The organism is Nocardia sp. NPDC004573 (assembly GCF_053602135.1).
Genome location: NZ_JBSGDA010000011.1, coordinates 1 through 223,304 on the forward strand (window position 1 = coordinate 1; position 223,304 = coordinate 223,304).

A 223,304-nucleotide genomic window follows, 5' to 3' on the forward strand; every position below is an offset into this window, starting at 1 on the left:
TACGGTGTCCCGACATCACGACGGCACCCGGGGTCGCGCTCCGAGAGAATGCCCTACGTCACCTGGGCCGGTGACCTTGGCATCTCCCTCGGAAAGTCGAGGCGCGGGAAGATTCATCGAGCTGCGTGGTTGGGTGGATCGCGGACTGGAGCGGCACGCACGGCTGCGACAGCCCCGGAAGGTCCGCCATCAAGTCTGCGGACCGCGCCGGTAAGGGCCTTGAGCCCCCGGCCGAATAGCCAATTGCCCTACCACAGCGATGTGCCTCGAGACGACAGTCGATGTCACAGATTACGAAAGGAACCATCATGGATTGGCCGACTGCCGCAGTCGTCATCGCCGCCATCATCGCTGCGATGGTCGTCGCAGCCACTTATCTGTCCGTGAAGAAGCCGTAGCTCCTCGCGCGCGGCATTGTGCTGTCCGTCTTCCGGGAGGCCTGGTCCGCGGGCCCGAAAGGCACGCGCGTGCGGCGGACGAGTCGGCGCTGGCCGCCGCGGACTGCGGCATCGCCGTCGCTACCCATCCGGAGTGGCTGCGCGCGTACGTGGCCCTGCGGGGACCGCCTGCACATAGGGTCGATGGTCCCTCTCTCCCCTGCCCTCGGACCGCGACACCGTCGAGCGGTGTCTGTGCGGAATGGCGGCCGAGCACTGCTCACCGAAGAGGACCTATGTCCTTACGCGCGACTGCCAATGTCCGTCGCGGCCTCCGTGTGACGCGGACCATACTCGGTAGTGCGCGGCTCATCCAGGTCGAGCGCATCGGGCGCCCCTCCGGCAGCGCGGAGGAGGGAACCGGTCATGCAGGAATTCGGACTGCCGGCTCTGTACCAAGTACCAGCCGAGGCGAACCTCACCGATCTGATCGAGCGTAACGCCGAACGGTATCCGGACCTGGCGGTCATCTCCCGCAAGGTGAGTGGCCGCTGGCAGGATGTGACTGCCGCCCAGTTCCGCGCCGAAGTGTGGGCGACGGCGAAAGGACTGATCGCCAACGGCATCCAGGTGGGCGATCGGGTGGCCATCATGTCCCGCACCCGCTACGAATGGATGCTGCTGGACTTCGCGATCTGGTACACGGGCGCGGTCTCGGTCCCCGTCTACGAAACCTCCTCGTCCGAACAAGTGCAGTGGATCGTCTCGGACTCGGGCGCGTCCGCCATCGTCACGGAGACCGATCAGCACACGGCAGTGGTCGCCGCCGTACATGATCAATTGCCGAAATTGGCGCACATCTGGCAGATCGATGCCGATGCCGTCGCGACCCTGACGGCGGAGGGCGCCCCCATCGATGACACCACCGTGGCCGAGCGCCGAGCTGCTGTCGCGGCGAACGCGCTGGCGACGATCGTGTACACCTCCGGCACCACCGGCCGCCCGAAAGGCTGTCAGCTGACCCACGGCAACTTCCTGGCCGAACTGGGCAACATCACCGCCCGGCTGCCGGCGCTGTTCCGCATCGGAGAGTCCTCGGTGCTGTTGTTCCTGCCGCTGGCACACGTGCTCGGCCGCATCGCCGAAGTCGCCGCAGCGTACGTCCCGGTCGACATCGCTCACGTCAGCGACGTCAAGGATGTCACCGCCGAACTCGGCGCATTCCGGCCGACACTGATCCTGGGCGTACCGCGGGTCTTCGAGAAGGTGTACAACACCGCCCGCGCAAAAGCCGCACTCGCGCACCGAGAACGAATTTTCGACCTGGCCGCCACGACCGCGATCGCCTACAGCCGCGCCCGCGACGGCGGGCGAATCCCGCTTCCGCTCCGGATGCGGCACGCCTTGTTCGATCGGCTGGTCTACCGTCGGCTGCGCGCCGCGCTGGGCGGGCGCGCCACCCACGCCATATCCGGCGGCGCGCCGCTCGGCGAACGGCTCGGTCACTTCTACCGGGGACTCGGATTCACTGTGCTGGAGGGCTACGGACTGACCGAGACATGCGGGGCCGCCACCTTCAATCCCGATGACCGGCCCAAGATCGGCACGGTCGGCCAGCCGCTGCCGGGCTCATCGGTCCGGATCGACGACGACGGCGAAATCCTGCTGCGCGGACCGAATGTGTTCACCGGATACTGGAACAACCCGCGCGCCAGCACCGAATCGTTCTGCGACGGCTGGTTCGCCACGGGCGACCTCGGCACTCTTGATGACGACGGGTATCTCAGCATCATCGGACGCAAAAAGGAAATCATCGTCACCGCCGCAGGCAAGAACGTCGCGCCCGCCGTGATCGAAGACCGAATCCGCGCCAACGCCATCATCGGCGAGGTGATCGTCGTCGGCGACGGCAAGCCGTTCGTCGGTTGCCTGCTGACCATCGACGACGAGCACTTTCCCCTCTGGAAGCAACTCCATGACAAACCCCCCGACGCCAGTGTCGACGACCTCGCCACCGATCCCGATCTCCTGGCCGACATCCAGGCCGCCGTCGACGAGGGCAACCGAGCCGTCTCCCGCGCCGAGGCCGTCCGCAAGTTCCGCCTGCTGCGCACCCAGCTGACCGAAGCCAACGGCTATATCACTCCATCATTGAAGCTGAAACGCAACATCGTGCTACGCGACTTCGCCACGGAGGTCGCCGCGATGTACAGCGAGTGAGCGCGGATCGGCGCAGCCCGGCTGTCGCATTGGCGCACAGCGGCTTGGCGACCGCGCCACAATGTCCGGCCAGAGCAGGTCAGCGTGCAACACAGAAGAGGGACCTGCAGCGCAGGCTTCGCGAATGAGTCCTGCACCGGGACGACAGCTGATCGATCATCTCCAGCCGCTCACCGAGTGGGCGGAGGTGTGGGCCGATCGGCTGGGGCCGGTGGCTGTCAAGGGACTTCGGTCACCGATCCGAGGCCGAACTCCGAGGCGAGCCGACCAGGGACTCCGTAGGCTGAAGTGACCGCACGAAAGGGGTTATCCATGGTCAAGGTGTTCCTGGTGGACGACCACGAGATCGTCCGCCGCGGCGTCGCCGACCTCGTCGACCTCGAGCCGGACCTGGATGTCGTCGGGGAAGCGGGCAGCTACTCCCAAGCATTGGCCCGCATACCCGCCCTCCGTCCCGATGTCGCGGTGCTGGACATGCGATTGCCGGACGGCAACGGCATCGAGTTGTGCCGCGAACTGCTCTCGGCCGATCCGCACCTCCGGTGTTTGATCCTCACGTCCTTCACCGACGAGCAAGCCATGCTCGACGCCATCCTCGCCGGCGCCAGCGGTTACGTGGTCAAAGACATCAAGAGCCTGGAACTCGTACGCGCCATCCGCGTTGTCGGCGCGGGCAACTCGCTGCTGGACAACCGGGCGGCCGCGGCGCTCATGGCCAAGCTCCGGTCGGAGGCGGAGGCCAAGACCGGTCCGCTCGCCGCGCTCACCGACCAGGAACGCACTCTGCTCGCGCTGCTGGGCGAAGGCCTGACCAATCGGCAGATAGCCGGCCGGATGTTCCTCGCGGAGAAGACGGTCAAGAATTACGTGTCGCGACTGCTGACCAAGCTCGGCGTCGAACGTCGCACCCAAGCGGCGGTACTCGCCACCAAGCTGAAAGGGCCGGAAGTTCCGTCTCGATGACCTCGTTCGGTCCCGGCGATCGCGCAACGGGGGAACCGGAACTCGATCGTGACAGAATGCGGTTCATGGAGGGCCAGCGGTACACGCTCGGATCGAACGGCCGGGCCTCGGTGACGGAGACCTTGTCGCAGTTGCGGCTTCGGGAGCTGCTCATCGAGGTACAAGACCGGATCGCGCAGATCGTCGACGTGCGCGACCGCATGGACCGGCTCATCGAAGCCATGCTCGTGATCACCGCGGGCCTCGACCTGGACAATACTTTGCGCACCATCGTGCACACCGCCATCGAACTCGTCGACGCCGGCTACGGCGCGCTCGGTGTCCGCGAGACCGACGAGAACAGCAGCAAGCTCGCCGAATTCGTGCACGAGGGCATCGACGACCACACCCGCGTCCTGATCGGCGACCTCCCCCGCGGACACGGCGTACTCGGCCTGCTCATCGAAGAACCCAAACCCCTGCGACTGAGCAGAATCGCCGACCACCCCGCCTCCGTCGGCTTTCCCGCACACCACCCACCCATGCACACTTTCCTCGGAGTCCCGGTCAAAGTCCGCGACGAGGTATTCGGCAACCTCTATCTCACCGAGAAGGCAGGCGGGCAGGATTTCACCGATGACGACGAGGTCGTCGTTCAAGCGTTGGCCGCCGCGGCGGGCATCGCCATCGAAAACGCCCGCCTCTACGAACAGTCCCGTATCCGGCAGCAATGGCTCGAAGCCATCCGGGATGTGGCGACCGAACTCCTGGCCGGTGGCGAACCCGAGGAAGTTCTGCAGTTCGTCGCCGAACGCGCCCTCGCACTGACCGGCTCGGCGATCACCTTCCTCGCGCTGCCCGAGGATCCCGACATCCCCCACGACGAAGTGACCGATCTCGTGGTTGCCGCCGCGGCCGGGCGCAGTTCGGAAGCGATGAACGGAAAGTTCGTGCGCGTCGACGGATCACACGCGGGCAACGCATTCCGGACCGGACAGCCCGTCAGCGTCGACGCACTGCTGGATGAGACGTCCGCCGACACAGCGCCGGACACCGGACCCGTGCTGATCCTCCCGCTGCGTGCGCGCGGCTCGGTCATCGGCGTCCTCGCCTCGCTACGCCCGGCACAAGCGGCACCACTCGACAACGCTACGCAGGCCATGATGGCAGCCTTCGCCGACCAGGCCGCCCTGGCCCTGCAACTGGCCGACACCCAACGCCGGATGCGTGAACTCGACGTCCTCGCCGACCGCGACCGCATCGCCCGCGGCCTGCACGACCACGTCATCCAGCGACTGTTCGCCGTCGGTCTCTCCCTACAGGGCACAGCACAACGGGCACGCGTACCCGAGATCAAATCGCGGCTGATCGACACCATCGATGACGTCCAGAGCATCGTCCAGGACATCCGTTACTCCATCTTCGACCTGCAGAGCAACACGACCGCGGACTCGTCCAAGTATCGAAAACATTTGCACGGCATCGTGGTCGACATGACCGCTGACACCGGCCTACGGACCAGCATCCGGCTCGCCGGACCCGTCACCGTCCTCGCGCCACCACTGTCCGACGACGTCGAAGCAGTACTGCGAGAGGCAGTCAGCAACGTCGTCCGGCACGCGGCCGCCACGACGGTGTCGGTCGAACTCCGAATCGACGACGACGTCACGATCGAGATCACCGACGACGGCACCGGCGTGCCCGAAGACATCGCCCGGCGCAGCGGGCTGGCCAACCTCGCCGCGCGGGCCGAGCACGCCGGAGGCCACTTCAGCATCACCAACCGGCCCGCGGGAGGCGCCGTACTTCGCTGGACAGTTCCGCTGCCCTGACCGAGATCGCCGGCCGACAACCGGGGCACCACGCATGCTGCACCAGGGCGTCGGCTGTCGAACCGAGCCGTGCGAACTCACCGCGCCGCGGCGGCAGCAGTTGCGCGGCCTTCGACCAGCCCTGCGGGTGACTTCCACGCCGCGCGCCACTTCGGATCGCGCATACCGAACTCGACCGCATCGTGCACGACGCCTGACGGCGAGCCGGTGGGAGAGGTCTCGGCGTATTCGGGTCCGCGGAGCCCGCGCGGCCGCGCTGCCGAAGGACCTCGGCAACCCGCACCAGCTGGCCTCCGCTGCCGTGGTCGTCGGTCTCGACGGTTCCACAGACTCCGATCTGCCACGCACCATGCTCACCGCATGGTCGAAGTCCGCGCAACTGCGTGATCATCGCCAGGTCGCGGAGCTGACCGCCGTGCCGGCCACCCGGCCTGCGTCACACCGCCGCGTGCGCACGCGGTGAAATCGAAGGACAGGGCGTACGTCGTGAATATGAGGATGCTCGCCGCTGTGATGGTTCCGGGCAGTCTCGTGATGGAGCGCAAGATGTTGCGGGGCATCAAACAGCGCGCGGAGCGGCTCGCCGACCGCACGCGGAGGGAAAACGCCTCGTAGGTTCGGTCAGAGGCTGTGATTCTACGCACCGAGGGAGTCGATGGCTGCCTGTAGCTTGGTGGCCGCACGCGTGGCTATCGGTTGCAGGGCCGGTTCTTCGGTGACCTGCACCAGGAGTTGCGGATTCATCGCTTCGACGATGACCTCGGTATCGGAGTCGGGGTTGCGCCGCACGACGACGTTGCACGGCAGCAGGAGTCCGATCTGCCGGTCGACGTCGACCGCTTCATGGGCCAGCGGCGGATTGCAGGCTCCGAGGATGAGGTAGTCCTCCATGTTCGCGTCCAGTTTGGCTTTCAGGGTGGCGCGGACGTCGATCTCGGTGAGGACGCCGAATCCTTGCTCGCTCAGCGCGGCCCGCGTCCGAGCGACGGCGTCGTCGAAGCTGGTGTGCAGCGTGGTGGACAGTCCCAAGTTCATCGTGCGGTCCTTTCGGGCGGGAACGACGGCGAATCAAGCCAGAGCGAGGAACAGCTTCTCGAGCTCGTCGACGGTCATCGGGGCCTGGCCGTCGGCGGATCGGCCGGCGAGGCATTCGCGCAGACCGGTCGCGACGATCTTGAATCCGGCGCGGTCGAGCGCCCGGGAGACCGCGGCGAGCTGGGTCACCACGTCTTTGCAGTCACGCCCCTGCTCGATCATGGCGATGACGCCTGCCAGCTGACCGTGCGCTCGGCGCAGCCTGTTGAGTGTCTGGGTGATCGCGGTTTCGTCGCCGACCATGGTTGTGCCTTCCTCTTACGTCAACCTCTATAATACCCCCAGGGGTATATATCGCCGGCGCGCGGTCCGCGCCGGACCGGTGGTGCCCCGGACACGACGCCCGCTGCCGCGACCGCGGTCACCGCCCAGATGCACCAGCGCGACGCCGACCATCCGCAGCGGCTGGAGATCGCCAGGCGGTACGTCAGCCCGATACCGAATCCACCGAGTGCCGGCACCGCCGCTCAGCGCGACCGCGCGGTGACTCACCAGCCAGCGACTCCGGCTGACCGGCGCGGCGAGCAGCGGTTCGGCCCGGCCCACGGTCTCCTCCCCACGAGGCTCGCTTATCGGGACGTCCTTCCGACCCGATGGGTCAACGGGTTTCCCGACTTACGCAAAGTCAGCGGATGCAGATCGAAGTGCATCCTCATCGTCCCGTCATCCGGATCTCGACTGAACAGAATCCTTCCGGTACCGATGCCCCAGCGCGTCATATCGATGCGGAAAGCGAGCGGGTCGTCCGGATCTTCCGGGTGCAGGGGCAGCCCGCGCAGCAGCGCGGGGATGGGCGTGAGCACCCGCAGTACCGGCCGACCGCCGACGATGCGCACGTCGACCCCCGCGCCCACCATCGCTCGGGCGCGCACATCGGTGAGCGCTCCCGGTAACAGGTAGTACCCGCAGATCTCGGACCAGATCTCCGGATGGTGCGCGACATCGTCGCGGATCGCCGGCTGGGCGACACCGAGTAGTTCGTGCAGTAGCGCCGAGGTCTCGGCCGGAAGCCAGAGCATCGCGTGATGTCCGCCGGTGACGAAGACCAGGAGTCCGAGCCCGTCGTCGGGGGCCAGCCACATCTGGGAGTTGAACCCCGGCAGGATGCCTTGGTGCTCGATCACCGGATGGTCCCCGGCCAGACCGCGGAAGAATCCGAGGCCCAGTCCCGGGACGCGCGGATCGGGCTGGTAGTGCGGCGCGAACATCAGTGCCAGCGAGGCGGATTCGATCACCGATCCGTGTTCGTTCCCGCCGCCGTTCAGTAGCGCGGTGACATACCTGCTCATGTCACGTGGAGTGGAGTACGCCGAGGCCGCCGGCGCGGTGATCATCTCGCGATGGGTGACCTCCTTCGGCCCGCGCGCGTGAAGTGTGTATCCGACCGCCCGGCGCGTCGGTGTGAAGGCGCTCGCGGTGAGACCGGAATCGAACATCCCCAGCGGCCGGAAGAGGCGGTCGCGCACATAGTCGGCGAAGGCGATGCCGGTGACGTCGGAGACGATCTGCCCGAGCGTGGCGAAACCATGGTCGGTGTAGGTCCATCGCGTGCCCGGCTCCGCTTGGACGCGCAATCCACGTCCGTAGTAGTCGGACAATGTGGGCACGGGCTCGCCCGGCGCGACGCTCTCCCCGGAATCGGGCCGCAGTACCCGGCGGGGATTCGCTGTCTCGCCGATGCCCGAGGTATGCGTCAGCAGGTGGCGCATCGTCACCGGCCCGAATCGCGCGTCGTCGGGCACCAGACGATAGGAACGCAGGTACGTGTCGGCCGGCGCGTCCAGATCGATCAGACCGCGCTCCCACAACTGCATCACCGCGATGGCCGTGAAGGTCTTGGTAATGGACGCGACCCGGAAGACCGTGTCCTGGGTGACCGGCCGCTTCGCGTCGATGTCGGCCAGGCCCTGCCCCACGAATTCCACTCGGCCCGCCCGCACCACCGCGACCGCTGCGCCGACGACTGCCCGGCGATTGACCAGGCGGGTGATTCGGTCCGCTGTTCGGATGTCCTCGTCTACCGGCACGGCTGCTCCATTCCCTCGCTGTCCGTCGGCGGGCACTATCGGCGTGCGGCTTTCCGGGCGGCGCCGGAGGCAGACATCGGTGCCGCCGCCGGCGCCATCGCTGTGCCGGCAGTACCGTCTCGGACCCGCGAGCCCCTCTGCTCGGGAAAGTGCCGCGATCGGGTACCGATCACTCTGCTCATTCGCGGACGGCCGGAGCAGAGTCGGCCTGCTCTCGGACACCGGGACTTAGGTCCTCGGATCGACCAGCGGTCCCGAACCGAGGCCATGACCGGATTCGATCCGGCCCGTCCGCTGCGGCGGGCGACGTTGCTCAGCGGTCTCGATGGCGCGGCTGGTGCTGACGGTGCACCACAGTCTCACCGATGGTATCGGCGGGATCCAGATCGCCACGGCGCTGCTGGATTTCGACCGCGCGGGCGCCGACCGCGGCTTGCCTGGCGACCCGCTGGACAACCACGCGGGCGCGCTGCGCGACATCGTGACGTGGAACGCGTCGGTCGGCTCGGAGCTGCTCGCCGGCGGTATTCGTGCGATGCCGCAGACCGCATGGCGAGCGCTGGGCAATCCGGCCCGGGCGCTGCGGGAGGGCACCGCGCTGGCGAGTTCGCTGGTCCGCTTGGCTCGGCCCATCACCACGACGTTCTCACCCGTGATGACCCAGCGAAGCCTGGGTCGCCGGTTGGCGGTGCTCGACGTGCCCCTCGCACGACTGCGCGGCGCCGCACAGGCCGCGCGGGCTGCACCCTCAACGATGTCTACCTGACCGCGGTGGTGATCGGCTTGCGCAAGTATCACCACCGGCACGGGGCGGCGCTCGACCAGCTGCGGTTGAGATGCCGATCAGCCTTCGCACCGACCCGCTCGGCGGCAACCGCATCACACTCGCTCGGTTCGCGCTACCGTCCGGCATCACGGAGACCGCGGACCTCATGCGCGCCGTCGGCGCCGCGGTCGCGGGCCGGCGACGCGAACCGGCGATTCCACTATCGGGCGCCGTGGCGGCGACGCTGAACCGGCTGCCTGCCGGACTGTTGACCGGCATGCTCGAACACGTCGACTTCGTCGCCTCCAGCGTCCCCGGCTCCCCTGTACCGCTCTCTACCGCCGGGGCGCGCATCGATCGCATGTACGCCTTCGGACCCACCACCGGCACGGCCGTCAACGTAACCCGCACCTCGCATGCCGGAACCTGTTACATCGGGATCAACGCCGACACAGCCGCGATCCCGGACACCGAGACGCTGACCGAGTGCCTCACCGCGCTTCGCCACCGTGCTCGAGTTCGGCGGCGAGCGCGCGGCCGGATCCGGGGCGAGATCAGGGCATTCTTCGGGGCTGAGCCGAGCAAGAAGACCCGGGCCCGGCGCAGCCGGGACCTAGGTCCTTCGAGGCAGGCTACCGGTTGCTCTACTGCCGACCGGGCAGGGCGATGGACACTCGTCCAGATACGCCGCCGCGATTCGGGCCCCGGCATGCGAACGAGAGGAACGCTCATGTCCATTACGAGCAGTGCTCCGATCGTGGTGGGCGTCGACGGATCGGAGGTAGCGCTCGCCGCTGTACGCTGGGCCGCCGTCGACGCCGCCCACCGCCGCGCACCCCTGCATCTGGTCTATCCGACCGGCGTCCTCGGCGCCTACGGGCCGGGCGTCGATGTCGAACGGTCCGCCCCCGCCAGGTATCGCTGGTGCGCGTCGGACGCGCTGGAGTTCGCGTACGCCACAGCTGTCGCCGAATCCGCTCCGATCAACCGGATCGAGGTGACCGCGGAACTGACCGACGCCGCGCCCATTCCGATGCTGCGCCGCCGATCCGAGAACGCGCGACTGCTCGTGGTCGGCACTCAGGAACTCGGCGCGTTCAGCCGCGCCATGCTCGGCTCGCTGAGCACCGCGCTGGCCCGGCAGGCCGGGTGCCCGGTCGCCGTCATTCCCCGTGGCGTCGAGCACGGTGCCGGGCCTGTCGTCGTCGGTGTCGACGCCTCCGAGAGCAGCGCCGCAGCCGTCGGATCGGCCTTCGACGAGGCGGCGTTTCGTGGCGCCGATCTCCTTGCGGTGCATACGTTCTCCCCCTGCGGCGATGACTCGCTCGCCGAAACACGGAAGGAGGGTGCGGAACTGCTCGACCGGAGCCTGGCCGGGTACACCGAAGCGTTTCCGGAGGTCACTGTGCGGCGCGTCGTGGTCGAAGACCGTCCCGCCAGACGACTGCTCGAGGTCGGTGAAAAAGCGCGGTTGATCGTAGTGGGCGACCGCGGGCACGACGGGTTGCCCTCGATGCCACTCGGTTCCGTGAGTCGAGCCGTACTGCACGGGGCACAGGTGCCGGTGATCGTCACCAGACCGGCGAATCGCGCACGGCACCCCGGAACGAACAGACGCATGCCATGACATGGCCGCCGGCCTCTCGGGTTCCGGGGCCGTGGTCCGGCGCGAGGACCATCGGACGTTCCGGCCGGGGTCGTCGGACCCTAGGCGAGCCACTGCTGCCGGGACGACGCTGGTGCCATGTCCCCTATCAGCGACCTGCCCACAGCCTCCGCGCGCATCGCGCGTTCGTGGCTGACCGCCGTCGCCCGGACCGCGACCGAGGTGCCCGCACGCCTGCGCTCCGTGCTGCCCGGCGCCGACCGGATCGCGAACGCGGACGCCATCACCGAAAGACTCGACGACCTGGAACACCGGGTGCTGCTGCTCGGTGACACCATCGCGGTTCTCAGCCGCGGGCTCGAACAGCTGCCGAGCGGTGCGATCGATGACCGGCGCCGCGCCGATGCAGCCCAGCAGGCCCACCGCATCCTGATTGCCGAACACCTCACCACGGGGTCCGCGCCGCAGTAGCCATCCGCCCTCTCCTGGGCGGGAGCGCGCGAATCCGAATCTTCTTGCCGCCATTGATCGTACCGTCATACAACGGTACATTGAAGGCGTGACCAGTCGGGTAGTCGCGCCACGATCGGTTCGTCAGGAATCGCACGACGCGTGGCCGGGGCGTTCCGCACGTACGGCCGTTCACCAGGGACCGAGCATGCACAACCACGAGGCCGTCCAGATCAGATATGTCGTCCGACGACTCGTGCAGTGCCATCCGCAAGTCGCCCCCGATGCCGTGGCATTGGTGGTGCGACGAGCCCATGAGCGCTTCGGGCACGCGTCCGTGCGCGATTTCGTGCCGTTACTCGTGGAGCGTCGTGCGGGGAGAGAACTCTCCGCGACAGGGTGGGAGGAGCCGGCGGTGCAGAACCACGCGGAGCGGGCTCAGGCGGAGAAGTTCGTCGACCTGCTCATCGCCGAGGCGGACGAACTGGACTCCTTCATCGCGGCCATGACACACACCGGGGCATCGAGCCAGAGGGAACGCGCCACCGAGTTGCGTAGGCTCCGCAACGAACTGAACGAAGTGCTCCGCTGTATCACTCAGCTACGCCGCCGATTCCCCGGAGTCGCTCCCGACGGCTCGCTCCCCGCGAAGGGAACCACCGCCCGCAGTGGCGACGATCCGGTGCCCGCACTCGGCTGAAGGCACACCCCGCCGCGAGGCCATCCGCTCAACCGGAGGCGACCCCGAGCCGGCTGCCGTCCGGTCGGACACGAAACATGGTGTCCCACTGGAGATCCAGCCGCTGTTTCGCTTCGGCGAGCGGCACCGCGCTCAGCATGCCGTGCTCGTGTTCGATGAGCAGGTCGTATGCGCCCAGCCTGCGGAGCCCGTCGCGGATCCGGAAGTCGAAGGTCGTCCCCCACCACCGACGGAACCAGTCCTCGACGCGCTGATCGAGTTCGGCGGCGGTGAGCGGCCGGGCGGCCGTGCGCAGGAAGTGGTAGGCGAGCACGGCTTCCTTCACCTCCGACTCCTCGGCCGCGCCGAGCAAATGATGGAACACTCCCGCGTCGTTGTCGAGCTTGCGGAAGTAGAGGTGTTCCGACAACGTCTTCATCAACTTGATCTTGCGATTCTTGAACTTGGAGAACTGCCGTACCAGGTAACCGCCGAAGGCCGCCAAGCCCGCGCCCAGGGTGATCAGCGTGGCCTGATCCAGCCGTACGGACTCTTCGCGCAGCCCGGCCCAGAACGCCAGCAACAGGACCAGCGGCCCCAGCGAAGCCACCAGCTTGGTGACGACCACGACTATCCCGGAGACCACCGCGGGCACCCCGATCAGCAGCTTGTCCAAGGGCCGCATCCGCACCCGGACGCTCGGATACAACATCTCGAGATCGTTGCTCGGAACGTTCCCGAACAACTTCAGCAGCACACCGCCGTTGGGCCGATCCGCCACCGCATCGGGACGCTCGGCGAACGCGACGTACACCAGAACCTTGCCGTAGCTGGTGAATTCGACGCTGCGACGCCGCAGACCGAACAGCCACCGGAGGTGTTCGGTGCGCTGTGACACTCCGCGCCGGAAGAACATCGCCGTCTCGATGTCGTCCTCGTCGATCTCCAAGCGCACCTTCACCAACGAGTGCTCGGCGAACGCGCGCTCGATCTCGGCGGCATCGATGCGCGTGAAATCCGCGGCGTCGGCAAGCGCGACCAGCTCCCGCTCCACCCGCGCCCGCGCCGCGGCCCGGTCCTCGGGCGTGGCGGCACGGATCACCCGTTCGTCCTCCGCGGGATCGACCACGTGATACGCGTCGAGCACCGCTTCGCTCCGCGTGTGGAACTCCTGATGCACCACGGCCGCCAGCAAACGCGCGAACTCGGCGAACGACGCGCGTTCCGCATCGGGAAGCTCGTCGGCACACAGAGAGATCACCGCGCTCTTGCGGAACGGCAGGAAGTGTTCGGCATCCATCGGCAACTCCTCTCGACGGACCGGCCCGTCGGCCACAACCCTATGGGGCGGATGGGCACGCCCGACGCACCCGCATGCCGATGCGCGAAGACCCCGGGTGAGGCTACCGTTCAGCGGCGAACGAGTGCGTCGGAGTGATGGTTCGGATGCGCAGAACGATGTCGAACCACTCACCCAGGCCGGCGCCGGTGATGTGGTGATCGGTGTCGTGGGTGGGGTCGTAGGTTTCGATGACGAGGCGGAGTTTCCCGGGTCGATGCAGCCACTGCTGAACCGCGCCCGCGGGAGCGGTCCGTAGATCGAGCAGGTAGGTCCCGAGGCCGGGTTGGTCGAGCACGGTGTCGACGAAGTCCGCCGACGGCGCGGGCACGGCGAGCCCGGCGCGGACGCTGCCGTGATGGAAGGTGATCGCGACGGACAGGTAGCCGGATCCGAAGTGTTCGCGCAGCAGCAATCCCGTGCTCGGAAACCGTTGTGCCATGGCGGCCACGGTGAGCTGTCGCGCGACGGCGGTGTTGGACACCTTTTCCCAGAACACGACCCGGTGTCCGGTGCGGTCGTGCCAGTCCGATGACGGCGCTATGGGGCGACGGCAACCGAGCGCTGCCGTGAGGGTTCTCGCCGCCGCCGGTGTGCCGGTGGGAGCCGATTCGAAACGCTACGAAGAGAGATCGAGGTTATGAAGGTCGAATTCGACAGTGCCGGAGTACGACTCGTCGGCAACCTGTACCTGCCGCCGGGCCCGGGCCCGGCGCCCGGCGTGGCGGTGGCCGGGACCTGGACCAGCGTCAAGGAGTTGATGGCCGACCGATACGCCGAGCGGTTGGCCGCACACGGTTACGCGGCGCTGTCGTTCGATTTCACCGGCTTCGGCGAATCGGCGGGCGAACCGCGGGATGTCGAATCACCGGAGCGGAAGGTCCGCGACATCCACAACGCGGTGTCCTTCCTGGCCGCGCACCCAGCCGTCGACGCCACGCGACTGGGCGCGCTGGGAATCTGCGCGGCGGCGATGTACATGTCCGCCGACGCGGCCGGGGACGCACGGGTGAAGTCGCTCGCACTGGTGGCGCCTTGGCTGCACGACGCGGACATCTGCGCACAAGCCTACGGTGGAGCCGAGGAGGTGGCCGCCAGAATCGCGCTCGGCGAGCGAGCGCGGTCACGATTCGAGGAGACAGGCGTGATCGACTACGTGCCGGTGGTCAGAGCCACCGACGAGCACGCGGCCATGCCCTACGACATCGACTTCTATCTCAACCCCGCCCGTGGCGGAATTCCCGCCTAACCCAACCGGTTCGCCGTCATGTCCTGGGTCGACTGGCTCACCTACGACGCGATCGCGCTGGCGCCGAAGATCACCCAGCCCACGGTGCTCGCGCACAGCGAGCAGGCCGCGATCCCCGACGGAGCGCGCCGCTTCCACGACGGGCTGGCCGGACCCAAGGACATCGTCTGGACTCCGGGCACCCAATTCGACTTCTACGACCAGGAGCCGCAGGTCACCGTAGCGGTCGACACCGTCGCCGCACACTTCGCCCGGACGCTGTGACGCGGCCGGAGACCGCTTCGGCGCCGGCAAGATGACGCAGATGGAGATTCGCCGATTCGAGGCCGCCGACCGGCCGGAGTTACGGGAGTTGTTCGGCGGCAGAGAGAAGGCGACGAACGCGAACGTGAGCACCAGCAGTGGCCCCACCCAGGGACGCTGCCACCACCGTGGTCGGTTCGGTTCGGACACGACGGAATTCGAAGATCTGGCAGGAACTGCCATGGTGAACCACCCCGGACATCGGAGACGACGAAGTACTGCGTATCCTATACGCATTGCGTAGTCCATACGCAATTAGACGCTAGGAGCGAACATGGCTGATGAACTGCCGCCGGTGGCGCAGTTGCTGTGGGCCGGCGGTCGCCGGTCCGGCCGCGGCCCCCGGCCGGCACTGAGCCTGGACCGGATCGTCGGCGCGGCCATGGCCGTCGCGGACGCGGAAGGCGTCGGCGCACTGTCGATGCAGCGGGTCGCCAAGGAGCTGGGCGCGGCCACCATGTCGCTGTATCGATACGTGCCGGGCAAGGACGAACTCGTCGCCCTGATGCTCGACGCGACCATGTCCGAACCACCCGACCTGCCGCGGGGCGACTGGCGCGCGGCACTCGAACTCTGGGCGCGTCGCACCCGGGAGCTGTACCTTCGTCATCCGTGGGTGCTGGCGGTCGGCACCAGCAATCGCTGCATGGGCCCGAACGAGGCCGCGTGGGGCGAGGCCGCGATGAGTGCGCTCATCGAGGCCGGACTCCCACCGCACGGCATCTTCGAGATCACCCTGTCCATCACCGCTTTCGTCGGCGGCGCCGCCCGTCTGGCGATCGATCCGACCCGAGGCCGCGACGCGGCCGGGCACGTCGGCCCGGTCCTCGACCCGGCGATGATCCATCAGTACGGGCAGCCCGAGCGTTACCCTGCCTTGCTGGCCATGCTCTCCGCAGGTCCCCCCGACCACCGGGACCCAGGCGACGTCGCGGAAGGCGTTTTCGAGTTCGGGCTGGGCAAACTGCTCGATGGCATAGCCGCACACCTCACGGGGTGATTCCCAGCGGCAAAGGCAGAGGCTGCACAGTGTGCTGCAGGAAGCTGCAACGGGCGGGCGAAACCGCCCCGGTACTGCAAAGATCGGCGAAATGATCCTCGTGACAGGAGCGACCGGCAATGTCGGCGCGGAAGTTGTGCAGGCCCTGGCCACCACGGGAGAACCGGTGCGCGCGCTGGTGCGCGATCCCGAGCAGGCCGTCGTGCCTCCAGGCGTGCCAGCCGTGGCGGGCGATCTGACATCGCCCGAGACCCTGAGTTTCGACGGTGTGCGCGCGGTGTTCCTGCTACCGGGTTATCCAGGGGTCGCACAGGCGGCCGCGAAGGCGGGCGTCGAGCACATCGTGCAACTCTCCGGCGTTTCCGCCGCTACCGGTGACACCTCCAACGCCATCACCCGATACATGATGGCCTCCGAGCAGGAGGCCACCGAATGCGGTGCCGCGTGGACCATTCTGCGCCCGTGCGCCTTCGCCTCCAACGCTCTGCGCTGGCTTCCCCAGCTTCGCGACGGAGACGTGATCCGCGCACCGTTCCCCGAGGTCCGCACGGCCGCTCTCGATCCGCAGGACCTCGGCGCGGTCGCCGCCGCCGTGCTGCGCGACAGCGGCCATCACGGCGAAATCCTCTGGCCTACCGGGCCGGAGCCGCTCACGCCCGCCGAGCAGGTGGCGATCCTGGCCGAAGTCACCGGCCGCGCCCTCACCTGCCATGGCCTCACCGACGAGGAGGCCCACGCCGACATGCTGCGGACCACCCCCGTCGAGTACGTGAACGCCTTCTTCGACTTCTACGTCCACGGGGCGATCGACGAATCCATCGTCCGCCCCACGGTGGAAGAGATCATCGGCCGCGCGCCGCGCACCTTCGGGCAGTGGGCCACCGCCCACGCGGACGCCTTCCGCTGACGCCCAGCGCCGGGGCAGCGGGTGGCGACGTCGCCACCGCTGTCCGCGCCGGCCGGGCGTAACTATCTGGAAATCCGACATTGCGCTGCCCGCAACCCCGCATTCCGATGCTCGTCCACCCTGTTGACGATTCTTACCGGCAGAGTCGCCTACCAGAAAGAACGTGCGCAATGCGCAGTGTGCAGGACCGTCTCGACGAGGTTCTCGAAGAATTGCAGCAGCTCGATCGCGCCGCCGACCTCGTCGTGATCGACCGGATCCGCTGGCGGGTGGAACGACTCGAGGACGAGTTACAGATCCAGGTCGCCGATCACACCCGCCGCTTCGAGTTGTTCGCGGTCATCCGGCAAGCACGGGCGCTGATCGATGACGCGCAATTGCGCGCCGAAGGCGGACGTTGAGCAGCACCGACCAGCGCGGATGTCCCCCCGATCAGTCGACCGTCAAGAGCAACCCGGTCTCCGGGTCGTACCAGCGGCACGCCTCGGGCGGCAGGTGCAGGCTCGTGGCCGCTCCCTCGGCGGCGCGGAAGCCGGGCGGCGCTTGCACTTTCACCGTCTGCCCGCTGACGCGGGTGGTGAGCAGGGTGGACGAGCCGAGTGGCTCGAGCACTTCGAGTTCGCCCCGCACGGTCGCGTCCGCGGGTCCGCGGTCCACCACGATGGCCTCGGGGCGGACGCCGAGACGGATCGTGCGGCCCGCGAACGAGGACAGTGCCGCGGGCACGGCGAGCGATTGCCCGCCCAGGTCGATGCGCGGTCCGTTCTCCGCGGCGGAAACCGTGCCGGTAAGGAAATTCATCGGTGGACTGCCGAGGAATCCGCCGACGAATTCCGTCGCCGGGTCGTCGTAGACCTCGGTGGGCGGGCCGCACTGGACGATCGCGCCGTCACGCAGCACCGCGACCCGGTCGCCCAGCGACAGCGCCTCGACCTGGTCGTGGGTGACGTAGACGGTCGTGGTGCCGAGTTCTGCGACAAGCCTTTTCAGCTCGGCTCGGAACGACAGCCGCAGCAGCGCGTCCAGGTTGGACAGCGGCTCGTCCATGAGCAGCACGTCGGCGTCCATCACGATCGCCCGCGCCACCGCGACACGCTGGCGCTGCCCACCCGACAACCGCGCCGGATAGCGGTCCAGGTACGGCGTCAGCTGCAAAAGCTCTGCCGCCCAGGCGACTTTGCGACGGATCTCGTCGGGTGGCACGCCGTGCACGCGCAGACCGAAGCCGATGTTGTCGGCGACCTTCTTGTTGGGGAACACGGCGTAGGACTGGAACACCATCGACAGGTTGCGCCGTCGCGGCTCCAGATAGGTGACGTCCTTGCCGCCGATCACGATCTGTCCCGAGTCCGGCAGCTCCAACCCGGCGATCATGCGCAGCAGCGTCGTCTTGCCGCAGCCGGACGGCCCGAGCAGCACCATGAACTCGCCGTCGGCGATCTCCAGCGACACCTCGTCGGTGGCACGTGCCGTGCCGCCGGGATAGGTTTTCACCAGATCCCGGACCACCACCTCAGCCATCAGCGAACCCCTGTCATCGCAGCGTCGTCCCCCACATGTTCACCAGGTAGCGTCGCATCACGAAGATGAACGCCAGCGCCGGGATGATCAGCGCGAAACCGCCCGCGAAGCGGTAGGCGGTAGACGCCTCGTCCAGCGCCGTCAGCACCTGCGCGGGCAAGGTGCGGTGCCCGAGCGTCACGATCGTCGCGCCGAGGATCTCGTTCCAGGACAGGACGAAGGTGAAGATCGACGACGCGGCCAGCCCCGGCAGTGCGAGCGGCACCACCACCCGGCGCGCCGCCTGCCACCGGCTGCACCCGAAGACCCGCGCCGCCTCCTCCAGATCCGGGGGCACCGCGACGAAGATGCTGGCCGTGATGAGTACGGTGGTCGGCAGCGCGAGCGTGGTGTGCACCAATGTCACGGCGAACACCGTGTCGTACACATCGATCCGCAGGAACATCGTGGCCAGCGGCACCGAGAGCACCACGATGGGCAGCGCGCGCACGAACAGGATGAAGACCTGAAAGGTGTCCTTGCCCCGGAAAGCATGACGGGCCAGCGCATATCCCGCGGGCGCGCCGATCACCAGGGACCAGAACACCGTGTAGAGGCCGACCAGCACCGAGTTGCCCAAGGCCGCGACGGTCCCCGTGGCGCGGAAGAACGAGACCAGGGTCTCGGTGGAGAACTCCTTCGGCACGAGCGGCTTCGGGAACTCGTTGAGCGCTTCCCTCGAGGACACCGCGGCGAGCCCGATGAGAACGATCGGCAGCGCCATGAACAGGCTCACGGCGATGCAGGCGAGCTGCACCCCCACGGCGCGCCTGCGACGCCTGCGCAGTGGTGCGCGATCGATCGGTGGCAGCACGCGCCGCGTCGGCGCGTCGGTTCGGTTCATCGCGCTCCTCGCCTCCTGGGCGCGTGCCCGCAGCCCCGCGCCGCGGCGGGCGCCGCACGATCGTGGCTCATCGGGCCTGCTCCGGCTGCCGGACCGCCCGCAGGTAGAACACCGCGGTGGCGAGCGAGATCGCCAGCACGATCAGCGAGACGGCGCTGGCGACCGCCGGATTCTGCAGGTTCGCGTACCACTCGTAGGTCTCGCCGACCAGCAGCGGGAAATCCCGTCCGGTCAACGCCTGCGCTACGGCGAAAGCTTGCAACGCCAGGATCGTCCGTAGGATCAGCGCCACCTGCAGACTCGGCCCCAGCAGCGGCAGCGTCACGTGCCGCAGCCGCTGCCAGAGATTCGCGCCGAACACCTGCGCGGCCTCGTCGTAGTCGCGCGGGATCATCTGCACGCCCGCCACCACGATCACGAACACCAGCGAGGTCGCGCGCCAGATCTCGGCGACCACCACGGCCAGCAGCATCGTGCCCGGATTCTGGTAGCCGAGCCACTGCACGCCGTCGTCGCAGAGCCCGATGCCGACCAGCAGCGAGTTCAGGTAGCCGCGGTTGTCGAAGATGGCCAGCCAGACCAGGCCCGCGGCCAGTTCGGAGATCGCCAGCGGCAGGCACCACAGGTAGAAGTGCCCGCCCGCGAACCGCGGCCGGGCCTGTATGAGCAGCGCCATGCCGACGGCGAGGACGAGCTGGACCGGCACGACGATCACGATCAACAGCAGCGTGTTGCGCAGGGCGGTGAAGAGGTACGGATCGTCGAACAGCCGGTCCCAGTGGGCGAGGGTGAATCCGTCGTCGCCGCGGAACGCCGCGAGCACGCCCTGCACGAGCGGCCAGCCGAACAGCGCCGTCATCAGGACGATCGACGGCAGCAGCAGGATCCACGGGGAGCGCGGTCTCGACCTCACGGCTACCCCACCCGGCAGAGGTCGGCGGCCGGGTCGGGAGTCCAGCACGGCACTTTCAGGTCGTCGAGGATGCCTTGCAGTATCCGGGCCTGCTGGTCCAGCGTGGCGCGAATATCGGCGCGGTCGAGGACGATCGAGCGGAAGCTGTCTTTGAAGACCTTGCTCACCTCCCCTTCGCGCCGGCCGAGCCCGACCGGCGGCAAGGAGAGGATGGCGCCGGGCGCCTCCTGCTGCCTGCGCACCGCCTCGGCCTCGAGCCGGATGGCCGGCGGCAGATCGTCCGGGATCGCCGTATCGATCGCGGGGAAGAACCCGTTGGAACGCAGCAGCCGCAGCTGGGTCTCCGGGCGGGTGAGCGTGCTGATCGTCCGCTGCGCCAGCTCGGGATCCGGACCGTCCTTCGGAAGTGCGAGTCCGGCCAGGACGGCCATGTAGCCGAGGCCGTGCGAGCCGCGCGGTGCGGGAAGCATCCGCCAGTTGCGCGGGTCGCGCTCGGGCGCGTGGACCAGGCGCACGACGTGATCCCACGCCAGCCGCACTTCGCCGCTGTCCAAAGGCTCCTGCATGAAGTCGAAGTTCGTGCTGGACGGGGCGCAGTTCGCCCACAGCTCACGCAGATACTGCCACGCCGTCACGGCCTCGTTCGAACGGAAGGTGGTGATCTGGCCGCCGGTGAACGAGGGCAGCAGGAAGCCCTGCACGAACCGGTGCAGCAGGCCCTTGGGACCGGCGGGCAGGCCGAGCACGGGGCGATTGCCATTGGCGCGGCGCGCGGCGATCGCCCAGTCGAGGAACTGGTCATAGGACAGCGACGCGGCATCGACACCGGGCGGCAGGTGTTCGAGCGCGTCCGCGTGCGCGGCGAGGACGTAACTGGCCGTGGCCCACGGGATGTACCACGTGCGGTCGGTGCCCACCCTGGCCAGCTCCAGGTAGGCGGCGGGCCAGCCACGGGAACCGAGGTCGGCGAGCAGGCCGGTGAGGTCCTGCAGGTAGCCGTCGGCGAGCGGCGCGAGATCGCCGTGCAGGCCCCCGAGCAGGCCGATCCGGGCCGCGCCCGCGTCGACCTGGCTGCGCACCTGGGTCTCGAACGGGCTCTCCTCGATGGTCACGTATCCGACGCCCGGTGCGGCGGCCGCGAGCAGACCACGGAACCGCTCGGCCTCGTCGGCGGGACGGAACTGCGTGGACAAGAAGACCATGCCACCGCTGCCACTGGTGGCGAATCCGGTGCAAGCCGCGGCGGAAAGGGCCGCCGCGCCGGAACCCACCGCACGCAAGAAGGACCTGCGCGTCGAACCGGATACCAGCATGCATGGCTCCTGTTCGCGCACAACGTGTTTCACACTTCGGGTAAGGCTGGTCAACTTAGGTGCGCCGAGGATCGCTGTCAATATGCGCCATCCCGGTGCTGGGAACGACGCGGGCCCGATCGCCGCGACAAGGTTGTTCCCGGGTTCGTCGACGAGGTCGGTCGCGGGCACACGCGATAGGCGCGAGTTGCCGACTTGTCGCCCTCGGCCCACAGTGGAGCCGACTCCAGCAGTGCACCGCTGATGGCATGGGCCGCCAGCGATTGCGGAGGCGGGTAGCTGCCGTTAGGTTCATCCCATGAGTTCCGCCTTTCCGCATTTGCTGTCGCCGATCGAGCTGGGAAGGGTGCGACTGCGCAACCGAGTCGTGATGGGCTCCATGCATACCGGCCTGGAGGACCGGGCCTGGCACATCGACCGACTGGCGGCGTTCTTCGCCGAACGCGCACGCGGCGGGGTGGGACTGATCGTCACCGGCGGATACTCCCCCAGCCGCGACGGATGGCTGTGGCCGTTCGCGTGCGCCATGCTGGACGAGACCGACGCGGAGCGGCACCGCGTGATCACCGAGGCCGTCCACGAGGCGGGTGGCAAGATCGCCTTGCAGATCCTGCACGGGGGCCGCGATTCGAACATCCCCACCAATCTGGCTCCCTCGGCGGTGGCCTCACCACTCACCGCGTTCGAGCCGCGGGCGTTCACCGAGCAGGAGATCGAGACCACGATCGCCGATCACGTGCGCTGCGCGCAGCTGGCGCAGCTGGCCGGTTACGACGGTGTCGAGATCATGGGCGGCGAAGGGTTCCTGATCAACCAGTTCCTCGCGCCGCGCACCAACACCCGCACCGATCGGTGGGGCGGATCGGCGGAGAACCGGCGGCGGTTCCCGGTCGAGGTCGCCGCCCGGACCAGGGCCGCCGCAGGCGACGACCTGCTCATCATGTTCCGGATGTCGCTGGCCGAATTCGTCGAGGACGGGCAGACCTACGCGGAGATCATCGACTTGGCCAAGGAATTGGAAGCCGCCGGGGTCGACGTCATCAATACCGATATCGGCTGGCACGAGTCGCGGGTGCCGACGATCGTCACCTCGGTGCCGCGGGCCGCGTTCGTCGGATACACCGCGGCGCTCAAAGAGCACATCTCCATTCCGGTGTGCGCGTCGAACCGGATCAACATGCCCGAGGTCGCCGAACAGATTCTGGAGCGGGGTGAAGCGGACCTCATCTCGCTGGCGCGGCCGTTGCTGGCCGACCCGGAGTGGGTGAACAAGGCCGCCGGATCCCGCGTGGACGAGATCAACACCTGCATCGCCTGCAACCAAGCCTGCCTGGACCACACCTTCACCCGGCAGACGGTGTCCTGCCTGGTGAACCCCCGCGCGTGCCACGAGACGCTGCTGCAACTACTGCCCACCAGGCGGGCCAAGCGGGTGGCGGTCGTCGGCGCCGGTCCGGCCGGGCTGTCGGCCGCGATCGGGCTGGCCGAGCGCGGGCACCAGGTGGAGCTCTTCGAAGCCGAGGATCGGATCGGCGGTCAGTTCGACCTCGCCCGCCGCATTCCCGGCAAGGAGGAGTTCGACGAGACGATCCGGTACTACCGGCGCAAACTGGAACTCACCGGCGTCACCGTTCATTTGAACGCCCGCGTCACCGCCGGACAGCTCGCGGCCGGCGACTGGGACGACGTGGTGCTGGCCACCGGTGTGCGTCCCCGCGTTCCCGACATCCCGGGAATCGATCACCCGATGGTGCTGTCGTATCCGGAACTGATCCGGCGGGAGAAGCCCGTCGGGGACCGGGTGGCCGTCATCGGCGCGGGCGGAATCGGATTCGACGTCGGCGAGTTCCTCACCGCGGGTCATCAGGGGACGCTCCCGCTCGACCAATGGCGCGACGAGTGGGGTGTCACCGATGACATCCACGCTCCCGGCCAGTTGCGGACCCGCAGGCCCGCCCCGGGAATCCGGGAAGTCACGCTGTTGCAGCGCAAGTCGGGGCCCTTCGGACTGACTCTCGGGAAGACGACCGGCTGGATCCATCGCGCCGCTTTGGAGGCGCGCGGCGTCGAGCAGATCGGCGGAGTCAACTATGAGCGAATCGATGATCGTGGGCTGCACATCAGTTTCGGCCCGCAACGGCAGGGCCGCCGGGTGATCGAAGTCGACAACGTGGTGGTGTGCGCGGGCCAGGAATCGGTTCGCGACCTGGGCGAGAAGCTCGAATCCCTGGGCCTGCGCGTGCATGTCATCGGCGGAGCCGACGAGGCGAAGGAACTCGACGCCAAACGCGCCATCCAGCAGGGCACCCAGCTGGCGGCCGAACTCTGATCGCGGACTGCGGTGGGCCCGGGGACTCGATCCCCGGGCCCACCGGCGGTCACCCTTTTCCGCCGCCCATTCGCACGAAGGTCGCGGTGGCGGTCGCGTAGACCTTGCCGTGGGCGTCGACGAGGCGGCTCTCGGCGGTGGCCGTGGTGCGGCCGACGTGCACCGCCTCCGCTATCGCCTGCAACGCACCCTGGTTGTGTGAGACTCCACGCACCAGATTGGAGGTCATGCTCACGGTCGTGAGCATGGACTTGTCGTCCACCGACAGCTGGACCGCACCCCACATCGCGACGTCGAGCACCGTGCCGACGACACCACCGCCGACCACGCCGAGGAAGTTGACATGCCGCTCGTCGGGGGTGAGGCTCAAGGTCATCCGCCCCGGCTCGGCGTCGACCACCTCGATATTGAGCAGTTTGGCCAGGGGCGGCAGCGGCAGGGCGCCGGTGCGGATGCGCTCGACGAGTTCGTCGCGCGAGAGCTGGATCATGCCGAGCACGGCGATACCGGGATCGTCCCACTCCAGGTGCAGCGAGCGCACGCCATCGGTCACCGCGATCGTCGACACGTCGTTGTGTGTCATGAGCTTTCCTCTACTTTCCGGAGATCTGCTGGTCGATGAGGGCGAACAGTTCGTCCGCGGTGGCGGCCGCCGCCACGGCGTCCCGGCCCTGCGCAGCGGCGGGCTCGGGTTCGGGTTCGGGTTCGTCCACGGCGTCGGTCAGCGCCGCGCGGATCCGTTCGGCCAGCCGGGCCTTGTCCTCCGCGGACGGCAGCGTCGCGAACAACGCGGTGAGCGCGGCGAGCTGGTCGTCGATCGCCGAGGTGGTCGCGGTCGCCTCCCAGTGCGACCGCAGCAATTTCGCCACCGCGCTCACCGTCGGGTAGTTGAACACCAGGGTCGAGGGCAGGCGCGTCCCCGTGCCCTCCGACAGCCGGTTCCGCAGCTCGACGCCGCCCAGTGAATCGAAACCCATCTCGTTGAACGGTGTTTCGGGGTCGATGGCGGCCGCGGACCGGTATCCCAGCACCGCCGCGGCGTGTTCGCGGACGAATTCGAGCACCAGCGCGTCACGTTCGTCCTCCGGTGCCGCGGCGAGCCGGTCGGCCAGCAGACCGCCGGACGCGCGCGTGGCCGCGACTCGCCGCGCACGGGTGGGCACCAGGCCGCTCAGCACCTCGGGCAGCAGTCCGGCACGGGCCTGCGCCGCCAGGGCGGGCTGGTCGAACGCGACGCAGGCGACCATCGCCGCGTCCGTGGCGAGCGCCGCGTCGAACAGCGCCGTCCCGTCCGCGTCACCGAGGATCCGCAGACCCATGCGCTGCAGCCGCGCCAGCGTGGCGCGGTCCATCTCGGCGGTCATGCCCGTGCCCTGGTTCCACAGCCCCCAGGCGACCGACAAGGCGGGCAGCCCCTGTGCGCGGCGGGCGTGCGCGAGCCCGTCGAGGAACGCGTTCGCGGCCGCGTAGTTCCCCTGTCCGGGCGATCCGAGAATCGCCGCCGCGGAGGAGAACACTACGAACGCGGCCAGTTCCTGGCCCTGGGTGAGCTCGTGCAGGTGCAGTGCGCCGTCGACTTTGGGCGCGAGCACCCGATCGAGCTGTCGTTCGGTCAGCGTCTCGATGGTGGCGTCATCGATCAAACCCGCGGAATGGATCACCGCGCTCAGCGGGTGCTCGTCCCCGATCGACTCCAGCACGGCGGCCAGACCGGCGCGATCGGCCACGTCACACGCGGCGACCCGAGTGCGCGCGCCCAGCCCGTCCAGCTCGGCGACCAGTTCCGCGACTCCGTCGGCGCTCGCGCCGCGGCGCGACACCAGCAGCAGATGCCGGACGCCGTGGGCGGTGACCAGGTGGCGGGCGAGCAGCGCGCCCAATCCGCTGGTCCCACCGGTGACCAGCACCGTTCCGTCGCCGAAAAGTCCCGTACCAGAGCTTTTTTCGGGCGCGTCGGCAAAGGCCAGGCGCGGAAGCTGGAGCTCTCCCCTGCGGACCGCCACGTGGGCGTGCCCGGATTCGATCACGCCGAGCACCGTCTGCGCGTCCAGGTCCTCGTCGTGGTCCAGGAGCACGATGCGGCCCGGTTGTTCCGACTGCGCGCTGCGGACCAGACCGGTCACCGCCGCGGCGGCCAGATCGATCGGCTCGCCGGGCAGGCCCGCCGCCCGGCGGGTCGCCACCACGAGCCGGGTGTCCGCCAGCCGCTCGCTCGACAGCCAGGACCGCAACAACTCCCATGCCGTGCGGGTCGCGTGCCGCACGGCCCCCGGATCCACCGAGCCCGTGGGTCCGTCACCGGGCGACCACACGACCACTTCCGGAATCGGGTCGGCCGCAAGCAGTTCGGTGACATCGGCGTAGCGGCGGTCGACGCCGGAGACCCGTGCCCGTCCCAGCGTCGCCACGCGATCGGGCACGGCGCGCAGCGCGGGCAGCTCCGCGCGCGTCCAGCGCAGCTGCAGGGGCGCCGCGCGACGCTCCGCAGCCACGGGGCCCAAGGCGTCGGCCGCGATCGGACGTGCGGAGACCGCATCGATACGCGCCACGGGCGAGCCGGTCTCGTCGGCGATGTCGATCGCGATCTGTCCCTCGGCCGCGCGGACGACGCGAACGCGTACGGCGGTGGATCCGGACCGCCACAACCGCACACCGGCGAACGAGAAGGGCAACGGCACCTGCCCGGCGGGCAGGGCGTCGAGCAGATCGCCGAGCGCCGCGTGCAGGCAGGCGTCCAGCAGCGCCGGATGGATCCCGAACGGGGACGCCGCGACGGCGACGGATTCGTCGAGGGACACTTCGGCGAAAGTCTGCCCGCCGCGCGACCACAGCGCGGTCACGCCCTGGAACCCAGGACCGTAGTCGAAGCCGCGCTCCGCCAGCCGGTCGTAGAGCGACCCGTCCGACGGCGTCGCATCGGAAGGCGGCCAGACTCGTTCGTCCCACACCGGGGCGGGTTCGTCGTCGGTCGTGGTCAAGACACCGCTCGCGTGCTGCACCCACGCGTCCGCGTCGGACGCGTCCCGGTCCGCCGGGCGGGAATGGACGGCGAAACTGCGCCGCCCCTCCTGATCCCGCACACCGGCACTCAGCTGCACATCGATCTCGACGCCCGCGCTCAGCAGGAGGGGAGCTTGCAGCAAGAGTTCCTCGACCACGCCGGTGCCCAGATGCGCGCCGGCGGCCAGGGCCATCTCCGCGAAGGCCATCCCGGGCAGCAACACCGAGCCGAACACCGCGTGGTCGCCGATCCAAGGCTGGGTACGCATGGAGCACCGGCCGGTGAACAACCATTCGTCCTTCCCGGCCAGCGGCACCGCGCTGGTCAGCAGCGGATGCCCGAACGACCCCGTCGCGCTCTCGGGAGCGGGCTGCACCCAGTAGCGGCGGCGCTGGAACGCGTACGTCGGCAGCGTCACCGGTGCGCCTGCCGCGGGCAGCAGCGACCGCAGGCGCACCGGTACGCCTGCCGCGTAGGACTGGGCGAGGAGGGTGACGAACTGGCTCACCTCGTCGGCCGACCGCCGCGACGACGCCAGCACCAGGGACTTCGCCGCCGCGTCCGGACGTTCGGCCAGGCACTCCCCGGTCATCGCGGTGAGCGCGGCGTCCGGCCCGACCTCGACGAAACGGCGCGCCCCGGCGTCGAGGAGACTGCGCACGCCGGGAGCGAATCGCACACAGCTACGCACCTGCGCCACCCAATAGCCCGGATCGCACACCTCGTCACCGGCCTGCGCGCCGGAGACGTTCGACACGATCGGCACCGCGGGCTTGCGATAGGTCAACCCCTCGGCCACCGCACGGAAGTCCTCCAGCACAGGCTCCATCAGCATCGAATGGGACGCGTGCGAGATCCGCAGCAGGGTGTTCTTGCGTCCCGCCTCGGTCAGCCGCCGCTGCATCTCGCCGACGGCATCGGCGTACCCCGAGAACACCACCGATTCCGGGCCGTTCAGCGCGCCGATCGCGAGCCGGTCACCGAGGCCGGTCAGCAGTTCCTCCGCTTCCGTCTCCGACACCGCGGCCGCCAGCATCGCCCCACCGGCGGGCGCTGCTCCCATCAACCGTCCTCGCGCCGCCACCAGGACACAGGCGTCGGCGAGCGACCAGACGCCGGACACGTACGCCGCGACGAGTTCGCCGAGCGAGTGACCCGCCAGCACATCCGGCACGAGACCGTAGGACTCCAGCAGCCGGAACATCGCCACCTCGAACGCGAACAACGCGGGCTGCATCCAGTCCATCCGGTCCAGCACCCCGGCCGGGTCGGTGAACATCACCTCCCGCAGCGACCCTCCCAGATGCCGGTCGAACTCCGCGCAGACTTCGTCCAGCGCGGTCGCGAAGACCGGGAACGCCCGGTACAGGTCCGCGCCCATGCCGACGCGCTGCGCGCCGCCGCCGGTGAACAGGAAGGCCGTGGCACCCGGCACCGCGTGTGCCTCGACCGCGTGCGGCGACGCCGCGCCCGCCGCCAGCGCGGCCAGCCCGGCGAGCAGTTCCTGCCGATCGCGTCCGACCACCACGCCGCGGCGATCCAGGAGCGCGCGCGAGTCGAGCAGCGCACGCGCCACCTCCCGCGAGTCGATCTCCGGCGCACCGGTCAGCCAGGAGTGCAAGCGTTCGGCCTGACCGCGCAGGGCTTCGGAAGTCTTCGCGGAGACCACGAGCGGCACCGGGCCACCTGCGACCGGATCGGCGTCCGCCGCCGGACGCTCGACGCGCGCGGACGGCGGCGCTTCCTCCAGGATCACATGCGCGTTCGTGCCGCTGATGCCGAACGACGACACCCCCGCGCGCCGTACCCGGCTGCCTGCGGTCCACGGCTCGGCGTCGGTCAGCACCCGCACCGATCCGGCCGCCCAGTCCACGTGCGGGGATAGTTCGTCCGCATGCAGGGTTCTCGGCAGCACCTCGTGGCGCATGGCCTGCACCATCTTGATCACGCCGCCGACACCGGCCGCCGCCTGGGTGTGACCGATATTGGATTTGAGCGATCCGACGCGCAGCGGGCCTTCCGGACGGCCCTGTCCGTAGGTGGCGAGCAACGCCTGTGCCTCGATCGGGTCACCCAAGGTCGTTCCGGTCCCGTGCGCTTCCACGGCATCCACGTCCGACGGGCCGAGCCCGGCATCGGCCAGCGCCGCCGCGATGACCCGCTCCTGCGACGGGCCGTTCGGTGCGGTGAGGCCGTTGCTGGCGCCGTCCTGGTTCACCGCGCTGCCGCGTACCACGGCGAGCACGGTGTGGCCGAGTCGCCGTGCGTCCGAGAGCCGTTCGACCACCAGGACGGCCGCGCCCTCCGCCCAGGCCACCCCATCGGCGGCGGCCGAGAACGATTTGCACCGCCCGTCCGCGGCCAGACCCCGCTGGCGGGAGAACTCCACGAACACCGTGGGCGTGGCCATCACCGTCGCACCGCCCACCAGGGCGAGCGAACTCTCCCCCTGCCGCAGCGCCCGGCACGCCACGTGCAGCGCCACCAGCGAGGACGAGCACGCGGTGTCCACCGTCATCGCGGGGCCTTCCAGGCCGAGCGAATACGCGATGCGCCCCGAGACCACACTCGCCGCCGAGCCGGTCCCCACATAGCCTTCGGCCTCGGGACCGGCTTTGCGGGTCAAGACCTCGTAGTCCTGATACATCACACCTGTGTAGACACCGGTGTCGGTGCCCCGCAGCGACATCGGATCGATACCGGCGTGCTCGAGCGCTTCCCACGACACCTCCAGCAGCAAACGCTGCTGCGGGTCCATCGCGTTGGCCTCCCGCGGGCCGATTCCGAAGAATCCGGCGTCGAATTCGGCCGCGTCCGTCAAGAACCCGCCCTCTTTGACATACGAGGTTCCCGGATGTTCGGGATCCGGATGGATCAAGCGATCCAGATCCCATCCGCGATCGGCCGGAAACTCACTGATGGCATCCGTACCCGAGGCCACCAGATCCCAGAGTTCGTCCGCAGACGTGACTCCGCCGGGGTACCGGCAGGCCATGCCGACGATCGCGATCGGTTCATCCGCTCGCGTGCGCTGCTGCGCGCGGCGGACGCCCGGCCCGGCGCCCTCGATCCGGGAACGCAGCAGCCGAGCGACGGCCGCCGACGTGGGGTGATCGAAGGCGAGGGTCGACGGGAGCCGCAGACCGGTGGCCTTGGTGAGGCGGTTGCGCAGGTCCACCGCGCCCAACGAGTCGAAACCCAGCTCGCTGAACGGTTTGTCGGCCTCGATCGTATCGCTCGTGGCGTGGCCCAATACCTCGGCGACCTGCCTGCGCACGAATTCCAGCACGATCTCGTCGTGCCGGTCCGGCGGCGCCGACGCGAGCCGCTCCGCCAGATCGCCGCCGCCACCGGCGGCGCGGCGCGGCACCGCTACCAGCGAACGCAGCGGCGGCGGCAGCAACCCTGCACGGGCCTGCGCGGACAATGCCGCGGTGTCGAAATCCACGGCGGCGACCAGCGACGTGCCCGCGCCGACGGCTCGGTCGAACAACGCGAGCCCGCCGGACTCGGTCAGTGGCCGCAAACCCATGCGGGACAACCGTTCCAGACCGGAGCGACCGAGGTCGGCGGTCATCCCGCCGCTCTGGTTCCACGGGCCCCAGGCCACCGAGACCGCGGGCAGGCCCGCCGCGACGCGGCGGCGGGCCAGCGCGTCCAGCACCGAGTTCGCGGCGGCGTAGTTGCCCTGGCCCGCCGAGCCGAGAACGGCGGCGATCGACGAGAAGAGAACGAACGCCGACAGGTTCCGGTCCCGGGTGAGTTCGTCCAAGTGGAGGGCGGCGTCGACTTTCGGCGCGAAAACCCGGTCGATCCGGTCGGGGGTGAGAGCGTCGAGCGTCGCGTCGTCCAAGACGCCCGCGGCATGGACCACGGCGGTCAGTTCCGGACCGTCGGCCAACCGGTCGAGCAGGGCACGCACCGCGGCGCGGTCGGCGACGTCGCAGGCCAGCACCCGCGGCCGAGCGCCGAGTCCGGTCAGCTCGGACACCAGTTCGCCCACACCGTCGGCCTGTTCGCCGCGGCGCGACACCAATACGAGGTCCCGCACACCATGCGTCGCGGCCAAGTGCCGGGCCACCAGAGCGCCCAATCCGCCCGTGCCGCCGGTGATCAATACCGCGCCCGAGCCCAGGGTGACGGGCGCGCCGGTCACCTCGCCGCGCCGGGTGAGCCGGGGCGCGAGCAATTCGCCCCCGCGCGCGGCCAACTGCGGCTCGTCGGTCGCGAGGGCCGCCGAGACCAGCTCGGGCCCGACGACCGCGTCACGCTCGGCGTCGAGCAGGACGATCCGGCCGGGATGCTCCGATTGCGCGCTGCGCAACAGTCCCCAGGTCGCCGCGGCCGCCAGGTCCGGATCCTCGCCGTGCCGTCCTGCGCCGTCGCGGGTCACCACGACCAGCCGGGTATCACCGGACTCGGGCAGCCGCAACCAGGACTGCACCGTCGCCAGCGCGGTGTTCACGCTGCGGCGCACCCTGTCGGCCTCGGCGCTGTCGGTGTGCCCGGGTCCGGATTCCGCGAACCACACCACCGCGTCGGCCTGCCGGGCGTTCGAAGTGCCGGCGGCCGCTGTCAACGCGGCCATTTCCGAATGGTGTTCGTCGAAAGCGGATTGCGCTGGCCCGCCGACCGCGGCCAGCCGCACCGCGCCGGAGGGCGCACCGGTCACTGCGACCCACTGCACGTCGTAGAGATCGTGGGGTGCGGCCGAGCGTGTGTCGCGCACCGCGTCGCTGTCGACCGGCCGCGCCTGCAGCGCGTCGATCGTGACCAGCAACGCGTCCGTCTCGTCGCGCAACTCGACTCGCACTCCGTCCGCGCCCATGGGCCGGATCAGCGCCCGCGCCCCGCTCGCGCCACCGCGATACAAACGCACGCCGGTGAAGGAGAACGGCAGCGGCGCATGGTGCGGGGGCGAATCGGCGGCCAATACGTCGACAGCGGCGTGCAGGGCGGCATCCAAGAGTGCGGGATGCACACCGAAACGCGAGGCGTCCGAGATCGTCTCGCCGAGGCGCACTTCGGCCAGCACGGCGTCGTCGCGGCGCCACAAGCGGCGCACGCCCTGGAACGCGGGTCCGTAATCCAAGCCGCGCGCGGCCAGTTGGTCGTACAGCGCGTCCCCGGTCGTCGCGTCCTCATCCGGGGACAGTTCGTCCGTACCACCGGGCGCCCCCGCGCCTTCCGTGGCGGGCGCGAGCACACCGCGTGCGTGCGTGGAACCGGCGGTCCGGTCACCTACGGTCCGCGAGGCGATGACGAAGCGCCTGCGCCCCGCGTCGTCGGGCGATTCGACGCTGATCTGGAGATCGACCTCGGTTCCCTGGTCCAGCCGCAGCGGCGCTTCCAGGATCAGTTCCTCGACCGTCGCCGCGTCCAGTCGCGCGCCGACCGCCAGCGCGAACTCCACGAACGCGGTACCCGGCAACAGCACCGTGCCGAACACCGTGTGGTCGGCCAGCCACGGCTGCGACACCGTGGACAGGCGGCCGGTGAACAGCCACTGGTCGGTACCGGCCAGGGCCAGCGCCGCGCCGAGCATCGGGTGGTCCATCGCGGTCAGACCGGCGCGGCCCACATCGCCGATTCCGTCGGTCGGCGGCAACCAGTACCGCCGGCGTTGGAAAGCGTAGGTGGGCAACGGCACTCGGCACGGCGGACGGTCGGCGAACAGCGGCCGCCAGTCCACTTCGACGCCCGCGACGTGCGCGGCGGCCAGGAAAGCGGTGAGCTGCCCGGCCTCGTCCGCGCCACGCCGCGCGGCGGCGACCACCGTGCAGCGTGCCTCGATATCGGGTTGTTCGGTGAGACATTCCCGGGTCATCGCGGCCAGCACCGCATCGGGACCGACCTCGAGGAATCGCACCACGCCACTCGCGGCCAGCGTCCGCACTCCCGGCGCGAACCGCACCGCCGCCCGGACCTGACGGACCCAGTACTCGGGATCGGTCAGTTCGTCGCCTGCCGGTGCGCCCGAGACATTGGAGACGACAGGTATCGTCGGCCGCCGGTAGGTGACACCGGAAGCCACGGCCCGGAACTCCGCCAGCATCGGATCCATCCGCGCCGAATGGAAGGCGTGGCTGACGCGCAGGCGGTTCGTCCGGCGACCTCGGTCGCCGAAGAGCCGCTCGATCTCGGCGACAGCGTCGGCGTCACCGGACAGCACCACCGACGACGGCCCGTTCACCGCCGCCACGGAGACCCGGCCGTGGTACCCGTCGAGTGCGGCCGACGCCTCCTCTTCCGGCACCGCCACCGCCAGCATCGCACCGCCCGCCGGCAGGCCGCCCATGAGCCGGCCGCGTGCCGCCACCAGCGCACACGCGTCGGGCAGCGACCACACTCCGGCGACATACGCCGCCGCCAGTTCACCGATGGAATGGCCGAGCAGCACGTCCGGTGTCACACCGAACGATTCGACGAGCCGGTACAGCGCCACCTCGAAGGCGAACAGCGCGGGCTGGGTGTACTCCGTCCGATCCAGCGGTCCCGGCGCGCCGTCGCCGTCCGGCGCCTCGGCGTGCATGAGGTCCTTCAGCGAACGTCCGAGCAGCGGATCGAATTCGGCGCACACCCGGTCCAGTTCCGCCGCGAACACCGGGAACGCCGCGGACAGTTCCCGCCCCATTCCGGCGCGCTGCGCGCCCTGACCGGTGAACAGGAACGCCGTGCGGCCCGAGCGCGCGCGGCCCTCGGCCACGCCCGGCGCGGAACGCCCCTCGGCGAGGGCCGCCAAACCGGCCAGAAGGTCGTCCCGCTCACCACCGACGACCGCGCCGCGCCACTCCAGCCGGGCACGGGAGGTCAGCAGCGAATGCGCGACATCGCGCGGATCCGTCTCCGGGGCGTCGGTCATCCAGCGCCGCAAGCGGTCCGCCTGTTCCCGCAGCGCGGCGCCGGAACCCGCCGACAACAGCAACGGAATCGCTTGCGGCGAGGCATGATTCGTCGCTACGGGAGCGGCGGGAGCGGACTCCGCCTCGGTGGCCGGATCGGCGGGAGCTTCCTCGAGGACGACGTGGGCGTTGGTGCCGCTGGCGCCGAACGACGACACGCCCGCGCGCCGGACCCTGGCACCGGTGGGCCACGGCTCGCTCTCCCGCAGCAGCCGCACAGTACCCGCCGACCAGTCCACATGGGGAGTGGGCGCGTCGATGTGCAAGGTCTTCGGCAGCATCTCGTGCCGCATGGCCTGCACCATCTTGATCACGCCCCCGACGCCCGCCGCGGCCGAGGTGTGACCGATGTTGGATTTCAGCGAGCCCAGCCGCAAGGGCGCCTCGGTCTCCCGAGCGCCGTAGGCGGCGATCAGGGCCCTGGCCTCGATCGGATCGCCCAGCATCGTACCCGTACCGTGCGCTTCCACCACGTCGACGTCGGCGGGCGCCAAGCCGGCGTCGCGCAACGCCTGCCCGATCACGGCTTCCTGCGACCGTCCGTTCGGCGCGGTCAGCCCGTTGCTGGCGCCGTCCTGGTTGATCGCGCTGCCGCGGACGACCGCCAAGACCGTGTGCCCGTGCCGCCGTGCGTCGGAGAGCCGTTCGAGCACCAGCACGCCGAGTCCCTCGGAGAAACCCGTACCGTCGGCCGCCGCCGCGAATGCCCGGCAACGGCCGTCGGGTGAGAGGGCGCGCTGCCGCGCGAACGCGATGAGCAGCGACGGATCCGACATCACGGTGACCCCGCCCGCCAGGGCGAGGGTGGCGTCGCCGTTGCGCAGCGCGCGGCACGCGAGATGCAGGGCGACCAGCGACGACGAGCAGGCCGTGTCGATCGAGACGGCAGGCCCCTCCAGCCCGAGGGTGTAGGCGATCCGGCCCGACAGCACGCTGTTGGAAACGCCCAGATAGGCATGGCCCTCCGTTTCCGCCGTGATATCCGGGGAGCCGACGCGGGGCCCGTAGTTCTGGTGGGCCACCCCGGCGAACACGCCGGTGTCGCTACCGCGCAGCGACAGCGGGTCGATGCCGGCGTCTTCCAGCGCCTCCCACGCCGCCTCGAGCATGAGGCGCTGCTGGGGGTCCATCGCGGCGGCCTCGCGCGGGCTGATGCCGAAGAAGCCCGCGTCGAAATCGGCCACGCTGTCGAGGAAGCCGCCCTCCCTGGTGTAGACCGTCCCCGGGACGTCCGGATCGGGGTCGAACAACCGCTCCAGGTCCCAGCCGCGGTCGGAGGGGTACCCGCCGACGGCGTCCACGCCGTCGGCGGCGACGCGCCACAGGTCCTCGGCGGAACGGACGCCGCCGGGGTACCGGCAGGCCATTCCGACGATGGCGATGGGCTCCCGCGTCCGATCGGTGAGTTCGCGCAGGTGTTGTTTGGTCTCGTAGAGCTCCTTCGCGGTCTTCTTCAGATAGCGGCGTAGCTCGTCGGTGTCGGCCATCGGTGGGGCTCCTGATCGTGCAAGGTCAGCTGAGGTTGTCGATGAACTCGAAGAGTTCGTGATCGTCCGCGGTGTCGAGATGGTCGGCGTCGCCGCCCGGGTCGACCGCACGGGCGTCCCTGCCTTCGAGTTCACGCAGCAGGGCGGACAAGGTGGTCACCAGCGACGACCGGTCGGTGGCCGTCAGTTCCGCGGAGGCGACGCTGCGGCCAAGCGCTTCGACTTCGGCGGCGATCCGTTTCGCGGGGTCCTCCACCGGAGCGATCTCCTGACGCAGGTAACCGGCCAGCTCCCGCGGAGTCGGGTAGTCGAACATCGCGGTCGCGGGGACTTGCACGCCTGCGGCCGACTTCAACCGGTTGCGGAATTCCATGACACCGAGTGAGTCGAAGCCGATGTCGGTGAAGGGTTTGTCGGCGGCGATGGACTCGATGTCGCTTCCGAGCACCGCCGCGGCCTCGCCGCGCACCAACTCGAGAACGACGCGATCCTGCTCGGCGGTCGGCAGGCCCGCCAGGCGATGCACCGGTTCCGGCGATGCGTTGCCGCCGGTCTCGGCTCGGCGTCGGGTGGGTCCGGCCAGGTCACGCAGAATCGGACGAGGGTCGTGATCGGTGATCTCCGGGAGCGCGACCCGGGCCGCGACGAACGCCGCTCTGCCGCCGGACAGGGCGGCATCGAACAGGGCCATACCCTCTTCCTCGCCCAACGGCGGGAAACCCTCCCGCCGCAACCGGGCGAAGTCGGCGTCACCGAGCGTCCGCGTCATGCCGGTATGCGCCTGCCACGGGCCCCAGGCGATCGAGGTGGCGGGCAGGCCGTGCACGCGCCGGTGCTGGGCCAAGGCGTCGAGGAAGACGTTGGCCGCCGCGTAATTCGCCTGTCCCGCATTGCCGATCACACCCGCGATCGACGAATACAACACGAACATCGACAGATCCAGATCCCGCGTCGCCTCGTGCAGATTCCACGCCGCATCCACCTTCGGCCGCAACACCTCCGCGATCCGCTCCGCCGTCAGGTTCTCCAGGAGCGCGTCGGCCAGCACCCCGGCCGCGTGCACGACGCCGGTCAACGGATGCTCCGGTGGGATCGCCGCGAGCACCGCGTCCAACGAATCCCGCTCCGCCGCATCACAAGCGACCACGTCCACCTGCGCGCCGAGGGCGACGAGCTCGTCGCGCAACTCCGCGGCCCCGGGTGTGTCCGGGCCGCGTCTACTGGCCAGCACCAGCCTGCGCACCCCGTACTCGGTGACCAGATGCCGAGCCGCCAACGCACCCAAACCACCGGTACCGCCCGTGATCAACACCGTCCCCTCAGCACGCAACGGCGTCGGCACGGTCAGCACGTTCTTGCCGACATGCCGAGCCTGACTCATGAATCGCAACGCCTCGGGAAGATCCCGCACGTCCCATGCGGTGAGGGGAGACGCGGTGAACACACCTGCCTCGAATAGGTCGACTACGCGGGTCAAGATTTCGTGGAGCCGGTCGGGGTCCACATCCATGAGCATGAAACCGCTGTAGACGACTCCGGGGTGTTCGGCGGCTACCTGGGCGGGATCACGCCGATCCAGCATGCCCATCTCCACGAACCGGCCACCAGGGCCCAACAACCGCAGCGACGCGTCCACGAACTCACCCGCCAACGAATCCAACACCACATCCACACCACCGGCCAGCGCAGCGAACTTCCCCTCGAACTCCAACGACCGCGAATCACCGATCTCCTCATCACCAAAACCCAACCCCCGCAACACACCCCACTTCGGTCGACTCGCCGTCACCAACAACCGCGCACCCAACCACCGCCCCACCTGCACCGCGGCCAACCCCACCCCACCCGTCGCCGCATGCACCAACACCCGCTCCCCCGCACGCACCCCCGCCACATCCACCAACCCATAAAACGCCGTCGCGAACACCGCAGGCACCGCCGCCGCCTCCGCAAACGACCACCCCGCGGGAATCGGCACCACCAACCGGCAATCCGCCACCACCAACGACCCCACACCCGTCAAAAACCCGAAAACACGATCACCAGGCGCGAGCTCCGTCACCCCCGAACCGACCTCCACGACCACACCCGCACCCTCCACACCCAACACGGCGTCCGGGTCGGGATAGGTGCCGAGCGCCACGAGCACGTCCCGGAAGTTCAGGCCGACCGCCATCGTGCGCACCCGCACCTGCCCCGGAGCCAGTGGCGCCCAGGCGGCCGGAAGTTCACGCAGCTCGAAGTTGTCCGCGCTGAGCGTGCCTTTCCCGATCGGCGCGAGTCCCCATGCGCGGTGGTCGGCGGCGCGCAGTAGCTCCGCGCCGCGCAGGCCGGTGTGCCCGGCACGGTGCAGTCGCGGTGCGTGCGGGACTCCGCCGCGGACGGCGAGTTGCGGTTCGACCTGCAGCGTCAGCGCCGATTCGACGCTGTGGCGCAGGCGATCCCACTCGTCCACGTCGACAACGAGAAGCCGGTCCGGGTGTTCGCTCTGCGCGGTGCGCAGCAACCCCCACACTGCGGCCGCCGCCGGATCCACGGACTCTCCGGCGTGGACCGCCACCGCCCGCCGGGTCACCACGACGACGCGGCCGTCTCGTTCCAGCAACTCCCGCACGCGCGACGCCGTCGCGGTCACCACCGCGCGCACGGTCGCGGGCACCGCAACCCCGTCGACGTCGGTTTCGACCCGGGCCACCGTCACGTCCCGTCCCGTGACGTGCACGGTCTCGAGGTCACCGGCGACGCCCCAGACCCCGGGGTCGCCCGGTTCGACTGCGGGCAGCGCCGTCCAGTCGAGTCCGTAACCGACTGCCCGGTGCCGCACCGAGGCGAACGCGCCGATCGCGAGACTGCGCAGGCTCAGCGCCCCGATCTCGGCCACCGGCCGTCCCGAAGTGTCGGTGAGTGTCACCGCGATCCGGGTTTCTCCCGCCGCCGCGCCGGACACGGCGGCATGGACCCGCACCGTGGTGGCTCCGGCCGCATGCAATCCGACGTTCGTCCACGAGAAGGGCACAGTCACCGCACCGGCCACCGGCTCGGGCGCCAGCCCACCGACCAGAACGGAGTGCAGCGCCGCGTCCAGCAGCGCCGGATGCATGCCATACCCGCCGGCCTGGGTGCGGGCGGACTCGGGCAGGACGACCTCGGCGAAGACTTCGCCGTCGCCGCGCCACAGCGCGGTCAGCCCCCGGAACGCGGGGCCATACTCATAGCCGAGTTCCTCCAGATCCGCGTAGGCGCTCGTGAGTTCCCGCGCGGTCGCACCGGCCGGCGGCCAGCTCGCCGCCGCCGCGGCGGCCGACGCGCCATCCGCCCGCGTGGTCACCGTCGCAGTCACATGACGCACCCACGCGGCGTCGGCATCGGATTCCTCGCCGTCACGCGACCGCGAATACACCATGACCGCCCGCGCACCCGATTCCTCCGGCCCGCCTGCGACCACCCGCAACTCGACCGCACCCGCCGCGGGCACCGGCAGGGGCGCCTCGATCACCAGCTCCGACACCGCTGGGCAGGCCAGGACCATACCGACGTGCAGGACGAGTTCGACGAAAGCGGCGCCGGGGAACACGACCGCCCCGCCGACCGCGTGATCGGCCAGCCACGGATGATCCGCTGCGGACAATCGCCCGGTGAACACGACATCCGGCGAATCCGGCAACCGCACCAGAGCGCCCAGCAATGGATGACCCGCGTCGTCCAGACCCGAGTGCGAGATGTCCGCCACCCGGACCGGCGGCAACCAGAACCGCTGACGCTCGAAGGCGTACGTGGGCAACGTTACTCGCGCGATCGCACGGCCCGCGAACAGCGGCGTCCAGTCCACCGGCACACCTGCGGCGGCGGCCTGCGCCAGCGCGGTCACGAACCGATCCGGTTCGTCGGCCGAGCGCCGAGCCGCCGCGACCACGATCGACTCCGCCTCGGCCGCAGGCGCTTCGGCCAGACACTGCCGGACCATCGCCGCCAGCACGGCATCCGGGCCGACCTCCAGAAACCGGCGGACGCCGTCCTCGATCAGGGTCGCGATACCCGGAGCGAACCGGACACACCCGCGTACCTGCGCCACCCAGTAGTCCGGGTCGGTCACTTCGGCGTCGACCAGAACGCCCGACACGTTCGACACGATCGGGACGGACGGCGGGAGGTAGGTCAAAGTGCGTGCCACCTCTCGGAATTCGCCGAGCATCGGTTCCATCGCCGCCGAGTGGAACGCATGGCTCACCCGCAGCCGCGAGGTCCGCACGTTCGCCGTCGCCAGCCGATCGGCGATGGCGTCGATCGCGGTGGCCGCACCGGAGAACACTACCGATCCCGGCCCGTTCACCGCGGCGAGCGAAACCCGGTCGGCGAACTCGCCGAGCAGGTCCACCGCCCTGTCCTCGGGCATCGCCGCGGCCAGCATCGCGCCGTCGCCGGGCAGTGCGCCCATCAACCGACCGCGCGCCACCACCAGCGCGCACGCATCCGGCAGCGACCACACTCCGGCGAGGTACGCGGCGGTCAGTTCGCCGATCGAATGTCCGATGAGCACATCCGCAACGACGCCGAACGACTCCAGCAGCCGGAACAGCGCCACCTCGAACGCGAACAACGCGGGCTGGGTGAACTCGGTCCGATCCAGCAGCCAAGCGCCGTCCGGGTCGAAGACCAACTCCCGTAGCGACCGGCCGAGCAGCGGGTCGATATGGGCGCACAGCTCGTCGAAGGCCGTGGCGAACACACCGAATGTCGCGTACAGACCGGCGCCCATCCCGGCGCGCTGCGCGCCCTGACCGGTGAACAGGAACGCGGTGCGGCCGGTCGTGTTCGCCTTCGCCGCGATCACGCCCGAGCCACCGGCGGCCAATTCCGCCAGCCCCGAGAGCAGCTCGTCCCGGTCGTGTCCGACGACGACGCCACGCCACGGCAGCTGTGCCCGGGAGGTGATCAGCGCATGGGCGGTGTCCCACGGCGCGGCGTCGGAATGGTGAATCGACCACTGCCGTAGCCGCTCGGCCTGCGCCCGCAGGCCCGGCTCGGAGTCGGCCGACACCAGCCAGGGCACGACCGTCTCGAGGCGCGGCCCGGCAGCGGGCACGACCGGTGCCGGCGCGGGCGCCTCTTCCAGGATGGCGTGCGCGTTGGTGCCGCTGACCCCGAACGACGAGACGCCGGCGCGACGCACCCGGTCGCCGACCGGCCAGGGCTCCGGCTCGGTCAGCAACCGCACGTCGCCCGCCGACCAGTCCACGTGCGGGCTCGGCTCGTCCGCGTGCAGTGTCTTCGGCAGGGTCTCGTGCCGCAGCGCCTGCACCATCTTGATCACCCCACCGACACCCGCGGCGGCGATGGTGTGGCCGAGATTGGATTTGACCGACCCGATGAACAGCGGGCGACCGGCGCGGTCGCGCCCGTAAGCGTTGATCAGGGCCGTGGCCTCGATCGGATCGCCCAGCGTCGTCCCGGTGCCGTGCGCCTCCACCGCGTCCACGTCCGCGGGTGTGAGCCCCGCGTCGGCCAGCGCCGCCGCGATCACCCGCTCCTGGGACGGACCGTTCGGCGCGGTCAGGCCGTTGCTGGCGCCGTCCTGGTTGACCGCGCTACCGCGCACCAGAGCGAGAACGGGGTGCCCGAGGCGCCGGGCGTCGGACAACCGTTCGAGCACGAGCACCCCGACGCCCTCGGCGAATCCGACGCCGTCGGCGTCGGCGGAGAACGACTTACAGCGGCCGTCGGGCGCCAGGCCGCGCTGGCGGGCGAAGTCGACGTAGAGATACGGATCCGCGGCGACCGTCACACCGCTCGCCAGCGCCAGCGAGGTCTCTCCGTTGCGCAGCGCGCGGGTGGCCTGATGCAGGGCGACCAGCGACGACGAGCACGCGGTGTCCACGGTGACGGCGGGACCTTCGAAGCCGAAGACGTAGGCGACACGGCCGGAGATCACGCTGTGCGTGGTGCCGGTGAGACGGTAGCCCTCCAGGTCTCCGGTGATCCGGTCGCCGTAGCCGGATGAGCACGCTCCGGCGAACACGCCGGTATCGCTGCCGCGCAGAGCGACCGGGTCGATGCCTGCGTCTTCCAGCGCCTCCCAGGTCGCTTCCAGCAGCAAACGCTGCTGGGGATCCATGGCGGACGCCTCCCGGGGACCGATGCCGAAGAAGGCGGCATCGAAATCGCCTGCGTCGGAGAGGAAGCCGCCGCGCCGGGTGTAGGAGGTACCCGGTTTGTCGGGATCGGCGTCGAACAGTCGCGCCAGATCCCAGCCGCGGTCGGTGGGAAACTCTCCGCTGGCGTCCGTGCCGGCGGCCAGCAGTTCCCAGAGGCTCTCCGGTGAGGTGACTCCACCGGGGAAGCGGCAGCTCATGCCCACGATGGCGATCGGTTCATCGACCGCGCGGTGCCGGCGTGGCGCCTGTTCGGCGGGTTGCTCGGCGGCGGTCGGCGCTGCCAGAGTGCGCACCAACTTCGCCATAGCTGTGGCGGTCGGGTGGTCGAAGACCAGCGTCGAGGGCAGTTGCAGACCGGTGGCTTCGGACAGCCTGTTGCGGAATTCCATGACACCGAGTGAGTCGAACCCGATGTCGCGGAATGGTTTGTCCGCCGGGATCGACTCGGCGCTCGTATGCCCCAGCACAGCCGCCGCCTGGGCGCGGATGAGATCGAGGACGACGCGATCCTGTTCGGCAGCCGGACGACCCGCCAGCCGCGTGGCCAGTTCCGGTTGTCGCGCCGCGCCACCGGCGACCCGGCGGCGCGACGGCCGCACCAGATCACGTGTCAAAGCGCGGGGTGTCGTTTCCGCCAGTGCGTCGCGGTCGACGCGGACAGCCACGAACCCGGATGCGCCGCCCGCGAGTGCGGCGTCGAACAGGGCCATACCCTCCCGCTCGTCCAACGGCGGGAAACCCTCCCGCCGCAAACGGGCGATATCGGCATCACCCAGCGCATCCGTCATACCCGTGCTACGGCTCCACAGCCCCCAGGCGATCGAGGTCGCCGCCAGGCCGTTCACCCGCCGGTACTGCGCCAGCGCGTCCAGGAACATGTTCGCCGCCGCGTAATTCGCCTGCCCCGCATTGCCGATCACACCCGCGATCGACGAATACAACACGAACATCGACAGATCCAGATGCCGCGTCGCCTCGTGCAGATTCCACGCCGCATCCACCTTCGGCCGCAACACCTCCGCGATCCGCTCCGCCGTCAGACCGGTGAACAGGCCATCCGCCAGCACACCCGCGGCGTGGACGACGCCGGTCAACGGATGCTCGGCGGGAATCGCCGCGAGCGTCGTCTCGAGGGCGTCCCGGTCCGCCGCGTCACAGGCGACGACCTCCACGTGCGCGCCCAGAGCCGCGAGTTCGTCACGGAGTTCGGCCGCACCAGGCGTATCCGGGCCGCGTCTGCTCGCCAGCACCAATCTGCGCACCCCGTACTCGGTGACCAGATGCCGAGCCGCCAACGCACCCAAACCACCGGTACCGCCGGTGATCAACACCGTCCCCTCACGCCGCAGCGGCGCGGGCACAGTCAGCACGTTCTTGCCGACATGCCGAGCCTGACTCATGAAACGCAACGCCTCGGGCGCCTGCCGCAGATCCCATGCGGTGAGCGGGGACGGCGTCAGGATCCCGGCCTCGAACAGCTCCACGACCGTGGTCAGGATCTCCCGCAGCCGTTCCGGCGCCACCTCCAGCAGGACGAAGCTGTGGTACCGCACCTCGGGGTGTTCGGCGGCTACCTGGGCAGGATCACGCCGATCCAGCATGCCCATCTCCACGAACCGGCCACCAGGGCCCAACAACCGCAGCGACGCGTCCACGAACTCACCCGCCAACGAATCCAACACCACATCCACACCACCGGCCAGCGCAGCGAACTTCCCCTCGAACTCCAACGACCGCGAATCACCGATCTCCTCATCACCAAAACCCAACCCCCGCAACACACCCCACTTCGGTCGACTCGCCGTCACCAACAACCGCGCACCCAACCACCGCCCCACCTGCACCGCGGCCAACCCCACCCCACCCGTCGCCGCATGCACCAACACCCGCTCCCCCGCACGCACCCCCGCCACATCCACCAACCCATAAAACGCCGTCGCGAACACCGCAGGCACCGCCGCCGCCTCCGCAAACGACCACCCCGCGGGAATCGGCACCACCAACCGGCAATCCGCCACCACCAACGACCCCACACCCGTCAAGAACCCGAAAACCCGTTCACCCGGAACGAGGTTCCGCACTCCGGAACCCACCTCGACCACCACACCGGCGCCCTCCACACCCAGCACAGTGTCCGGATCGGGGTACATCCCCAATGCGATGAGGGCATCGCGGAAATTGAGACCGACCGCCCGCAGCGCCACCCGGACCTCGCCGGGGCCGAGCGGCCGCAACGCCTCCTTCGTATCGATCAGCGTCAGGTTGTCGCCGGTCAGCGAGCCCTTTCCGTGGTGGGTCAGCGCCCACGCCGCCGCCCGCGTCGCCACGCTCGCGTTCCCGACGTCGCCCGCCGCCCGGTGCAGGCGCGGAACGTGCGCGACACCACGGCGGACGGCGAACTGGGGTTCGGTGCTCGTGGTCATCGCGAGCGCGACGCTCTCTCGATATTCGGCCCAGTCGTCGACGTCGACGACGAGGATCCGATCCGGATGCTCGCTCTGGACGGTGCGCAGCAATCCCCACACCGCTCCCGCGGACGGATCCACCGATTCCCCCGGATGCACCGCCACGGCCCGGCGGGTGACCACGACGATGAGGTCTTCCCCGTCCAGCAGCCGCCGCACCCGCGTGGTCACCGCGGTCACCACATCGTGTGCCGATGCCGGCAGAGCGCGGTCCGGGGCTTCGTCGAGCCGGATCACCGTCGCCACCCGCCGCGCGACGCGCAGGGTCTCGCCGTCCTCGGCTGCGCTCCAGACTCCGGCGTCCGCGGCCTCGTCCTCCGGCACGGACGAAGCGACCCACTCCACCCGGTAGCCGAGTCCCTCGCTGGACGGCCGGGTTCGGCCGAGTGCCTCGACGGGGATCGGGCGCATGGTCAACGCGCCCACCTCGGCCACCGGCATATCCGCGGTATCGGTGAGGCGCACCGCGATCCGTGATCCCGCGGCCGTGGAGCCGGACATGGACGCGTGGACCCGCAGTGTGGTAGCTCCCGTCGCGAACAGCCTGACGTTCTCCCAGGAGAACGGCACCGCGACCGTCCCATCCGGCGCGTCGGAGACGAGCCCGCCGACCAGGACCGCGTGCAGCGCCGCGTCCAGCAACGCCGGATGCACCCCGAATTCGGCGGCACCGGCGCGCCCGGGCTCCGGCAGCGTCACTTCGGCGAAGACTTCGCCGTCACCGCGCCACAGAGCGGTCAGCCCCTGGAACACCGGACCGTATTCGTAGCCACGCTCGGCCAACTCCGCGTAGACAGCGGGGATGTCGACCGCGGCCACACCGTCTGGTGGGCGGACGGCCACGACCGAGGCCTCGGCCGCATCCGCTTCGGCGGTGATCGTCGCGGCCGCGTGCCGCACCCAGCGTGGCGCGTCCGCGCTTCGATCGTGCCCGGCGCGGCTTGCGGCCTCCCCCGTCCGTGAGTACACCGACACCCTGCGCGCGCCCGACTCGTCCGGGGCGGCGGCCACCACCCGCAGCTCGACGGTGCCCGACGACGGCACCACCAGAGGCGCCTCGAGCACCAGTTCCGACACCCGCGTGCACTCGACCACCGTGCCGACGTGCAGGACCAGCTCCACGAACGCCGTTCCGGGCAGCAACGCCACCCCCGCCACAGCGTGATCGGACAGCCACGGATACGCCGAACGCGACAGCCTGCCGGTGAACACCGCCTCGTCGCTGTCCGGCAACCGCACCATCGCCGCCAGCAAGGGATGCGCCGTCTCGTCCAGGCCGGACTGCCGGATATCCGGCGCACCGCCCGGCGCCAGCCAGTGCCGCCGGTGCTCGAACGCGTACCGCGGCAGGTCCACTCGGGTGGCGACGGGGGCCAATGCCCGCGCCGCCAGATCGACACCGGCACAGTGGGCACGCGCCAGCGCGAGCGAGAGTTGTCGCGGTCCACCGTGTTCACGTTTCAAGGTGCCCAGAACGGCCACCCGATCGGACGCACCCATGGCGTCCGACGTCACCTCGATCCCGACCGTGAGGACCGGATGTGGGCTGACCTCGATGAAAGCATTCACACCCGCTCGTTGCAGCGCTTCGACCGACTCGGCGAACCGGACGGGCTCGCGCAGGCCGCGATACCAGTAGGCGGCGTCCAGCAGCGCGGTGTCGACGTAGTCCGCGGTCACCGTCGAGAAGAACGGCACCGACCCGGATTGCGGCGCGACCGCGGCCAGCTCCACCAAGATGCGATCGCGGATGGACTCCACCGCGGCCGAATGCGACGCGTAGTCCACCGGAATCCGTCTCGCCCATACGCCGTCGGCCGCGCAGGCCGCGAGGAATTCGTCCACGGCCGAGATCTCCCCGGAGACCACGGTCTGACCCGGACCGTTCACCGCGGCCACGGACAAACGGTCGCCGAACCCGGTCAACCGATCCGTGACCGCGTCCGCCGCCAGACCGACCGACGCCATGCCGCCGGCTCCCGCCAGTTCCTCCGCCACGATCCGGGACCGCACGGCGACCACACGCGCACCGTCGGCGAGTGAAAGACCACCCGCGACCACGGCCGCCGCGATCTCACCCTGCGAATGTCCCACGACCGCGGCGGGTTCCACCCCACTCGCCCGCCACACTCGCGCCAGCGACACCAGCACCGCGAAGAGGGCGGGCTGCACCACGTCGACCCGGTCCAACGACGCCGCGCCCGGCTCCCCGCGCAGCACCGCGGTCAGCGACCAGTCCACGAACGGCGCCAGCGCCGCCTCGCATTCCGCGATCGACGCCGCGAAAACCTCGTGTGTGCCGAGCAGTTCGGCGCCCATCGCGGGCCACTGACTGCCTTGCCCCGGGAAGACGAACGCCACCCTGCGCGCCGCGGCCCGGCCCGTCACCATGGCGTCGCCGTCGGCGCTCACGGACCCGGCGAGCATCGCGAGCCCGGACCGCAGATCGTCGAGGTCGTGCCCGACGATCGCGGCGCGGAATTCCAGCTGCGCGCGGTGTCGCAGCAGGGTGTGCGCCACATCGTCGGCGTTGACGTCGTCTCGCGCGGTCAGCCATTCGGTGAGTCGAACGGCTTGGGCGCGCAGCGCTTCCTGGGTGCGCGCCGACACGGTCCACGTCCGGACGCCCCGATCGCCGGAATCCTCCGCGACACCGGCGCTTCCGGCTGGCAGCACCGACGGCGGCGCCTCCTCCAGGATCAGGTGCGCGTTGGTCCCGCTCATCCCGAACGACGAGACCCCGGCACGACGCACCCGGTCGCCGGCCGGCCAGGGCTCCGGCTCGCTCAGCAGCCGCACGGACCCCGCCGACCAGTCCACGTGCGGGCTCGGCGCATCGAGATGGATTGTCTTGGGCAGTATTCCGTGCCGCAACGCCTGCACCATCTTGATCACACCGCCGACACCCGCGGCCGCGACGGCATGACCGATATTCGATTTCACCGATCCGATCCGCAGCGGTTGCACGCGCTCGGCGCCGTAGGCCGCGATGAGCGCCTGCGCCTCGATCGGATCGCCCAGCGCGGTGCCGGTTCCGTGCGCCTCCACGGCGTCCACCTCGGCCGGCGTCAGCCCCGCATCGGCCAGCGCCGCCGCGATCACCCGCTCCTGGGACGGACCGTTCGGCGCGGTCAGGCCGTTGCTCGCACCGTCCTGGTTGATCGCGCTGCCGCGCACGACCGCCAGGACCCGGTGCCCGAGGCGGCGAGCGTCGGCGAGGCGCTCGACGACCAGCACGCCGACGCCCTCCGACCAGGTCACGCCGTCGGCCGCGGCGGAGAACGGCTTGCACCGCGCGTCCGCCGCCAACCCCCGCTGGCGCGCGAAGTCGACGAACAGCGCCGGACTCGCCGAGATGCTCACGCCACCGGCCAGCGCGAGGGAGGTCTCGCCCTGTCGCAGCGCCTGACACGCCAGATGCAGTGAGACCAGCGACGAGGAGCACGCGGTGTCGACCGTGACGGCGGGACCTTCCAGGCCGAAGGCGTAGGCGACGCGGCCGGAGATCACGCTGTGCGAGGTCCCGGTCAGCCGGAAACCTTCGTACTCCCCGGTCACGCCCTCCGCGTAGCCCGAGGCGCAGGCGCCGACGTACACGCCGGTGTCCGAACCGCGCAGCGCGGCGGGATCGAGGCCGGCGTCCTCCAGAGCTTCCCAGGCGACTTCCAGCATCAGCCGTTGCTGCGGATCCATCGCCGCCGCCTCGCGCGGCCCGATCCCGAAGAATCCGGCGTCGAATTCCGCGGCGTCGGAGAGGAATCCGCCTTCGCGGATGTAGACCGTGCCCGGCTGATCGGGATCGGGATGCAGCAGCCGCTCCAGGTCCCAGCCACGGTCTTCGGGGAACGGCGTGATCGCGTCGGTTCCGGAAGCGACGAGACGCCACAGATCCTCGGCCGATCCGACGCCGCCGGGGAAGCGGCAGCCGATCCCGACGATGGCGATCGGCTCGTCGGACCGGGTGCGGCGCACGGCGCGCGGCGCGGCGGGATCCACGCCTTCGAGCCGCGCGCGCACCAGCCGCGCCACCGCGGTGGGCGTCGGGTGGTCGAACATCAGCGTCGCGGGTAGTGCCAGCCCGGTGGCGGCGGAAAGCCGGTCGCGCAACTGGACTCCGCTCAGCGAGTCGAATCCGAACGCGGTGAACGGCAGGTCGGCGGGAACGGCCTCGGGCGACTCGTAGCCGAGTATCGCGGCGGTCTGCTCGGCGACGACCCGCCACACCAGCGCATCTCGTTCCGGCTCGGGCACGGCGAACAGCCGCGGCGCCAGCGGGCCTTCCACGGTGGCCCGTCTCCTGCGCACCGGAACGGGCGCGGACGCGGGTGCCGTGGACTCCGCCACCCGATCGACCATGCGCATTCCCATCGAGCTGACCGCGAGGACCGGGCCGCCGTCCTCGGACACGGCCGTCACTCGTAGGGTGTCCGCACCGATCAGTTCGACCCGCACCCTGGCTGCGGCGACTCCGGCGCGATACAGGCGAGCACCCCTGGCGGACAATGGCATCGGCGTCCGAAGGACTGCGTCGTCGGCGAGCAGATCCGTCGCGGCGTGCGTCAAGGCGTCGAGCAGCGCGGGATGGACGGCGAACCGTCCCGGGTCGCCCACCGACTCATCCAGCGACACCTCGGCGAACACCTCGCGACCGCGCCGCCAGGACGCCGTGACTCCCTGGAACGCCACGCCGTAGCCGAGCCCACGGCCGGCCAGCCGGTCGTACAGTTCTTCGGCGGCCACCGGCTCGGCCCCGGCAGGCGGCCACTCGGCGCCCGGCGGGGCGGAGGTCTCGTCGCGGACTGCGGCCAGCACGCCGTGCGCGCACCGGGACCAATCCGCAGCGGCGTCGTCGGTGGCGGGCCGCGCGTGGACGGTGAACGTCCGCCGACCGCTCTCGTCGGCCGCCGCGACGCGCACCTGGATCGCCCACGGCAGGGTAGCCGGGAGCGGCGCCTCGATCCGCAGGTCCTCGATCTCCGGAGCGCCCACCCGAGCGCCCACGCTCCAGGCGGCCTCGAGCCACACCGCCGCGGGCACCGCGGGAGCGCCGAAGACGAGATGATCCGCCAACCAGCGCTGGCTGTCCGGGGCCAGGAGCCCGGTGAACAGCCATTCGTCGCGCTCGGCCACCGGCACCGCCGCGCTCAGCATCGGATGATCCGGCGCGAGCAGCCCGGTGCGGCGCAGGTCCGCGGCGCCCGCGCCGACCTCCGGTGTCCAGCACCGGCGGCGTTGAAACGCGTAGACCGGCAGGTCGACTCGCGCGGCGAGCGGAGCCAGTTCCGCCCCCACCGCGTCGATGCCCGTGCAGTAGGCCCGGGCCGACGCCACGGCGAACTCGTCGGGTCCCCCGTGGCCGCGCCGCAGTGTGCCGCACACCGCCACCCGGTCGGCCGCGCCCAGCCCCCCGGCCACCAGTTCGATCGCCGAGGCGACCACCGGATGCGGGCTCGTCTCCACGAATGCCGTCATCTCCGCGCGCAGCAGCGCCTCGATCGACTCGGCGAAGCGCACCTGCTCGCGCAATCCGCGATACCAGTAGGCCGCGTCGAGTCCGGCCGTGTCCACGAACTCGGCCGTCACCGTCGAGAAGAACGGAATGGCAGCGGTTTTCGGCTGGATCGGCGCCAGGTCGGCCAGCACCCGGTCGCGAATGCGTTCCACCGCCGCCGAATGCGACGCGTAGTCCACCGGAATCTGTTTCGCCCAGATTCCCTCGGCTGCGCACTCGGCGAGGAATCGCTCGATCGCGTCGGCGTCCCCGGACACCACGGTCTGGCCGGGCGCGTTCACCGCCGCCACCGACAACCGGCCACCGAAGGCCGCCAGCCGGTCCGCGACCGCGTCGCCCGGCAAACCGACCGACGCCATGCCGCCCGAGCCCGCCAGCAGTTCCGCGACCGCGCGCGAGCGCAGGGCCACCACACGCGCCCCGTCCTCCAGCGACAAGCCACCGGCCACCACCGCCGCGGCGATCTCGCCCTGCGAATGCCCCACCACGGCGGACGGTCGCACACCGGCGGCCTGCCACCGCCGCGCCAGCGATACCAGCATCGCGAACAGCACCGGCTGCACCACATCCACGCGATCCAACGAGGCCGCTCCCGGCGTCCCGCGCAGCACCTCGGTCAGCGACCAGTCCACGAAGGGAGCCAGCGCCGCCTCGCATTCCGCGATCGAAGCCGCGAAGACCTCGTCGGACGCCAGCAGGCCGGCGCCCATGCCCACCCACTGGCTGCCCTGACCCGGGAACACGAACACCACCCGGCGCGCCGCGGCACGGCCGGACACCACCACGGGATCGCCGACGCCCGGATCGGACGCCTGCTCGGCCAGGGCGGTGAGCCCGACGCTCATCCGATCGGCGCCGGACCCCACCACCGCTGCCCGCCACTCCAGCGGCGTCCGGGTGTGCGCGAGCGAGTACGCCACGTCCGCGATACCGGCTTCCGGGTTCTCCGTCAGCCACTCTCGCAGACGAATGGCCTGTTCCCGCAACGCTTCCCGGCTCCGAGCCGACAGCACCCACACCGCGTGCCGGGGCTCGGCGGTCGCCGCTACGGCCGCCGCCGCGGGCGCCTCCTCGAGGATCACGTGCGCGTTCGTACCCCCCATCCCGAACGACGACACACCGGCTCGGCGCCGCGCGTCGCTCGTCCACGGCTGCGTGCTGGTCTGCACCCGTAGCCCGAGCTCCTCCAGCGGGATCCGGGGATTGGGGTTGCGGAAGTTCAAGCTGGGCGCCAGCTGCCGGTGCCGCAGGCACAGTGCGGTCTTGATCAACCCCGCGATTCCCGCGGCGCCTTCGAGATGCCCGATATTGGTCTTGACCGAACCCACGGCCAGCGGCCGACCCGCCGGACGTCCCGCGCCGTAGATCTCACCCAACGCCGCCGCCTCCACCGGGTCGCCCGCGGGCGTGCCGGTGCCGTGCAACTCCACGTACTGCACCGAGGGGCCGTCGACCCCGGCCGCCGTCAGGGCGGCCCCGAGGACGGCGGCCTGGGCAGCGGCGCTGGGGGCGCTCAGCACCTGCCGTTCGTTGCCGTTGTTGACGGCGCTGCCACGGATCACGGCGTAGATCCGGTGTCCCGCGGCGATCGCTCGCTCCACCGGCTCGAGCACGATCATGCCGCCGCCCTCGCCGCGGACCGTACCGTCGGCCCGGTCGTCGAAGGTGTGGCATCTCCCCGACGCCGAATGCGCGCCGAACTGTTCGTATCGTTCGCCGCTCAACGGGGACAGGATGAGATTCAGCCCGCCCGCCACGGCCACGTCGCACTCGCCGCCGCGGATCGCCGCGCAGGCCAGGTGCACCGCGACCAAGGAGGAGGACTGCCCGCTGTCGACCACCACGCTCGGCCCGGTGAACCCGTAGTAGTTCGAGATCCGGTTGGCGGTGACCCCTCGGCCGACGGCCCACAGCGAGTGCCTGCCGATGCCGGAAATGCCTTGTGCCGCCGTGATCTCGGCGAAATCGGTGCCGGTGCAACCCAGGAACACGCCCGCCCGCGAACCCGTCCCGAGTCCGAGACCGGCGTCCTCCAGAGCCTCCCAGCTGAGTTCGAGTCCGAGCAGCTGATGAGGGTCGAGGGCGTTCGCCTCGTTCGGGGGAACACCGAAGAATCCCGCGTCGTATTCGGTAGCCGAGTCGAGGAATCCCGCGGTCTCCTCGACTCCGGGCCGGTCGGCGGGCGCGAGCCCCACGGCGTCGCGGCCCTCGCGCAGCAGTCGCCAGAACTTCTCCAGGTCGGACGCGCCCGGCATGCGGCACGACATTCCGACGATAGCGATCTCACTCGCTGCTTCGACCATGGGATTTCCTCTGTCTCGCCTCTTCGATGCCACGTGTCACGCCCGCCCGGCGGTCATCGCGGAGCACCGTCACTGCCTGCCGCCGACCGCGCGAGCGCCGGCTCCGTTTCGTCGAGTTCGCCCAGCCAGCGCCGAATCTCGGTGGCGACGGCCGGGGAGGCCGCTCCGATGATCGAGAAATGGTCGGCGTCGAGCTCGACCGTCTCGCCGGTGTGCAGCCAGGCCGGCACCGGCTCGGCGAGGTCCAGCCCCGGCAGCGGTGTGGTGGCCCGCAGGTCGAACGTCGGCGCGGCAATCGGCGACGGCAAGCGTTGCTCGAACAGCCGCGCGTATTTCGCCATGGCGACCAGACCGTGATCCCCGACCTCGGTTACCTCGTGTCCGAGGTCGAGTACCGAGCCGATCGCGCTCAGCAGCACCCGGCGGTTCTCCTCCGGGTCGTCGGGTGAATACGTGTCCAGCAGGATCACCGCAGCCGGGCCGCGCCCGTCCCGCTCCAGCCGATGCGCCAGCGCGTGCGCGATCGCGCCGCCGGCCGAATAGCCGAGCAGCGCGACCGGCCGCTCGTCACCGCGGTTGCGCACCGCCGCGGCCAGGTGATCCAGCAGCACGTCCCAGGATTCCGGCAGCGCCTCGCCCGGCTGCGTACCGGGCAAGCGCAGCGCCGCGATCGTCCGGTCGGCGCCGAGTTCCCTGGCCAGCCGGGCGAACTGGTGCGGCCCGGTGCCGACCACGAACGACGGGACACAGAGCAGGGTCGCCGATCCGGTCGCCCTGCTCAGCGGAATCGGCGCCGGGGCTGCCACCTCGGTGAAGGTGTCCACGAGTTCTGCGCTCGCCAGCAGCATCGGTATCGCGGCGCCGACCCGGCCGCGCCGGTGCGCGGCCAGCACCAGCTCGGTGAGCGCACCCCTGGATCCGGTTTCCACATGCATCGCGGTGGCGGGCACGTCCGCGGGCGCCATCTCCGGGATCCGGGAAGCCACATACGCCGCCAGGGCCTCGCCGGTGGGATGGTCGAACACGAGTGTCGACGGCAGCGTCAGCCCGGTGGCCTCGGCCAAACGATTGCGGAACTCGATGCCCGCCAGCGAGTCGAATCCCAGTTCCGTGAACGGAGCTCCCGGATCGATCGCGTCACCGGAGGCGTGGCCGAGGCTCGCCGCGATGTGCTCGCGAACGGCGGCCAGCACCACGCCGGGGCGCTCCGCTTCGGCGGTCGCGGCCAGCTGCCGTGCCAGCGACCGCACTCCGCTCGCGCGTCGCGGTGCCGCGGTGACCAGGGAAGCGAGCATCCTGGGCAACGCTCCCGCCGCGGCGAGGGCGTTCAGCACCGCCGGATCCAGACGCGCGCCGACACCGGTCGGCTCGCCCGCGGCTATGGCGCTGTCCAGCAACGACATTCCGGAGTCGTCGTCGAGCGGGATCAGGCCCTCGCGGCGCATCCGTGCGATGTCGGTGTCGGTGAGGGTGCTCGTCATTCCGCTCTCCGCGCGCCACGGTCCCCACGCGAGCGAGGTGGCCGGCAGTCCGCGGTGGTGCCGGTGCTGCGCGAGCGCGTCGAGGAACGCGTTCGCCGCCGCGTAGTTGGCTTGGCCCGGGCTGCCGATCGTGCCCGCGAACGAGGAGAACAGCACGAACATCGACAACTCGAGATCGGCGGTGGCTTCGTGCAGGTGCCAGGCCGCGTCGGCCTTGGGCCGGAGCACCGCGGCGAGCCGCTCCGGGGTGAGGTCGGCCAGGAGTCCGTCCGCGAGTGTGCCCGCGGTGTGCACGACGGCGGTCAGCGGATGCTCCGGCGGAACGGCCGACAGCAGCCGGTCGAGCGCCGCCCGGTCGCTCACATCACAGGACGCGATCTGCACGTGCGCACCCAGTCCGGCCAGTTCCGCCGCCAATTCCGCCGCGCCCGGCGCGTCCGGACCGCGCCTGCTCGCCAGCAGCACCCTGCGCACACCGTGCTCGACGACGAGGTGCCGGGCCGTGAGCCCACCGAGGCTTCCGGTGCCGCCGGTGATCAGCACCGTGCCGTCGGGATTCGGCCGCGGAGCGGGTTTTCCGTGCGCGTCGGACGCGCTCCGGCTCAAGCGGGGCACGTACACGGCATCCTCACGCACGGCCGCCTGGGCTTCGTCGGCCATGCCGAGTAACGTCGCGACGGCACGGCGGTATCCCGCCCGGTCCGCCACGTCGACGAGCAGGATCCGGCCCGGGTTCTCGTGCTGCCCGCTGCGCAGCAGACCCCACACCGCCGCGCCGGCGAGGTCCACCGACACCGTGGGTGTCACGGCGACCGCCCCGTGGGTGACGACGACGACCCGGTCGTGGCGGGTCAGGAGTTCGGTCACCCGTTCCGCCGTATCGGCGAGCCGCCCGCGCACCACATCGGGCACGTCGCTGTCCGCGGGTGTGTCCTCGATCCGGAGCACCGCGACGGAACCTCCGTCGACGCGCACGATCTCGTCGGTGCCGACGAGCGCCCAGTCCTCGTCCGCGCCGAGTCCGTGGCGCTCCCCGGCCGGCAGTGGCACCCACCGGAGCCGATACGGATCGTGCCCGGTGCGGGCGGCGCCGGCGGACCGCAGCGTGTCGATCGGGATCGGGCGCATGGTCAACGCCGCAACCCGGAAGATCTGTTCGCCGTGCGCATCGGTGAGCGTCACCGCGATCGGCTGGTTGTCCCTGTCCCCGGAGCGGGGCTCGGCCGCGGCCAACCGTACCCGCGCCGCGTCCGCACCCACGGCGTGCAGGTCCACGTCCTCCCACGAGTAGGGGACGTAGATCTCGTCAGCGACGGGCTCACCGGTCAGCCCGGTGAACCGGATCGCGTGCAACGCCGCATCCAGCAACGCCGGATGCAGCCCGAATCGGTCGGTCGCCGAATTCTCTTGTCCGGGCAGGCGCACCTCGGCGAAGACCTCCTCGCCGCGCCGCCACAGTGCGGTCAATCCCTGGAACAACGGCCCGTGCCCGTAGCCGCGGTCGGCGAACTCGGTGTACATGTCGCTGACGTCCACCGGCACCGCCCCTACCGGCGGCCAGGGTTCGGTCAGCGTGGCCGTCTCGACCGACGTCGACTGCACGACAAGGGATCCGGTGGCGTGCCGGATCCATTCCGCCTGTTCCGGCGCGCCGGCGCGATGTGGACGCGAGTACACCGACACCGCACGCGCGCCGGTGTCGTCGGGGCCGTCCGCCAGCACACGCAATTCGACCGAGCCGTCGGCCGGGACCGCCAAGGGCGCCGTCACCACGAGCTCGGCCAGGCGCGGATTGCCGGTCATCGCGCCGAGGTACAGCGCCAACTCGGCGAAAGCCGTCCCCGGCAGCAGCACGGTTCCGCCGATCATATGGTCGGCCAGCCACGGGTGGCTCGACAGCGACAGACGACCGGTCGCCACCACACCGCGGGAGTCCGGAAGCCAGACGGCGGCGCCGAGCAGCGGATGGTCGACATCGTCCAGGCCGGAGGACCGCACGTCGGGGGTGTGCCCGGCGGCGGTGAGCCAATACCGCTGATGGTCGAACGCGTACGTCGGCAACGGAACCCGGCGCGCCGAGCTGCCTTCCCACAGCGGTTGCCAGTCCACCGCCACCCCGGCGACGTGCGCGCGGGCCAGGAAGGTCACGAAGTGCCGCGCTTCCGCTCCCGCGCGGCGGGCCGCGGCGGCGGTCAGCCATCCGTTCGCGGCGTCGTCCCCGAGGCAGCCGCGGGTCATGGCTGTGAGCACGGCGTCCGGACCTATCTCGAGGAACCGGCGCGCGCCGGTCTCGGCCAGCGCCCGGATACCGGGCGCGAACCGGACAGCCGCGCGGATCTGCCCGACCCAGTACTCCGGATCCGTGAAGGCCTCCCCCACCGCCCCGGTCACATTCGACACGATCGGCACCAGTGGCTCCCGGTATGTCAGCTCTTGGGCGACGGCGCGGAACCGGGCCAGCGCGGGCTCCATCCGCGCGGAGTGGAATGCGTGGCTCACCTGCAGCCGCGTCGTCTTCTGTCGCTGCGCCGCGATGGTCCGTTCCAGCTCGCCGATCGCGTCCTCGTCACCGGAGAGCACCACCGCCTCGGGTCCGTTCACCGCCGCGATCGAGGCGCGGTCGCCGAACGCGGTGAGCAGTTGCGCCGCATCGCTTTCGGAGAGGGACACCGCCAGCATGGCTCCGCCTCCCGGCAGCGCACCCATCAACCGTCCGCGTGCCGCCACCAGCGCGCACGCGTCCGGCAGCGACCACACCCCCGCCACGTACGCCGCCACCAGCTCACCGACGGAGTGCCCGATCAGCACGTCCGGGAACACGCCGAACGACTCCACCAACCGGAACAACGCCACCTCGAACGCGAACAACGCGGGCTGCGTCCACTCCGTCCGATCCAGCACACCCGACGGATCGGCGAACATCACCTCCCGCAACGACAGTGCCGGTTCGCCGGGCGGAGGCGTCTGCGCCGCACCGGCGGAGTGCTCCCGCAGCCGGTCGAATTCGGCGCACACTTCGTCCAGCGCCCGGGCGAAGACCGGATAGGACGCGTACAGCTCGGCGCCCATGCCCACTCGCTGCGAGCCCTGGCCGGTGAACAGAAACGCGGTCCTGCCCGAGCCGGCCGTCCCCTCGATCACACCGGACCCCGGACCGGCCGCCAAATCCGCGAGTCCGGCCAGCAATTGCTCCCGATCGACCCCGACGACGGCGCCGCGCCACTCCAGCTGCGCGCGGGTCTGCACCAGCGAGCGTCCGATGGAACCGGCATCGGCGTCCGGATGCTCGACCGCCCACGCCCGCAGCCGCTCGGCCTGCGCCCGCAGACCGGCCTCCGATTTCGCCGACACCACCCACGCGATCACGCCGTCCGGCTCGGCTCCGCCGTCGCGCACGACGGGCCGCCCGTCGCGTGCGGGCGCTTCTTCGACGACGACGTGCGCGTTCGTCCCGCTGATCCCGAACGACGACACCCCCGCACGCCGCACCCGCTCCCCGGCGGGCCAGGGCTCCGCCTCGGTCAGCAACCGCACCGACCCCGCCGACCAATCCACATGCGGCGAGGGGGCATCCACGTGCAGCGTCCTGGGCAGCATCTCGTGCCGCAGCGCCTGCACCATCTTGATCACGCCACCCACGCCCGAGGCCGCGACCGAATGGCCGATATTCGACTTCAGCGAGCCGATCCGCACGGGTTCACGCCGGCCCTGACCGTAGGTCGCGATCAAGGCTTGCGCTTCGATGGGATCGCCGAGCGGGGTTCCCGTCCCGTGCGCCTCCACCGCGTCGACGTCGGCCGGTTCCAGGCCCGCCGCCGCCAGCGCCGCCGCGATCACGCGCTCCTGCGACGGACCGTTCGGCGCGGTCAGGCCGTTCGACGCGCCGTCCTGGTTCACCGCCGAACCGCGGATCACCGCCAGCACCTCGTGGCCCGACCGCCGGGCGTCCGAGAGCCGTTCCAGGGCCAGCACGCCGACCCCTTCCGACCAACCGACACCGTCCGCGGCGGCGGCGAAGGATTTGCACCGCCCGTCGGGGGCCAGCCCTCGCTGTCGCGCGAAGTCCACGTACAGCTCCGGGCTGCCCGATACGGTGACTCCGCCGGCCAGTGCCAGCGACGTCTCCCCGTTCCGTAGCGCCTGGCAGGCCAGGTGCAGCGCCACCAGCGAGGACGAGCACGCCGTGTCCACCGTCATGGCCGGACCCTGCAGGCCCAGGACATAGGCCACCCGTCCCGAGGTGACGCTGTCGGAATTGCCGGTCATCCGGAAACCCTCGTACGCACCGACCACCCGCTCGGAATAGCCGGACGGAGTGGCGCCGACGAAGACTCCGGTGTCGCTGCCGCGCAGTGCGGTCGGATCGATACCGGCGTCTTCCAGGGCTTCCCAGGCGGCCTCCAGCATCAGCCGCTGCTGCGGATCCATGGCCGTCGCCTCGCGCGGGCCGATTCCGAAGAAAGCGGGGTCGAAAGCGCCCGCCTCGGTCAGGAATCCGCCCTCGCGCACGTAGGTGGTGCCGGGTTGGTCCGGGTCCGGATGGTAGAGCCGATCGAGGTCCCAGCCGCGGTCGGTGGGGAACGGCGTGATCGCGTCCGTACCCGCGACCAGAAGCTGCCACAGTTGCTCCGCCGAACTCACGCCGCCGGGATACCGGCAGCTCATTCCGACGATGGCGATCGGCTCGTCGACCCGGGTCCGCGGCGTCACCCGCGCGGGGCGTGGCGGCGCGGCCGGAGCGTCACCGATCCTGGACACGAGGAACTGCGCCACCGCACGGGCGCTCGGGTGATCGAACACCAGGGTCGAGGGCAGCGACAGTCCGGTGGCCTTGGCGAGCCGGTTCCGGAATTCCACACCGGCCAGCGAGTCGAAACCGAGCTCGGTGAACGCGGTCTCGGGATCGATCGCCTCCGCGGAGGCGTGCCCGAGCACCGCGGCCGCCTGTTCCCGGGTGACGGTCAGGGCCACCTCGGCGCGGTCGGCGGCCGTGGCCGCGGCCAGCCGGCCCACCGGCTCCCCGCCGGTGCCGCCCCGCCGCGCGGATGCGGGCGCCAGCGCACTCAGCAATGCCGGCAAGGCTCCCGCCTCGGCCTGCTCCGCCAGCCCCGATCGATCGAATTCCGCGCCGATCACCAGGGCCGACCCCGCGGTGAGCGAAGCGTCGAACAGCGACAGCCCCGTCGTGTCGCCGAGCGGGCGGAAACCCAAGCGCCGCAACCGTTCCAGACCCGCGGCACCGAGGTCGGCGGTCATCCCGGTGCCCGCGTTCCACGGACCCCAGGCCACCGATACGGCGGGCAGGCCCGCGCTACGGCGCAACCGGGCCACCGCGTCGGCGAACGAATTCGCCGCCGCGTAGTTGCCCTGCCCGGGAGATCCGGCCAGCCCGGCGACCGACGAGAACACCACGAACGCCGAGACATTCGCCGCGTCCCGCGTCGCTTCGTGCAGCAGCCAGGTCCCGTCCGCCTTCGGGCGCAGCACCCGGTCCACCTGCGCGGCGGTCAGGGTCTCGACCGTCCCGTCGTCCACCACACCCGCGGCGTGCACGATGCCGGACAGCGGGAACTCGTCCGGTACCGCCGCCATGACCGCGGTCAGATCGTCGCGATCGGCGATGTCACACGCCCGGACATCCACCTGGGCCCCCAGCGCCGACAGGTCCGCGACGAGTTCGGGGACACCCGCGGCGTCGCGACCCCGCCGGGAGACCAGCAAAAGCCGCCGAACGTTGTGTTCGGTCACCAGATGTCGCGCGATCAGCGCACCCAGACCGCTGGTCCCGCCGGTCACCAGCACCGTGCCCGTCCCGAACGAGATCCCCTCCGCTTCCGGCGCCGCCGCGATCCGGCGCACCCGGGGCACCGACAACCGGCCCGCACGCACCGCGACCTGCGGTTCGCCCGCGGCCAGCGCCGCCGACACCGTCCCGGCGTCGATATCACCGTCCCGATCGAGGAGCACTATCCGGCCCGGATGTTCCGCCTGCACGCTGCGCAGCAGACCCGCGACGGCAGCGGCGGCCGGGTCGGGCGATTCACCCGGCAACCCGAGCGCGTTTCGGGTGACCACAACCAGGCGGGCCGCGTCGTACCGTGTATCGGTGAGCCACGACCGCGCCGATTCCACTGTCCGCGTGACCCAGTGGCGAGCCGCGTCAGCACAGTCGGCGTCCACCGTTTCGGCGGTCTCCGCAGCCCAGACGATCGTTGCCGCGTCCGTATCGTCGTCCGGTTCGCGCAGGTCGGTGACACGCAGGTCGATTCCCGCCACGCTGCCCGCGCCGAGCATCGCCATCGATCCCGCCGACTCGGTGTCGCCGGTGGACACCGGCACCCACTCCAGCCCGTGCAGCGGCACCGCCGCCGTGTTCGACCGGACCCGCTCCACCGTTCGCCGCTCGACCGGATGCACCACCAACGAGTCCACGCTCAACACCGGTGCGCCGGTCTCGTCCACTACATCGAGCCGGATCCGGTAACCGCCGGACAGCACCGCACGGACCCGCACCGGCCCCGATCCCGACCGGACCGGCCGCAGCCCACCGATCGTGACCGGCAGCGGCACCCGACCGGCGGGCAGGTCGTCCATGACGAAGTCGAGCGCGGGGTGCAGACAGGCGTCGAACAAGGCGGGGTGGATGCCGTAGCCAGACGCCTGCGCGGCGGTGGCGTCGTCCAGCGATACCTCGGCGAACACCTCGTCGCCGCGCCGCCACGCCGCGCGCATGCCCCGGAAGGCGGGACCGTATTCCATGCCCAGCTGCGCGATCCGGCGATAGATCGCCTCTTCGTCCAACTCTTCCGCGCCTGCGGGTGGCCAGACCCGATCCCAGCCGGTGGCGTGGCCGGGGCCGGGGTCGGCGGCGAGCACGCCACCGGCATGGGGCACCCATGCCTCGGCGTCATCGAGGTCCGCAGTGCGGGAGTAGAGGGTGAAACGCCGCCGTCCGCCTGCTTCGGCCGCACCGACCGCCACCTGCACGTCGACGGCGCGCTCACCGAGAGCGAGCGGGATGTCCAGCTGCATCTCCTCGACCGAGCGCACGCCGAGCCGGTCGCCGATCGCCGACATCAGTTCGAGGTACGTGGTCGCCGGAACCACCGGTGTACCGAACACCACGTGGTCGGCGACCCACGGATGCCCGGCATCCGACAGCTGCCCGGTGAACAGCCATTCGTCCTTGCCCGCCACCGGCACCGCGTCCAGCAGGATCGGATGGTCGATGGCGCCCGCCGCGACCGGACGCACCACGTCCAGCCAATAGCGCCGTCGCTGGAAGGCATAGGTGGGCAGGGGAAGACGCTTCGGAGACCGGCCGGCGAGCAAGGGCTCCCAGTTCACCTCGATGCCGCTGTTGTGGGCGTGGGCGAGGAAGGTGAGGAATTGCCGCACCTCGTCGACGCCGCGCCGTCCGGCCGCCGCCACCAGGGACCGTGATCCGATCTCCTCGGGCAGGCACTGCCGCGTCATCGCGGCCAGCACGGCGTCGGGCCCCAGCTCCAGGAATCGCCGGACGCCCAGGTCCACCAGGGTGTCGACACCTCGGGCGTAGCGGACGGTGTCGCGCACGTGACCGGCCCAGTACAGGGAGTCGGCGAACGCCTCGCCGCCCACGACCCCGAACACGTTGGAGATCACCGGCACCAGCGTGCTGCCGTAACCGATTCCGGCGGCCAACGCCTCGAATTCCGGCAGCATGGGCTCCATCAGCGCGGAATGGAACGCGTGACTGACGCGCAGCCGCGTTGTCTTGACCCCGTCGGCGGCGAGCGCGGGCTCGAGTTCGGCGATGGCGTCCTCCGTGCCGGAGAACACGATCGCCGACGGTCCGTTCACCGCCGCGATGGACAGCCGCCCGCGGAATCCGGCGATGGCTTCGGCCGCCCGCTCCTGCGGAAGCGCGGCCGCGAGCATGGCGCCGCCCTCGGGCAACGCACCCATCAACCGCCCCCGCGCCGCCACCAACGCACACGCATCAGCCCTCGACCACACCCCCGCCACATACGCCGCCACCAACTCACCGACCGAATGACCGATCAACACATCCGGACTGATACCGAACGACTCCACCAACCGGAACAACGCCACCTCGAACACGAACAACGCAGGCTGCGTGAACTCCGTCCGATGCAGCAAATCCTCACCCGCCACCCCGAACACAACATCCCGCAACGAAACACCCAACAACGGATCGAACTCCGCACACAACTCATCGAACACCCCCGCAAACACCGGAAACGCCGCATACAACCCCGCCCCCATCCCCACCCGCTGCGCACCCTGACCCGTGAACAAGAACGCGATCCTGCCGCCGACCGGCGCGCCTTCCGCCACACCAGGTGACGAGACACCCGCCGCGAGGTCCGCCAGACCGGTCAGCATGGCCTCCCGGTCGCCCGCGACGACGACGCCGCGCCGATCGAACCGCGTGCGCGTGGTCAGCAGGGTGTGCGCGACGTCCGCCGGGTCCGCTTCCGGATGCGCCGCCACCCAGTCGTGCAGCCGCCTGGCCTGCGCCCGCAATCCCGCTTCGGTTTTCGCCGACACCACCAGCGGCACCATGCCCGCGCCCGCGGCGGGCGCGTCCGTGGTGACCGGCGCGGTGGCGTGTTCCGCACTCGCGGCGGCCTCCTCGAGGATCAGGTGCGCGTTGGTGCCGCTGATCCCGAACGAGGACACACCGGCCCGGCGCAGCCGGTCCACCGACGCGGGCCACGGCCGTTCCTCGGTCAGCAGCCGCACCGCCCCCGCCGACCAATCCACATGCGGCGACGGCGCATCCACGTGCAAGGTCTTCGGCAACGTCTCGTGCCGCAGCGCCTGCACGATCTTGATCACGCCGCCGATCCCCGAGGCAGCCTGCGAATGACCGATATTCGATTTCAGGGAACCGACCCACAACGGTTCCGCGCGCCCTTGTCCGTAGGTCGCGATCAACGCTTGTGCCTCGATCGGATCACCCAGCGGCGTCCCCGTACCGTGCGCCTCCACCACATCCACATCCGCGGGCGCCAACCCCGCCGCGGCCAGCGCCGAAGCGATCACCCGTTCCTGCGACGGACCGTTCGGCGCGGTCAGACCATTGCTCGCACCATCCTGATTCACCGCCGACCCACGAATAACCGCCAACACCTCGTGCCCCGCTCGCCGCGCGTCCGACAAACGCTCGAGCACCAGCACACCGACACCCTCGGACCAGCCCACACCGTCCGCCGACGCCGAGAACGCTTTGCAGCGCCCGTCGCGGGACAACCCGCGCTGGCGAGAGAATTCCAAGAACATGAACGGGGTCGACATCACCTGCGCGCCACTGGCCAGTACCAGCGAACTCTCCCCTTGGCGCAGGGCCTGACAGGCCAGGTGGATGGCCACCAGCGACGACGAACACGCCGTATCCACGGTCACCGCCGGGCCTTCCAGACCCAGCGTGTAGGCCACCCGGCCGGAGAGCACGCTGCTGGTCGAGCCGGTGCCGACATAACCTTCCGCGATCGCGCCCGCGGCTTTGGCGATCTCCTCGTAGTCCTGGTACGACACGCCGGTGAAAACGCCTGCGTCGCTGCCCCGCAACGACGCAGGGTCGATGCCTGCGTGCTCCAGCGCTTCCCACGACGCCTCGAGCAGCAAGCGCTGCTGCGGATCCATGGCCGCCGCCTCCCGCGGCCCGATCCCGAAGAACCCCGCGTCGAACTCCGCGACCTCGGAGAGGAAGCCGCCGTACCGCAGATACGAGGTCCCGGAGTGGTCGGGGTCGGGATGGAAAAGCCGGTCCAGATCCCAACCGCGGTCGGCCGGGAACTCGCCGATCGCGTCCGTTCCGGCCGCCACCAGCTCCCACAGTCCGTCGGGTGAGCTGACGCCACCCGGGTACCGGCAGCTCATTCCCACGATCGCGATGGGCTCGTCGGTGCGGACGCGGCGCTTGATCCGTGCGGCGCGGCCCGCGTCGGTGTCGTCCCCGTCGCCGACCCGGGAGCGCACGAACGCGGCCACGGCCGCGGCGGTGGGATGGTCGAACACCAGCGTGGACGGCAACTGTACGCCGGTGGCCTTGGCGAGACGATTGCGGAACTCCACCCCGGCCAGCGAATCGAAGCCGAGTTCGGTGAACGGCGCGGCGGGATCGATGGCGTCGCCGGAGATATGCCCGAGCACACCGGCGACCTGTTCGCGCACGACGTCCAGCACGATCGCCGCGCGCTGCTGTTCCGGCGCGGCGGCCAAGCGCCGCGCCAACGTCCCGCTCTGGTCGGCGGCCCGCCGTACGGGCACCGCGACGATCGATTGCAGCAGTCGCGGCAGCGCGCCTTCGCGGGCCTGCACCGCCAGCGCCTCGGTATCGAACTCCGTCGCGATCAGCACCGGTGACGGCGCGGCGAGGGCGCGATCGAACAGCGCCAAGCCGTCCGCCGTCGTCAACGGCCGCACGCCGAGACGGCCCATCCGCGCCATCGCCGCACCGCCCAGACCGCTGGTCATGCCGATGCTCTGGTTCCACGAGCCCCACGCGATCGAGACCGCGGGCAGACCCGCCGCGCGCCGCCGGAACGCCAGCGCGTCGAGGAACGCGTTCGCCGCCGCGTAGTTGCCCTGGCCGGGGGCGCCTACCACACCCGCGACCGAGGAGAACAGCACGAAGGCCGCGAGGTCGCGGGTCAATTCGTGTAGATGCCACGCGGCGTCGGCCTTCGACGCCAGCACCCGGTCGAGCTGCCCGGCGGTCAAAGTTTCGATGGTGGCGTCGTCGAGCACGCCCGCGGAGTGGATCACCGCGCTGGGCGTGAATTCGCCGGGCAGTCCGGCCAGCAAAGCCGCGACCGCGGCCCGATCGCTCACGTCGCAGGCCGCCACGCGAACCTGCGCGCCCGCGCCGGTCAACTCACGCACCAGCGCGTCCACCCCGTCGGCGTGTGCACCCCGCCGCGACACCAGCACCAGTCGCCGCACGCCGTGCGTGGCGACGACATGCCGCGCCACCTCCGCTCCCAGTCCGCCGGTGCCGCCGGTGATCAGCACCGCGCCCGCGCCGAACGAATCACCGTCCGCCGTCACCGCCGCGTGCTGCTTGCGCAGTCGCGGGACGCGCAGGCCACCACCGCGCACCGCCAGCTGCGGTTCGTCCGACCGCACCGCCGCGGTGACCACCTCGGCGGTGACGTCGTCCTCCGGGGAGGCGTCGAGGAGAACGAACCGGCCGGGGTGCTCGGCCTGGGCACTGCGCACCAGACCGCACACCGCTGCTCCCGCCGGGTCCGGCAGCTCGTCCGGCAGGCCCGCGGCTCCCCGCGTCAGGATGACCAGCCGCGACTCGTGCCCTCGTTCCCCGGTCTGCCACGACTGCAGCAGCTCCAACGTCGCCCGCAGCCGGTCCCGCGTTCGTGTCGTCGCATCGCTCTCGGCCCCGGTGGGCGACCACACGACGATCTCCGGCGCTTGGTCGCCGAGCAGATCGGCGAGTTCCGCGCCGCGGCGCTCGGCACCGGCCACGTCGGCGGCGCCGAGCACCGCGACCGTCGCGGCTGGTCCGCCCGGTGCCGCCGACACCGGTACCCATTCGATATCCGACAGGGAGGCGCGCCGCCCGGCCGAGCGGCCGAGCGCCTCGGCATCCACCGGGCGAGCGGTGAGTGATTCGAGGCTGAGCACGGGCGCACCGGTGTCGTCGACGGCGGCCACCCGGACGCGTCCGGCGCCCGAGCGCTCCAGCCGCACCCGGACGGCGGCCGTCCCCGCGCGGTACAGCCGGATTCCGCCGAACGAGAACGGCAGCGGCAGCCTGCCCGCGGGCATGTCCTGGGCCAGTTCGGTGATCGCGGTGTGGAAGGCGGCGTCCAGCAGGGCGGGGTGCATTCCGAAAACCGATGCCTGCTCGGTGGATTCGGCCGGGAGCGATACCTCCGCGAGCAGGTCGTCACCGTCGCGCCAGGCCGACGTGACGCCCTGGAACACCGGGCCGTAATCGAACCCGAGACGCGCCAATCGGTCGTAAAGCCGGTCGACCGGCACCGGTTCGGCCCCGGCGGGCGGCCATTCCACGTCCTCCGTCGAGGCGGACCAGCCCGATTCGACCCACGCGGGAACATCATTCGTCCCGGGGGCGAGGACACCGTTGGCATGCGGCACCCACTCGCCCGCATCGGCATCCTCGGCCGCGATCGCGCGCGAATAGACGACGAACCGGCGGGCGCCCGTCTCGTCGGCGGGTTCGACGGTCAGCTGGATATCGACCGCGGTGTCGTCGGCGAGCAGCAGCGGCGCCTCCAGCAACAGTTCCTCGACGAGGACGGTGCCGAGCCGGGCGCCCGCGGTCAGCGCCAGTTCCACGAAGGCGGTGCCCGGCAGCAGCACCGACCCGAAGGCGACGTGGTCGGCCAGCCATGGATGCGTCCGCACGGACAGCCGGCCGGTGAACAGCCATTCGTCCCGCCCCGCCAACGGCACGGCGCCGGTAAGCATCGGATGATCCGATGACTCGAGTGACGCCTCGATCGCCAGCGGTTCCAACCAGTACCGCTGTCGTTGGAACGCATAGGTCGGCAGCACGACGCGGGTCAGCGGCCGACCGGCGAACAGCGGCTGCCAGCGCACGTCGATACCGGCCGTGTGGGCGTGCGCGAGCATGGTGACGTACTGCGCCACCTCATCGGCCGAACGGCGTGAGGCGGCGGTCACCATCGACGCGGCTTCCACTTCCGGATGTTCGGCCAGGCACCGGCGTGTCGTCGCCGCCAGCACCGCGTCCGGGCCGATTTCGACGAAGCGGCGGACCCCGGCAGCCACCAGGGCATCCACGCCCGGCGCGAACCGCACACAACCGCGCAGCTGCTCGACCCAGTATTCCGGGTCGGTCAGTTCGGCCTCGGCGAGCGCGCCGGAGACGTTCGACACCACCGCGACCGTGGGCGTCCGGTACGTGAGCCGCTGGGCGACGGCGCGGAATTCGGCCAGCATGGGGTCCATCCGCGCGGAATGGAACGCGTGGCTGACGCGCAGCCGCGAGGTTTTGACGCCCGCACCGGACAGCTGACGCTCGACCTGATCGACGGCGTCCGCGTCACCGGAGATCACCACCGACGACGGGCCGTTCACCGCCGCTACCGACAGCGCGTTCCCGTGCGCAGCGATGAGTTCGACGGCGCGCTGCTCGGTCACCGCGGCCGCGAGCATGGCGCCGCCCTCGGGCAACGCACCCATCAACCGCCCCCGCGCCGCCACCAACGCACACGCATCAGCCCTCGACCACACCCCCGCCACATACGCCGCCACCAACTCACCGACCGAATGACCGATCAACACATCCGGACTGATACCGAACGACTCCACCAACCGGAACAACGCCACCTCGAACACGAACAACGCAGGCTGCGTGAACTCCGTCCGATGCAGCAAATCCTCACCCGCCACCCCGAACACAACATCCCGCAACGAAACACCCAACAACGGATCGAACTCCGCACACAACTCATCGAAAACCCCCGCAAACACCGGAAACGCCGCATACAACCCCGCCCCCATCCCCACCCGCTGCGCACCCTGACCCGTGAACAAGAACGCCGTCTTCCCCGGGAGGGCCACACCGTCGAGCGCACCGCCTGCGGCGCCGGAGGCCAGCTCCGCCAATCCGGACAGCAACTGGTCTCGATCGCGGGCGACCACCGCGGCGCGGCGGTGCCATTGCACCCTGGTCTCGATCAGCGCGGAGGCCACGCTCCACAGGTCGGCGTCCGGATGCCCGAGCAGCCACTCGTGCAATCGGGCCGCCTGGGCGCGCAGCGACTCGTCGGTCTTCGCCGACACGAGCAACGGCACGGCATCGGCCGCGCAAGCGGGACCGGCGGCGCGGTCCTGCGTCTCGTCGCCGGATGCCGGCGCGGGCGCTTCTTCCAGGATCACATGCGCGTTCGTCCCACTGATCCCGAACGACGAGACACCCGCCCGGCGCACCCGCTCTCCCGCGGGCCACCTCTCCGCCTGCGTCAGCAGCCGTACCGCGCCCGCCGACCAATCCACGTGCGGCGACGGCGCATCCACGTGCAAGGTCTTCGGCAACGTCTCGTGCCGCAGCGCCTGCACCATCTTGATCACGCCGCCGACACCGGCCGCGGCCTGCGAATGACCGATATTCGACTTCAACGACCCGATGCGCAGCGGTTCGTCGCGCTGCTGTCCATACGCGGCGATCAGTGCCTGCGCCTCGATCGGATCGCCGAGCGAGGTGCCGGTGCCATGTGCCTCCACCGCGTCCACATCCGCGGGCGTCAGTCCGGCCGCGGCCAGCGCCGCCGCGATCACGCGCTCCTGCGACGGACCGTTCGGCGCGGTCAGACCGTTGCTCGCACCATCCTGATTCACCGCCGACCCACGAATAACCGCCAACACCTCGTGCCCGGAGCGCCGCGCGTCCGACAAACGCTCCAATACCACGACACCCACGCCCTCGCCCCAGCCCACACCGTCCGCCGACGCCGAGAACGCCTTACAGCGCCCGTCGCGGGACAACCCGCGCTGGCGAGAGAATTCGATGAACAGGAACGGCGTCGACATCACCGTGACGCCACCGGCCAGCACGAGGGATGTCTCGCCGCGGCGCAGCGCCTGGCACGCCAGGTGGATGGCCACCAGCGACGACGAACACGCCGTATCCACCGACACGGCGGGGCCTTCCAGGCCCAGCGTGTAGGCCACCCGGCCGGAGACCACGCTGCCCGTCGAGCCGATCCCCGCGTAGCCCTCCGCGATGGGTCCGGCCGCTCTGGCGGTGTGCTCGTAGTCCTCGTACATCACGCCCGCGAACACGCCGGTATCGCTGCCCCGCAGGGAAGTCGGGGCGATTCCGGCGTTCTCCAAGGCTTCCCAGGATGCCTCCAGCAGCAGCCGCTGCTGTGGGTCGGTCGCCGCCGCCTCCCGGGGACCGATGCCGAAGAATCCCGCGTCGAAGTCGCCCGCGTCCCGCAGGAAGCCACCGGAGCGCGTGTACACCTTTCCGAAGCGGTCGGGGTCCGGGTCGTACAGCCCCTCCGGCTTCCAGCCCCGGTCTGCCGGGAACTCGCCCACGGCGTCCACTTCCGCCGCGACCAGCTCCCACAACTGCTCCGGCGACGCGGCCCCGCCCGGATACCGGCAGCTCATGCCGACAATCGCGATCGGTTCGTCGATCTTCTCCCGCAGCTGGGTCAGGTCGTCGCGCGTCGTCATGAGTTCGACGGTGACCTTCTTCAGGTACTCCAACATGCGGTCGGACGAGTCGCCAGCGCCGTTGTCCACGTTTCACATCCCGGGTATCGCAGGGTCGACAAAGAAACCCGGCGGCGCGAGCAGCGGCGCGGGTTCGCAAGAACTACCGAGTGGTTCGGTCAGGTATCGGTGACGAAGCAGCCGGTCGAGGCGCCCGCGAGCGGCAGACGAGGCCGGCGCGCGTCGCGACCGCGTATTTCCGCGGAGGAATGTTTCTCCGCGGTTATCGAGATGGACATATCGACGTTACCCTCGGTGACGGAAAAGCCGACACAGCGGAGCGTCCTGTGTACCACGGATCCTTATCCGAGGCGAGCACCTTACTTCCCAGAGCTGAGAAGACGAATCCATAGCACATTTGCAATCTTTCTTCGGCAGGCAAAGCGCCCGGACAACCGTCCAGTCGCGTGCTGAGCGTTAGCCTGCCAGCCGTTCCGCTTTCCCGCAAGTGATCCGCGAACCGCCCGTTCCGGCAAAGATCCGGCGCGCGTTCCGCGGGCCGCCGGGGTGGAATCAGGACGCCCACGCGGCGCCGGAGCGGCGGCGCGAACGCCCCCCAGCGGACCGATTGCCGCCATGGCATGTGCGAATGCCGAGCGTGCACGCCACTTCACCAGACGGGCGGACCCGGCCCGAGAACGGCCACGGCGCTGCGGATCAGGAGCCGGGGCCGCGCCACACCCGAGCGAACCACACCGGCCGACTCCGGACCACGCCGCGGCGCGATGCGACAGAACCGTTTGCTGAAACCCAGACCGTTTCGGTTACCGCGAACGGTCTCGACATCGATCCCCGTGAAATCACTTTCCCGGTGAATACCCGAAAAAATCCGCAATACGGCGCACTAGCCCTTCCGGACAAAAATCGGCAGGAGGTCGAATATCGGGCGCCGCGAGATAACACCCATTCCGAAAAATACCGCACACTCACGAACCGATCCGCAATAGATTCTGCGCACAGTCCACACCGAGCCGATCGACCGTTTATATAACGATCAGTTTTGTTCACGCCATTGAACAAAAGTCCGTTTTATTTATTCTGTAAATACTCGGCCGACGCGGACGGTGGCCACCGCAGAATCCCGGCAACGGATCGATGCCGGACCGGGCCGGTGGACGAGCCGTGCCTCCTCGATCGCAGGGCGTGGTCCTCGGCGGCGCCACTCACCCACCGCAGGCGAAGATCACGGAGCTGCGCGGCAGCGGCTGCGTCGCGGGTGGAAATAGCGACGAGCGGATCGGACGCGGCGGCGAAGTCACCGGAGCGCTCCTCCGGCCTCGGGTCGAAAGCGTTGATACAGCGGCCTTCTCGGCCCGTCGAAGCAGACGGCCGACGTCCGGCGCCCCGGCGGTCGGCACTGAAAAGGTCCAGAAACCCCGATGCCCACCGAGCAGCGGGTGCGAGGAGCCGCTCGGTGGGCATACCGCCCCGCGCGGGGGACGTGCGCGCCGGACAGAGGCGGGTTGAGGATCCCGTCCGGCGGGCAGCACGCGTGGCGGTCGGTGCTCCCGTCGAGCGGCGGACGGAGTCGGGGCACGAGCCACGCCGCTCGACGGGAGCAGGTCATCCGGTGATCACAGCGAGCCTCCGCCGCCGAGCAACCACGGGTTGAAGGTGCAATCCAGATTCGGATGTCCGGCCGGGTCCAGCGCGCGCAGCGCGATGGACAACGCCCGCGGCGAATACATCATCGTGAGGTGGTCGGACACGTCTTGTTCGCATCCGTCCTGCAGCGTGATGTTCTGCACCGTCACACCGGGCGCCGCCTTCAGGAAGGTCAAATCGTAGGGATTGGTGATTTCGTCGTAGCGGGTGCCGACGACGGTGTAATCGACACCGGAAATGGTGTCGCCGCCCGCGTTGAGTTCGTTGACGAAGTCCGAGCCGATCGTCTGCTGGATACCGGCGTGCCCGACGAAGATCTCGATGAACCCGAGGATGTCGATACCGAAGTTGTTGATCGCCCGGCCCAGCGCACCGATGCCGTCCAGACTGGTGCCGTGATGCGTGGCGCCGTAGGTGATCAGGTTCTTCACCTTGGCCGCGCCGCCCTCGAACTTGGTGTACCAGTTCGACATCGACCCGCCCTGTGAATGCGCGACGAGGTCCACCTCCGATGCCCCGGTCGCGGCCAGCACCCGATCGACGAAGGTGGCCAGCTGCTTGGCCGAGTCCTGGATGTACCCGGTGCCCATCACGCCGGGCAGCACCGATCCGAGACCACCGCCCTCGAGCAGGTTGGACCGGCCGTAGTTGAAGGTGAAGGTGCAGAAGCCCGCGTCCTTGATGGGTTGCCCCATGAAGGCGAAGCCGTTGTAGGCGTTCATCCAGGTGCCGTGCACCAACACCACCGGACGCGGGTGTTCGGCGGTCGGCTTGCAGTTCCAGTCGTTGGCCCCCGGCGGCGCGACGTCCGGATGGGTGAGTCCGTAGCCGAACGCGGCCAGCCACGACGTCATCGGCGGACCGTAGCCGACGGTGTCGCTGGCGTAACCGCCGGAGGACCCGGAACTGCTGCCCGACCCGCCGTAGCAGTCGCCGGAACCGTTGCCCGAGCCCGCGCCACTGCCCGAGGTGCACGCCGAGCCGGTGCCCGCACTGCCCGAATCGGCCACCGGCGCCACCTTGCGGCCGGCCGCGATGTAATCGGCCAGCTGTTGTTCGGTGGGCTTCGCCTCCGGCGCCGCGTTGGCGCCCGAGGCGCCGACGGCGAGCACCGACACGCTCAACAGCACCGCCGCCAAAGACGAGCGCCCATAGGTACTTCGTTTCATGAGTTGCCTTCCTGCAGAACCACGGTGTTCGACCACCGGCGCCGTTTTCGCTGGTCATCGGCACCGAAGCTGCGCCAACGCTAAAACCGCCGAACGCGGCGACCTATGCGGAACGGCTGGGTCTGGAGAGCTCACGAATGCGATTTGCCCCGGCTAGGGATGGGACACAAAGGGCGCTGAAAGGGCGATCCGGCAATTTCCCGAATAGGGCAGACGGCACAAGCGGGCGGCGGTGGAACGGTGAATTCTCCAGATCACCAAGCGATTACGGTTCCGCCACGACCGACGGCCGCATCATGGATGGACGCTGCACCCCAGCCATCGGTGGCCATCCGATGGCTAACCGCTTGGAGATCCCTTGTCCGCCAGTCCGGTTTCCCTCGCTCGCGCCATGCTGGGCGCGCTCGCGGTCACCGCCGCGCTGATCCAGCTGCCGTCCGCCCATGCGGACAACTCCGGTTCCGCCGAGGCCGCCCCCGCGAGCACCGCACCCTTCGCCCTCGTCCCCGGGCCGTCGCCCACGGTGCGCGGGCCGGTCACCGCCATCGTCGTGCTCGGCTACGGGCTGCTGCCCGACGGCGGCATGCGCCCGGAGTTGATCGACCGGCTGCGCGCCGGATACCTGCAGGCCCTGCTGGCCCCGGTCTCGCCTGTCATCGTGACCGGCGGCAACGCGCGCAACGGCGTCACCGAGGCGCGGGCCATGGCCGACTGGCTGCTCGCCCGCGGCATCCCGGCGGCGCGGATCCACCTCGAACCGGAGGCAGGCACCACCGCGCAGAACGCGGCGCGCTCGGCCACGATCATGCGCGCGATCGGCGCACACGACGCGGTGGTGATCACCTCCGCCGACCACGTCGACCGCGCGGTGGGCACCTTTCACGACGCCGGGGTGAACGTCGTCGGCACCGTCACTCCCGAGCAGGTGCCCTCCCGGATCTGGCGGTTCGGCCCCTTCGCGTGAGGGCGAACCCACACCGAAACACCGTTTTCGCAATACAGGAGCAATCATGAACGACATCGCGGTGAATCCCGCCGATCAGGCGAGGTCGCTGGTCGATCATCGTTACCGTTCCACCTTTCACTACGAAGTGGAACGGGAAAAGATCCGCGAATTCGCTCGTGCCGTCCAGGATTCCCATCCGGCACACCGGAGCGAGGCCGCCGCGGCCGAACTCGGCTTTCCCGGACTGATCGCGCCCGCGACATTCAGCGCGATCATCCTGACCAGGGTGCATCGCGAAATTCTGGACACGCTGATCACCGGTTACGACCCGACCCGTATCCTGCACGCGGACCAAGTCTTCGACTTCGGCAGGCCGTTGGTCGCGGGCGACCGCCTGACCTGTGACATCTACTTCGAATCGTTCCGGCACTTCGGCGACTACGACGTCCTCGCGATCAAGAGCGTGCTGATCGACCAGCACGGCGCGGTGGTGCAGACCGGGTCCAGCGCGCTGCTCGCGCGCGTCGGCGGGCGCGATCCGGGGTTGGCCGACGCCGTGCGCAGAGTTGCCATGGGACAGAGTTTCCCGGGCCCGACGGCGGACGGCAGTGCTGTGGTCCCGGCCGCTGCGGACCATCTCACGCCGTCGCCGACCCACCGCACGCCACGGCCGCGCGTAGCGTTCGCCGACTTGTCGGTCGGCACGGAACTGCCCGTCCGCACCATGCGCCTGTCCCGGGGCGATCTGGTCAACTATGCCGGAGTGACCGGCGAATCGAATCCGGTGCTGTTCGACGAACGAGTCGCCGTCGCCAGCGGCCTGCCGACCGTGGTCGCGCCCGGCATGCTGAAACTCGGCATGGCCACCTCGTTCCTCAGTTCCTGGCTCGGTGACCCCGCCGCGGTCACCCGTTTCCGTGCACAGTTCGCGCACAACACCCACCACCTGCGCGTCCCACCGCTGGGTGTGGGCACGATCCGATTCCGCGGCCGGGTCACCTCGATCGATCCGCGCAGGCGGCGGGCGACCATCGCGGTCGACGCCCGCGCCGAGGGGCGCAGGCTGTTCGGCTACGCGGCCGCCGAGGTGCTCTTCCCGTAGACGGCGGCGGTCAAGCCGCGGTATCGGAGCGCGCTGCGGCTCGATCGGCTGCGCCCGCGCCGCCCCGCGACAAGCCGGCGAGCAGTGCCAGGCGGCGATGCGATTCCAGCCGCGCCGCACGGTCGTAGGTGCTGGTGTGCACAAGGATCTCGTCGGCGCCGGTCCGGTGCACCAGCCGCGCCAGTTGCCCGGCGACCTCGTCCTCGGTGCCGTACAGCTGGCCGCGCAGCCCGTCGTCGACGAGCCTGCGCTCCCGATCGGTCATGTTGCGCGCCTCGATCTCGGCGGGCGGCAGCAGGGGCGGGAACTCACCCCGGGTGCGCGCGTACGCGGCGGACCACGCCTCCGGCAGCAAGAGCCGATGGGCCTGCGCGGTGGTGTCGGCGATGACGATCGAACCGGACACCACGACGTACGGGGTGGCGCCGGCCGGACCGGGGCGGAACTCCGCACGATAGCGCTCGATGGCCTCGATCATGCGGTCCTCGCCGCCGACCGCGGCGATCACCAGCGGCAACCCGAACCGGGCCGCGCGCTCGGCGCCGGACCCGCTCGCCAGCAGGAACGCGGGAACACGCAGCCCCTGAGCGGGCCAGGCGTGCACGCCCCGCCTGCCTTCGCCGAAGTACGCCAGGAGTTCGGCGAGCTGGGCATCGAAGTCATCCGCGTCGCCCTTGTCGTGCCCGAGCGCACGACGCACGCCGTCGGTGAATCCGACCGAGCGGCCCAAGCCCATGTCGATGCGTCCCGGAAAGAGCGATTCCAGCACGCCGAACTGTTCGGCGACCACCAAGGGCTGGTGATTGGGCAGCATCACGCCGCCCGTGCCGACCCGGATCCGCGCGGTCGCCGCCGCCACCGCCGCCGCGAGCACGGTCGGCGCCGACCCGGCCACTCCCGGCACACTGTGATGCTCGGAGACCCAGAAGCGGTGATAACCCCACTCCTCGCTGAGCCGCGCGAACTCGACCGTCTCCCGCAACGCGGCCGGATGGCCCTGGCCGCGCCGGACGCGCGAGCGATCGAGGACGGAGAACCGGACAGTGGACAGCGCCGAGGTCATATCGGTGTCAACGCGAGCGCGCCGCGCTGATTCCGCCCGCGATCACGAGGACGCGGGCAGCCCCAGCGCCTGCGCCAGCACCCGCCACGCCCGCGGCAGCTGCGCCTGGAAATCCGGCCACGTGTGCATGCCCTCCGCGGTGTACTCCACGGTGGCGGGAATGCCCAGCTGCGACAGCCGGCCTGCGAACCGCTCGGTGCAGGCGCGGGCGCCCGCCTCCAGCGCCGCGCCGCCGCCCGCGGTGCGCAGCGCCTCCGCGACCGTCGGGGAGTTCGCGACCGCCACCAGGTCGGCGCCGGTCGGCAGACCGGCAGCCGCCGAGAGGTAGATCGCGGTATCGCGCAGGCGTTCCGCGTGCAGCAGGCTGTCGTGCGCGGCCCATTCCGGTGAACTCGGCGGGCCCCAGAGATTTTCGACGTTGCCGCCGCGTGAGGCGACCGTGATCGTGGTGACCGCGTGACCGAGCGGGTCGGCGGTGGAATAGCAGCCGCTCATCCCGGCGACGGCGCGATACCAGCCGGGGTGCCGCTGGGCGAGCATCATCGCCGCCTGCGCGCCCATCGAGACCCCCGCGATGGCACGGCGCCCGTCGGTGCGCAGCAGCGATTCCACGATGGGCGGGAGCTCGGTGGTGAGGAACGTCTCCCAGCGGTTGAGTCCCAGCGCGGCGTCCTGCCGCATCCAGTCGCTGTACATGCTGCCGGTACCGCCGCCGGTGAGCACCACGTCGACCGGTTTGCCCGCGAAGAATTCGGCGGCACCGCCCTTGGTCAGCCATGCCGACGTGGCGTCGCCGTCGACGCCGTCGAGCAGATACAGCACCGGACGCGGCCCCTCGCCGCTGCCGCGCAGCACATCGACGGTGATGATCCTGCGCATCGCCGCGGAGGCGATCGACAGGCGTTCATGACCGGGCGTGACCTGCTCGATCGAGAGCAGCCCGGTCCGGGTCATGGCCGGGTCCACCGCGGGCGGCGGGGCCGCGGGCACCGGATCGGCGAGCACCGGCGCAGCGGTGACGGCGGCGATGAGGGCCATCGCCGCCGCGGTCATCGGCGCGCGCATGCTCATCCTGCCGCGGCGGCCCGCTCCGCCTGTCTGGCCGCCGCGCGTTCGCGCTGCTCCTGGAACCGCCGCGCCCGGATGTCGAGCTCGGTGAGGTAGGTGTGCAGTTCGTCACGCGCGCGTTCGCCGTCGCCGGCCAGATCGGTGCGTTCGAAGACCCGCCACGCACGCAGCACCGGACCGACCACCACGTCGAGATGCTGGCGCAGATCGTAGATGCCGTGCTTGGCCAGCAACACCGCGTTGCGCCGGAAGCTCGGCTGGGCCGCCCCGGGCATCTGGAAGCGGGTGACCACGGAGGTGATCGCGCGCAGCGCTTCGTTCGGCACCAGGTCCAAGGCCGCGGCGCTGATGTTCCGGTAGAAGATCATGTGCAGGTTCTCGTCGGCGGCAACTCGCTGCAGCATACGCTCGGCGAGCGGTTCCGCGCAGGCCGCTCCGGTATTCCGGTGGCTGATCCTGGTCGCCAGCTCCTGCAAGGTGACATAGACCACCGAGCGCAGGAACTGCTGTTCTTCATCGGGTTTGGCGAACCCGGTCGTCATGTGCGCCATCCTCGCCTGCTCCAGCGACACCGGATCGACCGCGCGGGTGACGACCAGATAGTCGCGCATCACGATGGCGTGGCGGTTCTCTTCGGCGGTCCACCTGCCCACCCAGGTGCCCCACACGCCGTCACGCGAGAACGAGTCCGAGATCTCCCGGTGATACGACGGCAGATTGTCCTCGGTGAGCAGATTGGTGATCATCGCGGTCTGCGCGACCGCGGAAAGCCGGGATCGGCCCGGTTCCCAGTCGATTCCGCCGAGGGCGGCGAAATTCCGGCCGTCCTCCCACGGCACGTAATCGTGAGGATTCCATGGCTTCGCCTGGCGCAGATGGTCATTGAGCAGGCGTTCGGCAGTCGGCTCGAGTTCGCGCAGAATATCGCGATCGGACAATGCGGTGGTCACTCGCACTCCTTTGCTCACCCTCGACATCAGGGCATACTCGACGATAGCGGGGAGAAATCATGCCGAACGACCGATCACGCGATCGTTGGACGAGGTGACGATCGTCATATGGCCCGGCTGGGGCAGTTCACAACCCGGCACCTCCCCCGCGTCGGCCACCCGATACAGCCCCGGAGCCCGGCCCGCCGCCCGCACCCGGTCCAGCAGGTCGTGGGCACGCCCCGCCAGTTCGGGGATGCGCGCGGTGCGCCCGGTGGCCACCGCCGCGGTCAACGGCACCTCGGCGGCCGCACCGACGATCGCCAGCACATCGTCGGTCACGGTGAACGCCCCGGTGCGGGCAGGCACGTCGTCGAGCGGAACCAGCACGGTGCCGCCCGCGGTGGAGAGCACCGACAACGCACGCGAGCCGAGCGGATCGGCCAGCGCGGCCTGCACGCGACGGAGCTTGCGCCGGGCCGCCTCGGTGCCCGAGACGGGTCTTCGCTCGTCCGGATGCGCCGGAATGCCCAGCGCCACCACCTGGTAGGACCGGGCGATCGGAATGCCGGTGGCTCGGGCGAGCTCGCCGACGGCGTGGCCGCCGAGCAGCGCGGAGACCAGCGTCTGCGCGGCGGTCTGATGTTCCCGCGCAACCGCGCGATGCTCGTCCACGTAAGCCGTGGACGCCGCGACGGTCACCATTTCCAGCACGTGGACCGCCAGCCGGGCACCCGCGAGAAAATGATCGGCCCGCTCGTCGGTGGCCTCGTCGGCGAGAAATTCCAAACCGTCGCGTATTTCGTCGTGATACGCGCCGAGCACCGTTTCCAGCGCGATGCCTTCCCGGGCCCAGCGCGAGGCGGAACCGGCGATCTCCGGGGGGCGCGACGCGGTGGTCGCCCGTAGCGGAACCAGCCGTTCGACGGCGGCCGCCAAACAGTTTCGCGCGGTGCTCGCCACATCACCGGACGTGTCGTGACCGGAACGCTCGGCCAAATATTCGACGAGTTTCGACGCCCACGTCTCGGTACTCGTTCTGGGCTGCCTGTCCATCATGCCTCCCAAAGGCTAGCGACGGATCGTGATGGAATCGATATATGGCGCACCGAATCGGGTAAGTCATCAGCGGCCGCCCGGCTCGTTGGGCGCGATCACAAGCGTTGCGAAGGGATTTCGCGACGGCGGCAGGCTGCTGCGGAGAGAACGGCCGCGCCATCCTGGGTTTCGGATCCCGCCTGCGCCGGCGCAGGCCGCCGATTTCCGGAGTATGTGACGCAGCGCCGTCCGCGCATGTCCGGCGCTGCGTCGAGATCACCCTAGATCCGTGGGCACGGACTGAGAAGACTCCCTCGGCGCACTGAGGACTGTTCATCGACGCCTGCGGGCACGATTGGGACGTCGCACAGTCCGTGTCGTCGCAGCGGACCGGACCGTCGCGTGCTATGAACCGAGGAATCGCAACGCAAGCCTGTGAGCTGTTCCACGACATCTTCCGAACCGCTGTGCCGTGCATCGCGGCGCCGATAGCATCGAGCGCCGCGCTGCCGTACGGCGTCGCGACGAGTTTCGAAGGGCTACAACACATATGAGCGGTACGCGAGAGAAGCTGGACGAGCTGCGGGGGATCCTGGAGCTGGCCGAGGAGCCCGCAGGCGAGAGCGGCATCGCGAAGCGCAAGAGTAAGGGCATTCCCAGCGCGCGAGAGCGGGTGCGTGCACTCCTCGACCCTGGGAGTTTCGTGGAGATCGGTGCACTGGTGCGCCAGCCGGGCACGCCGGGAGCGATGTACGGCGACGGCGTGGTGACCGGCCGCGGCCGGATCGACGGCAGGCCGGTCGTGGTGATCGCGCACGATCAGACCGTCTTCGGCGGCTCGGTGGGCGAGATGTTCGGCCGCAAAGTCGCCGCCGCACTCGATTTCGCCACGAGGAACGCCTGCCCGGTCGTCGCGATCAACGACTCCGGCGGCGCCCGCATCCAGGACGCGGTGACCTCGCTGGCCTGGTACGCGCTGATGAGCCGCCGCCAGGAACGGCTGTCGGGCTTCGTACCACAGGTATCGATCATGCTGGGCAAATGCGCGGCGGGGTCGGTCTACGCACCGGTGAACACCGACGTCCTGATCGCGACCGAGACGTCGTACATGTTCGTCACCGGCCCCGAGGTGATCAAGGAGGTCACCGGCGAGGAAGTGACCATGGAGGAACTGGGTGGCGCGCAGGCGCAGGCGGCCACCGGCACCGTCCATCATGTCGCCGCCACCGAGCAGGACGCGTTCGACTGGGCGAGGACCTATCTGAGCTATCTGCCATCGAGTTGCCTGGAGCCCGGCCCGATCGTCAACCCGGGGCTGGAGCCGCAGATCACGCCGCACGATCTGGAGCTGGACTCGATCATTCCCGATTCCGATCGGCAGGGCTACGACATGCACGAGATCTTGCTGCGCCTGTTCGACGACGGTGACTTCCACGAGATCAGTGCGGCCACCGCGCAGAACATGATCACCGGCTTCGCCAGGGTGGACGGGCGCAGCGTCGGGGTGATCGCGAACCAGCCCTTGGTGCTCGGCGGCGCGATCGACGCCAAATGCTCGGACAAGGCGACGCATTTCATCCGATTGTGCAATGTCTTCGGGTTGCCGCTGATCTTCGTCGTGGACACCCCCGGCGTGCTGCCCGGCGTGGAGGAGGAACGTAGCGGGGTGATCAAACGCGGCGGGCGGTTCTTCCGCGCGGTGATCGAGGCGACCGTACCGATCGTCACCGTCGTGGTCCGCAAGGCTTACGGCGGCGGCTACGCCGTGATGGGCTGTAAGCAACTCGGCGCCGACGTCAGCCTGGCCTGGCCGACGGCGCGCATCGCCGTGATGGGCGCGGAGAGCGCGGTGAGCATCGTCGGTAGACGTCAGCTCGCCCAGCTGCCCCCGGAGCAACGGGCGGGTATGCGCGACTCGATGATCGAGCAGTACAACGCCACGGTGGCCACGCCGTGGATCGCCGCCGAGCGTGGTTACATCGACGCGGTGATCGAGCCGTCCCGGACCAGACTGGAGATCCGCCGCGCGCTGCGACTGCTGCGCGAGAAGGAGGCGAGCGCCGAACCCAACCCGCGCAAGCACAGCCTCTTTCCGGTCTGAGGCGACCTCCGGCTCCGGTTATGCTGTGTCACAACGTAACCGGATCTATGTGGTGGGATCTCCGGCGATCGGCGCCGAATCCGGCCGCCGGGCAGGCCGATGCCTTACTCTCAGGTCAGTGCCGGGTCGCGTCGTTCGCCGCGTCGCGCCGGCACGCGACGTGCCCGCTGCGCCTGTTCCCTACCCTCGCCCGGCGGGCACGCCGCACCACTCAGCCGTGGCCCCAGGTGAGGTCCGCCGCGATCCACTCGGATTCCCACCGCCGCAGCCGCCGGCGATCCAGTCCCCGCCGCACCAGCAGGTAGCTGCCCGCGAACACGACCGAGACCCCGAGCATCGCGCCGGCGGTGAGCATCACCGCCTTGCTGGCGGGCCGGCTCGGCGAGGGCGGCTCCACGATCGCACCGCGCTCGTTCAGCCAGATCGGCACGGTGGAGCCCGGCTCCACCACCGTGGTCGACTGATAATCGCCGGTGTGTGCTACGCCGTCGGCGTCCTTCCAGGACACCCGGGCCGGCACCACCGGCGCGTACAGCGGTGCCTTCCCGGTCTCGACGACGGTGGCGTCCACCTGATGCAATCGCGCCGTCTCGGCCCGCACCGCGGCCGTTTCGGTGCGGTACACCCGGCCGCCGACGGTCACCGCCAGCACGGGTACGACGATCAGGAAGACCAGCGCCAGCAGCACCGCGACGCCGGTTTGCACGCGGTCTTCCCTGCGGCGCAGTGGGTTTCGATCCAAGCCGACGCGTCGGCACGTCCGGTGGTACATGTTCACCGACCCGGTAGACATGACGGTGACTCCTCGGTGCGGAATTCGGTGGTGAGGGTGACGAGGGTGTCGAAGAACTCTTCGACGAGGCCGGGCAGGCCCATGGGGTCCGGGCCCGCCGCCCAGCTCTGCAGCGCCGCGAGCAGCATGCCCGCGCCCGCGCCCACGGCGACGGCCGGACGCGGATCGGTCAATGGATCCACGGCGAGGCGCGCCGCGATGATCCGGACCGATTCGCGCTGCCCGTCGATGCGGATGCGCTGATAGCCGGCGAACAGCCCGGGTTCGTCCTCGAAGCGCTGGAACAGGACCCAGCGGCGGGCCAGCAGCGACGCGCGTGCGCCGCCGTACTCGGCGGCGAGCCAGTCGTGGACGGCGTTGCGGTAGGCGATCAGGGGCGGCTCTGCGGGCGGGCGACGGCACAGCGCCTCGTTGAACAGGTGGACGTCCTGATCGACATCGCCCAGGATCGCCTCCTCGATGGAGGTGAAATGCCTGCTGAACGTGCGCCGGGTGACACCGGCCCGCACCGCGATGTCCTCGACGGCCACCGCCTCGAGCCCCCGCTCGGTGAACAGGTCGAACGCCGCCCGCGACAGTGCCTCGCGGCTGCGCCGAGTGCGCAGCCGGCGGCCGTCCAGACCGACGCCGTCGTCGCTCATACGTAGAGCGTACGCCCTATTGTCCCAATGGGACAATACTTTGCCCTTTCCCGGCATGCGGATCACCTCGCACAGGAGATGCCCGATTCGGTCAGGCTGAATCGCGGTTCAGATCAGGCGGAGGCCACCGCCGGGCCGCGTGCCCGCTCCCCGGGGATGCGCGGCGGTGCGGCAGCCGGTCACCGGCGCGGGCGGTCCACGGGTTCGTCGACGGTCGGCGGGACGCCGTCGCGCAACACCTCGATCAACCGGCGGGAATGCGCAGGCGAGGGAGCGAGCAGCGAGAGCTGGTTCAGCACCGCGTAGTACACGTCCAGGTCGGCGATCTTGTCCAGATACAGCGCGCTGGTCAGCTGCTGGAGGTAGACGATGTCGGGCAGATCCGCTTCGGCGAAGCGCAAGATGGTGAACGCACCGTCGGTGAGCGCCGGGCCGCCCACCGGGTCGGCCAAGACCTGAATGGTGACGTTCGGCTGCGCCGCCACACGCAGCACGTGGTCGAGCTGGGCGCGCCAGACAGTCGAGCCGCCGATCCTGCGGCGCAGCGCGGCTTCCTCGATGATCATCCACAACCGGGGCGGGTGCGGGCCGGCGAGGATGTCCTGCCTGCGCATGCGCAGCGCGACACGGCGTTCGATCGCTTCCTCCGGCTCGCCCGGATGCGAGAGGGTGAGCAGCGCACGAGCGTACTCCGGGGTCTGCAGCAGTTCGGGAACGGCCCGCGGTTCGTAGCTTCGGATCAGCCGCGCCGCCTGTTCCAGCCCGAGGTAGGTGTCGAACCATTTGGGCAGCCAGTCGTTGTCCCGCGCCCACCAGCCCGACGCACTGGCTTGCCTGGCCAATTCCAGGTACCGCTCGCGTTCGGCGGGATCGCTCACCTCGTAGAGGTCGAGCAGGTCGACCAGGTCACGTTCCCGGCACCCGGTGCGCCCGAGTTCCAACCGGCTGATCTTCGAATGCGACCCGCGAATGGCTTCACCCGCCTCTTCGCGAGTGAGGCCACGGGCCTCCCGGAGACGACGAAGCTTGCCACCGAGCACCATACGAAGGACCGTCGGACCGCCGCCGGACACCGGATCAGCACCGAGCCCGGGCGCGTCGGCCGACTGTCGTACGTTCGAAGGACGCATGCCACGAGTCTGCCATGGCGACCGGATCATGATCTACGGCCGAAAGTCCCTGTACGGACGAATTTTCATGGTCGCCCGGGCGCGGCCGGTCAGGCGGAAGCCGAGGGCAGGTCCACGATTCGCGGCTCGCGTTCGCGCAGCGCCGCGACGAGGTCACGGGTGTACTCGGGCGGTGCGGCGTGCACCGACAGCAGATTCGCCACCGCACGGTAGGCCGCGAGATCGGCGTCCTTGTCCAGGTACAGCGCGCCGGTGAGCTGTTGGAGATACACGATGTCGGGCAGATCCGCCTCGGCGAAGCGCAGCATGGTGAACGCGCCGTCGGCCAGCGCCGGGCCGCCGACATGATCGGCGAGCACCTGCACCGTGATGTTCGGCGCGTCCGCGGCCCGCAGCATGTGCTCGAGCTGGTCCAGCCACACCTGCGATCCCCCGATCCTGCGCCGCAGCGCCGCCTCCTCGACGATCAGCCACATCTGCGGCGGATCGGGCCTGGTCAGTATTTCCTGGCGGCGCATCCGCAGGGCCACCCGCCGCTCGATCGATTCCTCGTCCTCGTGCGGATGCGCGAGCACGAACAGCGCGCGGGCGTAGTCCGGAGTCTGCAGCAGCTCCGGGACGACTCGCGGCTCGTAGCAGCGGATGAGTTGCGCGGCCTGTTCCAGCCCGAGGTAGGTGTCGAACCACTTCGGCAGCCAGTCGGTGTCGTGATGCCACCACCCCGACGTGTTCGCCTGCTGGGCCAGCCGCTTGAACTCCGCGCATTCCGCCTCGTCCGTGACGCCGTACAGCGCGAGCAGATCCACCAGGTCGCGCTCGCGAAAGCCGGTCCGCCCCAATTCCAGACGGCTGATCTTGGAGTGCGACCCGCGGATGGCCTCGCCCGCTTCCTCGAGCGAGATGCCGCATGCCTCCCGCAGCCGCCGCATCCGGCCGCCGAGGATCATCCGCAAGGCGGTCGGGCCGCCCTCGGCGGCGGGAGCCGTTGCACGAGCGATGGATTCGTTCCGAGGCCGCACTACCGAAGCACGCATGTTCAAAGTCTCGCACGAGCACCCCGGACACTCCAGCACCGAGCCCCGCCCAGCGACGCGAATGCGCAGGTGCAAGCACATCCGCAAGATCGTTCCCGGGTGGCCGGGCCCGCACTTCCGGCGCAGCACGACCGTCGCGCGAAACGATGCGGTTCGGACGGCTCGAGACAGCGTGCCCGTGGGTACGCGACTCCCGGGTCGACCGCGAGGAACCCGCCGGAAGCCCTGCGTGCGCAAGCGAAAGCGCAGCCCTGGAAAGCTTCAGGCGACGAGGGCCGCCGATGGCGGGACTGTTCGCGCCGCGGGCGGCGCTCGCTTCAGCGCAGCAGCACGTCCGCCGTCGCGCGACCGAACAGTTTGCGCTCCCCGCAGGTCGCCGTCAACGCGATGGTCGCGGCACGGCGCTCCGGATCCAATTGCTTGACCCGGCCCCGGAATTCGATCTCGCTCGCCTTGGTCGCAGGCACCGGCGCGAACCCGGCGAACCGCACCCCGTACCGGGTGAGGGCGGCCGGATCATCGAGCCACGAGGTGAGATACCCCGCGCCGAGGCCCATCGTCAGCAGGCCGTGCGACACCACGTCGGGCAGCCCGGCGCTGCGCGCGACCACGTCGCTGAAGTGGATCGGATTCGAATCTCCCGACACACCGGCGTAGTTCACCAGATCTCCACGGGAGAGCAGCACCGTGCGCGGGGCGAGCTCCATGCCGACGGACAAGTCCTCGAAAGCTGGAGCGGTCCGGGGTGCTCGCGGCGCGTCGGACGCGTCCGGCCGCAACTCCTCGTCGAAGCTCTCGATCAATCCGCCGTCGTCACCGGCATCGCGCGCGGCCGCCGCGTCCGTGCGGTCGGCGGCCGACTGCCCGGTCATGATCACGCCCTCGACCGCCGCACGCAGATCGGCGGCGAGATCGACCCCGGTCTGCGCCACCGCCGTGGTGTGCGCGGTCTGCAGCACCTCCTTGTGCTGGTTGCTCAGCACGTTCTTGGTGACCATGAAATCCTTGTCACCGAACTGCCGGAACGACTCGATATACGAGTCGCACCGCACCTGGTCACCCGCGACGATCGGCCGGTGCACCTGGATCGACTGCTCGGTCTGCAGCACCTGACCGAGGTCGTAGCCGGTGAGCACGGACTCGAACATCTTGCGCTGCACCAGCATCAACACGATGGAGGAGAACGTCAGCGGCGCGACGAGCCCGTCGAAGCCGAGTCCCGCCGCCGCGTCCTCGTACCGGTGCGCCGGATGACCATCCTGCAGCGCTCGCGCGAATTCCCGGATCTTCTCGCGCCCCACCTCGTACGGGTCGGTCAGGCGGTAATGCCGTCCCACCAGCGCCTTGGCTTGCTCGGACGCGGTGGTCGTGATGTCGTTCATGTGCCTCTCTCGCAATACGGGCGTCACCCCGCCCGGACCGGCCCACCGTACCGAAGCGATGACGACACCTCGGGAACGCCCTCGCCAAATCTGGGCATACGGGCCCAAGGGGACACGTGTTGATCGCAAACGCAGGCACACCGCGTTACCGGCCCTTCCGGCGCCGTCCTCCGGTCAGCACTCGTCGGGCGCCCGGAATCCCCGCAGCCGGTCGTCCAGCCAGATCATCGCGTCCGGATAGCCGAGCGCACCGGCGATGATGTGCTCACCGAGCACACTGCGGTACACCGCGGGCACCCCGAGCCCGCACTGCTCCAGGTAGAGATTGCGAGCGCCCTCGGCCGGGATCCAGAACTCCTGTTCCCCGTTGTAGATGAACAGCGGCGTGGCCGACCGCATGCCCGCCATCTTGGTCACCCGATAGATGTCCGCGGCCAGCGCGGAATGCAGTGGATCGGGGAAATTCGCGGCGATGTCGATCGGCAGCATCAGCACGCCGATCGCTCCGAAGCTGCTGCCGCACATGTTCTTGACCGGGGAAGTGGCCACCCACTGGGCGAGATTGTTCATCCCGGCCAGGATCTCCGGCCGCTCGCGGCCGATCCCGAACACCGCGCCCATGAAGATCGCCGAGGCGAGGTTGCCGTTCATGCTGCGCGCCAGGATCTCGAAGTCGGCGGGCACGCCGCCCAGTGCGGCGCCGACGATCACGTCCGCCAATTCCGGTGCGTAGCCGTCGATCAACTTCACCGCTCCGTGGGTGGCGATCGCGCCGCCGGAGTATCCCGTGAGACCGAACCGCGCGGCGCCGAACTCCTCCGGCAACAAGCCGCGCACCGCCCGGATCGAGTCGAGCACCGCGTGCCCGGCCACGATCGGTTCGGCGTAGGCCATCGAAGGACCCTCGTGATCCGGGATCAGCACGGCGTAACCGCGCAGCGCCGCCACGTGCGTCGTCGGCGGCAGGAAGTCGGTGGTGCTGGTGTCGGGATTGAGCCCGTGCGCGAGGGTGTATCCCGGCGTGCAGGTACGGCCGAGGGCGTCGATGGGCAGGTTGTTCACCACCACCGGCCGCTGCCCTGGCCCCCGCCACGGTGCGGCGGGGACGATCAGCGTCGCCGTGGCGTACGACGGCGCGCCGTGGGCGTCCGTCGTCCGGTATTTCACCAGCAGCGCGCGCTCGATGGGCAGCAGCATCAACGGCGCTGCGGTCGGGCGCACGTCGCGGACCTCGATGACCTCTCCCGCGGCCAATTCGCCGAGATTCGCGGGCCGCAGGTCGAACATCGGGTCGCCGACGGGCGCGGGCAGCGTGGCCGTGCGCAGCGCGGACAGCGACGGTGACAGTGTGGTCGCCTCGTGCGTGGGGAAAGCCGGCTCCGGCAGCGGCGCGATCGGCGGCGGCGGAATCACTTGATCGATGAGTTGTTGCAACGCGGGCAACAGTCCGCCGGGCGGGAGGACGCCGGACACGCCGGCCGGTGGCGGGGCGGGCGGTGGCTCTGCGGCGGCGGGGACGGCCAGCACGAAGCCGGCGGCGAGCAATGCCACAGCAATGGCACGCGAGATTCTCATGGCACACGCCTTCGGGTGCGGAACGGCAACGTCGTCTGGCACCCGGGCGCACTGGCCTTCGACCCCCGAAATGTTCAGACCGGGAGCCAGGACGTCAGGCTACGTCAGCGCCCCGGACCGCATGCGGTAAAGCGTCCGAGTTGTGCTGTCGCGTATCCATATCGCAACAACCGGACCGAGACCCGTATCCGGACAACGGGTCCCGGTCCGGCCGTCCGCCGAGCGTCGCTCAGCAATTGCTCGGCGCGGGCTCTCCTCGGAAACGGGCATCCAGCCAGTTCAGTGCCGCGGGAATGCCGAGCACCGCCGCGGTCAAATGGTCCGGAACCGGGATCTCCGCGGTCTGCACCCTGGCGCCCGCCGCACACCACCGCTTGTCGGTGTTGACCACCGCGTCGATCGGGATGAGACCGTCGATCGGTGAGTGCCATTCGAACACCGGCGTCTTCGGCACTCCGTCGTAGAGTTCGAGGCTGTTCTCCTCGACCACGCCGCGCGCGGTGTCGTCGTTGATCATCGAGGTCGTCTTGGCGAAGTCCAGCGCGCCGCGGCCCGCTCCCGTGGCGAGGATGTCGTTGGTGCAGCTGTTGGCGATCTGCGCGCGGGCGGCCAGACCCCGTTCGTTCAGCTGGTCGCTCAGCGGGAACCGAGTAGGATACTCACGCTCCAGCCCGAACCCGGCGGCGAACGCCAGACCGAACACCGGATGCGGGTTCAGCCCCAGTCCCTCGAGCATCTTCACCAGATTCATCGGCACGCCGCCCATGGCCGCGCCCGCGATGTCGAGCTCCGGCGCGTACTTCGGCTGCAGGGCCGCCGCCCACGCGGTGGCCATTCCGCCGCCGGAGTATCCGACCATCGCCACCGGGCTGCGCTGCACACCGAGCTCGGCGACCTGCTTCACGGCGCGAATCCCGTCGAGCGTGATCTGCCCGCCGAGTTTCGCGGCGCCGTAGGCGAAGTTCGGGCCGAGGTGGTCGGGCAGCGCGACGCTCCAGCCGCGGGCCAGCAGGACGTTCCAGCCGGGCGCTTCCCGCACGACCAGATTCGGATCACCGGTGTAGAGCACCCGGGAGACCGAGCACTCGGAGCCGAGCCCGTTGATGATGTGCTGGAACGACAGCAGCGGGCCGTCGGGCCGATGAGCCTTCGGCGTCAGCACCGTGGTGGTGGTCGCGATCGGTTTCCCCTCCGAACTCGTCGACCGGAACCGGATCACGGTCACCGTGGTCTCCGGGAAGATCGCCAGCGGCGGCATCACCTTGGTCGCGATGACGTCGCCGGGTTTGCGGTCGGCGATATCCGCGGGTGTCGCATAGAACGGATCCGGATCGGGCTCGGGGTACAACGGTGTGCCGACCGCCGCACCGGCCATGCTCGCGACCAGCACCAGGCCCGCGGCCATCGCTCCGATCGCACGTGCGAGACGTCGTCGCCCCACTCCCCTACCCAGCGAACGTGGGCCCTGACTCATCGACGTGTGCCTCCTGAATCATTCAACGCTGTGCTCATCCTCGGCAACATCACCGCCCGGAACACCGCCCGCCGCGATCATGTTGACATTTCACAACTTTCGACCGCCCGGACGGTGCCGGCCGTGCGCCTCGGCTGGTGACTGTACCCCACCGAAGGAGGTCCGTTCTGTGACATTTCCAGCCGATAACCTGGAACATGTTCTCAGCTGTGGCGACCCCTTACCGTCAGAACTACCGGCGCGGCTGCCGCACCGGCAGGAAGGAGACGGTGGCATGGACGGCACTGCGCGCAGACTCGCCGACCGCGACGACATCCTGGATCCGCCGAATCAGCGGATCACCGTCCACTTCGACGGTCCCACCCCCGAAGACGCGCTGGTCCTCGAATACGCGGCGACCAGGACCGAGGCATGGGAGTTCACCTCGGCCGCTGCCCACGCCGGACTCACCGTCACCGTCGACGGCCAGGTTCGTCCCGGCCTGCGCAGGCTACCGTGCCGCTCGCTCTGGCGCTGAATGAGCGGGCTCAGAGCCGGTCGAGCACATCCCGGAGGAACGCGAGCGCGTCGGGGAACGCTTCCCGCGCCGCACCCAGATGATCACCGGGATACCAGCCCACCCGCAGATCGGTGCCGGAGGAGCGCAGTTCCGCGATCAGCTCGAGCGTGAGCGGCGCGGGCACTTCCAGATCGGTGACTCCTTGACCGAGATACAGCGGCACGGCGTAGCCACTGGTCGGCACCTTCAACATCGTGCGCACGGTGGCCAGCAGCGCGGGGTCATCCAGCGGCCGCGACAACATGGCGCCGATGCCGATGCCGGACACCTGGGCATCCGCCTCGGTGGCGCAGTCCTCCTCCACGACGCGCAGCACGTCCCGGCCGATCGGGGTCAGATAGCTGTCGATGTCCAGCTCGGGCGCGCCGGCTCGCAATCCGGCCAGCAGCATGGCGAAGTAGGTCGTCGTCTTCTGCAACGGCAGCCGCGGCAACCAGGGGCCCGCCAGCGGAAACAGCGCGTCCAGATTCGACGGCGTTCCGGTCGAGGCCGCACCGCGCAGATCGAGTTCGGGGGCGTCCCCAGATGCGAGGTGGGCGGTGAACAACGCCGCGTGCCCGCCCTGCGACTGACCGAATACCGCCCAGCGTGTACCGAGCGAGGGGGCGACCGCCCGTGCGGCGCGCACGCCGTCGATGATGCTGCGGGCCTGGGCGGGGCCGTCCAGATAGGGATGCACGCCGGGGGTGCCGAGTCCGACATAGTCGGAGATCACGACCGCGTATCCGGCGCGCAGCAGGTCCGGGTAGACGGATGTCAGGTAGTAGGTCCGGGGTTGCAGCGTGAACGCGCACTCGTCGGCGATCCCGGAGGTACCGTGCGCGTAGGCGACGATCGGCCAACCGCCCTCCGGCGGAGTGCCTTCGGGCAGATACAGCACCTCGGTGCTCTGCATCGGCCCGCGCGGGCCACGCGACCAATACGTCAGCCGTTCGGCGGTCGTGGCCCCCTCCACATGCAGCCGCCCCGCCAGCTCCACCAGATCCGTCACGGTGCCCGGCGCCTCGCCCACCCGCGCGTCCGCGGGCCCCGCCAAGGCGACCGTCACCGAGACCACGACGCCTGCCGCCCCTGCCATGATCCGTCCACATCGCACCGACCGACTATCCCCACCTCGGGCCCTACCGGCAAGCCACCACAATCGGTGGCCCCGCCGGGGAACCTCGCCGCGGCGGCGTGGGCTCGCTAGGCTCGGATGAGCACGCCGGAAAGCGGTGCCGAGGAGAACACAGGAGGTTCGACCGTGGCGCAGCGGTACCCGCAGGGCCTCCGCACCCGGCGGAGCGCGGCCGTTCTGCTCGCGGCCGGCCTGCTGCCCTCGGTGGTCGCCTGCGGAGCCGACGCGTCCGGGCCTCCTCCGAGCCCGACCACGGGCACGACGACCACGACCACCTTCGGCAGCGCGGTGGTGTCGCCGGTCTCGACACCGCAGGCCGCCGTCCCGTCCGTCGACCCCTACGCGGGACAGCCGCTGGTCGATCACGTCACCTGGACCGAGACGATCGACGGACCGCGGCTGCTGGTCTTTCCCACGCAGGCCGGTCGGCGGACCACCTTTCCCGGCTCGGACGAACGGGCGTGGCAGGAGGTCATCGACGGGTCGGCGGATGCCGACGCACCGGGCATGCGCGATCAGTTCGTCTGCCATTGGGCGTGGGCGCGCCTGGTCCAGCCGGACAAGCCGAGCTGGAACCTGGAACCGTGGCGCCCGGCGGTCGGCTACCAGGCCACCGTCGAGGCACGCTGTAATCCCGGCGGTCCCGAGCGCTGAGCACGGGTGCCGCCCCGACCGGAAGGAGCGATCCATGCGCGTCGTCATCGCAGGCGGACATGGGAAGATCGCCATGCTGCTGGCCCCATTGCTCACCGGGAGCGGTCACGAGGTCGTTTCCCTGATCCGCAATCCCGAGCACACGGATGACGTGCGCGGCACCGGCGCCGAGCCGGTGCTGTGCGATCTGGAGAACGCTGGCGCCGACGAGGTGGCGGACGTGGTGAAAGGCTGCGACGCGGCCATTTTCGCCGCAGGCGCCGGGCCGGGCAGCGGCGTCCACCGCAAATACACCGTCGACCTGGGCGGCTCCGTCCGGTTGGCCGAAGCGGCGGAGCGCACCGGGGTAAGACGCTTCCTGCAGATCTCCACGATGGGCGCAGGCCGGCCCCCCGCTCCCGGTACCGACGAGGTGTGGGCGGCGTATATCGACGCCAAGACCCAAGCCGAGAACGATTTACGGAGTCGGGATCTCGACTGGACCATCCTGCGGCCGGGCCGGTTGATCGACTCCCCTGGCACCGGGCTGGTGACTCTCGCCCCGCCCCCGGTCGGGCACGGCGACGTGCCCCGCGCCGATGTCGCGGCGGTATTGGCCGGACTGCTGCCCGCCGTGCACACCTCCGGGCAGACCCTCGAACTTGTTTCGGGTCACACCCCGATTAGCCAGGCAATTGCACAGCTGGCCGTCTGAGGTGCCGCGCAGCGCGCTACCACCCTTGCCGATCGACCGCAACGGTCACGATGGGAGAACAACCGTGTTCAGCCGAATCGTCTCGATGAAGATCCGCCCCGGCTCCCGCGCCGAGTTCCTGGCGGCCATATCGCGCAGCGCCGACGCCTCGGTGCGGACCGAGCCCGGCTGTCTGCGGTTCGACATCTGCGCAGATCGGGTGGACCCGCACCGCTTCTTCCTGTACCAGCTCTACACCGATGACGAGGCGGCGGAAGCGCATCGTTTCACCGAACATTTTCTCGCCTGGCGGGCCGCGGCGGACCAATTCGTCGAGCCCGGTACACAGATCGATTACAGCACGGACGTCCTATTCGGCCGCGACTGAATATCCCGCGGCGGGCACCGCATCCGCAAACATCCGGCCGCGAAATACGGCCTGCGCACGTGCAATCGATCGTGCAGATGTGCTTGCATGTGAAAGGTACAGCGGCATAAACTCGGTCCCGCAACGCTTTACAGGGGACCATCAGGGGAGGCCGCGTGGGCGAGCCGAAGGCCGAAGCCGCCATGGGTTTGCCGCCGCCAGACAAAGCAGGGGCGTTCGAATGGAACATCCACTTACCGGCGGTCGGTTCGGATCAACCGACACCGCACTGGCCGACCAGCCAGCGAACGGTAGACATATGAGCACATTACCGGCCCACAGCGGCCACACCGATACCGAATTCTCCCGGGAAACCGCCGTGGCATACGTCATCCATGCCGTCGAATCCACCGGGGCGGCCACTCGGCACGATTTCGATATCGACCGGATCGTCACCACCGCGCACGCGATGGCCGACGACTGGGATTTCGAGGCATTGCAGCCCGCGACATTCTGGCGAATCGCCTCTAGTTTCATCAAGCAGTAGAGGGTCCCGCCGTCCGAGCCCGGCGGGAGTCACAAAAACACGGTGCCACGAGCACATTCGTCGCGTCATCCGACGCCGGTGGAAAGTCACCACCATGCCACCGACGTCGGGCGTCGACCCGAAAACGAGTATTTCCGGCGGTTACCGCCGCCGAGCGATTAGACAGCAAAGTAAAACCGAGCGGCCACCTCCGATATCGGAGGTGGCCGCTCGGTTGATATCCCGCGATCTCAGTGCCCGTCGGCGTACTTCTGCATGATCTCGATCGACTTGTCCGGACGCTCGGCCTGCACGCTGAGCCGGTCCATCACCGACAGGTACAGCGCCAAGTCCTGTCTGCGCTCGAGATACAGCGCGCTGGTCAATTGTTCGAGGTACACGATGTCCGGCAGTTCCTGCTCGGCGAAACGCAGGATGCTGAAAGAACTCCCCGCCGCGGCGTGCTCACCCGCGGTGAACGGCAGCACCTGGATCGTCACGTTCGGGAGCTTCGCCAGCCGGATCAGGTGCAGCATCTGCTCCCGATGCACCTGCGGGCCGCCGACGGGCCGCACCAGCGCGGCTTCGTCGAGCACCGCCCAGACCACCGGCGGGTCCGAGCGGAAGAGGATCTCCTGCCTGCGCTGACGTACCGCGACCCGCCGATCCATGTCGCCGTCCTCGTACCCGAGTGCCACGACAGCCCTGGCGTATTCGGGTGTTTGCAGCAAGCCGGGAACAAGATGCGACTCATAGGTGCGAATCTTGCTCGCGGCCTGCTCCAGACCGAGGTAAGTACCGAACCAGTGGGGCAGCAAGTCGCTGTAGCGATGCCACCAGCCGGGCTCGTTGGCCTGCCTGGCCAGTTCGAGGAACGACTCGCGCTCCTCCGGATCGTGGACGCCGTACAGGGTCAGCAGGTCGCGGATGTCACGTTCTTTGAAGCCGGTACGGCCGAGTTCGAGACGACTGATCTTGGCGTGCGATCCCCGGATCGCCTCGCCGGCTGCCTCGCGGGTGATGTTCTTCTTCTCCCGGAGCTTGCGCAGCTGGCCGCCCAATGCGATGCGTAGCACGGTCGGACCACGTTCCGCGACAACGGATTGCACATGACCATCGTCATCGGGTTCAGCGATCATCGAGTTCGTCTCCGATACTCCGGGGGTTGCCCACAGTGTGTCACAACCACCTGTCGCGAAACACACCGCACCGACCGCCAATGTTACCGCTCAGCTAGTCAAATAGTCGAACTCCCCGGCCTTCGCGCCGCGCACGAACGCATCGATCTCCGGACGGGTGTAGATCAGGACCCCGCCTTCCGGGTCCCGCGAGTTACGCACTGCGACCTGGCCGTTGGCCGTTTCGGCCACCTCGACGCAGTTGCCGCTCGCATTACTGAAGGAACTCTTGCGCCAAGTTCCGACGATCTCGTTGGTGGATGTATCCGACATCTTCCCCACTCCTCGGTTACCGCAGTTAGGCGATTCGGTTCGTGCAGATGCACGTTCAAACGTTCTTGCATCTGCACCAACACCGGACGATAGCACGAAGTTCGCCCTCTGTGCGGCCGCCGATCGCGACCGGCGGGCCGAGGATGTGAAACACGCTCGCCTCGCCTGGCGAACACCGAGATCAGCTCCCCGATCCAGCCCGCTGGACGGGTGTGAATCTTGTACTGTCACAGTGCACATCGGATGTACCAGTCATTCGCGACGCACCCACGCACCCACCGGCACGGCAGTGTCGCGGACACATTTTTGCCGAGGAGTACAACCCCATGCCCGAAGACCACAGCCCTCTCATCCGGACCGACATCCCCCACTCCGCACGCATCTGGAACTACTGGATGGGCGGCAAGGACTATTACGAGATCGACCGCATCGCAGGCGATGCCGGCATCGAGGTCGATCCGGACATCACCACCATGGCCGTGCAGTCGCGCCAGTTCCTGATCCGCGCCGTGCGCTACCTCGCAGGCGAGGTGGGCATCCGCCAGTTCCTCGATATCGGGACCGGCCTGCCCACCATGCAGAACACCCACGAGGTCGCCCAGAGCGTGGCGCCGGAGTCCCGGATCGTCTACGTGGACAACGACCCCTTGGTGCTCACGCACGCGCGTGCGCTGCTCACCTCCACCACGCCGGAAGGCGTCACCACCTACATCGACGCCGATTACCACGATCCCGAGCGGATCATCGCCGACGCCAAGAACGTCCTGAACTTCAACGAGCCCATCGGCGTGATGTTCATGGGCGTACTCGGCCACGCCAAGAGTTACGACGAACTCCTGCGGATCGTGCACACGGTGCTCGAGGCCGTGCCCTCGGGCAGTCATCTGGTGCTGTGGGACGGCACCGACGACAGCAAGGCGTACGTCACGCTGTGCGAGAACTACACCGGCACCGGTGGCACTCCTTATGTCCCCCGCCCGCAAGCGCAGATCAAGGCGGTCTTCGACGGCCTGGACCTGGTGGAGCCGGGCTTCGTGTCCATCACGCAGTGGCGCGCAGGCGCCACGGAGGTGGGCGAGTCCCGGCCGATCTCCGCCTACGGCGGGGTCGCTCGCAAGCCGTAAGGCCCCTGGACGCCAAACCGCAAGCGGCACAGCGGCGGTCGCCGGTCTCGCACCGGCGACCGCCGCCGCATTTTCCGGCGGCCGATCGTGCAGATGTACTTGCATTTGCAAGCGACGGAGGCATAGACTCGAACTCGAAATCGGGGAGGTACGCAGGGAGTTCGAGCTTGCGTCGCCGGCACGTCGACCTCCTCGCCGCACGTCGGACGCGAGGGGTTGTCGAATGATCGAGCCATTTCGAACTTCTCCTCGGGTTGCCGTCATCGATGGCGGCGGCGAACCTCTGCGCCACTACCCGGCACCGGAGTTCGCCACGTCCGATTGCGGGGCCGAGCCCCGCGGCCTCACCTACCGGCAGGCGCGCGACATTCTCTCCGCGCACGAGGTCCACGGCCCGCAGTGCAGGCAATGGCTGGCGGCCGCCGCCTACTTGTCAGCCGGGCTGGACGACGAGTAGATCCACCCTTCGCTCGGCACAGCAGCATTCGGCGCAGCGCGTATCCCCGCCGGCGTAGTGACGGGAGCGCGACATTTCGCCCTCGGCATCTGCACGGGCCAGCGCGGTCGCGGGAAAGGGCCGAGTGCCGGACGATCTCACGGATCGCTCCCCCTGCACACGCCCCTTTCGTATAGTGATCGATCGACCCGGGCGCGATATCTCGCACGCCCGGCGTGGCATTGGGGAGCGAACTCGTAATGACCTACTCCGCGTTGGATCTGTCCACCGACTCGTCCGACCCGGTGCTGGAAATCGGCGGACAGCCGGCTTCGGTGCCCCTGCAGAACACCGACAGCGTGGCCTCGCACATGGTCGGATACTTCGAGAACGTCATGGCTCCCTGCCGCACCCTGCCCGGCGAGCAATTACGCGGTGACGTCACAAAACTCACCCGCAGCTGCCTGAACCTCGCCGCCGAGATGTTCGACAAGCGCACCGTGCCGGACGAGCACCAGCTCGGTCCGGTCCGGGCGGCGGCCGCCCGCTGGGCCAGGGAGGGCGTGCCGCTGAGCACCATCCTGCGCGCCTACCACGAAGGACTGCGCATCGCCTTCGGTCTGGTCACCGCGCCGGCGGAGGCCGACGACGTGGAGGAGGTCCTGGTCGCCGCCGATCTACTGCTCGAACTGCTCGAGGCGATCACCGCGGCGGTCTCCGACGCCTACGTCGACGAGCAGCACCTGGTCGCCAAGGAGCACCAGACGGCGGCGCAGACGCTCGCCTCGGCGCTGCTCAGCGGTCGCGGCAGCTCGGCTCTGGCGCGACAGACCGGCATTCCGATCGCGGAGTCGTATCAGGTTGTCGCCCTGTCCATTCCGGACCATCCGGACGAACGCGACCCGCGCGTCGACGGGAACGTCGCGGCACGCCGCAAACTACGTCGGCTGCAGTCCGAGCTGGCCACCGTGTTCGCCTCCCGCGCGCTCGCCCTGCTCAGCGCCAAGGGCGGCACACTGCTCATCCCGCTGGGCGAGGGGGCCGAGACCGCCCTCACGACCGCGACGCTCGAGCTGTTGGCCGACGCCGCCGAGGTCCCGCTCACCGCGACCGTCGTGCCGACCGACACCGATCAGATCCCCGAATCCGCCGACCAGGCGCACGAGCTGCTCAATCTCGTGCGCCTCGGCGTCCGGCCGCCCGGTCTGTACCAGATGTCGGATCTGGCGGTGGAGTACCAGCTCACCCGCAGCGGCCCGGCCACCCGGCGGATCGCGACCATCCTCGACCCGCTCGACGCCCATCCCGAGCTGTTCGACACCATGCGCGCCTATCTCGGCAACGACATGAACCGGCAGCTCACCGCGCGCCAGCTCTACGTGCACCCGAACACCGTCGACTACCGCCTGCGCCGCATCGCCCAATTGACCTCGATCGACCTGGCGACCTCGGCGGGCATCTCCCAGGCGGCGATCGCTCTGCTGGCCCGGGATCTGGACCGCAGTGTCGCACGCCGTCTCTGACCTGCGTCCCGTGACCGAACCGCGACCTGTAACGGATTCGTGCTGGTCACCGGAGCGCTGACTTGCGATCCTGGTAGTGCCGCGACGTCTGGATGGTGAATATGCGAATTTCGGAGATCCTGCGCAGGAAGGGCAGCGACGTGGCCACGGTCGCACCCGAGACGACAGTACGCGCGCTGCTGGCCACCCTGGCCGAGCGGAACATCGGCGCGGTCGTCGTCTCCGCCGACGGCGCCGCGATCGCGGGCATCGTCTCCGAGCGCGATGTGGTGCGCAGTCTGCACGCCCGCGGCGCGGAGCTGCTGGACACGCCGGTCTCGGCGATCATGACCGCCGCGGTGCGCACCTGCGCACCGGACGACCGGGTCGACGGGCTGCGCCGCACCATGACAGAGCACCGCATCCGGCATCTGCCGGTCGTGGACGGGGGCAGGCTGGTCGGCATCGTCAGCATCGGCGACGTGGTCAAGAGCGCGATCTCCGAGTTGGCGACCGAGCGCGAACACCTCGTCGACTACCTGCAGGGCAGGTACTAGAGCGTGCTCGGGTCGCCCAGATCGGCCGACAGCCAGTGCTCCGGCCGCAGGTAGACGGCGACCTGCGGACCGTAGGCCTCGGCCGCCTTCAGATAGGCGTCCACCGATTCGGCAGGCAGGTAGCGCGCGGTCATCTCGCGGTGCAGCTCGTCGGTCATCGGGGCGGTCCGGACAACCGGGCCCTCCACGCTCACGTACCGCACCGTTGGTTCGACCTGCTGCACCATCAGACTGAATCGACCGGTCTCCCGGAGATGGCGCATCTTCTGCGACTCCGGGCCGGTCAGGATCCATACCTCGCCCCCAGGGTGGTACTGGTACCAGATCGGGACGGTGAGGGGACCACGAGCGGCGCCCGCGGCCACCGAGAATGCCGCGACATGCGGCTGTGCCAGGAACTCTTGACGCTCTTGCACGGTCAGAGGCATACCTTCCAGGCTAGTCGTGAAAGACGTTGTATGCGACAAGTGTTCGAAGTCCGAACCGATAATGCGTATCGTGGGTGACGTCCGAGTTACCCCGGCGAAGGGAGCGTCACGTTGCGGTCCCCCGGCCAGAGATCGCCGGTGACGCGGACGGCGGAGACTCCCCGGTTCGCCCCGGCCGCGGTGCGGTCGATGTTCCCCGCACTGGCCGGCGCCGCCGAGGTCTACCTGGACAGCGCCGCCACCACGCAGAAGCCGCTGCCGGTCATCGAGACCATCCACCGTTATCACAGCAACGGCACGGCCAACGTCGGGCGCGGCACCTACCCCTGGGCCACCGGACTCACCGCGCGCATCGCCCGGATCCGGGAACGCACCGCCGCGTTCATCGGCGCCGAGCACCCGGACGAGGTGGTCTTCACCGCCGGCGCCACCGCCGCGCTCAACGCCGTCGCGCTGTCGTGGGGCCTGGCGGCGCTCGCCGACGGTGACGAGATCTTGTACAACACGAGCGATCACGCGTCCAACGTCTATCCGTGGCAGCACCTGCGCGGGCTGCTCGCCCGCTTCGGCCGGCGCATCCGTCTGATCCCCTACCGGGTGACCGCCGCCGGCGAGGCGGACACCGACGACATCCTCGCCAAGATCACCCCGCGCACCCGGCTGATCACGACCGGGCACCTGCACCACGTCTACGGCGGCCTCAGCACGCTGGAGGAATTGCACGGCCGGATCGACCCCGCCATCCTGCTGTGCTTCGACTGCGCACAGAGCGGCGGGCATCTCCCGGTCGACGTGACCGCGCTGGGCGCGGATTTCGCGATCTTCGCCGCGCACAAGATGTTCGGCGCGCCGGGCACCGGCATCCTGTACTGCCGCCGGCGCGTACACGACCGATTGGTGCCGTTCCTGCCCGGCGGCAATTCCGGCGCCGGGCCGGATCCGGACGGATTGCGGCCGGGGCCGATGCCCGCGCTGCTGGAAGGCGGCACGCCCGACATCCCCGGCATCCTCGCCCTCGGCAGCGCCCTGGACGTGCTGGAATCGTTCGGCCTGGACATCGTCGCAGCGCACAACCGCGCCTTGACCCTGCGCCTGATCGAAGGATTGCGGCCGGTCCCCGGCCTGGAGTTCCTGCCAGGCCCGGCGCACGCGGCGTGCGAGGTCGGCTACGGCATCGTCTCCTTCACCCTGGACGGGATCTCGGCGACCGACGCGGGATTCGTCCTCGGCGAACTGGGTTTCCTGGTGCGCACCGGTGCGCACTGCGTCCCCGCCGCCACCGACGGCGCGGGCTCGGTGCGGGTCAGCACGCACATCTACAACACGCCCGACGAGATCGACCGATTCGTCGCCTGCGTGCGAACCATCGCCGAGGAGGTTACGTGAGTAACGACATCCCCCGCTACGACCGGCGGGCCGCGTCCAGGGTGCTGGCCGACTTGGCGCAGCCGGGGTTGTTCACCGAGCCGGTCCCCTCTCCCCCGCATCGCCGATTCGAATACACCTGTGCCGCTTTGCGTCCCGAGCCCCGTAGCCATCTCACCTACTCGCAGCGACTGTATCTGGAGCGGTTCATGCGCCCGTGCCGCGCGGATCAGGTGACCAGTGCGACACACCGGATCGCGTGGACCGACAGCGACGGCATCCCGAATACCGGGCATTTCCGCGCCGGCGGCCTGGGCCCGGTGGTGCCGATCGCGATGCGCGAGACCGTCTTGGCGCTGTGGCGTCGACTGGACACCGATACCGCCTTCGCCGCGCGGATCGCGGCACTCGGACCGGACGAACACGCCGTTCTGGCGGGCACGACCACCGACCACGACCCACGCGACATCTTCCGGGTCGGCATCGAGGCGGCGGGACGCGTGCTGGCCCAGCACGCGCTGCTGGCCGCCCAGACGCCGCACCGTGATGCCGCCGCGTTCGCCGAGGCCCTGCGCGCGTCCGGCATCTTCGCCGCGGTGGCCACGCGATGGTTCTGGGAGTTGCAGGCCTCGACCTATCGGCGCGGCATGATCCCGGTGACCCTCGCCGTACAGCCCGACGGCACCCTGCGCTATTCGGCGGAGACGGTGGCCACCCTGCGCGCGATGAAGGACGCCACCATCGCCGACGCGCACTCCGTGATGGAACGCGCCACGACGACCGAAGGTCTCACGGTCGCCGAGGCGACCGCCAAGTACCACGACGATCTCGACCTGATCTCCCGGCAGTACGCGCTGCTGCCCGCGGGCAGCCATCCGGCCTGCCCGGCGACCACACCCCATCAGCTCGACAGCGGGCACTTCAGCATCCTCCCGCTGCTGGTCGACCGGTTCGTCGCGACGTTCACCGCGATCGTGGACCACTGTGCGATCGCCGAGGTGAGCGCCGAATTCGACGACGCGACCGCCGACCGGGCCGCCACCGCCGAGGATCAGGTGTTCTACGTGCCCGATATGACCTGCAAGCATTGCGTCCGCACGATCGGCGGCGTGCTGGAGTCGATGGACATCCGCGTGGTCGAGATCGACCTGGACAGCAAGCGGGTGGTGGCCGAGTTCCGCAGCCCGCGCAACCGGGCCCGGGCATTCGAGGCGATCCGGGACGGCGGCTACAACCCGGTCGCGCAACGCCCCGACGACGCGCCGCGAGCCGAGGTCACCGAGTCGTCGGAAGCCGCCGTATGACGCCGTGGCCGCCTGCGCTGCCCGCGAAGGTGCATCCGGCGGTGCGCGCCTTTCTCGACACCCCGGGTCTGGCGACAGAGACGCTGACGCGCTTCGGATCCCCGGCGCATCTGGTATTCCCCCAGGTCTACTCGGACAATCTGCTGCGCCTTCGCGCCGTGCTCGAGCGACGGCTTCCCGGGCACCGCCTCTGCTACGCGCACAAGGTGAATCAGTCCCGCGCGTTCGTCCGCACCGCCGCACGCGCGGGCATCGCCATCGACGTCGCCTCACCGCACGAACTGGCCTGCGCGCTCGCCGCCGGGTTCGATCCGCCACGCGTCGAGGTCACCGGTCCGAAAGGCGAAGCATTCCTGCGCGACCTCGTCGACCGCGGGGTGACGATCAACGTGGACAACCTATGGGAATTGGGCCGCATCGCGGAACTGGCCGCGCCGGGCGCGGAAGTCCCCGTGCTGCTGCGTCTTTCCGGATTCGACCCGGGTCAGGTGAGCCGGTTCGGGATGCCGCCGGCACACATCGAGCAGGCTTTCGATCTGTTGTCGGCACAGCGCGGGCGAGTCGCCTTCCTGGGGTTCGCCTTCCACCTCGACTCCGGTGACCTCGGCGAGCGCGTCCGTGCGATCGACTCCTGCCTGCGATTGATCGAGCAAGCCTACGAGCGCGGGCTCACCCCGTCGGTGCTCGACATCGGCGGCGGGTTCCGGCAGGTGTTCACCGCCGACGCCGAACGATTCGACGCCTACGTGCTCGCGCTGCGCGAGTCGCTGCTCGGCCGCGGGGAGCCGATGACCTGGGGCAGCAACACCTTCGGCTATCACGTGGCGGGCGGCGCCGTGCACGGCACGCCGGTGTTCCACAAGTACGCCAACACCGTTCCCGCCGACCGCATGCTCGCCGATCTGCTCGACGCCCCGCTGGAGCGGCACGGCGGGCGCACGGTGGCGCAAGTGACCGGCGACAATCTGTTGGAGTTGTGGCTGGAGCCCGGCAAGGCGCTGGTCGACCACGCGGGCATCACGGTGGCCACCGTCGAGTTCGTCAAAGAGGTCGCCGACGGCAGCGTGCTGGTGCATGTCGACCTCAGCCGCGACGCGGTGACGCCCGCCGATCAAGAGGTCATGGTCGATCCGATCCTCCTGCCACGCGCGGGCGAGGGCCACGCGGCCGGCCCGGTCGGCGTCTACCTCGCCGGACGGCTGTGCCTGGAACGCGACCTGATCACCAATCACAAGGTGTGGCTGCCCGCTCGGCCCCAGCCCGGGGATACGGTGGTGTTCCCCAATACCGCCGCCTACCACATGGACCTGTCCGCGGCAACGGCCTCCATGCATCCGCTCCTGGCGAAATTCGCGGTCACCCGCGGGAGTGACGGGTTCCGGATCGTCCCCGACGCCGAGTACGAGCCCGGCTTCCCCGTCGCGTCGCGCGCCGCCCACTCTGTCACCAGCCCGGTCCGATCCGTCGAGGCGTCCTGAATGCGATACGACCACATCACCGAACTCATCGGCAACACGCCGCTGCTGCGGCTCGACCCCGCGGTGCACGGACTGCCGAACGTCGAGTTGTACGCGAAACTGGAGTCGCACAACCCGTTCGGCTCGGTCAAGGACCGGGTCGCCTGGGCTATGCTGCGCGACGATCTCGTCGAGATCCGCGCGAGCGGGCAGACACTCATCGAAGCGTCCAGCGGGAACACGGCCAAGGCGCTGCGTGTCCTCGGCGCGGTGCACGGCATCGACCTGCGCGCGGTCACCAACCGCATCAAGGTGAGCGAAGTCCGTGATCTGCTGCAGCTGTTCGGCACCGAGATCGTCGAATTGCCCGGGCTGTCCGAGTGCCCCGATCCCACCACACCGAACGACGTCTATTCGGTGATCGAGTCGACCATGGCGCAACAGCCCGGCGCGTACCGGCATCTGTCGCAGTACACCAACGAGAAGAACATCGAGGCGCACCACCACGGCACCGGACGCGAGATCCACGAGGACCTGGCCGCCGACGGCGTCGCCAGGATCGATTATCTGTTCGGCGGGCTCGGCACCACCGGCTCCACCAGAGGGACCGCCACCTACCTGCGCAAGCACCATCCCGAAATGCGCACTGTCGCCGTGGTTTCGGAGCGCTCGGACTTCGTACCCGGCATCCGATCGGAGACCGAGATGTGGGATGTGGGGCTGTTCCAGCCCGACTTCTACGACCGGATCGTCACCGTGTCGGCGGGCGACGCCGTGGACGCGACCCTGCGCCTGGCCACCGGATACGGCGTGCTGGCCGGGCCGACCAGCGGCGCGGGCTACGCCGCCGCGCTGGAGACGCTCGGCGCGCTGGATCCGGCCGCCCCGGACGACCCGATCGTCGCGGTGTTCATCGTCTGCGATCGGCTCGAGCCGTACCTGTCCTACATCAAGAAGCGCAGGCCGGAATTGTTCGGCCGCGCCGAGCGCGACGCGGCGCCGACCGAGGCCGAACTGGCCGCGGTGCCGCGTCTGTCGCCCGAGCAACTCGACGCACTGGACCGGACCGGCCGGCCGACCATCGTGGACAGCCGTGGCGCGATGGCCTACCGGATCGGGCACGTGCCCGGCGCGATGAACATTCGCGACGACCAGCTCGACGACATGTTCGGCCACGGCATCCCGTTCCCGCGCTCGCGCCCCGTCGTCTTCGTCTGCCCCGTCGGGGAGCTGTCGGTGCGGTTCGCCGCACGGGCGCGCCGAGCCGGATACGACGCCGCGAGTCTGGCCGGAGGCGTCGTCGCCTGGCGCGACGCCGGACTGCCGCTGGAACGAGGTTGACGCCAGGATGTGTGCCGTCAGGTCACCGGCTCGACGGGAAAGCCCGACAGCAACGGACCCTCCACTACCGAACCGCCGAGAGACCCGGGGAAGGTAACCGGGGAGGAGTAAACCGACAGTTACCACGCCGTGACGGCGCGGGATTCATTTCGGCAAGACCCCGCAGGCCGGGGCCGGAGCGGGCCGCGCCGGGGTGTGCCGCCAGGCATTATCGTGGGGCCGTGCAGACAGGTCAGGAAGCAGACGACGACGGGGGCCCGCGGATCTGGGGTGGGACGACGCTCACCGAGCGCAGGGAGACGCGGCGGGCGACGCTGCTGGAGGCGGCGCTCGACCTGATCGGGGAGTCGGGCGCGAGCGGGGTCACCATGCGGGCGGTGTGCCGCAAGGCCAATCTCACCGACCGCTACTTCTACGAGAGCTTCGCCAGCCGCGACGAGTTGCTGGACGTGCTGTACCGCCAGGTCGCCGACGAATTCCTGGAGCCGATGACGGCCTTCGCGGCCACCGATGACCCGTCCCGTGACCGCGCGCTGTCGGAGATCCTGGTGGACAAGGTGCTCGCCGACCCGCGCAAATCGCGGCTGTTCCTGGTCGAGCCGTATTCCAGCACCGGACTCGGGCAGACCACCTTCGCGGTGATGCCGGTCTTCACCCGGGTCATGCAGGATCATCTGTTCGGCCACATCGACGACCCGGTCAAGCGCAGGCTGGCGGCCGTGACCATGGCCAGCGGGAACGCGGGCATGTTCTCGGCGTGGCTGAACGGCTCGCTGCGGGCCACCCGCGAGCAGATCATCGAGCACTGCCTGGCGATGCTCACCGTGTATCGCTCGCTCTATCGCTCCTGACGCCACCCGCCGCGCGCGGCCGAGCGTTCAGTCCCCGGCCTGGCCCCGCCAGTACGCCAGAGTGTTCTTGGTGCGGATGGTGGCCGCGTGATTGGGGCCCAGCGCACGCAACTCCGCGACCAGCAGGACCTCCAGTTCCGCGACCGCGCGGGTGAGGTCGCCGTGCCGGGCGCGGCAGCCGGCGAGTTCGTTGCGGGTGGCGAAGGTGTCGGGATGATCCGGGCCGAGCACCCGCAACCGGTCGGCGAGCAGTTTCTCCCAGTCGACGATCGCGCCCGCGAGGTCGCCGCTGTCGGCGCGGTATCCGGCCAACCGCCCGCGGGTGAGCAGCGTGTCGGGGTGGTCCGGGCCGAGCACCCGCAGGCGGTCGTCGAGCAGCCGGGTGAACTCCGCGCCCGCCCCGGCCAGATCGCCGCTGCGCGCGCGGAAGGCCGCGAGGTTGTTGCGCGCGCCGAGTGTGTTCGGGTGGTCGGGCCCGAAGACGCGCAAGTAGTCGGCCACCAGTTGCTCGAATTCGGCGCGGGCGCCGGCGAGATCGCCGCTGTCGGCCCGCCAGTACGCCAGGCTGTTGCGGGTGCGCAGGGTGTCCGGATGGTCGGCGCCCAGCACGCGGGCCCGGTCGGTGCGCAGCTGTTCGAATCGGGTGATCGCCCCGGCGAAATCGCCGATGTCGCCGCGGTTGGACGCCAGATTGTTCCTGGTGCGCAGGGTTTCGGGATGGTCGGGGCCGAGCAGGCGCAGCTGGTCGGTCAGCAGTTGCTCGAATTCCGCGCCTGCGCCGGAGTAGTCACCGCAGCGGGCGCGGTAGCCGGCCAGGTTGTCGCGGGTGTCCAAGGTGGCCGGGTCGTCGGCGCCGAACACCCGCAACCGGTCGGCGAGCAATCGCTCGAAATCGGCGACGGCGCCGACCAGATCGCCGCTCTCGGCGCGGTGATAGGCGCCCCGCTGCCGCGTGGTGAAGGTGTCGGGGTGGTCGGGCCCGAGTGCATCGACGAAGTCGGGCGCCCACGCGGCCCACAGGTCGCGGTCGTCGGCCGACCTGCCGGTTTCCAGCTTCATCAGGAAATCGATCGCCAAGGCGGAGTCACCGTAGGCCAGGCAGTGACGCACCGCCGCGCCCCGCGCGTAGTCGGCGGCCCGGTCGGTGTCATCGGCCTGGATCGCCGCGACCAGGGCACGGTGCGCGTCCGCGATGCGCACACCGAGACGGTGGCATTCCGCACGCAGCGCGGGCAGGAACGCGCTGTGGGTCACGCCGAGCGACTCGCGCACGGTACCGGGATGACTGCGGGTGACCAACGCGCCGAAATTCACCGCGAAGTCGCGGACCCGGGCGGCGCTCAGGTCGACGCCGAGCGACAACAGGGCCGAATCCAGCAACTCCAGCGGCAGCACCGGGCCGACACCCGCCGCGACCAGTAGCCCGAGCAGAGCCGCCACGTCGCTCGCGGTCGCGGGGTCCACCCCGCGCAACGCGGTCTCCACGCGTAGCGCGATGACCCGGTCCAGGCCGATCCCGGAGGCGACCGCGCCGTCGGTCAACCCGGACGCGACCTCCAGCAGGATGCGCGCCACCAGCCAGCCGCCGGAGACCACGCGCGAACCGCTCGCGTCGGTCGGGGTCTCCGCCAGCAGCCGCTTAATCCAGCCGATCCAGTCGACCGGGCCGACCGGCGCCGTGCCGCGCGCCGAGTCCACCACGGCGGCGATGTCGTCGGCCGCCGGTTCGGCGACATCGATGCGGTACATATGCGCCAGACCTGGATCGTCCTCGACGCCGGTCCCGGGCCGGATGCCGACGATCACCCGCACGTACCGGAGGTCTTCGCGGCGGGTGAGATCGGCGATCGCCGCCACGAGCAGCCGCCTGGTCCCTTCCTGCGGCTGATTGAGCCCGTCGAACACCAAGGTGACCCGGCGTCCGGCCGTGGACAGGCGCGCCAGCGGGCGGCGGACCAGGATGTCGAAGATGTCGAACTCGTCGCGGGGCCGATGCGCCCGCGCCGCGCGCGCCGCTTCCGGGAAACCGGGCAGCCGCGCGTCCAGCTGCGCGGCCAGCTCCGCGGCCACCGACTCCACCGAGCTGTTGACCGTGAGGAACACCGCGGCGGTGATGTAGTCGGGGGTGACGGCGAGCCCGTCGACCAGGCTGGGCCGGATCAGCATCGCCAGCAGCGTGGACTTCCCCACGCCCGCGGGCCCCAGCACCGCCCGCAGCCGGTGGCTGCCCGCGTCGACGATCGCGTCCAGCCGCTCGCGGACGTCAGGCGTCAACAGCAGGCTGCGGGTGAGCTGGTCGACGAACCCGGCCGCCGAACGCCCGCTCACCGCGTCGCGATGACGCGCGGTGTTCGGCACCAGCCACAGGCCGGGGTCGACGCCCTGCGTGGTGGACACCGCGCCGGAGCTGAAGGACAGATGCTGCGGCTGCTGGTGGGTGCACTGCACGGCGATCGGATCGACCAGGTCCGAGGGCAGCAGGTTCTCGCCGCGCAGCGGCAGGCCCAGGTCGAAGGTGGCGAGCATGGCGCGGGTGAAGCACCCGGAGTAGGCGGGTCCGTCACCCGAGGCGACCAGCAGTTCCATCCGGCCGCCCGACTGCGCCAGCAGATCGGTCCACCGGCGCGCGGCCCCTTGCACGCCCTGACCGGCTTCGCAAGCGTCCACGAGCAGCACCAGCCCGTCCAGCGCGGCGCGGTCGAGCCGCTCGCGGATCTCCTGGGTCAGATGGAAGGCGTTGTGCGAGGTGGGATCCGCGGGGGAATCGTGGCCGAGCAGGTAGAAGTCCTCGGAGGTCGTCGCGACGCCGTGCCCGATGAAGCCGAGCAGCAGCGTGGCCTGCCGCTGCGATGCCGCCGCGAACGCGGCGTCCACGGCGGTGATCAATTGCGCGACAGTCGGATTGAGCACCGGTCCGTCGACTTCGATCGCAGGCCGCCAGCCGCCCGCGTCGGTCAGGCTTCCGTACAGCCCTTGGGCGAGTTCGTCGGTGAAACCCAGTTCTCCCAGCGCCGCGCATTCCGACCCCACCACCAGCGCCAGCCGACCTGCCATGCAAGAAACATACCCGCGCCGTCGCGGCCGTCCGCCGCGGCCGATATCGAAAAGCGCTGTGCGAGACGTAGGGTGGCGGTCCGGGAACCGGAAGAAGGAGATCGCGGGATGACCGACCCCGTGGTGGGTTTGACGGGTACGCTCACATCGCCGATCCGAGGTGCCGGGACGCTGGGCGAGGTCCTGGTCGCGATTCGCGGGGGAACCGAGCTGTACATCGCACAGTCCACCGAGCCGATCCCGGCCGGTGCGGCTGTGCTCGTCATCGCGGTCCATCCGGGGCGCGTCGTCGACGTCGTCTCGTGGATTCCGCTCACCCCGGATCCGGCCGGAGAAACCTGAGACAGTAAGGGAGACAGACGTGCTGGGTTACCACGTGCCGGACCCGGATGAGGCGATGCTGGTCAGCGGCGGCAAGAGCCGGGACAACGCACCGTTCAAGGTGATCATCGGGCGCGGCGCCTGGGTGGTTCCGCTGTTCCGCAAGGTGCGCTACCTGTCGCTGGCGATGTTCGAATCCGAGATCAAGGAGCGGTGCGTCACCAAGCAGGCCATCCAGCTCGACGTGCGCGCGGTGATCGCGTTCAAGGTCGCCAACGACACCCAGTCCATCGTGAACGCCGCCCAGCGGTTCCTCTCCGAGCAGGAGCGGGAGATGTCGGTGCTGACCGGGCGCATCTTTTCCGGGCACCTGCGCTCCATCGTCGGCTCGATGACGGTCGAGGAGATCATCCGGGAGCGCCAGAAACTGGCCGACGAAGTGCTCGTCGCGTCGAAAGTCGAGATGAGCAATATCGGCCTGTGGGTCGATTCCTTCCAGATCCAGTCCATCGACGACGGCAACCTCGGCTATATCGCCGCCCTGGCCGCGCCGCACAATGCCGCCGTGCAGCGCGACGCGCAGATCGCGCAATCGCAGGCCGCGCAGGCGGCGGCGCAGGCCGAGCAGGAATCCCAGCGCAGGCAGGCGGAATATCAGCGCGAGACGGCGATCCTGCGCGCGCAATACCAGCGCGATATCGACAAGGCCAACGCCGAGGCCGCGCAGGCAGGCCCGCTCGCCGAGGCGATGGCGTTGCAGGAGGTGCTCACCGCCCAGGCCGAGCAGGCGCGCAAGGAAGCCGAGCTGCGGGAGCAGCAGTTGCAGGCCGAGGTCGTGAAACCTGCTCAGGCCGAGGCGGATCGGGTGCGCATCCTGGCCGAGGCGGAGGCGGATCGCACCCGTATCCAAGCCGCGGCGGCCGCGTCGAACAATCGGATCGCGCTGGATCAGTTGTTGATCGAACAACTACCGGAAATCGTGCGGCAGGCGTCGAACGGGTTGGCGAACGCGAATCTGACCGTGCTGAACGGACCCGACGGAGTGAGCGAACTGGTGAACGGAATGGTCGGTCAGGGACTGACGGTTTTCCATTCGTTGCAAAAGGCTCTTTCCTCCGACGACGGCGAAAACGCGAGTTAAAGTGGCCGGGTAGCGACGGCGACGAGGAGCGGGTGTTGGTGTCCATCGGGAAATTGGTGTCGTTCGACAGCTCTCGGGGATTCGGATTCATTCGGCCGGAGGACGGTGGGCCCGACGTGTTCGTCCACGTCAACGACATCGGCCTGGACGAGGACGAGTTGCGGCAGGGGCGGGTGTTCGAATTCGAGGTGACCGAAGGCGACCGCGGTCCCAAGGCGGTGAATCTCACCGTGGTCGGCGGGTCGCCCGCGCCACCCGCACGGCACAAGGGAAAGGACCGGACGGGTTCGGGACAGCTCACCGTCGCCGAGCACAAGCGCCTGATCACCGAACTGCTCTTGGACGCCAGCCCCGCGCTCACCGCGGGCGAGATCCTCACCATTCGCGACCGGCTCACCGCGTTCGCCGACCAGCACGGCTGGCTGGAGAACTGAGCGGCGGGTTCCACGATCCTGTCGGGGCCCACGCCTACGATCGAGCCGCGGCCGCATACCGATGAGTTCGCTTCGCGCGCGCCGTCGGTATGGGTGAGGATCGAACCCGAGGAGGATCGCGTGGACCTACCGGTGATGCCGCCAGTGCGGCCGATGCTGGCCAAATCCGCGCCCGCGGTGCCCCGCGAGCCGGGCTTCAGCTACGAACCCAAATGGGACGGCTTCCGCTGCATCGTGTTCCGCGACGGCGACGAGGTGGAGCTGGGGTCGCGCAACGACCGGCCCTTGACCAGGTATTTTCCCGAGGTCGCCGAGTTGCTGAAGCAGGCGCTGCCCGATCGCTGCGTGGTGGACGGCGAGATCGTGGTGGTCACCGAGCAGGGCCTGGACTTCGACACCCTGCAGAACCGCCTGCACCCGGCCGCGTCCCGGGTCGCCAAGCTGGCCGCGGAGACGCCGGCCAGTTTCGTCGCCTTCGATCTGCTCGCACTCGGCGACGACGACCTGACCGGCGCGCCGTTCACCGAGCGCAGGCGCCTGCTGGAGACGATTCTGGACACCGCCCTCGCGCGCGTCCATCTCACACCGCTCACCCACGACCCCGAGGTGGCCGAGGACTGGTTCACCCGTTTCGAGGGCGCCGGATTCGACGGCGTGATGGTCAAGCCCGACGACCTCGCCTATTTCCAGGACAAGCGGGTCATGCTGAAGGTCAAGCACGAGCGCACCGCCGACTGTGTGGTGGCGGGTTTCCGCTGGCACAAAGACGGGGCCGGAGTCGGTTCGCTGCTGCTCGGGCTCTTCGACGACGAGGGCCACCTGCACCATGTCGGCGTGGCCAGCAGCTTCACCGCGGCGCGGCGCACGGAACTGATCGAGGAGCTCGCTCCGCTGCGGGAGAACGCGCTGGACAGCCACCCGTGGCGGGACTGGGCCGACGCCGCGGCGCAGGCCGCCGCGGACGGCAAGATGCCCGGCGGCGTCAGCCGCTGGACCGGCGGCAAGGATCTGTCCTGGGAGGCGCTGCGGCCGGAACTGGTCGCCGAGGTGCGCTACGAGCACGTGCAGTCGGGGCGGCTGCGCCACGGCGGCAGGCTGGTGCGGTTCCGGCCCGACCGGACCCCGCAGTCGTGCACCTACGCCCAGCTCGACGAAGTCGCGCCCGCGGAACTGAGCACGCTGTTCGGCGAAGGCGCGGCGCGATGAGCGAGTCCCTCGACATCGAGACCGACGGCCGGACCGTCACGATCAGCAACCCGGACAAGGTCTATTTCTCCAAGCGCGGCGAGACGAAACTCGATCTGGTGCGGTACTACCAAGCGGTCGCCGAACCCTTCCTGAACGTGGTCGGCGGGCGGCCGCTGCTGCTGGAGCGCTACCCGGACGGGGCATCGGGCAAATCCTGGTTCCAGAAGCGGGTGCCGAAATCCGCGCCGCGGTGGCTGCGCACCGTGGAGGTGTCCACGCCCAACGGCACCACCAGCGACGCCCTCGTGGCCCACGATCTGGCCCATATCCTGTGGGCGGTGAACCAAGGGTGCCTCGGATTCCACGTCTGGCCCAACCGGGCCGACAATCTGGAGATTTCCGACGAGCTGCGCATCGACCTCGATCCCTCGCCTGGCATCACCTTCGCCGATCTGCGGCACGCCGCCGTCCGCACCAGGGATCTGCTCGCCGAACTCGGCATCGAATCCTGGATCAAGACCTCCGGGTCCCGCGGTCTGCATCTGTACTCCGCGCTGGAGCCGAAGTGGGACGGCTATCAGGTGCGGGCGGCCGCGGTCGCGCTGGCCCGTGAACTGGAGCGCCGGTACCCGGAGGACATCACCGCGCAGTGGTGGAAGGAAGAACGCGGCAACCGGGTTTTCATCGATTTCAATCAGAACGCCCCGCACAAGACGGTTTTCGGGGCCTGGTGCGTGCGGCCTAAGGTCGGTGCGCAGGTGTCGACGCCGATCAGCTGGTCCGATCTGGATTCGGTGGTACCCGACGAGCTGACCATCGCGACCGTGCCCGCCCGCTACGCCGAATCAGGCGACCCGTGGGCCGACCGCGCGCCCCAGTCCATCGCCCCGCTACTGGAGATGTCCGAACGAGACATGGCGGCCGGCCTCATGGACGCGCCGTGGCCGCCGCAGTACCCGAAGATGCCGAACGAACCGCCGCGGGTGCAGCCGAGCCGCGCCAAGAAGACCGAATAGCGCGCGCTACTCGGTCCACAACACCCAGGTGCCGCTGCGGCCGCTGAGCTCGCACACCAGAGCTCGGCCGTCGGCGGTGCGTCCGGTCTTCGCCCCGGAGGCGTCGCACTTCGAACCAGCCTGCTGCACGGCGGTCGCGACGACGTGCGGGCCCGCCCACTGGTAACCCCCGGAGGTGGTGAGACAGATCAGGGTGCCACCGTCGGCGGCGCTGCCGATCTGGCCGAGTTGCGCCTCGGTGCACGACGAACCTTTCGTGACCGGTCCCTGCGATGCCGAAGGGGTGGTGGTCACGGCAGGGCTCGGCGCTGCCGCCGTTGTCGTCGCCACCGGACGCTCGACGGTCGGGGGCACCGAGGCGACGGGCGTGGGCGCGATCACGGATTGGCGGTTCATCACGTCGGGCAGCCAATTGCCCGTCAGCAGGACGATCCCCGCCACCGCGGTGATCTCCGCGACGCCCAGCAGCAGCGCGAACATCGCCATGACCCGGCCGCGAGGGTGGCTGAAGGCGATGAAGCCGAACACGATGGCGACCGGGAACAACCCGAGCAGTGCCGCCACCAGGGCGACGATCGCGTACGGATTGACGATGGGCGGGATCTCCACCCGCAGGCGCCCGGTCCGGCGCCGGCTCGGCGACTGCTCGGGCCAGCGCTCGTCCTCGTCGTTCTCCCAGCGGCCGTCGGGCTCCGGCTCCGCCTCCGACCAGCGACCCTCCGGCTGCGCCTGCGGCCAGCGATCCGTATCACGCCGTTCTGCCCGTGTCATTCAGGTTCCCTCTCCACAGCAACACACCGCGCAGGAACCTCGGACTGCCCGGACCCGCCCCGATATACCGACACAGAATAGGGCGCGCGACGCGAAAAGTTGATCCGAAGTATCCAATATTCGTGATCGGGCCGTGATAACAAACTCTCCGCAACGCTCGCGGATTTGTTAGCCGAGGCGCATGCCGGTCGACCGACGCCCCTGCGTGACCGCGGCCATTCGGAGGAGGAGTCACGTCCGATACGGCGACGTCGAGCGGCCGGGACACCCCCATGGGATGCCAGGGCCGGCGATTTGCTCGGCGACAACTCGAATCTGCCCGGCATCGTGGTGTGCGCGCTCGCGGTGGTGGCGGTGGCCATGGCCGTCACGGTCATGAACCGTGCGTCCCATGCGCCATTCGCTACCGCGGCGCGCGGTGATCCGTGGCATCGGGTCACTGCTTGCGATCGACCTTGGGCAGCGATTCGGTGACCAGTGTCAGCAACATGTCGCACAGCAGGTCGTGCACCTGCTCGCGGGTGAGCGTGCCGCGGGTGATCCATTCCCGGCCCGCGACCTTGACCAGCCCGCCGTAGGCGCGCACCATCGCGCGCAGTTCGGCATCGTGTGCCGAATGGGCCAGTCCGACCATCAACAGCAGGCGTTCGGCGGCCGCGTCGTCGGCCGCGTCGAGGATCTGCTGCACCTCCGGATCGTCACCGACCCCTTCGTGGCTGGTCACCTTCACCCAGGTGCTGCCGTGTTCGGCGATAGTGTCCAGCAGCCAGCGCACACTGGCGTCGACACGCTCGCGCCAGGTGCCGGTCGGCACGATCATGCTGTCGAGCTTGGGCAGCGTCACCATACGCCGCACCACCGCGAGGTAGAGATCGCGCTTGTTGCCGAAATAGTGGTTGATCAGGCCGCGGGCCACGCCCGCCCGCTGCGCCAGCTCGGCGGTGGAGACGGCCGCGTACGGGCGTTCGCCGAACATGTCGATCGCGCAGGCGAGGATCTGCGCGCGCCGCTCGTCGGGTTCGAGCCTGCGGCGGCGCGGTAGCGCCGGATCGGCGCCACCGTCCGCGGTCGCGCTGGTGGTGTCAGAGAGACCGGGCAATGAGATCCTTCATCACCTCGTTGCTGCCCGCGAGAATGCGCAGGACGCGGGCGCCGGTGTAGAGCTGGGAAATCGGGTACTCCGTCATGTAGCCGTAGCCGCCGAACAGTTGCAGGCAGCGGTCAACCACGATACCGAGCTGATCGGTCAGCCAGTACTTCGACATGGCGGCGCTGGGAATATCGAGTTCGCCGCGCAGGTGCTTGTCGATGCAGTCGTCGAGGAAGGTGCGGGAGACCTTGCTGATGGTCGCGCATTCGGCGAGCTCGAACTTCGTGTTCTGCATCGCGAACAGCGGCTTGCCGAACGCTTCGCGGCCCTTGGTGTAGTCGACGGTGAGTTGTACGGCCTTCTCCATCATGGCGACCGCGATGATCGCCGTGACCAGGCGCTCCTGCGCGAGCATCTGCATCATCTGGTAGAAGCCCTGGCCCTCGGCGCCGCCGAGCAGGTTGGACGCGGGCACGCGCAGGCCGTCGAAGAACAGTTCGGCGGTGTCCTGGGCCTTACCACCGATCTTGCTCAGGATGCGACCACGCTTGAAGCCGGGAGTCTCGTCGCCGACTTCGGCGAAGATCAGCGAGACACCGGCCGCGCCCTTGGTCGGGTCGGTCTTGGCGGCGATGATGATGCCGTCACACAGCCAGCCGTTGGTGATGAAGATCTTCGAGCCGGTGATGACGTACTCGTCGCCCTCACGCACCGCGCGGGTCTTGATGTTCTGCAGATCCGATCCGGTGCCGGGCTCGGTCATGCCGATGGACAGCACGATCTCGCCGGCGGCCGCCTTGGGCAGCACGCGCCGCTTGAGTTCCTCGGAGCCGAACTCGTACAGATACGGCGCGATGATCGAACTGTGCACGGGGATGCCCATCGATCCGTCCCCCGCGCGCGCCTGCTCCTCGATGATCGCGGCCTCGTGGGCGAAGGTACCGCCGCCGCCGCCGTATTCGGCCGGGATCGCGGGGCACAGCAGGCCGAGCTCACCCGCCCGGTTGTACAGCGCGCGATCGGGGTGCCCCTGGGCGACGAACTTCTCCTCGTACGGCACGACCTCCTTGTCGAAGAACGTCTTCGCCAGGTCGCGTACCGCCTCGACCTCGTCGTCACTCCACGCCGCGCGTGCCATCGCTGGATCCTTTGCTCGCTCCGGTCCGGCGCCGTCGCCGGTTCCGCCCCAGGTTCCCGAACTATTGGCGAGTTGTCAACAAGTGGTCCGCGCCGCTGCCGGGACCGTCCGGGGTCGAGCCGGATCGCCGGTGCGCGCATGCGGATTTCGAGGCCCCCACGGGGGCATCCGGCCGCCCACCGGCTCACTCGGCGGTGGTTCGGCACCCAGCTCGCTCGACCGGTGGTGACCTGCGCCATATTCGGGCGTTTCACCTTTCCCTTGATGGGTCAATTCTTCGTACTGTCCGTATCGGAATTACTGACGTCGGGCACGACGGCGACGTGCCATCGGATCGGTAGCCGGCAGCGAATGAGGTAAGGACATGGCCGAACTGCTCGACACCACCGAAACGCCCCGCCCGGACCGCACCTGGACGGTCGACCGGGACGGCGCCCAGCTCGCCGTCTACGAATGGGGTGATGCCGCCGCCGACCCGCTGGTACTGGTGCACGGACTCACCGATACCCACCGTGTCTGGTCGACGGTCGCGGCTCTCCTGGCCGACGGCTTCCGGGTCATCACCTACGACGTGCGCGGCCACGGACGTTCGACCGCCCCCGCGGCGGTGTCCGAGTACCGCCTGGACCTGCTCGCGCAGGACTTCTACGCCGTCATCGATGCCGCAGGCCCGGGCAAACCGGTGCACACGTGCGGCCACGGCTGGGGCGCCGTTCAGCTGTGGGAGGCCGTCTGTGACGAACGGGCCAACACCCGCATCGCCTCGTTCACGGCGATCGCCGGACCGAACCTCGATCATCTCGGCCTGTGGTTGCGTGCGCTGGCGCCCCGCGCCGGGCGCGAACTCCGCGACCCGGGCTCGTGGCTGCACGGCGCGCGCTGGGCGCTGACGCCCGGTCCGATCGCCCGCAGGCTCTGCCCGCCGCGGGTGCGCGGGTTGATCGCGCACCACCTCGGTGGCGTCACACCGCTGCCCGCGCGCGTGGCCCGCACGTGGCGTACCGATCTGGTCGCCGGAGCCCGCCTCGCGCAGGCCAATCTGCTGCACCACCTCGGCAAACCACGCGTGCGGCGGACGGCCGTCCCGGTCCAGTTGCTGGTCGACACCACCGATCCCTTCGTCCCGGCCGCCATATACGACGCCTCGGCGCGCTGGGTCGACAAACTGTGGCGCCGCGCCGTCCCGGCGAATCACTGGTTGCCGATCACCGAGCCGCTGCTGGTCGCCGAGGCGATCGCCAACTTCGTCGACGATCTGCGCGCCGATCGCGCGGCCATCACCCCGCGCAGCGGCTGACCGCGCCTACCCGCCGGGGCGCGGGGTAGCGGGTTTGCGACAATAGGCCGGTCGTCTGCCCAGCTCGATGAAGGATGTCCCCTGCCGCGATGGCCGAAAGCATGATCGATCCCGAGGATCTCGCGACCTGTCTTCGGGTCCTGGAGCACGCCGGAGCGCTCGACAAGGATCATCCGGACTCGATGGCCGTGCAGCGGGCGGTCGGGCACATGTTCAAAAAGCTCAAGCAGCGCCGCCGCTCCGAAGCGCGCGCGGCGGTCTCGGCCGCCGACCGCGCGGTGGTCGCCGCCACCGCGACCGGCTCGCCGAACCGGATCGACGACGAAACCGCGGGGATCCCGATCAGCTCGAACACCAGCGGAGCCAGCGCGGGCACCCTGATCCGCCCGCGGCCCTGCTACATCTGCAAGCAGCGCTACACCCAGGTCGACGCCTTCTATCACCAGCTGTGCCCGGACTGCGCGGCGAGCAGCCACGCCAAGCGGGACGCCCGCACCGACCTGACCGGACGACGGGCACTGCTCACCGGCGGCCGCGCCAAGATCGGCATGTACATCGCGCTGCGGTTGCTGCGCGACGGCGCGCACACCACCATCACCACCCGCTTCCCCAACGACGCCATCCGGCGTTTCGCCGCGATGGACGACAGCGCCGACTGGCTGCACCGGCTGCGTATCGTCGGCATCGATCTGCGCGACCCCGCCCAAGTGGTCGCCTTGGCCGACGACGTCGCCGCCCAGGGCCCGTTGGACATCCTGATCAACAACGCCGCGCAGACGGTGCGCCGCTCCCCCGGCGCCTACAGCGCCCTGGTCGAGGCCGAAGCGGGACCGCTGCCCGCGGGCGCGCTGCCGGAGGTGGTGAGTTTCGGCAAGACCATGCAGGCGCACCCGACCGCCCTGACCGCATCGCTCACCCCCGCGCTGACCGCGGCCGACGTCGCGGAACTGGCCTTGGTCGCGGGATCGGCGACGCCGGAACGCATCGCGCGCGGTGTCGCGATCGACGCGGGCGGCCTGGTGCCCGACCTCGCGTACACCAACAGCTGGGTGCAGACCGTCGCGGAGGTCGATCCGACCGAACTGCTGGAGGTGCAGCTGTGCAACTCGGTCGCGCCGTTCATTCTGGTCTCGCGCCTGCGCCCGGCGATGTCGGCCGCGCGGGCGCGCCGCAAGTACGTCGTCAACGTCTCGGCCATGGAGGGGCAGTTCTCCCGCGCCTACAAGGGCCCGGGACATCCGCACACCAACATGGCCAAGGCCGCGTTGAACATGTTGACCCGCACCAGCGCCCGGGAGATGTTCGAACAGGACCGCATTCTGATGACCGCGGTCGACACCGGCTGGATCACCGACGAACGGCCCCACTACACGAAGCTGCGCCTCGCCGAGGAAGGCTTCCACGCGCCGCTGGACCTGGTCGACGGTGCGGCGCGGGTCTACGACCCCATCGTGCAGGGGGAGAACGGCACCGATCTGTTCGGCTGCTTCCTCAAGGACTATCAGCCCTCCCCCTGGTAGCGGCCGGGCCCGGACCCGCGGCGCGCCGGAAGGCTACGCTGGAAGCGTGTTCTACCGGCTGACGGCCGACGCCACCGCCGTCACGCATTTCGCCTTCGTGGCCTACGTGGTGGTCGGCGGGTTCCTGGCGTGGCGCTTCCCGCGCACCATCTGGCTGCACCTGCTCGCGGTCTGCTGGGGATTCGGCACGATCGTGGTCGGCTTCGACTGTCCGCTCACACATCTGGAGAACTGGGCGCGCGAGCGCGCCGGGCAGCAGCGGCTGCCGTCGACCGGGTTCATCGACCACTACCTCACCGGCGTGATCTATCCCGAGGACGCGCTCGGATCGGTACGGGCGCTGGCGGCAGCTGTAGTGGTGGCGTCCTGGATCGGTTATGCGTGGGCGGTGCGCCGACGGAACGCCCCGGCCGCCGGTGTGCACGCCCCGCACTGATCCGCCGCAATTCGGTCAGACGCCGAGGTGGCGCGCGACGAAACCGGCGACTTCCGCGCCGTGCTCATCGAGATAGAAATGCCCGCCGGGAAACGTGGCCCGGTCGAATCCGCCGCTGGTGTACGCGCGCCATCCCTCGGCCTGCTCGGGTCGCATCGTCGGGTCGTCCGTGCCGACCAGTGCCGCGATATCGGCGCGCAGCGGCTCCCCGGCTCGGTGGCGATAGGTCTCGACCGCTTGATAATCCGCACGCACGGCGGGCAGCACGAGTTCGGCGAGGCCCGGCTCCGCGCGCAGCAGTTCGAGCGGGGCGGGATCCGAGGCGAGCCGCACCAGGTCGTCGATGAGGTCGTCGTCGGAGGCCAGGTGCAGCCGTTGCGTCTCCTCGAATTCCGGTGCGGGACGGCCGGACACGAACAGCGTGGTCACCGGCTGCCCCGCGTCCTCGAGCCTGCGTGCGGTCTCGTACGCCACGGTCGCGCCCATGCTGTGCCCGAACAACGACAGCCGCTCGAACCTGTGCTGCGCAACCACCTCGTGCGCGATCCGGTCCGCCAGTGTCACCAAGTCGGTGATCAGGTCCTCGCCCACCCGGTCCTGCCGTCCCGGATACTGCACCGCGAAAACCGCGACGCCGGCCGCGAACCGCTGCGCGAGGTCCCGATAGGCCGTCGCCGATCCGCCGCCGGGCGGAAAGCACAGCAGGTGGTGCCGCGCGGCCGACTCGGATCGCAACGTCCGCAACCACGCCGAGTCGGTGCTGTCGCCTGCCACGTTCGATCTCCCTTCGCCGCCGCCGTCCCGCCGCGCAGGCCGGACCAGACCACGGTAGTCGCCCACGGTCGCCAGGTCCGGTCGACCGCCTCAGCCCTCGCCCATCAGTCCGGCGATATGGCCGGTGGAGTGGCGGTGGACCCTCCATGGGCGCCGCACCGCGGCCCTCACCCGCCGAGCGCAAGCACCTGCTCACCACGCTGGCCGAGATCCACCTTGCGGGCATGCGAACGGACCGATCGAACCCGCCGGACACCGACCGATTCCCGATTCGTGGCCCCGCGACCGGCGGATGGCCTGGGCGTAACAGGCCGAATCGGCATGTGCAGCACGGGTGTCGCTGCACCCCGAGCGCACAACCCACCGAACGATCCGTGCGCGCGCACCGGGGACCGGTCAAGGCGTGAAGGTCTGCAGATGATCTACGGTGACGAAGGTGCTGTGCGGAGCGGCCGCGGCCACCGCAGCCCGCAGCGGCTCGAGACCGCCCCAGTCGCGCGCGGGTTCGGTGAGCGGGTGATCGAAGTCGTCCCAATGGGTGGGCAGCACGTAGCGCGGATTGCCGGTGGCGCGCAGCAGGCGCGCGACGTAATCCTGGATCTTGCCGCCTCCGGCGGGCAGCAGCAGCACATCCGGGCGCAAGCCCGCCACTTCCGACTCGATGTAGTTCGAGCCGCCGAAGTCCAGCACACTCACTCCGCCGCCGCTCACCTCGTAGGCGAGCGTGCCGCCCTCGACCAGATCGCGAATCACTCTCGGCTGCGGCAGATCACCGGTTCCGAGGCCGGGCCGGGTCCCCGCGAAAGCCACCGTGGCGCGCGGCCCCGACGCGGAGTGCAGCGAACGCAGCACCCGGATGGTGTACCCGTCGAAGCGGAGGAACTCGCCACCGGTGGCCAATGCGAGCTGCTGCTCGGGCGCGCCGAGCGCGGCCATCAGGTTCAGGTGCGTCTCGGTGCCGAGCACCGTCGCTCCCGTCTTCTTCGCCAGGTACGGCACGTCGGCGAGATGGTCGTAGTGGCCGTGGGTGACCAGGATGTGATCGGCACGCAGTTCGCCGCCGTCGACGTAGCGGTCGATCAGCGCGGTGTCCACCGTGATCGGTGTCTGCGGGTCCGCGCCCTCGGCGGTGTAGGTTCCGGTATGGAACCTGGTCAGCCATGGATCGATGAGCACGACCTTGCCTCCGGGCAGGCGGATCTCCCAGCTGTTGTTCCCCCACCACCGCAGCGTCACCTCGCCGGACGACCCACCCGCCGGTACCGGTGCCGTCGCCTCGGTGTTCGTGGAATCCGTTGCGCCGCAAGCAACTAGACCTGTGAGCGCGGCCGCCCCCGCAGTCGCGCCGAAGAATTCACGCCGTCCGAAACCTCTCATGCGGGCACCACACCACACGCGCGGCGTCCCTGTCCAAGACCGCACTTCGCGGTCGGTGATATCGGAACGGATATCGTCGCAGCATGGACCAGCTGCGTCAGCTCCGGTACTTCGTCGCCGTCGCGGAAGAATTGCATTTCGGGCGGGCCGCCGAACGCCTCGGCATCGCCCAGCCGCCGCTGAGCCAGCGCATCCGCCGCCTCGAGACCGACCTCGGCGCGCGGCTGTTCGACCGCGACAGCCGCCGGGTCGAGCTCACCGAGGCCGGGCAGATTCTGCTCGCGGAGTCGAGGGACCTGCTCGCCCGCTGGGAACGGACGCGAACGCTGGTCGCCAAGGCACATCGCGGCGAGATGGACGCGGTGCGGATCGGTGTGCCGCCCGAACTGGCCGGGCGGGTGCTCGCCTCGCTGCTCACCGCGTTCGAGACCAGGGACATCCGGGTCGATCTCCAGGAGCTGACCACCGCCGAGCAGGTCCGGCTGCTCGCCGACCGGCAGCTCGACGCAGGCTTGCTGCAACACCCGGTCGACGTGGTCGGCCTCGAACTCGGGCCGGTGGTGGAGACGCCGCTGGGCGTGGTGCTGCCGCGCGATTCGCCACTGGCCGCACGGTCGGCCCTGGCACTGGCCGACTTGGCCGGGCACGGCTTGGTGATCTTCCCGCGGGCCGCCGCGCCAGGACTCTACGACGCCACGCTGCGCCGGTGCTGGGAACACGGTTTCCGTCCGTCCTCGGTACAGCACGCGCGCAATCCGGAATTCGTCCTCGGGATGGTGCTCTCCGGCCGCGGGGTGGCCTTCGACCAGGGCATGGTGGCGCAGAAGGAACCACGCGTGGTCTGGCGTCCGCTGCCGGAGGGAGCGCTGAGCCATCGGCTGTCGCTGGCCTGGCCGGTGGGCGGGGCGCATCCGCTGGTACGCGAGCTGGCCGAACTGGTCGTGACGGTCGTGCAGGGCGACGGCGCATCCCGGCCGAGCACGGTCGCCGACCCGCCGCGACGGCCGTGGAACGTCGTCTACGGTGCGCCGTGAACGATGCGGCCGATCGCCTCGACGGCGGCGGCGCCGATCGCCCGGTCCACCTCGGGCAACCGCTGCACCAGCGTCGCGGCCCTGGTGAAAACCGCCACGGCGTAACACTTCCCGTCCGGATACTCGACGACGCCGACTTCGTTGCGCACCCCGGGCAGCGTCCCGGTTTTCGCCCAGACCTGCACGTCCGGCGGGAACGCGGCGGCGAGCCGATACCAGTTCACCTGCTGGCGCATCAGGTCACGGACCCACCGGCACGCCTCCGGCGCACCTGCCTGGTCCCCGGCGATCAGGGTGAGCAGCCGCACCATCTCCCGCGGGGTGCTCGCGGTGGTGCGCCGCGGGTCCAGCGCCCGGGTGCCCAGCACCTGTTCGGCGTTCAGCGCGGGGAACCGGCGGGCGAACTCGGCCGGGTCGGCCGCGCCGATGTCCTCGGCCATGGATCGCACGATCGCGCGCGGCGGACCCACGACCCGCGTGGCGGGGAGACCTAGTTCGCGCAGCAGGGAGCGCACGTTGTCCAGTCCCACGCGGTCGAACAGCAGGTCGGCCGCGGTGTTGTCGCTGATGGTCAGGGCGAAGTACGCCGCGTCGCGCAGGCTGAGCTCGACGTCGTCGGCGCAACCCGCGGTGCCGACGCCGCCGAGCCGATCCGCCGCCCTGGTTCGAATCCGGTCGGCGGGGTCCAGTTGTCCCGCCGCCACTTGCCTGGCGAACTCCAGGACCAGGGGCACTTTCACCACCGAGGCCAGCACCACCGGCTCGTCCGCCCCAGCGCCCGCTTCGGCGCCGCAGTGGACGCAGCGGGCATGGATCCACCCCTCGACGCCCGCCGCCCGGAAGATCTCCTGCACCGATGCAGCATCCCCGGCCCCGGCGGAGCGGACGGCACCGGGTCGCGCGAACGGATGCGAACGGTTCAGGACGGGCCGGGAGCGGTCTGCGCGAGCCGCCGCTCGAGTTCGCCCACCCGCCGCCGGTAATCGGTCAATTCATCCAGCCGAGCGGAGATTTGGTCGGTCAACTGGGCGATGCGGCCGAGATTGCGGTACCGAAGACCGGAACGCGCTCCCGCGCTGCCCGGGTCTTCTTCGTCCGGGTCACAGGCACCGTGTATTCCGCGCTTCCGGCGTAGACGTCGGTCATCGTCGTTCGACCTCACACATCGGGCCGCGCGGTGTTCCGGTGCGGCCGGCCCTGCTCTGCCCCGCCGTCCGCACGCGGCGGACTTGGTCAGCGGATCCGCGCGGTGTCCCGCGCTGATCGCCGTGGTGCCAATTTCTCGGGTCGAGCGCGCGGACCTATCCTCACTGGCGAGAACACCGGTCCGGCAGCCATTTTCGCGCTCCGGGATACTCGGATGTGACGCGCGCCCCCTCCCGCGCGAAAGGACACTCCAGCGGCGCGGGCTCGGCAGCACTTCATCCGCAATCGCGGCGCAACGGCTTCGCGCTCGCGCGGTCACCGCCCGCGCGCCCGCGATCGACCGATCCGGACGAGCGCGATCTCCGGCCCGCGATCGCCCGCCGCGGCGAGGCCTCGCGTACCCGCGCGCGGGCCGCGCTTCGCTCCGCGCCGAATCCGCGCAGGTGAGGTCAGGGTACGGCCACGCAGTCCGCATCCGGGGACCGTTGCGCGGAGACCAGGACACCCGACTTCTCCAGGCCGGCAACTAGGCTGAAGCGAGTGAACACGCACGCACGGCTCGTCCAGGACTACGAGGCCGGTATCGGTGTCACCGCCTCGCGCATCTCCCCCGCGCCCGATCCGGGTAGCAATCTCGCCGCGACTTTACCGGTCTGGGCGCTGGCCGCCGGCTCGGTCGCGGCCCTCACCACCGCCGCGAATCGCATGCGGACCGCGCGCGGTCTCCACCCGGTGGCACATCGCATCGATCCGGCTCGCATCACCGCGGCCTTCTCCAGCGAGCGCCTCTTGAGTATCGACGGCCGAGGGCCGACACCGTTCGCCGACCTGTCCGGATTCTTTCCCACCTTCGACGGATGGGTTCGTACGCACGCGAACTATCCGCACCACCGGGCCCGGCTGTTCGCCACGCTCGGCCTGCCCGAGTCCGCGCCGGTCGATCTCCTCGTCGCACAGATGGCCATGATCCGCGCCTCCGACCTGGAGGAGCAGGCCGCCGCGCAGGGCGCCATCGCCGTCCGGGTCCGCACCGAGGAGGAATGGTCCGCCAGCCCGGAGGGACGAGCCGCGGCGTCGGGTCCGTTGGTCGCGATCGATGAGCGCGCCGATCGCGGAGACACCGGATTGCCCGGAGGCGCGGCGCCACTGCACCCGCTACGAGGACTGCGCGTGCTCGATCTGACCAGGGTGATCGCGGGACCGGTCGCGACGCGGGCGCTGGCGTTGCTCGGCGCCGAGGTGCTGCGCGTCGACCCGCCGCAGCTGCCCGAGATCTCCTGGCAATTCGCCGACACCTGTCAGGGCAAACGCTCGACCTTGGTCGACCTGCGCGCCCGTGGCATCGATGACCTGGTCGCCGCCGCCGACGTGCTGATCACCGGGTACCGGCCGGGCGCGCTCGAACGCGCGGGAGTGCGGGCGGCCGCCCGTCCCGGGCTGATCCACGGGCGGGTGTCCGCATGGGGTGAAACCGGTCCGTGGGGTGAGCGTCGCGGCTTCGACAGCATCGTGCAGGCCGCCTCCGGCATCTCGGCCATCGAGGGTGCGCCCTCCGTGCCGGGGGCGCTGCCCGCGCAAGCGCTGGATCACGCGTCGGGCTACCTGCTCGCCGCGGGCGTGATCGATGCCCTGGTCGCGCGCGGCGGCGACGGCGTCGGTCGGGACGTGCGAGTGGCTCTGGCCCGCACCGCCTCCTGGCTGCTCGACGCACCGGAGCGCACACCGCGGCACGGCAAGGCCGCGGCGCCGAGCCCGGCGGTGGCGGTCCGGCACGGCCGGATCGTCACCGCGCCGCCCGTGCTCGCCGAGTACCCGGACTACGCCTGGCCCGCGCCCGCCTACGGCGCGGACCGTCCGGCCTGGCCCGTGCCGACGCACTGATCGTCACGCCGGGACGCCGCGAGAAGCACAGCGGCGTCCCACCGGTGGGCTGCCGACCGAGCGCTAACCCTCGGTCCCGGCGAGCGCGGCGACCGCCTGCGCCAGGCGATCGCCGTCCGGGAGGTCCGCCTCCGGAGCGATGGTCTGCAAGACGCCGAGACCCTGGACGAGCACGAAATACAGCTCGGCGATCGCCGCTGCCTGGTCGCCGCTGAGCTGGGGATGCGCTTGCCGCAGCGCGTCCGCCATGTCCTGGTAGGCGCCGGGCAGGCTCTGGGCGAAGAATTGCTGCGACTCCGGTGAGCGCGCCACGCGCACCAGGTTCTCCAGGCTCGCCAGCATGCTGTCGCGGTTGTCGGTGAACACCGCGGGCATGCCGTTCCACATCGCGGCGAACGCCGCCAGCGGCGCGACACCGCTGCCCTCCCGGATCTTCGCTTCCATGTTGTCGCCGATCGCGGTACCGAGGGAGTCGGCCAGCGCCTCGGTGATCAGCTGATCCTTGGAGCCGAAGTGATACCCGATCGCCGCCAGGCTCACTCCGGCCGCCGAGGCGATGTCGCGGGCGGTCGCCTTGGCGATGCCACGCTCGACGATGACTTTCCGTGCTCCCGCCAGCAGATCCTCGCGATTTCCCATGACCACAGGCTACAACGTCTCAGACAAATGTGCTAGACAGATGTCCAACCCGCTGCGACCACCGAGCCAACGGCACCTCGCCGTCGCCCCCGCATCCCGGCTCGCTAGTCTCGTGCCGTGCGGCAGAAGATCATCCTGGACGTCGACACCGGCATCGACGACTCCCTCGCGCTGCTGTACCTGCTCGGCTCGCCCGAGGCCGAGATCGCAGGCATCGCCGCCACGGCGGGCAACGTCACGGCGGCCCAGGTGGCGGCCAACAACCTCGCCTGGCTGGATGTCTGCCACGCACCGGAGATCGAAGTGGCGCTCGGCGCCGCGGATCCCTTGGCCATCCCGCTGCGCACCACCGAGGACACGCACGGCCCCCAGGGCATCGGATACGCCCAGCTCCCCCCGTCCGCGCGCCGCCTCTCCGCGCGATCGGCCGCGCGGATGTGGGCCGAGCTGGTACGCGCGCATCCCGGCGAGATCGTCGGGCTCTGCACCGGACCGCTGACCAACCTCGCCCTCGCCCTGCGGATCGAACCGGAGCTGCCGCTGCTGCTGGACCGTTTGGTCATCATGGGCGGGGCGTTCAATCATCCGGGCAACACCACGCCGACCAACGAGTGGAACGTGCACGTCGACCCGGAGGCCGCCAAAGAGGTCTTCGACGCGTTCGCCGCCGCACCCGCACAGCGCAGGCCCATCGTCTGTGCGCTGGATATCACCGAGACGATCGAGATGCGGCCCGAGCATCTGGCGCGCCTGGCCGAGCGGGCGAAGAGTTTCCCGGTGGAGGTCGTCTCGCCGGATGATCCGCCCGGGACCCGCTCGGACGCGAGTAATCCGATCGTCCGGCACGTCACGGATGCCGTGCGGTTCTATTTCGATTTCCATCACGCCTACGACTTGGGCTACCTGGCCCACATGCACGATCCTTTCGCGGCCGCGGTGGCGCTGGACCCGGCGCTGGCCCGCACCCGCCCGGCGACGGTGGACGTGGAGCTGGCGGGCACCATCACACGCGCGACCACGGTCGCCGACTGGGCGGGCATGTGGGGCCGCGAACCCAACGCGGAGATCGTGACCGGCACCGACCCCGAGCTGTTCTTCGAACGACTGATCGCCCGGGTCGGCGACTTCGCGCGAGCCGTGCACCCGCCCGCCGCACAGGAGGTCCGATGACCGGCGCGGACGACGCGACCTATCTGTCGTCCTTCCGCACCGGGCTCGGGCTGCCCGGCATCATCGACGTGCACACCCATTTCATGCCCGACCAGGTGATGCGGAAAGTGTGGGCGTACTTCGACGCGGCCGGACCGCTGATCGGCCGCAGCTGGCCGATCACCTACCGCGCCGACGCGCAGGTCCGGTTGAAGACCTTGCGGGACTTCGGCGTTCGCGCGTTCACCGCTCTGGTATACCCCCACAAACCGGACATGGCCGCGTGGCTCAACGAATGGACCGCCGATTTCGCCGCCCGCACCCCGGACTGCCTGCACACCGCCACGTTCTTCCCCGAGCCGCAGGCGGCCGACTATGTCCGGGACGCCGCCGAGCGTGGAGCGCGCGTCTTCAAGGCGCACGTTCAAGTCGGCGGTTATCATCCGGGCGACCCGCTGCTGGACCCGGTGTGGGGCCTGCTGGAGGACGCGCGCGTTCCGATCGTCATCCATTGCGGTTCCGGCCCGGCGCCCGGGACGCACACCGGCCCGGAGCCGATTGCCGATGTGCTGCGGCGCTTTCCGCGGCTACGCCTGATCGTCGCGCACATGGGCACGCCCGAGTACTCGGAGTTCCTCGATCTCGCCGAGGACTACCCGGACGTGCGGCTGGACACCACGATGGTGTGGACGGATTTCTCCGAGGCCGACGCCCCGTTTCCGGCGCGCGAGCACGGTAGGTTGCGCGCCTTCGCCGACCGCATCCTGTTCGGCAGCGACTTCCCGAACATCCCGCACTCCTATGGTCATTCCATCGAAGCGCTCGAACGGCTCGATCTCGGTGACGACTGGTTGCGCCGGGTCTGCCACCACAACGCCGCGGAGCTGTTCGGCCTCGAGTGACCGGTCCGGTAAGGGACCTGACCGGAACCGCGCGACGGGTGCCTCATCGAGCAGTTCGACCGTGGAATCACGCATGGCACCGAGCGAGCTGATCCGCACATGCCCGGCGAATGCGTGGAGTTCGTCCGGGGAATCCGGCGTTTCGTGCAAGGGTCGTGCCACCGGCCCGGCACGGTCCAGGTGACGGCTTCCTCCCGCCGACCGGCAGCCGCAGCCACCGGCCGGCAGCACCGCGCTGAGCGCGGGCAACTCCGCCCCTGCCGCCCGTCCGGTGGCGACACCGCCAACCGCCTCGACGCAGCTCACCTGCCGGAACACCCGCCCGATCGCCGCATGTAGTGTGCGGCCGGTGTATTCGCGCACGCTGTCGAAACCGATTCGAGCCGGGGTGTACCTGCTGGCGTGGATCGCGGTCCTCGTGGCAGCCATCGGCGTCACCGTGCACTACACCGGCTCCTCGGCCCGGGTACCGGTGCTGGCGGCTTCGGTGGCGCCGTATCTGATCGGCTCGGCGCTGGTGGCGGCGGCGGCTTTCCTCGCGATGCGGCGCTGGAGTGGTGTGGCGGTGGCGGTCGTCGTCCTGGCGACCGGGATCTGGACCCAAGCGCCGCTGTACGTCGGGCGCTCCGGCCACGAGAACGGACGAACGATCACGGTGATGCAGGCCAATCTGCTCTTCGACGGAGCCGATCCGGCAGCGCTGATCGAGCAGCTGCGCGCGCGGGACGTCACCGTGCTCACCGTCGAGGAGCTCACGCCCGCGGCGATCGAGGATCTCGGCCGTGCGGGCATCGACCGGTTGCTGCCGTACCGGTACCTCTCCCCGGGGAGGACGGCAACCGGCACCGGCATCTGGAGCCGCCATCCCCTGTCGGAGACCGTCGAGTACGACGGCTATGTGCTGAACCAGCTCTCGGCGACCACCGACATACCGGGCATCGGGCCGGTCACGGTCTACGCTTTCCATCCGGTGCCGCCGGTGTACGACACACGGGTCTGGGCCGACGAATTGTCGCGCCTGGGGACGATTCTCGACCGATCACCCGCCGATCGACCGGCGATCGTCGGCGGCGACTTCAACGCGACCTACGACCATCGGCAGTTCCGCGCGCTGCTCACCGGCCGCTTCGCCGACGCCGCCGAGCAGGCCGGGGCAGGACATCTGGTCACCTATCCCACCGACAAGCGCTGGCCACCTCTCGTCGGCATCGACCACATCCTCGTTGCGGGCGGTAGCGCGGTCACGGTGGAAACCGTGAGCCTTCCGGGAGCGGATCACCGCGCGCTGGCAGCGCAGGTCCGCTTGCACGGTGAGCAGCGGTAAGGCGCACCGCGCCATCGGCGGGTCGATCGAATCCGAATCCGTCGCGGGCCCGCCGCTCGAACGCGTCACGCGGGTCGAAGCGTCCCACGTGCGTGGCGACGCCCCGCGAGCACGCTGCCGGACCGCGCGGCGTTCCCTACGGCCGTGATGCGCGCGTCAGCGTCCGTCGAACGCGCGCAGCAGCTCCTCGGCGGCGAGCGCGGCGGTGAGGGTGCCGTCGCGAACCTGCTTTTCCACCTGCGTCCGAATGGCTTTCACCTGCGGGTTGTCCGCCAGCCTGCGCAGCAACTGGTCGTGCACCATGGTCCAGGTCCAGTCGACCTGCTGCCGACGGCGCTTCTCGGCGAACTCGCCGGCGTCGGTGAGCACCCGGCGGTGTTCGAGCACCGTGTCCCAGAACCGGTCCAGCCCGATACCTTCCAGACCGCTCATGGTCAGCACCGGCGGCCGCCACAGCGCGTCGTGCGGATGGATCAGGCGCAGCGCACCCGCGAGTTCCCCTGCGGCGGACCGGGCCTCGACCTCGTGTTTACCGTCGGCCTTGTTCACCGCGACCAGGTCGGCGAGTTCGAGCACGCCTTTCTTGATGCCTTGCAGCTGGTCACCGGTCCGGGCCAGGGTCAGGAAGCAGAACACGTCGACCATGTTCGCGACGGTGACCTCCGATTGCCCCACCCCGACGGTCTCCACGAGGATGACGTCGTAGCCCGCCGCTTCCAGCAGCACGATGGTCTCGCGCGTCGCCTTGGCCACACCGCCGAGCGTGCCCGCCGTGGGCGAAGGCCGGATGTAGGCGTCGCGTTGCACCGACAGCCGCGCCATCCTGGTCTTGTCGCCGAGGATCGAGCCGCCGGTCCTGGTCGAGGACGGATCCACCGCGAGCACCGCGACGCGGTGCCCCTGCTCGATCAGGTACATGCCCAGCGCGTCGATGAAGGTGGACTTGCCGACGCCGGGAACGCCCGTGATGCCGACGCGGTTGGAGGGCGCGTTGCCCGCGCCCGCCTCCGGCGAAACCTTCAGCAGCAGTTGCTGCGCCAGCGCCCGGTGATCGGCCCTGGTCGACTCGACCAACGTGATCGCCCGCGCCAGGGCGGCCCGCTCGTTGGCGCGGACCGCCGCGGCGAGGGCGTCGACGTCGACGGTCCGGCGCGCGGCCGCCACACGGGTGGGACGCGCCGCGGAACCCGCTTCGCTCATTCCGTCGCGGCGGAATCCACGGCGCCGCTGCCGAGTTCGTGGCCGAGTTCGGCGCCGAGCTTCTTCAGCAGGTCGATCGCCGCGTCCGCGATCACCGTGCCGGGCGGGAAGATCGCCGCCGCGCCCGCCTGATAGAGCTCGTCGAAGTCACCGGGCGGGATCACGCCGCCGACGATGACCATGATGTCGGGACGCCCGACATCGGCCAGCGCCTGCCGCAGCGCGGGCACCAGCGTGAGGTGGCCCGCCGCCAGCGACGACACGCCGACGACGTGCACGTCGTTGTCGGCCGCCTGCTGCGCCACCTCTTCCGGGGTCTGGAACAGCGGGCCCACGTCGACGTCGAAGCCGAGGTCGGCGAAGGCCGTGGCGATCACCTTCTGGCCCCGGTCGTGGCCGTCCTGACCCATCTTCGCGACGAGGATGCGCGGCCTGCGGCCCTCGGCCTCGGCGAATTCCTCGACCAGCTCGCTCGCCTTGGTGATGTTGGTGACCTTCCCTGCCTCGTCGCGGTATACACCGGAGAGCGTACGGATCTCCGCCTGGTGCCGGCCGTACACCTGCTCCAGCGCGTCGGAGATCTCGCCGACCGTGGCCTTGGCCCTGGCCGCGTCGATGGCCAGCGCGAGCAGGTTGTTCGCCATGCTGCCCTCGGAAGAGGCCGCGGCACGGGTCAATTCGGCCAGCGCCCGGCGCACCGCGTCGGGGTCGCGCTCGGCGCGCAGGCGTTGCAGCTTCTCGATCTGCTCGGCGCGCACCCGCGAGTTCTCGACCTTGAGGACCTCGACCTGCTGGTCCTCCTCGACCTGGTACTTGTTGACGCCGATCACCGGCTGCTGACCGGTGTCGATACGCGCCTGGGTGCGCGCAGCGGCTTCCTCGATACGCAGCTTCGGGATGCCCTCGCCGATCGCCTGCGCCATGCCGCCGTGCGCCTCGACCTCCGCGATATGCGCGCGGGCGCGGTTGGCCAGCTGGTGGGTCAGCCACTCGACGTAGTAGGAGCCGCCCCACGGGTCGATCGGGCGGGTGGTGTTGGACTCCTGCTGGATCAGCAGCTGGGTGTTGCGGGCGATACGCGCGGAGAAGTCCGTGGGCAGCGCCAGCGCCTCGTCGAGCGCGTTGGTGTGCAGCGACTGCGTGTGGCCCTGGGTGGCGGCCATCGCCTCGATGCAGGTGCGCGCGACGTTGTTGTAGGCGTCCTGTGCGGTGAGCGACCAACCGGAGGTCTGCGAATGCGTGCGCAGCGACAACGATTTCGCGCTCTTCGGGTTGAACTTCGCGACCAGCTCGCTCCACAGCAGACGCCCGGCGCGCAGCTTGGCGACCTCCATGAAGAAGTTCATGCCGATCGCCCAGAAGAACGACAGCCGCGGCGCGAATTCGTCGACCTCCATGCCCGCGTCGATGCCGGCGCGGATGTACTCGACGCCGTCGGCGAGGGTGTAGGCCAGCTCCAGGTCGGCGGTCGCGCCGGCCTCCTGGATGTGGTAACCGGAGATGGAGATCGAGTTGAACTTCGGCATCTTCGCGCTGGTGTAGGCGAAGATGTCGGAAATGATCCGCATCGAGGGCTTCGGCGGGTAGATGTAGGTGTTGCGGACCATGAACTCCTTCAGAATGTCGTTCTGAATGGTTCCGGCCAACTGCTCGGACGCGACGCCCTGCTCTTCGGCGGCGACGACGTAGAGCGCCAGGATCGGCAGCACCGCGCCGTTCATCGTCATCGAGACGCTGACCTGGTCCAGCGGGATGTGGTCGAACAGCTGGCGCATGTCCAGGATGGAGTCGATGGCCACGCCTGCCATGCCGACGTCACCTTGCACCCGCGGGTGATCGGAGTCGTAGCCGCGATGGGTCGCCAGATCGAACGCGACCGACAGGCCCTTCTGGCCCGCCTGCAGATTGCGGCGGTAGAAGGCGTTCGAATCCGCGGCGGTGGAGAAACCGGCGTACTGGCGGATGGTCCACGGCTGGTTGACGTACATCGTGGGGTACGGCCCGCGCAGGAACGGCGCCACGCCGGGCACGCTGTCGAGCGGATACCCCTCGGCCGCGATCGCGTCGCGGTCGGCCTTGGTGAACACCGGCGGCACGTCGATGCCTTCGGGCGTCGACCACACCAGCTGATCGGGTGCGTACCGGTTGGCCGCGGCGGCCGCGCGCACGTACTCCGTCACCTGCGCCGGGTCGACGGCGGCGGGCTCCGGCGCCCGCTCGGCCAGCGGCACGTCGGCGAAACTGCCGATCACGTGCTTGATCTCACGAGTAGTCATCAGGCTCCCACCTTCTCCAGCAGGCCGGACAGGGCGGCGACGGCGTCGATGCGCGCGGCGAGGAATCCGTCCGGGCGCTGCGCGTCGTCCAGATCGGCGACGGCTTTCGCCGAGCCGGCCAGCAGCACGGTGGCCACACCCGCGGCCCGCAGTTGCGTCACCGCCGCACCGGCTTCGGATTCGTAGCGCGCATCCGATCCGCACAGCACCGCGATCGGCGCCCCGGCGTCGGTGGCGCACCCGGCGATCGCGTCCACCGCGAGCGGTCCGGGATTGATCGACTCGATGCCGCCGGAGGCCAGCAGGTTCGCGATGAAGGTGACCCGAACGTTGTGCTCGGCCACCGAACCGAGCGGCACCAGCAGCGCTTTCGGCCGCGTCCCATGTGCGGCGAGATAGGCGTCGGAGCGGTTGCGCAGCTCCTCGAACGCGGCGCCGTAGCGGGCGACGCGACCGGCCTGGCGCGCCGCTTCGGACAGCGGCTGCTCGGCCAGGTTCGGGAATTCGTTGACGCCGGTGACGGCGTTCTTGCGGTGCGCGACATCGGCGTCGCGGGCGGTCTTCGTCTCGGCGACGCGTTCGGCGAGCAGCCCGGACTCCAGCGCGGCGAGGTAACCACCCGCCGCCTCGATTTCCTGGAGGAAGTCCCACGCCTTCGCCGCCAGCGCTGCGGTGAGGTCCTCGACGTACCAGGAGCCCGCACCCGGGTCCAGCACGTGGCCGAGATGCGATTCCTCGAGCAGCAGCAGCTGGGTGTTGCGGGCCATGCGGTCGGCGAACGACTTCGAGACGCCGAGTTCGCCGGGCGGCAGGGCGGAGTCGAACGGCAGCACGGTCACGGTGTCGGCGCCGCCGATGCCCGCGCCGAAGGCGGCGAGCGTGGTGCGCAGCATGTTCACCCACGGATCGCGCTGACTCATCATGGCGGCCGAGGTGACAGCGTGCTGCGGCGCGCCGCCGAAATCCGCTGCGCCGCAGACCTGCGCGACCCGTGCCCACAGCTGCCTGGCGGCGCGGAATTTTGCGATGGTGGCGAACTGGTCGTCGGTGGCCGCGAACCGGAATTCCAGCTGGCCCAGCGCGTCGGCGAGGTCCAGGCTCTCGGTCAGCGACCGCAGGTAGGCCAGGCCCGCGGCGACGGCCGCGCCCAGTTCCTGAGCATCGGACGCGCCCGCGTCGTGGAAGACCCTGCCGTCCACGGTGATCGCGCGGACTGTTTCCGGCCGCCCCGCCGCCCGTCCGGCCAGTGCGACGGCCTCGGCGAGACCCACATCGGCCAGATCGGCGAAACGGCTGGTCAAGGGAGCGGCGCCCAGGGCGATCCGGATGTCCTCACGGGCGGGGGCGGGGTAGGCGTCGAGCACCGCGAACACTTGCGCCGCCGCGTCGGCGACGTCGCTGCCCGCATCCAGCGTGAGCGGGGCCAATTCGAACAGCAGGCCGTTCAGCGCGGCGGGCAGGTCCGGCACCGGCACGCCGCGTTCGCCCGCGCCGAGCCAGACGGCGCTGATCCCGTTCTCCAGTCCGGCCAGGATCTCCCGGTTGGCCGCGGCGGCGTCGCGCTGGGCGACCTGCGCGCTGACGAACCAGCCCCGGTGCACATCGCGGGTGGCGTCCCGGCCGCGCACAAAGGGGAAGGTTCCCGGCAGCGGCTGTTCCGGCAGCTCGTCGCGCCGGGTGTAGAGCGGGGCGATGGTCAGCCCGTCGTAGGTGGTCTCGTCGAGCAGCCGCTCGGGCTCCTCGGGAAGTTCGCTGACCTCGACGCGGCGGGCCTTCGCCAGCACTCCGGCAACACCCTTGCGCCATGCACCGTATTCGGGCACCGGGTCGGCCCCGAGATCTGAAGCAATCGGCATAGCTTGCTGTTCCTCTTCCTCACCACGGGCGCACCGCCAGTGCGCGCCCGGAACCCTCACATTCGCCCAGCTCAGCGACTACTTCGGTTAACGGGAATTCGTCCCGCTTCCACTGATGCTAGCGGGCGCATTCGCAGCCGTTGCCCCTGCCCGCCACTACCAACCGGTAACCTGTCGCGGTGATCGACCGCAGCATCGAGGGGCACGACGCAGCCGAGCGCAGGCGCGGCGGCGTGGTGGCCAGGCTGATCCGTGACCCGCGTTTCGTCGCACCGGTCGTCGGCGCGGTGGCATTGTTCGGCGCGGCCCTGCTGGTTCCGCTGCCTTCTCCCCGTCAGGTGCAGGAGTGGGCGACGTCGGTCGGCCCGGTCTTCCCGCTGGTGTTCTTCCTGGTGCACGCTGTGGTGACGGTGGCGCCGATTCCCCGCACCATGTTCACCGTCAGCGCCGGGCTGCTGTTCGGCCCGCTGCTGGGCATCACGCTGGCGGTGAGCGCGACGACCGTGAGCGCGGTACTGGCGATCCTGCTCGTGCGCGCGCTGGACCGGGAGCAGGTCGCCGCCCGGCTCACCCATCCCGCGGTGCGCGCGATCGATGAACGTCTCGCGCGCCGGGGCTGGCTTGCGGTCGGCTCGCTCCGGCTCATCGCGGCAGTGCCGTTCTCGGTGATCAACTACTGCTGCGGGCTGTCCTCGATCCGGTTCTGGCCCTACCTCATCGCCACGGTGCTCGGCGTGCTGCCCGGCACGATCGGCACCGTCGTCCTCGGCGACGCGCTCACCGGAACGACCCATCCGGCGATGCTGGTGCTGTCCGGCGTCTGCCTCGCCATCGGCCTGGCGGGTCTGGTCGTCGACGCACGCTGGAGGACGGCGCCACCTGTCCCGGTGGACGTCCCCGAGTCCGTCCCGGCCGCCGACTGACGACGCTCAGTCGGCTACCAGTTCCACCGGAACCGCGATCACGTCCACCATCGCTCCGTTGCGCAGCACCGTGACGGGCAGCTGCACGCCGATCGCCTCGGCGAAAAGCTGCCGCTGAATGCCCTGAGCATCCCGCACTTCCGACCGCGCCACGCTCAGTACCAGATCACCGCGGCGCAGGCCCGCTTCCTCGGCGGGGCCGCCGCGGACCACCTCCACGATGCGCACCCCGGCCGCCTGCCCGGTGCGCGCGGCGACCGGCTCGGGCAGCGGCGCGGGCACGCCGACCAGGCCCAGGTAGGCGCGGCGCACCCGCCCCTCGGTGTGCAACGTTCCGATGATCCGGCGCGTCGTCGCGTTGATCGGGATGGCCAGGCCCAAACCGATCCCGGCGACCGCGGTGTTGATGCCGACCACCCGGCCCGCCGAATCCGACAGCGCACCGCCGGAGTTACCCGGATTGAGCGCCGCATCGGTCTGGATCACGTCTTCGATCACCCGCCCGGCGCGGCGGGAAGCCACCGGAACCGCCCGCCCGAGCGCGCTGACCACGCCCGCGGTGACCGAGCCCGCCAGACCCAGCGGACTGCCGACCGCCACCACCAGCTGGCCGACCACCAATCGATCGGCGTCGCCGAGCGGCACCGCGTCCGGCGCGCCGTCGCGGGCGCGCAGCACCGCCAGATCCGACAGCGGATCCACCCCGACCACCTGGAATCGGGATTCCACCCCGTCGGCGAAGACCACTTCGCCTTCGCGCGCCGCGCCGATCACGTGCGCGTTCGTGAGCAGGAATCCGTCGTCGGTGAAGACCACCGCCGATCCACTCCCCCGCCTGGTCCGCACACTCGCGACGTGCGGCGTCACCGACACCGCCACCGCGATCACCGTGCGGGAGTAGGCATCCATCGCGGCGTTGTCCACGCCGACCACCACCCTGTTGCCGGAACTGCACTACTGCGTCCAGGATGCCCCCGCGGCGCCCACGACGCATCGTGTTCGCCGCAGGCGCAAACGGACTCCGGTGCGCCGGGCGTGTCGCGGACCGACCGCGGTCAAGCCGACGGCACCCGGTCGAGAAAACCGTGCACACTCTCGATCCGGCCGTCGGGCCCGAGGGTGATCACATCCGAACCCGCGACCGGTGCGCTACCGTCGGCCGCCGAGACCAGCTCCCAGGAGAAGCGGGCGATGTCGTGGTGGCCGTCGACCGCGCCGAGGCGGCGGAACTCGAAGCCGGGGAACTGCGCCTGCACGCCCCCGATGGCCGCCGTCAGCTGGGCGTGCCCGCGAACCTGCGCGAGCGGATCGGTGTACGCGCCGTCCTCCGCCCATGCGGCCGCGACCGCGGCGGCCCTGGCGTCCTCGTCGGTGGCGTTCCACGCGGCGAAGTACCGATCGACCGCATCCTCGTAGTGCGACATGTTGAACCTCCTGTGCTGCAATGGTTTTCGTCAACCGAGTCGGGTTCCCCGATCGGCTGTACCCAACCTTGCCGTGCCGCGCGCCCCGCGTCGATTACGCGCGAGGTAATGATCCTGAGACTCGAGCGACGGGTATCAGCGCAGCAAGCCCTTGTTCTTCAGGTAGGCGAGGGGAATCAGCGCGGCCGCCAGCGTGAGCAGACAGGTCACAAAAAGACCGGTTTGCCAGGACAACTCGGAGATCAGATCCACGGCGTAGCAGGTGGCGATCAGCGTGGGCGGCAGGAACACCGCGGTGACGGCGAACGCCTTGACGATCTCGTTCTGCCGGATATCCAGCCCCGCCAGCGCGGACTGCTGCCGGTACCGAACCTTGTCGTACGCCGCGACCGCGTGCTGTCCCACCCCGTCGATGTCCGCGAGCAGCACGCCGATCGCGCCGTCCAGCCCGACGCGGGCGGACGGGGCCTCGGCCCGCAGGTGGCGTGCCGCGCGGGCCAACTGCAGTTGCGTCTCCCGAGTCCGCGCGATGATTCGCTCGGTCGCGTTCAGCCGCGACAGCGCGCCGCGCACGTCCGAGGTCGCGAAGTCGCGCCGGTCGCCGGTGGAAATCGCCCGCTCGATGTCTTCGCCCGTCGCCTCCAGCGCGTCGCCGGCGCGGTGGAGGACCCGCTCGGACGCCTCGTTCAGTGCCCACAGCAGCGCGTACATCACGCCGTGCGCGGAGCCGGCGAGTTCCGGGTTGCGGCGCATCTTCGCGACCGCCTTGTCGAACGGGACGAAATGCTCGGACGGCTGCAGCGTCACCAGGAACTCTCCGCCCAGGGCGAAGACGATTGTCGCCTGTTCGATGGTCTCGCCGAGCTGATAGTTGGCGACCACCGGCAGATAGACGAAGTTACCCGCCTCCCAGACCTGGTTGTGTGCGGCGGTGAAGTCGATGCCGAGCCGTTCCCGGAGCACGGCCGCGGTGTCGGCGTCGTCGGCGGCGACGGGAATCCAATGTTGCTGCAGCACTTCCGTGTCGAAGTGATCGGCGGTCACAGCGCTGAGAAAGGTCGTCATCGACTACCGCTGCCCGGAGAAGGGTCGCGCGGGTGAGTCCGAGAGAAAGCCGGTCCACTCGTGCTCCGGACCCGTTGGGCGAGAAGATCTTTCGACTTTCTCAAGCAGTATGGCCATAGCCGGGGGCTCCAATACTTACTATCGTGCGGGGGGTGGGCGCACCCCTCCTGGGCAGAGGACGCGCACACGGGCGGGGCAGCGTCGATCCGCGACGAGACCATCGGTGCGGACCAGAAGACCACGCATCGGTCGAACCCGGACGCGCCGCCCTCACGCGTCGGAACAACGAAGGTGGAAGTACGTGCCGCGTCGGCCGATCAGGGCGCCGTTGCCCGGTCGCCGATCACACACGCGGATCAATGACGCGGCGGCGCAACCCGTTCTCGAGGGTGGCCCGGCTGTAGATGTCGATACTGTCATCCGGCACCTGCCGCTCACCTCGCTTCGTTGGCCGACCGGCGCACGAATTGCGCCATCCATCATTAGAAACCGCCGATCGGGGTACGTCAATCAGTTGCGCAAGTATTCGACAGCGCGCCACCCGGTGGAAATCTTGCGGCACGAACGGAGCCGGACGCGTGCCCACGACAGCGGTTTTCGGCCTGTGGCCGCGCGGGCCGGACACCGGCCACACGGTTGCACAGCCGGATACGGCCGTGTCACCCTACCGACAGCTATGGAGGCGGACGTGACGCAGCAGGGCGAGTCGCCGGGACCCATCCGGCGGACCGATTACAGGACGCGGCGGCCGTTTTCGGCATGCTCGCGGCCACCGCGCGCCTGCAGATACTCTGGCTCCTCGCACAGGGCGAGCGCGACGTCGGCTCGCTCGCCGCCGCCGTCGGCCAGTCCGTGCCCGCCGTGAGCCAGCACCTGGCCAAACTGAAACTCGCCGGTCTGGTCCACGCGCACAAGGACGGCAGACGTCACGTCTACGCGATCGCCGACCCGGACATCGCCGACCTCGTCCGCCTGGCCTTCCGCCACCACCGCGCCCACCACGACTGACCCGCCCTCACTCCGCCACGATCGGGCGGATACCTGTTGCGGCTCACCGGCTCCGGTAGTAGTCGGCGAGGGTGGTGAACGCGGCTTTGGGTTCCCAGGGGAGGTCGGGGTAGGTTTCGCCGGGGCGGTCTTCGAGGACCTTGACCACGCCGTAGCTGGCCAGGTCCAGGTCGTCGCGTGGGTCGCCGCCGGGGCGGTGTACATGGTCGTAGAGCGCGAGGACGAAGACGAATGCGCTGTCGACGCCCTCCGCGTCGAAGATCTCCAGCAACTCGCGCAGATACCGTGCCTGCCCGGCCTCGTCGCGGGTGTACTCGCCGTTCAACCGGACCGGCCCGCGGGTGTCGTCGTATTCGACGATCTGCAGGCCTTGCGCTCCGAGATCACCCGCGCCCGCGAAGGTCGCCGCACCGAATTCGGTGATCGCGACCGGCTTTCCCGTGGCGACGAGGGTGCGAACGCCCTCGCCGAATCGGTCGGCGATCTCCGCCGTCCGGTACAGGTCCACCGACACGATGTCGAACGGCGTCCAGTCGACGCGCTCCAGGGGGACGGAAGCGTAGGTGACAAGGCCGCCGAAACGCTCGCGAACGGTCGCTACTGCCTTGCCGAGGAAGTCGTTCACGCGCCTGCTCGCCTCGACGACGAGTTCACCCAGGTCATCCGGCCGGGTGGTCAGCAGCCGCACACGCTCGTCGATGCTGTCCCCCGGGAGGAACCCGGGGTGCATCAAGCTCAGCTCGGCGCCGGTCACGAAGACCACCTCGGCTCCGCGCTGCCGGATCCGCTCGGCCCGCTCGGCACAATCCGCGAACAGGGCCAGCATCTCCTCCGTGGTCGATTCGAGAGGGTACGGCGAGAGCCATATTTCGAGCCCGAGATCGGCGGCTACGGCAGCCGCGATTTCCAGTCGCCCCGGATCACCTCCGATGACGCGAACCGCATTGCAGTGCAGATCGTCACGAATGACGCGCAATTCTCCGGCCGCCGTTTCGGGGTCGAACCGAGCGCGGGAGAATCGTCCGGCATGGATGAAACCGGTCTCGTAACTGATGCCTTCGGCACGCATCGACTCCGCCTTCCAACGTAAAATAGAGTACTTCAAGTACCCTAAAGCTTTAGATGTGGTCGAGCAAGCACGCCCGGCAAGTAGGATCGGCGTCGATCGCGGAAAGGGGCCGAGGTGGAAGATGCGGTCCGGCAGCCGAGCGCCGGGCAGACGCGCCGACGTGGGGCCGCTCTCGAAGAGGCGATCCTGGGCGCCGCGGCGGACGAACTGCTCGAATCCGGTTACGCCGCGCTGACCATGGACAAAGTCGCCGCCCGGGCCGGAACCAACAAGAACGCCATCTACCGCCGCTGGCCGAATCGCCTCGCGCTCGGCATCGCCGCCTACCGGCGGTTGGCCACGACGACACCACCGCCGGACACCGGCAGCCTGCGCGAAGACGCGCTGGAACTGCTGCGGCGCGTCAACCGCCATTGGAGCTCACCCTCGGGCGCGATCCTGCGCGAACTCCTGGCGGCCACCGGCGGCGTATCCGAACTCCTGACACAGCTGCCGGATCAGTCCGGCGACGCCGCCGCGGCCCCGTGGCTCACCCTGCTCGGCCGTGCCGTCGCCCGGGGTGAAGCCGCTCCCGAGGCGCTGCATCCGCGCGTCGCCACCGTGGCCCTGGTCCTGCTCCGCAACGAATTCGTCGTGCGCGGCGCGCCGACCGCGCCCGACGACGTCCTGGTCGACATCGTGGACGAGGTCTACCTGCCGCTGATCCGCGGGCGCGATCCGGCCGCGCGCTGACCGCGCCCGCGCCGCCGGCTCGTTGCTGAAATGGCCGCCTGTCCAACTCCGGCTGCCGGTATCGGGCCGGTTCGCCGCACCGGTTGGCACCCGCCCCGCTTCCCGCGCAGGTGGCGAGCGAATTCTCGTCGGCGCAGCACAGCGGACCAATAGCTACCGTTCGCACCGCACCGCCGCGCCGCCACCACCGAACCCGCGAGTAGGGTTGACCACGGCGTTGCCAGGCCGGATGCTCTTGGTTGGCCGAACAGCTCGAAGCCGGACATTCGAACGAACCTCATCGTCGTAGCGCCGAGTTGTGGCGGCGACGACGACGCCGGCGCGGACCCGCCCCGGCGTCCGGAACTCGAGGGGAGATTCGCGTGACCTACCGCCTGACCGATATCGATTGCGTGAGTGCACGGGGGCACTCCGCGCTGGGGGGAACCCTGGCGATACAAACGGTCTGGCGTTACGACCGTCGGGTGGATATCGCGGCGCTGGAGCGTTTCCACGAGACATTGCGCCACGGCAGGCTGGGCAGGGCGGTCGCGCCCGCGATGATCCCCGCCGCCGGGGATCGCTGGACCACCCGAATCGAATTCAGCCCGCTCGAGGTCGCGGACGAACCTATTCCCTCCGATGCCCTGGAGGCCTGGATCGCCGAACAGGGACATGCCGAGTTGCGCACCTTCGGCGGGCCCGCATGGCGACTGGCGGCGGCCCACCTCGACAACGGGGAAAGCGTGGTGTCGCTGCTGGTTTCGCACACTCTCGCCGATGGCAACGCGGTCTGCGCGGCGGTCACGGACGCGGTCGCGGGAAAGCGGCTCGACTTGGTGTATCCGAGCGACGAATTCGGCCGGATGCGCTTGTTCGCCGACGATCTTCGCGATGCCGCGCGGCGAGCCCGGTCGTTGCCCTCGGCGGCCGGTCTGGCGCTGCGGTTGGCCACCGCAAGGCGCGGCGGGCCCACCGGCGACGCACCGGACTTCCGCCTGCCGACGGTCACCGCGACAGTTCCGGCGCAGCCCTGGCATGCGGCGGCACGGGCGCGGGGCGGCACCGGTACCACCTTGGCGGTGGCGATGATGGCCGCCATCGCCACCGAGCTCGGCCGTACCGACGAGGCGGGCCGGGTTCGCATGATGATGCCGGTCAGCACCCGCACCGCCGATGATCTCCGCGCGAACGCTCTGACCTCGATCGCCTTCGAGGTGGACGCCCGCGAGGGCGAACCGGCCGATCTCGCCTCGTTGCGCGCGGTGATGAAGGAGAAGCTCACGGCAGCCGCGGCGAGCGGGCAGGATGTCCCGCCGCTGGTTCCGGTCGCGGTGGCGCTGCCGCGCGGGCGCTACGCCCACCTGGCGCGGCAAGCCGCCACCGACCCCGTCTCCACGGTCTGTTCCAGCCTCGGCAAGCTCGACCCGGAGATCCTCCGCATCGACGGCCGCCCGGCTTCGGCGATGATGCTCGGCTTGGTCAATCAGAGCTTGAACTCGCGGACCGTCGTGACCGAACGCGGCGGCACCCTCTATGTCGCGCTGATCGAGGCCGCGGAGACGATCACGCTGCGCGTCATGGGTTTTCACCCACCGACCCTGCTCGACGCCGAGCGGCTCACCGAGCTGGTACGGTCCGCGCTCGCCGAGTACGAGCTCTCGGCCGCCTTCTGGTAGCGCCGGGCGTCCCGCGAGAGGTGCGGGACGGCGGCATCGGCCGCTTGTCACCGCGATGTGGCACCATCAGGTGGGTGACCAGTAGACCCGCCGCGGCGCAGCACCTGCACGACCTCGCGCGGCTACGCAGGGTCCGCGACCGCATCGATCGGGAGTATGCGCAGCCCTTGGACGTGGAGGCGCTCGCGCGCGACGCGCACATGTCGGCCGGGCACCTCAGCCGCCAGTTCCGGCTCGCCTACGGCGAGTCGCCGTACTCTTATCTGATGACCCGGCGCATCGAGCGTGCGATGTCGCTGCTGCGCCGGGGCGACCTGAGCGTCACCGAGGTCTGTTTCGAGGTCGGCTGCTCCTCGCTGGGCACTTTCAGCACGCGCTTCACCGAACTGGTCGGCATACCGCCCAGCGTCTACCGGCGCGAGGCGGCGCGCGCGACGGCGGGGATGCCGTCCTGCGTGGCGAAACAGGTGACCAGACCGATCAGGAATCGAGAAGCGCCGGTTACCGAGCCGCAATTAGCCTGACTGCTATGGACATCACCATTCACGCGAGCTTCCTGCCGCACGACGATCCGGACGCGGCGCTGGCCTTCTACCGTGACCTCCTCGGCTTCGAGGTCCGCAACGACGTCGGATACGAAGGGATGCGCTGGCTCACCGTCGGCCCCGTCGGCCAGCCCGGGACTTCCATCGTGCTGCACCCGCCGGGCGCCGACCCCGGCATCACCGACGACGAGCGCCGCACAATCGCCGAGATGATGGCCAAGGGCACCTACGGCGGCATACTGCTGGCAACCAAGGACCTGGACGACGCCTTCGAGCGCCTGGTGACCGGCGACGCGGAAATCGTCCAGGAACCCACCGAGCAGCCGTACGGGGTTCGCGACTGCGCCGTCCGTGATCCCGCGGGCAACCTGATCCGCATCCAGCAACTGCGCTGAACCCCCGGCGCGCTCAGCCGCGACCGCGCACCGGCCCGATAGCCATCGCAGGCCACGGCAGTAGCGGCTGGCCGCCGGGCGGCCCGCAGACAAGTCAGCCATATCGGTCACCTGGTTGGATCGAGCCAGGCGACGCCGACCCAGGACCGCCCACGCGGCACCGCCCGACAGATGGAGACCCGATGAGCACGGCCACGACGACGGACACGCAGTCGCCCGCGCTGCCCGCTGCCGACAGCCACGATCTGATCCGCGTGCACGGCGCGCGGGAGAACAATCTGAAGGATGTCAGCATCGAGATCCCGAAACGGCGGCTGACAGTGTTCACCGGCGTCTCCGGCTCGGGCAAGAGTTCGCTGGTGTTCAGCACCATCGCCGCGGAGTCGCAGCGGCTGATCAACGAGACCTACAGCGCCTTCGTCCAGGGCTTCATGCCGACGCTCGCCCGGCCCGATGTCGACGTGCTCGAGGGCCTGACCACCGCGATCATCGTCGACCAGCAGCGCATGGGTTCCGACCCGCGCTCGACGGTCGGCACCGCCACCGACGCCAATGCCATGCTGCGGATTCTCTTCAGCCGGCTCGGGAAGCCGCACGTCGGCTCCCCGCAGGCGTACTCCTTCAACGTCGCCTCGATCAGCGGCGCGGGTGCGGTCACCACCGAGCGCGCCGGAAGGACCGTCAAAGAGCGCCGCAGCTTCAGCGTCACCGGCGGCATGTGCCCGCGCTGCGAGGGCAGGGGCTCGGTCTCCGATATCGACCTGACCCAGCTCTACGACGACTCCAAGTCGCTCGCCGAGGGCGCGTTCACCATTCCCGGCTGGAAGTCCGACAGCTTCTGGACGGTGCGGGTCTACGCGGAGTCGGGTTTTCTCGACCCGAACAAGCCGATCCGCAAGTTCACCAAGAAGGAGATGCAAGACTTCCTCTACAAAGAGCCCACCAAAGTGAAGGTCGAGGGCGTCAACCTCACCTACGAGGGGCTGATTCCCAAGATCCAGAAGTCGTTCCTGGCCAAGGACCGGGAGGCGATGCAGCCGCACATCCGCGCGTTCGTCGACCGGGCGGTCACTTTCACCACCTGTCCCGAGTGCGACGGCACCCGGCTCACCGAGGCGGCCCGCTCCTCGAAGATCGCGGGCATCAGCATCGCCGACGCGTGCGCGATGCAGATCAGCGACCTGGCCGAATGGGTGTCCGGTCTCGACGAGCCGTCGGTCGCGCCGCTGCTGGCCGCGCTGCGGCACACGCTCGACTCGTTCGTGGAGATCGGCCTGGGCTACCTGTCGCTCGACCGGCCGTCGGGCACGCTGTCGGGTGGCGAGGCGCAGCGCACGAAGATGATCCGTCATCTCGGCTCCTCGCTCACCGACGTCACCTACGTTTTCGACGAACCGACCATCGGCCTGCACCCGCATGACATCCAGCGGATGAACGGCCTGCTGCTGCGGCTGCGGGACAAGGGCAACACAGTGCTCGTCGTGGAGCACAAGCCGGAGGCGATCGTGATCGCCGACCACGTCGTCGACCTCGGCCCCGGAGCCGGTGCGGCGGGCGGCACCGTCTGCTTCGAGGGCAGCGTCGAAGGGTTGCGGGCCGGCGGTACCGTCACCGGCCGCCATTTCGACGACCGGGCCGCGCTCAAGGAGACGGTGCGCCAGGCACGAGGCAAGTTGGCGATCCGCGGCGCGAACGCGAACAACCTGCGCGACGTCGACGTCGACATTCCCCTGGGAGTGCTCGTCGCCGTCACCGGTGTGGCCGGATCCGGCAAGAGTTCGCTGCTGCACGGATCTGTTCCCGCGAGCGAGGGTGTGGTGTCGGTGGACCAGGCGCCCATCCGTGGCTCGCGGCGCAGCAACCCGGCGACCTACACCGGCCTGCTCGAACCCATCCGCAAGGCGTTCGCGAAGGCGAACGGCGTCAAGCCCGCCCTGTTCAGCGCCAATTCGGATGGCGCATGCCCCACCTGCAACGGCGCGGGCGTCGTCTACACCGACCTGGGGATGATGGCCGGCGTCGCCACCACCTGCGAGGAGTGCGAGGGCAAGCGGTACCAGGCATCCGTGCTGGAATATCACCTGGGCGGACGCGACATCAGCGAGGTGCTCGCGATGTCGGTGCTCGAGGCGCAGGAGTTCTTCGGCGACGGTGAGGCGCACACGCCGGCCGCGCACGCCGTCCTGGGCCGGCTCGCCGATGTCGGACTGGGCTATCTCAGCCTGGGCCAGCCGCTCACCACGCTGTCCGGTGGTGAGCGGCAGCGGCTCAAGCTGGCCACGCACATGGCCGACAAGGGCGGCGTGTATATCCTCGACGAGCCGACCACCGGCCTGCATCTCGCCGACGTCGAGCAGCTGCTCGGCCTGCTGGACCGGCTCGTCGACTCCGGCAAGTCGGTGATCGTCATCGAACATCACCAAGCGGTGATGGCGCATGCCGACTGGATCATCGACCTGGGCCCCGGCGCGGGTCACGACGGCGGCCGGGTCGTCTTCGAGGGCACTCCCGCCGACCTCGTCGCCGCACGCTCCACCCTCACCGGCGAGCATCTCGCGGCCTACGTGGGCGCGTGATCCGCACGTCGCGCCGACCTGCCATGCGCGACGGCATCGTCACCCCTGGCGACGATGCCGTCGCGCGGCCGGTGCCGCCGCGGACTCCCGTGCGCCGGATCAGTTCCAGTCGTCGATCTTGACGTCGTGCGGGTCCGGCGCGCCTTTCCCGGTCTCGACCAGCGACTTCAAGCTCAGCAGGAAGACCGCCCACTTCGTACTGCAGTGGTGCATGAACTCCACCGGCTCCTTCCAGCCTCGGTGCGCGAAGAGCACGACGGTGTAGTCGCCCGCCTGATCGAGAGTCCAGTCCACTTCGGTGCCGATCCACTCATCGGGTCCGCCGACCACCTCCCACAGCACGCGCTTGCCCGGCTCGAGCGCGCGCACTCGCATGTCGAATCCGCCCGCGCCGAACCGGAACTCGATCAGTCCGCCGAGTTCGTCGCTCGTGCCGCGGGTGTCACTCGCCCACCAGCCGGCCAGCCCCTCGGTGGTGGTCAGGGCGGCGTAGACCTCGTCCACCGGCGCTTCGATGCCGACTCTGTGCAGGATGTCCACCATTGTCGCTTCCCTTCTTCGATTGCTTTCGGTTCGATTTCACTGTTGGTCTCGACCGCGCTGGATCGCCTCGGCGATCCGCTTGATACGGCGGAGCCTGGCGTCCCACGCAGCCCCCACCGAGGACAGCTGGGCGACCGCTCGGGCGAGTTGCGCCTCGTCGACGCGGTACCGCCGCTCCCGCCCGGCGGGCGTGGCATGCACCAGGCCGACGCGGTCGAGCACGCCGAGATGTTTCGCGACCGCCTGTCGCGTCACGGGCAACTGCTCGCTGAGACTGGTGGCGGTGCCCCCGCCGTCCACGAGGAGCAGGTCGAGCATCCGCCGACGGGTCGGATCCCCGATGGCGGACCACAGGTCGTCGTCGACTGCCGCGGTCACCGGGTCGACACCAGCCGGGCGATGTATTCCCCCAGCCGGGGAACGTAGGTGTCCCATCCCACGGTGTGCTCGTGGTACTGCTCGGCCAGCTTCGCGGCCTCCCAGCCCGTCTCCCGGAAACCGGTCTCGGTGAGCCGGATCCGGGTCCCCGCGCCCGAGGCGACGAGTTCGAAGGTGACCAGCAGCGAGCCCGCGGAGTCGCCGACCTCGCCGTCGGGGTAGCACCAGCGGAACGAGAACACCCGAGGCCGCTCGGCACGCACCACGGTGATCGGAGCGACCTGCGCCCGGTCACCCCAGACGAGTTCACCGACCGCACCGGGAGTCACGTCGAACTCGGCGTCGTCGCTCCACCATTCCGAGATGTGCTCCGGGCTGCTGACGACCTCGAACACCACCTCCGGCGAGGCCTCGACGTAGATCTCCCGTTCGATGCTGCCGTACTCCATACTCGCCGCCCTTTCCTGATGTGCAACATTCGGTTGCGTATGACGCTAGCTCACCGATCACCAGGACGCAACCATTGGTTGCGCATTGACAGAATGCGCCGCAGTAGCGGTCGAAGCCGGCATCCTCCGTCGCCGACCGGCCGCCGTCGATCGGCGTCGGCATCACCACCGCCGTGGCCGCCGCCGAGATCGCCGCCCGCCTGTCGCTCACCCTGCTGCTCATCCCGGACAGCTACTTCGCGCTCGACACCGACGACGACGCCCGCCGCCACCTCATTCCCACGGCCATCCGATAGCGCCGGGCACGACCTGCCAACCCGCGCCGAGGCGCTCGAACCGGATCTGGGCGCGTCCGCGAATGCCGCCGTGGGTCCCGTTGCGCGCCGGTGCCCAGCCGTTCACGCAGCCGATTTCGTCTTCCAGCCCGATCGGGTAGGCATGGTTGGTATGTATTGCTCTGCACGACTAAGACTGCGGCAGAACGACTTTCGCGACCGGGCAGCCGCCGAGGTCACCCGGCCGGGTTGCCGACCTGATCCGGGATGGCCGGACTCGGAGTCACCGTGCGGCCGTCGCCGCCGAGTGTGAAAGTGATCACGACCGGCCCGCCCGAGGGGCAGCAATTGGCGTCGCGGCCCTCCAGCCAGCGGTACTGCACCTGCACAGCGCGTGCGCTCGAACCGACCACCTGCGTGTAAGACGTCGCTTTCGCCGTAGCGGTGCCGAGATAACCGTCGTGACCGAAGAACAGCACATGCCAGGGGGAACTCGCCGTCCCACCGGGTGTCGCGGCCAACACCCACAGCAGGTCGGGGCAAGCCCCGTCCGGCGCGGCGGTGGCGCTGTCGACAACGTACGACGCGCCGCCCGGCGCGGGCCCGAGCGAAGCCATCGCGTGGGCGACCACGCTCGAATCCGGATCGACGCATCGCCCGTTTCCGCTGGTAGCAGGAACATTCGCGGTGGGAACCCGCGTGGTCGCGCCGTCCTGCGCGGGCGTCGTGCGCGTGACTTCGACGGTAGCCCGAGCGGGTTCTCCCCGTCCGGAAGGCGCGCTCGATCCGCCCTGGCAACCCCCGACAGCCAGGCACGCCGCGATGGCCGTCACTGTTGCGCCGATGATCCTCCTCATTCGCCTCCCTTTCGAATTCCCGACAATGGGATGTCGGCGCTACGAGGACGGCGTTACCCCCGAAATGCCGGGGCCCTGCCCGTATCCCGCGGCACCGCTCCCGGACAGCCACGTCACGGCAGGCGCCGGAATGGCATGGGATGGCACGTTTCGTAATGTTCGCGATCGGTAATCTCGGACGAGTGAGTAGCTGGGTGCGCCGGAAGTTCCACGGCATCGGACGAATCGATCGGGCGATCGGCGGCGCGGTCGCCGAACTGCCGGCCTCGGTGGCCGACCACGGCCTGTTGCGACTCACCAACAGCGCCGATTTCAGCGGCTTGTGGCTGGCTCTCGCCACACTGCTCGCCACCCGCCAAGGCGCGCCGCGCCGGGCCGCGCTGCGCGGTGTCGTCTCCGTCGCCGGAGCCAGCCTCGTCGTCAATGTCGGCCTCAAGTCGCTCATCGCACGACGCAGGCCCGCCGCCGAGTTGCTGCCGGTGCACCGGCGGCTCACCCCTGCTCCGAGGTCGTCGTCGTTCCCCTCGGGACACAGCGCCTGCGCCGCCGCGTTCGCCACGGCCGTGGCCATGGAAAGTCCGCGCACCGCACTGGTTGTCGCCCCGCTGGCCGCCACCGTCGCCTACTCGCGGGTGCACACCGGTGTGCACTGGAGTTCCGATGTGGTCATCGGCGCGGCCGTCGGTTCCGGTGTCGCCTTGGCCACGCGACGCTGGTGGCCGGTGCGCGAATCCGATGAGGCGAAGGCAGGCACGGTCCCCGAGGTGCCGACGCTGGTGGAGGGGAAAGGCCTGGTCGTCATGGTCAATCCGATCTCCGGCGATCCGAATTACGATCCCACCGACGACGTCGTCGAGGCCCTGCCCGCCGCCACCGTGCTGCGCACGCAGCCCGATGTCGACTGCGCCGACCAGCTCGAGCAGGCTATCGCCGACCACGGCGAACCGGTGCTGGCGGTCGGTGTCGCCGGTGGCGACGGCACGGTGGCGGCCGTGGCCGCGGTCGCGTTGCGCCACGAACTGCCGCTGGTCGTCATCCCCACCGGCACGCTCAACCACTTCGCCCGCGACCTCGGCGTCTATGACCTGCGCGAAGTGATCGATGCGACCGGCGAGGGCGAGGCGGTCGCGGTCGACATCGCCAGCGTCGAATGCGAGGACGAGAGCGGTTCGCGCACCAGGCATCTGATCAACACGGCCAGCCTCGGCGCCTATCCGGATCTGGTGCAGTTGCGCGAACAATGGCAGTCACGCTGGGGCAAATGGCCGGCGTTCGCCGCCGCGCTCGTGGTCACCCTGCGCCGGGCCGAGCCGATCGAGATCTGCTTGGACGGGCGCTGGCAGCGGGTGTGGTTCCTGTTCGTCGGCAACGGTCCCTACCATCCGCACGGCGCGGTACCCGCTTTCCGCGACCGGCTCGACGCCGGGCTGCTCGACGTGCGCTGGCTGCGCGCCGATCTGCGCTGGTCGCGCAGCCGTGCCGTGCTGGCGCTGCTGCTGGCGGCGATCGGCCACAGCAAGGTCTACGGCGAGCGCCAGCTGCCCGAACTCTTCGTGCACCTCCCGAAACCGGAGGCACTGGCCACCGACGGTGAGGTCGTCGGCAAGGCCACCCGGCTGCACTTCGCCATCGCGGGTCAGCTCGCCGTCTACCGCCGGGACGAATCCAATCCGCTCTGGGCCGACCGCAGCCGCCCCCACCACCGCCGATCGCCGTGGCTACGCGACGCCTTCCGGGTTCGGCCGTTTCAGCGACGTGCGGGCGAGGACTGACCCACGTCCGCGCCTTACTTCATGTAGCGCAACAAACCGAGGTTCGGCTCCAGCGCGCCGTCCTGGCCCAGAGACAGGAAATCCGCCTCGACGGCGTCGCGCTCCAGCACCCCGGCCCGCACCGCGTGGTAACGCACGACCGACCAGAGGAAGACGTCGAGATCATCGAAGCGAGTGCCTTCCTCGACGACTTCTTCCTCGTGGAACCAGATCGCGACCTGTCCGTTGGTGAGCACCAGGTACAGGTTGCCGCCGCCGTCCGCGCCGATCGAGTACACGTCGTGGTCGGTCAACTGGGTCTCGTAGTCGGAATCCACCAGTCCGCAATCGTTGCCGGCGAAATCGAAACCGTAGGACCAGGAATGGATGTCGAGGAACTGCGGCATCCGCCCGGACCGCACCCGGCGATCGAACGCCGCCAGGGCCGCCGCGGACGCGGGCGCCAACCGGTCGAGAAAGGGCGCCACGGGCCGGGTTTCCTCCGGCACGTCGACCGGCGGCCGATCGGCGAACCATCTCGCCAGATCGGCGTCCAGGTCGCGCTCGACATAGCCGATCAAGTCGTCACGAGTAAGTGTCACCACCGAATCCTAGGAGCCGACAACCGCATTCGCCGTGTCGTCCGCACATCGCACTACGCCTGTCGGCAGCCGGACTGCACGTCCGCCGCCGTCCCTGCGCGGACGCATGTGGTAGCCCAGCGTTAAGCTGCTGCACCTATGGCACTCAGCGCGACACTGCACAACTTCGCCGTCCACTTGGCCGACGTCGATCGCGGCGTCTACCAGGAGCTGGAGTTGCGGGTTGCGCGTCACCCGTCGGAATCGGCGGAGTTCATGCTGACGCGCGTGCTGGCCTACTGCCTCGAGTACGAGGAGGGCATCGCCTTCAGTGACGGCGGGGTCTCGTCCACCGACGAGCCCGCGGTGCTGGTCCGTGACCTCACCGGACGCCTCACCGCGTGGATCGAAGTCGGCGCCCCCGATGCGGAGCGAGTGCACCGGGGCAGCAAGCTGGCCGAACGCGTCGCCGTCTACACCCATCGCGACCCGGTCAAGGTGCTGGCGCAATTCACCGGCAAACGCATTCATCGCGCCGGGGAGATCCCGCTGTACAGCTTCGACCGCGGTTTCATCGATTCCGCCGTCGCCGCGATCGAACGGCGCAACGCTGTCACCCTGTCCGTCACCGAGCGCCTGCTGTATCTGGATCTCAACGGCACCGGATTGAGCACTACGGTCCACGAGCACCGGCTCGCATAGAGTTCTTCGATCCGGACCGTTCACGGTAGGCCGCCGACGCTGGTCGTCATGGTGCACGCGGGCTGTTGTCCGCGACCGATCGAAGCGGCTTCCCGACCTCGCCCACCGGATCGGCGCTGCCTTCGAGTACCAGCAGGACCACCCGGACGGCGACCTTGTGGCGCTCGGGTCACCGCGTCCGGCGTTCGCACTCCTCGAATTCGGCGCCCGTCTGGAAGCAGTCGTAGCGGCCGCTCTGCACGTCGCCGCTGGTGGGCGGCTCGCCGCAGAGGATTCCGCAGCGTTCGTAGTTCGGGACGGCGGTGCCGTCGGGCCGGTGGCAGGCATCGCTGTCACAGGTGTAGCCGCGCGTGTGGGGATCGCGCGGGATCGGGTTACGGCTGTAGGACCACACGAATGCGTCGGTGTTCTGCACCTGCGTGCAGTAAACGGTGCGGCCGTCGGCGAGGTGGCCGACCGCGCCGGGATCCTGGCAGTAGTCGTTCAGGGTGACCGTGGCACCGTTCGAGGGTCCGGCCGAGCCACTGCCCGACGGTAGCGGCGCGGCCGCGGAGGTCGCGAACATCGCCGCCAGGAACGTCGCCCCGCCGACGATGCCGATCAGAACTCGACGCGCCCTCCCCCGCTCGTCCGGTTCAGCCATGCCGCCCTCCCTTCCTCGAGCTCCGGCAGGCTACCGGACTATACGCTCCTCTTCCGGTCGCGTCGGTGCGAGCGGCGCGAGACCGAGGCCTCGGCACTTCTTTCGCAATCCGCGGGTTCAGGCGGAGATGGGGCGGTGAAGGCAGGATAGTCGTCGGTGCTCGTCCGCGCGGCCGCCTCGATGTAGTCGGCGAGCGCTGTGCGGGATCGAGCCTGGCCATCTGGTCGTCCAGTCGGTTCAGCCGTGATCGCATCGCGGCCGGCAACTCGGGGCACCCGAGCGGTTCCGGCGTCTCGCCGACCGCGCGGGGCAACAGGTAGGCGATGCCCGCCGACCGCGGGCGATTCCGCCCGGGCCCGGGACACCGCTCGCTGGGCCGAGCAGCGCGGCGCCCGTGTTGATCGAAGAGTTCGTCGAGCCCGGCGCGAACCGGATAGTCCCGGTGTCGGATCCGGCAGGTCCGCCTGGCCGCTGATCGGGGACGCGGCCCGCCCGGCAGCGCGCGGGTGGGCACCGTCCTGTAGGGCCGCCGACCTTCTCGAGCTTCGTCCCCGCACCGGAATCCTCCGGCGCTGTCTCTCGCGGCGGAAGCGGGGTCGAGCTCGCCGGCGCTCAGAACAGGAAATAGCGCTGCGCCATGGGTAGTTCGGCTGCCGGTTGTTCGCGCCAGACCTCGCCGTCGATGCGGACGGTGAAGGTATCCGGTTCGACCTCGATGCGCGGCATGGCGCCGTTGTGCGGCAGATCCGTCTTCGTCACGCCGCGCACGTTGCCGACCGGCACCAGTCTGCGCTGCACCCGCAGCCGGTCGGCGAGGCCGTCCTCGATCGCCTGCTCGGAGACGAAATGCAGTGAGGTGGCGGCGGCGGTCGCCGGGGCGGCGCCGAACATCGGGCGCGGCAGCACCGGCTGCGGTGTCGGGATGGAGGCGTTGGCGTCGCCCATCGCGGCCCAGGCGATCGCGCCGCCCTTGAGCACGGCGTGCGGGCGGACGCCGAAGAACGCGGGCTCCCACAGCACCAGATCGGCGAGCTTGCCCACTTCGACCGAACCGATCTCGTGGTCCAGGCCGTGCGCGATGGCCGGGCAGATGGTGTATTTCGCGACGTAACGCCGCACCCGTGCGTTGTCGGCGGCCCCATCGCCCGGCAGGGCGCCGCGGCGGCGCTTCATCACGTGCGCGGTCTGCCAGGTGCGCAGCACGACCTCGCCGATGCGGCCCATGGCCTGCGAGTCGCTGCCGATCATCGAGATGGCGCCCAGATCGTGCAGCAGGTCCTCGGCCGCGATGGTGGACGGGCGGATGCGGCTCTCGGCGAAGGCCAGGTCCTCGGGGATCGACGCGCTCAGATGGTGGCACACCATGAGCATGTCCAGGTGCTCGTCGAGGGTGTTGACCGTGTGCGGACGAGTCGGGTTGGTCGAGCTGGGCAGCACGTTGTGATGGGCGGCGACGGTGATGATGTCGGGCGCGTGCCCGCCGCCCGCGCCCTCGGTGTGGTAGGCGTGGATGCCGCGCCCGCCGATCGCCGCGAGAGTGTTCTCGACGAAACCGGCCTCGTTCAAGATGTCCGAGTGCAGCGCGACCTGGACCCCGGCCGCGTCGGCCACGGTGAGGCAGGCATCGATCGCGGCCGGTGTGGAGCCCCAATCCTCGTGCAACTTGAATCCCGCTGCGCCGGCCCGCAATTGCTCCCACATGGCCTCCGCGCTGACGGTGTTGCCCTTGCCGAGCAGCACGATGTTCACCGGCCAACCGTCGGTGGCCTCGAGCATCCGCGCCAGATGCCACGCGCCGGGCGTCACGGTGGTCGCCTTGCTGCCCTCGGCCGGACCGGTGCCCCCGCCGATGAGGGTGGTGATGCCGCCGCCGAGCGCCTCTTCCAGGAGCTGCGGACAGATGAAGTGCACGTGGCAGTCGATCGCGCCCGCGGTGAGGATGCGGCCGTTGCCCGCGATGATCTCGGTGGACGGGCCGACGACGAGATCGGGGTGCACCCCGGTCATGGTGTCGGGATTGCCCGCCTTGCCGATCGCACTGATCCGTCCGTCGCGAATACCGACGTCCGCCTTGACGATTCCCCAGTGGTCGATGATCACCACGCCCGTGATCACGGTGTCGGGAGTGCCTTCGGCGCGCGTCGCCCTGGACTGGCCCATCGATTCGCGCAGCACCTTGCCACCGCCGAACACGGCCTCGTCGCCGGCGCGCCCCGGTCCCCCGCTGCGGTCCTCGGTGATCTCGATCAGCAGATCGGTGTCCGCCAATCGAATCCGGTCGCCCGTCGTCGGCCCGAACAGTTCGGCGTACCGCGCCCGGCTCAGCTCACTCATCGCGTCCTCCTGCCCCGGGCCTCCCGGGGGATCGGCCGGGGCCACGCACTAGTCATCGAGCCGCCCCGGTGGGGTGCGGCTGATCCCGTGGACCTCGCGGGCGCCGCCCAGCGGCACGAGCCGCACGCGTTGCCCGAGACCGGGTTCGAAGCGCACCGCGGTCCCGGCCGGAATGTCGAGGCGGTGTCCGTGCGCGGCCGCCCGGTCGAACCGCAGCGCCGTGTTCGCCTGCGGGAAGTGCACATGGCTGCCGACCTGCACCGGCCGGTCACCGGTGTTCAGCACGTCCAGTTCGAGGCGCGCCGCGCCGGAATTCAGCTCGATGATGCCCTCGGCGCAGAAGTACTCGCCCGGTATCACGCCGGGCCTCGATTCGCCTGGGCGGCGTCCGGATTCCGCATACCGCCCGCCTAGCCGATCGGATGGTGCACGGTGACCAGCTTGGTGCCGTCCGGGAAGGTCGCCTCGACCTGGACATCCGGAATCATCTCCGGCACGCCTTCCATCACGTCGTCGCGGGCGAGGACCGTCCGTCCCGAGGACATCAGTTCGGCGACGGTACGGCCGTCCCGTGCGCCTTCCAGCACGTGATCGGTGATCAGCGCGACCGCCTCGGGATGGTTCAGCTTGAGTCCGCGCGCCCGCCTGCGCCGGGCCAGCTCGGCGGCGTAGCTGAGCAGCAGGCGCTCCTGCTCGTGCGGTGACAGTCGCATCCGGGCTCCTCACCGGTTCACAGAGGCGGGTGACGGCCATTCTGGCACGCCCGTTCCGCCCTCGCCGGGCGACCGTCAGGAACGATGCGGCAGATTCTGCAACCGCACCTGGCCGCGGGCCACGGTGCGGTTCTGCTCGTCGGTGATGACAACCTGCCACAGCTGCTGCAGTCTGCCCCGGTGCAGCGGCGTCGCCTCGCCCGACAGCGTGCCCTCGCGCACCGCGCGCAGGAAATCGGTGTTGTTGTTCACGCCGACCACCGTGCCCTGGTCGCCGAGCCAGATGCCGCCGGCGATGCTGGCGAGCGTCTCGATGACGGTGCAGTACACACCGCCGTTCTGGATGCCCGCGGGCTGGTAGAGGTGCGGCTTGACGACCCACTCGCCGCGCACGCGGTCGGGGCTCAGCTCGGTGTAGCGCAGGCCGATCAGGTCGGCGAAGGTGCCTTCGCTGTAGGCGTTCATCTGCTCGGGCGTGACGTCCGCCAGCGAGCCGAACCGCTGCGTTTCCTGCTGTGTCATGTATTCACTGTCGCACAGCCCTCACCGCCCGACCGGCGCTGCCTCATCCGCCTGCCAGCGTGACCGACCGGCCGTTCAGCGGCTGGGTCGGCCGGTCGCTGTGCGTGAACAACGTCCGGTACCGGTCGGCGTCGGCGGGGGCCACCGCGACCGGACTGCCGAGCACCGCCCATGAGACGCCCTCGCTGCACGGCGGCGTGGTGAGTGAACCCTGATAGCGGTACTGGTCGATGACACCCGGCAGCATCGAGCGCAAGTCGATCGGGCCCGGCACGACCGTCTCGGCGTCCACCGCCCGCGGCGCGACCGAGAGGATCGGCGCGAAGCCCGATGGCCCCGGCCCGGCCTGCAGCAGCACACCGAGCACCGCCACCTCGCCGGTCGCGCTCTTGTGCACGAAGTGCGCTTCCATCGTGGTACCCACGCCGTCCACGGTGTGCTCGCTCGGCAGATGGAAATGGAATGGCACGAGCTCGAACGGCACGCCGTCCACCACGAGGCGATTTCCGTTTCCTGCCGGATGGTTCGCCTGCACGGTGTGCCCGTTGTTCCGCAGCGTCACCGTGCGCACCGAGTGGTAGTCGACGGTGGTGTGCTCGTGCGGCTCGAGCCGAGCGTGACGGGGCAGATCGACGGGCGACTGCTGATGGCCGCTCTTACAGGTCAGGAAGTCCCGAGAAGACAGAGCGGCGGACCCCACCGGAGGTGGAGCCCGCCGCGGCACGGGATCGGGGGTCACCGCAGCCCTCGGGACTCACGCGCGATCCGTACGCCGAAATCAGTATAGGTCAGGCTTACCTAACTAAGCAAGATCCCGAGCGTCGCACCGGGAGTCCACGCTCGGCCATCGCCGCCAACAAGGCCTGGCCGCGCCGAGCACCGGTCGCCGAATCGGTTCGCGCGAGGTCGGGCACGTAAGTGGAAGCCCCCGCGACGGATTCGCCGACCAGGGACCAGAACCGCCGGGCGCTCAGACCGGAGCAGCGGGCCATGCTCTGCTGGACGACCGTCAGCGCCGATTCGCAGCGATGCGCGAGCCACACGTACATCGCCTCCGGACACGGCAAGGCGACCACACCCCGCCCACCGATCAGCGGATCCCCGTCGACCACGCGAATGGTCGTGTCCGACAAGCCCGCCCAGTCGATTCCGCCGTCGTTGTCGGTATGGATCCAGAGGTTCTCCAAGCCGGGATCCCAGGCCCGTCCCTCCGCGACGAGCAACGCGACCACGCGTCCCACGATCGCGTGGATCAGCGCGGTGGCAACGACTTCCGCCGCGATATCGGCGCTGATCATCTCCGCGGCGTGCCGCCGGTACATGAGTTCGACGCGCCCCTCGCGCACCCCGTCGGCCAACTGCCACCAGCGCCGCTTGCCCTGCTCCGCCATCGACGCCACGGCGTAGACCCGCGGATGTTCCGGTTGCAGCGCGCGAAGGCGGGCACAGGCGCGTCCGAACGCCGTCGGCGAGCGATGTGGCGTGGTGATGAGCTCGGTCATCGAACCTCCTCGGGGATCGGCTCCGTCGCGCGGCGCGGCGGACACTCGGCCATGCCCGTCTGTAGCGAAAGATAGGTTAGGCTTACCAGACCTAGCAACCGTCTCGCTGATTTCAGGAGCAGCTCGTCGCCGTGATCTTTCTTTCCACCGTGAGGCGGCGACGTCTTTCCGGACTGCTCATCTCGACCGCCCTGCTGACGCTCGCCGTGCTCGCCGGTGTCGCGGTGGGCGCTCGATCGCTCGGGCCCGGCACCGTGTACGACGCCGTGCACCATGCGCTCACCTGCCCCGGCGGGCCCTTCACCTGCGCCGCCGGTTCGACGGAGGAACAGATCGTGCGCGGCCTGCGACTTCCGCGTACGGCGCTGGCGCTGGTCTGCGGGTCGGCTCTGGGCATCGCGGGCGCGCTCATCCAGGGCTACACCCGCAATCCACTCGCCGACGCCGGGTTGCTCGGACTCAACGCGGGCGCGGCGTTCCTCGCGGCACTGAGCGTGTACCTGTTCGCCTTCAGCGCGCCGGAGCAATACATCTGGTTCGCGCTCGCCGGAGCGCTGGTCGCCGGGGTGGTGGTGTTCGCGACCTCGTCCGTGGGCGGCGGGAAGGCCGGCCCGCTGAGCCTGGTGCTCGCGGGCGCGGCGATCACCGCGTTCCTGCAGGCGATGACGAACGCCGTCGTATTGTTCGACGCCGCGGCGCTGGACACCTATCGCTTCTGGGTGATCGGCACGGTCGCGGGCCGGGACGGCGCGGTGTTCTGGCAGGTGCTGCCGTTCCTGGCGGCCGGCATGCTGCTGGCGGTCCTGGCGGCGCCCGGACTGAATCTGCTGGGCCTGGGCGACGACGTCGCGCGCGGGCTCGGCGTGCACGTCGGCCGCAGCCGCGCGCTCGGGCTGGCGGCGGTCGTGCTCCTGGCGGGCGCGGCCACGGCGGCGGTCGGGCCGATCGCCTTCCTCGGCTTGGTGGTCCCGCATCTCGCGCGGACGATCACCGGACCGGACCATCGCTGGCTGATCCCCTATTCCGGACTCTTCGGCGCATTACTGCTGCTCATCGCCGACATCGCCGGCCGGGTGGTGGCCCGGCCCGGCGAGTTGGAGGTCGGGGCGATGCTGGCCGTGCTCGGCGTGCCGTTCTTCCTGGCGTTCGTGCGTCGGCGAAAGCTGGTGAACCTGTGACGATCTCGCTGCGAACCACGACCGGGCGACCCGCGCTGCGGGTAGGGCCGGTGTCGGCGGTGCTGCGACCGAGGATGGTGGTGATCGTCGCGCTCCTGGTAGCGCTGGCGCTCGGACTGTTCTGCCTGGACATCGCGGTGGGCGAGTCGCATCTGCCGCTCGGGCGCGTGCTGGACGTGCTGACCGGCGGCGGCACCAAGGCGCAGCGGTTCATCGTGCTGGAATCCCGCCTGCCGCGCGCGCTGACCGCGCTCGTGGTCGGTCTCGCGCTCGGACTCTCGGGCGCGATCACCCAATCCATCCTGCACAACCCGCTGGCCGCGCCGGACATGCTCGGCATCACCTCGGGAGCGAGCCTGGGCGCGGTCGCCGTGCTGGTCGGCACCGGCGGCGCGAGCACCGGACTGGCCGCCTCGGTCGGCGCGCCGATGGCGGCGCTGGCAGGCGGCCTGCTCACCGCCGTCGCCATCTATGTGCTCGCCTGGGGGCGCACTGCCACCGGCGCGTACGGCGCCACCGGCCTGCGGCTGGTGCTGATCGGCGTGGGCGTCAACGCCCTGTTGACGGCGGGCATCAGCTGGCTGCTCACCCGCGCCAGCCTGGTGGACGCCCAGCGCGTGCAGCTGTGGCTGACCGGGTCGCTCAACGCGGCCGACGCCGCGCACCTGATGCCCGCGACGATCGCCGCGGGGGTGGCCGCGCTCGTCGCGCTCGCCTCCGCCCGCACCCTCGCCGCGCTGCGCCTCGGCTCCGACACCACGCGCGCGCTCGGCGTGCGCATCCAGACCCAGCAGGCCATCCTGATCGGGGCGGCCGTAGTGTCCGCCTCGGTGGCCACCGCCGCCGTCGGGCCGGTGGGTTTCGTCGCCCTCGCCGCGCCGCAGGTCGCCCGGCGCCTCTTGCGCACGCCGGGCGAACCACTCGTCGGGTCCGCGGTCACCGGGGCCGTCCTGGTGGTCGGCGCGGACGTCGCGTCCCGCACGGTCTTCCCGGTCGACCTGCCCCTCGGTGTCGTGACCGCGGCGTTCGGCGGACCGTTCCTGCTGTACCTGCTCGTGCGTATGAACCGGAAGGCGACGCTGTCATGACGATCGCGGACATCACCACCACCCCCGAAGCCGCGGGGCGAGCGAGCACTCCGGGGCACCGGCTCAGCGCCGAGAACGTCACGCTCGGCTACGGCGACCGGGTGGTGGTCGACGGGCTGAGTTCGACCATCACCCCTGGAGTGGTGACAACGGTCATCGGACCGAACGGTTGCGGAAAGTCCACCCTGCTGCGTTCACTCGGCCGGTTGCTTCGCCCGCGGGACGGCCGAGTCCTGTTGGACGGCAAGGCGATCTCGACGATGAAGACCAAGGATGTCGCCCGCATCATCGGCATGCTGCCGCAGTCGCCGGTGGCTCCGGAAGGACTCACCGTCGCCGATCTGGTCGCGCGCGGACGCCATCCCCACCAGTCCTGGTTCCGGCAGTGGTCGGGCACGGACGAGACCGAGGTGACGACCGCGCTGGAACAGACCGGGATCGCCGACCTCGCCGACTGCCCGCTCGACGAGCTGTCCGGCGGGCAGCGGCAACGCGCCTGGATTTCGATGGCGCTGGCCCAGGGCACCGACATCCTTCTGCTCGACGAGCCGACCACGTATCTCGACCTGGCACATTCCATCGAGGTGCTGGACCTGGTGGACCGGTTGCACGCCGATCTCGGGCGCACCGTCGTAATGGTGCTGCACGATCTCAATCTGGCGATTCGCTACAGCGACCAGCTGGTCGTCATGCACGCCGGGCGTGTCGTGGCCACGGGCGCGCCGAGCGAAGTCGTGTCGGTGGAGTTGCTGCGCGAGGTGTTCGACCTGGATGCCACGGTGCTCGAGGATCCCGTATCGGGACGGCCGATGATCGTGCCGATCGGCGCCAGGCACGTACGCGGAAAAACGGGTGGACCCGCTGCCGGGGAGCCCGGATCCGCGCCCTATGAGAAATGACACACCAGCTACTTCATGGTTACGACACCCTGTAGTACGCATCTTCGTCGTTGAGTCCCTAAAATTAGGGAATGGCAGGTCTTGGTGAACTCGAGAAAGCGGTCATGGACCAGTTGTGGTCGGCCGACGAACCACAAACGGTCCGGCAGGTGCACGAGGCTCTCGCCGCACGCCGCGAGCTCGCGTACACCACGGTGATGACCGTGCTGCAACGCCTCGCTAAGAAGAACCTGGTGGTGCAGCGACGCGACGACCGCGCGCACCGGTACGCGCCCGTGCACACCCGCGACGAACTCGTCGCCAGTCTGATGGTCGACGCGCTGCAACAGGCCGACGCGGCGGGCAGCCGCGCCGCCGCGCTGGTCCACTTCGTGGAGCAGGTCGGCAAGGACGAGGCTGCCGCCCTGCGCGAAGCACTCGCTAAGCTCGAAGCTACCGAGGACGAGGACTCGGCGCCGCCGCCGCAGTAGACTCCTCGGGCGCCCTGGCCCCACAACGCAGTGAGCTGAGTCGATGAACGCAACCGCGCCGGTCTTCGCCGGACTCGCATTGCTTCTCGCGGGGCCTGCCCCGGCCTTGCTCAGCCGGGCGACCTGGACCTACCGGACGCCCCGAGCAGCGCTGGTGCTCTGGCAGGCCATCGCGCTCGCCGCCGTGCTCAGCGCGTTCGGCTCCGGACTGGCCATCGCCGCCGAGTTGCTCGTGCCCGGCCCCGACGGCCGCCCGACCACCGCCCCGACCAGGGAGATCGACGCGCTCGGCCTGCCGCTGTGGCTGGCCTACGTCTTCGTCTTCGCACTCACGCTGCTCGTCGGCGCCCGGCTGATCTACGCGATCATCCGGGTCGGCGTGCATACCCGCAGGCGGCGGGCGCGCCACCGCATGCTCGTCGATCTGCTGGACCAGAGCGGTCCGCACCGGCGCGCGGCCGACATCCGGGTGCTGGCCGCGACCGAGCCGATCGCCTACTGCCTGCCCGGCCTGCGCCAGCGCGTGGTGCTCAGCGAAGGCACCCTGACCAGTCTGGCGGACGCCGAGATCACCGCCATCGTCAGCCACGAACGTTCGCACCTGCGGGCCAGGCACGATCTGGTGCTGGAGGCGTTCACGGCGGTGCACGAGGCGTTCCCCCGAGTGGTGCGCAGCAAAGCCGCGCTCGGCTCGGTCAAACTGCTCATCGAGTTGCTCGCGGACGACTCGGCGGTCAAGGTCACCGGGCCCAAGCCCCTGGCCCGCGCCCTCGTGGCGTGTGCGAAATCCACCGCGCCGCAAGGCGCGCTCGCCGCGGGCGGCCCGACCACGCTCATCCGCATCCAGCGGCTCAGCGACCGGATCGGTGACATCCGCATCGCCACGGCCGCCTATCTCGGCTCCGCCGCCATCCTGGTGGTGCCGACACAGGCCGTGGCCGTACCCTGGCTCGTGGAACTGAGCCGGCTGTTCCACGGCTGAGCCCCCCGGCACGTATCCTGGGAATTCGGTCCGCCTCCGGTCGGCCGCACCCTCTTGCTCCACCAGGCGCGCGTCATCGCCCGCGCCGCAGCGCGGTGAACCGCATCGTGCACCGCCCTCCACCCCACCGAACAGCGCGTTCCGCTGGAACGCGCCGTGCGACGAAAGGCACATCTTCCTCGTGACCCCCTCGACCACCGTCGCCGCGGCGCCCACCGCGACCTTCGCGGATCTGGGCCTGCCCGCCGTGCTCGTGCAAGCACTGCGACGCGACGGCATCGAGACGCCGTTCCCGATTCAGGCCGCCACGGCGCCGGACGTCTTGGCCGGTAAGGACGTGCTCGGCCGCGGACCAACCGGTTCCGGGAAGACGCTCGCCTTCGGCCTCCCCATGCTCACCCGCCTGACGGGCGCTTCGGCCAAGCCCGGCCGCCCACGCGGACTCGTTCTGGTGCCGACCCGCGAACTGGCCGCACAAATCGAGCGGGCGCTCGACGAACCGGCGCTCGCGCTCGGCTTGCGGGTCGCCTCGGTGGTCGGCGGCGCCCCGATCAAACGCCAGGCCGACCGGCTCGCCCGCGGCGTCGACCTGCTCATCGCCACGCCGGGACGGCTCGCCGACCTTCTCGCACAGAAGTCCGCCGATCTGTCCGACGTGCTGATCACCGCCCTGGACGAGGCCGACCACATGGCCGACATGGGCTTCCTGCCGCAGGTGACCAAGTTGCTGGACCGCACCCCCCGCGATGGACAGCGCCTGCTGTTCTCGGCCACGCTCGACGGCGAGGTCGACAAACTGGTCAAGCGCTACCTGCGCGCCCCCGTCACGCATTCCACCGCGCCGCCGTCGGCGTCGGTCACCACGATGTCGCATCACCTGCTGTACGTCGGTGACAAAGTGGCCAAACGGGCGGTCGCCACCGAGATCGCCGCCCGCGAGGGGCTGACCATCATGTTCGTCCGCACCAAGCACGGCGCCGATCGGCTCGCCAAGCAGTTGCGCGGGGCGGGCGTCGCCGCGGGCGCGCTGCACGGGGGCAAAGCGCAGAACAACCGCACGCGCACCCTCGCCGCGTTCGCCGACGGCTCGGTGCCGGTGCTGGTCACCACCGATGTCGCGGCGCGCGGCATCCACGTCGACGGGATCTCCCTCGTCGTGCACGTCGATCCGCCGCCGGAGCCGAAGGCCTATCTGCACCGGGCCGGGCGCACCGCCCGCGCGGGCGAGGACGGCGTGGTCGTCACGCTGGTGATGGACGAAGAGCGCCGCGACGTCGAGGCCATGGCCCGCAAGGCGGGCGTCGAGGTCGACGGGGTCGCGGTCCGTCCCGGGGACCGTACGCTGATCGAGATCACCGGCGCTCGCCGCCCGTCCGGCGTTCCCGTCGCCGCGGCCGCGCCGGTGGCCGCCCCAGCCGCTGCCCCCGCGAAACCCGCACGACGCAAGACCGGCAGGCGCGGTACGCCCGCGGCGGCCGGTGGCCGGGGGGCGGCCAAACAATCCGGGGGCCGCTCGGCCGCCGGGGCGAGCCGCGGCAGCGAATCGGTCGCCGCGCCCGCGCGCCGCCGAGGCGACGCGAAACCCGTCGCGAGCAACGCCGTCGGCCGCGGCGCTGGTTCGGCAAAAGGCACCTCCGCTCGCACCTCGGGCACGGCGAGCGGGTTCCCCGGCCGCGCCGCCGCTTCCGCCTCCGGCGACACGGCGGGCCGGCCGCGGCGACGCGCCGTGCGAGCCCAGCAGTCCCCCACTCGAAGCAATCGGGCAGCAAACTAGTCGGGTGTCGACCCACTGGGCAGCCGCCGTCCTCTGCGCACTGCTCGCCGCGCTCTTGTTCGCGGTCGCCGCGGTCGCACAGCAGAGCGCGGCGGCCGCGGTGCCGGAGAACGAGTCGCTGATCCGCTCGCTGCTGCGCACACCCCGCTGGTGGGCGGGCGTCGTCGGAGACGCGGGCGGCTACGCCATGCAGGTGGCCGCGCTCGCCTTGGGCGCGGTCCTGCTGGTGCAGCCGATCCTGGTGAGCGCGCTGGTGTTCGCCCTGCCGCTGTCCGCCCGCCTCAACGATCGCCGCGTGACGCCGAGCACGTGGGCGACCGCGCTCGCGCTGACCGCCGCGCTGGCGTGCTTTGTCCTCGTCGGCGATCCGACCGAGGGCGAAACCGGTGCGCCGCTGCGCGATTGGCTCCTGCCGCTCGGTCTCCTGGTCGGCCTGATCGCCGCCGCCACGGCCGCGGGAATCGCGGCGCGCGAGCCCGCGTGGCGCGCGCTGCTGCTGGGGGCCGCGAGCGGCGCGCTGTACGGGCTGGCCGCCGCACTCACCGACTACGTCACCGGTCTGTTCGAACACGGTCTGGCAGACGTGCTGAGCGGCTGGCAGACCTGGGCGCTGGTCGCGGCCGGCGTGACCGGTGTCTACCTGCAACAGCGCGCGTATCAAGTAGGGCCGCTGACCGCTTCGCTGCCCGCCGTCACGGTCGCCGAGCCACTGGCCGCCGCGTTCATCGGCATCGCCGTGCTCGACGAGCGGTTGCGCGCGGATACCGCCGGACTGGTGGTCACCGCGGGTGCGGTGGTCGTCATGGTCGCCACCACGATCATGCTCTCCCGTTCCGAAGCCGTCGCCTGAGACCACGACCGGACCGGCCGGCGCGGAAGACACCGGCGGGGCCGGCATCGGCGATCCATCGCCCCCGACGGGCGTCGGCATTGCCCGGCCGCCGTTGCGGTGCGAGCATCCCGCGCGGCCTGCCTCGCTACGACGCAGTCGTGCTCGGCGCCCGAAGCCGCGCGGGCGGCGCTCGCACGAGGTGGCGGAGGAAATGCGGCAGGACGCCGAAGAACGGCGCGCACCGGTCGGCGCCCGGATATCATCGGTCGAGTGCGCTTTCTCCCCGGTCACCAGCCGCCGTACGACCTGACCTACGACGACATCTTCCTCGTCCCGAATCGGACGGATGTCGCGTCGCGCTTCGACGTCGATCTCTCGACGGTCGACGGGTCGGGCACCACCATCCCGATCGTCGTGGCGAACATGACCGCCGTCGCCGGGCGCAGGATGGCCGAGACCGTGGCCCGTCGCGGCGGCATCGTCGTGCTCCCGCAGGACCTGCCGATCACCGCGGCCGCCGACACCATCGCCTTCGTCAAGAGTCGCTCGCTCACCGCCGACACCCCGGTCACCCTCGACCCCGACCGCTCGGTCTCCGAGGCCGTGGCCCTGATGCACAAGCGCGCGCACGGCGCGGTCGTGGTGGTCGACGACGGCCGCCCGGTCGGCGTGGTGACCGAGGCCGCCTGCGCCGACGTCGACCGCTTCGCCCGGCTTCGTGAGGTCGCGGACACCGATTTCGTCCGGGCCCCCGCCACCACCACGCCGCGCGACCTGTTCGACCTGCTGCACGCCGAGCACGCCGACTTCGCCGTGCTCACCGCCGAGGACGGCACGCTGGCCGGGGTGCTGACCCGTACCGGCGCGGTGCGCGCGGGCATCTACCAGCCCGCCGTCGACGCCGCGGGCAAGCTGCGCGTCGCGGCCGCGGTGGGCATCAACGGCGACGTGGCGGCCAAGGCCAAGTCCCTCGTGGATTCGGGCGCCGACCTGCTGGTCATCGACACCGCCCACGGTCACCAGACCAAGATGCTCGAAACCCTCACCGCGGTGCGCGATCTCGGACTCGGTGTCCCGCTGGTCGCGGGCAACGTGGTCTCCGCCGAAGGCACCAGGGAACTCGTCGAGGCGGGCGCGGACATCGTCAAGGTCGGCGTCGGTCCTGGCGCGATGTGCACCACCCGGATGATGACCGGCGTCGGTCGCCCGCAGTTCTCCGCGGTGGCCGAGTGCGCTGCCGCTGCCAGGGAACTCGGCGTGCACATCTGGGCCGACGGCGGCGTGCGCCATCCCCGCGACGTGGCGCTCGCGCTGGCCGCGGGCGCGTCCAACGTGATGATCGGCTCCTGGTTCGCCGGCACCTACGAGTCCCCCGGCGACCTGCGCGTCGATCGTGACGGCAACGCCTACAAGGAGAGCTTCGGCATGGCGTCCAAGCGGGCCGTCGCCGCCCGTACCGCCTCCGACAGCGAATTCGACCGCGCCCGCAAGGCGCTGTTCGAAGAGGGCATCTCCAGTTCCCGGATGCGGCTGGACCCCGAGCGCCCCGGGGTCGAGGACCTCCTCGACCACATCTGCTCCGGCGTGCGCAGCGCGTGCACCTACGCGGGAGCGCGGACGCTTGCCGAGTTCCACGAAAAAGCCGTGCTCGGCGTGCAGTCCGCGGCCGGGTTCGCCGAAGGTCGCCCGCTGCCCAGCGGTTGGTGAGCGCCGACACGCGCCCCGAACCGGCACCGGCCCACGCCGCTCGGCGCGTGGGCCGGTAGCATGGTGGTTGCCGGATTACGGCACCACGACTCATTTGCGAAAGGATCCAGTTGTCACCCGCGTCCGAGGGCGCCACTCAGGAGGGCTCCTCTACCGAGCCGGGTGACCGACCCGGCGTCCTCCTCTCCGCAGCAGTCCTGATCCGCACAGGCCGCCCCGCAGCACCGTCCAGGTGGTGCTGACCATGTCCGTCGCGCTCACCGCGCTCAGCCTGATCGGTTTCATCGCACTCACCGTCGGCACGGCACTGTTCGTCGCCGCGGAATTCTCCCTCACCGCCCTCGAGCGCAGCACCGTCGAGGCGCATGCCCGCTCCGGTGACGTCCGCGCTCGGATGGTCCGCAGGGCGCACCGCACGCTGTCGTTCCAGCTGTCCGGCGCCCAGCTCGGCATCACCATCACCACGCTGATCACCGGTTACATCGCCGAGCCGGTGCTGGCCCGGCTGCTGGATCCGGTGTTCACCGGTCTCGGGCTGAGCGACGCCGCCGCGAGCGGCGTGGCCCTGACCCTGGCGCTGATCCTGGCCACCTCGCTGTCGATGATCTACGGCGAGCTGGTGCCCAAGAACATCGCCATCGCCAAACCCCTGGCCACCGCCCGCGTCACGGCCGGACCGATGATCGCGTTCTCGGTGGTGTTCAAGTGGATGATCCACTTCCTCAACGGCACCGCCAACTGGGTGGTCCGCAGGCTCGGCGTCGAGCCCGCCGAGGAGTTGCGCTCGGCCCGCTCGCCGCAGGAACTCGGCTCCCTGGTACGCACGTCCGCCCTGCGCGGCGCGCTGGACCAGCCCACCGCCCAGGTGATGGACCGTTCTCTGCAATTCGGCGAGCGCAGCGCCGAGGAACTGATGACGCCGCGGGTGAAGATCGAATCGCTCGACAAGGACGACACCATCGCCGATCTGATCGACGCGGCGGGCCGCACCGGCTACTCCCGTTTCCCGGTGATCGACGGCGACCTCGACAACACCCTCGGCTTCGTGCACGTCAAACAGGCGTTCACCCGGCCGGTGCACGCGCGCCGGACCCTCCCGCTGCACCGGCTCGCGCAGCCGGTCCCGATCGTGCCCGCCAGCCTGGACGGCGACGAAGTGCTCGAACGCGTCCGCGCCGACGGCATGCAGGTCGCCTTGGTCGTGGACGAGTACGGCGGCACCGCGGGCCTGGTCACCATGGAGGACATCATCGAGGAGATCCTCGGCGACGTCCGCGACGAGCACGACGAGGAGGAGCGCGACGTTCGGCGCGTCTCCGACGGCTGGGACTGCTCGGGGCTGCTGCGCATCGACGAGGTCTCCCGGGCGACCGGATACGACGCGCCCGAAGGCGAGTACGAGACGCTCGGCGGCCTCGTGCTGACCAGGCTCGGGCGCATCCCGGTGACGGGCGACGAAGTCGTGCTGCCGAATCCCCGCTCGCAGCAGTGGACGGCGCCCGAGAGCCATGGCACGGGCGGCTGGATCGCGCGCGTGGAGCGCATGGACGGACGGCGCATCGACCGGGTCCGGCTGATCCCGGTCGACGCCGACGCCCTCGCGACCAAGGAGCACAGCCATGGGTGACCTGTTCGGCGTCCTGCTCACCGTCGTGCTGCTGGGCGGCAACGCGTTCTTCGTCGCCGCCGAGTTCGCGCTCATCTCCGCCCGCCGCGACCGGCTCGAAGCGCTCGCCGCGCAAGGCAAACGCAACGCGAACACCGTCATCCGAGCGGGCGAGAACCTCTCGATGATGCTGGCGGCCGCACAGCTGGGCATCACCATCTGCTCCATCCTGCTCGGCCGCGTCGGCGAGCCCGCCGTCGCGCACCTGCTGGAGGGCCCGTTCGAGCTGCTCGGCCTGCCCGACCAGCTGCTGCACCCGGTGGCGTTCGCTCTCGCGCTGACCATAGTGGTCATCCTGCACATCCTGTTCGGCGAGATGATCCCGAAGAACATCGCGCTGGCCGGACCGGAGCGCAGCGCGCTGCTGCTGGTGCCGGTGCACCTGATGTGGTTGCGGCTGGCCCGTCCGCTCATCGCGCTCTACAACCTGGCCGCCAACCTGTCGCTGCGCCTGCTGCGGATCGAGCCGAAGGACGAGCTCGAGGCCACCGTCTCGACTGTCGAGCTGGCCGAGATGATCGGCGAGTCCCGCTCCGAGGGGCTGCTCGACGAGGAAGAACACCGCCGCCTGACCCAGGCGCTGGGCACCAGCGACCGGGTGGTCGCCGACGTGATGGTGCCCCTGGACGCCACCCGATCGATCCCCCTGCGCGGCAACGGGACCACGCTCGGCGACATCGAGTCCGCCGTCGCCGAGACCGGCTTCTCCCGGTTCCCGGTGCGGGCGAACGACGGCTCGCTGGTCGGCTACCTGCACGTCAAGGACGTGCTGGACAAGGTCGCCGACGAAAGCGCCGGACCCGGTACGCCGATCCCGCGTACCGATATCCGACCGCTGCCCACGGTCGGCATGAACGCCACGCTCTACGAGGCGCTGGCGCGGCTGCGACGCACGAACAGCCACCTCGGCCGCGTGGTCGACGACCGGGGCAACACCACCGGCATCGTCGCACTGGAGGACCTGGTGGAGGAATTCGTCGGCACCGTCCGAGACGGCACGCACCGGGTGGGCGAATGACGACCTGGGCAGTGCGTGACGCCGCACGGCCCGGAGCGCGGTGAGCATGCGGGTATTGTCCGGTACGCAGTGGCGGGCGGCCGCCGCCGCGCACCGGGCCCGGCTGGACGGATTGGTCGGGCCCTATCTCGAACGGCGGGCGCAAGGTTCGTCGCACCCGGTGATCGACTTCTTGTTCACCTATTACGGGCACACACCCGCCCAGTTGCGGCGCTGGCATCCGGGCTACGGCCTCGGGCTGGCGGACGCCGCCGAGTACCAGGGAGCTCGTGGGTATCACCGCGTCGGCGCAAGGCCGGACGCCGAGTCGGATGCCGAGGAACGCGCGGCGGAGGTCTATACCGCCGATCCCGCCTACCTCGAAAAACGCCGCGATACCCTCGCTTTCGTCGCGGACCTGTTGCGTGCTACCGCTTCCCGGCCGGCCCAGCTCGCCTGCTTCGGCCTGCACGAATGGGCAATGGTGTATCGCACCGACGACATCCGCCACCAGAAGGTGCCACTGCGGCTCGGACGAGCCGGCACCGACGCCGTGGTCGACTCGATGTCGCTGCGCTGCACGCATTTCGACGCCTATCGCTTCTTCACCCCGGATGCCGTCGGACGCAATGCCGAACCGCTCACCCGCGCCGACCAGCTTCACCGCGAGCAGCCGGGCTGCCTGCACGCGAACATGGATTTGTACAAGTGGGGATTCAAGCTCGTGCCGCTGATCTCCTCGCAGTTGCTGCTGGATTGTTTCGAGCTGGCTTGCGCCGCCCGGGAACTGGACATGCGCGCCAGCCCCTACGACCTGTCCGCGCTGGGCTACGAGCCGGTGCGCATCGAGACACCCGCCGGGCGCGCGGACTACGTTCGCGCCCAGTCCGCGCTGGCCCAGCGCGCGGCCGAGCTACGACGCACGTTCCTCGGCGTCTGCGACGATCTGCTCGCCTCGCATACCGACGCGGACGCAGCCCGACGCACAGAACCGACCCATCCACGCTGACGCCTTCGACCGGAAAACTTCGCGAATCCGACTGTGATTCGGCGAAACTCCCTTCTCGCGATGCTGGGAATCCCTACCATGCAGTGACTGTCCCAGTCACCCTGGGAGCCGAACTCGACGACGAAGTTGGGGGTCGCGACGATGCGCCCACTGGCCGGACTGTGCCGCACCAGACCGCTGGCTCTGCTCACCATCGGCGTGGTCACGGCCATGCTCCTGCCCGCGAGCGCGTCGGCCGATCAGCATTCGGATCTGCCGAGCGCCGTGCGGGAGTTCCTCGACGTCGGGCGCACCTCGGTCCCTCGCGCCGATTGCGGGCCCGGCGCCGCACCCGAGAACGGCATGCAGGGCGATGTCACCGCCGCCGACCGCGACAGCGGCCGCAGCACCTCGGGCTACCGGTGCAACATCTCCTTCGTCGGCGGCTACCCGGGTCGCGGGGCGGGCATCACCTCCACCAGCTTCGAGCACTGCGCCTACCTCGGCTCGTTCTTCCCCGGCGACCTGATCGGCGAGGGGCGCGGCGTCCAAGTGCTCGACGTATCCGACCCGGCGCAGCCGCGCCCGACGGTGACCTTGACCGAGCCGGCCATGCTCGCGGGCACATGGGAGAGCCTGAAGGTCAATACCGAGCGAAAGTTGCTGGTCGGCACGGGCGTTCCGGTCGGCGAAGGCGTGGGCTACCTGTCGGTCTACGACGTCTCCGATTGCGCGCATCCGCGCCTGCTCAATCCCGGCCCGGGGACGAATCTGCTGATGCCGCTGCCGATCACCACCCACGAGGGCGGCTTCTCCCCCGACGGCAACACGTATTGGGCCTCGGGCATCGCACCCGGTTTCGTCAGCGCGGTCGATTTGACCGATCCGGCGAACCCGCACGTGATCTGGCAGGGACTGACCGGCATCGAGGCGCACGGCTTCGGCATCAGCCCCGACGGCAACCGGATGTACCTCTCCGCACTCGGTGGTTTCACCGTCCTCGACATCAGCGCGGTGCAGCGCCGCGACCCGAACCCGCACGTGCCTCACCTCGGCCGGGTGTTCTGGACGGACGGCTGGGCAACCCAGCACAGTGTCCCGGTCAGTTATGACGGCAAGCCCTACCTCTACACCGTAGACGAGGGCGGCTCCGGCGGCGTCAAACTCATCGACATCTCCGACGAGACGGCGCCCGAGGTCGTCGGCAAGATCAAGCTCGAGATCAACCTGCCCCAGCACATCGACAGCAATATCGGCTCCTCCATGGGCGGTTCCGCCTTCGCCTACGAATCGCACTACTGCGCCGCCGACCGGCAGGTCGATCCGACCGCCCTGGCCTGCGGGTGGATCTCCTCCGGAATCCGGGTGTTCGACATCCGCGATCCCTACGCCATCCGCGAGATCGCCTACTACAACCCGCCCGCCCGCACCGGGCAGAACCTGAGTCTGTGGAACTCGCCGCACGCGCTCGCCTCCCTCATCGGCGTTCCGCTGATGAGCGCGCCTTCCGCGGTGCGCGCCGTGCTGGAGGGACAATTCGACCCGTGGGATGCCACCACCCCGCGCACCGGCAGGCTGGCCTTAGGCGACGTGTCCACCGATTGGTGTCTCTCGCCGCCGGAATGGCGCGGGTCGCAACTCTACGTCGCCTGCTCGGACAACGGATTCATGGTGCTGCGATTGGACGACGAGGTGTACTCGCCGCCCGCGGACCAGCGATCGATCGTCGGATCGTAGCGATGCCGCACTGGATGCGCGTCGCGGCCGTGGCGTCGGCGGCCTTCGCGCTACTCGTGCTCGGCGCCGCGCTGCGGCCGCTGGTGTTTCCCGAAAGCCGTTCCACCGCACCAGTTCTCACCGACGTCGAAATCGCTTTCGCCCAGGATATGACCACCCATCACCAGCAAGCACTGCTCATGGTGCAGCGGCTCGATCGCTCGATCGATCCGGCGATCGCCCGGCTGGCCGAGCAACTCGACCGGACCCAGCGGCTGGAGATCGGCACCATGCTCGGCTGGCTGCGCCTCGCCGACGCGCCGCCCAACTCCGCGCGCCCGATGACGTGGATGCACACCGCGGACGCGGCGACGCATCGACATCCGGACGCGCTCACGCGTGCGGCCCCCTCGATGCCCGGGATGGCGCGCACGGCGGAACTGGACCACCTGGCGGCGGCCCGCGGCCGAGACGCGGAGATCCTGTTCCTGCAGTTGATGTTCCGCCACCACCAAGGCGGAATCGCGATGGCCCAGGCGGCCGACGGTCTCCTGCAATCCGGACCGGTCAAGGAGATCGCCCGAGCCATGATCCACGGGCAGGGGCAGGAAGCGGGGGTGATGGGCATGCTGCTCACCCAGCGCGGAGCCGCGCCGTTGCCGTGAACCACTCGGTCACGACGCCACGTGCAACCCGAATCCGCTCGCTCCCCGCTCTTCGCGACCCGGCGCCAGACGCAGGCTGCGGTCGTAGTCGCCGCCGCCTTGCGGTCGATATCGGATCGGCTCCACTTCCGCCAGCTCCGACATCCGACGCCGCAGGTCGTGCGCGACGTCGTCGAAGCGCTCGGCTCCGAGCCGGATCGTGTCGTGCACCACGAACGGCGGCAGCACGTCCATGCCGGTGTAGTACAGGATGCCGTGGTGAATCGGGAACAGCAGATCGTCGACGGGCCCGTTGATCCCGCGATCGGAATACGACGGCTGCTTGCCCCCAACGGAGACCACGAGCATCGCGCGCCGCCCGGCCAGCGCGCCCGCCCCGTACCTGGGCAACGCCTTGCCCCCGGCCCCGTAGGCGAAATCGCAGGTGAGAACCCGGTCCACCCAGCCCTTCATGATCGCGGGCATACCGAACCACCAGAGCGGGAAATGCAGGACGACAGCGTCGGCCCACAGCAGTTTTTCCTGCTCGGCACGGATGTCCGGACTCAGCGTCCCGTCGCGGTAGGCTACGCCGGAGGCCAGCATGAAATTGGTTTCTTCGACCGGGCCGAAATCGTCGGTATCGGCAGCGGCCTTCCATCCCATCGCGTAGAGATCGGTGATCCGCACCTCGTGCCCGTCCGCCCGCAATTGCCGCACGGCCACGTCTTTCAAGGCGCCGGTGAGTGAGTCCGGCTTCGGGTGGGCGTACACGACCAGTACGTTCATTCCTGCTTTCGTCACGTCTGGCGCAACGGGGTTCGCAGGGACGGATATTCCGCCGTTGCCTCGACCTGCGCGGAGTTCGCGGCAGACGGCTGCCTCGCGGGTGTGCGATACCCAGGGGATACGCCGCGTCGCCCGCGAGGGCCACCGATCCGGCAGATGCACGTGGTCGGCGCGGGCACCGCACAGTCGAGGACCAACGCGTGATCATCACCGGCCGCGGTACCCGAAGCCGCGTTCGCGGTCGCCGAGCCCCGGGCGGCGAGCGTCGTGATCACCGCCTGCGCGTCGCCGGGCGAGGTCACCGGACCGGCACCTGGCCGTGGCACCGGCGCGCGCCGAGGTGACCACCGAGGCGAGCGATGCTGTCGTCGGGGGGATCGGCCACCGCAGCGACAGGCGGGTGACAGGCGGCCCGGCGACGGTCTGGCGTCGGCGCGGCGGGTATGGTCGGCTGAGCCGGTCATAAGCGTCGGCCGGGAGAGGTTCAGCAACACATGATTCGGACCGATTCGTTCACGGTGCCGGGGCACGTGCGTGGCTATCCGGGAGTGGCGTTCGGCGGGTACGTGGCGGGGCTGCTCGCTGCCGCCAGCGGTGCCGCGCAGGTGCGCGTCGACTTCCGGCGCGCAGTTTCCGTGGACACGCCGGTGGCGCTGGCCACCGACGGGGCGGGCGGCGCGTCACTCACCGATCGGGACGGCACGGTGCTCGCCGAGGCGTCCACGTCCAGCCTCACGGTGACGCCGCGGCCCGCGCCCCCCTGGGCGGCAGCTCGCGCTGCGAGTGCTACCGCCGACGCACTGCGCAAGATGAGCCACTGCTACGGCTGCGGCGCGGCGTGCGCGCCCGGCCGCGGGTTGCGCTTGTCGCCCTGGGCGATGTCCGCCCACGACATGGTCGTCGCCGCATGGTCACCGGATCCGCTCCTCGCCGGGCCCGACGGCTTCCTCAGCACCGAAAACGTCTGGGCCGCTCTGGATTGTCCCGGCGGCTGGGCCGCGATGGCCCTCCGTGATCTGCGGCCGGGAGCGGTCACCGCCGCCCTCACCGCCACGCAGTTCGAACCGGTCCGCGCAGGCGACTGCTACCTCTCCTACGGCTGGCCGGTCTCCGCGAACGGCCGCAAACACACGGTCGGTGTGGCCTTGGCCCGCCCCGACGGAACGCTGTGCGCCCTCGCCGAAGCCCTCTGGATCGAGCCCCGCCAACCCCTGCCGTTCGAGTGGTGATCACCCTCACCCGGACCTGTCGGTAGCTATCGGTAAGGTCCGCGTCATGCCCTCGTCGGTACACGAAGTCCTCATCGAATTGGTCCGGCGCAGACCGGCTTTGGTCGCGGAACTGCTGACTTCCACTCTCGGATTCTCACTACCGGAATTCGACAAGGCCCGTGTGGACTCCGGCGACCTACCGGACATCGAACCGACCGAGTACCGCGCGGACCTGGTCGTCACGCTTACGGATGCCGACGTACCAGTTCTCGGCATCGTCGTGGAGGTGCAACTGCAACGTGACGACGACAAGGTGTGGAGCTGGCCGGTCTACCTGACGACCCTGCGCGCCCGGCTACGCTGCCTCGTCCTGCTCGTCGTCGTGTGCCCGAACGAGCGTTCCGCGGTGCCTTGCCGTCGTCCGATCACTGTCGCGCCCGGATTCACCCTGTCGCCGATGGTCCTCAGCCCCGCGAACGTGCCAGTCGTCAGTGACGCGCACACCGCGCACGAACGCCCCGATCTGGCGGCCCTGTCCGCCATCGCCCACCGCAACGATCCCGAACGCGACGCGATCCTCACCGCCCTCGCCGCGACAGCACACGACTCCGCGGACGGCAAAAGGTACATTGACCTGGTACTGGCCGCACTGCCGAAAGCAGCGGCCCGGCACTTCCTGGAGATGCTGATGACGACCGACACGTCCCCGTACTACAGCCAGTTCTTCAAGCAGCTCTACGCCGACGGCATGGCCGAGGGCGAGGCCAAAGGCGAGGCCAAAGGCGAGGCCAAGGCGTTGCTGACCATGCTCGATGCCCGCGGATTCGATGTCTCCGCGGTCCTCGCCGCCGAGATCGAGGCGTGCACCGATCATGCACGCCTCACGGAATGGATTACCCGCGCGGCGACGGCGACCGCACTCGATGAGGTCTTCGGTACCGGGGGACAGTGACCGAAGCCGTTCCTGACGGCGTCGTGCAGGCCGGGACCTGGGTGAGACCTGCCGCGATCGTGGTCAGTGGGTGTCGACGAAGCGGTACCACTGGCCGTCGAAGGAGGAGTATTCGATGCCGTTGGTGGCGGGTGGGCCGAGGTGGGGTGGGGTGGCCGGGTCGCGGAAGAAGGCGAAGCCTTCGGTATTCGAGTCGCCCTTCTGTGTGTAGAACAGGCAGCCGCCGTCGCGGGGCGTGACGAAGGTGATGGTGTAGACGCCGAGCCGGTGCCGCTGGCCGGGGTGGGCGCATTCGGCGGCCTGGTCTTCGAGGATGCCGCGGGAGAGCCGCCACCCGGCGTCCTCCGGGACGTCGTAGAGCGACAGCGCCACCAGGACGCCGATGAGCACCGGCGAGACGAGACTGTGGAAGAAGGCGCGGTAGCGCAGCAGGCCGAGCAGCCCGAACAGGACGGCGATACCGCCCAGCACGCCGAGGACGGCCCAGAGCACGACGAGGGTCGGAAACGTGCCCTCCGCGGCGAGTTGCCAGAACAGCGCCGCGCAGCAGATCGCCACCAGGGCGGTCACCAGCCCCATCCACAGTACGAACCAACGAGGAACACGAGACCGTGTGCGCGGGGACCCTGCGGAGTTCACGTGTTCAAGATACGAGGCGCAGGAGCTTCGCGCGCGGGATCGACGGCGGAATCGCCCTGCCCGTGGCGATCACGACGACGCGCCGAGGTCCTGCGAACAGCGGGTGGACGCCGCGTAACCGGCACACGGACCGATTTCCCAAGCCGCGCTCCGCAGTTCCCAGACGCCCAATCCGGCGCGGATCCCCGAATTCCGGCGCGCCAGGCGCTCGTACGACCCGGGCGTGCGGCCCGCCGGTGTGAAAACAAACATTTCGGAACGTTTTTCGATTTCGTCCCGAATCGCAGAATCCCCCGGCCAGCAGACCTGACCAGGGGATTCGCTACTCGAAACAGTTCGTGCACCGCACGCTCACAGCGGCGGGAAGCCCGCCGATCCGGTGGCCATCCAATTCCAGAACATCGCCGCGCGATTGGCGAGCAATGCCACGATGTCGAGCACAACGCTTCCCATGAATCTTCCTCACAAATCGACCGATCTCGTGCGGCACCCAGGGTAACGGACCGATAAACGGGAGTCGAAACTCCCGTTGCCCCGAAAGCACGAATCCCCCGGCCGACGGGACCGGGGGATTCGTTGCACGCGGAGACTACACGCAGGCCAGCGCCTTCGCCTCGCGGCGACGGCGGTGCAGGATCGGCTCGGTGTACCCGTTGGGCTGCTTGGTGCCCTCCAGGATCAGCTCCTTGGCCGCCTGGAACGCGATGCTGCCCGCGAAGTCCGGCGCCATCGCCCGGTAGTTCGGGTCGCCCGCGTTCTGCCGGTCCACGACCGGGGCCATCCGCTCCAGGCTGGCCACCACCTCGTCGGCGGTCACGATGCCGTGGCGCAGCCAGTTGGCCATCAGCTGGCTGGAGATGCGCAGGGTCGCCCGGTCTTCCATGAGCGCGACGTCCTTGATGTCCGGCACCTTGGAGCAGCCGACGCCCTGATCGATCCAGCGCACCACGTAGCCGAGGATGGACTGCGAGTTGTTGTCCAACTCCTGGCGCTTCTCCTCGTCGGTCCAGTTCGGGGCGGCGGCCAGCGGGATCTCCAGGATCTCGTCGACGGTGGCGCGACGGCCGCCCTTGGCGATCTCCTGCTGCCGCTTGAACACGTCGACGAGGTGGTAGTGCGTCGCGTGCAAGGTGGCGGCGGTCGGCGAGGGCACCCACGCGGTGTTGGCGCCCGCGCGCGGGTGGCCGATCTTCTGGACGAGCATGTCGGCCATCAGGTCCGGCATGGCCCACATGCCCTTGCCGATCTGCGCCTTGCCGGGCAGGCCCGCCGCGAGACCGGTGTCGACGTTCCAGTCCTCGTAGGACAGGATCCACTGCTGGGACTTCATATCGGCCTTGCGGACCATCGGCCCGGCCTCCATGGAGGTGTGGATCTCGTCGCCGGTGCGGTCCAGGAAGCCGGTGTTGATGAACACCACCCGCTCGGCGGCGGCCTGGATGCAGGCCTTCAGGTTCACCGTGGTCCGGCGCTCCTCGTCCATGATGCCGACCTTGAGCGTGTTGCGCTGCAGCCCGAGCACGTCCTCGATCCGGCCGAACAGCTCGTTGGTGAAGGCGACCTCGTCGGGGCCGTGCATCTTCGGCTTCACGATGTAGACCGAGCCGGTGCGGCTGTTCTTCAGCTTCGCGTCGTCGGCCAGGCTGTGCTTGGCGATCAGCGAGGTGATCAGCCCGTCCATGATGCCCTCGGGCACCTCGTTGCCCTCGGCATCCAGGATGGCGTCGGAGGTCATCAGGTGACCGACGTTGCGCACGAACAGCAGCGAACGGCCGTGCAGCACCACCTCGCCGCCGTCCAGCGCGGTGTACACGCGGTCGGGATTCATCGTGCGGGTGAAGGTCTTCTCGCCCTTGCTGACCTTCTCCGCGAGGTCGCCCTTCATCAGGCCGAGCCAGTTGTGGTAGCAGAGCACCTTGTCCTCGGCGTCGACCGCGGCGACCGAGTCCTCGAAGTCCATGATCGTGGTGACCGCGGACTCCAGCACGACGTCCTTGACGCCCGCGGTGTCGGTGCTGCCGATCGGGGACTGCGGGTCGATCTGGATCTCGATGTGCAGGCCGTTGTGCTTCAGCAGCACCGAGCTCGGCGCTTCCGGGTCGCCCAGGTAGCCGACCAGCTGGGAGGCGTCGGCCAGGCCGATGCTGGTGCCGTCCTCCAGGCCGACCTCGAGTTCGCCGTCGACGATCTTGTAGGACGTCGAGCCGATGTGCGAACCGGTGATGAGGGTGACCGAGTCGTCGAGGAAGTTGCGCGCCCACTCGATGACCTTGTCGCCGCGCACCTTGTTGTAGCCGGCGCCCTTCTCCGCGCCGCCCGCCTCGGAGATGGCGTCGGTGCCGTAGAGCGCGTCGTACAGCGAGCCCCAGCGGGCGTTGGCCGCGTTGATCGCGAAGCGGGCGTTCATCACCGGCACCACCAGCTGCGGCCCCGCGGTGGCGGCGATCTCCTCGTCCACGTTCTGCGTGGTGATCTGGAAATCGGCGGGCTCGGGCCGCAGGTAGCCGATCTCGGTCAGGAAGTTCTTGTAGGCGGCCTTGTCGTAGTTCGCGCCGGGGTGCTCCGCATGCCAGGCGTCGACCTTGCCCTGGATCTCGTCGCGTTCGGCCAGCAGGGCGCGGTTGCGCGGAGCGAGATCGTTGATGACCTGCTCGGCGCCGGCCCAGAACGCGGCGGAGTCCACGCCGGAACCGGGGAGCGCCTCGTTCTCGACGAACTCGTGGAGAACGCGTGCCACCTGGAGCCCGCCGACCTGAATCCGCTCTGTCATCTACTGCCTCACTTCCGAGAAAGCCGAGTGGGAAAACAGTGCCATGTTACCCGCGGGTAGTGGGGGTGCCGCGCGCCGGGTCGTCCAGGGCCTGTGCCCGAATCCGTCCGCCACGCCGGTGCGCTCTGGTCTTTCACCCGGCGGGTCCTCGCGCCGTCGACGGTCGGCCGGACAGCCCCTTGATCCTAACCCGCGGCAGATTTAATGTACTGATCGGAACATTTCTTGACATGCAGGAGTTCAGGTGCCACTCACCGACAAGGTCGCCGTCGTCACCGGAGGAAGCCGAGGGCTGGGCAAGCAGATGGTGCTCGCGTTCGCCGAGTCCGGCGCGGATGTGGTGATCGCCAGCCGCAAACCGGACGGCTGCGCCGCGCTGGCCGAGGAGGTGACCGAGCGGTTCGGCCGCCGCGCCTTGCCGGTGGCCTGCAACGTCAGCGACTGGTCGCAGTGCGACGCTCTGGTGGAGACCGTCTACGACGCGTTCGGCCGGGTGGACGTGCTGGTCAACAACGCGGGCCTGTCGCCGCTGTACCCGAGCGTGGACCAGGTCACCGAGGCGTTGTTCGACAAGGTCATCGGGGTGAACCTCAAGGGACCGTTCCGGCTGTCGGCTCTGATCGGCAGCCGCATGGCGGCCGACGGCGGCGGCTCGATCATCAACGTCTCCTCCATCGAGGCGAGCAGACCGGAGCCGTTCGCGGTGCCGTATTCGGCGGCCAAGGCGGGACTCAACGCCCTGACCGGCGGGCTGGCCCAGACGTTCGCCCCGAACGTCCGCGTCAACACCATCCAGTGCGGTCCCTTCGACACCGATATCGCCACCGCGTGGCCCGACGAGTTGCGCGCGGAACTCGCCGAGCACAACGCCCTGCGCCGGATCGGCCGGCCTGCGGAGATCGTCGGGGCGGCGCTGTTCTTCGCCACCGACGCCTCGGCGTTCTGCACCGGCGCCACCCTCGCGGTCGACGGAGGCTGGCGATGAAGGCGTTGACTTACCAAGGCCCGCAGCAGATCTCGTATCAGGATCGGCCGGACCCGGCCCTGCCCGGACCGGACGGCGCGATCGTCCGGGTCACCGCGGCGGGCATCTGCGGCAGCGATCTGCACATCTACGCCGGACACGGATTCGTCCCGGGCGCAGGCTACGGCGTCGGGCACGAAGCGGTCGGCGAGATCGTGGAGCTGGGCCCACACGCGCGCGGGTTCGCCGTCGGTGACCGCGTGCTGGTCGCCGCCTCGGCGGGCTGCGACAACTGTGCGCAGTGCCGCGCCGGGATCGTCACCGCGTGCGCGCGCCATCCCCTGCCCGTCGACGCCTGTTATGGGCTCGGAGGCTCGCTGGCCGGATGCCAGGCCCAGGTGCTCGCCGTTCCGCACGCCGCGGGCAACCTGGCGAAGTTGCCCGACGAGGTGAGCGACACCGCCGCGGTCGTGCTCACCGACAACGCGCCCACCGGGTGGTACGGCGCCCGGCGCGCCCGGATCGCGCCGGGTGACACCGTGGTGGTGATCGGGCTCGGCCCGGTCGGTCTCATGGCGGTGCAGTCCGCCTTCGCGATGGGAGCAGCACGAGTGCTCGGCGTGGACCTGCTCACCGAACGCCGCGAACGCGCCGCCGAGCTGGGCGCGGAGCCGGTCGACGCGGACGACCCCAAGCAGGCGATCCGCGACATGCTGCGGGGCGGAGCGGATGTCGCGATCGAGGCGGTCGGGGCCGACGCGACCATCAAGCTGGCGATCAGCGCCGTCGGGCACGGTGGCCGGGTCAGCGTGATCGGCGTCAGCCACAACCGCGCCTACCCGTTCCATTTGATGGCGGCGCAGGTCAAGGACCTCGAATTCCACATCGGGCTGTGCTCGATCCAGTACGAGCTGCCGGCCCTGCTGAAACTCACCGCGGGCGGCAGGCTGCGGCCCGAGGCGGTGGTCACCCACCACCTCCCGATGTCCGAAGGGCCGGACGCCTACCGGATGTTCGCCGAGCGCGCCGACGGGGTGGGCAAAATCGTCCTGGACCCGTCGCGATGAGCGCGCCATCCCGCAGGCGCGGCCGCCCGCCCGCCGCCGAGTCGACGGCGGGCGACACCAGGGCGCGCATCGTGCGGGCGGCGATCGATCTGTTCGCCGAGCAGGGGTTTCACGGCACGGGCGTGGCCGAGATCGGCGAACGCGCCGACGTGCAGCGCGGCGCCCTGTACTACCACATCGGTTCGAAAGAGGAACTGCTCTGGCAGATCCTGCGCGACTACATCCAGCCGATGCTGACCGAGGCCGAAGCGATCGCCGACGGCTCCGACGATCCGGTCATCAAGCTGCGCAAAATGATTCACAGTCACATCCGGCTGATCATCCGTCATCAGCGCGAGGTGGCCATCCAGCTGCGCGACGTCGGCGCGCTCACCGGCGAGCGCGCCGCGCAGTTGCAGGAGCTGCGCGACCGGGTGCAGCACTGCTGGCAACGCGTCATCGACGCCGGTCACGCCGAGGGACTGTTGCGCACCGACGACCACGTGGTGACCAACAGCATGCTCGGCATGGTGAACATGGTCTCGTTCTGGTACCGCCCGCACGGCGACCGCTCCCCCGGCGAGATCGCCGACATCCTCGCGACCACTTTGCTCGACGGCGTGGTGACCGGCACCGCGCGGGACACGAAAGGCTGACCATGGCTTGGGATTTCGAGACCGATCCGGAGTACCAGCGGAAACTGGACTGGGCGGCGGAGTTCGTCCGCACCGAGGTGGAGCCGCTGGACCTGCTCTACCCCAATCCGTACGACCGCACCGACCGCGAAGCCACGGCGCTGCTGCGCCCATTGCAGGAGCAGGTCAAGGACCAGGGTCTGTGGGCCTGCCACCTCGGACCCGAACTGGGTGGTCCCGGCTACGGTCAGATCGAGCTGGCCCTGCTCAACGAGGTGCTCGGCACGTCGGTGTGGGCGCCGTCGGTATTCGGTTGCCAGGCACCGGATTCCGGCAACGCCGAGATTCTCGCGCACTACGGCACGCCGGAGCAGAAGAAGACCTACCTCGAGCCGCTGCTGGCCGGTGAGATCGGTTCGTGCTACGTGATGACCGAGCCGACCGGCGGTTCGGACCCGACGCTGTTCCGGACGCGCGCCGTGCGCGACGGCGACCATTGGGTGATCAACGGCGAGAAGTGGTTCAACTCCAACGCGCAGTTCGCCGCCTTCCACATCGTCATGGTGGTGACCGACCCCGAGGTGAGTCCGTATCGGGGCATGTCGATGTTCATCGTGCCCGCCGACGCTCCCGGCCTGGAAATCGTGAAGAACTATCACGTCGCCGGATTCAGCGAGCACGAGGGTCATCTGCGGTTCACCGACGTCCGCGTCCCCGCCGATCACCTGCTCGGCGCGGAGGGCGACGGCTTCGTCGTCGCGCAGACGCGGCTGGGCGGCGGCCGCGTGCATCACGCGATGCGCACCGTCGCCATGGTCCGTAAGGCGTTCGACATGATGGCCGAGCGGGCGGTCTCCCGTCCGATGCGTGGCGGGCCCCTGGCCGGGTTGCAGATGACCCAGGAACGCATCGCCGACAGCTGGATCGAGATGGAGCAGTTCCGGCTGCTGGTGCTGCGTACGGCGTGGCGCATCGACAAGGAGCAGGACTACAAGAAGGTGCGCAAGGACATCGCGGCCATCAAGGTCGCCATGCCCAAGGTGATGCACGACATCGCCCAGCGCGCGCTGCACCTGCACGGCGCACTGGGCGTCAGCCAGGATCTGCCGTTCGTCGACATGCTCACCTACGCCGAGGTGATGGCCATCGCCGACGGCCCCACCGAGGTGCACAAGATCACGCTCGCGAAAGAGGTGCTGAAGGACTACGCCCCGGCCGACCCGGTGTATCCGAGCGGATACCGGCCCGCGCTGCGGGAGAAGGCGCGCGACCTGGTCGCCCGGCGCCTCGAGCACGTCGTCGGGAATCTCTGAGGTCGGCGCGGGTTCAGGACGCGCGTCGGGCAGTCGTGTCCATGCGCGAGGTGTCCGCGTAACCGGCCACCGGGCTGAGCCGCAGTACCGACGGCATCCGGCGGGTGAGCGCAGGCGGGCCGGTGAACGTCACCCGGCCCGTCCGCAGCGCGTGCGCCAGCGGCAGCCGCCCCAGCCACACCTGGTAGAGCGAGGCGACGTCGGCGCCGATCGCGACGTCCACGGGATAGCCGGGGTCGGCCTCGCACACCGACGGCACCCCCGCCTCGACCACGATCCAGAAGCGGCGCAGGTCGTCGGTGAAGCGCACCAGCAGGACGTGCCGACGGCCGGGGAACGAGGAGGTGTCCACTCGCGTGTGCATCCACCACACCAACAGAGCGGGATCGCGCTCGTCCTCGCGGGGCGCGCCGAAACTCCAGCGCGCGCCCCATTCGCCGAGGCCGAACAGGATCGGCTCGAGCTCCCGCCCCGCGTCGGTGAGCAGGTATTCCCCGGCAGACCTCTCCACCAGCCCGGCCCGTTCGAACTGCCGCAGGCGTTTGGCGAGCAGGCTGCGCGACAGGCCGGGCAGGCCGCGCGCGAGGTCGTTGAACCGGGTGGTGCCCAGCGACAGGTCGCGCAGGATCAACAGCGACCAGCGCTCACCGACCAGGTCGAGTGCGCGGGAGATCGGGCAGTACTGGCCGTGACTCGGCGTCGGAGTCGTCATGGCACCTCGCGAACGGGGTCTCGTTTCTGAACCGGGTAGGTCCACTTTCTGCACTATCCGGTTATCGCGGCCGTTCTTAGTTTCGAAACATGACCACTACAGCTCCTGCCGTCACCGATACCACCGCCATCGACTGGATCGCCCGCGCACGCCGCGTCGGCGAGACCCTTCGTCCCGGGGTCGCCGAACGCGACCGCTCCGGGGAGATCTCGCTCGCCGCGTTCGACCTGCTGCGCGAGAGCGGACTGTCCACCGCCCTCGTGCCCGCCGAGTTCGGCGGCGGCGGGGTCGCCCACCGCGAGATGGGCGAGATCCTGCGCGAACTGGGCCGTCACGACCCCTCCACCGCGGTCGCCTTCGCGATGCACACCCACTTGGTCGCCGCCCAGGTGTGGCGGCACAACCACGGCATCGACGCCGCACCGCTGTTCGCCAAGGTGCTCGCGGGCGCGATCCTGGTCAGCACCGGCGCCTCCGACTGGGTCGGCTCCAACGGCCGCGCCGAGCGGGTCGACGGCGGCTACCGGGTGCACGCGCGCAAAGCCCCGGCCAGCGGATGCGAGGCGGGCACCGTGTTGGTGACCAGCGTGCGCTGGGACGACGCACCCGGCGGGCCGCAGGTGCTGCACTGCGCCATACCGTTCGCCGCCCACGGCGTGCGGATCGAGCGCACCTGGGACACCCTCGGACTGCGTGCGACCGGTTCGCATACCGTCGTGCTGGAGGACGTGTTCGTGCCCGACGCCGCGGTGTCGCTGACCCGTCCCGCCACCGTCTGGCCACCGCTGCTGAACGTCGTGCTCGGCGCCGCCATGCCGCTGGTGATGGCGGCCTATCTCGGCATCGCCGACGGCGCGGTCGACCTCGCGACCACGCTGGCGGCGGGGCGGGCCGACGCGCCGACCGTGCAGCTGGCAGGTGAGATGGCCACCGCGCACACCACCGCGGGCGACCTCGTCGACGCGATGTTCGCCGCGTCGGAGAACCTGCGCTTCGCCAACACCGATCAACACGCGAGCCGGACGCTCAGCCGTAAGACCGCCGCGGCGGACGCGCTCGTGCGCACTGTGCGCTCGGCCATCGAAACCGTCGGCGGCCTGGGCTATTCCCGCACCTGCGAACTCGAGATGCGCTACCGCGACGTGCACGGCTGCCTGTTCCACCCGTTGCCCCGGGCCAAGCAGACCCACTTCACCGGCCGCGTCCTGCTCGGTCGGTCCCCGCTCGCATGACGCCGATCCGTTCCGTCGACGCCGCTGCCGCTTCGCCCCCATAATCGGATGGGGGCGAGCGCCCCTGCGCAGTGCACCGGGCCTTTCCGGTCACGCGACGACGCTCCGAGGAGAAGCCATGGCGTCCGCACGCGGAATCGCACGATCGCCGATCACCTGGGTCTTCGCGGTGCTGCTGGTGGCGGCGCTCGGCGTCGGGCTGGCCGTGTTCCAGCCCTGGCGGCTGTTCACCGACACCACCGTCGAAGAGGCCGCGCCGTCCGTCGCCGCGACGCCGGGACAGGGCGGCACGGAAGGACAGCCGCACACTCTGGCCCGGGGCACGTTCGTCTCGCACGAGCACGCGACCTCCGGCACCGTGGTGATCCTGCGGCTGCCCGACGGCAGCAGAGTACTGCGCGTGCAGAACCTCGACACCTCCGACGGACCCGACCTGCACGTCTGGCTCACCGACGCGCCGGTGCGCGAGGGCCGCGACGGCTGGTTCGTCTTCGACGACGGCCTCCACACCGACCTGGGCAAGCTCAAAGGCAACCAGGGAAGCCAGAACTACGCCATCCCCGCCGACGCCGACCTGACCCGGTTGACCAGCGTCGCGATCTGGTGCGATCGGTTCAACGTCTCATTCGGCGCGGCCGAGCTGCGACCGGCCTGATCCCGGCGCGCCCCTGCTGCGCACCGCCGAAAAATGACCCGACAACGGCGGGTGCGCTGTGCCACCATGTTTTCCGACACCGGCCACCGCCTCGAGGTGGTCCCCGAGTAGTAGAGAGGAGGGGCGGCAGTGAATCCGGAGACGACCACGCGAACGGCGACCTGGGCAGCGCAATCGTCGGCCACGGTCGGCACGTTCGGCAGGCCGATGCGCGCACGGCACGGCGAATCGGACCACAGCCGCCTCCAGGCCATCGGCTGATCGCCGTATCCCGCTCTCGTTCGCTCGATTCCGCATGAAACATGGTGATTCCCATGACGTTCCGCCGTGCCGCCGACCAGGCGGCGATAACCGCCGACAACTGGATACACACCGGGGTCCTCGTCCTGAATGCCTCCTACGAGGCGCTCGACGAGGTCAAGGCCGACCGGGCCGTGGTGCTGCTGGTCGCCGGAGCCGCGGAGTCGGTGGCCGACCGGGAGCCGCACTTCCCCATCCGGTCGCGACACAGGGAAATCGCTCTGCCGCAGACCATTCGGCTGCTGCGCTACGTCTACCTGGAGCACACCGTGCTGGTGCACGACGAGAGCAGGGCGACGCTGGCGGGTGTGCTGCGCCGCGACCGGAACCGGTGCGGCTACTGCGCCGGGTGGGCACGCACCGTGGACCATATTCGGCCCCGGTCGCGGGGCGGCCCGAACACCTGGAGCAATCTCGTGGCCTGCTGCGCGCCGTGCAACGCGGCCAAGGCCGACCGCACCCCGGAGGAGGCGGGCATGCGCCTGCTCTGGGAGCCGAAGGCCCCCACCCATCAGGTCAAGCAGCAGCGCCGGATCTGGAAGCAACTCGCCACGACCTGACCACGACCCGAGAAAGGAGAAGATCGCGATGACGCGCACCGAGACCGCCGCCGTCGCGGAGCTGACCCTGGCCGACCTGCTCCCGCTCTCGGATTCCCGAGGGTGGCACCGGGCGGCCTGCCGCGGCGACCCCAACCACGAAGCCTGGTTCCCGTACCCGTCGCAGGACTTCGATTACGCCCGCGAAGTGTGCGCACGCTGCCCGATCCGGGACGCGTGCGGCGACTTCGCCGCGCGCACCGGGCAGTCGGGCGTCTGGGGCGGGCACGAGTTCGACCGCGGACGAGTGATCCGCCACTGAAGTCCCGCCGTCGCGTCGTTCCGGATGCGACGGCGGCACTCCGGATGCCGCTCCCGCTCGTACCGGTCAGGGGAAGCCTCGCCGAATTCGCGCCGAGCGGTGACCATACACTGACCGCGTGGGCACTCATCGCAGCGGAACCAGATCCCGGGGCGTCAGCAAAGGTCCGGTTATCGCGGTGGTTGCCATTGCGTTACTGGCCGCGATCGTCGTCGGCTGGTTCCAGCTGCGTGATCGCGCGGCGGATCAGGACAGCGCGGCGGCGGCCGAATGCGTGGAGGGCCCCGCGACGCTCTACGTGACGGCCGATCCCAGCATCGCGGCGCAGGTACGGGCCGCCGCCGACGGCTACAACGCCACCCAGCCGAAAGTGCGCGACCACTGCGCCCGGGTCGAGGTGACCGCGCAGCCCTCCGCGGCGATCGTCGCGGCGTTCACCGGCGGCAAGCCGTGGGACCAGGCGCTCGGCCCGCAGCCGGCGTTGTGGATCGCCGATTCCACCCGCTCCATCGAGTCCATGCGCGTCCCCGGCCTGATCGAGGGCACGCCGGTGTCCATCGCCGCGAGCCCGATCGTGCTCGCGGTGCCGGAAGACCTGCGGCGTGCCCTGGAGCAGGCCGACGTGTCGTGGGCGGATCTGCCGCAATTACAGCAGGGCTCGCTCGGCGAGATCGGGCTCGGCGGGTGGGGCGGACTGCGGATGGCCCTTCCCTCGGGCGACGCCACGCTGGCCGCGGCCGCGGCGGTCGGCTCCGCGGTCTCGGGCGCCGAGCCGCTCAGCGAGCAGGCCGCACAGTCCGGCCAGGTGGTCGCCGCGATCTCCGGGCTGGCCGCCGAAGCCCCCGAGGCCGCCGACACCGCGACCGCGCTGGCGGAGATCACGGCACAGGACGCCCCGGTGCACGCGATTGCGGCAACTGAGCAGCAATTGAAGGGTGTCGCCGGAGTCGCCGCCTTCCGCCCCGCGGGCTCGGCGCCCGTTGCCGACTACCCGGCCGCGTTGATGTCCGGCGCGTGGGTGGACAAGACGCAGAATCTCATCGCCGGACGGTTCACCGACTACATGCGCAAGCCCGAACAGGCGCAGACCTTCCTGGCGGCGGGCTTCGGCAGTGCGCCGCCGGCCGCGGCCGTCCCCGCGCGTGGCGCACTCGACAGAGTGCGCGCCACACTGGCGAATCCCGTGCTCGGCGTGCGATCGACCGTCCTGGTCGACGTGTCCGCGTCGATGGGAACCGCCGAGGGCGCGACGACGCGCCTGGCGAACGTCCTCGCCGCGCTGAACTCCACGATGACGGTGATGCCGCCCGAGTTCGGCCTCGGTGTGTGGACCTTCGGCAAGAACCTGGACGGCAACACCCCGTACCGGGTGGCAGCCGCCACCGCCCCGCTCGACGCCGATCAGCGGACGAAGATCAGTACCGCGTCGACCTCGATACGCCCGAGCGAAACCAAGACCGACCAGGCCTATCCTGCTCTGATCGCGGCGTACAAAAGCGCGGTGGCCGGGTACACGCGCGGCCGCACCAACTCGGTGCTGCTGATCACGGACGGACCCGATGACGACTCCACGGTCACCGGCACCCAACTGGCCGCCGACATCACCGCCGCCACCGACAGCGCCCGCCCCGTGCGCGTCGACGTGATCGTGCTCGGCGGCAGCGGCACCCAGACACTCCAAGCCCTCGCGCAGCAGACCGGTGGCCACTACACCCGGCTGGCCACCTCCGACGACATCGGCTTCGGCAACGCCGTCGTCCAAGCGCTCACCACGCCGTAGCCCATCCGCTCACCGAGGAAGTGATCGAGCCGCGGGTGGGCGGCCGCTGCCTCGGCCGCGAGGAGGACGGCAACGAATGCCCATGGGGAACCGTGCTCGTGTGGCAGCCGCCCACCCATTTCGCGTTCTCCTGGGAGATCGGGCTGGGCTGGAAGCACGAGCCCGATCCGAAGCGCGCCAGCCGCGTCGATGTCACTTTCTCGGCCGTCGCTCCCGAGCGCACCGCCGTCACGCTGGTGCATTCCGGCTTCGACAAGCACGGCCCCGGCTGGGTAATCATGCACGACGCGGGCGGCAGCGCGGGCGGTTGGCCGGACCTGGCGAACACGTACGCGAAGGCGGCCGCCGCGGGATGACCGCGGGTGCGCCCCGAACCGGTGGTTCAGCCCGCGTACGCCTCCAGCGGCGGGCAGGCGCACACGAGATTCCGGTCGCCGTAGGCGCCGTCGATCCGGCGCACCGGCGGCCACACCTTCGCCCGGGCATGCGCGAGCCCACGCGGATACACGGCGACTTCCCGGCTGTAGGGGTGCTCCCACTGCCCCACCAACGACGCCGCCGTGTGCGGCGCGCCGCGCAACGGATTGTCGGTCACCGGCCACACGCCCGCGGCGACCTGGTCGATCTCGGCGCGAATGGCGATCATCGCTTCGATGAAGTCGTCCAGCTCGGCGAGGTTCTCGCTCTCGGTGGGTTCGACCATCAGGGTTCCGGCCACCGGGAAGCTCATGGTCGGTGCGTGGAACCCGTAGTCCGCGAGGCGCTTCGCCACATCGTCGACGGTGACGCCGGTCTGCTTGGTGATCTCCCGCAGATCCAGGATGCACTCGTGGGCCACCATGCCGTGCTCGCCGGTGTAGAGCACCGGGAAGTACTCGTCGAGCCGCCGCGCGATGTAGTTCGCCGAAGCGATCGCCGAGAGCGTGGCGCGGCGCAACCCGTCGGCGCCCATCATGCGAATGTAAGCCCAGGTGATCGGCAGAATCGAGGCCGAGCCGTACTTCGCCGCCGACACCGCGTGCGACCCCGCTTCCAGCGGATCGCCGGGCAGGTAGCGCGCCAGGTGCGCGCGCACCGCGACCGGCCCGACACCGGGACCGCCGCCGCCGTGCGGGATGCAGAAGGTCTTGTGCAGGTTCAAGTGGCTCACGTCGCCACCGAACCGGCCCGGCCGGGCCAGGCCGACCAAGGCGTTCAGGTTGGCGCCGTCCACGTAGACCTGGCCACCCGCGTCGTGCACCAGCGCGCACAACTCGGCCACCTCGTGCTCGTAGACGCCGTGCGTGGACGGATAGGTGATCATGATGCAGGCCAGGCGATCGGCGTGATCGGCGATCTTGGCGCGCAGATCGTCGAGATCGACGTCGCCGTTGGCGCGACATTTCACCACTTCCACGCGCAGCCCGGCCATGGCCGCCGACGCCGCGTTGGTGCCGTGCGCGCTGGAGGGAATGAGGCAGGTGTCGCGATGGATGTCACCTCGATCGAGGTGGTAGCGGCGGATGGCCAGCAACCCGGCGTACTCCCCCTGGCTGCCCGCGTTGGGTTGCAGGCTCACCGAGTCGTAGCCGGTGATGTCCGACAGCCAGCGTTCCAGGTCGGCGATCACCTTCAGCAGGCCCGGCGCGTCCTCGACCGGCGCGTAGGGATGCACGCGCGCGAAGCCCGGCCAGGTGATGGCCTCCATCTCCGCGGCGGCGTTGAGTTTCATGGTGCACGAGCCGAGCGGGATCATGCTGCGATCCAGCGCGATGTCCTTGTCCGACAGTGCGCGCAGATACCGCAGCATCGCGGTCTCGGTCCGGTACTTCGTGAACGCGGGGTGGTTCAGGAACTCCGAGGTGCGGTTCTCGATCGCCGCGACCGGCGCGGACGCACCGGACTCCGTCGACACCGCGGTGCCGAAGGATTCGAGCACAGCCGCGACATGCCCGTCGGTGGTGGCCTCGTCGCAAGCGATGCCGACATGGTCGGCATCGACCAGGCGTAGATTGATGCCGCGCGACTTCGCTTTGGCCACAACGGCTTCCGCGCCACCCGGCACATGCGCGAGCACGGTGTCGAAAAAGCTGTCGTGCACGACCGCGCCGTCCAGCCCGGCCGCGATCGCCGCGGCGTGCCCGTGCACCCGGCGGGCGATCGCCCGCAATCCGTCGGCGCCGTGGTAGGAGGCGTACATCGCGGCCACGATGGCCAGCAGCACCTGCGCGGTGCAGATGTTGGAGGTCGCCTTCTCCCGGCGGATGTGCTGCTCCCGGGTCTGCAGGGCGAGCCGGTAGGCGACCGCGCCGTCCGCGTCGACCGAGACGCCGACCAGGCGGCCGGGTAGCTGGCGGGCCTGCGGTTGCCGCACCGCGAGGTATCCGGCGTGCGGGCCGCCGAAGCCGAGCGGGACCCCGAAGCGCTGGGTGGTGCCGAAGCACACGTCGGCGCCCTGCTCACCGGGCGGCGTGATCAGGGTCATGGCCAGCAGGTCCGCGCCGATCGCCACCAGCGCGCCGCGCTCGTGCGCCGCCGCGATCAGCCCGGTCCGGTCCACGACGCGACCGGAGGCTCCTGGCGTCTGCGCCAGGACACCGAAGAACTCGCCGTCGGGCAGCTCGCCGGTGGACAGGTCCGCCTCCACGATCTCCAGGTCGAGCGGCTCGGCTCGGGTGTACAGCACCGTTCTGGTCTGCGGGAACAGATCGGTGTCGATCAGCAGCCGCCGGGACTTCGCCTTGCTCGCCCGACGCAGCAACGTCATCGCTTCGGCGGCCGCGGTTGCCTCGTCGAGCATGGACGCGTTGGCGACGTCCATGCCGGTCAGCTCCGACACCATCGTCTGGAAGTTCAGCAGCGCCTCGAGCCTGCCCTGGCTGATCTCGGGCTGATACGGCGTATAGGCGGTGTACCAGGCGGGATTCTCCAACAGGTTGCGCACGAGCACCGGCGGGGTCAGCGTGTCGTAGTAGCCGAGCCCGATCATCGAGGTGGCCACAGTGTTGGCGTGCGCGAGTTCCGCGAGTTCGGCGAGCACCTCGTGCTCCGAGCCCGCCGCGGGCAGCCCGGCCAGGCCCGCACCGTCCAAGATGCTCGCGGGCAGCGCCGCCGCGGCCAGGTCGTCCAGCGACGCCACGCCGACGACGTCCAGGATCCGGGCCAGTTCGTCCCGGTCGGGTCCGATATGGCGGTCGGCGAATGAGCGAGTCACAACAGCTCCCAAGGTCGGGCGGGATCGGCCAGGCGGTCGACGGGTACCGGCCCTCCCCCTCTGTCGTGGCGCCTGAGAGATTCGGTGCCGCGACCGGTGGCCGAGACCCTTTCCCCATGGGCGGGCAGCTCGAAGCCACCGCTTTCCAGAGGCGCCGAAGCCCGCACGGTCCTTTTGCCTGAGAGATTGACGGGGAGGTGCTGCTCCTTCGGCGCTCGGACTCTTTTCGAGACCGAGACTCTCCCGCACGGCGGCGACGCACCGTCAGTTTATGCCGACGCCATCCCGGAGCGCGCCACGGGACCCCGCCCGCGCCGTGTTGTTCTGGTCACTCGACCGACGAGCGCCATCAGATCGGCAGCCCGGCCCGCAGCCTCGTGGCGGCCAGCATGATCGACTCCGCTTGAATGCCAACCAGACGAGCCAGCGGCACTGCGATACCTGGCGCGTTCTGCTCCACGTCCGCGCACCAATGCTCGAAGACCGCGGCGAACCGGTCCCGTTCGGCGGCCAGCACGGGCGCCCCGCCGCGCGCGTATTCGTCCTCCAGCAGGCGCAGCAGCATGCCGCCCAGCCGCAGGCGCAGCATCGCGGTCCAGTCGTACTGCCCGACGAAGATCTCGCCCCTCGTCGCGATCCGATCCCGTTCCGGCACAGTCTGTCTGCTCACCGCGAGACCGGGCAGCCCGGCGACCAGCGCGCGTACCGACCGCTCGAAGGGGCTGCGGCCGCTCAACGCGCCCTCGACGCCGGCGAGCACCTCCGAGGCGACCTCGGCCATGGCCCGGTAGTCGGCGGCCGTGGCGTCGAGCAGGTCGCCCAGCACACGGTCACCCGCCGAACCGTCGCCGATGCGCGCGTCGACCCACAGCGGTAGTTCGCACACCAGGATCGCCGTGCCGTAAGGCGCCGCGTAGTCCCGGCAGCCGCCCCCGCCCAGCGCGGTGACCGAGTCCAAGCCCTGGGCCGCGAGCAGATCGGCCATCGCCTCGAACCGCGGCAGTTCGAAGACGCCGGGGGCGAGCGTCCGAGCGCCCGGCGCATCGGGCTCGCCCTGGTAGATCGGCACGTCGGCAGCGGAGAGGCGCGCCGTCAGCGCGGACCAGTAGGCGGGGTCGCCGCCGGAGGTATAGAAGAAACCGCCGCCGAATTCCGCGTTGTGCAGGGAGGCGATCAACGCAGGCCGGGTCCGGTCGATCAGCGACATCATCGCCTCGGTCTCGGGGAGCGGTACCCCGACGAGTCGGCCGTGCCACTCGGTCGGGAAGCACCATTCGGGCTGCTCGACGGCGGGCGGCCGGTAGAAGCCGCGCGCGACGCCGGTCCTGGTGTGCGGCCCGGCGAACCAGCCCTCGTTCAACCGCGTCCCGTCCGGGTCGACGCACAACAGGAAATGCCACGTGGCGCCCACGGTCACCGATTCGTCGGCGGCCATCCGGCCCAGCAGATGGCGAATGGTGGCCATGCCGATGGGTTCGTTCGGGTGCGGATTGCCGAAGACGAGGATGTGCCGATCGCCCGATCCGACCGTCACCTCGCGGATCGGATCGCCGCCGCGGGACCGTCCGAGTTCGGTGATCGAGACTCGGTCGGGATGACCAGCGGCGAGCGCGTCGGCGAACGCGTCGAGTTCGTCGACGGTCGGAAACGCCTCGATCGGGCCGATCGGCCCGACCAACCCGGTGATGTCGCCTGCCTGCACGGCGCCCCCCTTCTCGCTGCCCCGGCCCTTCGTCCCGCCGCCGATGACGCTGTCGCACACCACGGCCGGGGCGGCTGCCCGCCTCACCCGGCCGTGGGAAGCGCTTGTTCCTGGTATTCCGCGCTGGACCGGGCGATCTCAGCCCGTCTTGCGGTTCATCCGCGCCTTCCGACGGAACGACAACTCGTCCTCCGGGCGTTCGGTGATCGCCGACGCGCGCTCCGCGGGGAAATTGGCGATGGCGCCCGTCAGTTCGCGCATGGCGCCGCTGACGGCGATTCCGAAGACTCCCTGCCCGCCCTGCAGTAAATCGACGACCTCCTCGGCCGAGGTGCACTCGTAGACCGAGGTGCCGTCGGAGAACAGGGTGATGCCCGCGAGATCCTGCACGCCGCGGCTGCGCAGATGATCGACGGCGATCCGGATGTTCTGCAGCGAGATGCCCGCGTCGAGCAACCGCTTGACGATCTTCAGGACCAGGATGTCCTTGAACGAGTACAGCCGCTGGCTTCCCGAACCCGCTGCGCTCCGGATGGAGGGCACCACCAGACCGGTGCGCGCCCAGTAGTCGAGCTGCCGGTAGGTGATTCCGGCCACCTGGCACGCACTGGGAACGCGATAGCCGACCAGATCGTCAGGTACCGAGTCGTCGGGGAACAGGCCTGGCTGTACCACATCCTGCGATTGCTCTGCCACTGACCACTCCCTTGCTTCGCCGACGCATTCCCAGCCTCATCGATGACCCGGCTCCGTCACCGACCGAATCGGTGCGGATTCGGCCGAAACGGTCGTGGCCCAACTGTCGAGATTACTCCCCACGATTGTCCAGGGAGCGGCGTCATCGAGCCAAACGCGACGCGCGGGAAAAGTCTCGACCTCTACTTCAGCTATCGGTGGCCTTGAAGTCGTCGGGGGACACCGACTCGAGGAACTCCTTGAACTTCTCCACCTCGTCCTCGCGCTCATCCGGCATGACGAGCCCGGCTTCCTCGAGCACCGACTCCTCGGCATGGATCGGGCAACCCACCCGCAATGCGATCGCAATCGAATCCGACGGCCGCGCGGAAATCCGCAGATCGTTCTCGAAGACGAGATCGGCGTAGAAGGTGCCCTCCTGCAGATCCACGATCCGCACCTCTTTGAGCGTGTGCCCCAGCTCGGTGATCAGGATCTTGATCAAGTCGTGTGTCAGCGGGCGGATCGGGGTCACACCCTCCTGTTCCAGCACGATCGCCGTCGCCTCGGCCTGCCCGATCCAGATCGGCAGATACCGGTCACCCGCCACTTCCCGGAGCAACAGCACGGGCTGGTTCTGTGGCTGCTCGACACGGATGCCGATCACGCGCATTTCGCTCATCGCACTGCCTCCCATACTCGCCGCCGGCCCGGCATGACCGCTGCAGAGCTCGCCGTACCACGAGTCTAGGCGAACCCGCACCGGTCCAGCGATCCGTCTGCACAGCCGAAATCACCGTGTTGGGTCGCCGAAACCTCCGGACCGGAAGCCCGCCGGAGGTCAACCCCCGAGCGAGCCCCGGACCGAGGACTTCACCAGACAGGTATGCAAGGTCAGCGACAGCGCGGCGAGTTCGCGCACCGTCTCCTCCGCACGGGCGCGCGCATCCGCGTCCCGGCTCTTCGCGATCGGGGCGACGATCTGCGCCACGAGCGCGGCCTCCCGGTCGGCGGCCAGCTTGAACGCGCGCAGATGCCGTGCCTCCAAGCCGAATTCGGCCATCGCCCGGGCGGTCTTGGCCAGCGTGACCGCGTCCGCGTCGAAGTACCCCGCCGGACCGGGCGTGATCAGGTTGGCCCGGATGAGGTCGTTGAGGAACTTCTCCTCGATCCCGGCCTGGTCGAGCAGATCGGCCCGGGTGATCCGGATTTCGTGATCGAACCGCAGATCATCCGGGGAGATCTCGCTCGGCACGACGCCGAGCCGACGAGGCGCGGCCACCGGGCGCGCGCCACGATCGGAATCCGGTGCGGCCGGTCCGGCCGCGGGCGTGCTGCGCCCGGAATCCGGCGCCCCGGACCGGACGGAATGCGCTCGGGCGCGGGCTTCCCGCACGCCGAGCGTCGCCGCACCGCTGTCGATTGCCTCGAGCTGTTCCTTGATCACCTTCAACGGCAGATATTGATCGCGCTGCGCGGTCAGCACGAAACGCAGCCGTTCCACATCCGCCACGGAGAACCTGCGGTAGCCCGAAGGCGTCCGCTCCGGCCGGATCAGACCCTCCGCTTCCAGGAAGCGGATCTTGGAGATGGTGACGTCGGGAAAGTCGGGGCGCAGCAGGTCGAGCACGGAGCCGATCGACATTCCTCCGCGTGCCCACTGCGCCGCACCGGTCACAGCGCTGGGTCCTTCATGACTCCGAGCCTTTCATGAGTGGGCGCGACCCGGCGCCGACGCTGTCATAGACTCCCCGCGCCCGCCGACGAGTCGGTCACCTGGGCGCGCGGCCCGGTGAGGAACACCAGCCGGAACTTGCCGATCTGGACCTCGTCACCGTTCTGCAGTTCCGAGGAGTCCACCGGCTCCCGGTTCACATACGTGCCGTTGAGGCTGCCCACATCGACGACCTGGAACGAATCGTCGTCCTGACGGAACTCGGCGTGCCGACGGCTGACGGTGACGTCGTCGAGAAAGATGTCACTGTCGGGGTGGCGCCCCGCCGACGTGGTCGGCTGATCCAGCAGGAACCGCGAGCCCGCGTTCGGGCCGCGCTTGACGACCAGGAGGGCCGCGCCAACGGGCAGACCCTCGACCCCTTGGACCGGCTGCTCGCCGGTCGGCTCTCCGGAGCGCGACGCGTCGACCTCGTTCAGGAAATCCGCGCGGAAGACCGACGTCGTCTCGGCCGCGGTCTCCCCGTAACCCGGGTCTTTGTTCTCGCTCACCGTTTCTCTCCTCCTCGAACCTGATTATCCCTGCAAGCAGGTGATACCTCTGGTACCACGACCTGCCGTCGAGTCTCTAGATTCCCGGCACGACCGCCGGGTGCATCTGTTGGCATTGACCGTACCCTGCCGGGCCGCACCCGTGCAGGTAGAACTGGGAAGGCTGCGTCAGCCCCCGATAACTCCTTGATAACCTGCGGCATCCAGCAGTTCACCGAGTGTCACGTCGAGACTCGCCGCGTCACCCACCTCCAACTCGAACAGCCACCCGTCACCGTAGGGATCGGTGTTCAACGTCTCCGGCTCCGAGTTCAGCAAGTCGTTCACCGCAACGACTTTCGCGCTCAGCGGGGCGTAGATGTCGGACACGCTCTTGGTCGACTCCACCTCCGCGATGCTGTCCGCGGCGGCCACCTCCGCGTCCGCCTCGGGCAGCTGCACGAACACAACGTCACCGAGTTGAGACTGGGCGTAGTCGGTGATGCCCACCCGCACCCGGGTCGGTGCGATCCGGCGTACCCACTCGTGCTCCTCGGTGTAGCGCAGATCCTCGGGGGTCTGGGTCACAGGCCGTCCTTTCGTTTGAACGTTGCACGCAAACTCTATCGGCTACGCCGTCCGGTGCCCCACAGCCGGTATCGCTCTTGCGATCGCGATGGCCGTGCCGGTATAGAGCACACCGGTCCAGAGGTAGACCGCGGTGCCCCAGATCAGCAGTGCCCCGCCGAAGGCACGCCCGAAACCGGCGGCGGCCCAATCCATCTGCCCGGCCAGCAGCCAGGGCAGGGCGGACATCAGCGCGAAAGTGGCCGCCTTGCCCAGATAGATCACCTCCGGCGGGGGCAGTTCGCGGCGTTTGTACACCGGGAGCGTGGCGGTGAGCACGAGGTCGCGCCCGACCAGCAGCGCCGCCACCCACCACGGCATCAGACCGCGGATGACGAAGGCCGCCAGCGTGGTGACCAGATACAGCCGGTCCACGAACGGATCCAGCAGCGCTCCCAGCCGCGAGGACTGGTCCAGCAGGCGGGCGAGCTTGCCGTCCAGGAAGTCGGTGACGCCGCTGGCGACCAGCAGGGCGAACGCCCAGCCATCGGCCCGCTCGACCAGCAGCAACCACAGGAACAGCGGAACGCCGAGCAGCCGCAGCACGCTGAGCACGTTCGGCACGGTCAGGACGCGATCGGCGAACACGCCTCGCCGTGCGCCGTCGGCGGCGGTCTCCTCCGGTTGCGCTGCGCCCGAGTCGGTTGTCACGCCCCGTGCATACCCCACCGACCCCGGTTCCCGCCATCGCCACGCGCCGATTTTCCGCACATCGGCACGGCGCGTCCGTGCGAGGATGGTTTCCGCCACAGCGCGGCGATGACAGAATGACACGAAAGTCATATCACCGCGTGGCCGGTGAGCGAGAGGAAGTCATGTCCGCATTCGACTACGACGTGGTGGTGATCGGTTCCGGCTTCGGCGGCAGCGTCAGCGCCCTGCGGCTCACCGAGAAGGGATATCGGGTCGGCGTGCTCGAGGCGGGCCGCCGCTGGCGCCCCGAGGACATCCCGCGCAGCAATTGGAATGTGCGCAAATCGATCTGGGCTCCGCGCCTGGGCCTGACCGGGCCGCAGCGGATCAGCCTGCTCGGCAAGTGCGCCGTGTTCTCCGGCGCAGGCGTCGGCGGCGGCTCGCTGATCTACGGGAACACGCTCTACGAGCCGCTGCCGAACTTCTACACCGATCGGCAGTGGGCCCACATCACCGACTGGCGCGCGGAGCTGGCTCCGTACTACGACCAGGCCAAGCGGATGCTCGGTGTCGCGCCGAATCCGCGCACCACCCCGGCCGACGAGGTGATCCGGGAGATCGCCGAGGACCTGGGCGTGGCCGACACCTACCACCCGACCGAGGTCGGCGTGTTCTTCAACGAGAGCGATCCCGGCACCGAGGTCGACGACCCCTACTTCGGCGGCGCGGGCCCGCGCCGCACGGGCTGCGTGCACTGCGCGCGCTGCTTCACCGGCTGCCCGCACAACGCCAAGAACACCACCACCACGAACTACCTCCACCTGGCCGAACAGGCCGGGGCGCAGATTCACCCGCTCACCACCGCCACGGCCGTGCGACCGCTGCCCGGCGGCGGGTACGCCGTGGACACCCAGCGGTCGGACCGCTGGATTCGCAAGCAGCGCAGCACCTTCACCGCCGAGCAGGTGGTGTTCGCCGGGGCCGCGCTCGGCACCCAGAAGCTGCTGCACAAGATGCGGGACGACGGTGTGCTGCCGCAGTTGTCGCCGCGGCTCGGCGAACTGACCCGGAGCAACTCCGAGGCCATCTTGAACGTGGTCAGCCGCGCCCGCCGTGACTTCGCCGAGGGCATCGCGATCACCTCCTCGATCCATCCGGAGCCCGACACCCACGTCGAGGTGTGTCACTACGGCAAGGGCCAGAACGCGCTGTTCCCGATGTCGGTGCCCATCGTGGACGGCGGCGCGTTCCGCTTCCTGCGATTCCTGCTGGCGATCGTGCTGCACCCACTGGTGTTCCTGCGCAGTCTCGACGCACGGCACGCCTCGGAGAAGTCGGTCATCCTGCTGATCATGCAGTCGCTGGACAACTCGCTGACTTCCTTCCGCCGGCGCGGGCGGCTGCGCACCAGGCAGGGCACCGGCGAGCCGAACCCGACCTGGATCCCGCTGGCCCACGACATCGGCCGGCGCTTCGGCGCCAAGGTCGACGGCGACACCCACGGGCTGATCATGGACGTGTTCGACATCCCCGCCACCGCCCACTACATCGGCGGATGCGTGATCGGCGACAGCCCGCAGACCGGCGTTGTCGACCCGTACCAGCGGGTCTACGGCCATCCCGGCCTGCATGTGGCGGACGGCTCGGCGGTGACCGCCAATCTCGGCGTGAACCCGTCGCTGACGATCACCGCGCAAGCCGAGCGCGCGATGGCGTTCTGGCCCAATCGCGGCGAGCCCGACCCCAGGCCGGAACCGGGTTCGCCCTACCGGCGCATCGCTCCGGTGGCACCGGCGCATCCCGCGGTGCCCGCGGCGGCGCCGGGCGCGCTGCGTCTGCCGATCGAGCCGGCGCCGCCCCGTATCCCGGCGCAGTGAGGGCGATACCACACCGCATGGCGGAGCCGCACCGGCTAGCGTGACCCGTTGTGTCCGACAGTGGTATCGACCTGCGCTCCTACGTGCCGGCGGAGGAGGTCCTGGCCCGCGGACGGGCCTTGCGTCAGCGGGTTCCAGTCATCGCCAGGGACCGGGACGCCACCAGCGTGCGACGCCCCGGTGTGCTCGACTTCGTCGCGGCGAGCAACGCAGGCCGGCTACCACACCTGATCCCGTTGCGGATCGGGCGGATGATCACCTCGCCGTTCACCTTCTACCGGGGCGCGGCGGGTCTCATGGCGGCCGATCTGGCCGGTGGCCCGGACAGTGGGCTCGCCGCCCAGTTGTGCGGTGACGCGCACCCGGCGAACTTCGGCCTGTACGGCACCGCGCGCGGCGAGATCATCATGGACATCAACGATTTCGACGAGACCGTGCCCGGCCCGTGGGAGTGGGACCTGGAGCGCCTCGCGGCCGGCCTGGTGCTGGCCGGGCGCGAGGCGGACGCCGACGAGGACGAATGCCGCACCGCGGCGCGCGACGCCGCCCGCTCCTACCGCCTCGCCGTGGACGAACTGGCCGCGATGCCGTTCATGGCGTCCTGGTGCGCGCTTCCCGACGAGTCGGTGATCGCCCGCGCCAAGGCCGACGACCTGCTCGACGATTTCGAGAAGGCGGCCAAGAAGGCGCGCAAGAACACCAGCGCCAAAGTGGTCGCCAAGTGGACCGAGCACCTCGAGGATCACCAGACCGGGATCCGCAAGCACCGCTTCGTCAGCGATCCCCCGATTCTCACCGCGGTGGACGAGCAGGTCGCGGAGGCGGTGATCGGCGGGCTCGAGCGCTACGCGGGCAGCCTGCCCGAGTCGCGGCACACCCTGCTGAGCCGCTTCGCGGTGTCCGACGTCGCCTTCCGGATCGTCGGGACCGGCAGCGTCGGCCTGCGCAGTTACCTCGCGCTGCTGCACGGCAACGACGGAGAGGCACTGGTCCTACAGGTGAAGCAGGCGGCCCCGGCGGCGCTCGCCCCGTTCCTGCCCGCGCCCACCGCGCGGCACGAGGGTGAGCGAATCGTGCAGGGCGCCAGACTGGTCCAGTCCGAGTCCGACATCCTGCTGGGCTGGACCTCCCTCGACCCGACCGGAGACGGCACCGAACTGCCGTTCATCGTCCGGCAGTTCCGCAATATGAAGGGCGGCATCGATCCCGCCGAACTGCCCGCCGCCGATCTCGACGACTACGGACGGCTGGCCGGTGCACTGCTGGCCCGGGCCCATTCGCGTTCGCTGGATCCGCGGCTGCTCTCGGGATACCTGGACGGCGACGAGCGCTTCGACGACGCGGTGGCCGCGTTCGCGGTGCGCTACGCCGACCGCACCGAGGCCGACCATGCCGAACTGGTCGAGGCGGTGCGGGCGGGCCGGATCGAGGCCGCGGACCCGGAGTAGCGCGTCCGCCGGGCCGCGTCCGACACGCCGCTGCTCGGCACGGGCGCGGCGAATCCGTTGCGGCACCTCGTATCCTGTCCACTGTCGAGTGTCGACGTGAAGGGTGGCCGCCAATGCTCGTGCGAGTCCAGAACGCCGCGGGAACGAATGCCGAGCGCACGCTGATCGATTGGCTGCGCACCTGGAAGGACTCCTCGAGTCCGCACGGTGTCGCGACGATCACCTGCAGCCTGTTCCACAAGGATCGGCTGCACCAGTTCGACGCGGTGATCTGGACGCCGACCAGCTGCGTGGTGATCGAAGCCGACGCGCTGGTCGCCCGCCAGGACGGCGTCCTCGAGGTCCCCTTGAACGGCGAGTGGACCATCAATGGCGAGCCGGTCGCCACCGAGAGCCGCGATCGTCGCACACCACTGGACAAGTCGCGCGAACACACCTTCGCGTTGCAGGAGTGGCTGGCCGCCCGTGGTCTCGGGCAGCGCGTCGTGCACGGCGTCGCGCTGCTCGTCCCGCTGCCGGGCGCCCAGCTGCAGCTCGAACAGCGGTGGGCCGATCCGAGTTTCGACGTCGTCATCGGCGACGACCCGGGCCGGCTGAGGCACTATTTCGACGCGCTCGCCACCGAAGAGAAGTTTCTCTGGACGGCCAACGACGTCGCCGTCGCGTTCCGCGGGCTGGGCATCCTGCCCTACCTGCCCGCACCGCAGGAACTGCTCAACGAGGGCTTCCTCGGCCCGATCGACATCACCCTCTGGCACGGCGGCCCCAACCAGGCGCAGGCGGAGGCCTACGCGGAGGAACTCGCGCAGGCCGAGCGAGAGGCGCAGGCGTCCCGCTTCGCCGTCCGGGCACCGTGGTACAGCCCGTGGAAGCTGTACCCGCGGGAGTCCGGCGATCTCGACTTCGGCCGTGCGGTGATGCGCACCGTCCTGGCCATCGGCATGGTCATCGCCTTCGTATGGGTGCTGTGGTTCGTGGTCACCGCGCTCGGGACGTACGGACCCGGCTGATCGGTGAAACGCGCGCGACGGCCCGGCCGCTACGACGAGGCCGGAATAGGCTGCTCCCGCTGGAAGACGCTCGCGTCGTCGAGCATGGCCGCGCGCAGCATCGGCTCCGGCACGCCCATGGCCTCGACCAGCGTCAGCGCGTGCGGGCGCAACCGGTCGACCAGCTCGTTCACGCCGCGGCGCACGGCCTTCGCCCGATCCACCGACATGAACCGGTGCATGATGTACCACGCCTGGTTCTCCTCGATGGTGGTGTAGACGAACAGGTCGCACATCCAGTCGGCGAGTTCGCGCGCGGCCGGATCCTCGATGTCGGCGATGCCCTCGATGAACGCCTCGAGCACCAGCCGATCGATGTGCGCGGAGCCCGCGGCCAGGATGTGGTCCTGGGCGTTGTTGAACGCCTCGAACGGACCGGTCTCCTCGGCCCTGGCGCGCAGCCGGTGCGCCGCGGTGCGGACCAGGTAATCCTCGCGGTCGGCGAACAACTGCAGTTGCACCGCCCGGCGCGACAGGTCGCCCTCGTCGATGGAGTCGTCGCCACGGTCGCGCAGGGTCTGGATCAGCTGGCGCACGCCGGACCGCTTGCGCACGACGTCTCCGGCCATGGTCGCGGCGAAACGCACCCAGCCCAGAGCGTCCAGGTCACGCACCTCGTCGGCGTAGGAGGTGAGCAGCTCCTTGGCGACCAACTGGGTGAGCACGACGTTGTCGCCCTCGAAGGTGGTGAACACGTCGGTGTCCGCCTTCAATGTGACCAGCCGGTTCTCGGTGAGATAACCCGCGCCGCCGCACGCCTCACGGCATTCCTGGATCGCGCGGGTGGCGTGCGCGGTCTGCGCAACCTTCAGACCCGCCGCGCGCTTCTCCAGCGCGCGCTGCGCGCCCGCCTCCAGGTTCTGGCCGGTCTGCACCAGGTGCATCCGGCGCACCAGGTCGTTCTGCGCGAACGCGAGCGCGTAGGACTTCGCCACCAACGGCAGCAGGCGGCGCTGATGGCTGCGGTAGTCCAGCAGCACGGTCTCCACACCGGTGTCCGGGTCGGAGAACTGGCGGCGCTGCAGCGCGTAGCGTACCGCGATGCTCAGGGCGACGCGCGCGCCCGCGGCCGCGGCGCCGCCGACGCTGACCCGCCCGCGCACCAGGGTGCCCAGCGTGGTGAAGAACCGGCGGCTGGGGTTCTCGATCTCGGAGCTGTAGGTGCCGTCCGGTGCCACGTCGGCGTAGCGGTTGAGCAGGTTCTCCCGCGGCACCCGCACGTGGTCGAAGACGATGCGCCCGTTGTCCACGCCGGGCAGGCCGCCCTTGAGGCCGTCGTCGTAGGTGGTGACGCCGGGCAGGTCGGCGCCGTTCTCGTCGCGGATCGGCACCAGCAGGCAGTGCACGCCCTTGTTCTCGCCGCGCGTGATCAACTGCGCGAACACCGCGGCCATCCGGGCGTGCTGGGCCGCGCCACCGATGTAGTCCTTGCGCGCCGACGGCGTGGGCGTGTGCACCACGAATTCCTGGGTGTCCGGGTCGTAGGTCGCCGTGGTCTCCAGATTCGCGACGTCGCTGCCGTGGCCCGACTCGGTCATGGCGAAGCAGCCGAGCAGATCCAGTGAGATCAAGCGCTCGATGTACTCCCGGTGCCGTTCGGTGCCGAGGTTCTCCACGGCCCCACCGAACAGTCCCCACTGCACGCCCGATTTCACCCACAGCGACAGGTCGGCGTACGCCAGCATCTCCAAGCCGACGACCGCGGCGCCCGGTTCACTGGTGCCGCCGTTCTCCCGGCGGAAGCCGCGCTCGGCGAAGCCCATCGTGGAGATCGCCTTCATCTGCTCGAGCACCCGCGCCCGAGCGGCCTTGTAGTCCTGATAGGGATCGGCGGTGAACTCGTCCCCGGCCAGCAGCGTCCGGGCTTCCTCCCGGACGGCCGCCCAAGGTCCGTCGAGTGCCGCGCGTAGATGGTCCGCCGTCGTCGCCGTGCCGCTAGTCATGTCTCGACGATAGCCCGGTACACCGGCGGCAAACCGTGACGCAGGACAAGTCCGCGAAAGGTCTTGCTCGACCGTTGAACAACTGTTTAATATACTGAACATGTGTTTAACCAACAGCCCGTTCCGCAAGGATCCGCCGAGGATCTGACCACCGCGGCCCGCATCCGCGATACCGCGATCGAGGTGTTCGGCGAACACGGATTCCAGGTCGGAGTCCGCAAGATCGCCGCCGCCGCCGGCGTCTCCCCCGGGCTGGTCAACCATCACTTCGGTTCCAAGGACGGCCTGCGTGCCGCCTGCGACGACCGGGTCCTGCAGTTGATCCGCGACGAGAAGGTCAAGGCGATCACCGCGTCGTCGATGAAGGCGGGCATGCTCGATGCCCTGGCCGAGGTCGAGTCGTACGCGCCGCTGGTCGCCTACATGGTGCGCAGCCTGCAGGCGGGCGGACCGATGGCGGAATCATTGTTCGAACATCTGGCCGCTGATGCCGAGGGCTACCTCGAGAAGGCGGTCGAGGCGGGCAGGATCAAGCCGAGCCGCGATCCGGCGGCTCGCGCCCGCTATCTGATGATGCTGAACGTCGGCGCGACCATGCTGTACATGCAGATGCGCCGGCACCGCGACGAGAAGATCGACTATCGCACAGCGATTCGCGAGCTCACCGAAGAACTCACCCCACCGGCCCTGGAGTTCTACACCCAAGGGCTTTTCACCGATCCCACGATCTTGGACACATTCACCAAGGAGAAGTGATGTCCGACATCATCGAAGTCCGCGACCTGCGTAAGACTTTCGGTCACGTCAGCGCGCTGGACGGCCTCGACCTCACCGTCACCGAGGGCGAGATCCACGGCTTCCTCGGCCCCAACGGAGCGGGCAAGTCCACCACCATCCGGGTCCTGCTGGGGATCCTGCGCGCCACCGGCGGGCAGGCCCGGCTGTTCGGCCGCGACCCGTGGGCCGACGCGGTCGCCCTGCACCGCGAATTGGCTTATGTCCCAGGCGATGTCACGTTGTGGCCGTCGCTGTCGGGCGGCGAGACCATCGATCTGCTGTCCCGGATGCGGGGCGGCCTCGACGAGCAACGGCGCGACGAGCTGATCGAGCGCTTCGACCTCGACCCGCGAAAGAAGGCGCGCACCTACTCCAAAGGCAACCGCCAGAAGGTCGCGCTGGTCGCGGCGCTGGCCTCGGACGCGCGGCTGCTGCTGCTCGATGAGCCGACCTCGGGCCTGGACCCGCTGATGGAGCAGGTGTTCCGGGAGTGCGTGCACGAGGCGCAAGAGCGCGGCGCGACCGTCCTGCTGTCCAGTCACATCCTGTCGGAGGTCGAGGTGCTCTGCGACCGGGTGACCATCATCCGCGCCGGGCGGACGGTGGAGAGCGGGTCGCTGGCGGATCTGCGCCACCTGTCGCGCACCTCGATCACGGCCGAATTGACCGGTGACGTCGGCGATCTGAGCCGCATCCCGGGCGTGGCGGACATCGAACTCGACGATCACACGCTGCGCTGCCAGGTCGACAACGAACACTTGGGCGAGCTGATCCGGGTACTCGGCGACGCCGGCGTGCGCAGCCTGACCAGCACCCCGCCGACGCTCGAGGAGCTGTTCCTGCGGCACTACCACGTCGACGGTCACGACGCCGAGTCCGCCGCGGACACCGGGGAGAAGGTGCGAGCATGACCACCGCCATCGCCGGCCGCACCGCGGCGGCGCCCGCCTTCGCGGTATCCGGCGACTTCGCGGGCACCGGGCAATTGCTGCGGCTGTACCTGCGGCGCGACCGGATCGTGCTGCCGCTGTGGACGTTGTTCATCGGCCTGATGCCCGCGTTACAGGTCGTCAGCATCAAGGATCTGTACGACAACCAAACGTCCTTGGACAGCTTCGCGCGCACGACGGCCGACAGCCCGGCGCTGATCGCCATGTACGGTCCGGTGTTCAGTTCGGCGCTCGGTTCGATCGGCACCTGGAAAGCCGGCGCCATGTACACCATGATCGCCATCGCCACGGTGCTCACGGTGATCCGGCACACCCGGGTCGAGGAGGAGACCGGACGCGCGGAACTGGTGGGCTCCACCAGCATCGGGCGTTTCGCCGGTCTCACCGCCACCCTGATCATGACCTATGCGGGGGCGTCGGTCGCCGGGGCCGTCTGCGCCTTGTCGCTCTATGGCACCGACCTTCCCCTTGCGGGATCGATTGCCTTCGGCTCCGCCCTCGCCGTGTCGGGCCTCGTCTGGGCTGCCGTCGCGGCGGTCGCCGCGCAAGTCAGCGCCGGCGCGCGGGTGGCGCGCGGTGTGGCGTTCGGCGCCCTCGGCGCGGCCTTCGCCCTGCGCGCGGTCGGCGACGCCGGAAACGGCGTGCTGTCCTGGTTCTCACCGATCGGATGGTCGCTCCAGATCCGCCCGTACGCCGAGGAACGCTGGTGGGTGCTGCTGCCCTTCGCCGCGCTCGCGGTGGGAGCGACCGCGCTGGCGTACGCGTTGCTCGGTAACCGCGACATCGGTTCGGGACTCATCGCCGAGCGTCCCGGGCCGCCCACCGCGGCGGGCTTGCTGTCCGGCCCGCTCGGCTTGGCGTGGCGGTTGCAGCGCGGCACCCTGCTGGCTTGGACGGTCGGCTTCGCCCTGTACGGCCTGTTGATCGGCGGCGCGGTGAACAGCGTCGGCGACATGCTCGACGGCAGCGCGTCCATCCGGGACATGGTCACCCGGATGGGCGGCTCTCAGCAGTTGCAGCAGTCGTTCATCACCTACGCGATCACGATGCTGGCCGCTGCCGCGTCGGCCTACTCGATCTCCGCCGCCCTGCGGCTGCACGACGAGGAGACCAGCGCCCGGGTCGAGGCCACGCTGTCCGGCGCCGTCGGCCGCGTCCGCTACGCACTCAGCCACATCGGTTTCGCGCTGCTCGGCCCCGCCGCGGCACTGCTGGTCTCCGGTGTGGCGATCGGCATCGTGTACGGCGCCACCGGCGGCGACTTCGGCTCGAGACTCGGCCAGTCGCTCGCCGCCGCCGCCGTCCAGGTGCCCGCGGTCTGGGTCGTCACGGGCATAGCGGTCGCCCTCTACGGCGTCGCACCGCGGTTCGCCCCGGTCGCCTGGGGCGTGCTCAGCGCCATGGTGGTGATCTTCTTCGTGGGTTCGCTGGACGGGCTGCCGCAAGGGTTGGTCGATCTGGTGCCGTTCGTGCACCCGCCGAAGGTGCCCGGCGCCGAATTCCAGGCACAGCCGCTGCTGTGGTTGCTCGCGATCGCCGCACTGCTGCTCGCCGTCGGCGTCACCGCCTTCCGCAGACGCGACCTGCGCTGACAACCACCCTCCGTGGCCCGCGCGAATTCCCTTCGCGCGGGCCACCTCTCGTTCGTGGGGCAGCTCGGCCCGGCGCCGGACGACCTCGGCCGGCAGCCGCACCTCGGCGCGCTGATCTGCTGGGCGGCTCGGAACTCTCCCGCCTCCGCCGATCACCCGATCCGCCGCCGCACCCGATGGCGCGCCGGACGAGTCAGCCGCTGTGCTCGATGCCGAGCTTCCCGGCCAGTCGCGCGAGGTAGGCCCGTACGTCCTCGGTGGGACGATCGGGCAGTCCGAAGACCGCTTCGGTGACACCGGCTTCTGCCCAGCGCGCCAGCTGTGCCGCGTCGTGGCGACCGGCGAGCGCGACAACCTCGGGGCTGTCCGCACGCCCGTGCTCGCGCCAGATCCGGCGCAGCAGCTCGATTTTCTCGTCGAGGCCGTCCTCGGTCGGCGTGGTGATCCATCCGTCGGCGTGCTTCGCCAGCCAGGTGAAGTTTTTCTCGGTGCCCGCCGCACCGAGCAGCACCGGAATGCGTTTCTGCACCGGCTTCGGCCACGACCAGCTGGCGCCGAAGGTGACGAACTCACCGTCGAAACGGGCTTCCTCTTCGGTCCACAGCACGCGCATGGCCTCCAGATGCTCGCGCAGCACCGTCCTACGCTTGCCCGCGGGCACGCCGTGGTGGGCGAGTTCGTCGGTGTTCCAGCCGAATCCCACACCGAGGCTCACCCGGCCGCCGGACAAGTGGTCCAGCGAGGCGATGGTCTTGGCCAAGGTGATCGGATGGTGTTCGGCGGGCAGCGCCACCGCGGTGGACAACCCGATGCGCTCGGTCACCGACGCCGCGGTGCCGAGCGCGACCCACGGGTCGAGCGTCCGCAGATACCGGTCGTCGGGCAGGCTCGCATCACCGGTGCGCGGGTGCGCCGCGGCCCTGACCACCGGGATGTGGGTGTGCTCGGGCACGTGGAACGTGTCGAAACCGGCACGTTCGGCGGCCAGCGCCGCATCCGCGGGGGTGATGCCCCGATCGCTGGTGAACAACACGATTCCGTACCGCACCGCACGCGCTCCCATCGCCGAAATTAGAACAAGTTCTACCACGATTCGCCCGTACCACCAAGGGTGCGGGCGTAGCCGGCACGCCCGTCGCGACCCGCGCGGATGCCGAGCAGTCATCGGATGACTAGGTTCGCGTCCATGAGTCCTGACGCACCTTCCGTACGAGATGTCACCACCGCGCGGGTGGACCACCTCGGCTGGCGTCGCGGGCTTCGCCTGCGGCGCGCCCGGCCCATTCCCGTCGTCACCCAGGCCGTCGGCCTGCTGGTGGCGGACCGGCAGGCGACCGCGGACACCATCGTCACCGCGCCGACACCGTTGCAGCCGATCGACCTCACCGACGACGCCAGGGTCGCCGAAGTCCTCGAGCTCGCGGTGCGCGTCGGCGAGGTGGTGCTCGCCTCCGGCACCGGCGTGGTGGACACCACCACGACGGTGCGCTTCATCGCCGCCACCTACGGGCTGTCCCGCTGCAGCATCGACGTCACCTACGACGCCATTCGCATCTGGGCCGACCGCGGGCCCGCGCTGCCCCCGGCCAGCACCATGCGGATCGTGCACTACCGCGCCCTGGACTTCACCCGGCTCGCCGCCGTGGACCGGCTGACCCGCCGGATCCGCAACGAGGTGGTTCCGCCGGACCAGGCCCGCGCCGCACTGGACGCGATCACCTCGGCGCCGCACCCGTATCACCGGTGGACCGCCACCGCCGCGTGGTCGCTGATGGCGGCGGCGATCGCCGCGCTGCTGGGCGCGGGCGCTCTCGTGGCCGCGGTCAGTTTCGCGACCACCGCGGCGATCGACCGCACCAATCGCGTTCTCAATCGGTACGGGCTGCCGTTCTTCTTCCAGCACATGGTCGGCGGCGCCATCGCGGCGATCCCGGCCATCGTGCTGGCGAGCCTGGCCGTGCGCCTGCGGTTCGACGCCGACCCCACGCTGATCATCGCGGCGGGAATCACCGTGTTGCTCAGCGGCTTGCAACTGGTCGGCTCGGTGCAGGACGCGATCACCGGCGCCCCCATCACCGCCACGGCCCGCATGCTCGAGGTGATGATGATGACCGGCGGCATCATCGCGGGCATCGCGCTCACCCTGCGCATCGCCGACCTCCTCGACGCCACGGTGCCGCCGGTCTATCTGACCTCCGCCCGCGACATCACCGACCTGCCGGTGCAGATCCTGGCCGGTGCGGTGGCGGCGCTGGCGTTCGCGCTCGCCTGCTACGCCGAACGCCGGGCTCTGGCCGCCGCCGCGGGCAGCGGCGCCGCGGGCATCATCTGCTTCCTCCTCGTCCAGGAGGCGGGTTTCGGCCCGGTGATCTCCTCCGGCGCCGCGGCGACGCTGGTCGGCCTGGCCGGTGGTCTCATGGCCCGCCGCGCGCTGACTCCCCCGCTGGTCGTCGCCGTCGCGGGCATCACCCCGCTGCTGCCGGGGCTGAAGGTCTACCGCGGGCTCTACGCCCTGCTCAACGACGAACTGCTGATCGGAGCCAACCAGTTGCTGTCGGCCTTCGGCATCGGCTGCGCGCTGGCGGCCGGAGTGACCCTCGGCGAGTGGTGCGACCGCACCGTGCGCAGGCCGCGGATCCTGCGCCGGTTCGGTTCCCTGCGCCGCCCGATCGTCCGGCGTCGCCGCCGATCGACGCCCGCCCACTGAGCCGCGAGGCGCATGCGCGCCGCACGGCCGCCCGGTAACCTCTAATCGAACTGGTCAGGGCGCCGCGCTCCGGTGGCGACCCCGGTGTGAGGTGAGGTGGTTCGGACATGTCGGAAGCAGTGCCGTTCTCGACGCAGATCCGCAGCGCCACCGCGCAACAGCATGCGGAGGCGGAGAACTCCCGCTTCATGAGCGAGATGCTCGGCGGATCCCTCGGTGTCGACTCGTACCACCGCTACACCGGTCAGCTGTGGTTCATCTACCGGGCGCTCGAACAGCGATGGGGAACGCTGTCCGGCGACCCGGTCGCCGGGCCGTTCATCCGGCCCGAGCTCGCCCGCACCGCCGAACTCGAGCGCGATCTCGCGCATCTGCTCGGTCCGGACTGGCGCGCCGGCCTGGAACCGCTGCCCGCCACCGCGGCCTACGCCGAACGCATCGACGAGTGCGCGCGCGACTGGCCGGCCGGGTACATCGCCCACCACTACACGCGCTACCTCGGTGACCTCTCCGGCGGACAGGTCATCCGCGGCACCGCCGAGAAGCTGTGGAATCTGCCGCATCGCGGCGACGGCGTCCGCTTCTACGTCTTCGACGGCGTCGGCAATCCCGCGGCCTTCAAGCGGGAATACCGCGGCCTGCTCGATCGGCTGCCGCTCGACGATCTGGAGCGCCGTCGTGTGCTCGACGAAGGCAAGCGCGCCTTCGCGATGAACACCGCGGTCTTCGAGGAACTGGCCGAGGAATTCCCCGCCGCGCAATAGCCGGATCGATCACCACACTTCGCCTGCGGCACGCCGTATTACGGCCGTCGTGCGCGAACGCCGCGGACATGGGACAGTCGTGGTATGAGAGCGCGCCGTCGCATCGCCGTGGTTCTTGCCGGTCTCGTCGGTGTCGGTCTGGTGGGGGGTTGCGGCACGACGTCCGATCCCGGCTCCTCGACCGCGGACCGTATCGTGCCCTTGATCTCGACCGACGACCTGCGTCCGGCGCACCCGGACGAGGTACACCTGTTCGGCTTCAACGATCTGCACGGAAACCTGCAGCCGCCGAGCGGGTCCAGCGGCAAGATCGCGAAATACGACGCGGGTGGAGCCGCGTACCTCGCCACTCATCTGGCGCGGCTGAAAGCCGCCTATCCGTCCAGTGCCGTGCTCGCGGCGGGGGACGACATCGGGGCCAGCCCCTTGATCTCGAGCCTCTTCCATGACGAGCCGACGATCACCTTCCTGAACCATATCGGAGTCGCCGCATCCGCGGTCGGCAATCACGAGTTCGACGACGGCGTACTGGAGTTGGCCCGCATGCAGCAAGGCGGGTGCGCGTACGACGGATGTTCGCCCGGCGCCCCGTTCACCGGCGCGAGGTTTGCCTATCTGGCGGCCAACGTCACCGACGCGCAGGGCAACCCGCCGCCCGCGCTGCGCCCGTGGACGGTACTCGAGGTGGGCGGCCATCGGATCGGCGTGGTCGGCACGGTCACGCCCGACACCGCGAATATCGTGTTGCCCGAAGGCATCCGGGGTTATCTCTTCGGCGACGAAGCCGCCGCGATCAACCGCTATGTGCCGGAGCTGAAGGCGGCGGGCGCGGAGGCGATCGTGGCGCTCGTGCACGACGGCGGCTCCCAGCGGCCCGAACCGGATGCGCCGGTGGACTACAACGGATGCGCGAACATCACGCCGAACGTCACGGGGCTGGCCGAGCGAATCGACCCCGCCGTCCGCGCGGTGTTCACCGCGCACAGCCATCAGCCCTATGTGTGCACCATCGCGGGCAAGGTGGTCACCCAGGCGTCCTCGTACGGACGGCTCATCACCGACGTCACGCTGCGCTTCGGCGGTGACGGCGTGCAGGCGTCCGCGGTCAACCGCGTCGTGACCCGCGAGGTGACGCCGGACGCCCCGACGACCGCGCTGATCGACTTCTACACCGAGCAATCGCGGCCGCGCGCGGGCCGCGTCGTCGGTGCGACCGCGAACGCCCTGCCGCATGATCCCGGTCCGGCGGGCACCTCACCGCTGGGAGACGTGATCGCCGATTCCATGCTGTCGGCCACCGCGGGCCCGGCCGCCGCCGTCGCCGCCTTCATGAACCCCGGCGGCGTACGCGCCGATCTGAAACAGGGGCCGATCACCTACGGCGACCTGTTCACCGTTCAACCGTTCGGCAACCAGGTCGTCACGCTCACCCTGACCGGCAGCCAGATCCTGCGCCTGCTGGAACAGCAGTGGACCGCCACCGCGGGCAAACCGACGATCCTGTCTCTGGCGGGCATCGGCTACGCCTACTCCGACGCTGCCCCCACGGGTGCGAAGGTGATCGCCGACAGCGTTCGCATCGCAGGTCAGCCACTCGATCCGGTCGCCACGTATCGCGTGACGACCAACAACTTCCTGGCTTCGGGAGGCGACGGATTCACCGTCTTCACCGAGGGCGCCGATACCGTGGTGGGCCCGACCGACCTGGACGCCTTCGAGACGTTCTTGCGCGGCAAGCCCCCGCTGCAAGCGCCGCCCGCCCGAGTCGAGAAGAAGTAGCCGGACCGGACGCTGCCAGGTTGCTGGACACTCGACCAGAATGTGGGTAACTGGAAATCTTTGTAACACATACCGTTTGACCTGCGCAGACGGTGACCAGCCCCACAGGCCGAACGGGTCATGATCGCTTGCCGGGTCGACACGCGGTCGGTTACTGTTCAGTAATAAGTCAGGACGAAGGTGTTCCTACTTTCGGCCCGACGTCTGTCGCTGGGGGCCGAATCACGCTGTCCGCATCCATTGCCGCATGCCGGATGACTTGTGCGACAACAGGTTCGAGTGAACAGCAGGAGTATGCGATGGCCACTTACATCGTGACGGGCGGAACCGGATTCTTGGGCAGGCGGGTCGTGCAGGACCTGCTGGATCGCGACGCCGACGCGATCGTCCACGTGCTGGTGCGTGAGACATCCCTGGCGAAATTCACCGACATCGCGGCGGGCTGGCGCGGCGCCGAACGGGTCTTCGCGCTGATCGGCGATCTCACCGCGGAGGGCCTCGGGCTGGCGTGCGAGGCGCCGCAGGCCGATCACATCGTCCATCTGGGCGCCGTCTACGACATGACGGCCGACGAGGACACCGCGCACGCGGCGAACGTCAGCGGCACCCGCTCGGTGCTGGCCCTGGCCCGCGAGGTGGGCGCGGTGCTGCACCACGTCTCCTCCGTCGCGGTGGCGGGCGACCACAAAGGCAAGTTCTTCGAGGAGGACTTCGACCTCGGACAGCGGCTGACCTCGCCGTATCACCGCACCAAGTTCGCCGCCGAGAAACTCGTCCGCCAGGCGCGCGACGTGCGCTGGCGGGTGTATCGGCCCGCGATCATCGTGGGCGATTCCCGCACCGGCGAGATGGACAAGGTCGACGGGCCTTACTACTTCTTCGGCGCGATCGCGAAGCTCGCCGCGCTGCCGTCCGATCTGCCCTTGCCGCTGCCCGATCTCGGCGCGACGAATATCGTTCCGGTCGATTATGTTTCGGCCGCCATGGTGGAACTGATCCGCCGGCCCGGCCTGAACGGACGCACCTTCCACCTGGTCAACCCGCAGCCGCAGCCGTTCGGCGAGGTGTACCGCGCGCTCGCGGCCGCGGCGGGCGCACCGACCGGCGTGGGCACCGTGCCTGGCAGCGGGCTCGCGCTCAGCGGCCTCGCGCAGCTGCCGGGAGTCACGTCCGTGCGCGATTTCCTGCTCGAACAGGTGGGCATCCCGGCCGAGGTCGCTCCGCACACCTCGTTCTCGGCGGAGTTCATCAGCGATTCCACCCGCGCCCAGCTGCGCGGCACCGGCCTGACCGTGCCGTCGTTCGACAGCTACGCCGAGCGGCTGTGGCAGTACTGGCGCGACCACCTCGACCCGCAGCGCGGACGCGTGTCCGTCACCGGCGATCCGCTCGCCGGCCGGGTCGTGCTGATCACCGGAGCGTCCTCCGGGATCGGGCTGGCCACCGCGCACGCCGTCGCCCGGCGCGGCGCCACGGTTCTGATGGTGGCCCGCGGTCACGACGACCTGGCGGCCGCCGCCGAAGCCGTGCGCGCGGAAGGCGGTGTCGCGCATACCTATCCGTGCGACATCACCGATTCCGAAGCGGTCGAGAAGCTCGTGCAGTGCGTCCTCGACGACCACGGCCGCGTCGACTACCTGGTCAACAACGCCGGCCGTTCGATCCGCCGCTCGGTGCTCAACTCCACCGATCGCATGCACGATTTCGAGCGCACCATGGCGGTGAACTACTTCGGCGCCGTGCGCCTCATCCTCGGATTGCTGCCGTCGATGCGGGCGCGCCGCTTCGGGCACGTGGTCAACATCTCCTCGATCGCGGTGCAGACGAAGGTGCCCAGGTTCGCGGCGTATGTGGCCAGCAAGTCGGCGCTGGACAACTTCAGCGAGATCGCGGCGGTGGAGAACCGGGATGCCGGCATCACCTTCACCTCGGTGCGGATGCCGCTGGTGCGGACCCCGATGATCGCGCCGACCGACCTGTACCGCTCGCTTCCGGTGCCGGATCCGGAGCAGGCCGCCGCGATCGTGGTGCGCGCGCTCGAGGACCGGCCGCATCGCATCGACACGCCGGTCGGCACCTTCGCCCAGGCGGTGGAGTTGCTGATGCCGTCGGTGAAGCGTCAGATCATGCACCAGGGCTTCCGGTTGTTCGGGGAGTCGCAGGCGGCGCGGGGTGACTCGGACCGTCGTCCGGCCGATTCGTCGCCCGCCCCGGCTCCGGCAGCGGGCGGCGGCCCGTTGTCCGCCCTGGCCCCGGTGATCATGCCGCTCATGGCGCTGCCCAAGCCCGCGGCGCGCGTCGCCCGGGTCGTCCCCGGCTTGCAGTGGTAGCTACGCACGACCAGGGGCGGGCCGAGCTGTCGGCCCACCCCTGGGTTCCCCGGTCTCGCGACCTCACACCCGGTTCACCGTGAACTCCACCGCGGGCCACATGGCCCACCGGTAGTCCGTGTGCGCGGCCGGCCTGATGCCACCCTCGCAGACGGGATCGCCGCTGGCACAGTAGTTTCCGGTTCGCCAGGCGTATTGGTCCGGCACGCTCCAGCCGATCAGCCGGATCGGGTCACCGAACAACAACACCGCGGCCACCCGGGAGGACAGATCCGCGGGCAAGGTGTGCATGCCACCGAGCGCGGTCACGATGCCGGTGCCGAGCACCCCGTGCGTCACGATGGCTCCCTGGGAGAAGCCGACCAGGATGAACCGCTGGTCCGGGCACCTCGCCGCTTGCCACAGCAGATGAGCGGTCATGTCCTGGGTGCCGCGGCTGATCGAGGACGGATCGAGCAGATCGGCCGGATAGTCCACCCGATAGGCCTGCGAATCGACCGGAAGCGCCTGCCACAGCGAGTCGTACAGCGGATCGCCCACCACCGAACCCAGATACCCGGGTTCATGGGTGCCTCTGGCGACGACGACGTCGACTGCCGCACAGGACGTCGCCCATGCGTGCAATCCTGTCGCCGCCCCGAATCCCGCGACGAGCAGTAGCACGGCGAATGCCCTTACTACACGCCACTTTTCGAAGTGAATTACCTTCCGGTTGGCCATCGTACTCACCTACTCACGCCGTTGTGAGACAGCCGAGCGACACTTGTCAGTGACAATTCTCGGCTATATCCGCGAAGGTAGGAACGGCCCCGAGGGCCGTCAAGGAACTCCACCCGACCGATACGGAGTCAGCGCCGAATCGTGTTCTACGGCAGCAGAACCGCCGCACCGGCAAATCGTCCGTGCGCCAGATCCGCCAGCGCTCGGTCGGCCATGTCCAGGGAATACCCGTGCGTGGTCAGATGTATCCGGTGTTCCCCTGCGAAAGCCAGGAATTCGCGGGCATCCGCGCGGGTATTGGCGGTCACCGAGCGAATCTCCCGCTCCTGGAACAGGTGCCGCTGGTAGTTCAACGCGGGAATGTCGGTGAGATGGATACCGGCGAGCGCCAGGACTCCGCCGCGATCGAGTGCCGCAAGGGCGGGCGGCACGAGGTCACCGATCGGCGCGAACAGGATCGCCGAATCCAGCAGTACCGGAGGGGGATCTGCCGCGCCCTGCACCGAGGCGGCTCCGAGCGCGGTCGCGAGTTCACGCGCCGCCGGGTCCCGGGTCATCACATGGACTTCCGCTCCGCGGGCGGCGGCTACCTGGGCGGCGATGTGGGCGCTGCCGCCGAAGCCGTAGATTCCCAGCCGCCCGCCCGACGGCACGGAAGCCCGCAGCAGCGCCCGGTACCCGATGATGCCCGCGCACAGCAGCGGAGCGGTGTCGGCATCGGTGTAGCCGGCGGGCAGGCGCAGCGCGTATGCCGCTGGGACGCAGGCGAATTCGGCATAGCCGCCGTCGGCGTCCCAGCCGGTGTAGGCCGAGTACGGGCAGAGGTTCTCCGCTCCGCGCAGGCAGAACTTGCACTGCCCGCAGGTGTGCCGGAGCCACGCGATGCCCACCCGGTCCCCTGCGCCGAAACCCGCCACCTCCGCACCCTGGCCGATCGCGACGACCTCGCCGACGACCTCGTGCCCCGGCACCACCCCCGCGCGATGCACCGGAAGGTCGCCTTCGGCCACGTGCAAGTCGGTCCGGCACACCCCGCACGCGAGGACACGCACGGTCAGCTCGCCCGGACCGGGTTCCGGGACCGGCGCGCGGTCCGAGTCCAGCGGACCGCCATCGATCGGGCCCGGCCTGCGCACCCGCCAGCACCGCATCGAACTACCACCGCCGCGGATCTCGCTCATCGTCGGATCACCTCGCACCGATCGGATCGACAGGCATCGAGCATCCCGATCGCGTCGGGTGTGCCGGGATCACCCTACTCGGCGAATTCGGCCACACCGCGCACCGCGTTCTGATACGTTTCTGTATCGAGTACATTTCTGTATCCGAAATGGCCGAGGCCCACCGAGGAGGCGCCCCATGGCATACGATGCCGCGCAGGCCGCGCCCGCCCGGGTCACCCGCCGTCGCGCCGAGACGAGGAGCCGGTTGCTGACCGCCGCCTACGAGGCGTTCGCCGAAGAAGGCTTCGGGCGCGCCACCGTGGAGCGGGTGTGCGAGCGCGCCGGATTCACCCGCGGGGCGTTCTACTCGAACTTCAGCTCACTGGACGAGCTGTTCCTGGCCATGTGGGAGCAGCGTTCGACGGCGATGCTCACCCAGGCGAGCGCCATCCTCGACGAGATCGCTGCCGACGGCGCCGATGACGTGCGCAGCGCGGTCCGGCGACTGGAACGGGCGGTCCCGGTCGACGAGGGCTGGTACCGGATCACCGCCGAATTCACCGCACACGCGCTGCGCACCCCCGCGCTACGCCGGGTGATGGCCGCCCGCGAGGAGGCCATCGTCGCTGCGCTCATGCCCACCATCGTCGCGGCGCTCGCGCGCGGCGGCCGCACCGTGCCGGACCCGGAGGCGTTCGGCCAAGCACTCATCGCCGTCCACGACGGCACCAGCGTGCAGGTCCTCATGGAGCCGGACAGCCAGGCCGTGCGCGAGCGCCGCACCGAACTCTTCCATCACGTCGTGCTGGCCTACAGCACCGCAACCGAAGGATGAACATGTCCCACAGCAGCCCCGAGGCGGACGTCCTCGTCGTCGGCGCCGGGCTGGCCGGCCTGGTCGCCACGCACGAACTGGTCAAGGCCGGCCGCACCGTGCACGTACTGGACCAGGAGAACCGCAACAATCTGGGCGGCCAGGCGTTCTGGTCGCTGGGCGGCCTCTTCTTCGTCGACAGCCCGGAGCAGCGACGCCTGGGCATCAAGGACTCCTACGATCTGGCCCTGCAGGACTGGCTCGGCTCCGCCGGGTTCGACCGCGACGACGAGGACAAATGGGCCCGGCAGTGGGCGCGGGCGTATGTGCGGTTCGCGGCCACCGAGAAGCGCGAGTACCTGCGCGAGCTCGGCTTGCGGGTGACGCCGCTGGTCGGATGGGCCGAGCGCGGCGGCGACCGTGCCGACGGACACGGCAACTCGGTGCCGCGCTTCCACCTCACCTGGGGCACCGGCCCGGAGGTGGTCCGGGTCTTCGCCGAGCCGGTTCTCGAGGCCGAACGGCGCGGCCTGGTCCGTTTCGGGTTCCGCCACCGGGTGGACGAACTGATCGTGGAGGACGACGCGGTGGTCGGCGTGCGCGGCGTCGTGCTCGAGGACACCGACCTCGACCGCGGACGCGCCTCGTCGCGGACCGTCGTCGGCGAGTTCGAGTATCGCGCCGAAGCCGTGATCGTGGCTTCCGGCGGCATCGGCCACAACCACGACCTGATCCGGCGCAATTGGCCGACGGAACGGCTCGGTCCGTGCCCGCAGACCATGATCTCCGGCGTACCCGCGCACGTCGACGGCCGGATGCTCGCCATCACCGAGGCCGCGGGCGGCGCCATCGTCAACCGGGACCGCATGTGGCACTACACCGAAGGCATCGTCAACTGGGATCCGATCTGGCCCGACCATGCCATCCGGATCATCCCCGGGCCGTCCTCGATGTGGTTCGACGCGAACGGAAAGCGTCTGCCCGCGCCGTGTTTCCCCGGTTTCGACACCAACACGACGATGAAGGAGATCCTGAAGACCGGCTACGACTACTCCTGGTTCGTGCTCACGCAGTCGATCATCGAGAAGGAGTTCGCGCTGTCGGGCTCCGAGCAGAACCCGGACATCACCGGCAAGGACCTCAAACTCACCCTGAAAAGCCGCGTCGCCAAGGGCGCGCCGGGGCCGGTCGAGGCGTTCAAACAGCACGGTGTCGATTTCGTGGTGGCGGATACGCTGCGGGAACTCGTCGCGGGCATGAACAAGATCGCGCGCGGGCCCGAGCTGGACTACGACGATCTGGAACGCCAGATCGTCGCGCGCGACCGGGAACTCGCGAACAAGTACAGCAAGGACAGCCAACTGATGGCGATCGACAACGCGCGCCGGTATTTCGGCGACAAGGCGGGCCGGGTCGCCAAACCGCACCGGATCCTCGACCCGGACGCGGGCCCGCTCATCGCCGTGCGGCTCAACATCCTCACCCGTAAGACACTGGGCGGCTTGCAGACCGACCTCAACTCCCAAGTGATCCGGCCGGACGGCACGCCGTTTCCGGGCTTGTACGCCGCGGGTGAGGTCGCCGGTTTCGGTGGCGGCGGCGTGCACGGATACAACGCGCTGGAGGGCACCTTCCTCGGCGGGTGCATCTTCTCCGGCCGGGCGGCCGGGCGGGCGCTGGCCGCGAAACGGGCCTGATCGCTATCGCAGGCAACCCGAAGCGACGGTGGCGGGCTCCGTCGCAGTGGCGAGCGACGGCGTCGACGTGAACGACGGCGCGCCGGAGTAGAGCCGGGTACCGGCCGAGTACCGGCCCGGCTCTATCAGCACCCCGGTGATCTCGGCCTCGTTGCCGAAGACATCGGTCACGCGCGCGGTGAACGGGCCCCGCCCCGCGCCGGAGAGCGTCCAATGGTTGTCGGCCCGCCGCGTGAGCGGTCGCCACGCCCCGCCCTCCGCGGGACGAACAGCCGCTTCGCGCAAGGGATTGCCCGTGCCGCCGAACAGGACGCCGAGCCAGGACGCGGACGAATCCGGCTTCACCTCGTAGGTCAGCTCCTGCACCGGCTGCGGGTCGCGGACCAGGCGGTAATCGACCCGCGCCACTCCGTCGTGCGGATCGGCGATCCGCTCGAATGCTGCCGCGCTGAGAGCCAGTTGTCCCGGAGCGCAGGCCGGGCAGTGGTCGACCACCAGCGCCCGAACCGTCCCGCGCGCACCCGTGATGTCCAGATACGCGCCGCAGAGGTCGGCGCGGCCGTAGTCGGGAGTGGCCAGCCCCGCATAGTAACCACTCGTCGCCAGCTCGCGGAAGGAACACGACACCTGGGCGCCGAACACGAAATAACGCGCCTCGGCCGACGTGTCCGGCCCGATCGGTGCGAAAGTCACCACGGAGACAGGTAATCGGGACGGCGTGGGCGCCTCGTGCGGCGGGTTCGCCGCACCACAGGTCGGCGCGGACGGACGCACCAGCCACACGACCACCGCGACGGTGGCCAGCACGCCTGCCGCAAACCATAGCCATTCGGAACGGAATGGCCGCTCTCGGATCGGTACCCGGTGCATCGCTTCCCCGACTCCGGCTCGCCGACTGTCCATCCTGACCTCATCAGGAAAGCAGCCCGGCCGCTCGCGCGCAGCGCGAACGGAAATTCTTCAGGTCAACGCCTACGCGCGTGCCGAGGGAAGAGGTTTCGTCCCGCCTCCTGAGCGACCTCGGCCAGCGCGCGGGCCAGCCGCGCGGTGTCCGGCACCACACGATCGGCGCCGGCCCGGCCCGACAGCGACACCGCGGCGACCGCCGCGCCGCGACCGCGGATCGGCACGGCCACGCACGCGAGGCCGGACACGGACTCCTCGTTGTCGACGGCGACACCCTGGCGATTACGGATGCGGCCGAGTTCGCGATGCAATTCCGCCCGGTCGGCGAGAGTGCGGGGGGTGAACTGCGGCAGGCGATCCCGGAAGGACGCCTCCACGACGCTCGGGTCCAACGTCGCCAGCAGCGCCTTGCCGAGCGCCGTGCTGTGCGCGGGCATCCGGCCGCCGAGCCGGGTGGGCACGCTCGCGGCGACCCGGCCGCCCACCTTGTCCAGATACAGCACGTCGCGCCCGTCCAGTACGCCCAGGTGGCCGACCATCCCGGTCTGCTGGCACACGTCGTGCAGGAGCGGGCTCACCGCGTCCCGGATCTCGTTGTGGTCGGCGGCGAGCCCGCCCAACTCCAGCGTGCGCAGGCCGAGCCGGTAGCCACCGGGGGCGTGCGCGAGCCAGCGCAGCCGGATCAGCTGGTCGAGGATGCGGTGCACGGTGGAGCGCGGCAGCCCGGTGCGCTCGGACAGTTCGACGAGGGTGAGCGCCGGCGTCGCGCCGTCGAACGCCTCCAGGATCAGTGTCATCCGCTCGATCATGGACGCCGGGGGCCGACCCGGCCGTGCTGCCTGCCCAGATCCGGTGGATAACTCCCCCGGCTCGGGTTCGGTCATCACCTCGACCGTCAATTCCAACCTCCACGCGTGCTCGCGTAGAGCTTAAAGGCCGTTAGGCGGACTCGTGCGCGGAATCCGCGAGGCTCAACAGCCATTCGCGGGTGTACCGCTCGGCCAGCAGCGGCAAGAAATTCGCGATGGTGGCGTTGTCGGCGACATGGTCGTACGACGAGTGCAGATGGTCCTCGATCGCGGCTTCGCTTGCCACGCCGTCGAATTCGTTCTCCAAGCGCTGCGCCGCCGCTTTCAGGGCGAGGTCCTGGTCGAGTACTGTTTCCTGATTCGGCTCGTGGGTGGCGGGACGGTCGGTCATCGCAGATTCCCTCGGTCGTGACGAGATCGGTACCTCGGCGCCGTCGTGGCCACACGTCGGCATCCGTCCTCCGGGTACCCGGTCGAGCCGGTTCGACACCCGCCGACGGCTCCGGCCGGACAGCCGCGCCTGCTCGCCATCCCGGATGCCGCGTTCGGTCCACTCGGCGCCGCGGAACAACCGACTCGGCCAGAAAAGTAGAACACGTTCTTGTCTGCCGCCTCCACGCGTGCCAGGCTCTACAGATGGATCTCGACGCCATCGAAGCCGTCCGCCAGCTCAAGTACCGCTACTTCCGGACGCTCGACCTCAAAGAGTGGGACGAGTTCGCCGACACCCTCGCCGTCGACGCGCGGGGACGCTACGGCACCCACGCCATGGGCGAGCCGCTGCGCCTGGACGGCCGCGAAGCCATCACCGCGTTCATGCGGGAGAATCTCGGTCCCACGCTGGTCACGGTACACATCGCCAACCACCCCGAGATACGCGTCGAGGGCGACACGGCCACGGGGTCGTGGGCCTTCGAGGACACCGTGATCGCGACCGCATACGGGGTGCTGATTCGCGGAGCCGGGTACTACACCGACACCTACCGCCGTGACCTCGACGGCAAGTGGCGTATCGCCTCCACCGAGTACCGCCGGATCTACGAGTCCATGCAGTCACTGGCGGACACCCCCAGCTTCGAACTCCTGTCCAACATGTGGACACCGGAGACGTGATCGCCTCGCGCCGAGCCCGAAATGGGTCCACTATCGGCCCGGTGGCGCTGGACGATCCGGCGCGGCCCGGCGGATGCTGCGTCCATGCCCTCCCTAGCGCCTGACGAATTCACGCCCGAAACCACCTACCTGAACACCGCCTCCTTCGGCCTGCCGTCCGCCCGGGCCTTGGCCGCGGTGCGCGACGCGAGCGCGAGCTGGGCGTCCGGCCGCGGCGCGCCGACAACCGAGGTGGATCGGCTGGCCCCGGCCCTCCGTGCCGGATTCGCCCGCCTGCTCGACGGCGCGACGGCCGACGACATCGCGCTCGGCAGCGGTGTGGCGGGCCTGATCGCCCCCGTGGCCAACGCGTTGCCGTCCGGCGCGGAGGTCCTGCTACCGGAAGGCGAATTCGCCTCGGTCTCCATGCCTTTCGTCTACCGGGACGACCTCGTCGTGCGCTTCGTCCCCTTGACGGAGCTGGCCGCGCAGGTGCGCCCGCAGACCGCGCTGGTAGCGGTGAGCGTGGTCCAATCCGCGGACGGCAGTGTCACCGATCTGGCCGAACTGCGCGCGGCCACCCGGGCCAACGGCGCGCGACTGCTCGTGGACGCCACCCAGGCCGCGGGCTGGCTGCCCCTGCGCTTCGCCGACGCGGACTACTGGGTCTGCGCCAGCTTCAAATGGCTCATCGGCGCGCGCAGTGTCGCGTTCCTCGCCACGCCGCGCGAGTTCGTCCCACGGCTGCGTCCGATCGGATCCAGCTGGTACGCCGCCGAAGACCGCTGGGCGGAGCTGTACCACCCCACCGCGCTGCCCGCCACGGCCCGCCGCTTCGACACCACACCCGATTGGCTCGGCGTCGTGGCCGCGCTGGAAGGACTGTCGCTGATCGAGGAATTGACGGTCGATAAGATCGGCGCGCACGACCTCGAACTCGCCGACCGTTTCCGCGACGGACTGCGCGAACTGGGTTTCGAGCCGATCACGGCGCGTTCCCCGATCGTCTCCGTCCCCGGCGCGGCGGACCTGGCACCCCGCCTCGCGCAGGCCGAGGTGATCGCCTCGGCGCGCGGCGGCGGTCTACGCTTCGCCTTCCACCTCTACAACAGCACAGAGGACGTCGAACGGGCGCTATCGGCGATGCGGGCCGGGTAGCCCGTCCACGGCTCCGTGGTCGCGCGCCCGGCCGGGATCGGGCCGGAGCGCGACGACCACCGGAAGGCCGAGTACGCACGTCAGCGCTACAGGACGGCTCCTCTTACCGCGCGTGGGCCGCACGATCGTCGGGACGTGTATCCCCACGAATCGGTCGCCGGTTATCCACGCCGTCGGGTCGCGGTCGGTTCACCGACCGGTCCGTTGCGCGGGTGCGGTGATCAGCGGCAGATCGAGCGCGGTAAGGATTCCGGGGGGAGCGGCGACCACTGCGGGGACCGCGTTGACGATGCGCATGCCGGTCGCCAGCAGGGTCGCGTAGTTGTGGTCTCCGTTGCGGCTCGAGGTCACCAAGTCCATGGCGTAGCTGGGCTCGCCGGTGATCTCCACCCGGTAGGACCCTTCGGGGTGCGCGGGCTGCGGCCACTCCGGGCACAGGTCCTGGCGCAACCGCGTCACGTGCTCGAGCACCGTGACCGGCACGTCGCCGACCATACCGCGCACTTCGAAACGCAATGCCGCCGCGGTTCCCTCGGCGATGTGCCCGGTCGCGATGTCGAACGACTCCGGCGCCGGGACCCGCTCGTAGGTCTCGGTGACCGCGTCCAGGGTGGCCCCGATCCCCGCCGCGAGCTGGCGGACCGTGCCGCCCCAGGCGAGCGAGAGCACCCCGGGCTGCAACAGCAGGGGGATCTCGTCGAGGGGCTTGCCGAAGCCCATGATGTCGAACATGACCTCCCGGTTGTCGTAGCTGGCGTAGTCCACGATCTCCAGACAGCGCACTTCGTCGATGCGCAGACAAGTCCCCGCGAGAGCGAGCGGCAGCAGGTCGTTGGCGAAACCCGGGTCGATGCCGTTCACCCACAGCGACGAATTCCCTTGCGCGGCCGCCTCCTGCACCGGCTTCAGCAGCTCGTCGGGCAGCACGCCGTAGGGATACTGGAAGAACACCGGCGCGCAGGCGACGACATTGATGCCGGCGGCCAAGATGCGCTGGAGGTCCTGTACGGCCTCGAACAGTCGGTTGTCGGTCATCGAGCAATAGACGACGCAGTCCGGACGCGCCGCTAGCAATGCGTCGGCGTCGGTCGTCGCGGTGACGCCGACCGGATGATCGAGTCCTGCGAGGGTCCCCGCGTCCTTTCCGTCTTTGGCCGGGCCCGAGACCCACACGCCGGTCAGTTCCAATTCGGGATGGGCGATGACGCCGGCCAAGGCATGCCTGCCCACATTGCCGGTGCCCCAGTGCACTACGCGATATGTCATGTCACAGATCCGGGATCGGAAGGTCGAGGTTCGGGATGATCAAGCCGCCGTCGGGCTCGAGAATCTTGCCGGTGAGGTATTTGCCCGCGGGCGACACGAGGTAGAGCGCGGCCGCGGCGATGTCCTCGGGTTCTCCGATGTGGTGCAGCGGTGTCTTCGACTCCAATTCGGCACGCATGGCGTCGTTTCCGGCGACGATCTCCAAGGCGGAGGTCAGGATGGAGCCGGGCGCGATGGCGTTCACCCGGATACGCGGATTCAGGTCGAGGGCGGCGAGTTTGGTGTAGTGGGCCAGCGCCGCCTTCGCGGTGCCGTATGCCGCGAACGCACGCCCCGGCAGCCGCCCCATCGTGGACGTGATATTCAGAATCGAACCGCCACCGGCGGTTTCCAGCATGCGCGGCACCGCGGCCCGCACGAGCGCATGCGCGTTGGTGACATTGAAGTCGAACGCCTCCCGCAGCGCCTGCGGCGTCGTGTCCAGCAACGGGCACGGCAGCGCTCCACCGACGTTGTTGACCACGATGTCGAGTCGCCCGAAGCGGTCGACCGCCGCCGCGGCCAGCGCCGCCGTCGCCTCGGCATCGCTCAGGTCGGCAGGCACCACGTGCGCCTGGCGTCCGGCGGCGGCGACGCGCTCGGCGACCTCGTCGAGCTGACTCTTGGTCCGTGCGGCGATCACGACGTCCGCGCCCGCCTCCGCGAACGCGACGGCGATGGCCGCGCCGAGGCCGCGCCCCGCGCCGGTGACTATTGCGACCTGATCGTCTATCCGGAACCGATCCAGAATCATTCGCGCTCCCTACCCGTCGACCGTCGAATATTCGACGGTGTCTGATGTAATATTCGTCATCGTAAGTCGCTCACCCGAGCCGGGACAAGGGGTTGCCGCCATGCCGGACCGATCCACGTCGCCGCCCACGCGACGCGTCGTCGACATCGTGTCGCTGCTGGCGACGTCAGGGGAACCGATCAGCGTCGCCGGCATCGCCGAGCGGCTCGGCATCGCCCGCGCGACCGCGACCGCCATCCTCGCCGAACTGGACGAGGCGGGGTGGGTCGTGCGCGATTCGGCTCGTGGTTACGGCATCGGGCCCGCGCTGGCCGGGCTGCACGGCGCCGCGCTCCCCCAGGGGGTGGGCGATCTCCTCGTCGGACTGGCTGCGCGGACCGGGTACGGCGCCACCTTCAGCCGCATCGAACCGGACCGGCTCACCGTGCTCGACGTCCGGCACGGCGTCGACCGCGTTGTGCCCGGAATCCCGGTGGGGCATCGCATTCCGCTCCAGTTCCCGGCCGGTGCGAGCGTGATGCCGTGGCGTTCAGCGCAGGAGCAGAACACCTGGCTGGGTACCGCCACCGACGCGGATCAGCGTATGGCCGCTGCGCTGCTGGCACTGGTGCGGGAACGGGGGGTCGCGGTCTTCCGTCCGCGGGCCGACGACGCGGGCATGGTCGATCTGCTCGCCGATCTGCTCGGCGCGGTCGGATCCGAACTGCTGCGACCGCATCTGCGTACGCGCGCACTTCGCCAGCTCGCCGCCCTCACGTCCCGGCCGTTCACCCGGGCGGAGCTGGATTCGAACGAGATCTTGCCGCTGAGTTATCTGGCTGCCCCGGTTTTCGACGCGAGCGGCACCGCGTCCTACGAAGTGCAGCTGGGACCGTTGCGCGCCGCGACGACGCGCGTGGAACGCGAGGACTTCGTCGATGCGACACGTAGTACGGCACAGGAATTGACGACGGCGCTCACCGCAGGCCGGCACGGAAAGTAATTGTCCGGATGAATGGCGGAAGCGATCGACGATGATCGTCGAATGGCCCGTAAATGGCGAAAGGCCCTCGACGGTGTCGAGGGCCTTTCGGGAAAGGATGTTCCGGCGGTGTCCTACTCTCCCACACCCTGTCGAGTGCAGTACCATCGGCGCTGGCAGGCTTAGCTTCCGGGTTCGGAATGGGACCG

At 69.8% G+C, this 223,304-nt stretch carries 169 protein-coding genes, 1 rRNA gene, 1 pseudogene and 1 riboswitch; of the genes and pseudogenes, 93 read left to right on the forward strand and 78 right to left on the reverse strand.

Annotation, left to right across the window (positions count from 1 at the left end):
- Window positions 1-803 precede the first annotated feature (803 nt).
- The 3 genes from ACWEKR_RS18885 to ACWEKR_RS18895 all read left to right on the forward strand — a co-directional run bounded on the left by ACWEKR_RS18885 (window position 804) and on the right by ACWEKR_RS18895 (window position 5,371).
- On the forward strand, window positions 804-2,597 hold the full coding sequence (locus ACWEKR_RS18885) for an AMP-dependent synthetase/ligase (RefSeq protein WP_452355556.1): 1,794 nt from the start codon (window positions 804-806) through the stop codon (window positions 2,595-2,597).
- Window positions 2,598-2,909: 312 nt separating this feature from the next.
- Entirely contained in the window at window positions 2,910-3,560 is a 651-nt protein-coding gene (locus ACWEKR_RS18890; RefSeq protein WP_159850353.1) for a response regulator, read from the forward strand.
- A gap of 56 nt (window positions 3,561-3,616) precedes the next feature.
- The gene (locus ACWEKR_RS18895) at window positions 3,617-5,371 is read left to right on the forward strand and encodes a sensor histidine kinase (RefSeq protein WP_452355557.1); all 1,755 of its coding nucleotides are present in this window, start codon (window positions 3,617-3,619) and stop codon (window positions 5,369-5,371) included.
- A gap of 636 nt (window positions 5,372-6,007) precedes the next feature.
- On the opposite strand, the gene ACWEKR_RS18900 is transcribed toward ACWEKR_RS18895, so the two are convergent.
- From ACWEKR_RS18900 to ACWEKR_RS18910, 3 genes are all read right to left on the reverse strand, one after another.
- Window positions 6,008-6,406 (reverse strand): DUF302 domain-containing protein, encoded by a 399-nt coding sequence (locus ACWEKR_RS18900; RefSeq protein ID WP_452355558.1) that lies wholly within the window; start codon window positions 6,404-6,406, stop codon window positions 6,008-6,010.
- 33 nt (window positions 6,407-6,439) lie between these two features.
- Window positions 6,440-6,709, reverse strand: a complete 270-nt coding sequence (locus ACWEKR_RS18905) for a metal-sensitive transcriptional regulator (RefSeq protein ID WP_452355559.1) — start codon at window positions 6,707-6,709, stop codon at window positions 6,440-6,442.
- Window positions 6,710-7,035: 326 nt separating this feature from the next.
- Window positions 7,036-8,493, reverse strand: a complete 1,458-nt coding sequence (locus ACWEKR_RS18910; RefSeq protein ID WP_452355560.1) for a serine hydrolase domain-containing protein — start codon at window positions 8,491-8,493, stop codon at window positions 7,036-7,038.
- A gap of 325 nt (window positions 8,494-8,818) precedes the next feature.
- On the opposite strand from ACWEKR_RS18910, the gene ACWEKR_RS18915 reads away from it, so the two are divergent.
- The 4 genes from ACWEKR_RS18915 (at window position 8,819) to ACWEKR_RS18930 (ending at window position 12,015) form a co-directional block, all read left to right on the forward strand.
- Window positions 8,819-9,259, forward strand: coding sequence for a wax ester/triacylglycerol synthase domain-containing protein (locus ACWEKR_RS18915; RefSeq protein ID WP_452355561.1), 441 nt, complete (start codon window positions 8,819-8,821; stop codon window positions 9,257-9,259).
- Between the two features lie 70 nt (window positions 9,260-9,329).
- Entirely contained in the window at window positions 9,330-10,886 is a 1,557-nt protein-coding gene (locus tag ACWEKR_RS18920; RefSeq protein WP_452355562.1) for a universal stress protein, read from the forward strand.
- 117 nt (window positions 10,887-11,003) lie between these two features.
- Window positions 11,004-11,336, forward strand: a complete 333-nt coding sequence (locus ACWEKR_RS18925) for a hypothetical protein (protein WP_195089590.1) — start codon at window positions 11,004-11,006, stop codon at window positions 11,334-11,336.
- A 187-nt stretch (window positions 11,337-11,523) separates the two neighbouring features.
- Entirely contained in the window at window positions 11,524-12,015 is a 492-nt protein-coding gene (locus tag ACWEKR_RS18930; protein ID WP_452355563.1) for a three-helix bundle dimerization domain-containing protein, read from the forward strand.
- Window positions 12,016-12,043: 28 nt separating this feature from the next.
- Here the strand turns inward: ACWEKR_RS18930 and ACWEKR_RS18935 are convergent, their stop codons facing one another.
- Together ACWEKR_RS18935 and ACWEKR_RS18940 are read right to left on the reverse strand one after the other, a co-directional pair.
- A complete protein-coding gene (locus ACWEKR_RS18935) occupies window positions 12,044-13,294 on the reverse strand; it encodes a TMEM143 family protein (RefSeq protein ID WP_452355564.1) in 1,251 nt (416 codons plus the stop codon).
- 103 nt (window positions 13,295-13,397) lie between these two features.
- On the reverse strand, window positions 13,398-13,877 hold the full coding sequence (locus ACWEKR_RS18940; protein ID WP_452355695.1) for an erythromycin esterase family protein: 480 nt from the start codon (window positions 13,875-13,877) through the stop codon (window positions 13,398-13,400).
- 96 nt (window positions 13,878-13,973) lie between these two features.
- On the opposite strand from ACWEKR_RS18940, the gene ACWEKR_RS18945 reads away from it, so the two are divergent.
- The 5 genes from ACWEKR_RS18945 to ACWEKR_RS18965 all read left to right on the forward strand — a co-directional run bounded on the left by ACWEKR_RS18945 (window position 13,974) and on the right by ACWEKR_RS18965 (window position 17,193).
- On the forward strand, window positions 13,974-14,582 hold the full coding sequence (locus tag ACWEKR_RS18945; protein WP_452355565.1) for an alpha/beta hydrolase: 609 nt from the start codon (window positions 13,974-13,976) through the stop codon (window positions 14,580-14,582).
- A gap of 18 nt (window positions 14,583-14,600) precedes the next feature.
- Window positions 14,601-14,846 carry a hypothetical protein gene (locus ACWEKR_RS18950; RefSeq protein WP_452355566.1) on the forward strand — a complete coding sequence of 82 codons (246 nt, stop codon included), beginning with the start codon at window positions 14,601-14,603 and terminating at the stop codon, window positions 14,844-14,846.
- A 313-nt stretch (window positions 14,847-15,159) separates the two neighbouring features.
- Window positions 15,160-15,885, forward strand: a complete 726-nt coding sequence (locus ACWEKR_RS18955) for a TetR/AcrR family transcriptional regulator (protein ID WP_452355567.1) — start codon at window positions 15,160-15,162, stop codon at window positions 15,883-15,885.
- 91 nt (window positions 15,886-15,976) lie between these two features.
- Window positions 15,977-16,792 carry an NmrA family NAD(P)-binding protein gene (locus ACWEKR_RS18960; protein ID WP_452355568.1) on the forward strand — a complete coding sequence of 272 codons (816 nt, stop codon included), beginning with the start codon at window positions 15,977-15,979 and terminating at the stop codon, window positions 16,790-16,792.
- A gap of 170 nt (window positions 16,793-16,962) precedes the next feature.
- Window positions 16,963-17,193: a hypothetical protein gene (locus ACWEKR_RS18965; RefSeq protein ID WP_452355569.1), complete on the forward strand. Its 231-nt coding sequence runs from the start codon at window positions 16,963-16,965 to the stop codon at window positions 17,191-17,193.
- A 31-nt stretch (window positions 17,194-17,224) separates the two neighbouring features.
- Here the strand turns inward: ACWEKR_RS18965 and ACWEKR_RS18970 are convergent, their stop codons facing one another.
- From ACWEKR_RS18970 to ACWEKR_RS18985, 4 genes are all read right to left on the reverse strand, one after another.
- Window positions 17,225-18,313, reverse strand: coding sequence for an ABC transporter ATP-binding protein (locus tag ACWEKR_RS18970; RefSeq protein ID WP_452355570.1), 1,089 nt, complete (start codon window positions 18,311-18,313; stop codon window positions 17,225-17,227).
- A 13-nt stretch (window positions 18,314-18,326) separates the two neighbouring features.
- A complete protein-coding gene (locus ACWEKR_RS18975; protein WP_452355571.1) occupies window positions 18,327-19,196 on the reverse strand; it encodes a carbohydrate ABC transporter permease in 870 nt (289 codons plus the stop codon).
- 67 nt (window positions 19,197-19,263) lie between these two features.
- The gene (locus ACWEKR_RS18980; protein ID WP_452355572.1) at window positions 19,264-20,109 is read right to left on the reverse strand and encodes a carbohydrate ABC transporter permease; all 846 of its coding nucleotides are present in this window, start codon (window positions 20,107-20,109) and stop codon (window positions 19,264-19,266) included.
- A 2-nt stretch (window positions 20,110-20,111) separates the two neighbouring features.
- Entirely contained in the window at window positions 20,112-21,422 is a 1,311-nt protein-coding gene (locus ACWEKR_RS18985; protein WP_452355573.1) for an extracellular solute-binding protein, read from the reverse strand.
- 298 nt (window positions 21,423-21,720) lie between these two features.
- Between ACWEKR_RS18985 and ACWEKR_RS18990 the strand changes: the two genes are divergently transcribed.
- Window positions 21,721-23,751 (forward strand): FAD-dependent oxidoreductase, encoded by a 2,031-nt coding sequence (locus tag ACWEKR_RS18990; protein WP_452355574.1) that lies wholly within the window; start codon window positions 21,721-21,723, stop codon window positions 23,749-23,751.
- Window positions 23,752-23,800: 49 nt separating this feature from the next.
- Here the strand turns inward: ACWEKR_RS18990 and ACWEKR_RS18995 are convergent, their stop codons facing one another.
- The 5 genes and pseudogenes from ACWEKR_RS18995 to ACWEKR_RS19015 all read right to left on the reverse strand — a co-directional run bounded on the left by ACWEKR_RS18995 (window position 23,801) and on the right by ACWEKR_RS19015 (window position 71,068).
- The gene (locus tag ACWEKR_RS18995) at window positions 23,801-24,334 is read right to left on the reverse strand and encodes a PaaI family thioesterase (RefSeq protein ID WP_452355575.1); all 534 of its coding nucleotides are present in this window, start codon (window positions 24,332-24,334) and stop codon (window positions 23,801-23,803) included.
- A gap of 10 nt (window positions 24,335-24,344) precedes the next feature.
- Window positions 24,345-35,141, reverse strand: coding sequence for an SDR family NAD(P)-dependent oxidoreductase (locus tag ACWEKR_RS19000; protein WP_452355576.1), 10,797 nt, complete (start codon window positions 35,139-35,141; stop codon window positions 24,345-24,347).
- A 25-nt stretch (window positions 35,142-35,166) separates the two neighbouring features.
- Window positions 35,167-51,573, reverse strand: coding sequence for a type I polyketide synthase (locus tag ACWEKR_RS19005; protein ID WP_452355577.1), 16,407 nt, complete (start codon window positions 51,571-51,573; stop codon window positions 35,167-35,169).
- A gap of 137 nt (window positions 51,574-51,710) precedes the next feature.
- A pseudogene (locus ACWEKR_RS19010) lies at window positions 51,711-68,324 on the reverse strand (SDR family NAD(P)-dependent oxidoreductase); the annotation flags it as partial.
- Window positions 68,325-69,868: 1,544 nt separating this feature from the next.
- Complete coding sequence (locus ACWEKR_RS19015; protein WP_195089515.1) at window positions 69,869-71,068, reverse strand: esterase/lipase family protein; 1,200 nt, start codon at window positions 71,066-71,068, stop codon at window positions 69,869-69,871.
- Between the two features lie 358 nt (window positions 71,069-71,426).
- Between ACWEKR_RS19015 and ACWEKR_RS19020 the strand changes: the two genes are divergently transcribed.
- Together ACWEKR_RS19020 and ACWEKR_RS19025 are read left to right on the forward strand one after the other, a co-directional pair.
- Window positions 71,427-72,032: a YdcF family protein gene (locus ACWEKR_RS19020; RefSeq protein WP_452355578.1), complete on the forward strand. Its 606-nt coding sequence runs from the start codon at window positions 71,427-71,429 to the stop codon at window positions 72,030-72,032.
- Window positions 72,033-72,078: 46 nt separating this feature from the next.
- Entirely contained in the window at window positions 72,079-73,116 is a 1,038-nt protein-coding gene (locus ACWEKR_RS19025; RefSeq protein ID WP_452355579.1) for a fused (3R)-hydroxyacyl-ACP dehydratase subunits HadA/HadB, read from the forward strand.
- Window positions 73,117-73,126: 10 nt separating this feature from the next.
- Here ACWEKR_RS19025 and ACWEKR_RS19030 read toward each other — a convergent pair whose 3' ends face one another.
- From ACWEKR_RS19030 to ACWEKR_RS19045, 4 genes are read right to left on the reverse strand one after another with little or no spacing between them, the layout of a single operon-like run.
- Window positions 73,127-74,179 carry an LLM class flavin-dependent oxidoreductase gene (locus ACWEKR_RS19030; RefSeq protein ID WP_452355580.1) on the reverse strand — a complete coding sequence of 351 codons (1,053 nt, stop codon included), beginning with the start codon at window positions 74,177-74,179 and terminating at the stop codon, window positions 73,127-73,129.
- Window positions 74,180-74,221: 42 nt separating this feature from the next.
- Window positions 74,222-75,244 (reverse strand): alpha/beta hydrolase, encoded by a 1,023-nt coding sequence (locus tag ACWEKR_RS19035; RefSeq protein ID WP_452355581.1) that lies wholly within the window; start codon window positions 75,242-75,244, stop codon window positions 74,222-74,224.
- A 2-nt stretch (window positions 75,245-75,246) separates the two neighbouring features.
- Window positions 75,247-76,197 (reverse strand): acyl-ACP desaturase, encoded by a 951-nt coding sequence (locus tag ACWEKR_RS19040; protein WP_452355582.1) that lies wholly within the window; start codon window positions 76,195-76,197, stop codon window positions 75,247-75,249.
- Window positions 76,198-76,254: 57 nt separating this feature from the next.
- Window positions 76,255-77,235, reverse strand: a complete 981-nt coding sequence (locus tag ACWEKR_RS19045; RefSeq protein ID WP_452355583.1) for a transcriptional regulator — start codon at window positions 77,233-77,235, stop codon at window positions 76,255-76,257.
- A gap of 529 nt (window positions 77,236-77,764) precedes the next feature.
- Between ACWEKR_RS19045 and ACWEKR_RS19050 the strand changes: the two genes are divergently transcribed.
- A complete protein-coding gene (locus tag ACWEKR_RS19050; protein ID WP_452355584.1) occupies window positions 77,765-79,315 on the forward strand; it encodes an acyl-CoA carboxylase subunit beta in 1,551 nt (516 codons plus the stop codon).
- Between the two features lie 211 nt (window positions 79,316-79,526).
- Here ACWEKR_RS19050 and ACWEKR_RS19055 read toward each other — a convergent pair whose 3' ends face one another.
- The 7 genes from ACWEKR_RS19055 to ACWEKR_RS19085 form a co-directional block, all read right to left on the reverse strand.
- A complete protein-coding gene (locus ACWEKR_RS19055; RefSeq protein WP_452355585.1) occupies window positions 79,527-80,108 on the reverse strand; it encodes an Rv1733c family protein in 582 nt (193 codons plus the stop codon).
- Window positions 80,090-80,749, reverse strand: a complete 660-nt coding sequence (locus ACWEKR_RS19060; protein WP_452355586.1) for a TetR/AcrR family transcriptional regulator — start codon at window positions 80,747-80,749, stop codon at window positions 80,090-80,092. The genes ACWEKR_RS19055 and ACWEKR_RS19060 overlap by 19 nt, the downstream gene beginning before the upstream one ends.
- 179 nt (window positions 80,750-80,928) lie before the next feature.
- The gene (locus ACWEKR_RS19065; RefSeq protein WP_452355587.1) at window positions 80,929-81,879 is read right to left on the reverse strand and encodes a helix-turn-helix domain-containing protein; all 951 of its coding nucleotides are present in this window, start codon (window positions 81,877-81,879) and stop codon (window positions 80,929-80,931) included.
- Between the two features lie 89 nt (window positions 81,880-81,968).
- Window positions 81,969-82,913, reverse strand: coding sequence for a helix-turn-helix domain-containing protein (locus ACWEKR_RS19070; protein WP_452355588.1), 945 nt, complete (start codon window positions 82,911-82,913; stop codon window positions 81,969-81,971).
- 317 nt (window positions 82,914-83,230) lie between these two features.
- The gene (locus ACWEKR_RS19075; protein ID WP_452355589.1) at window positions 83,231-84,295 is read right to left on the reverse strand and encodes a fused (3R)-hydroxyacyl-ACP dehydratase subunits HadA/HadB; all 1,065 of its coding nucleotides are present in this window, start codon (window positions 84,293-84,295) and stop codon (window positions 83,231-83,233) included.
- A gap of 174 nt (window positions 84,296-84,469) precedes the next feature.
- Window positions 84,470-85,870 carry a lipase family protein gene (locus tag ACWEKR_RS19080; RefSeq protein ID WP_452355590.1) on the reverse strand — a complete coding sequence of 467 codons (1,401 nt, stop codon included), beginning with the start codon at window positions 85,868-85,870 and terminating at the stop codon, window positions 84,470-84,472.
- Window positions 85,871-86,099: 229 nt separating this feature from the next.
- Window positions 86,100-87,275, reverse strand: coding sequence for a lipase family protein (locus tag ACWEKR_RS19085; RefSeq protein WP_452355591.1), 1,176 nt, complete (start codon window positions 87,273-87,275; stop codon window positions 86,100-86,102).
- 343 nt (window positions 87,276-87,618) lie between these two features.
- Between ACWEKR_RS19085 and ACWEKR_RS19090 the strand changes: the two genes are divergently transcribed.
- A complete protein-coding gene (locus ACWEKR_RS19090; protein ID WP_195089491.1) occupies window positions 87,619-87,861 on the forward strand; it encodes a hypothetical protein in 243 nt (80 codons plus the stop codon).
- A gap of 10 nt (window positions 87,862-87,871) precedes the next feature.
- Here ACWEKR_RS19090 and ACWEKR_RS19095 read toward each other — a convergent pair whose 3' ends face one another.
- Window positions 87,872-88,981, reverse strand: a complete 1,110-nt coding sequence (locus tag ACWEKR_RS19095) for a lipase family protein (protein ID WP_452355592.1) — start codon at window positions 88,979-88,981, stop codon at window positions 87,872-87,874.
- A gap of 117 nt (window positions 88,982-89,098) precedes the next feature.
- Between ACWEKR_RS19095 and ACWEKR_RS19100 the strand changes: the two genes are divergently transcribed.
- The 4 genes from ACWEKR_RS19100 (at window position 89,099) to ACWEKR_RS19115 (ending at window position 91,261) form a co-directional block, all read left to right on the forward strand.
- Window positions 89,099-89,674, forward strand: coding sequence for a DUF2599 domain-containing protein (locus tag ACWEKR_RS19100; RefSeq protein WP_452355593.1), 576 nt, complete (start codon window positions 89,099-89,101; stop codon window positions 89,672-89,674).
- Between the two features lie 34 nt (window positions 89,675-89,708).
- On the forward strand, window positions 89,709-90,368 hold the full coding sequence (locus tag ACWEKR_RS19105; RefSeq protein WP_452355594.1) for an SDR family oxidoreductase: 660 nt from the start codon (window positions 89,709-89,711) through the stop codon (window positions 90,366-90,368).
- 64 nt (window positions 90,369-90,432) lie between these two features.
- On the forward strand, window positions 90,433-90,735 hold the full coding sequence (locus ACWEKR_RS19110) for a putative quinol monooxygenase (RefSeq protein ID WP_043690427.1): 303 nt from the start codon (window positions 90,433-90,435) through the stop codon (window positions 90,733-90,735).
- A gap of 298 nt (window positions 90,736-91,033) precedes the next feature.
- Window positions 91,034-91,261, forward strand: a complete 228-nt coding sequence (locus ACWEKR_RS19115; RefSeq protein ID WP_452355595.1) for a hypothetical protein — start codon at window positions 91,034-91,036, stop codon at window positions 91,259-91,261.
- Between the two features lie 230 nt (window positions 91,262-91,491).
- Here the strand turns inward: ACWEKR_RS19115 and ACWEKR_RS19120 are convergent, their stop codons facing one another.
- Window positions 91,492-92,379 (reverse strand): helix-turn-helix domain-containing protein, encoded by an 888-nt coding sequence (locus tag ACWEKR_RS19120; protein ID WP_452355596.1) that lies wholly within the window; start codon window positions 92,377-92,379, stop codon window positions 91,492-91,494.
- A 90-nt stretch (window positions 92,380-92,469) separates the two neighbouring features.
- The gene (locus tag ACWEKR_RS19125) at window positions 92,470-92,691 is read right to left on the reverse strand and encodes a DUF397 domain-containing protein (RefSeq protein ID WP_063019990.1); all 222 of its coding nucleotides are present in this window, start codon (window positions 92,689-92,691) and stop codon (window positions 92,470-92,472) included.
- A gap of 326 nt (window positions 92,692-93,017) precedes the next feature.
- On the opposite strand from ACWEKR_RS19125, the gene ACWEKR_RS19130 reads away from it, so the two are divergent.
- From ACWEKR_RS19130 to ACWEKR_RS19145, 4 genes are all read left to right on the forward strand, one after another.
- Window positions 93,018-93,815, forward strand: coding sequence for an SAM-dependent methyltransferase (locus ACWEKR_RS19130; RefSeq protein ID WP_452355597.1), 798 nt, complete (start codon window positions 93,018-93,020; stop codon window positions 93,813-93,815).
- A 223-nt stretch (window positions 93,816-94,038) separates the two neighbouring features.
- Window positions 94,039-94,272 carry a hypothetical protein gene (locus ACWEKR_RS19135; protein WP_452355598.1) on the forward strand — a complete coding sequence of 78 codons (234 nt, stop codon included), beginning with the start codon at window positions 94,039-94,041 and terminating at the stop codon, window positions 94,270-94,272.
- Window positions 94,273-94,511: 239 nt separating this feature from the next.
- Window positions 94,512-95,774: a PucR family transcriptional regulator gene (locus ACWEKR_RS19140; RefSeq protein ID WP_452355599.1), complete on the forward strand. Its 1,263-nt coding sequence runs from the start codon at window positions 94,512-94,514 to the stop codon at window positions 95,772-95,774.
- A 101-nt stretch (window positions 95,775-95,875) separates the two neighbouring features.
- Complete coding sequence (locus ACWEKR_RS19145; RefSeq protein ID WP_452355600.1) at window positions 95,876-96,310, forward strand: CBS domain-containing protein; 435 nt, start codon at window positions 95,876-95,878, stop codon at window positions 96,308-96,310.
- On the opposite strand, the gene ACWEKR_RS19150 is transcribed toward ACWEKR_RS19145, so the two are convergent.
- On the reverse strand, window positions 96,307-96,738 hold the full coding sequence (locus ACWEKR_RS19150) for a pyridoxamine 5'-phosphate oxidase family protein (protein ID WP_452355601.1): 432 nt from the start codon (window positions 96,736-96,738) through the stop codon (window positions 96,307-96,309). The two genes, ACWEKR_RS19145 and ACWEKR_RS19150, sit on opposite strands and share 4 nt — an antisense overlap.
- A gap of 138 nt (window positions 96,739-96,876) precedes the next feature.
- On the opposite strand from ACWEKR_RS19150, the gene ACWEKR_RS19155 reads away from it, so the two are divergent.
- The 5 genes from ACWEKR_RS19155 (at window position 96,877) to ACWEKR_RS19175 (ending at window position 103,056) form a co-directional block, all read left to right on the forward strand.
- Entirely contained in the window at window positions 96,877-98,124 is a 1,248-nt protein-coding gene (locus ACWEKR_RS19155; RefSeq protein WP_452355602.1) for an aminotransferase class V-fold PLP-dependent enzyme, read from the forward strand.
- Window positions 98,121-99,407 (forward strand): heavy-metal-associated domain-containing protein, encoded by a 1,287-nt coding sequence (locus ACWEKR_RS19160; RefSeq protein ID WP_452355603.1) that lies wholly within the window; start codon window positions 98,121-98,123, stop codon window positions 99,405-99,407. Before ACWEKR_RS19155 ends, ACWEKR_RS19160 begins: the two co-directional genes overlap by 4 nt.
- Window positions 99,404-100,885 (forward strand): decarboxylase, encoded by a 1,482-nt coding sequence (locus tag ACWEKR_RS19165; RefSeq protein WP_452355604.1) that lies wholly within the window; start codon window positions 99,404-99,406, stop codon window positions 100,883-100,885. The genes ACWEKR_RS19160 and ACWEKR_RS19165 overlap by 4 nt, the downstream gene beginning before the upstream one ends.
- On the forward strand, window positions 100,886-102,205 hold the full coding sequence (locus ACWEKR_RS19170; RefSeq protein ID WP_452355605.1) for a pyridoxal-phosphate dependent enzyme: 1,320 nt from the start codon (window positions 100,886-100,888) through the stop codon (window positions 102,203-102,205). It begins immediately after the preceding gene.
- Between the two features lie 221 nt (window positions 102,206-102,426).
- Window positions 102,427-103,056: a TetR/AcrR family transcriptional regulator gene (locus ACWEKR_RS19175; RefSeq protein WP_159849668.1), complete on the forward strand. Its 630-nt coding sequence runs from the start codon at window positions 102,427-102,429 to the stop codon at window positions 103,054-103,056.
- Window positions 103,057-103,083: 27 nt separating this feature from the next.
- Here ACWEKR_RS19175 and ACWEKR_RS19180 read toward each other — a convergent pair whose 3' ends face one another.
- Complete coding sequence (locus ACWEKR_RS19180) at window positions 103,084-106,110, reverse strand: tetratricopeptide repeat protein (protein ID WP_452355606.1); 3,027 nt, start codon at window positions 106,108-106,110, stop codon at window positions 103,084-103,086.
- 108 nt (window positions 106,111-106,218) lie between these two features.
- Here ACWEKR_RS19180 and ACWEKR_RS19185 point away from each other — a divergent pair, with 108 nt between their 5' ends.
- The 5 genes from ACWEKR_RS19185 (at window position 106,219) to ligD (ending at window position 110,210) form a co-directional block, all read left to right on the forward strand.
- Window positions 106,219-106,452, forward strand: a complete 234-nt coding sequence (locus ACWEKR_RS19185) for a hypothetical protein (protein WP_452355607.1) — start codon at window positions 106,219-106,221, stop codon at window positions 106,450-106,452.
- A gap of 19 nt (window positions 106,453-106,471) precedes the next feature.
- Complete coding sequence (locus ACWEKR_RS19190) at window positions 106,472-107,572, forward strand: SPFH domain-containing protein (RefSeq protein WP_281873475.1); 1,101 nt, start codon at window positions 106,472-106,474, stop codon at window positions 107,570-107,572.
- 32 nt (window positions 107,573-107,604) lie between these two features.
- Window positions 107,605-108,006 carry a cold-shock protein gene (locus ACWEKR_RS19195; protein WP_159849674.1) on the forward strand — a complete coding sequence of 134 codons (402 nt, stop codon included), beginning with the start codon at window positions 107,605-107,607 and terminating at the stop codon, window positions 108,004-108,006.
- Window positions 108,007-108,126: 120 nt separating this feature from the next.
- Window positions 108,127-109,212 carry an ATP-dependent DNA ligase gene (locus tag ACWEKR_RS19200; protein WP_452355608.1) on the forward strand — a complete coding sequence of 362 codons (1,086 nt, stop codon included), beginning with the start codon at window positions 108,127-108,129 and terminating at the stop codon, window positions 109,210-109,212.
- On the forward strand, window positions 109,209-110,210 hold the full coding sequence (gene ligD / locus ACWEKR_RS19205; RefSeq protein WP_452355609.1) for a non-homologous end-joining DNA ligase: 1,002 nt from the start codon (window positions 109,209-109,211) through the stop codon (window positions 110,208-110,210). The genes ACWEKR_RS19200 and ligD overlap by 4 nt, the downstream gene beginning before the upstream one ends.
- Window positions 110,211-110,216: 6 nt before the next feature.
- Here the strand turns inward: ligD and ACWEKR_RS19210 are convergent, their stop codons facing one another.
- The 3 genes from ACWEKR_RS19210 to ACWEKR_RS19220 form a co-directional block, all read right to left on the reverse strand.
- The gene (locus ACWEKR_RS19210) at window positions 110,217-110,981 is read right to left on the reverse strand and encodes a DUF4190 domain-containing protein (protein ID WP_452355610.1); all 765 of its coding nucleotides are present in this window, start codon (window positions 110,979-110,981) and stop codon (window positions 110,217-110,219) included.
- 436 nt (window positions 110,982-111,417) lie between these two features.
- Window positions 111,418-112,080: a TetR/AcrR family transcriptional regulator gene (locus ACWEKR_RS19215; protein ID WP_452355611.1), complete on the reverse strand. Its 663-nt coding sequence runs from the start codon at window positions 112,078-112,080 to the stop codon at window positions 111,418-111,420.
- Window positions 112,064-113,209 (reverse strand): acyl-CoA dehydrogenase family protein, encoded by a 1,146-nt coding sequence (locus tag ACWEKR_RS19220; RefSeq protein WP_452355612.1) that lies wholly within the window; start codon window positions 113,207-113,209, stop codon window positions 112,064-112,066. Before ACWEKR_RS19220 ends, ACWEKR_RS19215 begins: the two co-directional genes overlap by 17 nt.
- 364 nt (window positions 113,210-113,573) lie before the next feature.
- Here ACWEKR_RS19220 and ACWEKR_RS19225 point away from each other — a divergent pair, with 364 nt between their 5' ends.
- The 3 genes from ACWEKR_RS19225 (at window position 113,574) to ACWEKR_RS19235 (ending at window position 116,462) form a co-directional block, all read left to right on the forward strand.
- Window positions 113,574-114,506, forward strand: coding sequence for an alpha/beta fold hydrolase (locus tag ACWEKR_RS19225; RefSeq protein ID WP_452355613.1), 933 nt, complete (start codon window positions 113,574-113,576; stop codon window positions 114,504-114,506).
- Between the two features lie 89 nt (window positions 114,507-114,595).
- Window positions 114,596-116,026 carry an SDR family NAD(P)-dependent oxidoreductase gene (locus ACWEKR_RS19230; RefSeq protein WP_452355614.1) on the forward strand — a complete coding sequence of 477 codons (1,431 nt, stop codon included), beginning with the start codon at window positions 114,596-114,598 and terminating at the stop codon, window positions 116,024-116,026.
- 46 nt (window positions 116,027-116,072) lie between these two features.
- Window positions 116,073-116,462, forward strand: coding sequence for a DUF2784 domain-containing protein (locus ACWEKR_RS19235; protein WP_452355615.1), 390 nt, complete (start codon window positions 116,073-116,075; stop codon window positions 116,460-116,462).
- A gap of 15 nt (window positions 116,463-116,477) precedes the next feature.
- Here ACWEKR_RS19235 and ACWEKR_RS19240 read toward each other — a convergent pair whose 3' ends face one another.
- Together ACWEKR_RS19240 and ACWEKR_RS19245 are read right to left on the reverse strand one after the other, a co-directional pair.
- Window positions 116,478-117,236 carry a thioesterase II family protein gene (locus ACWEKR_RS19240; RefSeq protein WP_452355616.1) on the reverse strand — a complete coding sequence of 253 codons (759 nt, stop codon included), beginning with the start codon at window positions 117,234-117,236 and terminating at the stop codon, window positions 116,478-116,480.
- Between the two features lie 396 nt (window positions 117,237-117,632).
- Window positions 117,633-118,613, reverse strand: a complete 981-nt coding sequence (locus ACWEKR_RS19245) for an MBL fold metallo-hydrolase (RefSeq protein WP_452355617.1) — start codon at window positions 118,611-118,613, stop codon at window positions 117,633-117,635.
- An 83-nt stretch (window positions 118,614-118,696) separates the two neighbouring features.
- On the opposite strand from ACWEKR_RS19245, the gene ACWEKR_RS19250 reads away from it, so the two are divergent.
- Complete coding sequence (locus tag ACWEKR_RS19250) at window positions 118,697-119,647, forward strand: LysR family transcriptional regulator (protein ID WP_452355618.1); 951 nt, start codon at window positions 118,697-118,699, stop codon at window positions 119,645-119,647.
- Here ACWEKR_RS19250 and ACWEKR_RS19255 read toward each other — a convergent pair.
- Window positions 119,632-120,501 (reverse strand): serine hydrolase, encoded by an 870-nt coding sequence (locus ACWEKR_RS19255; protein WP_452355619.1) that lies wholly within the window; start codon window positions 120,499-120,501, stop codon window positions 119,632-119,634. The two genes, ACWEKR_RS19250 and ACWEKR_RS19255, sit on opposite strands and share 16 nt — an antisense overlap.
- Window positions 120,502-121,333: 832 nt before the next feature.
- On the opposite strand from ACWEKR_RS19255, the gene ACWEKR_RS19260 reads away from it, so the two are divergent.
- Complete coding sequence (locus ACWEKR_RS19260; protein ID WP_452355620.1) at window positions 121,334-122,674, forward strand: CoA transferase; 1,341 nt, start codon at window positions 121,334-121,336, stop codon at window positions 122,672-122,674.
- 63 nt (window positions 122,675-122,737) lie between these two features.
- Here the strand turns inward: ACWEKR_RS19260 and ACWEKR_RS19265 are convergent, their stop codons facing one another.
- On the reverse strand, window positions 122,738-123,313 hold the full coding sequence (locus ACWEKR_RS19265) for a TetR/AcrR family transcriptional regulator (protein WP_452355621.1): 576 nt from the start codon (window positions 123,311-123,313) through the stop codon (window positions 122,738-122,740).
- A 117-nt stretch (window positions 123,314-123,430) separates the two neighbouring features.
- Here ACWEKR_RS19265 and ACWEKR_RS19270 point away from each other — a divergent pair, with 117 nt between their 5' ends.
- The 3 genes from ACWEKR_RS19270 (at window position 123,431) to ACWEKR_RS19280 (ending at window position 126,688) form a co-directional block, all read left to right on the forward strand.
- Window positions 123,431-124,483 carry a nucleoside hydrolase gene (locus ACWEKR_RS19270; protein ID WP_452355622.1) on the forward strand — a complete coding sequence of 351 codons (1,053 nt, stop codon included), beginning with the start codon at window positions 123,431-123,433 and terminating at the stop codon, window positions 124,481-124,483.
- Entirely contained in the window at window positions 124,480-125,364 is an 885-nt protein-coding gene (locus tag ACWEKR_RS19275; protein WP_452355623.1) for an amidohydrolase family protein, read from the forward strand. Before ACWEKR_RS19270 ends, ACWEKR_RS19275 begins: the two co-directional genes overlap by 4 nt.
- 349 nt (window positions 125,365-125,713) lie before the next feature.
- The gene (locus tag ACWEKR_RS19280; protein ID WP_452355624.1) at window positions 125,714-126,688 is read left to right on the forward strand and encodes an endonuclease/exonuclease/phosphatase family protein; all 975 of its coding nucleotides are present in this window, start codon (window positions 125,714-125,716) and stop codon (window positions 126,686-126,688) included.
- A 156-nt stretch (window positions 126,689-126,844) separates the two neighbouring features.
- Here the strand turns inward: ACWEKR_RS19280 and meaB are convergent, their stop codons facing one another.
- Genes meaB through ACWEKR_RS19295 form a run of 3 tightly spaced genes read right to left on the reverse strand, consistent with a single transcriptional unit; the run spans window position 126,845 to window position 132,020 of the window.
- Window positions 126,845-127,888: a methylmalonyl Co-A mutase-associated GTPase MeaB gene (meaB, locus tag ACWEKR_RS19285; protein ID WP_452355625.1), complete on the reverse strand. Its 1,044-nt coding sequence runs from the start codon at window positions 127,886-127,888 to the stop codon at window positions 126,845-126,847.
- On the reverse strand, window positions 127,885-130,164 hold the full coding sequence (gene scpA / locus ACWEKR_RS19290; protein ID WP_452355626.1) for a methylmalonyl-CoA mutase: 2,280 nt from the start codon (window positions 130,162-130,164) through the stop codon (window positions 127,885-127,887). Before scpA ends, meaB begins: the two co-directional genes overlap by 4 nt.
- Window positions 130,164-132,020 carry a methylmalonyl-CoA mutase family protein gene (locus ACWEKR_RS19295; RefSeq protein ID WP_452355627.1) on the reverse strand — a complete coding sequence of 619 codons (1,857 nt, stop codon included), beginning with the start codon at window positions 132,018-132,020 and terminating at the stop codon, window positions 130,164-130,166. Before ACWEKR_RS19295 ends, scpA begins: the two co-directional genes overlap by 1 nt.
- A gap of 236 nt (window positions 132,021-132,256) precedes the next feature.
- Between ACWEKR_RS19295 and ACWEKR_RS19300 the strand changes: the two genes are divergently transcribed.
- A complete protein-coding gene (locus ACWEKR_RS19300; protein WP_452355696.1) occupies window positions 132,257-132,943 on the forward strand; it encodes a TVP38/TMEM64 family protein in 687 nt (228 codons plus the stop codon).
- 6 nt (window positions 132,944-132,949) lie between these two features.
- Here ACWEKR_RS19300 and ACWEKR_RS19305 read toward each other — a convergent pair whose 3' ends face one another.
- From ACWEKR_RS19305 to ACWEKR_RS19315, 3 genes are all read right to left on the reverse strand, one after another.
- Window positions 132,950-133,852, reverse strand: coding sequence for a S1C family serine protease (locus ACWEKR_RS19305; RefSeq protein ID WP_452355697.1), 903 nt, complete (start codon window positions 133,850-133,852; stop codon window positions 132,950-132,952).
- A 146-nt stretch (window positions 133,853-133,998) separates the two neighbouring features.
- Entirely contained in the window at window positions 133,999-134,367 is a 369-nt protein-coding gene (locus ACWEKR_RS19310) for a nuclear transport factor 2 family protein (protein WP_452355628.1), read from the reverse strand.
- A 135-nt stretch (window positions 134,368-134,502) separates the two neighbouring features.
- Window positions 134,503-135,432, reverse strand: coding sequence for a CorA family divalent cation transporter (locus ACWEKR_RS19315; protein WP_452355629.1), 930 nt, complete (start codon window positions 135,430-135,432; stop codon window positions 134,503-134,505).
- Window positions 135,433-136,068: 636 nt separating this feature from the next.
- Between ACWEKR_RS19315 and ACWEKR_RS19320 the strand changes: the two genes are divergently transcribed.
- On the forward strand, window positions 136,069-136,440 hold the full coding sequence (locus ACWEKR_RS19320) for an ArsR/SmtB family transcription factor (protein WP_452355630.1): 372 nt from the start codon (window positions 136,069-136,071) through the stop codon (window positions 136,438-136,440).
- Window positions 136,441-136,483: 43 nt separating this feature from the next.
- Here the strand turns inward: ACWEKR_RS19320 and ACWEKR_RS19325 are convergent, their stop codons facing one another.
- On the reverse strand, window positions 136,484-137,509 hold the full coding sequence (locus ACWEKR_RS19325) for a hypothetical protein (RefSeq protein ID WP_452355631.1): 1,026 nt from the start codon (window positions 137,507-137,509) through the stop codon (window positions 136,484-136,486).
- A 114-nt stretch (window positions 137,510-137,623) separates the two neighbouring features.
- Here ACWEKR_RS19325 and ACWEKR_RS19330 point away from each other — a divergent pair, with 114 nt between their 5' ends.
- The 5 genes from ACWEKR_RS19330 (at window position 137,624) to ACWEKR_RS19350 (ending at window position 143,415) form a co-directional block, all read left to right on the forward strand.
- Window positions 137,624-138,241, forward strand: coding sequence for a TetR/AcrR family transcriptional regulator (locus ACWEKR_RS19330; protein WP_452355632.1), 618 nt, complete (start codon window positions 137,624-137,626; stop codon window positions 138,239-138,241).
- Between the two features lie 362 nt (window positions 138,242-138,603).
- Complete coding sequence (locus ACWEKR_RS19335) at window positions 138,604-139,899, forward strand: hypothetical protein (protein WP_452355633.1); 1,296 nt, start codon at window positions 138,604-138,606, stop codon at window positions 139,897-139,899.
- Between the two features lie 74 nt (window positions 139,900-139,973).
- Window positions 139,974-140,423: a helix-turn-helix transcriptional regulator gene (locus tag ACWEKR_RS19340; protein WP_195090984.1), complete on the forward strand. Its 450-nt coding sequence runs from the start codon at window positions 139,974-139,976 to the stop codon at window positions 140,421-140,423.
- Between the two features lie 5 nt (window positions 140,424-140,428).
- Complete coding sequence (locus tag ACWEKR_RS19345) at window positions 140,429-140,839, forward strand: VOC family protein (protein ID WP_452355634.1); 411 nt, start codon at window positions 140,429-140,431, stop codon at window positions 140,837-140,839.
- Between the two features lie 182 nt (window positions 140,840-141,021).
- A complete protein-coding gene (locus ACWEKR_RS19350; RefSeq protein ID WP_452355635.1) occupies window positions 141,022-143,415 on the forward strand; it encodes an ATP-binding cassette domain-containing protein in 2,394 nt (797 codons plus the stop codon).
- Between the two features lie 99 nt (window positions 143,416-143,514).
- Here the strand turns inward: ACWEKR_RS19350 and ACWEKR_RS19355 are convergent, their stop codons facing one another.
- From ACWEKR_RS19355 to ACWEKR_RS19365, 3 genes are read right to left on the reverse strand one after another with little or no spacing between them, the layout of a single operon-like run.
- On the reverse strand, window positions 143,515-143,958 hold the full coding sequence (locus ACWEKR_RS19355) for an SRPBCC family protein (RefSeq protein ID WP_452355636.1): 444 nt from the start codon (window positions 143,956-143,958) through the stop codon (window positions 143,515-143,517).
- 36 nt (window positions 143,959-143,994) lie between these two features.
- Entirely contained in the window at window positions 143,995-144,336 is a 342-nt protein-coding gene (locus ACWEKR_RS19360; protein WP_452355637.1) for an ArsR/SmtB family transcription factor, read from the reverse strand.
- The gene (locus tag ACWEKR_RS19365; RefSeq protein WP_452355638.1) at window positions 144,333-144,785 is read right to left on the reverse strand and encodes an SRPBCC domain-containing protein; all 453 of its coding nucleotides are present in this window, start codon (window positions 144,783-144,785) and stop codon (window positions 144,333-144,335) included. The genes ACWEKR_RS19360 and ACWEKR_RS19365 overlap by 4 nt, the downstream gene beginning before the upstream one ends.
- Window positions 144,786-144,958: 173 nt before the next feature.
- On the opposite strand from ACWEKR_RS19365, the gene ACWEKR_RS19370 reads away from it, so the two are divergent.
- On the forward strand, window positions 144,959-145,081 hold the full coding sequence (locus ACWEKR_RS19370) for a hypothetical protein (protein WP_452355639.1): 123 nt from the start codon (window positions 144,959-144,961) through the stop codon (window positions 145,079-145,081).
- A 215-nt stretch (window positions 145,082-145,296) separates the two neighbouring features.
- On the opposite strand, the gene ACWEKR_RS19375 is transcribed toward ACWEKR_RS19370, so the two are convergent.
- Window positions 145,297-145,692 carry an LppP/LprE family lipoprotein gene (locus tag ACWEKR_RS19375; RefSeq protein ID WP_452355640.1) on the reverse strand — a complete coding sequence of 132 codons (396 nt, stop codon included), beginning with the start codon at window positions 145,690-145,692 and terminating at the stop codon, window positions 145,297-145,299.
- Window positions 145,693-146,099: 407 nt separating this feature from the next.
- Here ACWEKR_RS19375 and ACWEKR_RS19380 point away from each other — a divergent pair, with 407 nt between their 5' ends.
- Window positions 146,100-147,689, forward strand: a complete 1,590-nt coding sequence (locus ACWEKR_RS19380) for a phosphatase PAP2 family protein (RefSeq protein WP_452355641.1) — start codon at window positions 146,100-146,102, stop codon at window positions 147,687-147,689.
- A gap of 14 nt (window positions 147,690-147,703) precedes the next feature.
- On the opposite strand, the gene ACWEKR_RS19385 is transcribed toward ACWEKR_RS19380, so the two are convergent.
- Window positions 147,704-148,270, reverse strand: a complete 567-nt coding sequence (locus ACWEKR_RS19385; RefSeq protein ID WP_452355642.1) for a hypothetical protein — start codon at window positions 148,268-148,270, stop codon at window positions 147,704-147,706.
- A gap of 138 nt (window positions 148,271-148,408) precedes the next feature.
- On the opposite strand from ACWEKR_RS19385, the gene ACWEKR_RS19390 reads away from it, so the two are divergent.
- A complete protein-coding gene (locus ACWEKR_RS19390; RefSeq protein ID WP_452355643.1) occupies window positions 148,409-148,951 on the forward strand; it encodes a YaeQ family protein in 543 nt (180 codons plus the stop codon).
- Between the two features lie 169 nt (window positions 148,952-149,120).
- Here the strand turns inward: ACWEKR_RS19390 and ACWEKR_RS19395 are convergent, their stop codons facing one another.
- The 7 genes from ACWEKR_RS19395 to ACWEKR_RS19425 form a co-directional block, all read right to left on the reverse strand.
- Entirely contained in the window at window positions 149,121-149,594 is a 474-nt protein-coding gene (locus ACWEKR_RS19395; RefSeq protein ID WP_452355644.1) for a hypothetical protein, read from the reverse strand.
- 612 nt (window positions 149,595-150,206) lie between these two features.
- On the reverse strand, window positions 150,207-151,928 hold the full coding sequence (locus ACWEKR_RS19400) for an urease subunit alpha (RefSeq protein ID WP_452355645.1): 1,722 nt from the start codon (window positions 151,926-151,928) through the stop codon (window positions 150,207-150,209).
- Between the two features lie 48 nt (window positions 151,929-151,976).
- Complete coding sequence (locus tag ACWEKR_RS19405; protein ID WP_452355646.1) at window positions 151,977-152,288, reverse strand: urease subunit beta; 312 nt, start codon at window positions 152,286-152,288, stop codon at window positions 151,977-151,979.
- 50 nt (window positions 152,289-152,338) lie between these two features.
- Entirely contained in the window at window positions 152,339-152,641 is a 303-nt protein-coding gene (locus ACWEKR_RS19410) for an urease subunit gamma (protein WP_195090954.1), read from the reverse strand.
- Between the two features lie 75 nt (window positions 152,642-152,716).
- Window positions 152,717-153,106 carry a PaaI family thioesterase gene (locus tag ACWEKR_RS19415; protein ID WP_228830539.1) on the reverse strand — a complete coding sequence of 130 codons (390 nt, stop codon included), beginning with the start codon at window positions 153,104-153,106 and terminating at the stop codon, window positions 152,717-152,719.
- Between the two features lie 100 nt (window positions 153,107-153,206).
- Window positions 153,207-153,902 (reverse strand): carbonic anhydrase, encoded by a 696-nt coding sequence (locus tag ACWEKR_RS19420; RefSeq protein WP_452355647.1) that lies wholly within the window; start codon window positions 153,900-153,902, stop codon window positions 153,207-153,209.
- Between the two features lie 55 nt (window positions 153,903-153,957).
- Window positions 153,958-154,665 carry a hypothetical protein gene (locus tag ACWEKR_RS19425; RefSeq protein ID WP_452355648.1) on the reverse strand — a complete coding sequence of 236 codons (708 nt, stop codon included), beginning with the start codon at window positions 154,663-154,665 and terminating at the stop codon, window positions 153,958-153,960.
- Window positions 154,666-154,814: 149 nt separating this feature from the next.
- Between ACWEKR_RS19425 and ACWEKR_RS19430 the strand changes: the two genes are divergently transcribed.
- The 13 genes from ACWEKR_RS19430 (at window position 154,815) to ACWEKR_RS19490 (ending at window position 169,627) form a co-directional block, all read left to right on the forward strand.
- A complete protein-coding gene (locus ACWEKR_RS19430; RefSeq protein WP_452355649.1) occupies window positions 154,815-155,843 on the forward strand; it encodes a FecCD family ABC transporter permease in 1,029 nt (342 codons plus the stop codon).
- Window positions 155,840-156,931, forward strand: coding sequence for a FecCD family ABC transporter permease (locus tag ACWEKR_RS19435; RefSeq protein ID WP_452355650.1), 1,092 nt, complete (start codon window positions 155,840-155,842; stop codon window positions 156,929-156,931). Before ACWEKR_RS19430 ends, ACWEKR_RS19435 begins: the two co-directional genes overlap by 4 nt.
- The gene (locus tag ACWEKR_RS19440; protein WP_452355651.1) at window positions 156,928-157,830 is read left to right on the forward strand and encodes an ABC transporter ATP-binding protein; all 903 of its coding nucleotides are present in this window, start codon (window positions 156,928-156,930) and stop codon (window positions 157,828-157,830) included. Before ACWEKR_RS19435 ends, ACWEKR_RS19440 begins: the two co-directional genes overlap by 4 nt.
- A gap of 71 nt (window positions 157,831-157,901) precedes the next feature.
- On the forward strand, window positions 157,902-158,300 hold the full coding sequence (locus tag ACWEKR_RS19445; RefSeq protein ID WP_040866505.1) for a BlaI/MecI/CopY family transcriptional regulator: 399 nt from the start codon (window positions 157,902-157,904) through the stop codon (window positions 158,298-158,300).
- 43 nt (window positions 158,301-158,343) lie between these two features.
- Window positions 158,344-159,282, forward strand: coding sequence for a M56 family metallopeptidase (locus tag ACWEKR_RS19450; protein WP_195090948.1), 939 nt, complete (start codon window positions 158,344-158,346; stop codon window positions 159,280-159,282).
- A 181-nt stretch (window positions 159,283-159,463) separates the two neighbouring features.
- Window positions 159,464-161,056, forward strand: a complete 1,593-nt coding sequence (locus ACWEKR_RS19455) for a DEAD/DEAH box helicase (RefSeq protein ID WP_452355652.1) — start codon at window positions 159,464-159,466, stop codon at window positions 161,054-161,056.
- Between the two features lie 4 nt (window positions 161,057-161,060).
- Window positions 161,061-161,906, forward strand: coding sequence for a DMT family transporter (locus ACWEKR_RS19460; protein WP_452355653.1), 846 nt, complete (start codon window positions 161,061-161,063; stop codon window positions 161,904-161,906).
- Window positions 161,907-162,158: 252 nt separating this feature from the next.
- The gene (locus ACWEKR_RS19465) at window positions 162,159-163,595 is read left to right on the forward strand and encodes a GuaB1 family IMP dehydrogenase-related protein (protein ID WP_452355654.1); all 1,437 of its coding nucleotides are present in this window, start codon (window positions 162,159-162,161) and stop codon (window positions 163,593-163,595) included.
- A gap of 244 nt (window positions 163,596-163,839) precedes the next feature.
- On the forward strand, window positions 163,840-165,222 hold the full coding sequence (locus tag ACWEKR_RS19470) for a hemolysin family protein (RefSeq protein WP_452355698.1): 1,383 nt from the start codon (window positions 163,840-163,842) through the stop codon (window positions 165,220-165,222).
- Complete coding sequence (locus tag ACWEKR_RS19475) at window positions 165,215-166,279, forward strand: hemolysin family protein (RefSeq protein WP_452355655.1); 1,065 nt, start codon at window positions 165,215-165,217, stop codon at window positions 166,277-166,279. The genes ACWEKR_RS19470 and ACWEKR_RS19475 overlap by 8 nt, the downstream gene beginning before the upstream one ends.
- Before the next feature lie 46 nt (window positions 166,280-166,325).
- Window positions 166,326-167,267: a 3-methyladenine DNA glycosylase gene (locus ACWEKR_RS19480; protein ID WP_452355699.1), complete on the forward strand. Its 942-nt coding sequence runs from the start codon at window positions 166,326-166,328 to the stop codon at window positions 167,265-167,267.
- Between the two features lie 141 nt (window positions 167,268-167,408).
- A complete protein-coding gene (locus tag ACWEKR_RS19485; protein WP_452355656.1) occupies window positions 167,409-168,983 on the forward strand; it encodes an LVIVD repeat-containing protein in 1,575 nt (524 codons plus the stop codon).
- 2 nt (window positions 168,984-168,985) lie between these two features.
- Window positions 168,986-169,627, forward strand: coding sequence for a DUF305 domain-containing protein (locus ACWEKR_RS19490; protein WP_452355657.1), 642 nt, complete (start codon window positions 168,986-168,988; stop codon window positions 169,625-169,627).
- 9 nt (window positions 169,628-169,636) lie between these two features.
- Here the strand turns inward: ACWEKR_RS19490 and ACWEKR_RS19495 are convergent, their stop codons facing one another.
- On the reverse strand, window positions 169,637-170,395 hold the full coding sequence (locus ACWEKR_RS19495) for an NAD(P)H-dependent oxidoreductase (RefSeq protein ID WP_452355658.1): 759 nt from the start codon (window positions 170,393-170,395) through the stop codon (window positions 169,637-169,639).
- 494 nt (window positions 170,396-170,889) lie between these two features.
- Here ACWEKR_RS19495 and ACWEKR_RS19500 point away from each other — a divergent pair, with 494 nt between their 5' ends.
- Window positions 170,890-171,624 carry a PaaI family thioesterase gene (locus ACWEKR_RS19500; RefSeq protein ID WP_452355659.1) on the forward strand — a complete coding sequence of 245 codons (735 nt, stop codon included), beginning with the start codon at window positions 170,890-170,892 and terminating at the stop codon, window positions 171,622-171,624.
- A gap of 46 nt (window positions 171,625-171,670) precedes the next feature.
- On the forward strand, window positions 171,671-172,558 hold the full coding sequence (locus ACWEKR_RS19505; protein ID WP_452355660.1) for a hypothetical protein: 888 nt from the start codon (window positions 171,671-171,673) through the stop codon (window positions 172,556-172,558).
- Window positions 172,559-172,621: 63 nt separating this feature from the next.
- Here the strand turns inward: ACWEKR_RS19505 and ACWEKR_RS19510 are convergent, their stop codons facing one another.
- Together ACWEKR_RS19510 and ACWEKR_RS19515 are read right to left on the reverse strand one after the other, a co-directional pair.
- Window positions 172,622-173,128 carry a hypothetical protein gene (locus ACWEKR_RS19510; RefSeq protein WP_452355661.1) on the reverse strand — a complete coding sequence of 169 codons (507 nt, stop codon included), beginning with the start codon at window positions 173,126-173,128 and terminating at the stop codon, window positions 172,622-172,624.
- Between the two features lie 658 nt (window positions 173,129-173,786).
- The gene (locus ACWEKR_RS19515) at window positions 173,787-175,967 is read right to left on the reverse strand and encodes a malate synthase G (RefSeq protein ID WP_452355662.1); all 2,181 of its coding nucleotides are present in this window, start codon (window positions 175,965-175,967) and stop codon (window positions 173,787-173,789) included.
- 244 nt (window positions 175,968-176,211) lie between these two features.
- On the opposite strand from ACWEKR_RS19515, the gene ACWEKR_RS19520 reads away from it, so the two are divergent.
- From ACWEKR_RS19520 to ACWEKR_RS19535, 4 genes are read left to right on the forward strand one after another with little or no spacing between them, the layout of a single operon-like run.
- The gene (locus tag ACWEKR_RS19520; protein ID WP_452355663.1) at window positions 176,212-176,952 is read left to right on the forward strand and encodes an SDR family NAD(P)-dependent oxidoreductase; all 741 of its coding nucleotides are present in this window, start codon (window positions 176,212-176,214) and stop codon (window positions 176,950-176,952) included.
- Entirely contained in the window at window positions 176,949-177,998 is a 1,050-nt protein-coding gene (locus ACWEKR_RS19525; protein WP_452355664.1) for a zinc-binding dehydrogenase, read from the forward strand. Before ACWEKR_RS19520 ends, ACWEKR_RS19525 begins: the two co-directional genes overlap by 4 nt.
- Window positions 177,995-178,633: a TetR/AcrR family transcriptional regulator gene (locus tag ACWEKR_RS19530; RefSeq protein ID WP_452355665.1), complete on the forward strand. Its 639-nt coding sequence runs from the start codon at window positions 177,995-177,997 to the stop codon at window positions 178,631-178,633. Before ACWEKR_RS19525 ends, ACWEKR_RS19530 begins: the two co-directional genes overlap by 4 nt.
- Window positions 178,634-178,635: 2 nt before the next feature.
- Window positions 178,636-179,925, forward strand: a complete 1,290-nt coding sequence (locus tag ACWEKR_RS19535) for an acyl-CoA dehydrogenase family protein (protein WP_452355666.1) — start codon at window positions 178,636-178,638, stop codon at window positions 179,923-179,925.
- 13 nt (window positions 179,926-179,938) lie between these two features.
- Here ACWEKR_RS19535 and ACWEKR_RS19540 read toward each other — a convergent pair whose 3' ends face one another.
- Window positions 179,939-180,637 carry a winged helix-turn-helix transcriptional regulator gene (locus ACWEKR_RS19540; RefSeq protein ID WP_452355667.1) on the reverse strand — a complete coding sequence of 233 codons (699 nt, stop codon included), beginning with the start codon at window positions 180,635-180,637 and terminating at the stop codon, window positions 179,939-179,941.
- An 89-nt stretch (window positions 180,638-180,726) separates the two neighbouring features.
- Between ACWEKR_RS19540 and ACWEKR_RS19545 the strand changes: the two genes are divergently transcribed.
- The 6 genes from ACWEKR_RS19545 (at window position 180,727) to ACWEKR_RS19570 (ending at window position 185,821) form a co-directional block, all read left to right on the forward strand.
- Entirely contained in the window at window positions 180,727-181,869 is a 1,143-nt protein-coding gene (locus tag ACWEKR_RS19545; protein ID WP_452355668.1) for an acyl-CoA dehydrogenase family protein, read from the forward strand.
- A 118-nt stretch (window positions 181,870-181,987) separates the two neighbouring features.
- A complete protein-coding gene (locus ACWEKR_RS19550; RefSeq protein ID WP_452355669.1) occupies window positions 181,988-182,524 on the forward strand; it encodes a DM13 domain-containing protein in 537 nt (178 codons plus the stop codon).
- Between the two features lie 314 nt (window positions 182,525-182,838).
- Complete coding sequence (locus tag ACWEKR_RS19555) at window positions 182,839-183,384, forward strand: HNH endonuclease (RefSeq protein WP_452355670.1); 546 nt, start codon at window positions 182,839-182,841, stop codon at window positions 183,382-183,384.
- Between the two features lie 28 nt (window positions 183,385-183,412).
- The gene (locus tag ACWEKR_RS19560) at window positions 183,413-183,685 is read left to right on the forward strand and encodes a WhiB family transcriptional regulator (RefSeq protein WP_452355671.1); all 273 of its coding nucleotides are present in this window, start codon (window positions 183,413-183,415) and stop codon (window positions 183,683-183,685) included.
- A gap of 178 nt (window positions 183,686-183,863) precedes the next feature.
- Window positions 183,864-185,465, forward strand: a complete 1,602-nt coding sequence (locus ACWEKR_RS19565) for a VWA domain-containing protein (RefSeq protein ID WP_452355672.1) — start codon at window positions 183,864-183,866, stop codon at window positions 185,463-185,465.
- 20 nt (window positions 185,466-185,485) lie between these two features.
- Entirely contained in the window at window positions 185,486-185,821 is a 336-nt protein-coding gene (locus tag ACWEKR_RS19570) for an SRPBCC domain-containing protein (RefSeq protein WP_452355673.1), read from the forward strand.
- 26 nt (window positions 185,822-185,847) lie between these two features.
- Here the strand turns inward: ACWEKR_RS19570 and gcvP are convergent, their stop codons facing one another.
- The 8 genes from gcvP to ACWEKR_RS19610 all read right to left on the reverse strand — a co-directional run bounded on the left by gcvP (window position 185,848) and on the right by ACWEKR_RS19610 (window position 194,455).
- A complete protein-coding gene (gene gcvP, locus ACWEKR_RS19575; protein WP_452355674.1) occupies window positions 185,848-188,658 on the reverse strand; it encodes an aminomethyl-transferring glycine dehydrogenase in 2,811 nt (936 codons plus the stop codon).
- Window positions 188,659-188,814: 156 nt separating this feature from the next.
- Window positions 188,815-188,914: riboswitch (glycine riboswitch) on the reverse strand.
- Window positions 188,915-189,007: 93 nt separating this feature from the next.
- On the reverse strand, window positions 189,008-190,447 hold the full coding sequence (locus ACWEKR_RS19580) for a M14 family zinc carboxypeptidase (protein WP_452355675.1): 1,440 nt from the start codon (window positions 190,445-190,447) through the stop codon (window positions 189,008-189,010).
- Window positions 190,448-190,498: 51 nt separating this feature from the next.
- A complete protein-coding gene (locus ACWEKR_RS19585; RefSeq protein WP_039797830.1) occupies window positions 190,499-191,056 on the reverse strand; it encodes a MerR family transcriptional regulator in 558 nt (185 codons plus the stop codon).
- 187 nt (window positions 191,057-191,243) lie between these two features.
- Window positions 191,244-191,717: a bifunctional nuclease family protein gene (locus ACWEKR_RS19590; protein WP_039797829.1), complete on the reverse strand. Its 474-nt coding sequence runs from the start codon at window positions 191,715-191,717 to the stop codon at window positions 191,244-191,246.
- Between the two features lie 159 nt (window positions 191,718-191,876).
- Window positions 191,877-192,680: a transcriptional regulator FtsR gene (ftsR, locus tag ACWEKR_RS19595; RefSeq protein ID WP_452355700.1), complete on the reverse strand. Its 804-nt coding sequence runs from the start codon at window positions 192,678-192,680 to the stop codon at window positions 191,877-191,879.
- A 95-nt stretch (window positions 192,681-192,775) separates the two neighbouring features.
- Window positions 192,776-193,261, reverse strand: coding sequence for an oxoglutarate dehydrogenase inhibitor Odhl (gene odhI / locus ACWEKR_RS19600; protein ID WP_043690204.1), 486 nt, complete (start codon window positions 193,259-193,261; stop codon window positions 192,776-192,778).
- Window positions 193,262-193,429: 168 nt separating this feature from the next.
- Window positions 193,430-193,828 (reverse strand): glycine cleavage system protein GcvH, encoded by a 399-nt coding sequence (gene gcvH, locus ACWEKR_RS19605; protein ID WP_159848780.1) that lies wholly within the window; start codon window positions 193,826-193,828, stop codon window positions 193,430-193,432.
- A 42-nt stretch (window positions 193,829-193,870) separates the two neighbouring features.
- Window positions 193,871-194,455 carry a CDP-alcohol phosphatidyltransferase family protein gene (locus ACWEKR_RS19610; RefSeq protein ID WP_452355701.1) on the reverse strand — a complete coding sequence of 195 codons (585 nt, stop codon included), beginning with the start codon at window positions 194,453-194,455 and terminating at the stop codon, window positions 193,871-193,873.
- Window positions 194,456-194,682: 227 nt separating this feature from the next.
- On the opposite strand from ACWEKR_RS19610, the gene ACWEKR_RS19615 reads away from it, so the two are divergent.
- The 3 genes from ACWEKR_RS19615 to ACWEKR_RS19625 all read left to right on the forward strand — a co-directional run bounded on the left by ACWEKR_RS19615 (window position 194,683) and on the right by ACWEKR_RS19625 (window position 198,835).
- Window positions 194,683-196,377: a GMC oxidoreductase gene (locus tag ACWEKR_RS19615; protein WP_452355676.1), complete on the forward strand. Its 1,695-nt coding sequence runs from the start codon at window positions 194,683-194,685 to the stop codon at window positions 196,375-196,377.
- 50 nt (window positions 196,378-196,427) lie between these two features.
- On the forward strand, window positions 196,428-197,825 hold the full coding sequence (locus ACWEKR_RS19620; protein ID WP_452355677.1) for a DUF2252 domain-containing protein: 1,398 nt from the start codon (window positions 196,428-196,430) through the stop codon (window positions 197,823-197,825).
- A 113-nt stretch (window positions 197,826-197,938) separates the two neighbouring features.
- Window positions 197,939-198,835 carry an NERD domain-containing protein gene (locus ACWEKR_RS19625; protein WP_452355678.1) on the forward strand — a complete coding sequence of 299 codons (897 nt, stop codon included), beginning with the start codon at window positions 197,939-197,941 and terminating at the stop codon, window positions 198,833-198,835.
- Between the two features lie 29 nt (window positions 198,836-198,864).
- Here the strand turns inward: ACWEKR_RS19625 and ACWEKR_RS19630 are convergent, their stop codons facing one another.
- Window positions 198,865-200,817 (reverse strand): acyl-CoA dehydrogenase family protein, encoded by a 1,953-nt coding sequence (locus ACWEKR_RS19630; protein ID WP_195090890.1) that lies wholly within the window; start codon window positions 200,815-200,817, stop codon window positions 198,865-198,867.
- A gap of 102 nt (window positions 200,818-200,919) precedes the next feature.
- Between ACWEKR_RS19630 and ACWEKR_RS19635 the strand changes: the two genes are divergently transcribed.
- Genes ACWEKR_RS19635 through ACWEKR_RS19645 form a run of 3 tightly spaced genes read left to right on the forward strand, consistent with a single transcriptional unit; the run spans window position 200,920 to window position 204,136 of the window.
- Window positions 200,920-201,573, forward strand: coding sequence for a TetR family transcriptional regulator (locus ACWEKR_RS19635; protein ID WP_452355679.1), 654 nt, complete (start codon window positions 200,920-200,922; stop codon window positions 201,571-201,573).
- Entirely contained in the window at window positions 201,573-202,505 is a 933-nt protein-coding gene (locus ACWEKR_RS19640) for an ABC transporter ATP-binding protein (RefSeq protein WP_452355680.1), read from the forward strand. The genes ACWEKR_RS19635 and ACWEKR_RS19640 overlap by 1 nt, the downstream gene beginning before the upstream one ends.
- Complete coding sequence (locus ACWEKR_RS19645) at window positions 202,502-204,136, forward strand: ABC transporter permease (RefSeq protein ID WP_452355681.1); 1,635 nt, start codon at window positions 202,502-202,504, stop codon at window positions 204,134-204,136. Before ACWEKR_RS19640 ends, ACWEKR_RS19645 begins: the two co-directional genes overlap by 4 nt.
- A 193-nt stretch (window positions 204,137-204,329) precedes the next feature.
- Here ACWEKR_RS19645 and ACWEKR_RS19650 read toward each other — a convergent pair whose 3' ends face one another.
- Entirely contained in the window at window positions 204,330-205,184 is an 855-nt protein-coding gene (locus tag ACWEKR_RS19650; RefSeq protein ID WP_452355702.1) for an LLM class F420-dependent oxidoreductase, read from the reverse strand.
- Window positions 205,185-205,322: 138 nt separating this feature from the next.
- Here ACWEKR_RS19650 and ACWEKR_RS19655 point away from each other — a divergent pair, with 138 nt between their 5' ends.
- From ACWEKR_RS19655 to ACWEKR_RS19670, 4 genes are all read left to right on the forward strand, one after another.
- A complete protein-coding gene (locus tag ACWEKR_RS19655) occupies window positions 205,323-206,843 on the forward strand; it encodes a threonine/serine ThrE exporter family protein (RefSeq protein ID WP_452355682.1) in 1,521 nt (506 codons plus the stop codon).
- A gap of 107 nt (window positions 206,844-206,950) precedes the next feature.
- A complete protein-coding gene (locus ACWEKR_RS19660) occupies window positions 206,951-207,607 on the forward strand; it encodes a biliverdin-producing heme oxygenase (protein WP_452355683.1) in 657 nt (218 codons plus the stop codon).
- 84 nt (window positions 207,608-207,691) lie between these two features.
- Window positions 207,692-209,386 carry a bifunctional metallophosphatase/5'-nucleotidase gene (locus ACWEKR_RS19665; protein ID WP_452355684.1) on the forward strand — a complete coding sequence of 565 codons (1,695 nt, stop codon included), beginning with the start codon at window positions 207,692-207,694 and terminating at the stop codon, window positions 209,384-209,386.
- Window positions 209,387-209,685: 299 nt separating this feature from the next.
- On the forward strand, window positions 209,686-211,716 hold the full coding sequence (locus ACWEKR_RS19670) for an SDR family oxidoreductase (protein ID WP_452355685.1): 2,031 nt from the start codon (window positions 209,686-209,688) through the stop codon (window positions 211,714-211,716).
- 63 nt (window positions 211,717-211,779) lie between these two features.
- Here ACWEKR_RS19670 and ACWEKR_RS19675 read toward each other — a convergent pair whose 3' ends face one another.
- Window positions 211,780-212,436, reverse strand: a complete 657-nt coding sequence (locus ACWEKR_RS19675) for a cutinase family protein (RefSeq protein ID WP_452355686.1) — start codon at window positions 212,434-212,436, stop codon at window positions 211,780-211,782.
- Between the two features lie 146 nt (window positions 212,437-212,582).
- On the reverse strand, window positions 212,583-213,587 hold the full coding sequence (locus tag ACWEKR_RS19680; protein ID WP_452355703.1) for a zinc-binding alcohol dehydrogenase family protein: 1,005 nt from the start codon (window positions 213,585-213,587) through the stop codon (window positions 212,583-212,585).
- A 208-nt stretch (window positions 213,588-213,795) separates the two neighbouring features.
- On the opposite strand from ACWEKR_RS19680, the gene ACWEKR_RS19685 reads away from it, so the two are divergent.
- A complete protein-coding gene (locus ACWEKR_RS19685) occupies window positions 213,796-214,434 on the forward strand; it encodes a TetR/AcrR family transcriptional regulator (RefSeq protein ID WP_452355687.1) in 639 nt (212 codons plus the stop codon).
- Window positions 214,431-216,110, forward strand: coding sequence for an FAD-binding dehydrogenase (locus tag ACWEKR_RS19690; protein ID WP_195090870.1), 1,680 nt, complete (start codon window positions 214,431-214,433; stop codon window positions 216,108-216,110). The genes ACWEKR_RS19685 and ACWEKR_RS19690 overlap by 4 nt, the downstream gene beginning before the upstream one ends.
- A gap of 3 nt (window positions 216,111-216,113) precedes the next feature.
- Here ACWEKR_RS19690 and ACWEKR_RS19695 read toward each other — a convergent pair whose 3' ends face one another.
- The 3 genes from ACWEKR_RS19695 to ACWEKR_RS19705 all read right to left on the reverse strand — a co-directional run bounded on the left by ACWEKR_RS19695 (window position 216,114) and on the right by ACWEKR_RS19705 (window position 218,216).
- Window positions 216,114-216,917 carry an expansin EXLX1 family cellulose-binding protein gene (locus ACWEKR_RS19695; protein ID WP_452355688.1) on the reverse strand — a complete coding sequence of 268 codons (804 nt, stop codon included), beginning with the start codon at window positions 216,915-216,917 and terminating at the stop codon, window positions 216,114-216,116.
- A 158-nt stretch (window positions 216,918-217,075) separates the two neighbouring features.
- The gene (locus tag ACWEKR_RS19700; protein ID WP_452355689.1) at window positions 217,076-217,813 is read right to left on the reverse strand and encodes an IclR family transcriptional regulator; all 738 of its coding nucleotides are present in this window, start codon (window positions 217,811-217,813) and stop codon (window positions 217,076-217,078) included.
- A 142-nt stretch (window positions 217,814-217,955) separates the two neighbouring features.
- The gene (locus ACWEKR_RS19705) at window positions 217,956-218,216 is read right to left on the reverse strand and encodes a three-helix bundle dimerization domain-containing protein (protein ID WP_452355690.1); all 261 of its coding nucleotides are present in this window, start codon (window positions 218,214-218,216) and stop codon (window positions 217,956-217,958) included.
- A 245-nt stretch (window positions 218,217-218,461) separates the two neighbouring features.
- On the opposite strand from ACWEKR_RS19705, the gene ACWEKR_RS19710 reads away from it, so the two are divergent.
- The gene (locus ACWEKR_RS19710) at window positions 218,462-218,938 is read left to right on the forward strand and encodes a nuclear transport factor 2 family protein (RefSeq protein WP_452355691.1); all 477 of its coding nucleotides are present in this window, start codon (window positions 218,462-218,464) and stop codon (window positions 218,936-218,938) included.
- Window positions 218,939-219,022: 84 nt separating this feature from the next.
- Window positions 219,023-220,075, forward strand: coding sequence for an aminotransferase class V-fold PLP-dependent enzyme (locus ACWEKR_RS19715; protein WP_452355692.1), 1,053 nt, complete (start codon window positions 219,023-219,025; stop codon window positions 220,073-220,075).
- Window positions 220,076-220,264: 189 nt separating this feature from the next.
- Here ACWEKR_RS19715 and ACWEKR_RS19720 read toward each other — a convergent pair whose 3' ends face one another.
- Window positions 220,265-221,341 carry an NAD(P)H-dependent amine dehydrogenase family protein gene (locus ACWEKR_RS19720; protein WP_452355693.1) on the reverse strand — a complete coding sequence of 359 codons (1,077 nt, stop codon included), beginning with the start codon at window positions 221,339-221,341 and terminating at the stop codon, window positions 220,265-220,267.
- 1 nt (window position 221,342) lies between these two features.
- On the reverse strand, window positions 221,343-222,134 hold the full coding sequence (locus ACWEKR_RS19725; RefSeq protein ID WP_195090856.1) for an SDR family oxidoreductase: 792 nt from the start codon (window positions 222,132-222,134) through the stop codon (window positions 221,343-221,345).
- A 100-nt stretch (window positions 222,135-222,234) separates the two neighbouring features.
- Here ACWEKR_RS19725 and ACWEKR_RS19730 point away from each other — a divergent pair, with 100 nt between their 5' ends.
- The gene (locus ACWEKR_RS19730) at window positions 222,235-223,116 is read left to right on the forward strand and encodes a helix-turn-helix domain-containing protein (RefSeq protein WP_452355694.1); all 882 of its coding nucleotides are present in this window, start codon (window positions 222,235-222,237) and stop codon (window positions 223,114-223,116) included.
- 100 nt (window positions 223,117-223,216) lie between these two features.
- Here the strand turns inward: ACWEKR_RS19730 and rrf are convergent.
- Window positions 223,217-223,304 (reverse strand): 5S ribosomal RNA (rrf, locus tag ACWEKR_RS19735); the annotation flags it as partial.

Bases quoted from the DNA above. Each gene is read 5' to 3' on its own strand.
- ACWEKR_RS18945 (WP_452355565.1), top strand. From the start codon at position 13,974: ATGAAGGTCGAATTCGACAGTGCCGGAGTACGACTCGTCGGCAACCTG.
- ACWEKR_RS19035 (WP_452355581.1), bottom strand. From the start codon at position 75,244: ATGCGCGCGCCGATGACCGCGGCGGCGATGGCCCTCATCGCCGCCGTC.
- ACWEKR_RS19055 (WP_452355585.1), bottom strand. From the start codon at position 80,108: ATGTCTACCGGGTCGGTGAACATGTACCACCGGACGTGCCGACGCGTC.
- ACWEKR_RS19105 (WP_452355594.1), top strand. From the start codon at position 89,709: ATGCGCGTCGTCATCGCAGGCGGACATGGGAAGATCGCCATGCTGCTG.
- ACWEKR_RS19550 (WP_452355669.1), top strand. From the start codon at position 181,988: ATGGCGTCCGCACGCGGAATCGCACGATCGCCGATCACCTGGGTCTTC.
- ACWEKR_RS19645 (WP_452355681.1), top strand. From the start codon at position 202,502: ATGACCACCGCCATCGCCGGCCGCACCGCGGCGGCGCCCGCCTTCGCG.
- ACWEKR_RS19450 (WP_195090948.1), top strand. From the start codon at position 158,344: ATGAACGCAACCGCGCCGGTCTTCGCCGGACTCGCATTGCTTCTCGCG.
- ACWEKR_RS19680 (WP_452355703.1), bottom strand. From the start codon at position 213,587: ATGCGGTGCTGGCGGGTGCGCAGGCCGGGCCCGATCGATGGCGGTCCG.
- ACWEKR_RS19475 (WP_452355655.1), top strand. From the start codon at position 165,215: ATGGGTGACCTGTTCGGCGTCCTGCTCACCGTCGTGCTGCTGGGCGGC.
- ACWEKR_RS19445 (WP_040866505.1), top strand. From the start codon at position 157,902: ATGGCAGGTCTTGGTGAACTCGAGAAAGCGGTCATGGACCAGTTGTGG.
- ACWEKR_RS19555 (WP_452355670.1), top strand. From the start codon at position 182,839: ATGACGTTCCGCCGTGCCGCCGACCAGGCGGCGATAACCGCCGACAAC.
- ACWEKR_RS19140 (WP_452355599.1), top strand. From the start codon at position 94,512: ATGACCTACTCCGCGTTGGATCTGTCCACCGACTCGTCCGACCCGGTG.
- ACWEKR_RS19315 (WP_452355629.1), bottom strand. From the start codon at position 135,432: ATGACGACCTTTCTCAGCGCTGTGACCGCCGATCACTTCGACACGGAA.
- ACWEKR_RS18890 (WP_159850353.1), top strand. From the start codon at position 2,910: ATGGTCAAGGTGTTCCTGGTGGACGACCACGAGATCGTCCGCCGCGGC.
- ACWEKR_RS19025 (WP_452355579.1), top strand. From the start codon at position 72,079: ATGAACGACATCGCGGTGAATCCCGCCGATCAGGCGAGGTCGCTGGTC.
- ACWEKR_RS19525 (WP_452355664.1), top strand. From the start codon at position 176,949: ATGAAGGCGTTGACTTACCAAGGCCCGCAGCAGATCTCGTATCAGGAT.
- ACWEKR_RS19400 (WP_452355645.1), bottom strand. From the start codon at position 151,928: ATGAGTGAGCTGAGCCGGGCGCGGTACGCCGAACTGTTCGGGCCGACG.
- ACWEKR_RS18915 (WP_452355561.1), top strand. From the start codon at position 8,819: ATGGCGCGGCTGGTGCTGACGGTGCACCACAGTCTCACCGATGGTATC.
- meaB (WP_452355625.1), bottom strand. From the start codon at position 127,888: ATGAGCGAAGCGGGTTCCGCGGCGCGTCCCACCCGTGTGGCGGCCGCG.
- ACWEKR_RS19075 (WP_452355589.1), bottom strand. From the start codon at position 84,295: ATGAACGACATCACGACCACCGCGTCCGAGCAAGCCAAGGCGCTGGTG.
- ACWEKR_RS19090 (WP_195089491.1), top strand. From the start codon at position 87,619: ATGGACGGCACTGCGCGCAGACTCGCCGACCGCGACGACATCCTGGAT.
- ACWEKR_RS19560 (WP_452355671.1), top strand. From the start codon at position 183,413: ATGACGCGCACCGAGACCGCCGCCGTCGCGGAGCTGACCCTGGCCGAC.
- ACWEKR_RS19640 (WP_452355680.1), top strand. From the start codon at position 201,573: ATGTCCGACATCATCGAAGTCCGCGACCTGCGTAAGACTTTCGGTCAC.
- ACWEKR_RS19500 (WP_452355659.1), top strand. From the start codon at position 170,890: ATGATTCGGACCGATTCGTTCACGGTGCCGGGGCACGTGCGTGGCTAT.
- ACWEKR_RS19170 (WP_452355605.1), top strand. From the start codon at position 100,886: ATGCGATACGACCACATCACCGAACTCATCGGCAACACGCCGCTGCTG.
- ACWEKR_RS18970 (WP_452355570.1), bottom strand. From the start codon at position 18,313: ATGGCTGAGGTGGTGGTCCGGGATCTGGTGAAAACCTATCCCGGCGGC.
- ACWEKR_RS19250 (WP_452355618.1), top strand. From the start codon at position 118,697: ATGGACCAGCTGCGTCAGCTCCGGTACTTCGTCGCCGTCGCGGAAGAA.
- ACWEKR_RS19210 (WP_452355610.1), bottom strand. From the start codon at position 110,981: ATGACACGGGCAGAACGGCGTGATACGGATCGCTGGCCGCAGGCGCAG.
- ACWEKR_RS18905 (WP_452355559.1), bottom strand. From the start codon at position 6,709: ATGGTCGGCGACGAAACCGCGATCACCCAGACACTCAACAGGCTGCGC.
- ACWEKR_RS18965 (WP_452355569.1), top strand. From the start codon at position 16,963: ATGCGCAGTGTGCAGGACCGTCTCGACGAGGTTCTCGAAGAATTGCAG.
- ACWEKR_RS19540 (WP_452355667.1), bottom strand. From the start codon at position 180,637: ATGACGACTCCGACGCCGAGTCACGGCCAGTACTGCCCGATCTCCCGC.
- ACWEKR_RS19365 (WP_452355638.1), bottom strand. From the start codon at position 144,785: ATGGAGTACGGCAGCATCGAACGGGAGATCTACGTCGAGGCCTCGCCG.
- ACWEKR_RS19410 (WP_195090954.1), bottom strand. From the start codon at position 152,641: ATGCGACTGTCACCGCACGAGCAGGAGCGCCTGCTGCTCAGCTACGCC.
- ACWEKR_RS19725 (WP_195090856.1), bottom strand. From the start codon at position 222,134: ATGATTCTGGATCGGTTCCGGATAGACGATCAGGTCGCAATAGTCACC.
- ACWEKR_RS18925 (WP_195089590.1), top strand. From the start codon at position 11,004: ATGTCCCCTATCAGCGACCTGCCCACAGCCTCCGCGCGCATCGCGCGT.
- scpA (WP_452355626.1), bottom strand. From the start codon at position 130,164: ATGACTACTCGTGAGATCAAGCACGTGATCGGCAGTTTCGCCGACGTG.
- ACWEKR_RS19165 (WP_452355604.1), top strand. From the start codon at position 99,404: ATGACGCCGTGGCCGCCTGCGCTGCCCGCGAAGGTGCATCCGGCGGTG.
- ACWEKR_RS19480 (WP_452355699.1), top strand. From the start codon at position 166,326: ATGCGGGTATTGTCCGGTACGCAGTGGCGGGCGGCCGCCGCCGCGCAC.
- ACWEKR_RS19685 (WP_452355687.1), top strand. From the start codon at position 213,796: ATGGCATACGATGCCGCGCAGGCCGCGCCCGCCCGGGTCACCCGCCGT.
- ACWEKR_RS19615 (WP_452355676.1), top strand. From the start codon at position 194,683: ATGTCCGCATTCGACTACGACGTGGTGGTGATCGGTTCCGGCTTCGGC.
- ACWEKR_RS19690 (WP_195090870.1), top strand. From the start codon at position 214,431: ATGAACATGTCCCACAGCAGCCCCGAGGCGGACGTCCTCGTCGTCGGC.
- ACWEKR_RS19000 (WP_452355576.1), bottom strand. From the start codon at position 35,141: ATGGCCGACACCGACGAGCTACGCCGCTATCTGAAGAAGACCGCGAAG.
- ACWEKR_RS19030 (WP_452355580.1), bottom strand. From the start codon at position 74,179: ATGACCTCGGCGCTGTCCACTGTCCGGTTCTCCGTCCTCGATCGCTCG.
- ACWEKR_RS19185 (WP_452355607.1), top strand. From the start codon at position 106,219: ATGACCGACCCCGTGGTGGGTTTGACGGGTACGCTCACATCGCCGATC.
- ACWEKR_RS18895 (WP_452355557.1), top strand. From the start codon at position 3,617: ATGCGGTTCATGGAGGGCCAGCGGTACACGCTCGGATCGAACGGCCGG.
- ACWEKR_RS19700 (WP_452355689.1), bottom strand. From the start codon at position 217,813: ATGACACTGATCCTGGAGGCGTTCGACGGCGCGACGCCGGCGCTCACC.
- ACWEKR_RS19675 (WP_452355686.1), bottom strand. From the start codon at position 212,436: ATGGCCAACCGGAAGGTAATTCACTTCGAAAAGTGGCGTGTAGTAAGG.
- ACWEKR_RS19180 (WP_452355606.1), bottom strand. From the start codon at position 106,110: ATGGCAGGTCGGCTGGCGCTGGTGGTGGGGTCGGAATGCGCGGCGCTG.
- ACWEKR_RS19230 (WP_452355614.1), top strand. From the start codon at position 114,596: ATGGCCGAAAGCATGATCGATCCCGAGGATCTCGCGACCTGTCTTCGG.
- ACWEKR_RS18885 (WP_452355556.1), top strand. From the start codon at position 804: ATGCAGGAATTCGGACTGCCGGCTCTGTACCAAGTACCAGCCGAGGCG.
- ACWEKR_RS19390 (WP_452355643.1), top strand. From the start codon at position 148,409: ATGGCACTCAGCGCGACACTGCACAACTTCGCCGTCCACTTGGCCGAC.
- ftsR (WP_452355700.1), bottom strand. From the start codon at position 192,680: ATGTCGATCGGCTCCGTGCTCGACCTGCTGCGCCCCGACTTTCCCGAC.
- ACWEKR_RS19305 (WP_452355697.1), bottom strand. From the start codon at position 133,852: ATGGATGCCTACTCCCGCACGGTGATCGCGGTGGCGGTGTCGGTGACG.
- ACWEKR_RS19015 (WP_195089515.1), bottom strand. From the start codon at position 71,068: ATGAAACGAAGTACCTATGGGCGCTCGTCTTTGGCGGCGGTGCTGTTG.
- ACWEKR_RS19125 (WP_063019990.1), bottom strand. From the start codon at position 92,691: ATGTCGGATACATCCACCAACGAGATCGTCGGAACTTGGCGCAAGAGT.
- ACWEKR_RS19070 (WP_452355588.1), bottom strand. From the start codon at position 82,913: ATGCGTGCTTCGGTAGTGCGGCCTCGGAACGAATCCATCGCTCGTGCA.
- ACWEKR_RS19145 (WP_452355600.1), top strand. From the start codon at position 95,876: ATGCGAATTTCGGAGATCCTGCGCAGGAAGGGCAGCGACGTGGCCACG.
- ACWEKR_RS19115 (WP_452355595.1), top strand. From the start codon at position 91,034: ATGAGCACATTACCGGCCCACAGCGGCCACACCGATACCGAATTCTCC.
- ACWEKR_RS19705 (WP_452355690.1), bottom strand. From the start codon at position 218,216: ATGACCGACCGTCCCGCCACCCACGAGCCGAATCAGGAAACAGTACTC.
- ACWEKR_RS19485 (WP_452355656.1), top strand. From the start codon at position 167,409: ATGCGCCCACTGGCCGGACTGTGCCGCACCAGACCGCTGGCTCTGCTC.
- ACWEKR_RS19080 (WP_452355590.1), bottom strand. From the start codon at position 85,870: ATGAGAATCTCGCGTGCCATTGCTGTGGCATTGCTCGCCGCCGGCTTC.
- ACWEKR_RS19730 (WP_452355694.1), top strand. From the start codon at position 222,235: ATGCCGGACCGATCCACGTCGCCGCCCACGCGACGCGTCGTCGACATC.
- ACWEKR_RS19100 (WP_452355593.1), top strand. From the start codon at position 89,099: ATGAGCACGCCGGAAAGCGGTGCCGAGGAGAACACAGGAGGTTCGACC.
- ACWEKR_RS19710 (WP_452355691.1), top strand. From the start codon at position 218,462: ATGGATCTCGACGCCATCGAAGCCGTCCGCCAGCTCAAGTACCGCTAC.
- ACWEKR_RS19325 (WP_452355631.1), bottom strand. From the start codon at position 137,509: ATGCGTGCCGAAGGCATCAGTTACGAGACCGGTTTCATCCATGCCGGA.
- ACWEKR_RS19670 (WP_452355685.1), top strand. From the start codon at position 209,686: ATGGCCACTTACATCGTGACGGGCGGAACCGGATTCTTGGGCAGGCGG.
- ACWEKR_RS19495 (WP_452355658.1), bottom strand. From the start codon at position 170,395: ATGAACGTACTGGTCGTGTACGCCCACCCGAAGCCGGACTCACTCACC.
- ligD (WP_452355609.1), top strand. From the start codon at position 109,209: ATGAGCGAGTCCCTCGACATCGAGACCGACGGCCGGACCGTCACGATC.
- ACWEKR_RS19535 (WP_452355666.1), top strand. From the start codon at position 178,636: ATGGCTTGGGATTTCGAGACCGATCCGGAGTACCAGCGGAAACTGGAC.
- ACWEKR_RS19655 (WP_452355682.1), top strand. From the start codon at position 205,323: ATGAGTCCTGACGCACCTTCCGTACGAGATGTCACCACCGCGCGGGTG.
- ACWEKR_RS19050 (WP_452355584.1), top strand. From the start codon at position 77,765: ATGAGCGGTACGCGAGAGAAGCTGGACGAGCTGCGGGGGATCCTGGAG.
- ACWEKR_RS19085 (WP_452355591.1), bottom strand. From the start codon at position 87,275: ATGGCCGCGGGCCTGGTGCTGGTCGCGAGCATGGCCGGTGCGGCGGTC.
- ACWEKR_RS19120 (WP_452355596.1), bottom strand. From the start codon at position 92,379: ATGATCGCTGAACCCGATGACGATGGTCATGTGCAATCCGTTGTCGCG.
- ACWEKR_RS19630 (WP_195090890.1), bottom strand. From the start codon at position 200,817: ATGACTAGCGGCACGGCGACGACGGCGGACCATCTACGCGCGGCACTC.
- ACWEKR_RS18975 (WP_452355571.1), bottom strand. From the start codon at position 19,196: ATGAACCGAACCGACGCGCCGACGCGGCGCGTGCTGCCACCGATCGAT.
- ACWEKR_RS18955 (WP_452355567.1), top strand. From the start codon at position 15,160: ATGGCTGATGAACTGCCGCCGGTGGCGCAGTTGCTGTGGGCCGGCGGT.
- ACWEKR_RS19295 (WP_452355627.1), bottom strand. From the start codon at position 132,020: ATGCCGATTGCTTCAGATCTCGGGGCCGACCCGGTGCCCGAATACGGT.
- ACWEKR_RS19505 (WP_452355660.1), top strand. From the start codon at position 171,671: ATGCCCTCGTCGGTACACGAAGTCCTCATCGAATTGGTCCGGCGCAGA.
- ACWEKR_RS19665 (WP_452355684.1), top strand. From the start codon at position 207,692: ATGAGAGCGCGCCGTCGCATCGCCGTGGTTCTTGCCGGTCTCGTCGGT.
- ACWEKR_RS18950 (WP_452355566.1), top strand. From the start codon at position 14,601: ATGTCCTGGGTCGACTGGCTCACCTACGACGCGATCGCGCTGGCGCCG.
- ACWEKR_RS19065 (WP_452355587.1), bottom strand. From the start codon at position 81,879: ATGCGTCCTTCGAACGTACGACAGTCGGCCGACGCGCCCGGGCTCGGT.
- ACWEKR_RS19265 (WP_452355621.1), bottom strand. From the start codon at position 123,313: ATGGGAAATCGCGAGGATCTGCTGGCGGGAGCACGGAAAGTCATCGTC.
- ACWEKR_RS18995 (WP_452355575.1), bottom strand. From the start codon at position 24,334: ATGACACACAACGACGTGTCGACGATCGCGGTGACCGATGGCGTGCGC.
- ACWEKR_RS19245 (WP_452355617.1), bottom strand. From the start codon at position 118,613: ATGAGAGGTTTCGGACGGCGTGAATTCTTCGGCGCGACTGCGGGGGCG.
- ACWEKR_RS19590 (WP_039797829.1), bottom strand. From the start codon at position 191,717: ATGAGCGAAATGCGCGTGATCGGCATCCGTGTCGAGCAGCCACAGAAC.
- ACWEKR_RS19660 (WP_452355683.1), top strand. From the start codon at position 206,951: ATGTCGGAAGCAGTGCCGTTCTCGACGCAGATCCGCAGCGCCACCGCG.
- ACWEKR_RS19395 (WP_452355644.1), bottom strand. From the start codon at position 149,594: ATGGCTGAACCGGACGAGCGGGGGAGGGCGCGTCGAGTTCTGATCGGC.
- ACWEKR_RS19470 (WP_452355698.1), top strand. From the start codon at position 163,840: ATGTCCGTCGCGCTCACCGCGCTCAGCCTGATCGGTTTCATCGCACTC.
- ACWEKR_RS19350 (WP_452355635.1), top strand. From the start codon at position 141,022: ATGAGCACGGCCACGACGACGGACACGCAGTCGCCCGCGCTGCCCGCT.
- ACWEKR_RS19490 (WP_452355657.1), top strand. From the start codon at position 168,986: ATGCCGCACTGGATGCGCGTCGCGGCCGTGGCGTCGGCGGCCTTCGCG.
- ACWEKR_RS19310 (WP_452355628.1), bottom strand. From the start codon at position 134,367: ATGTCGCACTACGAGGATGCGGTCGATCGGTACTTCGCCGCGTGGAAC.
- ACWEKR_RS19440 (WP_452355651.1), top strand. From the start codon at position 156,928: ATGACGATCGCGGACATCACCACCACCCCCGAAGCCGCGGGGCGAGCG.
- ACWEKR_RS19150 (WP_452355601.1), bottom strand. From the start codon at position 96,738: ATGCCTCTGACCGTGCAAGAGCGTCAAGAGTTCCTGGCACAGCCGCAT.
- ACWEKR_RS19545 (WP_452355668.1), top strand. From the start codon at position 180,727: ATGACCACTACAGCTCCTGCCGTCACCGATACCACCGCCATCGACTGG.
- ACWEKR_RS19130 (WP_452355597.1), top strand. From the start codon at position 93,018: ATGCCCGAAGACCACAGCCCTCTCATCCGGACCGACATCCCCCACTCC.
- ACWEKR_RS19530 (WP_452355665.1), top strand. From the start codon at position 177,995: ATGAGCGCGCCATCCCGCAGGCGCGGCCGCCCGCCCGCCGCCGAGTCG.
- ACWEKR_RS19275 (WP_452355623.1), top strand. From the start codon at position 124,480: ATGACCGGCGCGGACGACGCGACCTATCTGTCGTCCTTCCGCACCGGG.
- ACWEKR_RS18990 (WP_452355574.1), top strand. From the start codon at position 21,721: ATGAGTTCCGCCTTTCCGCATTTGCTGTCGCCGATCGAGCTGGGAAGG.
- ACWEKR_RS19225 (WP_452355613.1), top strand. From the start codon at position 113,574: ATGGCCGAACTGCTCGACACCACCGAAACGCCCCGCCCGGACCGCACC.
- ACWEKR_RS19415 (WP_228830539.1), bottom strand. From the start codon at position 153,106: ATGAACGCCTACAGCGAAGGCACCTTCGCCGACCTGATCGGCCTGCGC.
- ACWEKR_RS18920 (WP_452355562.1), top strand. From the start codon at position 9,330: ATGCCGATCAGCCTTCGCACCGACCCGCTCGGCGGCAACCGCATCACA.
- ACWEKR_RS19005 (WP_452355577.1), bottom strand. From the start codon at position 51,573: ATGGTCGAAGCAGCGAGTGAGATCGCTATCGTCGGAATGTCGTGCCGC.
- ACWEKR_RS19715 (WP_452355692.1), top strand. From the start codon at position 219,023: ATGCCCTCCCTAGCGCCTGACGAATTCACGCCCGAAACCACCTACCTG.
- ACWEKR_RS19425 (WP_452355648.1), bottom strand. From the start codon at position 154,665: ATGACCGAGCTCATCACCACGCCACATCGCTCGCCGACGGCGTTCGGA.
- ACWEKR_RS19045 (WP_452355583.1), bottom strand. From the start codon at position 77,235: ATGATGGACAGGCAGCCCAGAACGAGTACCGAGACGTGGGCGTCGAAA.
- ACWEKR_RS18935 (WP_452355564.1), bottom strand. From the start codon at position 13,294: ATGGATGCCGAACACTTCCTGCCGTTCCGCAAGAGCGCGGTGATCTCT.
- ACWEKR_RS19095 (WP_452355592.1), bottom strand. From the start codon at position 88,981: ATGGCAGGGGCGGCAGGCGTCGTGGTCTCGGTGACGGTCGCCTTGGCG.
- ACWEKR_RS19355 (WP_452355636.1), bottom strand. From the start codon at position 143,958: ATGGTGGACATCCTGCACAGAGTCGGCATCGAAGCGCCGGTGGACGAG.
- ACWEKR_RS18960 (WP_452355568.1), top strand. From the start codon at position 15,977: ATGATCCTCGTGACAGGAGCGACCGGCAATGTCGGCGCGGAAGTTGTG.
- ACWEKR_RS19625 (WP_452355678.1), top strand. From the start codon at position 197,939: ATGCTCGTGCGAGTCCAGAACGCCGCGGGAACGAATGCCGAGCGCACG.
- ACWEKR_RS19220 (WP_452355612.1), bottom strand. From the start codon at position 113,209: ATGGCACGCGCGGCGTGGAGTGACGACGAGGTCGAGGCGGTACGCGAC.
- ACWEKR_RS18900 (WP_452355558.1), bottom strand. From the start codon at position 6,406: ATGAACTTGGGACTGTCCACCACGCTGCACACCAGCTTCGACGACGCC.
- ACWEKR_RS19515 (WP_452355662.1), bottom strand. From the start codon at position 175,967: ATGACAGAGCGGATTCAGGTCGGCGGGCTCCAGGTGGCACGCGTTCTC.
- ACWEKR_RS18985 (WP_452355573.1), bottom strand. From the start codon at position 21,422: ATGCTGGTATCCGGTTCGACGCGCAGGTCCTTCTTGCGTGCGGTGGGT.
- ACWEKR_RS19135 (WP_452355598.1), top strand. From the start codon at position 94,039: ATGATCGAGCCATTTCGAACTTCTCCTCGGGTTGCCGTCATCGATGGC.
- ACWEKR_RS18930 (WP_452355563.1), top strand. From the start codon at position 11,524: ATGCACAACCACGAGGCCGTCCAGATCAGATATGTCGTCCGACGACTC.
- ACWEKR_RS19345 (WP_452355634.1), top strand. From the start codon at position 140,429: ATGGACATCACCATTCACGCGAGCTTCCTGCCGCACGACGATCCGGAC.
- ACWEKR_RS19060 (WP_452355586.1), bottom strand. From the start codon at position 80,749: ATGAGCGACGACGGCGTCGGTCTGGACGGCCGCCGGCTGCGCACTCGG.
- ACWEKR_RS19720 (WP_452355693.1), bottom strand. From the start codon at position 221,341: ATGACATATCGCGTAGTGCACTGGGGCACCGGCAATGTGGGCAGGCAT.